Below are 229,140 nucleotides of genomic sequence, written 5' to 3'. Positions count from 1 at the left end.
CCTGTTCGACCAGGTAGCTCTTGAGGCGCGACAGCGGTTCTTTGTCCCAGGCCTCGTCGACTTCGTCGCTGGGCCGGTAGCGACGGGCGTCGTCGGCCGTGGTGTGGTCGCTGAGTCGATAGGTGAGCATTTCGATCACGAAGGCGCCCTTGCCCTGGCGAGCGGCGTTGACCGCCTTGTCCATGGCCCAGAGGCAGGCGATGAGGTCGTTGCCGTCGACCTGAATGCTGGGCAGACCGCCGGCAATGCCCTTTTGCGCCAGGGTCGCGGCGGTATTCTGCTTCTTGCGCGGCACTGAAATCGCCCACTGGTTGTTGACGATCACAAGCACCAGCGGAAGTTTCCAGGCGCTGCCGGCGTTGATGGCCTCGAGAAAATCGCCCTTGGATGAGCCGCCGTCGCCGACCACCGTGACGGCCACGCGATCTTCCTTCTTGAGCTTGTAGGCCAGCGCGGCGCCGGCGGCATGCAGGCACTGGGTCGCGATGGGCACGCACCAGGCGAAATCGTGCTTGGGCCCACTGAAATCGCTGCCGCGTTCGTCGCCGCCCCAGTAAAGCAGGACTTCCGACATTTTTACGCCGCGGTAGAACTGCGCGCCGTACTCTCGGTACATGGGGGCGAAGCAGTCTTCTTCTCTCATCGACGCGCCGATGGCGACGTGGGCGGCCTCGTGTCCCAGGCTGGAGGCATAGGTGCCCAGCTTGCCCGTGCGCTGCAGGGCGACGGCTTTCTTGTCGAAACTGCGCGTGAGCACCATCAGTTTGTACAGCTCGGTGAGCCGATCGAAATCCTTGGCCAGCGCCGGCACCTGCTGGTCTTCAACCAGCTTGCCGTCGGGCTTGAGGAACTGGAAATAGTCCACCTTGAAGGCGGCGGCGGTCTGCGCCATGACGACTCCTCTCTTTGTGATTTTCCGGGATTCGGAGCACCGGCCGGTCGCTCCGAAGCGGGGGCGTATTATAAGCGCTTGGGCGCACCGGGAGGAAATCTCCATCAAGCAAGTCCGCCGCGGGGGAAAAGCGGGCAGATTGGGGGCAAAGGTGCCCATCAGGTGCCTGGAGGGGGCTCGCGGCAGTTGTGCCATAATCAGCAGACCGAATATCACAACAAGCAGGGGTACTTAAAGAATGAAGAAGCTGATCACACTCTTCGGGGGGTTGGCGCTGGCTGCCGGCCTCAACGCGCAGTCGGTGCCCATGCCGGCGCTGTCGGCGCCGGTCACGGTTCACACCGACGCCAATGGCATACCGACGATCGTCGGGGACAGCGAGCACGACGTCAATTACGTGCGCGGCTTTCTGCACGCGCGCGACCGTCTCTTCCAGATGGACTACCTTCGGCGGGTCGCTTCCGGCACTCTGGCTGAACTGCTGGGTGAGGGCGCGCTGAGCAGCGATATCGAACTCCGCACACTGGGACTGCGGCGCGGAGCGCTCGAAACCTGGCAGCACATGACGGCCGATGAAAAGGACTGGGTGAAGGCCTATGCCGACGGCGTCAACGCCTTCCTGGCTGCGGCCGATGAGCTGCCGCCGGAATACGGCGCCCTGGAGTTGACCCAGGTCGAGCGATGGTCGCCGGTGGATTCCCTCATTATCGGCAAACTGCTGGCCTTCCAGTTGTCTTTCGATTCCGGCGTGGTCGATCGCACCATTCGCCTCGCCAACTACCAGGGCGTGGGTGATGCGGTCGGTTTCGACGGCCGGGCGCTGTTTTCCGAGGATCTCTCGCGCAGCGCGCCGATGGATGACCGCATCAGCATTCCCGATTTCTTCGAGTCGGCCGGCATCATTCCGGTCCCCGAGTCGAAGGAGTCGACGCTGCAGTCAAGCGGCAGTGAATCTTCGGCCAAGGGCGGCTGGCAGAACCTGCCGCAGCTCGATGACGCGGTCGTCGACAGCCTGAATGGCTACATGGAGCGTGTCCGCAATATCCCGCTTCTGGGTACCACGATCGGTCGGGCCGAGAATCGCGCCGGATCGAACTGGTGGGTCGTCTCGGGTGAGCACACCGAAAGCGGTTTCCCGGTCATGGCCAACGACCCGCACCTGGGCCTGGACATGCCGGCGCTGATGATCAACGAGAATATTGTCATTCGTGACGAAGACCGGGTCGTCAGCGGCGTTACGCCGCCCGGCACGCCCCTGAACCTGCTGGGTTGCAACCTCAACATCTGCTGGGGCCTGACCAACCACAACATCGACGTTACCGATTACTTCCAGGAAGACATCCTGACCAACAGTTACGGCCTGCCCACGCATACCGTCCATGAAGACGGCGAAGAGCAAGTGCTCTACGCTTTCCAGAGCTACTTCGTCAACGGTCTCGGCGACGGCGAAATGGACAACGTCAATCGGGCGGAGGTCGGCTATGATTCCGGCGGCATCACCTTCCTGGTTCCGCGCCGGAACAACGGGCCGATCGTTGCCCAGCCCGATTCAAGTTCGGCCATTTCCATCCAGTACGCCGGCTGGGGCGCAAGCTTCGAATTGTCTTCGATCAGGGGCTTCGAGCGCGCCAGCAACATGGAAGAATTCAGGGCGGTTATCGATAACTGGACCTTCGGATCGCAGAACGTCGCCTATGCCGACGTGGAAGGCAATATCGCCTACTTCACCACCGGTGCCGTACCGCTGCGCGAGGATCTGCAGAACAACACCGTTGGAGGTGGCGTCCCGCCGTTCCTGCTGCGCGACGGCTCGGGTGCTCTCGGCCATGACTGGCTGCCCGCCAACGAAGACTCCACACGCGCGGCGCCATTCGCCTCGCTGCCCAAGTCGGAAATGCCGCAGGTCGTCAATCCGCCCTGGGGCTATATTGCCAATGCCAACAACGACCCCGTTGGTACGACGCTGGACAATAACCCGCTCAACCAGCTCCGACCGGGCGGCAACGGCATCTACTATCTCAACCCGTCCTATTCGGAACTGCGCATGGCGCGTATCGACCGCGAGCTGCAAGACCTGGTCGCCTCGGGTTCGGTCACCGTGGACGATATGAAGGCCCTGCAGGCCAACAACCAGATGTTCGATGCTGAGTTGATCGTGCCCTATATTCTCGAGGCCTTCGAGAACGCCACCGGCGAAGATGCCTGGCCGGGTCTGGCGCAGTTCGCGCTCGATCCGGGTGTTCAGGAAGCCGTTGGCCGTCTGGCCGAGTGGGACTTTTCCACCCCCACGGGTCTGGCCGAAGGCTGGGATCCGGGCAGCCCGGCCGGCAGCGGTGAGCCCTCGGCGGAGCAAGTTGCCAACAGCGTGGCGGCGACCATCTACTCGGTCTGGCGCGGCCAGGTGATCGGCAGTACGATCGATTCAACGCTCGACGCTCTCCAGCTTGGTGACCACCGACCGGGTTCGAGCGACGCCCTGCGTGCGTTCCACAACCTGCTGGCCGGCTTTGACGAAAATGGAGGCTTCGGTGCTTCCGGCGTGCCTTTCTTCAATGTCGAAGAGGCGCCAGACATGGCTTCGGCGCGCGATACGATCCTGCTTGCGAGTCTGGCGCAATCGCTCGAATTGCTGGCCAGCGACGAGTTCGCGCCGGCATTCGGCAACTCTACTGACCAGAGCGACTATCGCTGGGGCAAGCTGCACCGCATTGTCTTCAGTCACCCGCTGGGCAGCGATCCGTTCAACGTACCCAACGGTGGCGGCCTGAGTGACCTCGGAGAGGGTCTGCCTGGGGTGGCTCGAGCGGGTGGCTATCAGACGGTGGACGCTTCCTCGCACAGCGTTCGGGCCGACGGGCTCAACGACTTCATGTTCGGCTCGGGCCCGGCGCGTCGTACGGTTGCCGAAATGACGCCCGGCACCCCCAACGTTTCGGAAATCCTGCCCGGTGGCCGCAGTGGCGTGCTGGTGAGCCCCTTCTATACCAACCAGCTGCGTCGGTGGCTGGTCAACGACTATCTGCCGCTGAGCTTCGGTGAAAGCGGCGGCGAGTCAGACGCAGTGGATACGACGACCTTCACGCCATGAAGTTTCAACGGCGTTGATGCAGCCCCAAGCGCCCGCCACCGTGCGGGCGCTTTCCTTTGCGGGGCAGGAGACGGAGCTTGAAACCCCTCGGGATCAGGGCCATCTCTGTGTATTCGCTCCCGCCGTGTGGAACTTTCATGATCAATTTGCTAGACCGTTTTTCTCTCGCGCACACCCAGCTAACCCGCCTCAATGCGGAACTGCGGGAAATCGTGCCCCCGGACGAGCCCTTCAGTGCCAAGGTGGAGCTCAAGCTCACGCCGCTCGAGATGCATTACGAGGGTGATCTGCCGCATTACCAGGTGACGGCGCGCCTGCTATGCCGGGGCAGCCGGGAATCGGACAGTGCCGACCAGCCGCTGTTCACCATCGAGTTGGTTCTGCAGGTGGTTTACGAGCAATTCCAGGGTGAGCCGATCGGGTTCGATACTTTCAAGGAGAATCACGCCACCCTGACACGCCAGCTCTATCCCCTGATTCATCACCAGCTTCAGCCGGTGTTCAAGCAATTCGGGCTGGACCAGGTGAAGCTGCCCTACGACCTGGCAGGCAACGCGGCCCAGCAGAGTGGCCAGAGACAAGTTCACTGAAGCGGTCGCTACGAATGGGCAGAGCCTGCCCGAGTGCGCGTTGACCGTCGCGAACGGGCGTGAAAGAATTCCATGACGTATTCTTGAGGGAAAGATTCTGGTGACCAGCCCAACGCGTGAGCCGATTTCCAAGGTCGATATCGCCTGGCTGCGCATGGAGCAGCCGACCAATCTGATGATGATCACCGGTGTGATCATGCTCGATGAGCCGATCGCCTTCGAGGTGTTTCGTGATGTGCTGGTCAATCGTTTCCTGGCTTTTCGACGGTTTCGCCAGAAGGCCGTCGAATCCACCCGCGGTTGCTGGTGGGAAACCGACGAACTGTTCGAGCCCAGTGCCCACATCGTGCGCACCGCGCTTCCGGGAAAGGCCGGCAAGGTCGAGCTCGAGGAGCTGGTCTCCCAACTCGCTTCCACCCCTCTGGACAAGACCAAGCCGCTTTGGCAGTTCCATCTGGTCGAGAACTACGAGGGTGGTCCGGCGATCATCAGTCGTATCCATCACTGTTATGCCGACGGTATTGCGCTGGTGGAGGTGTTGCTGTCACTGACCGAGTCCGATCCCGAAAAGTCGTTGCGGCTCATCAATCCCGAGCGCTTGAAGGAGCGAAGAGCGGCGGAGTCGAACATATTCCGCCGCCTGATGGCGCCGGCACGGGAGGGAATCGACGCAGTGGGGCACTTCAGCTACAAGATGCTGGAGGAGGTCGCACAGATGGTGCGCGAGCCCCATCTGGCAGGTGATTACGCCGGTATCGCCACCGACCTGAGCGCGGAATTGATCAACGTGTTGCTGCTACCGGACGATCCGCCGTCACGCTTCAAGGGCACGCTGGGCGTGCGCAAGAACGTCGCCTGGGCTGATCCAATCGACCTCGAGGAGGTCAAGGCCGTCGGCAAGGCGCTTGGCTGTACCGTCAACGACGTACTCATTGCGGTCATGAGCGGGGCGCTGCATCGCTACATGATTGAATGCGGTGATGACCCGTCCTTGGTTACCATGCGGGCCACGGTGCCGGTGAACCTCCGCCCACTGGAACATGCCCGCGATCTGGGAAACCACTTCGGCCTGGTGTTCCTCGAGCTCCCGGTTGCAGAGAGTAACCCCCTGGCCAGGGTCTATCGTGTAGCGGAGTTCATGCACGAGCTCAAGAATTCCAGGCAGGCGATGATGTCCCTGGGGCTTCTCGCCGCACTCGGCATGGGGCCGGCCTCATTGCAGAAGCCGGCACTCGAATTGTTCAGCCGCAAGGCTTCTTCCGTGCTGACCAATGTGCCGGGTCCACAGGCACCGCTCTACATGGCCGGCGCCAAGATTCGCGAAATGATGGTCTGGGTTCCCCAGACCGGATCGGTGGGCATGGGCATCAGCATCATCAGCTATAACGGAAAGGTGTTTTCCGGCTTGATTACGGACAATCGACTGGTGCCTGATCCGCAAAACGTGGTGGTTAATTTCAGCCGCGAGTTCGAGAACCTGCTGCACCTGGCCATGCTGCTGGGGCCGCAGGCAGAGCCGCCTGAGCCGGAGATGGCCGAGATGATGCACGAGTGGATCGACGAGGAATAGTTGGCTGGTTCGCTGGTTGGCTAGTTCGCTAGTTCGATAGCTGGAATCATTGCGGGACGGCTTTGCCGCCTATTGTGCGCGGGCCGCCGATACAGTCGCTGAACCAGCGAACCAGCGAACCAGAGAACCTAAATAGACGCCCTGGCAAATTCCACATCCAGCTTCTGCATCGCGTCGATGGGCTTGATGGCCGCGGCCTTCTCGTAGGCCGCGTTGGAGTCGTCCAGGCGGTCGTCACCGAACAGCAGGTGCAGGCCGTTGCCGTACTCGATGTGTGCGATGGGAGCCTTCGGGGTCAGCTCCAGGGCCCGTTCGAAGTGTTCGAGCGCCTTGTCGGCACTGGCGCCGTATGTGAGCTTGCCGACCATCCTGCCGACCTTGTTGACGATTTCTGCGTGGTAGAGCCCCAGCGCAGTATGCGCCTCGGCGTGTTCGGGAGCCAGCGAGAGAGCGTTTTCCAGCGATTCGCGCACCTTGCCAGCGATACCCTGTGTCAGGGCCCGCCCGATCGAGATGCTCTGGCTGTAGCGGCCGAGCAGGAAGGCGTGAAAGTAGTGGGCGTTGGCGTCGTCGTCCCATTCCCGAATAGCCGCTTCGGCGCGCCGGATACCGTCCTGGTAGATGGCAACCTGGGAATTCTCATCCTCTTCGAGATAATCGGCATAGATGCCGCTGGCCTTATTGGCCACGGCATGGGCCTCGAGGCCGGTCTCGTCGGCAAGCGTCACCGCTCCGGAGAAGTCCCCGGCATGAAAGCGGCGCCAGGCCTCGAGTATGGCGGGTTCGTCCGGGAGTGGCTCGGCGTCGCCGCGGTGGAGCTCATCCCAGGCCTGGACAAGCTTGTCGCCGGGGTACTGGAAATTCTTGCTGGCGTGCGGGAACACGGCCCACTTGGCGGTATCCATGATTAGTGTGTCCACTCTAGAAACTCGGCTTATCTTACAACTCAAATCCACGTGACACATCCGCCGACCGGCGGAGAAAAGGAGTTGAGACGACATGGCTAAAAAGACTGCCAAGAAAAAGGTTGCCAAGAAGAAGGTGGCCAAGAAGACCGCAACGCGCAAGACCGCAGCGCGTAAGACTGCCACATCGCAGGTTCAGGACTACGCTCATGAGATCTGGCTGGCCGGCCTGGGTGCCTTTGCCATGGCGCAGCAGGAAGGCGAGAAGCTGTTCGATCAGAGCCGCAAGACCGTCGAGCAGACCAGTAGCCGGTTTGTGGGCGAAAGCAACAAGATGTTCGAGCGCCTGGTCAAGGAAGGCAGCAAGCTCGAAGGCAAGGGCCGCAAGGTGGCTAATGAAACGGTCAGCGGCGTTCGAGACGACGTCGAAAGCCGGGTCGGCAAGGTGCGCGAGTCGGCCCAGAGTAACTGGGACAAGCTCGAGAAGGTTTTCGAGCAGCGCGTGGCCCGTGCGCTGTCGCGCCTCGGTGTTCCGACCTCCGACGAAATCAACCAGCTCAGCAATCGTGTCGCCGAGTTGAACAAGGAGGTCCGCGCTCTTTCGCAGCAGCAGAAGAAGTCGGCTGGCGGCGCAAGCAAGAAGACCGCGACCAAGGCTGCCGAGAGCAAGAGCACTTCCTGAGGTTTGTAGTCAGCTTCTCCAGACTACCCCGAAGCAGCCCGGGCTTCCTCCCTCGGCTCGGTTAAAGCTGCTATTTCGACCCGGACCCTGTCCGGGTCTTTTTTTGTCCGGGCGATGGAACTGCGGGCTGGATTGTGCCTGGACGAGATTTTGAGCGAGATGCCGGAGATTCGCCCTCTAGAAAAAAGAAGATAGTGAATAGAAAATAGAGGATGACCGTGTCGGCCCCTGCGACATTGTTGCGGTCGTCTATCTGCCTTTCCTTTTTTCTATTTTCTAAGTCCGGCGATACGCCCGCGCCAACTCCGACAACTCCTCCCGCGCCTCCCCGACCAGATATGGACTAATCAGGCTCATCACCTGCCAGGCGGCGCGATCCGGCTGCGGCTCTGCGTTGCGCTCTGCGACCTGATCGAAGGACAGCCAGAAAGTCGAGACCAGGACAATATTACGAACCAGGGCATCGAGCTCCTCGGGGGTCGCCTCGAGCTGGCCCTGGTCGGCCAGGCCTTCACTGAGATGGCGGGCGGTCTGCATCGACAGTTTGATGATGGCCTGGAAGCGTTGTTGCAGGCTGCGAAAGCGTCCGCACAGGTCGCTGAGGTCGCGGTAGATGAAGCGATATGCGCCGATGGTCTCGAAGACCAGATGCAGGAACAGCCAGATATCCTCGATATGGACATCGCCGGAATCGGGCGTGGCCAGCAGTTCCAGCATACGGTGCTCGAAGGACTCGAACAGCGCCTGGATAAGGTCGCCCTTGGTGCGGAAGTGGTAATGCAGGTTGCCCGGGCTGATATCCAGCTCGTCGGCAATCCGGTTGGTGGGCACGTGCGGTTCTCCCTGCTCATTGAACAGGAAGAGGGCAGCGTTCAGGATGCGTTCGCGAGTATTCCGGCTCATGTCCGCCGGGATGGCAGTGCCGGGCTCAGCCCCGCAGCGACTCGACGAGCTCGACGTACTTCTGCTTGGCTTCTTCCGGATCGGTGCCCTGGAGCTTCTCCCAGGCTTCGTACTTTGCTACGCCGACGAAATCGAAAAATCCCGGCTTTTCCCCGGAGACGTCACCCTCCGAACCCTGCTTGTAGAGTGCATAAAGCTTGAGCAGCGTGTCATTGTCCGGCCGCTGGTCAAGCTCCTGGACGTCATCAGCCGCCTGCTTGAAGCGTGTCTCCAGGTCGCTCATCGAATCGTTTCCCTTGTAGTCGCCAGTAGCGGTCTTTCTAGCATGCCGTCCGAGGCGGGTCAACGGCCCGGTTGCGTCGACGGGTGGTGGCGGAATCCCGAACGAGTCGGTATCTTTGGGGCTGACTACATTCATGTCGCAGGGAGTGCCAGCAATGAGCTATTTTGTCACTGGGGGGACCGGATTTATCGGTCGCAATCTGATCGACCAGCTCGTCAAGCGGAAGGGAACGATTTACGTTCTGGTGCGCCGGGGCTCGAAGACCAAGTTCAACAAGCTTGTCGACGAGCGCTGGGGAGATCACAAGCGGCGGCTGGTCGCCGTGACCGGCGATCTGACCAAGCCGGCCCTGGGTGTGGGCAAGGCCGATGTCGAGAAGCTCAAGGGCAAAGTCAGGCATTTCTTCCATCTAGCGGCGGTCTACGATCTGGCAGCGGACGCCGAAAAGAACGAGGCGGCCAATATCGGAGGTACGAAGCACGCCATTCAGCTGGCGGAGAAGATCAGCGCCAAGTGCTTCCACCACACTTCCTCGATCGCGGCAGCCGGCCTTTATCAGGGGACGTTCCGTGAGGACATGTTCGAAGAGGCGACCGGGTTGCAGCACCCGTATTTCCGCAGCAAACACGAGTCCGAGGGCCTGGTGAGGCGCACCTGCTCGATTCCCTGGCGAGTCTACCGGCCGGGAATCGTTGTGGGGCATTCCAAGACCGGCGAGATCGACAAGATCGACGGCCCGTACTATTTCTTCAAGCTGATCCAGAAGATGCGCCGCATGCTGCCCCCCTGGGTACCGACGCTCGGTCTGGAGGGGAGCCGCATCAATATCGTGCCGGTCGACTACGTCGCCCAGGCCATGGATTACATCGCTCACAAGCCCAAGCTCGACGGCCAGTGCTTTCACCTGACCGACCCGAATCCCAAGCGGATTGGAGAGGTCATGAACCTGTTTGCCGAAGCGGCGCACGCGCCACTGATGTCGATGCGTGTCGATGCGCGCTTGTTCAGCTTCATTCCGGCCCCGGTCAAGCAGGGGCTGACGATGTTGCCGCCGGTGCGGCGGATTATCAATCAGGTGCTCGAGGATCTCGGTATCCCGAAGGATATGCTCGGGTTCTTCAGCTATCCGACCCGCTTCGACAACCGCGATACCGAGAAGGCGCTCAAAGGTTCGGGAATTGCCGTGCCGCCGCTCGAGGACTATGCCTGGGTGCTCTGGGACTACTGGGAGCGCCACCTCGATCCCGAGCTGTTCATCGATCGCTCGCTTTCTGGCCAGGTACGCGACAAAGTGGTGCTGATCACGGGTGCTTCGTCCGGTATCGGCAAGGCCACGGCCCTGATGATGGGCCAGGCCGGGGCCAAGGTGGTCATCGTCGCACGCGGCGAGGAAGGCTTGAAGGAAACCCAGGCCGAGATCGAGGCCGACGGCGGAAAGGCTTTCTATTACACCGCCGATCTTGCCGACATGAGGCAGGGAGAAAAGCTGGTCGAACAGGTGCTGGCCGATCATGGTGCGGTCGATATCCTGGTCAACAACGCCGGGCGTTCGATCCGCCGCTCGATTCAGCTCTCTTATGAGCGTTTCCACGACTACGAGCGACTCATGCAGCTCAACTACTTCGGCTCGCTCAAGCTGATCATGGGCTTTTTGCCGGTGATGGTCGAACGTGGCGGCGGACAGGTCATCAATATCTCGTCGATCGGTGTCCTGTCCAACGCGCCTCGCTTTTCGGCCTACGTGGCCTCCAAGGCGGCCCTGGATGCATTTTCGCGTTGCGCTGCCTCGGAATTTGCCGATACCGGGGTGTCTTTCACCACCATCAACATGCCGCTGGTGCGCACGCCCATGATTGCGCCCACCAAGATCTACGAGCATGTGCCGACCATCACGCCCGAGGATGCAGCCGACATGATCAAACAGGCGGTCATCTATCGGCCGCAGCGGATCGCCACAAGATTGGGTATCTTTTCCCAGGTCCTGCATGCCACGACGCCCAAGATCGCCGAGATCGTGATGAATTCCGCGTTCCGGATGTTCCCGGATTCGGCTGCCGCCGAGGGGCGCAAGGAGAAGGGCGATGTCCAGCCGACGCAGGAGCAGGTGGCCTTCGCTTCGCTCATGCGTGGTATCCACTGGTAGGTGAGGTCAAGCGTGGCTCGACTGCAGGATTTCTACCGCGTGGTGGAGGTCAGTGACGGCGACTTTCTCGCCGGCGAGATCTTTCGCCACAAACTGGGGCATGAACTGCCGGATCGCGGTCGGCACCTGATCGGCTGCTATCGGGCCGAGGCGTTTCGATTCGTACCCCTGGGCTACCTTCAGATCGGCCGCCACGACACGGTCGCGCTGGTTGGCGGCGGCTGTACGGACGGTCGCGCCTTTGCGCATGTCGATGCCGGGCACTCGGCGGCCATCCGCGATGCCGGCGGGGTGCTCTTCACGCTGCTGCGTTACGCGTTCACGCAAATGGCTGACGATTTCGAGGCGTTTTTCGGCTACTGCGGAGACGCCCGCGCCGAGGAGGTCGATCTGCAGGCCGGCTTCGAGTACACGCGGCACAAGTACCTGCTGGCCCATTTTCATCGCCCCCTCGGCGATGAGCGTAAGCGCGCGTTGACCGAAGCGGTTTATGAGCTGGGCCCTTTTTGACCGCTCGTCAGGCGATCAGCTTCGGCGCGGCGTCGTCGAGCAGGTGCTCGAGCTCCTGATCGCAGGTCCAGTCGTGGCCGCATACAAAGCGCGGCAGCATCCAGCGATTGCTTTGTGAAGTGACGGGAGACGGGTTGCATCCCAGCGCTGCCTCCAGCCCCAGTTCCCTGCCGTAGCGGGGGAGGTATTCCTCGACCAGGTATTCGCTGGCCTGCCCATAGGGATAGGCCAGAAAGCGAGGACGGCGACCCGCACGGCGCTCGATGTAGTCGCTCGCCTGGTCGACTTCGGCACGGCATTCCGCGGCTGTATCGATCAGCGTGAAATCGCCGCGGCGATTGTCCCGCTGAGCGGTCCGGGCCAGCGCATCATGGTTGTGGTCCCAGCTGTGGCTTTCGATCGACATCAGCCGGCTGGCGTTCGCGGCCGACCACCAGTCATCCGGCCAGACGCCCAGGTCGAGGGTCGCTTCACGGTCGAGCTCCGCGCGTGCCGCTGGGGAGGCAATCACGAAAGAACTGGCGTGGACGTGATGGCGGTGCGCGATTCCGGGAGAGCGGGCGAAGGCCCCGAGGCGGTTGAATACACTCTCTTGCGCTCCACAAGTGGGGTGATCGAAATCGTGGAAGTCCATGATCGATCCGTCATCCAGGGTCAATACCACGCTTCGATCGGGCAAGTCGCCCGAGGCCAGGCCGGAAAGGGCTTCGTTCAGCGGAAGGATGGTCCAGCCGAGCCGGTCGATCAGGGCGAGATTGTCGCTGAACGCGATCAGGTCATTCTCCGCCGGCGTGTTTTCGAGCACCCGGATGGAATGCCAGGTGAGTATGACAAAGCGTCCGTCCATCGCGATCGGTTGCTCAGTCTCGCCAGCGCTTGAGAAGGTCGCCGTAGGCGTCGATTCTCCGATCGCGCAGGAAGGGCCAGATGCGTCGGACCTGCTCGGAGCGGCCGAGATCCAGGCGGGCGAATGCGACTTCAGCTTCGCTGCCGGCCTCGGCCAGAATTTCGCCTTGCGGACCGGCAATCAGGCTATGGCCCCAGAATTCCGCCTCTCGATCTCCGCCGGAGCGGTCGGGTTCGAAACCCACCCGGTTGCAGGCCGCGACCGGGATGCCGTTAGCCACCGCGTGGGCGCGCTGTACGATGCGCCAGGCGTCGAGCTGGCGTTGCTGCTCGGGCAGCTCGTCGTCGGGGTCGTGACCGATGGCGGTTGGGTACAGGAGGACTTCCGCGCCGGCCAGGGCCATCAGCCGGGCTGCCTCCGGGTACCACTGATCCCAGCAAACCAGGACGCCCAGCCGTCCCACCGAGGTATCAATGGGCTCGAATCCCAGATCGCCCGGCGTGAAGTAGAAGTTCTCGTTGTAGCCGGGGTCATCGGGAATGTGCATCTTGCGATAAATGCCGGCCAGGCTACCGTCGCGCTCGAAGACGAGCGCGGTGTTGTGGGCCAGCCCGGGGGCCCGATGCTCGAAGATCGATCCGACCACCACCACGCCGTGATCCGCCGCGGCGCGCGAGAGCATCCGAGCCGTGGGTCCATCGAGCGGCTCCGCCAGGTCGAACAGGGCCGGATCCTGGTACTTGCAGAAGTACTCGCTGGCATGCAGTTCCGGCAGCAGGACCAGCTGCGCGCCCAACTCGGCTGCTTCGGCGATGCCGTTCGCTGTTGCGGCGCGATTGTCGTCGGCCTCGGGCCCCATGGCGTGCTGGACCACGGCGATATCGAGATGGCGTGCGTTCATCCGAGCGCCGCGGGAATATGCATGGTGGCGCAATGCGGGCCGCCCGACTGGGTAATCATCGTGGCGGCGGGTACCGACACCACTTTCCGCTCGGGCAGCAACTCGGCCAGGATGTCGCGAGCCCGCTCATCGTGCCGACTGCCGTAGGCGGGAACCAGGCAACCGCCATTGACGAAGAGGAAATTGGCGTAGCTGGCGGGCTGAGCGTGGTCGAGATCGTCGGGCCAGGGCAGGGCGATCAGCCGATACTGCTCATCGTCGCGCGTTCGCAGTTCCTCCAACTGGCCCCGGAGTCGGTTCGAGCGCTCGGTCCCGGACTGGGTCTGGAAGACGATCGTGTCGTGCTCGGTGAAGCGCGCCAGTGTATCGATATGGCCGTCGGTATCGTCGCCCGTCATGGGCTCGAGATCGAGCCCCATGACCTTGTCGATGTTGAGCAGATTGTGCAATTCGAAATCGATTTCGCGTTCGCTCAGGTGGGGATTGCGGGCGCGGAGGCAATGCCAATTGACCAGCAGGCGGCCGCGACCGTCGCTGTCGATGGCGCCGCCCTCGAGTTCGAACAGGTACTGGCGGAATTGCATTCGCTCGAACAGGTCGTGGCGCGACAGATGCGTGTTGACGCGGTTGTCCAGGGAAGCCGGATACTTGCCGCCCCAGCCGTCGAAGTGAAAGTCGAGCGCCAGACGGTAGCCGGAAAACACCAGCGTGATCGGGCCATAGTCGCGGCACCAGGTGTCGTTGTAGCGCAACGGCAAACGGTGCAGGTCAGGCCGTTCCGGCAGCCCGTCCGGGCCGTCTTCGTCGGCGGGATGCAGCAGGACAGCCGGCTGGAACGCGAGAATGGTTTCGATCAACGTGCGGTACTCGGAACGCACGTTCTCCAGCCTGTCGCGCCAGTCGGAGTTCGCTGCCGGCCAGGCGAGTAGCGTTGCACTCTGCGTTTCCCATTCCGCCGGAAGACGGTAGTCAGTATGCGACATGAATGCCTGTTGGATCAGCGCTCGAGTTGAGCTTCGGCCTCTCGAACGATCGCTTCGTGATGGAGTACGCTTTCAATGGCGAGATCGTACTCGAAAAAGACGTTGAAATCGTCGTAAATCCAGCGCGTTATCGGCGGATCCCCCACGGCCGGACGCCTTTCATCGGGCTCGCCAAAGCGCTGCTCGACCTGGGCTTTGGTGAGCCCGTTCTGAGGCAGGTCGCGCAACATGCGCTCCTCGATCTTCTCGATGAGCAGTACGTCGCCGGCGAAGGCGATACCCGTCATTGCAATCAAAGCCGCCCCCAAAACCAGCTTGCCCAGTCTCTTTCGCATCATGGCAGTTCCTCTGGTAGTGCCCTCGGCTTGCTGTGAATTTCACTGCAAGATGTCGAGAAAATAGTAGCATAAGGATTGGACTCAAAGCGGATTCTCGCAATCATGAAAACAGCCGTCATCACTGGCGCCAACCGCGGTATCGGTATCGAACTGGCTCGTCAGCTCGGGGAGCGGGGGTACCGAATCATCGCCGTGTGCCGCAAGGCGTCGCCCGAGCTCAAGGCGCTCGACGTCCAGGTCGAGGAGGGTATCGACATTACCGATCGCGCCAGCCTCGAGGACCTGGCCAACCGCCTGAGGGGGACGCGCATCGACCTTCTGGTCAACAACGCCGGACTCCTGATCCCATCCAGTCTGGACAGCATCGAGGACGAAATCGAGAGCTGGCGGGCCCAGTACGAAGTCAACTCCCTCGGGCCGCTGCGCGTGACGCATGCGCTGCTCAACCATCTCAACGACGGCGGCAAGGTGGCAATCGTTTCTTCAAGAGTCGGCTCCATTGCCGACAACGGTTCCGGAGGCGCCTGGGCCTACCGGATGTCCAAGGCCGCCGTGAACATGGCCGGTGTGACCCTGGCTCACGAGCTCAAGGATCGGGATATCGCCGTCGGTCTGCTGCATCCGGGCTTCGTGCGCACGGACATGACCGGCGGACAGGGCCACGTTGATCCCGCCGAGGCCGCTGCCGGCCTGGTCGAGCGCATCGACGAACTGAGCATGGAAACGACCGGCAGCTTCCGCCACGCCAACGGCGAGACCCTGCCCTGGTGATTCGTGTGGGGCCTTCTGGTCTCGATAGCGGGGTCAGTAGCACTCAGATGCATTTACCAAAAGAATGAAACCACGGAAGACACGGAATGCACGGAATTGGTGAAACAAGCTATTCAGATTCTTGTTTTTCCGTGATTTCCGTGTCTTCCGTGGTTCCAATCTGTTTTGTTTTCGAACCCGGCGTGTACGTCGATCGCTAGCGGAAGCGTTCCTGCTCGGCCAGCAGGCGCAGCCAGGCTTCGTGGCGGAAGGCGGGCAGGGTGCCGGATTCGACAGCGGCGATGACACCGCAGCCCGGTTCCGAGCGGTGTCGGCAGTCGCGGAAGCGGCAGTCGGCGGCGTGCTCCGAGAACTCGGGGAAGCCGCGCTCCAGGGTCCTGACATCCATTTTCCACAGGCCGTACTCCCATACCCCGGGCGTGTCGATCAGCCAGGCCTTCTCCCCATAGTAATGGGCCGTGGCCGTGGTGGTCGTATGCTTGCCTTTGGCCGTGACGCGGGAGAGCTCTCCGGTCTGGGCCTCCAGGTCGGGTATGAGTGCGTTGAGCAGCGAGGACTTGCCGACGCCGGATTGACCCGCAAAGAGCGTGACTCCGTTTTCGACGCGCCCCTGCAGGGCCGCAATATCGACTTCTGGCCCACACCGGGTCTCGGTGGTGGCGAAACCGAGCTCGGCCAGCTTCTCAAGCTCGGTAAACGGTGGCTGATTGGGCCTCGGCAAGTCGGTTTTGTTGACCACGATGAGCGGCTCGATCTGGCGAATGAGGCAGGCGGCCAGGTAGCGATGCAACAGGTCGCGACTGGGGGCCGGTTCAGGGGCGATTACGATCACTGCGCGGTCGAGGTTGGCTGCGATCGGGCGGAAACGTCCGCGATTGTCACCCCGTCCGAACAGGTTGTGCCGCTCGATGACTTCGGTCAGGGTTCCGGCCTCGTCGATTCTGACCAGATCGCCGGGGAGGGGGCGTTCGATTCGGCGTGGGAAGTGTACCGGTTTCAGCTCACCGCCGACCGCAGCTACGCCGTGATTGGCATGCGCCTGTACGAGACGGACGGGATCGGCGGTCATGCAAGTGACCCGGGCTGGTATAGTGCGAAGCTTGGCTCACAACCCCCTGTCCGGGTATGAACGAGAACAACCTGATCTGGATCGACCTCGAGATGACCGGCCTGGATCCGGCTGCCGACACGATCATAGAGATTGCCACGCTGGTGACAGATCCTGATCTGAGCGAGGTGGCTGTCGGTCCGGAGCTGGCCATCGCCACGCCGCGAGCGGTGCTCGAGGGCATGGACGACTGGAATACGCGCACACACACCGAATCCGGCCTGGTCCGCCGCTGTCTCGAGTCGGGTATCGATACGGCCGAAGCCGAGCGGCGAACCATTGCTTTCCTCCAGCAGTACGTTGCCGCCGGGGTCTCGCCAATGTGCGGCAACTCCATCTGCCAGGACCGCCGATTTCTCGCGCGCCTGATGCCCGAACTCGAAGCCTACTTTCACTACAGGAATCTCGATGTCAGTACCCTCAAGGAGCTGGCACGCCGCTGGGCGCCCCGGGTCGCCGAAGGCTTCAGCAAGGAATCCAGCCATCAGGCGTTGGAGGATATCAGGGATTCGGTCGAGGAGCTCAGATACTACCGGCGGTTCATGGGAGAGCTGGGCGGCCAATAACGTTGGCTGGTTAGCTTGTTTGCTGGTTGGCTGGTTCGGCAGCCGGAAGATTCGGAGGGCGGTTGCACCGCGAGATCCCGAAGGTAAACCGACAGGTAGACGGGCAAGCAAGTGGCGACAATGCGATCGCGGCGAAGCCGCCCCGCAAGCCTAGGCCTGCCGAACCAGCCAACAAGCCAACCAGCAAACAAGCTAACCTTGGTGTTCTGCCAGCTTGCGCCAGGTGTCCACCACGGTGTCCGGGTTGAGCGACATGCTCTCGATGCCCTGGTCCATCAGCCACTCGGCAAGGTCGGGGTAGTCCGACGGCCCCTGACCGCAGATGCCGATGTACTTGCCCTGTTTGCGGCAGGCTTCGATGGCCATGGCGAGCATCGCCTTGACCGCCGGATCGCGCTCGTCGAAGCGGTGGGCGACCAGGCCGGAGTCTCGATCCAGGCCGAGGGTCAGCTGGGTCATGTCATTGGAGCCGATCGAGAAGCCGTCGAAATGCTCCAGGAAGGCCTCGGCACTAAGTGCATTCGACGGTAGCTCGCACATCATGATGATCTTCAGGCCATTCTCGCCACGCTTGAGACCGAACTTGTCCATCACCGCGACGACGTCGCTGGCTTCGCCCACGGTGCGCACGAAGGGCACCATGGCCCATACGTGGTCCAGCCCCATTTCCTCGCGGACCTTCTTCATGGCCCGGCATTCAAGCTCGAAGGCGGGCTGGAAGTTCTCGTCGACATAGCGCGAGGCGCCGCGCCAGCCGATCATCGGATTTTCCTCGTCCGGTTCGTAGCGCTCGCCGCCGATCAGGTTGGCGTACTCGTTGGACTTGAAGTCCGACAGGCGAACAATGACGGGATTGGGGCCGAAGGGTGCGGCGATCGTGGCAATGCCCTCGGCCAGCTTGTCGACGTAGAAGCTGACCGGATCGTCGTAGCCGGCGGTTCGACGGTCGATTTCGGCCTTGACCTCGTCGCTCTGCTCGGCGTAGTCGAGCAGGGCGAGAGGGTGGATGCCGATCATGCGGTTGATGATGAACTCCAGGCGCGCCAGGCCGATGCCGTGATTGGGGATCGCCGCGAAATCGAAGGCCCGGTCGGGATTGGCGACGTTCATCATGATCTTCAGCGGGGCCTCGGGCATGTCGTCGAGCGAGTCCTCGCTGACGCTGAATTCCAGTTTGCCTTCATAGATGCGTCCCGTATCCCCTTCGCTACAGGCCACGGTGACTTCTGTTGCGTGCGGGACGCGCTCGGTTGCATCGCCGCAGCCGACCACTGCGGGGATACCCAGCTCGCGGGCGATGATGGCCGCGTGGCAGGTGCGGCCGCCGCGGTTGGTGACGATGGCGGCGGCGCGTTTCATCACCGGCTCCCAGTCAGGGTCGGTCATGTCGGTGATCAGAACATCGCCTTCCTCGACCTCGTGAATCTGGTCGAGTGACTCGATGACGCGGGCCTTGCCCTGGCCGATTCGCTGTCCGATGGCGCGGCCTTCGGCCAGCACCGACCCGGTTGATTCGAGCCGGAAACGTTCCATGCTCTGGCCGACGCGGCTTTTAACGGTTTCCGGTCGGGCCTGGAGAATGAAAAGCTCGCCGGTCTCGCCGTCCTTGCCCCATTCGATGTCCATCGGGCGACCGTAATGATCTTCGATGGTCAGCGCCATCTTTGCCAGATCGTGGGCCTCGGCATCGGAAATGGAAAACTTCTGGCGCTCGGTCTCGGGCGTGTCTTCGGTATGTACGCCGCCTCCGTCCCCGTCGCCGTAGATCATTCGCGAGGCCTTCGAGCCGAGCGTGCGGCGCAGCAATGCCGGCTTGTCGGCGCGCAGGTTGGGCTTGAAAAGGTAGAACTCGTCGGGGTTGACCGCGCCCTGAACAACCGACTCGCCAAGGCCGTAGCTTGAGGTAATGAACACCACGTCGCGGTAGCCGGACTCGGTGTCCAGGGTGAACAGGACCCCGGCCGAGCCTGTTCCGGCGCGGACCATCAGCTGGATGCCGGCCGACAGGGCTACGTCGGCATGGGCGAACCCCTGGTGGACGCGATAGGCGATGGCCCGGTCGTTGTAAAGGCTGGCGAAAACGGCGTGAATCTTTTCCAGTACGGCTTCGATGCCGCAGACGTTGAGGAAGGTTTCCTGCTGACCCGCAAAGGAGGCGTCGGGCAGGTCTTCGGCCGTTGCCGAGGAGCGCACAGCCACTGCGAGTTCGGCGCCGTAACGCTCCTGCATTTGTTTGTACGCGTCACGAATGGCCTGCTCGAGCTCCGCCGGCAACGGCGTATCCATGACCCACTGACGGATCTCGCTGCCGGTCTTGGCCAGGGCCCGGGTATCGTCGGCATCGAGCGCGTCGAGTGCCTCGCCGATCCGGCCGGCCAGGCCGGACTGCTCCAGGAATTGCCGGAAGGCGTCGGCCGTGGTCGCGAAACCGCCGGGCACATTGACGCCCAAGTCACTGAGGTGTTTGATCATTTCCCCCAGCGAGGCATTCTTGCCACCGACCTTTTCCAGGTCGCTCATACCAAGCTCATCGAGCCAAAGGATATACTCGGACACTCGAACTCCAACAGCAGCGGTTTTGACCAGCTGCTTATTGTAACCGCTAGCAAACGGCACGAGGCTCATGCGAAGAACCGTATTTTTTGTATCCGATGGCACCGCGATTACCGCCGAAACCTTCGGGCACAGCCTGATGACGCAATTCTCGAACGTGGAGTTCCGGCAGGTCCGGCTGCCGTTCGTGGATACACCCAGCAAAGCGCGTGATGCGGTCTCCCTGATTGACCGGGCGGCCGAGGCTGAGAACGGCCAGGGACCGATCATTTTCAGCACCATCGTCGATGCCGAGGTCAGCGGCATACTGGATGACTCGAAAGGGCATCTGTTCGACATGTTCGGCACTTTCATGGGGACGCTGGAGGAGGTCCTGGGCGTTCCACGCTCTCCCCGGGTCGGTCAGGCGCACGGCATGGGCGATACCCAGGGCTACGAAGACCGCATGGAGGCGACCAACTACGCCCTGACCCATGACGACGGCATCTCCAAGCGCCTCGATGCCGCCGAAGTGATCCTTGTTGGTGTTTCCCGTTCCGGGAAAACGCCAACCTGCCTGTACATGGCCCTTCATTTCGGCGTAAAGGCAGCGAACTATCCGTTGACGGAGGAGGATCTGGAACAAAACCGCCTGCCGGCTTTCCTGCGAGAGCACAAACAGAAGCTATTCGGCCTCAGTATCGATCCGGATCGCCTGTCCCAGATTCGCGAGGCGCGACGTCCGGGCAGCCGCTATGCGTCGATCAAGCAGTGCCGATACGAAGTCGGAGCGGCCGAGGCCATGCTCCGGACGGAAGGTGTGCCGATGCTGTCCTCAACCGAGACGTCCGTGGAAGAACTGGCCAGCCGGATTCTCCTGGAGCTGGGCCTGAACCGAGAAATGCGCTAATCCGTTTGGAACATTCGAATTTCGATCATTCGAATTTGTTTGGAAATTGGGTTTTGGGATTTGGTGCTTGAAGTTGGGCAGGGGGTGGCAGTTTTCTGCCGGTGTGATATTCTCGCCGGCCATGCTCACAACCACCCGTCAACTTCAGCCTTCGAGCCGGATTCTGGCGCGGCGGCTTCCGGAACTGCACAGCTCGCTCTACCGCGCGCTCAGTGTGCTGCTGCCCGATTCATTGGCCGAAAGCGACCGACTCGTCTCGCAGCCGGGCTCGGAGCCCGAGCTGTACCTGGAGGTAATCGAGCGCCATCCCTACACAACCTTCGTGCGCCTGTCCTACATCATCGGCGCGGAACGATCCCACAATCCCAACGCTCACGTCCGCATCTATCACGATGCTGCAATGGCCGAAGCCACGGCGTTCAGTCCGCAGCAGGGTATCCAGCGTTTTGCCGGCCCCGATCTGGCCCTCAACGGTCTGGTTGCCCGGAGCTGGCGGCTCAACCGGGCACTGCTGAAATGGCTTGACCATCTCATCGCCAAGGGCCACGGCGCCGAGACGATGCGCCCGGTAGGCGATTATTCGCCGGAACTGGGCTCGCCGGCTCCTGAAGCCTGATCCGAAGCGGTTTTTCTGGCCTGCCCGGGCCGCTTGGTTTAGAATACCGATCCGGAAACCGGACCGCTGGTCCGGTGCTCGACAAGCGGGCCATGCCGCACGGCACAGGCCCGCTTTGTGTACCCGGAGGTTATTCAATGCAGGCAATTCTGGCGCTGGAAGACGGCACGACGTTTTCCGGGCGAGGGCTCGGCGCGCCGGGCGAGCGGGCCGGTGAGGTGGTATTCAATACCGCCATGACCGGTTATCAGGAAATCCTCACCGATCCCAGCTATGCCGGCCAGCTTGTAACGCTGACCGCATCTCATGTCGGCAATACCGGGGTCAATCCCCAGGACGTCGAGGCCGAGCGAATCCACGCCAGGGGCCTCATCGTCCGGCATTGTCCTCGCCGACACAGCAGCTGGCGGGCCACGCAGTCGCTGTCGGACTGGATGGCAGAAAACGATGCATCGGGAATCGCGGGTATCGATACCCGCACCCTGACCATCCTGTTGCGCGACAAGGGCGCCCAGAACGGCTGCCTGCTGGTCGGCGACTCGGTTGACGTCGACGAGGCACTGCGCCTCGCCCGCGAATGTGCACCGATGAGCGGCCAGGATCTGGCCAGTACGGTGACGGTGGAACGCGCCTACGAATGGAACGAAGGCAGCTGGGATCTGGGAGCGGTTGAGTTCCGACAGGGCCAGGGCCGCTTTCACGTCATCTGCTACGACTACGGGGTCAAGCGCAACATCCTGCGTCTGCTGGTCGATGCCGGCTGCCGCGTAACCGTCGTGCCCGCCCGGACGCCGCTGGACGACGTGCTGGCGATGAAGCCCGACGGCGTGATGCTTTCGAACGGGCCGGGCGACCCGGAGCCTTGTGCTTACGCCATCGAGGCTATCCGCGGCTTGCTCGAGAAGAACGTGCCGACCCTGGGGATATGCCTCGGCCACCAGTTATTGGCCCTCGGTGCCGGCGCGAAAACGGTCAAGATGAAGTTCGGTCACCATGGCGCCAATCATCCGGTCAAGGACCTCGTGACCGGCCAGGTCCTCATCACCAGTCAGAACCACGGCTTTGCCGTCGATGAATCCAGTTTGCCGGATACGGTCGTTCCGACTCACCGCTCGCTCTTTGACGGAACCCTCCAGGGTATTCGTATCAAGGACAAGCCGGCCCTGAGCTTCCAGGGCCACCCCGAAGCCAGCCCGGGCCCGCACGACCTGCGGCCGCTGTTTGCCCAATTCGTGGAAATGATGGAAACCGCAAATGCCTAAGCGTACCGACATCAAGTCCATTCTCATCATCGGGGCCGGTCCGATCGTGATCGGGCAGGCCTGCGAATTCGACTACTCGGGCGTGCAGGCGGTCAAGGCGCTGCGCGAGGAGGGGTACAAGGTCATCCTGGTCAACTCCAACCCGGCGACCATCATGACCGATCCGGAAATCGCCGACGTGGTCTACATCGAGCCGATCCGCTGGGATGTGGTGCGCGACATCATCGAGAAGGAGCGGCCTGACGCGCTCCTGCCCACCATGGGCGGGCAGACCGCGCTGAACTGCGCTCTGGACCTCGATCGGGAAGGCGTGCTGGATGCGTTCGGCGTGGAGATGATCGGTGCTTCCAAGAAAGCCATCGACATGGCCGAGGATCGCGAGGAATTCCGCGAGGCGATGCGCGATATCGGCCTGGAATCGCCCGAGGCCGAGATCGCCCGTACGCTGGACGAGGCGATCGAGATCCAGAAACGACTCGGCTTCCCCGTCATCGTCCGGCCCTCGTTCACGATGGGCGGTTCTGGCGGCGGCATCGCCTACAACCGGGAAGAATTCGTGCAGATCGTCGAGCACGGCCTGGATCTGTCGCCCACCAACGAGGTGCTGCTCGACGAATCGCTGTTGGGCTGGAAGGAATTCGAGCTCGAGGTGGTTCGTGACAAGGCCGACAATTGCATCATCATCTGCTCGATCGAAAATCTTGACCCGATGGGTGTCCACACCGGCGACTCGATTACGGTAGCCCCGGCGCTGACCCTGACCGACAAGGAATATCAGGAGCTGAGGAACGCGGCCATCGCCGTGCTGAGAAAAATCGGCGTCGACACCGGCGGGTCGAACGTACAGTTCGCGGTCGATCCCGAGTCCGGTCGTGTCGTCGTCATCGAGATGAATCCGCGCGTGTCTCGCTCATCGGCGCTGGCCTCCAAGGCCACCGGTTTTCCGATCGCGAAGGTGGCCGCGAAACTGGCAGTCGGTTACACGCTTGACGAACTCGATAACGAAATCACGGGGGGCGCCACGCCGGCGTCTTTCGAGCCGACCATCGACTACGTGGTCACCAAGATTCCGCGCTTTGCCTTTGAAAAGTTCCCGGCGGCCAACGACCGCCTGACGACCCAGATGAAGTCCGTCGGCGAGGCGATGGCCATCGGCCGCACGTTCCAGGAGTCCTTGCAGAAGGCGTTACGCAGCCTCGAAACCGGCCTGAGCGGGCTCGACCCGATCGAGTTCGAGGGCGAGGAGGTCGACGAACCCACCCTGATCAGGCGTGAGCTTCGCGAGGCCGGCCCGCAGCGCCTGCTCTATGTCGCTGAAGCATTTCGCCGCGGTCTCGAATTCGAGGAAATTCATCGCCTGAGCCGCATCGATCCGTGGTTCCTGGACCAGATCGAAGAACTCATCGAGATCGAACAGGTCCTGCTCGACGAAGGTGTTGCCGCGCTGGATGCTGAGCGATTGCTCGAGATCAAGCGCTACGGTTTCTCGGATGCCCGTATCGCCGCCCTGTCAGGCGTCAGCGAAAGCTCGATACGCAAACTCCGCGGCAGGCTCGGGATTGCCCCGGCCTACCACCGCGTCGATACCTGCGCGGCGGAGTTCGCCACGACCACGGCTTATATGTACTCGACCTGGGGTGAGCGCTCCGAAGCGGAACCGACAGACCGACGCAAGATCATGGTTCTCGGGGGCGGTCCGAACCGGATCGGGCAGGGTATCGAGTTCGATTATTGCTGCGTGCACGCCGCGCTGGCCATGCGCGATCTGGGCTACGAGACCATCATGGTCAACTGCAATCCCGAAACCGTCTCGACCGACTATGACACGTCCGATCGGCTGTACTTCGAGCCGCTGACACTCGAAGATGTGCTGTCGATCGTCGACCTGGAGCAACCGGAAGGCATCATCATCCAGTTCGGCGGCCAGACGCCACTGAAGCTGGCGCGCGATCTCGAGGCCGCCGGCGCGCCGATCATCGGTACCACGCCGGACTGCATCGACCTGGCCGAGGACCGCCAGCGTTTCCAGGACCTGCTCAATCGCCTCGGACTCAAGCAGCCGCCGAACCGCACGGCGCGGGATCCGGAAGAAGCACTGGTCCTGGCGCGCGAGGTCGGCTACCCGCTGGTCGTGCGTCCATCCTACGTGCTCGGTGGTCGCGCCATGGACATCGTCCACGGGGAGGACGAACTCAAGCGCTACATGAGTGAAGCGGTCAAGGTCTCCAACGATTCGCCCGTTCTGCTGGATCATTTTCTCGACCATGCCATCGAAGTCGACGTCGACGCCGTTTGCGACGGTGAGAAGGTGATCATCGGCGGCGTGATGGAGCATATCGAGCAGGCGGGCGTGCACTCTGGCGACTCCTCCTGCAGCCTGCCGCCTTTTTCCCTGTCCGATGAAGTGGTCGAGGAAATCCGGCGTCAGACCCGCCAGATGGCGTTGGGGCTCAAGGTCGTCGGCCTGATGAACGTGCAGTTTGCCGTGCGCGGTGATGACATTTTCGTGCTCGAGGTCAATCCGAGAGCGTCGCGGACCGTGCCGTTCGTCTCGAAGGCCACGGGCGTGGCCCTGGCGCAGGTGGCGGCCAAGTGCATGGTCGGAAAATCCTTTAATAGTCAAGGTATTGAAAAAGATATTTCAAGTCCTTTCTATTCAATCAAGGAGCCGGTTTTCCCCTTCATCAAGTTCCAGGGAGTGGATCCGATCCTGACACCGGAGATGCGCTCGACCGGGGAAGCGATGGGTGTCGGCCGGTCATTCGGATCGGCCGTGGCACGTGCGCAGCAGGGTGTGGGTATCATCGTCAAGATGAACGGGCGCGTATTCCTGAGCGTACGTGACGCCGACAAGGAAGGGCTGTTGCCGGTCGCGCGAGAGCTGATCGAACGGGGCTTCGAACTCGTGGCCACCGAGGGCACCTGGAAGTACCTGGTTGAAAACGGCGTTGAATGTGACTACGTCAACAAGGTGATCCAGGGCCGGCCGCACATCGTCGACCTGATCAAGAACGACGAGATCGATTACATCGTCAATACGACGGAAGGACGCCAGGCCATTGCCGACTCGTTTTCCATCCGGCGTGAGGCGCTGCAGCGCAAGGTCAATTATTCGACGACCATCGCCGGCGCCCGGGCCACGCTGAAGGCGATGGATCACTGGAATGAACGGGGCGTTCGCAGCCTTTCCGAGCTGCACGCCGAGTAACCCTTTAGGAGCGAACATGAGTCAGACGCCACTGACCAAGGCGGGCGCAGAGCGCCTGCGTGCCGAGCTTGATCGGCTCAAGAAAAAGGAACGCCCGGCCGTCATCGAGGCCATTGCCGAGGCGCGTGCGCACGGTGACCTCAAGGAAAATGCCGAGTACCACGCCGCGCGCGAGCAGCAGGGATTCATCGAGGCCCGTATTCGGGATCTCGAAGGTACGCTGGGCAATTCGCGTGTCATCGACGTGGCCTCCCTCGATCCCGGCAGCAAGGTCGTTTTCGGCGCCACGGTGGTGCTGATGGAGGATACCGAGGATGCCGAGGAAGTGACCTGGCAGATCGTCGGCGACCTTGAAGCCGATACCAGCGATGGCCGGCTGGCGATCTCGGCGCCCCTGGCGCGCGCGCTCATCGGCCACGAAGAGGGCGACGTCGTGGATTTCCAGGCGCCGAACGGCAAGCGGACCTATGAAATCGTCGAGGTCCGCTACGACTCCTGACCAACGCTTCGTCCTCTATGTCCCGCAGCTTGAACCCCTGCTGCGGGAAGCCGTTCGCGTGCCGCCGCTGGTTGACGCGCTGGTTCGCAAATGCCGGCCACGGCCCCTGGATGGCCAATCCCCGCAAGCTGAACTGGCGGCCGGTCTCCCGCTGCCGGCGGCGCCGTTGACACGCCGCCTGGACCGGCCCGACGACGCCGGGGGCGTATGGCTGCGCGCCGATCCGGTCGGACTGCTTCCCGACCTGGCGGCCGTGTGGCTGCAGTCCGACAAACGATTCGAACCGGGCCGTTGGAGCTCGGATCTGATCGAACTGTTCGGCGAGGAGAGCCTCGACCTGGAGCTGACCGAGCATGGGCGGGGTTACCTGAGGCTCGAATCCCCACCCGATGCGCACTTCCGGCCGCCCTGGACCTTGGCGGGAAACAGCCTCGAACATTGCCTGCCGGAAGGCCCCGATGCCGGCCGGTGGTGCAGGCTGCTCAATGAAACCCAGGTACTCCTTCACCAGCATCGCCAGGTCGCGGAACATCCCGCGACGATTCCCGGCAGTCTGTGGTTCTGGGGTGGTGGTGAACTTCCGAAAGCCGGATCGGCCGAGCCGCGCGTGTGCCGGATCGTGGCCGATGATCCAATACTCGCCGGCCTGGCTGACTGGCTGGGCCTGCCGCAAATCAATTTTCAAGAAGATGCCGTGGCGCAGCCCGGCAGTCTGGTCGAGTGGCCGTCGCGCTTCGAAGAGTCCGCCGAGGTCAATCTCGATCGGCTGCAGAGTTTTCTGCGTCCACTGTGGCGGCAGCTGCGGCTGGGACGAATTCGCGAGCTGGAACTGGCCGGCATTGAAACCCTGCGGCGTTTTTCGGTCGCCGACGCCTGGAGGATATGGCGGTGATCCGGCGCGTGCACGTGCGGCGCCGTGAAGGGCTCGCTTCCTCCGTGGCCGGCGTCCATCCGGTGGTCGGCCGGGTGTTGGCCGCGCGCGGCGCCAGGCGCATCCCGGACTATTCGTTGTCGACGCTATTGCCGCCCACGCTGGGCGGTCTGGACGCCGCCTGCGAGCTATTGTCCGATGCCATCGCCGGGCAGCGGCGCATCGTTGTGGTTGGGGATTTCGATGCCGACGGCGCAACGGGCACGGCGCTGGCCGTGCGCGGGTTGCGGGCCCTGGGGGCACGCGATGTGCACTGGCGCGTGCCCGACCGCTTTCGTCATGGCTACGGTCTGGGTCTGACCCTGGTCGAGGAACTGATCGAACTTGCGCCCGACCTGGTCGTGACGGTCGATCAGGGCGTGAGTTCGCACCAGGGTGTCGAGCGCGCGATCCAGTCCGGTATGCGCGTCATCGTCACGGACCACCACCTTCCGGGGGAGCGTCTGCCGCCGGCCGACGCCATCGTCAATCCCAATCTATCCGGCGAGACCTTCGGGTCCGGGGCCCTGGCCGGTGTGGGCGTGATGTTTTACCTGCTCATGGCACTGAGGTCGCGTCTGCGCGAGCAGGGCCGCTTCACGCGCGGGCGCGAGCCGCGGCTCGATCAATGGCTCGATCTCGTTGCCCTCGGCACGGTGGCTGACCTGGTGCCGCTTGACGAGAATAACCGCCGCCTGGTCCATCAGGGCCTGCTGCGGATTCGCGCCGGGCGTTGCCTGCCGGGCATCCGCGCGCTGCTGGAAGTGGCAGGGCGCAACGTGCGCCATGTCGACGCTTCCGACATGGGCTTTGCGGCCGGCCCTCGTCTCAACGCTGCGGGGCGCCTGGAGGATATGGGTATCGGCATTCGCTGCCTGTTGGCAGACCGGGAGCAGGAAGCCACGGAACTGGCGCAAAAACTGGATGCGCTCAACCGCGAGCGCCAGTCACTGCAAGCCGATATGCAGGAAGCGGCCGAAGCCCAGGCGGAGGCCCTGAGCGAGCAGGTGGAAGGCGATCTGCCCGGGCTTTGCGTGTTCGATCCGGATTGGCACCAGGGCGTCGTGGGCCTGGTCGCCGGCCGGCTGGTCGAGCGCCTGCAGCGCCCGGTTATCGCTTTCGCGCCGGCCGAAGCGGGCGGCAGCGAGCTCAAGGGCTCGGGACGCAGCCCCTCCGGCGTGCACATGCGCGACTTGCTGGTCGATATTGATGTGCAGCATCCCGGGCTGATCGGGCGTTTCGGCGGCCATGCGCGGGCGGCGGGCCTGTCACTGGCCGAGGATCGCCTGGACGCGTTTCGCGAAGCCTTTCAGGACCAACTGGCCGACCGGGTTTTCGAGCCCGATATCGTGCATACCGACGGCCCGCTGGCTGCCGAGGAGCTGTCTCTGGAGACCGCGACAGCCCTGGCCGAGGCCGGTCCCTGGGGCCAGGCCTGGCCGGAGCCGTTGTTTGACGGCCGCTTTCGGATACTGGAACGCCGCGTCGTGGGCGCAAGCCATCTCAAGCTGCGGCTGCAAGCGGAAGGAGGCGGTCCAGCCCTCGACGCCATCGCCTTCGGTGCCGGCAGCCTCTGCCACCAGGAGTTACCCGATCCGCTCGGCGTCGTCTACAGCCTGGAAATCAATCGCTGGCAGGGTCGGGTCGTGCCGCAGATGAAGATCCGTTACCTGGTGGAATCGCTCGGTTAGTGGTGCGCTGGCCGCTGGCGATCGGGCGGCGTTACAATAGCGCGTTTTGCCATCGCCACAAGGATCAAAGCCGAAATGGAACTGACTGCAATCAAGACTCTTCTGGACGACCTGGAGCGCCGTGTTAGTGCGCTGAGGGGGTATCTTTGACTACGATGGCAAAGTAGAACGACTCGAAGAAGTCACCCGGGAACTCGAGGATCCGTCCGTCTGGGACAATCCGGAACATGCCCAGAAACTGGGCAAGGAACGTTCCGATCTCGACCGTTCCGTGACGGCCCAGCGAGCGGTGCTCGAGGGCGTGAGCGACGCTGCGGAACTGCTCGAGCTGGCGCAGGAAGAGGAAGATGAGGACACGCTGGAGAGCGTGGCCGGCGATCTCCAGGATCTCGAAAAGCGTGTCGCGGACCTGGAGTTCCAGCGCATGTTCTCCGGGGAAATGGACGACCGCCCCTGCTTCATCGATATCCAGGCCGGCTCCGGCGGCACCGAGGCTCAGGACTGGGCCGAAATGCTGCTGCGCATGTACCTGCGCTGGGCCGAGCACCGCGGCTGGAAGGCCGAGATCATCGAGCTGTCCGCAGGTGACGTCGCCGGCATCAAGAGTGCGACGATTCGCGTCGAGGGCGATCATGCTTTCGGGTGGTGTCGCACCGAGACGGGCGTGCATCGACTGGTGCGCAAGTCGCCGTTCGACTCGGGCAATCGCCGGCATACCTCGTTTGCCAGCGTGTTCGTATCACCCGAAATCGACGAGGACATCGAGATCGACGTCGATCCGTCGGACTTGCGTATCGATGTCTACCGTGCCTCCGGCGCAGGCGGTCAGCACGTCAATACCACCGAGTCGGCCGTGCGTATCACCCACGAGCCCACCGGAATCGTGGTGCAGTGCCAGAACGACCGCTCGCAGCACAAGAATCGCGACCACGCGATGAAGCAGCTGCGCGCCAAGCTCTACGAACTGGAGCTACAGAAACAGCGCGACAAGGCACAAAGCGCCGAGGACGAGAAAGCCGATATCGGCTGGGGTAGCCAGATTCGTAACTATGTTCTCGACCAGTCGCGCATCAAGGACCTGCGCACGGGTATTGAGCGCAGCGACACCCAGAAAGTGCTTGACGGTGACCTCGACGAATTCGCCGCTGCGCAATTACAGGCTGGATTGGAATAAATTTTGTCCACAGATGAACACAGATAAGGATTTTTTCGGGCTTTAGAGCGCTATGGGAATTCATCGTATTCGAAGGTGGATAGTTAAAGCTGGTTTCATTTTATTTTTCAATCTGTGTTTATCTGTGTTCATCTGTGGACAGTTTTTTTAAAGTGATCTTCCCATGACAAACGACGAACAGAATCCGACGCCCGAAGTGGACGAGAATCGCCTGATCGCCGAGCGGCGGGAAAAGTTGCATGCCTTGCGAGAGCAGGGTGAAGCGTATCCGAATGACTTCCGGGTAACGGCCGATGCAGCAGACCTGCTCGATCGATTCGGTGATGCCGAAAAGTGGGATCAGGCGGCACTGGAAAGCCAGGGTGAGACCTACAGCCTGGCCGGCCGGATCCTGTCGCGCCGCATCATGGGCAAGGCGAGCTTCGTGCATATCCAGGACGGGTCGGGTGCGCGCATCCAGCTCTATCTTCGCCGCGACGATCTTCCCGAGGGCGTGTACCAGGCGTTCAAGCACTGGGATATCGGCGATATCGTCGGTGTGACCGGCACGCTGATGCGAACGCGTACGGGCGAGCTGAGCATCCAGGCCGGCGACCTCAAGCTCCTGACCAAGGCGCTGCGGCCGCTGCCGGAAAAATGGCATGGTCTGAGCGACCAGGAGACGCGCTATCGCCAGCGCTATGTCGACCTGATCGTCAACCCGGAAGTGCGCGACACCTTCGTGCGCCGCTCGCTGATCATCCGCGCGATCCGACATTACTTCGATGACCAGGGCTTTCTCGAAGTCGAAACGCCGATGATGCACCACATCCCCGGCGGTGCGACGGCGCGGCCCTTCGTGACCCATCACAACGCGCTCGATCTCGATCTTTACCTGCGCGTCGCCCCCGAGCTGCATCTCAAGCGATTGCTGGTCGGCGGCCTGGAAAAGGTCTACGAGATCAACCGCAACTTCCGCAACGAAGGTGTCTCGACCCGGCACAACCCCGAATTCACGATGCTCGAGTTCTACTGGGCGCATGCCGATTACAACGACCTGATCCGGCTGACCCAGAGCTTGTTCAACCGGTTGATCGATGACCTGCCAGGTCTCTCCGGAGGGCGCGTCGAGTACCAGGGCGAAACCATCGACTTCAGCGGTGATTACGACCGCATCGAGGTTGCGGATGCCGTTATCGAGCATTACGACGAAGTCTCCCGGGAAGACATCAAGGATGCCGACAGACTGCGCGCCGTCTGCCGAAGTCACGACATTCATGTCGAAGATGGCTGGAGCTGGGGGCGCCTGCTCATGGAGTTGTTCGAGGAGGGCGTCGAGCACCGGCTTATCCAGCCGACTTTCGTCACGCAGTATCCGATCGAGGTCTCGCCGCTGTCGCGGCGCAATGAGCAGGACCCGGACTTTGCCGATCGCTTCGAGTTGATCATCGCCGGGCGCGAGATCGCCAACGGGTTCTCGGAGCTGAATGATCCGGAAGACCAGGCCGAGCGTTTCCAGGCCCAGGTCGAGGCGCGCGACGCGGGCGATGCCGAGGCCATGCATTTCGACCAGGACTACATCCGGGCGCTGGAATACGGCATGCCGCCGGCGGCGGGCGAGGGCATCGGAATCGATCGCCTGGTCATGCTGCTGACCGACTCGGCCTCGATTCGTGACGTGCTGCTGTTCCCCTATCTGCGGCCCGAAGCGGCCGAATGACGCAGGTTGGCGCCGGGCCAGTCAGCAGCTAGAGCCGCGGAAGGCATCCTCGAAGATCAGATCCATCCCTGCCGCCGGAGCGAGTATCGCCACGTCCTGCTCCGTATCGTTGCCCTCACCGCACAGGTCGAGCCGGACGGCTGAATCGACAGGCGGGGCGTCTGTTTCGACCTCGAAGTTGAACAGCGTGAACCAGGTCAGTGTGTTGCCGGGGGGCGCCTGGAAGGAGACGTAAGCGTCGTGGACTTCGATGCGCCAGTCATTACCGGAATCCCGGTCGATGTCTCCGAAATACGTATCGAAAACCTCGGCGTTTTCGGGTAGTTCGATACGGAAGCCTTCCAGTGCCCGGTCGAAGTCGTAGTTCTGTAACGCGTAGTTGTATCGATAGCGCCCGGTTTCGACTTCGGTGACCTGGACCAGCAGCCGCAAGTGGCCCTGCGGCATGTTTTCAGGGTATTGCTTACCCGGTGCTTCGGAGGGGATGACGATCTCTTCGTGGTCGGACATGGTCCCGGTGCTATCGGGATTCACCCATTTCGAGATAACGGCGCCGTTCGTGAACGTTCCTTCATTCATCTCCCAGCCGTTGCCGATTGGTTCCGGATCGATGGGCAGGTACCCCATGGTGTTCCAGATATCGACGTCGTGCTGCACGACATACCAGGCGTCCATGAAGTACTCGGCTCCGGGCCGCTGTAGCTCGTCGGGATCGACCAGCAGTCGGTGCCGCCACTGGCCGGAATAGTCGGTCTGGCTGCCGGTGCAGTCCGGGTCGAAGAAGGAGTGGCAGTTGTCCCACTCGCCGATGCTGGCTTCGATTTCGTTCCGCGGGCCCTGGTGGGCCGGCATGTCGTTACTGCTGGCCGCGTAGACGTCCTCACAGCCTTTCCAGACCACGTGGTTGTTGTCGCAGTCGATGTCGCAGTTGTTATTGACCGTGAAGAAGGCGTGCTTGGCGCCTGATGCGGCCAGCATTTCGATCCGGCCGTCGGCAATCCGGTAGAGATTCCAGACCAGGTAGGCGTGCTGGTCGGACGGATCGTCGGGGTAGATGTAGCCGTCGAGTGTTTCGAACTGTGGAATCCAGGGGATATCCGCTTCGGAAACATTCTTGAGGGTGGCCGACGGGGCGAGCTTGATACGGCCGTCGGCATGCGTGCCCTGGTAGGCAACGTTGTTCATTCCGATCAGTTTGATATCCGCCTCCACGCCGTCCTGCGGCCAGACCGGTCGCCCTTCGCACGCCTCCGGCAACCCCGAGAGGGCGCCGCGGTCCATGATCTCGAGTTCTAGATCCAGCCGGGCCGCGCCGATCGGCATTCCGGCCAGCTTCGCGAAACCCAGCCGCCGCGCCAGGTCGTCCGTGGCTTCCAGCTCGGCGTGACTGATGGAAAGACGCCCGCCGTCGATATCAAGCGCCAGGTGGAGATGGGTCAGCGTGAACAGCTTGTTGTCGCTGTCGTCCAGGATGACGAGCCGGGGGTGTCCGGCGTTCTCTCCGGGAATGATCGCAATCCTTTCGACGATGACTTCCCGGTTGCCACGGCGAAGTACGAGGTCCGCGTCCGCCGTCAGCCGGCCGCTGCCGGACTTCAGTGCCTCGAAGACGCCCCGGGGCGCGTCGATGCCGATCGGCTCGATCGCCTCGAGCCGAAAGCTCAACTGCTTGCGCGTGGTAATTGCTTGTCCGTGCTGCAGGACTTCGATGCCGAAGTCCGGAAGGTAATCACCCCGGATTTCGAGGGCCAGGCTGCCGCCGCCGGCGCGCAGGGATGAATCCGGGTGTGCCGGATCGGCCCAGAACAGTTGCACAATGCAGGCGGTGGAAAGGAGAAGAAAGCCGGATAGGCCGCGGAGTCTCATTCGCGCTCGCTATTTCCTGAAAAGACGTGTCCGTAGGCCGAGATTACTCCATTTCCATCCTGCGCTGTGAACGTCGAGAGTCATTAAGGGGCCTCTGATCAACCCTGCGCGATGACCTGGGGGGAAGCCACCGGCTGTCGTTTCTCGCTTTTCGGCCGTTTGACGGGCTGCCGCTGTGAAAGCCATCGCTTGGCGCGCTCCGGAAAACGCTGCTGAACGACCTTGCGTAACTCCCGTGCCCTCTGCGGATCGTCGAGCCGCTCTTCCATGATGCGGGCCGCTTCCATCCAGGCCTCGGCAATATGGGAGAACTTTCTGTCTTCCGGCGGCAGGCTCAGCAAGAGCCGGCACGCCATCTGGTGGTCGCCGAGTTCATCGAGTTCCAGCGCAAGGCGGTAGCGGGTCTCGCTCAGGCGAGGTATCCAGTTGTCGAGGCCCGGGCTGTTGCGCTGCCACAATTCGGTTGCAGCGGCAACCTGACCGTCGCGGATAAGGCGCTGCATGCGACGCTCGAGATGATTGCGGTACTCACCTGGCCGTGCCGTCTCCCGGACCAGCCTGTCGAACAGCGCATTGAGCGCGGGATTGTCCGGATAGCGTGTCAGCGCCTTACCCAGTAATTGCCTTGCCTCATGCGAGTGCTTTTCCTGCAGGAGAACTTCGGCATCGGCAGCCAGCAAGGCAGGCTCGTACAGGGAGGGCTCGGGGCGGCGCGGGCGATCGATGGGCGCGACGCCGGCAGGGTACTCGAGCCTGCGACGATGGCTGCGTGCAATCATGCCCAGCCGGCTACTCAGGCCCAGGGCGAGCAGGCAGGCCGTGAACGCGAGCAATCCCCGGACAACCGCGACCCCGCCGCCCGTCAGGGTCAAGAGACCGGCGCCGGCGAGCACGGCACCGATCGAAAGCAGTGAGAGTACCGCCACCTGTTTTTTCGTGATTCCGCCAACGTGGCTGATCGAAGCCGGATCAAGCGCCGCCCGAGGCGATTCGAAAACGATCGCCGTTATCAGTGCTGCGGGCACAATTGCAGCGGCTACCAGCCAGGCGAGTGTGGCCAGCGCTGTCGAAGTGGCCGCCATCGTGACCAGGAGCAGTGCAATGAAGGGCAGTCCGAACGTGAGCAGGCGCAGGCTGTACTCGACCTGGTCGATTTCAAAAAGATCGCTGGCCGCGGGAGGATGCGGCAGACCTTCTCCGGCTCTGCGCGCCAGCGTGATCATCATGTAGAGCAACGCGGCGCCCACAGGAACACTCATGAGAAACCCCGTTATGGAGCCAAAGCCGAGTGCGGCGGTTACGGCTGCAAGGACGGCAATGACCAGAGCCGGCGGGGAGGTCGCGTTCTTCAATGGAGTCTGGACAGCGTCTGCTGGATCGCTATCGGCAACTTGTTCCTGCATGGCCTGCCTGCAAATCGGGCAGTCGACCTCGATGGGCAGTTGCTCGGCGTAGGGCTTACAGGCGGTGCACAGCGGCAGGCGGCAGGGCTCACAGTACCAGTGAGTCGAACGCTGCGAATGATAGCGGCAGCGATGAGGGGTTGGGTGCTTCATAGAGTCTCACTCCATCGTCACCCCCTTTGATTCAAGGATTTCAGGTCACTGAATCGCCGAGTCTACCAGCATTTCGGGCGCTCGCACAGGCTACGTTTACATGGCAGGCTTATCATGACGATACAATCTGCAAGTGAATAAACGGCATGAAATACCCACTAATCGGATTTGCGGCCAGGGCCGGAAGTGGTATGGCCCTGGTTCTGATCGGCCTGGCGCTAAGCTCCCCCGTCATGGCGCGTGAACCCCTTGATCTGGTCGACTCGATCGATCTCGACCGCTACCAGGGGCGCTGGTACGAGATTGCGCGGCTGCCCAACCGCTTCCAGGAGCAGTGCGCGGGCGAGGTGACGGCCGAGTATGCATTGCTCGATGCTGGCCGGGTCAGCGTCACCAATCGCTGCCGCCGGGCCGATGGAGGCTGGAGCGAGGCCGAAGGCGTCGCGCGACGAGACCGTTCCGATGGCCGTGAAGCGGCACTCGAAGTGCGATTTGCGCCGCGCTGGCTGTCCTGGCTACCTTTCGTCTGGGGTGAGTACCGGGTCATGGCACTGGACGAGCAGTACCGTTACGCGCTGGTTGGCAGCGATGACCGGGAATTTCTCTGGATATTGGCGCGACAGCCGGAATTGTCGGATGACGTTTTCAATCGCCTGGTCGCCGAGGCGCAACGACAGGGCTTCGAAACCTCTCGCTTGAGCCGCACTGAGCAGGCTCAATGATCGATGTAATCGTTATCGGGGCCGGCTGGAGCGGGCTTACGGCCGCGGCGAGGCTTGCTTCCGCCGGCCGTTCAGTTGCCGTGGTCGAGAAGTCCCGCGGCCCCGGTGGTCGCAGTGCCAGCCGGCGGGAGGAGGTATTCACGTTCGACCATGGCGCACAGTATCTGACGGCACGCAGCGAGGCGTTCTCCCGCCAGGTCGAGGCCTGGGCGGGTGCTGGTCTTCTTGCAGCGTGGCGGCCGCGGCTGGAAGTGTTCGGGGAGCGACCCCGGAATGCCGGGCGCGCGCCGGCCCAGCGTTGGGTGGGTGACGGCGGCATGAATGCCGTATTGCGCCGCCTCGCAAGCGGGCTTGATTGTCGTTGGCGCTGGCGCGTGGAATCGATTGAATTTGACGGCCAGGCATGGCGGATTAGTTCCGCCGATGACAAAACACTGGAAGGCCGTGCCATCCTGCTGACGGCGCCTCCGGCACAGGCCTGCGAGTTGCTGGGTACGGGGCATGCGCTACACCGGCAGCTCGATTCGATCGAGATGTTGCCTTGCTGGGCCGTGATGGTGGGATTCGACGTGGCTCCGGCCGTGGCTTTCGACGCCGCATTCGTCAATGATGGCCCGCTGTCCTGGGTTGCGCGCAATGACAGCAAACCGGGCAACGGCAAGCCTTCCGCCTGGGTTGGCCATGCCAGCGGGGCGTGGTCCAGAGAAAACCTTGAGGCCGCACCCGAAGAAGTCGCGCAGGAATTGTTTGCCGCCATGGGTGACCTCGATCCCGGCCTGAAGCAGAACGCCCGCGTGTGCGCTGCGCACCGCTGGCGTTATGCCATGGCGCGCAAGCCGCTGGAGGGGCCGATCCTGGCCGATGACGCTCGCAAGCTGGTGCTTGCCGGCGACTGGTGCGCCGGTGAGCGGATCGAGGGTGCCTGGATCAGCGGTATGGCGGCAGCGCGCCGGCTTGAATCACTGCTTTAGAAATTCCAACCCATCAGCTCAGAGGTGCCGCCGTTTCCTGCAGTCTGAGCTCGGCATTGCCCCTGTCGTCGCGGGCGACCGTCAGCATGGTCAGTCCGGAATCCACCCGCACCACGCTTCCGGTCTCGTGCCAGTCGCCCAGTACGATTCGCTGGCAGTGACGCTGGTCGATCGAGATATCGTGAATCGCCGGCCGATGCGTATGACCGTGAATCATGCGGCGCACACCGTGCTCGCGAAAGGCTGTCTCCACGGCGCTTGAGTTGACGTCCATGATGCTCACCTCGGTATTGCCGGTGTGCCGCCGACTTTTCCAGCGCGCCAGTCTCGCCATCAGTCTTCGCATCCACGCCGGCTTGGAGAGGATGCGTTGTTGCCAGCGGGGATCCCGCGCCTTGCGCCGGAATTTCTGGTAGGTGTAATCGTCCGTGCAAAGCGTGTCGCCGTGCAACAGCATGATCGGCGTATCGGCCTGAGAGAGAAACTCCGGCTCGTCGAGGCGTTTCATGCCGGCCTGTCGGCAGTAGCGTTCACCGACGAGGAAATCACGATTGCCGCAAATGAAAAACAGTTCAGTCCCGCTTTCGGCCAGTTTGGCCAGGTGGCGAGCGACCCGGCGACCGAGTTCGCCGGGCGCGTCGTCGCCGATCCAGACCTCGAACAGATCCCCGATGATATAGAGCGCCGCGGCTTCCCGCGCCGGTCCGTCGACAAAATCGAGGAACAGGCGCGTTGTTTCCGGGCGCTCCTCCTGCAGGTGCAGGTCGGCGATCAGGTAGGTTGTTGCCGCTTTACTCAGAAAGCTCGACCTTTTCGATGATGACCGGCTCGACCGGCACGTCGCGGTGCATGCCCTGGGTGCCCGTCTCCAGGGCTCGAATTTCGTCGACGATGTCCATCCCTTCGACTACCCGACCGAACACGGCGTAGCCCCAGGTTTGTCCGGAAGCCTTGTTTCGATGATTGAGGAAGTCATTGTCGACCACGTTGATGAAGAACTGGCTGGTGGCCGAATGGGGGTCGTTGGTACGTGCCATCGCCAGGGTGCCGCGCTCGTTCTTCAGGCCGTTGTCGGCCTCGTTCTCGATCGGATCGCTGGTGGGCTTCTGTTCAAAGTCGGTGTCGAAACCGCCGCCCTGGATCATGAAGTTGTTGATCACACGGTGAAATATGGTGCCGTCGTAATGGCCGTCTCGCGCGTAGCGAAGGAAATTGGCCGTGGACTTCGGCGCCTGTTCTTCGAATAATTCGACGGTGATGGCGCCGAGGTTTGTATGCAGGATCACGTTCGGGTTCTCCGTTGTTGTGGAATCGGTCCGGGTATCGGTGTTCTGTTCGGATTCCTGCGCGGCCAGGGGCAGGCTCGCGAGCAGCAGCAGGGCTAGGAAAGTTCGCATCTGAAGTCGTTCATCCATGGGTTGCGCAATCATTCATAATACGGTTTTGCACAACGATTGTCAGCGACGGAACGGATGCACAAGGTGGATGGACATGACGGTTTCCAGGCTATTGCGTTCGAAGACGACGGCCTGAGGCTGCTCGATCAGCGCCTGCTGCCGGCGCGAGAGCACTGGCTTGAGATCGAGACCGCGGACGAGGCTGCCGCGGCCATTCGTGATCTCGTCGTGCGTGGCGCTCCGGCAATCGGCATCACGGCGGCCTACGGGGCCGTGATGGCGGCACGTCACCGTGGCGGCGACTACCCACTCTGGTACGAGGATCTCGAGCGGCTCGAGCGTGCCCGGCCCACCGCCGTCAATCTGAGTTGGGCCCTGGCCCGCATGCGCCGATGCGCCGATCGCATCGGTGAGCTTGATCCGGAACAACTCCTGGCCGAGGCGCGCCGGATCCACCAGGAAGATATCGATGCGAATCGAACCATGGCCCGGGCAGGGGCGGCCCTGATCGATTCCGGGTCGGGCGTGCTGACGCACTGCAACACGGGCTCGTTGGCAACCGGCGGTATCGGGACTGCGCTGGGCGTGATCGTCGAAGGCTGGCGGCAGGAATGCGTGGCTCGAATCTACGCCGACGAGACGCGGCCATGGTTCCAGGGGTCGAGGTTGACCGCCTGGGAACTGGCTCGGCAGGGCATTCCTTTCCAGGTCATTGTCGAAGGCGCCGCGGCGTCGCTGATGGCCTCGGGTGCGATTGACTGGGTCATCACCGGCGCGGACCGCATTACCGCCAACGGCGACGTGGCCAACAAGGTCGGCACCAGCATGCTGGCCGTTCTCGCTCGCCATTACGGCGTCAGGATGATGGTTGTGGCGCCTTCTTCAACCGTCGATCCTCACCTGGGATCCGGAGCGGAGATCGCTATCGAGCAGCGCGATCCGGCCGAGATATGGCGTGCCGCCGGGATCGAACGAGCGCCGGCCGGATTCGAAGCCTGGAACCCCGTATTCGACATCACCCCGGGCGAGCTCGTCGACTGCATCGTGACCCAGGATGGCGCGCATTTTCCGCCTTACGACTTTTCTAATTTGCCGGACTCGGAAAGCCCCTGAAATCAGCCGTCTGTGGTAATATTCGCGGTTTGTTGTGCTTATCCGGGCGACGCCTTCAGCTGTTCGGAAGAGCTCCTCTGAAAAGCTTTATTTTCAGACACTTACCAAAATAACTTTAAGTAGTTACGGGGTTACCGTAGATGGCGGAAATGGCACGCGAAGTGCTCCAGGTGAACCTGGAAGACGAAATGCGCCAGTCCTACCTCGATTACGCCATGAGCGTGATCGTGGGCCGGGCGCTTCCGGACGTTCGAGATGGCCTCAAGCCGGTTCACCGGCGCGTGCTGTTCGCGATGCACGAGCTGGGCAACGACTTCAACAAACCCTACAAGAAATCGGCCCGTGTGGTCGGTGACGTCATCGGTAAGTACCACCCTCACGGCGACAGTGCCGTCTACGACACCATCGTGCGGATGGCCCAGCCGTTTTCAATGCGCTACATGCTGGTCGACGGTCAGGGCAACTTCGGCTCGATCGACGGCGACTCGGCAGCAGCCATGCGTTACACCGAGGTGCGCATGGCCAAGATCGCGCACCAGATGCTGGCCGATATCGGCAAGGAAACGGTCAACTTCATTCCCAACTACGACGAGTCGGAACATGAGCCGACCGTCCTGCCGGCGCGAGTGCCCAATCTGCTGGTCAACGGCGCCTCCGGTATTGCGGTGGGCATGGCCACCAACATCCCGCCGCATAACCTTGGCGAGGTCATCAGCGCATTGCTGGCCATGATTCGGGATCCGGACATGGGAATCGACGAGATCATGGAGCACTTGCCGGGGCCCGATTTTCCGACCGCGGCCATCATCAACGGCGCGGCCGGGATCGACGAGGCCTACCGCACCGGGCGCGGACGAATCTACATGCGCGCGCGCACCGAAATCGAGACCGACGAGGACAGCGGCAGGACCCGCATCGTCGTCACCGAGCTGCCCTACATGGTCAACAAGGCCCGGTTGCTCGAAAAAATTGCCGAACTGGTCAAGGACAAGCGCGTCGAAGGTATTTCGGGACTGCGTGACGAGTCGGACAAGGACGGCATGCGCATGGTCATCGAGCTCAAGCGTGGCGAAGTGGCCGAAGTGGTGCTGAACAACCTGTTCCAGCTCACCCAGCTGCAGTCGGTATTCGGCATCAACATGGTCGCACTGGTCGACGGCCAGCCGAAGCTGCTCAATATCCGGCAGATTCTGTCCGCCTTCCTCGCGCACCGCCGCGAAGTGGTTACCCGCCGCAGCCTTTACGAACTCAGAAAGTCGCGCGAGCGCGCTCATATCCTGGAAGGGCTGACCGTCGCGATTGCCAATCTCGATGAAGTCATCGCGCTGATCAAGGGCTCCAAGACCCCCGCCGATGCGCGCGAGGCGCTGCAGGCCAGGCGTTGGGATGCCGGTCTGGTCGAATCCCTGCTGGGGCAGGCCGGGGCCGAGCTTTCGCGCCCCGAGGATCTGCTCCCCGAGTACGGTTTGGGCGAGGGGGGGTACCAGCTCTCGCCGAATCAGGCCCAGGCGATTCTCGATTTGCGCCTGCAGAAGCTCACCGGACTGGAGCAGGACAAGCTCTCCGAAGAGTACGAGGGCATCCTGGAAACCATCCGGGAGCTGATGCGCATCCTGTCCGAACCCGACGCGCTGATGGAGGTCATCCGCGACGAGCTGGTGGCCCTGCGCGACCAGTTCGACGACGTGCGACGTTCGGAGATCATGCATGATCACCTCGATCTCACCATGGAAGATCTGATCACCCCGGAAGACGTGGTGGTCACGCTCTCCCATGCCGGCTATGCCAAGTACCAGCCGCTGGACCGCTATCGCGCCCAGAAGCGAGGCGGCCGTGGCCGCTCGGCTGCAAAGACGAAGGACGAGGACTTCGTCGAACGGTTCTGGGTCACCAATACCCATGACACGCTGCTGGTGTTCACGAGTGCCGGCAAGGTGTACAAGACCAAGGTCTATCAGCTACCGCAGGCCGGCCACAACAGCCGTGGGCGGCCGATGGTCAACCTGTTGCCGCTTGACGAAGATGAACGCATCAACGCCGTACTGCCCACGCGCGAGTTCCCCGACGACTGGTTCGTGTTCTTCGCCACCCGCGGCGGCCGCGTCAAGAAGACGCCGCTTTCGGACTTCGCCAACATCCGATCGAACGGTATCTGGGCGGTTCTGCTAGAGGAAGGCGACGAGCTTGTCGACGTGGCCTTTACCGACGGCTCGTGCGACATCCTGCTGTTCTCGTCTTCGGGCAAGACCGTGCGATTCCACGAGACCGACGCGCGAGCGATGGGCCGCCAGACACGCGGCGTACTGGGAATTCGACTTCAGGACGAACAGGAAGTCGTTTCCATGTTGGTGGCCGGGGATGCCGACGTGCTGCTGGGCACTGCCAACGGCTACGGAAAGCGCACGCCGCTGGACGAATTCCCGGTCCACAAGCGTGGCGGGCAGGGCGTGATCGGTATCCAGACAGAAGGTCGCAATGGCCCGCTGGTGGCTGCGCTGGCCGTGGCCGACGAAGACGACGTGATGCTCACTTCCAACGCGGGCACCCTGGTCCGGACTTCGGTCACCGAAATTTCGCGCATGAGCCGCAACACCCAGGGCGTTACCCTGATTCGACTGGGCGAGGACGAACAGCTGATCGGCATGGCCCGGGTGGCCGCGACTGACGAAGAGTCGCCGGATGAGGATGAGGAGGGAGACGAGTAAGTACCGGTTGCCGGCGCCTCAGTCAGAGGCCTCGAAGCGGTCTGCGAAGACTCCGCCGATACTCAGGCTGAAAGTCTCGCTCCAGGCGCCACCTCCGCAGTTGTTGACTCCCCTTACCCGCCAGTAATAGCTGGACCACTTCTCCAGATCGCTGGTAGGGGTATACGAAGGGCCTTCAATGCGCTCGTCGAAAAGGATATCTCCGAAGGCGCTGTCGTTCGCGATCTGGATTTCGTACGTTCCGACATCGGGGAGGGTGCCCCAGCTGAATGTCGGCCGAACCTCATCGAGCTCGGTTCCGTCGGCCGGGCTGGGCATTGACGGCGCCGCGAGATCGGCGTCGAGATCCAGCACCAATCTGTCCGAATTCTGCAGCTGGTCGTCGTCGCCTTCGACAAAAACGGTCGATTCTCCCGGCATCGCCGAATCGTCAACGGTGAAAGTCCAGGTCGATGAGCCTGGCAGGGTTACCGAGTCAGGATCAAGCGTCCAGTTGACGCCGCCAGCCTCACCGGAAGTATCCAGGTTCACGTCTCCGCTGTAATCGCCGATCGACGCCAGTGCGACCGTGACGTCGTACTGATTCGTTGCGCCCTCTGGCGGGATGCAGGCTTCGAGCACACCGGGTTCGGCGTCGACCGTGTAGGTCCGGCAATTGTGGCAGACCAGCGCGAAATCCTGCTTTGCGGTTCCGGGGTCATATGGATTGAGGGCATCGCCCGCCAACTCGCTGGCCACGATCTTGGCGGTCATGACGGGGCCTTGTTGTTCAGGGGGCAGGTAGAGGCCTTCGAGATTGTTCTTCTCATCAGCGGTTCCGCCCGCTTCGGACGAGCCGTCGGCGCCGATAACGTTACCGAGGTAGGTGTAGCCCCCGGCATCGATACTCAGGTCCAGGTTGTTGACCCATGCCGGTGTCTCACCCCCCAGACCGTGGCCGGGTGCGTCGGTCCAGGCGAGCATGACGCGGACGGGGTTGCCTGCGTCGCTGGCCTGAAACTCCAGCGACCAATGCTGGCCCGAGTCGTCGAGGACGGTTTTCTGGTCGTATAGAAGAACCGGTGAGTCGTCATTCATGACCGAATCGAGATCGAGCCGGCCGTAGCCCTGGAAGCGGTCGGGCCGGTGATCCATGGTTTGGCCGTCGGCATTGGTTTCGCCGGCGAGATCGCGGGCCGAGGCGGTAAATACGGCCTTGATCAACGCGGGCGAAGGATACGTGCCGGTTTGGTCGAAGTACTTCTGGGCCCAGACCGCAATCGCCCCGCTGACCACCGGCGAGGCCATGGATGTGCCACACATGAGTTCGTAAGTAGGATTCCCGCTGTTGTTCCGGCTGGTACTGTCGGTCGAGCAGCCCGGTGCAACGATGTGCGGAACGCGCCGGCCGTCGCAGGCCGGGCCGTGGCCGGAATTGGCGGAAATGCCGAAGATATCCGTCGGCTGGCTGCCGCTGTTGTTGTGCAGCCAGGTCGAACCCACGGCGAAGAGGTTCTTGGCCTCGTCGGGTGCCCCCAGCGAACTGGGAGCGCAGGCACCGCTACTGTCACCATAACCATTCATGATCGACCAGACCGGCAGCAATGGCTGATTGCCGGCTGTATCCGGATCGGCATCACGGGTGATCATGTCGACCTGGCGGGTGGGAATGTCGTAACCCTGCGGGGAACCCGTGGGGCCCCATGAGTTGTTGGTCAGCAGCGCACCGCTGCGGACCGAATCCTGATAAATCCTGAGCATGCCGTCGGGCGTCATCGCTCCGGGATAGCTGGTGTCGAGGAATGGTTGATAGACCTGCGTGACGATCTTCGCGCCGGGTGCGACGCCCTGGCCGCGCAGAAAGCCGCTGGCATCGACCGTTCCCGAAGCACCGGTCCCCGCGATGGCGCCGGCGACGTGGGTGCCGTGCGCGTTACTGTCCGAGCCGCTACAGCTGCCATTTGTGCCGGTACAGGCCGTTATGCGGCCATCAAGATCCTGGTGGGATGTCAGCACCGGGCCGTCGACCACACCGACGACAATGCCGCTGCCGTCGTAGCCCGTGTCGTTCAACCATGCCTGGTAGCCGGGCTGGATGTTGTCTGTCTCGCCCGCGACGATGGACTGGTTGCTCATCTCCCCGCGTGGCGCAGTCTCCTGTGGGATCTGCTGGACGGTGAGGATTCCCGGAATCGCGGCGATATCGGGGTAATCACGGCCGTCGGCTTCCATGTGAACGATATCCAGATGGCGGTCGAGCGGAGTTATGCCGCGAACCTTTCCGAATTCCATCAGCCTGGCCCGGAGGGTTGGCGTGTCGGCATGGGTGCTGGCCACGGCCATCGTCGGCCGTTTGCCGGGCTTTGAAATCCGGCGTCCGGGCGGCAGTTTCCAGTCGGTCTGCATGGGGCCGTTCCAGCGAACGCCTGGCATGGATCTCGCGGCATTCATCGGTTCTGCTGCGGACCAGACGATGTAACTGAAAGGATGCAGGGGCTGGACCAGCTCGATGTCCCGGGCACGCAGGGAGCGTAGCCAGCCCTTTCGGATCGGCCCCTTGAATTGAATCAGGTAGAAATCGCCTCGAGCATCGATTTTTCGGCTGTCAGCGACAGATCTGGCCTGCGCCGGATCGAAACGCCGGCCGCCGAGCGCCAGCTCGAAAGGGTTTTCTTCGACGACGACGCGCTGGCCCTCGTCACGCAGTTGTTCAATCTGATCCTGTCCGAGTTGCCCCCACTGAAAACTGCCGTAGTCGGACAGGGATTCATCCGCAGCCCTCGACGCCTGAAGGCTGTCTGCAGCGTCAGGATGCAGGCGTACCCACTGGCGTTCGTCCTCGGCAGCGAATACGCCGGCTGCGAGAAGAAGGGTCGACACAACAACCCAGGTGGTAAATCGTGTAAGACCGGTGGAGGGGCGGGATATCGATGAGTAGCGGTCGCGCAAGTGTTTTCTCGGCTGTCAGATTTTCGTTTTCCGATTCCCGCGCCGGTTGGCATCGAAGACGCCTCCGGCACGTTTTGTTTCGGCGCCGAACGGAGCATACCGCATGAGGGTGATTGTTTCACCGCTTGATGTAGCCAGACGGAGCCACCCGTTACTTTTGTCACGCTCGGCCTTGAAGAGCGCTGTAGTACTATCTCGACCAACGTCACTCTGGAGATGGTTCGTGCTCATGATTCGAAACCCGTTGCTATCAAAGTGTCTGGCCGGTCTTTCACTGGCGTTTTTCGCCGCAGCTTCCATGGCCGATACTCAGCTGCTCAGATTCCCGGACATTCACGGCGAGCGCGTCGTCTTCAGCTACGGGGGCGACCTTTGGTCGGCGCCGATCGACGGCGGTGCGGCCTGGCGCTTGACGGCGCACCCCGGCCTCGAACTCTTTCCAAAATTCTCGCCCGACGGGCGCTGGATCGCTTTTACCGGGCAGTATGGCGGTGACGAGCAGGTCTACGTAATGTCATCATCGGGCAGCGAACCCGAGCAGCTGACCTGGTACCCGGCCTCGGGGCCACTGCCGGCGCGCTGGGGTTACGACAACCAGGTCTACGGCTGGACGCCGGACAGCGAGTCGGTGCTGTTCCGCTCCTACCGTGATGCCTGGGGCTCGTCGACGGCGGGACTCTTCACGGTTGCGCGCCGCGGCGGCCTGCCCGAGGCTCTGCCAATGCCGGTATCCGGTGCCGGGACGTTCACCGATGACGGTGAGCACGTCTTCTATTCACCGTTATTCCGAGATTTTCGCACCTGGAAGCGCTATGAGGGCGGCTGGGCACAGGATCTTTGGCTGTTCGATCTGGAGTCCGGGGAGGCGCGCCAGATCACCGATCATGAACGCACCGAGCGCGATCCGATGTGGATCGACGGGCAGGGCTATTTCGTATCAGACCGTGACGGCACGCTGGATCTGTACCGGGTCGACCCGGACAGTGGAGCGACCGAACAGCTCACGACCCATGACGAATTCGACGTCCGCTGGGCCAGCGCCGGCTCCGAAGGCCGGATCGTCTATGAGCTTGGCGGCCGCCTGCGGGTTTTCGACACCCGCGACGGCAGCGATACCGGGATCGAGATCACCGTCCCGGACGACGGCATCAATCGCCGCGAGCGCGTGGTCGATGTCTCGGAGCAAATCCACAGCGCGCGGCTGAGCCCGACGGGCAAGCGGGTGTTGTTCGAAGCTCGCGGTAATCTGTTCAACGTCCCGGTGGGCGAGGGCGTGGCCCGCAACCTGACCGGTCGTTCCACCGCCCACGACCGCGAGGCGGACTGGTCCCCGGATGGCGAGAGTATCGTCTTCGTCTCCGACGCCGGCGGCGAGGAAGAACTTTACCTCGTGCCCGCTGACGGAAGTGAAGCGCCGCGCGCCCTGACCTCGGACAACGAAACGCGCTTCTACGACCCGCGCTTCTCGCCGGACGGGGCGCGTATCGCCGTGTCGGACAAGGAAGGCTATATCTATGTGGTGCGTGCTGACGGGGATGGTGAACTCGAGCGCGTGGCGCGTGACGAAGGCTGGCGTAACCGCGACTACGCCTGGTCTCCCGACGGACAATGGCTGGCCTTCAGCCTGACCGAGGAGTCGGGGCTGCGCGCGCTGCACCTCTACTCCGTGGCCGAAAAGGAGACGCGACGCCTTACCGAGGGGCTATTCTCTGAAGCCGAGCCGGACTTTTCTCCTGACGGGGACTATCTCTACTACCTGGCCGACAGGGAATTCTCCCCGCAGATTTCCGGCCGCGAGTGGAATTACGCCACCAACCGCACCACCGGCATCTATGCCTTCATCCTCGATGCTTCGGCCGAGAATCCCTTCGCGCCGGAGGACGCCGAAGAGACCGGCATGAAGGCCGACGACAAGAACGGCAACGGCGAGGAAGACGAGAACGGAAACGGCAAGAATGGCGATACCGAGCCCAGCACCAAGATCGATTTCGAGGGGCTGGCCGACCGGGTGATCCGCGTTCCCGTCGATCCCGGAAACTACATGGCGCTGACCGTCGCCGAGAACGGCATCCTGTTCGGTGAAAGCGACGCGTTCTACTACGGTCGCGGGCCTGCCGATCCACCGCGGCTGAAGCTGTTCAAGTTCGAAGACAAGAAGGTGGTCGATTTTGCCACCAATATCGCCGACGCCGACCCCAGCATGAATGCCAAGCAGATGCTGGTTCGCAGCGGCAGCAGCTGGAAGGTCTATCCCATTGCCAAGGAAGGCGGTGAGAGCGAGGATGTGGCCACGTCCGGCATGCAGGCGCGTATCGATCCAACCGCCGAGTGGGAGACCATCTTCGACGAGGTCTGGCGCCGCTTCCGGGATCACTTCTACGTAGCCAACATGCACGGCTACGACTGGGAAGGCCTGCGCGATCGCTATCGCCCGCTGCTCGAACACGTCGCCCATCGCAGCGATCTCAATTACCTGATGGGCGAGATGATCGCCGAGCTCAATGTTTCGCACGCCTATGTCGCCGGCGGCGATGAGCGCTTGCCGGAGCGGCCGTCCGTCGCCCTGCTGGGGGCGCGCTTCGAGATCGACAACGATCGCTATCGCGTTGCCCGCATTCTCGAGGGACAGAACGACGAGCCGCGCTACCGCTCGCCGCTGACCCGGGCCGGCGCGGATGTCGCCGAAGGCGATTACATCCTGGCCATCAACGGGCAGGCGCTGACCGCGGAAGACAACATCTTCCGTCGCCTGACGTTGCCGAGCGGCCAGGCGCTCGCGCTGACCGTCTCTTCGAGTGCATCCGGCGGGGACAAGCGCGAGGTTCTGGTCGAACCGATCGGCAGCGAAAGCGACCTGTTCTACCTTGCCTGGGTGCTCGACAATCATCGCCGGGTCACCGAGGCCACGGACGGTCGCGTCGGCTACCTGCACGTACCCGACATGGGGCCGAACGGTATTCGCGAGTTCATCAAGTGGTTCTATGGCCAGATCCGCAAGGAAGGCCTGGTCATCGACGTTCGCTCGAACGGCGGCGGCAACGTCTCGCAGATGCTCATCGAGCGTCTGTCGCGCAAGCCGCTCTCTCTGGGTTATTCGCGCACCCAGCCGAATGTCTCGACCTATCCGAACCAGGCTTTCAACGGCCACATGGCGGCGATTCTCGACGAGAACTCGGCCTCCGACGGCGACATCTTTCCGTGGCAGTTCCGCAATGCCGGTCTCGGGCCGCTGATCGGCAAGAAGTCCTGGGGCGGGGTGATCGGTATCACCAGCCACGGACCGGTGATCGACGGCGGCTCGGTCAACGTACCCGAATTCGGATTCCTCAACACCGAGGGGGAATGGGTGATTGAAGGCGAGGGGGTCGAACCCGACATCGAGGTCGACAACGACCCCGCCAGCGTGATTGCCGGCGAGGACCCGCAGCTCGAGCGCGCCATTGAGGAAGTGATGAAGCAGATCGAAGCCGATCCGCCGACCTTCCCGGAGCGGCCCGAGCCGCCCGTAAAGACGCAATAAGGGTCTATTCCGGATGATCATGTGCGCCCCGTTCGCGGGGCGCGCGCTTTCTATTCAGTTTGAGGTGGGCTTCGGTCGGAACCGCTCTTGCGCCGAGCCGGCGACATTCGCTTCAGTTCGACGCGGTGGCGAGGCCTTCAGCGAATATCACCGGCCCGGCGCAAGCGCTCTGTGTAGCTAGAGGTTGGCTTCGGTCGGGACCGCGTTTGTCCCGGCCGGGCGACATCCGCTTCAGTTCGACGCGGTGGCGAGGCCTTCAGCGGATATCACCCAGCCGGGACAAACGCTCTATTGGCGTTACCAACCCAACTAAGCCGCGCCGGGTTTTGGCGGCCGTGGGCCTGCTGAGGGCCTCGCCACCGCGTCGAACCGAAGCAGGCCCACGGCCGTCAAAACCCGGCCCCTGACCACACTCTCAACCAGCTTCCAGCCAGTCCTCCATCGGCGGGCAGGAGCAGACCAGGTTGCGGTCGCCGAAGACGTTGTCGACGCGTCCGACGGGAGCGAAGAACTTGCCCAGGCGCAGCTCCTTAACTGGCCAGCCGGCGTCCTGACGGCTGTAGGCATGGTCCCATTGGTCCGAGCCCAGTTCCTCGATCGTGTGCGGCGCGTTCTTGAGTGGATTGTCCTCGGCCTCCCATTCACCGCTGGCCACGCGCTCGATCTCGCGCCGGATGGCGATCATGGTCTGAATGAATCGATCCAGCTCGGCCTTCGATTCGCTCTCGGTCGGCTCGATCATCAGCGTACCCGGTACCGGCCAGGACATGGTCGGGGCGTGGAAACCGTAGTCGATCATGCGCTTGGCCACGTCCTCCTCCGTGATGCCGGCGCTTTCCTTGAACGGGCGCAGATCGACAATGCACTCGTGCGCGATGCGTCCATTCCGACCGGTGTAGAGAATGTCGTAATGGCCGTCGAGCCGCTTGGCAATGTAGTTGGCATTGAGAATGGCCGCCTCGGTGGCTCGCTGGAGGCCGTCTCCGCCCATCAAGCGGATGTAGACCCACGGAATCGGCAGTATTCCGGCGCTGCCCCAGGGCGCAGCGGCTACCGCTGGGTTGGCGCCGAATTCCGGTCCAAGCAGGCCACTGCCGTGGCCGGGCAGGAAGGGAATCAGGTGTTCGCGCACGCCGATGGGGCCGATCCCCGGCCCGCCGCCGCCGTGCGGAATGCAGAAGGTCTTGTGCAGGTTGAGATGACAGACATCGGCGTACTGCGCCACGCGTGACCAGCCGACCAGGGCGTTGAGATTGGCGCCGTCGAGGTAGACCAGGCCTCCTGCCTTGCGGACCTGTTCACAGATCGTGACGACGTCCTCTTCGAAAACGCCGTGCGTGGACGGATAGGTGATCATCAGGGCGGCCAGGCGATCCTTGTGTGCCTCGATCTTGTAGCCGAGATCATCGAGGTCGATGTTGCCCTGGCGGTCACACTTCACCACGACGATGTCCATGCCCGTCATCTGGGCGCTGGCCGGGTTGGTGCCGTGCGCCGAGGAGGGAATCAGGCAGACATCGCGATTACTGTTGCCGTTGTGCTCGTGCCAGCCCTTGATGGCCAGCAGGCCGGCGTACTCGCCCTGCGAGCCCGCGTTGGGCTGGAGCGAGACGGCGTCGAACCCGGTGATCTGGCGCAGCATGCCCTCGAGTTCGGCGATGAGCTGGTGATATCCGCGCGCCTGGTCCCAGGGGCAGAAGGGATGGATCTCGGCGAACTCCGGCCAGGTGATGGGTATCATCTCGGCGGTGGCGTTGAGCTTCATGGTGCACGAGCCCAGCGGGATCATGGCGTGGGCCAGGCTCAGGTCGCGATTCTCCAGGCGCTTGAGATAGCGCAGCATCTCGGTCTCGGAGTGGTAGCGGCCGAACACCTCGTGCTCCAGGTAAGGCGTACGACGCCTGAGCTCATCGGGAATGGCCTGGAAATCGGCGTCGAGTCGCTCGTCGAGCGTGGCGATATCGTCGGCCTTGTTGCCGCGGAAAATGCCCAGCAGGCTCGACAGGTGGTGGCGGCGCGTCTGTTCGCTGAGACTGATGCCGATGAAGCCCTGGCGGTCGGCGCGCAGGTTGATGCCGGCCTGTTGGGCGCGGTGGAGCAGGGCCTGGCGTTCGGGCTCATCAACGCGAACGGAGAGGGTGTCGAAGAATTGCTCGCTTTCGAGCTCGAATCCGACCTCGACGATGCCGCGAGCCAGGATGCAGGTCTGGCGGTGGATTCGGCGCGCGATTCTGGTCAGGCCTTCGGGCCCGTGCCAGACGGCGTAAAAACCGGCCATGACCGCGAGCAGGGCCTGGGCGGTGCAGATGTTGCTCATGGCCTTCTCGCGGCGGATGTGCTGCTCGCGGGTCTGCAGCGCCATGCGCAGGGCGGGGTTGCCGTAGCGATCCTTCGATACGCCGATGATGCGGCCGGGGACGCTGCGGCGGTAGTCCTCGCGCGTGGCGAAGAAGGCCGCGTGCGGCCCGCCGTAGGCCATCGGAACGCCGAAGCGCTGGGCGCTGCCGACCACGACGTCGGCACCGGCCTTTCCGGGCGACTCGAGCATGAGCAGCGCCATCGGATCGGTGGCGACCGCGACCTGGGCCCCGCGTTCGTGCGCTTCGGCGACGACTTCATCGAGTGATTCGACGGCCCCGTTGGCGCCGGGATACTGGATAAGCACGCCGAAACAGTCCGTGTCGGAGAGTGCCGCCGTCAGGTTGTCGCACACTTGCACGTCGATACCCAGGTGCCGGCCGCGATTGCTGACCACGTCGATGGTCTGCGGCAGGCAATTGGCGTCGACCAGAAAGGTGTCGCTCTTGTTCTTTCGGTTGACCCGCTTGAGCATGGCCATGGCCTCGGCAGCGGCGGTTGCCTCATCCAGCAGCGATGCGTTGGCCAGTTCCATGCCGGTCAGGTCCATGATCATTTGCTGGAAGTTGAGCATCCCTTCCAGCCGACCCTGGGAAATCTCGGCCTGGTAGGGCGTGTAGGCGGTGTACCAGCCCGGGTTCTCCAGGACGTTGCGCAGGATGACCGGCGGAGTCAGCGTCGGGTGGTAGCCCAGCCCGATCATGGAATGGGCGAGCGTGTTGTGCGAGGCCATTTCACGGATGCGTTCGAGTACACGCTCTTCGTTCTCGGCAGCCGGCAAGTCCAGTGGCCGTTGGCTGCGGATGCTTCCCGGCATGGTCTCCAGCACCAGGCTTTCGAGTGATTCGCTGCCGACGGTATCCAGCATCTGGTTCATCTCGTCCGGGTCCGGACCGATGTGACGCGCGACGAAGTTGTCGTGCGATTCGAGGCTGTGCAGCGGCGTGTTGGCGTTCCGGTTGTCGGTCATTGCAGAAGAAGTCCTTGCGCGGAAGTCTTGAACAGATAATGGTCAATCAGGAGGAAGGCGAACAGGACCATCAGGTAGACGACCGAATAGTTGAACATGCTCATGGGAAGCTGCTCGTTATTCGAACGCATGATGGCGACGGCGTAGCCCAGGAATCCGATGTCGAGAACAATGGCGCCGACCAGATAGGCCAGTCCGCTCATGCCGGTCAGCCATGGCAATAACGTGACCAGCACCAGGATGATGGTATAGAACAGGATCTGCCATCGCGTGAATTTGACGCCGTGGGTGACCGGTAGCATGGGCACGTCGGCGGCAGCGTAGTCCTCGCGCCGGTGAATGGCCAGCGCCCAGAAATGGGGCGGTGTCCACACGAAGATGATCAGGAACAGGATCAGGGCATGGGCATGGATCTCGCCGGTCACGGCCACCCAGCCCAGAACCGGTGGCGCCGCACCGGCTGCACCGCCAATCACGATATTCTGCGGGGTGGCCCGCTTGAGCCAGGCGGTGTAGATGACGGCGTAGCCGATCAGGCTGGCGAAAGTCAGAACCGCGGTTAGCGGGTTGACCAGCAGGCCGAGGATCAGCATGGACACGGCCGCCAGCGTCAGGGCGAAAATCAGGGCCTGGCGGCGATTGAGCTGATTCGTGGGTAGCGGGCGGTTGCGGGTACGCGCCATGATCCGATCGGCGCGTTCGTCCAGAAGGTGGTTGATGGCCGCTGCCGAGGCCGCGGCCATGCCGATGCCGAGCGTGCCCCAGACGAGGGCGTCGAGCGGAATCATGCCGGGGACGGCCAGCGCCATGCCGACGATGGCCGTGAAGACGATCAACGCGACGACCTTGAGCTTGCACAAGCCCAGAAAGAACCGCGTTCGCTGCCAGATTGATGCAGTCGCTGCCGTCATGTGCGCTCGTCGGGAATGGTGGGTGTGCCAGGGCTTCGGTGCTATTCGGGCCCGGTCTGCGTCCAGGTAAGCAGGCGCGAAAGATCGCGGCGCATGCCATTGAAGTCCGCATCCTGCGGGTAACGCAATATTATATGTCCCCTGGGGTCGACGATGTAGCTGATTGCCTCCAGGCCGGCATCGGGAAATGCGGTGGACAGTGAACCGCCGGCTTCGCCGGCAAACACCCGGTAGTCGTCCGCCAGTTCGTGGATTTCGTCGAGAACGTCGGTCTCCAGCTTTCCGGGGGTGACGAACATCAGGGCCACTTCGGGCTGGTGGCGGTCCTGTGCCCGCCTGATCTGGCGCAACCAGTAGAGATCTTCCAGGCAGGCCTCATTGCAGCCGGCGGCGCGGTAGTGCAGGAGCTGCCACTGGCCTTCCAGCGTCTCACGCGTGACGGTCTCGCCCGAGCTGGTGGTGAGCTCGAATTCGGGCAGCCGAACGGCCGGTTCGAGCAGTTCCCCGTGATTGCGGGTGCTGTCCGGCCGCCAGTCCAGCCACTGGCTGTTGAGCAGCACGGCAATGACGATCGGAACGAGAAATAGTGCCAGTACGGCGAAAACAACGGGTTTGTTCATGATCGATCAGCGGTTCCTGAAGCTACGCCAGGTCAGCGCGACCCAGATGAAAAACACCACGACCGCCATCGTGATCCACTGCCAGGCATAAGCCCGGTGACGGTCGGGTCCGAAATTGACCGGGCGCCATTCGTCGCCGGTCAGGTGCGCCGGATGGTCCGGTTCAAGCAGGATGACCCGGTCGGCCAGCTCGTCCCCCAGGGCCGTTTCGACGCGCTCGAGATCGAGATAGGTGGCCAGGTTGGGCCAGTTGTCGGAATCGGGCTGGCGGGCGTCCCCCAGCTGCCGTCCGACGCGTGGCGGATTGACGATGCGTCCGGTGATCACGAGCGACTCCGATGGCGTCTCGATCTCGGGAAGGGCGGATTGACGACTCTTCAGGGGATGCCAGCCTCTGTTGACCAGCCATGCCCGTTCCGTGCCTTCTGGCTGGAATGGTGTGAAAACGTGAACGCCCGCTTGGCCTGCACGGATCTGGTTGTCCAGCAGGATGTGTCTGTCCGGATCGAAGCGCCCGCTCGCGCGAACCCGGGCGTAGACGGCCGCCTGCCCGGCAGCCTCCTCAAGGGTGACGGCGTCGGCTCGCTCCCAGGCATCAAGCAGGCCGCGCTTCTCCTCGGCACGGTCGAACTGCCATACCGCCAGGCGCGCGCACATGAGGATCACGAGCACGGCCGCAACGTGGGGCAGCCAGCGGATGAGGGGAGACGAGGACCTGATCATGACGTGAGGGGATTATAATTCACCGGACACTCGTCCCGGAGCTTCGCATTGCTCAGTAAAGTCCTGATCATCGGCGCATTCATCGTCATCCTCTACACGCTGGCCTCGAGCTTCTATTTTCTCGTCAGGGACTCAGGAGAAGGTGAACGGACCGTCAAGCGCCTGACCTGGCGCGTCAGTCTGTCACTGGGGCTGGTCATTCTGCTGTGGGTCGGATTCCAACTCGGGTGGATCGAGCCGCAGGGCGTCAATCCGGTTCGCTATCCGGGTGACGGCGGCTGAGGCAACGGCCTCGTGGGTCAGTCGCCGGCACTCATCCTATCGAGAACGTTGTCCGCGCTGGAAACCCGGAACTCGCCTGGACCCTCGACCATCAAGTGCTTGATCACGCCGTCGGTAATGATCATGGCGAAGCGCTGGGAGCGCTTGCCCATGCCGAATCCGGTGGAATCCATTTCGAGACCGAGCGCCCGCGTGAAATCGCCATTGCCGTCGGCGGCCATCACCATGGCTTCACCGACGCCGACCGACTTGCCCCAGGCATCCATGACGAATATGTCATTGACCGCCATGCAGACGATGCGGTCGGCGCCGGCTTTCCGGATTTCCGGGGTGCGCTCGACAAAGCCGGGCAGGTGACGGGCAGAGCAGGTCGGTGTGAAAGCGCCCGGAACCGCGAACAGGACTGTCGTGCCGGCGCCGAACAGGACAGTGGTCGACCGGCCGGCAGGGCCTTCCGGCGTCATGACGGTCAATGTCGCTTCGGGTACCTGGTCACCGACAGTCACGGACGCCGTCATTGTTCCTGCCGCATTATTGACGTTGAGCCGATGCTCAGCCGCCGAGTGCGCCGTCAATCGCCTTGAGCAGTTCCTTCTTGTCGACCGGCTTGGTGATGTAGGCGGCTGCACCCTGGCGCATGCCCCAGATACGGTCGGTTTCCTGATCCTTCGTCGTCACGAAAATGATCGGGACGTTGGAAGTCGACTCTTCCTTGGCGATACGGCGGGTGGCCTGAAAACCGTTCAGGCCGGGCATGACGATGTCCATGAGAATGACATCGGGTATGTGCGCCTTGGCTTGTTCGACGCCTTCTTCACCGCTGGAGGCGGTGATCACTTCGTGGCCGCCACCTTCAACCATTTTCTGCAGCGAGTACAAGTGGGTCTCGGAGTCGTCTACGATCAGAATCTTGGCCATGTGAATCCCTTCTTGACTGTTGTATTGCTCAAGCTCAATCGGCACCATCATACCCGAAAGAGGGCATGTGAGTCCGCTCCCCGGTCAGCCTCAGGACCCGTTTACCTCGACGATGATCCGCCCCCGGGCGCGACCAGCGAGAAGCTGTTCGAAGGCGCCGGAAAGGTCATCGAGGCTGACGGTGGGCGCGGCAATCTTGTCAAGGTGGCGAGGGCGCCACTTGCCAGCCAGGCGATCCCACAAGTCCTTGCGAATGGGGTAGGGGCAACCGGCTGAATTGATCCCGAGCAGCGTGATGCCGCGGATGATGAAGGGCATGACGGTGGTATTCAGCCCGATGCCACCGGCCATCCCGCAGGAAGCGATATTGCCCCAGGGCTTGATCACCCGCGTTAGACCCGACAGCATGTCCCCGCCCACGTTGTCGAGTGCGCCAGCGAACTGTGCCGATGCCAGGGGCGACTCCGGCCAGTAAAGTTCGTGCCGTGAAATGCATTGCTTGGCGCCTAGTTCGTGCAGCCAGTCGAACTCGTCTTCCTTGCCGGAGATGGCGGAAACGTCGTATCCGGCGGCCGAGTAGATGTCGGTTGCCAGTGAGCCCACACCGCCGCTGGCGCCAGTGACCGCGAGTGCGCCCATGGTCGGCACCTGACCGTTGGCTTCCATGCGCCAAAGCCCGAGTGCGGCCGTGAATCCTGCTGTGCCCAGGACCATGGCTTCATACAGGCTGAGGCCTTTGGGCAGTGGCACCAGCCAGTCCGAGGGCACGCGCAGGTATTCGCTGTAGCCGCCGTCCCGGGTCTCCGAGAGCCCGCTGCCGGTGATGACGACCTCGTCGCCCTCGGAGAAATCGGTGGATTCGGACTGCACCACGGTTCCAGCGGCGTCGATGCCGCCGTTGAGTGGAAACTTGCGCAGGATTTTGCCCTTGCCGGTACCGGCCAGCGCGTCCTTGTAGTTGACGCTGGAGTAGGCGACCTTGATGACGACATCGCCTTGCGCCTGCTCGTCGATCGACTGCTCGACCAGCTCGGCCCGGTAGCCGTCCTCGTCGTCGTTGATGCGGAAGGCCCTGAAAGTGTCTGGGACTGCGTTGCTCATGGTTGCATCCTGCAAGCGAGGTGCCCGGTGTCAGTTGGCCTTGTGAATCGCCCGCTTGTCCACCGCCAGCGCGGCTTCATGGACGGCCTCCGACAGGGTCGGGTGGGCATGGATGATGCGGGCCAGGTCTTCGGATGAGCCCGCGAACTCCATCGTGACCACGCATTCGGCGATCAATTCGGAGGCGTTGGGGCCGACGATCTGCACGCCCAGAACGCGGTCTGTTTCAGCATCGGCGATGACCTTGACCGAGCCGGGCGCGTCGCCCATGGCCAGCCCTCGGCCGGTGGCGGCGAACGGGAAGTTGCCGGCGCGGTACTCGACGCCTTCTTCCTTGAGTTCCTTCTCGGTCTTGCCGACCCAGGCGATTTCCGGGTCGGTGTAGATGACCCAGGGCACGGTGTCGTGGCCGAAGTGACCGTGGCCGCCGGCGATGGTCTCGGCCACGGCAATGCCTTCCTCGGAAGCCTTGTGCGCGAGCATGGGGCCACGCACCAGGTCGCCGATGGCCCAGACGCCATCGACGGCCGTACGGCAGTGATCGTCGACCTCGACCTGGCCGCGGTCGGTCAGCTTTACGCCGGAATCGTCGGCCAGCAGGCCTTCCGTGGCAGCCTTGCGGCCGACGGCGACCAGCAGTTTGTCGAAGCTTTCGCTTTGCTCGCCGTCCTTGTCCTCGTAGGTGACGGTGATTTTTCCGTCCTTGATTTCGGCGCCGGATACCTTGGTACCGAGTCGAATATCGAGGCCCTGTTTCTTGAACTCGCGCGCCGCAACCCGCGACATGTCCTTGTCGATGGTAGGCAGGAATTCGTCCATCGCCTCGAACAGCATCACGTCGCTGCCCAGGCGCGACCAGACACTGCCCATCTCCAGGCCGATGACGCCGGCGCCGATGACCCCCAGGCGCCCGGGGACTTCAGGAAATTCCAGTGCACCGATATTGTCGACGATGGTTTCGTTGTCGATTTCCACATTGGGGATCGAAAACGATACCGAGCCGGCGGCGAGCAGAACCTGCTTGCCCTTGACGGTATAGGCATCGCCATCGTGCGGGGAAAGCTCCACTTCACGGTCGGCCAGGAGCTTGCCGCGTCCGTTGACGAACTCGACCTTGTTGGCTTTCAAAAGCTGGGTAACCCCGCCGGTGAGCTGTTTGACCACGCCGTCCTTGCGTTCGAGCATCTTGCCGACGTCGATGCTGGCCTTCTCGATTTGGATGCCGTGGTCGGCGTAGTCGTGCTGCACATGTGCGAAATGCTTGGAAGAATCCAGCAGGGCCTTTGACGGAATGCAGCCGATGTTCAGGCAGGTGCCACCCGGAGCGGGCTTGCCGTCGTCATTCTGCCGGTCGTCGACCAGCAACACCTTCATGTCGAGCTGCGCGGCACGAATAGCGGCCACATACCCACCGGGGCCGCCGCCGATAACGATCAGATCGAATTCCTTGTCAGCCATTTGTATTCCTTAATTTGAAACTGCTTATTGGTCCACAGATGAACACAGATTTAAAAGACAAATACTTTATTAAATAATTACTGAATTATTGGTTTTTAGTAGCTCAACGAGAGATACAGTCGTGATGGGATCAAGTTGGTAGCCGATCTTTTCCATCTGTGTTTATCTGTGTTCATCTGTGGACATAATTGTTTTTTTTACAGCCCCAGCAGCATGCGCGCCGGGTCTTCGAGACCTTCCTTGAGGGCCACCAGGAACTGGACGGCGTCCTTGCCGTCGATGATTCGGTGGTCGTAGGACAGGGCGATATACATCATGGGGCGGATGACGATTTCGCCGTCGATGGCCACAGGGCGTTCCTTGATGGTGTGCATGCCCAGGATCGCCGACTGCGGCATGTTCAGCAGCGGCGTCGACAGCAGCGAGCCGAACACGCCGCCGTTGGTGATGGTGAAGGTGCCGCCCTGGAGGTCCTCGAGCTGGATCGAGCCCTTCCTGGCCTTTTCGGCGTAGTCGGCAATGCCTTGTTCGATTTCGGCCAGCCCCATGCGGTGGGCATCACGCAGGACCGGCACGACCAGGCCGCGATCGGTGGACACGGCAATGCCGATGTCCTGGTAGCCGTGGTAGATGATTTCGTCGCCGTCCACCGAGGCGTTGACCACCGGATGCTTTTGCAGCGCTTCGCAGGCGGCCTTGACGAAGAAGGACATGAAGCCGAGCTTGATGCCGTGCTTGTTCTGGAAGTCTTCCTTGTAACGGCTTCGGATGTCCATGACCGCCTTGAGGTCGACCTCGTTGAACGAGGTCAGGATGGCGGCGGTGTTCTGGGCCTCCTTCATGCGCTCGGCGATGCGCGAGCGAAGCCGTGACATCTTGACGCGTTCTTCCGGGCGTGGGCCGGTGGCGCCGCCGGCCATGTGGCTGATCACATCACCCTTGGTGATGCGGCCGCCGCGGCCGCTGCCCTCGATTTCGCCGGCGTCCAGATCGTTTTCCGCCACCAGGCGGCGTGCAGAGGGCGGGAGGTCCTTGTCCGAGCCCTTGGACTTGCCGGACTCTTTCGTGTCCTTGTCTCCCTTGCTCCGGGACTTGTCGCCCTTGTCGCCGTCCTTCTGATCCTTGTCCTGTGCCTTTTCCCCGCCGTCTTCCTTGTCGGAATCCTCTTCTTCGGACTTGCTCGGCGCTTCGCCTTCGTCCATCTGGCCAAGCAGCTGGCCCTCGGTAACGGTTTCGCCCTCTTCGGCGCTGATGTCGGAGAGCACGCCGTCTGCAGGAGCCGGCACCTCGAGCACGACCTTGTCGGTCTCCAGGTCGACTAGAACCTCGTCTCGCTCGACCCCGTCCCCGGGTTTCTTGTGCCACTTGGCGACGGTGGCATCCGAAACGGATTCGGGCAGGTTGGGAACTTTGACTTCAACGCTCATGGGTTACTTACTCCGTGAATTTGCCTGGTGTCAGCGCCTCGCCGACCAGGCGCTTTTGTTGTTCGAGGTGGACTTGATAGTAGCCGACGGCCGGGGAAGAAGACCCGTGACGGCCGACGTAGCCGAGTTGCTGACCATCGCGGATACAGGCCTGAAGGTGGTGACGGATCTGGAACCATGCGCCCTGATTCATGGGCTCTTCCTGGCACCACACGATTTCCGAGGCCTTGCTGTAGCGCGCGATGATTTCCTGTACCTCTTCGCGCGGGAAGGGGTAGAGCTGCTCGACGCGAACCAGGGCGACATTGTCGACCGCGTCTTCTTCAAGCTGCTTGGCCAGGTCGAAGTAGACCTTGCCGGCGCAGAAGACGATGCGTTCGACCTTCTTGGGGTTCGGTTCGGCCGGATCGTCGATAACCAGCTGGAAGTGCCCGTTCTCGAGATCGTCGAGCGAGGAGGTCGACAGCTTGTGTCGCAACAGCGACTTGGGTGTCATCACGATCAGCGGCTTGCGGAAGCGCCGCAGCATCTGACGCCGAAGCATGTGGAACATCTGGGCGGGCAGGGTGGGCACGCAGACCTGGATGTTGGCGCCCGAGCAAAGCTGCATGAACCGCTCCAGCCGCGCCGAGGAATGCTCCGGGCCCTGGCCCTCGTAGCCGTGCGGCAGGAACATGACCAGTCCGCAGAGCCGGCCCCACTTGGCTTCCCCGGAGGAAATGAACTGGTCGATGACGACCTGCGCGCCGTTGACGAAATCGCCGAACTGCGCTTCCCAGATGGTCAGCGTCGACGGCTCGGCCGTGGCGTAGCCGTACTCGAACCCGAGCACGGCTTCCTCCGACAACAGCGAATCGATGACGGTGACCCGGCGCGGGTCCTCGCTGAACTGCTGAAGGGGTAACCATGACGAGCCGTCTCGCTGGTTGTGCAGTACCGCATGCCGGTGGAAAAACGTGCCGCGGCCGGAATCCTGCCCCACCAGGCGCAGGCCGTGACCGCCATCGATCAGGGTGGCGTAGGCCATGGTTTCGGCGAAGCCCCAGTCCATCGGCGACTCGCCGGCAGCCATCTGCCGGCGCGAATCGATGATGCGCTGTACCTGCTTGTGCGGTTCGAAGTCCTCCGGCAGGGTCGTCATCTGCTCCGACAGCTTCCTGACGGTGGCGACCTCTACGCCCGTGTCGACCTGTTCGCGCCAGTCGGCGTCTAGATAAGGATCCCAGTCGACGGTCTCGACGGCTTCGTCTTCACCCAGCAGCTCGACCACGGGCTCGCCCTGGTCGAGCTTGTCGCGGTAGTCGTCGTTGGCCTGCTCGATGGCCTTGTCATCGGCCAGCCCCTCGCTGATGAGTTGTTGGGCGTACTGCTTGCGCACCGTGTCGAGTTTGCGAATGACCTGGTACATGCGCGGCTGGGTGGCGGCCGGCTCGTCGGCCTCGTTATGGCCGAGGCGGCGGTAGCAGACCAGGTCGAGCACCACGTCCTTCTTGAACTCGCGCCGGAAATCAGCGAGGACACGGGTGGCGAACAGCACGGCCTCGGGATCGTCGCCGTTGACGTGCAGGATCGGCGCCTGAACCATCTTGGCCACTTCGGTGCAGTACAGCGTCGATCGAGCATCCAGCGGGTTCGATGTCGTGAAACCGATCTGGTTGTTGACGACGATGTGGAAGGTGCCGCCGACGGCGAAACCGCGCGCCTGCGACATGTTGAGCAGTTCCATGTTGACGCCCTGGCCCGCGATGGCCGCATCGCCGTGAATGAGCACCGGCAGAACCTGCTCGCGGCGCTCGTCATGCAGGCGCGTCTGACGGGCACGGGCCGAGCCGACGACCACCGGGTTGACGATTTCCAGGTGCGATGGGTTGAAGGCCAGCGCCAGGTGCATGGGCCCGCCCGGCGTCGGGACATCGGAGCTGAAGCCCAGGTGGTATTTGACGTCGCCGGTTCGGTTGGGGTCGTCGGCGGCGATTTGTCCTTCGAACTCCGCGAACAGGTCGCGCGGGCTCTTGCCCAGAATGTTGACCAGGACGTTGAGGCGGCCGCGGTGGGCCATGCCGATCACCATCTCGCGCACGCCCTGGCTGCCGGTGTGGCGGATGAGCGTGTCGAGCAGCGGAATCATGCTTTCACCGCCCTCGAGAGAGAAACGCTTCTGGCCGACGTACTTCGAGTGCAGATACTTTTCCATGCCCTCGGCGGCGGCGAGCTTGTCGAGCAGTCGCTTGCGTTCTTCGGCCTCGGGCGTGTAGTTGCCGCGCGCGCCCTCCAGTCGCTGTTGGAGCCAGCGGCGCTGGTTGGTGTCGGTGATGTGCATGTACTCGACACCGATGCTGCCGCAGTAAGTCTCGCGGCAGGTCTCGACGATATCCTTGAGGGGGCGATGGTCGGCGCCGGCCAGCGAGCCACTGTGGAATTCGGTATTCAGGTCGGCTTCGCTGAGACTGTGGAAACCGAGTTCCAGGTCGGGGACCTTGGGTCGTTTGCTGATGCCGAGCGGATCGAGCTCGGCGCGCTGGTGACCGCGTACGCGGTAGGCGTTGATCAGGCGCAGGACGCCGGCCTGCTTGAAATCCTCGGCTGCCGTACCCGCGCTGTAATGGCCGTTGGCGGCCAGGGATCGGAAGTGGGCCTCGATCTGGCGATGACGGGTCTCGGTATCGACCGAGTCGGCGAGCTGGGAAAAGATTTTCCGCCAGTTCTCGGGAACGGATTCAGGGTCGTCCAGCCAGGCTTCGTAGAAGGTCTCCACATAATCGGCGTTGCCGCCGGACAAATGGGAGTTCCGGTACTGCTCCTGAAGGAAATCGGTCATGACAAGCGCGGCTCTGGTCGGGTGCCCAGTCAAAGACCGCTGATTATAACGGCGGCAGGCATTTGATTGGGCCGGATATGCCGATATTCCCCGGTTAAATGAATCGGTCGATGTCACGCGCCATTCGGGCCGCGTTTCCAATATAGGTCGACGGGGTCAGTTCCAGCAGTCGATTCCGGTCGGCCTCCGGAATGTCGAGACCGGCGATGAATTCCCGAATCCGATCGCGATCGATGCCCCGGCCGCGGGTCAGTGCCTTGAGCTTTTCATAGGGCTCGGGAACGCCGTACAGCCGCATGACCGTCTGCACTGCCTCGGCCAGCACTTCCCAGGCGCGTTCCAGATCCTCGGCCAGGCGTTCTTCGTTCGGGGCGATCCGGTCGAGGCCCTTGAGGATCGACTGCCAGGCCAGCGAGCAGTAGCCGAAGGCCGAGCCCAGGGAGCGCTGCACGGTCGAGTCGGTCAGGTCGCGCTGAAAGCGCGAAATCGGCAGCTTGCCGGCGAGGTGTCCGAGCAGGGCATTGGCCAGGCCCAGGTTGCCCTCGCCATTCTCGAAATCGATCGGATTGACCTTGTGCGGCATGGTCGAGGAGCCGACTTCACCCTCGATCAGTTTCTGGCGGAAATAGCCCAGAGACACGTAGCCCCAGGCGTCGCGGGCGAAATCCAGCAGCACCGTGTTGATGCGCATCAGCGCGTGCGAGGCTTCGGCGATCATGTCGTGCGGTTCGATCTGGGTGGTGTAGGGGTTCCAGACCAGCCCCAGGTCTTCGACGAAATCACGCGCCAGGGTCGGCCAGTCGACGTCCGGGCAGGCGGCCAAATGGGCGTTGAAGTTACCCACCGCGCCGTTGATCTTGCCGTTGATCTCGACCTGATTCAGCGCGCGGCGCTGGCGGCGCAGCCGGAAAACCACGTTGGCCAGTTCCTTGCCCAGTGTGGTGGGGGAAGCGGTCTGGCCGTGGGTGCGCGAGAGCATCGGCATCTCGGCGGTTTCCTGTGCCATGGCGGCCAGGCGCCGGTCGACCTGCGCCAGCATCGGGTCGAGCTCCTCGACCACGGCGTGTCGAATGATCAGTGCCCAGGCGAGGTTGTTGATGTCCTCGGAAGTGCAGGCGAAGTGGATGAATTCCGTGTATGGCTTCAGGGAATCGCGTTCGGACAGACGCTCCTTGAGCCAGTACTCGACCGCCTTGACGTCGTGATTGGTGGTCTGCTCGATGGCCTTGACCGCGGCGGCATCGCCATCGCCGAATTCCTCGACCAGGCGGTCCAGGAATTCCCGGTCGCCGCGCGACAGCTCGGGCAGGGCCGTGAAGGCCGGTTCGGCTGCCAGGGCCTGGAACCAGGCGACTTCCACCCGAACGCGGTGGCGGATCAGACCGGCCTCGGAAGCCAGTCGGCGAAGTCCCGCCAGCTTGCCGGCGTAGCGGCCGTCAAGCGGCGAGAGAGCGGTCAGGGCATGGGTTTCCATCGAATCTTGCAAGTCGTTTCGGGCAATCGCTAATGATACCGCAGGGCGATCGCCGGGTTGCCCCGCATCCGGCGGCTCAATCGCTATTCAGAAAGCGACGCAAGCGCTCCGATGCCTGGTCGATTCCGGCAACGCCGTCGAGATGGCCCATCGGGCCGTCCAGGTGCATCAATGCCGATTCCTTGCCCGATTCGCCGAGCTTGTGATGAACTTCCTCCGCGAGCACGGGGCGGAGCAGCAGATCGCCGGCCGCCGGAAGGAACAGGCTCCGGGCCTGCACCTTGTCGAGCGCACTCGACAGGTCGCCCCCGTGACCGGCGACGAACAACTGGCTGGCACGCGCCAGGTAGAGGACGTGATTGGCGTCGGAGACGAGCGCGCGCTGCCGGGCCCGCTCTTCCAGCCAGTCGGTGACGGCAAAGCCGCCGTCGATGTCCGCGAGTGCGTCGGCGGCGAGGTTGTCGTGTTCGGGAAACTGCAGCTCGAAGAAGGCCGGGTTCAGGGCGTTGAGCGTGACCAGCATCAGGCTCGTCGTCAGACCGGCGAGCGGGCGTTCGTGCCCATAGTAGTCACCGCCGCGCCAGTTGGCATCGAGCCGGATCGGGCGCGCCCAGGTCTCCAGCAGCGCGACCTCCCACGGCCCCATGCCTCCGGCACCGATGACTGACACCATGCGGTCGACGCGTTCGGGGTACGCGACCGCCCATTCGAGCGCCTGGAAGGAGCCCATGGATGCGCCGACGACGGCATGCAGCCGCTCGATGCCGAGCGAATCGAGCAGCCGGCGTTGCACCTCGACGAAGTCGCGGATGGTCACCACCGGGAAATCGGTTCCCCAGTGTTCGCCGGTTTCGGGGTTGATGCTGGCCGGGCCGGTGGTGATGACATGTTCGTCGTGGACATTGGCGTTGGCCAGGGTGTCGACGCTGATGACGTAGAAGCGCTCGGTGTCGATCGCCTTGCCCGGGCCGATGATGGCATCCCAGTAGCCCGGCTCCGGATCGTCCGGGGCGTAGCGACCGGCCGCGTGCGATGTGCCGGAGAAAAAGTGAGTGACCAGGATCACATTGGAATGATCCTCGTTGAGCTCCCCGTAGGCCTCCCAGCCCACGCGCACTTCGGGGATGGTTTCGCCGCCGAAGGTGGTGAAGTCCTCGGTGACGAATTCCCGTTTGTCGACGATCAGGTCTTCGGCCAGGACAGGCGTGGAAAAGAGCAGGAATGCGAGGAGCAGGTTGCGGATCATGGCCATGGGTGAGGTATCGGGATGAGTGCCGGGCCAGCCTGCCACGGCGGGCTGGCGCCGACCATTGTCCCTTGGTTCAGGGTGCTGCTCAGCGATATTGCCGCAGGTAACGCCACTCGAACAGGCGCTTGACCCAGTGCATGGCGCGCAGGGGCGGCAGCACGCGATTGGCTTTCTCGCTGCGCGTGACCAGGATGCCGCGATCGTACTGGTCGACGATGCACATCAGTTCGCTCTTAAACGTGGCCTCCACTGGCTTACCGGCTAGTTCGGCGAGCATGTTCTTCACCGCCGCCTCGGCCTGGAGGTCGGCCATGTGCGCCTGCTTGGGCATCCACCCCGGGCCCGGAAAGGAGCCGGCGTCGCCGGCTACGTAGACGCGCTCGAATCCGTCGACACGGCAGTGTCGGTCGGCGCGGATCATGCCGCCGTCCGAGCGGGGGAGCGTTGTTTCGTCGAACCAGTCGTTGCCGGTCATGCCGGGCATGAACAGGATCAGGTCGGCGGCGAAGCGCTCGGTTTCGGTTTCCACGCCGTCTTCGCTGAAGCGCTTCGGCTTGCGACCGAGATGGGTGCGGATACCGCGCTTTTGCATTTCCTCGAGCAGACGGCCGACGGCCTTGCCGCCGAGGCGTTGCCCCGGCTTTTCGGCGGGGCTGAAGAAATGCAGGGTAAAGCGGTCGCGCCGATTCTGCTTGCGCAGCCAGGTGTCGATGCCGAAAAGAAATTCGAACACCGGCCCGCCGCGCATGGCCGACGGTTCCTTGGGATTGCCGGCAAAACCGAAGGCAAGGGAACCCGATTCCATGGCGTGGAGGCGGTCACGCAGGCGGGCGATTTCCTGCGGCCCGCCACAGGGCAGGATGCTGTGCTCGATGCCGGGCAGTTTCTTCAGGAACTGGCCGCCGCAGGCGATGACCAGTCCGTCGTTGGCGAGTTCGCCGGATTCGGTCCGGACTGTCCGTCCGTCTTCGGACAGGCCGGTGGCGCGCGTGGCGTGGTGGGTGACCCGCATGCGTTCGAAGAAGCGATCCAGGGGGACGACCAGGTCTTCGGGTTCGCGTTTGCCCGTGGGAATCCAGATCGTGCCGGGATAGTAGACCAGCTCCGCGCGGGGCGAGACCAGGTCGATGCCGATTCCCGGATCTGCCTGGCGCAGCTTGCGAACGGCGGTCAGGGCGGCAAACCCCGAGCCAATAATGGTCACGCGCGACATGGGCAAAGACTGTGCTTTGAGTACACTGCTATATTAACAAACTCTAATTAATCTGCGTGCATCAACATGTAGTCGAGGGTCAGGGTGGCCAGGGCCCGCACGCCGGTCTGCATGGCCGATTCCTTGATCCGGAAGTCGGGGGTGTGATGCGGCGCGACCTCATCCAGGGGAATATCGGCGGGCGCGGCGCCCAGGAAGAAGTACAGGCCCGGCACCTCGCGCTGGAAGTAGGAAAAATCCTCGGCCGCCGTCAGGGCGTCGATGCGAACCGCTTTTTCGCCCGCGACTCGCTGGAGGCTGGGCGCCATCGCCTCGGTCAGCGCCGGGTCGTTGTAGGTGACCGGGTAGCCGCGCTGGATATCCACGGTCACTTCCGCACCCTGGCTGGCGGCGATGTGCTCGGCCGTGCGCCGGATGTCGGCGTGGATCTTGTCGCGCATGTCCGGGTCGAGCGTGCGGATGGTGCCGATCAGTTCGGCTTCCTCGGGAATGATGTTGTTGCGCACGCCGGCGCGAACCCGGCCGACGGAAATCACCGCGGCGGCCTTGGTCAGTTCCGTCTGCCGGCTGACGATGGTGTTCAGGCCGAGCACGATCTGCGAAGCCGTGGTGATCGGGTCGACGCCGGTCCAGGGCGTGGAGCCGTGCGTCTGGCTGCCATGGACGGTGATGTTGAACTGGTCGGAGGCGGCCATGGTTCCGGCCGGGCGGTAGCCGATCTGGCCGGCCGGGGCCGGTGCCCAGATGTGCTGGCCGAAAATGACGTCGACGTCCGGGTCGGAGAGTACGCCTTCGGCAACCATCATCTCCGCACCGCCTTCCTCGCCGGGCGGCGTACCTTCCTCGGCTGGCTGGAAGATGAACTTGACCGTGCCCGGCAGTTCCTCGCGCCGCTCTGCCAGCATCTGCGCCACGCCCATCAGCATGGCCATGTGCGAGTCGTGGCCGCATGCGTGCGATACCGGCACTTCCTCGCCCAGGTACTCACTGGTGACATCGGGGGAGAAGGGCAGGTTGGCACGCGCGGGTACGGGCAGGGCATCCATGTCGGCGCGCAGCCCGACCACCGGCCCGGGTTGTCCACCGCGCAGCACGCCGACGACGCCGGTATGGGCCACGCCGGTGGTCACTTCCATGTCCAGGGAGCGCAGGAATTCGGCCACGGTCTCGGCCGTGTCGAATTCGCGGTTGGAGAGCTCGGGGTGGCGATGGAAATGCCGTCGCCACTCGACCACCTGCTCCTGCATCGAGGCGGCGCGTTGATCGATGTAGTCGTGCCAGGTATCGGATGAGTCCTGTCCCTGGACTGTTGTAGCGAGCAGGAGCGTCGGTGACAACAGCAGGGCGGCAAGCGGTTTGATCATCGGGGATCCTTCATGGGCGAGTCCGGCTCCATTCTTGTCACATGCATAGCGGCTGCGCAAGCCGTGGGAATCACTCCGCCGCCCGAAGCCGCTCGAGGGTTGCATCCTTTTCGGCCCATAGCCGGTTGATCCAGTCCTGGATGGAGCGGCGGAATTCCGGATCGTCACGGTAGTCCCGACCGCGCAACTGCTCGGGAATGGGCAGACGGCGCACGTGAACGCGAATCCTGCCAATGCGATTGGCGAACAGGTCGGCCAGGGTGGGGCGCCCGTCGGGATAGGCGATGGTGACGTCGATCAGGGTATCCAGCGCGTCACCCATGGCGTCGAGCGTGAAGGCCGTGCCGCCGGCTCTGGGTTTGAGCAGCTGCTGGTAGGGCGAGCTCTGGGCGTTGTGCTTGGCCCGCGTAAAGCGCGTGCCCTCGACGAAGTTGACGATGGCCACGGGGATGTCCCGGAATTTCCTGCAGGCGCGGCGAGTGGCGGCGATATCGCGCCCGGCCAGTTCGGGACGGCGTTCGATCTGCTCGCGTGAATAGCGTTTCATGAAGGGAAAGTCGAGCGCCCACCAGGCCAGTCCCAAAAGCGGAACCCAGATCAACTGGCTCTTGAGAAAGAAGCGCAGCAGCGGAAGGCGGCGGTTGAACAACTTCTGCAGTACCGGGATATCGACCCAGCTCTGGTGATTGCACACCACCAGCAATTGGCCCTGCAGGTCCGTTTCAGGCAGACCCTCGACTTCGATCTGTGTGGATGTCAGGTGATCGAACAACCAGGAGTTAAAGCCGATCCAGCTTGCCGCGATCGCTGCCAGGATCCGGTCGCAGCTGCGGGTGACCGGACCGAACCGGAAGATCAGCTTGATCAGCGCCACCAGCAGGAGCGGGAGGATATGCACGACGGAGTTGACCGCCAGCAGCAGGCTGGCGATGACGATGCGCAAGAAGGCGTTGAGCTTTTCCAGCATGCGATCGATTGTCTCACGATGCCGCCCCGGATGGATCGGAAGGATCGTTCCAGACGGTTATAATTGACGGCTTGAATCCGCAGCAAACTGGACCCGAAAAATGAGCGAATTCCGCACCGAAAAGGACAGCATGGGCGAACTTCAGGTGCCCGCCGACGCACTCTGGGGCGCCCAGACCCAGCGTGCCGTCAACAATTTTCCCGTCAGCGGCCAGCGCATGCCGGCACCTTTCATTCGCGCCCTTGGCCTGATCAAGGCCGCCTGCGCCGAGGCCAACGAAGAGCTGGAGCTGCTCGACCCCGATCTTGCGCGGGCCATTGTTCAGGCCGCTGGCAAGGTTGCCGCCAACGAGGTGGACGAGCATTTTCCGGTCGATGTCTACCAGACCGGTTCGGGAACCAGTTCGAACATGAACGCCAACGAGGTGATCGCCCACCTGGCGGACTCGAACGGCGACCTGGGCGTTCACCCCAACGATCACGTCAACATGGGGCAGAGTTCCAACGACGTCATTCCCACCGCGATCCAGGTCAGCGCCTGCCTGATGGCCGCCGAGCACCTGCTGCCGGCCCTTCATCACCTGCAAAACACCCTGCGCAAGCGTTCCGAGGCGCTCGATGAAGTCGCCAAGACCGGCCGCACGCACCTGATGGACGCGATGCCGGTCACCATGGGTCAGGAGCTGGCCACCTGGGCGTCACAGATCGAAAGCGCCGAGCAACGAATCCGCGATGCACTCTCGCGCATGCGCTACCTGCCGCAGGGCGGCACCGCGGTGGGCACGGGTATCAACGCGCACGAAGACTTCGGTCGACGGTTTGCCGCCCGGCTGGCCAGGTCGACCGGATTCGAGTTCGCTTCGGCCGGGAACAAGTTCGAGGGCATTGCGAGCCAGGATGCCGCAGTGGAGCTCTCCGGGCAGATAAAGACCGCCGCGGTCGCGCTGATGAAGATAGCCAATGACCTGCGCTGGATGAACTCCGGGCCGCTGGCCGGCCTGGGCGAGATCGAACTCGAGGCGCTGCAGCCGGGAAGCTCGATCATGCCGGGCAAGGTCAACCCGGTCATTCCGGAGGCCGTTTGCATGGTGGCTGCGCGCGTGATCGGCAATGACGGCACCATCACCGTGGCCGGGCAGTCGGGCAACTTCCAGCTCAACGTCATGCTGCCGGTGGTTGCCGCCAGCCTGCTCGACAGCCTGAATATCCTCGGTAATGCCGCGCGCCTGCTTGCCGACCGAGCCATTGCCAGCTTCAAGGTGCGCGAGGACAAGCTCCAGGAAGCGCTCTCACGGAATCCCATCCTGGTGACCGCGCTCAATCCGGTCATCGGCTACGAGAAGGGCGCGGCCGCGGCCAAGAAGGCCTACGCCGAGGGGCGTCCTATCCTCGATGTGGCCGCCGAGATGACCGATCTGTCGCGCGAGGAGCTCGAGGAACTGCTCGACCCGATCAAGCTCACGCGCGGCGGACTGTAGTCGGCCGCGCGGTTCAATAGCCTTGCCACGCAGTCCCCACATCACGCCGGCCGGTCATCGCAAGCTGCAGGACGAGCTCAAGTACCTGTGGCAAAAAAAGCGCCCGGCGGTCACCCGCGCGCTATCGGCGGCGGCTGCCGAAGGCGACCGCTCGGAGAATGCCGAGTACATCTATCGCAAGAAGCAGCTGCGGGAAATCGATCGCCGGCTGCGCTACCTCCAGAAGCGCCTGGACGAGGTCCGCCCCGTACCACCGCGCGAGGACAATCCCGGCAAGGTGTTTTTTGCCGCCACAGTGACCCTGGCCGAAATCGACGGCAGCGAGGTGTGCTACCGCATCGTCGGCGCCGACGAAACCGATGCCGGGCAGGGCTGGATATCGGTCGACTCCCCGGTTGCCCGCGCATTGCTGGGCAAGGCCGTGGGGGAAGAGGTCAGCGTGCGCACACCCACCGGAGAGCGAGTACTCGAGGTGGTCGAGGTCGAATATTGAGACAGTACCGATAAACCACCGAAGACCTTGAAACCACCCCCACCGATACCTATCTCATTACCGGGATCGCCGAAAGGGATCTCGTCGAGCCCGGCCTGATACAGGCGGGCATCAACTGAAAACACCGATTGCTTCTCAAGGAGGATACGGTTATGAATACATTCGATCTTTCACCCCTGTACCGCACGGCCATCGGCTTTGATCGCCTGGCCGACATGTTGTCCAACGCGCAGCGCGTCGACAGCAACGGCTATCCGCCCTACAACATCGAGTCTCTGGGCGAGGATCGCTATCGCATCACCATGGCGGTGGCGGGCTTCGGCCGGGACGAACTCGACATCGTTTCCGAGCAGAATACGCTGACGGTCTCCGGCAGCAAGTCCGATTCCGCCGAAGACGAAGGCGACGATCGTGAGTTTCTCTATCGCGGCATCGCCAATCGTTCGTTCGAACGGCGCTTCCAGCTCGCCGATCACGTCAAGGTGGCCGGTGCCGACCTGGAGAACGGCCTGCTGCACATCGAACTCCAGCGCGAACTGCCCGAGCGCATGAAGCCGCGCAAGATCGAGATCGGCAGCGGCGATGCTCGTGTGATCGAGAGCGGCGAAAAGCAGTCCGCCGAGGCGGCCTGAGCCGAATCTCGATAGTCGTGACCGACACGGACAGGGGCGTCTTCGGACGCCCCTTTTTTGTGTAGCATAAACGGCCATGACCCCATCCCGATCAACCGCCCAGCTGGCCTGGCTCAGCCTCTACCCCGTTTATCAGTGGCTCGTCTATGTGCCGCTGGCGGTTCTGACCACGCTGGTGAGCGCTTTGCTCGCCGTGCCGCTCGCGCTGCTGGTTTCCCCGCGCGTGGCCAATCTCTATGTGGCCGTGCCGTGGGGAAAGATCCTGGCCTGGCTGGTGCCGGTGCGCGTGGAGGTCGAAGGTCTCGATCGGATCGATCCGGAACAAAGCTATGTGGTGGTTGCCAATCACCAGAGCCAGTTCGACATTCCCGTGATTTATGGCTGGATCGGGCTGGATCTGCGCTGGGTGGCCAAGGCGGAGCTCAGCCGGATTCCCTTCGTGGCGGCCGGATGCCGAGCGATCGGCCATATCTTCATCGACCGGGCGAACCCCGACCAGTCCAGAACGGCCATCAACCGGGCCGTCGGGCGCCTGAAACCCGGCACGGGGCTGATGTTCTTCGCCGAGGGCACACGCAGCCGGACGGGCGAGTTGATGCCGTTCAAGAAGGGCGCCTTCCGCGTGGCCGTCGACCAGCAACTGCCGATCCTGCCGGTGACGGTCGTCGATACGCGCGAAATCCTGCCGGCAAAGAGCCTCCGCATTCGTCCGGGTCGGGTCAGGATGATCATCCATCCACCCCTGGAGACGACGGGCCTGGGTCCCGGAAAAACCGGGGAGCTATGCCGTCGATGTCACGCTACCGTGGCCCGCGCATTGCCACAAGGTAGTGCTTCCTGATGCATCTGCACCGGCCGGATCCCGACTACACCGGATCGGAGCGCGCGCGCCGCAACTTCTGGCTGGCCATGCGCCTGACCGCCGGTTTCATCACCGTGATGTGGGCGGTTTTTCTGTTCGACCTCCTGTCCGGCCTGGATCTGGCCCGCTTCGGGCTGCGTCCACGTGACGGCGTGGGGCTGCTCGGCCTGGTCACGACGCCGCTGCTGCACGCGCACGTGGGGCATATCGCATCCAATACGGTTCCGTTGTTCATTGGCGGAGTCGCCATCCTTTTTCTCTACCCGAACTCTGCCCTCAAGGCCCTGCCGGTGATGTACGTCGGAAGCGCGGCCGTGGCCTGGGTGTTCGCGAGGCCGAACCTGCATATCGGCGCCAGCGGCCTGGTCTATGCCATGCTGGCCTTTGTCTTCGTCTCCGGCATACTCAAGCGCGATTTGCGCTCGGTCGGCGTTTCGCTCCTGGTCTGGTTCCTCTACGGCTCCATGGTCTGGGGCGTGTTGCCGGTCAACAGCTCGAGCAGCTGGGAACTGCACGCCAGCGGGGCGATCATTGGCGTCATTCTCGCCTTCGTTTTCCGGGAGCAGGATCTTCCGCCGGTCAAGCGCTACGACTGGGAATGGGAGGAGGATTTTCCGGACGAACTCGATGACGACGGCGACCGTCGTCCCGGCGATCCCTGGCCCTGATCAAGCGGAGTTTTTAGTCATGATCAGAAAATTGTTCGGAATTCTCCTGGCGACGGTTGTCGCCGTAATTGTCGTGGGCTTCATGCTGCCGGCAAGCGTGACCATCGAGCGCAGCCGCGTAATGGATCATTCCCGCGAGGTGGCCTTCGAGGTTCTGGGCGACTTCCGGCACTTCCCGCAATGGGCCCCCTGGCTTGCTCGCCAGCCCGAGATGAGCTGGCGACTGGAGGGGCCTTCGCAGGGCGTGGGCGCTGCGCTGGTCTGGAAGGAAACGCCCGAAGCCGAGCAAAGCCGCCTGTGGGTCGTGGCGGTCGACGAGCCCCGTCGAATCGATATGAAAATGGAGCTAGGCGGCAACGAGGCCGACAGCTGGTTCGGGGTGACCGAGGGGCAAGGCGGCGTCGAGGTGACCTGGGGGATGCGGATCGAGTTCGGCGCACTCGATCTCGTGGGGCGCTACGTCGGACTGATGTTGCCGGGCCTGGTGGGAAGCGACTACCGCGAAGGCCTCGAGCAATTCGACGAATACCTGTCGCGCTCGCCGGGTCGCGTGCCCGAACTGCCCGAAGATACGGGCACCGGGGAATGACGCGGGCGCCGCAACTGCATGTACTTGGCTGTGGTCGCGCAGCCCGGGCCGTGGCCCGACGCCTGATCGAAACGGAAATGGTCGGGCCGGGCCTGGTGGTCAACCGCAGCCTGGAGAGCGCCCGGGCGGCCGTCGAGTTCATTGGCGCCGGGGAAGCCGTTGAGCAATTCGACGAGCGTATTGCCGGGGGCTGGTTGATGCTGGGGCTCCCCGACGGTGCGCTGAGTGAGATATCCGGTGAACTGGTTCGGTATCTTCCGGCCCGGCCGGGGCTGGCCTTTCATCTTTCGGGTTCGATCGAGGCGGCGGTGCTGCGAACCATCGGTGCGCCCGCCGCGGCCGTGCATCCCGTTCGCGCTTTTTCCGATCCGGAATCGGCGGCTGCATGCTTCGACGAAACCTGGTGCGTGGCCGAGGGTGACGACCAGGCATTGAAACGCCTCCAGCCGGTTTTCGAGGCCGCCGGTGGACGATGGCTGCGCTTTGCCGCCGGCGACAAAGCCGCCTGGCACGCGGCGACGGTGGCGGCCAGCAACTTCCTGGTCACGGCCCATGACCTGGCGCGGCAGCTCGCCGATCGGGCCGGCTTGCCCGAGGCGCAAGCCGTCGAGGTGCTTTGTGACCTGCAGCAGGGCACGCTCGAGAGTCTGCGCAAGCGCTCCCCGCAGCAGGTCCTGACCGGGCCGATCGAGCGCGGTGATGAGCGTGCCTGCCGGCGCCTCACGTCGGCCGCCGACGGACTGGATGGCGAGCGTGCCCGGCTTTTCAGGGAACTGGCGCGCGCGACCCTGGCCCTGGCGCGAGATAAACGCGGGCCTCGCGATTCCGACGAATCACTTCAGCGCCATTTTTCGACTACCAGCGACTGAGTTCCACGCTGTCGATCGCAGCTGCCCACTCGCCGACGGCAGCCGGTTCGGAGACGCCGCGGGCGAGGGCGGCCTGGAACAACTCCCCGGATAGCATGCGCACCCCCAGGCGCTCCAGATGGGGGTTCCAGAGCTGGCAGTCGCACAGGAGGAAATCCCACTCCGACAGGGCGCGCATGAGCACCGCAAGCGCGATCTTGGAAGCGTCACGCCGCCGGTGGAACTTGGATTCCGCGAAGAATACGCGCCCGATGGCGACACCGTAGAGCCCGCCGATGAGCGCACCTTCCTCGTCCCTGATCTCGATACTGTGGGCATGATCCATCGCGTGTAGCCGGGCGTAGGCGGCGCGCATCTGAGGCGTGATCCAGGTGCCGTCCTGGTCTTGCCTCGGCGCCGCGCAGGCGGCGATGACTTCGTCGAAAGCGCGGTCGGCGCTGACGCGGAAGCGTCCCTGCCTCAGTGTTCTTCTCAGGCGCCGCGGGAGATGCATGGCCTCTGGCAGCATGACGGCGCGGGGTTCCGGTGACCACCACAGGATCGGCCCCGGCGACTCGTACCAGGGAAAAAAGCCCTGCCGGTAGGCATTGAGCAGCCGGGTGGGGTGCAGGTCGCCACCCCAGGCCAGCAGTCCGTCCTCGCGTGGATTGGCCAGCGGATCGGGGAAGGGGCTGTCGGGCGAATCACCCAGTTGGGGAACGGGCGCTTGCATCACTTGAACGGATCAAGATGGCTGAGCTGCTCGCGGCGACGATTGAGCAAATCGGCTTCCGCCTCGAGCCAGCGGCGAATGCCTTCGCGCAGGCCGGGATGGTGGATGTAGTGGAACGAGCGGGTTTTGCGCGGCAGGAAGCCGCGGCGAATCTTATGTTCGCCCTGGGCGCCCGGTTCGAACCACTCCAGGCCCTCGGCAATGCAGTAATCGATGCCCTGGTAGTAGCAGGCTTCGAAATGCACGTCGCGCGTCTCGACCAGGCTGCCCCAGTAGCGGCCGTAAAGGCGTGTCTCGTCCCGCCAGTACACGGCGCAGGCAAGATCCTCGCCGCCGTGCTCGGCGATGCAGACGAGGAACTGCTCGCCGAAGCGCGAAGCGGCCAGGCGGAAGAATTCGCGATTGAGCGAGGGCAGGTTGCCGTAGAGGGCGAAAGTCGTCTGGTAGCAGCGATCGACGAGTTCGAACTCGGCTTCGTTGAGCGCGGTTCCGTCTCGCCAGCGAAAGCGCCAGCCCTCGGCATGGACCCGCTTGCGCTCGGCGCGGATGTTCTTGCGCGGCTTGCGGCGCAGCCGGGAGAGAAAATCGTCGAAGTCGCGGTAGCCGTCGTTGCGCCAGTGATACTGCCAGTCGAAGCGCTCCAGCCAGCCGGCCTCACGGAGAATGGTGGTATCGGCCTGATTGCAGAAATTGACCCCGGCCGACCACAGGCCCAGTTCTTCGACCACCGCTTCCATCTGCTCGACGAGGTGAAGGCCGGTCTGCGGGTGATCTTCGGCGCCGAGCAAACGCGGGCCGGTCACTGGATTGAAAGGGGCGGCGACCAACAACTTGGGATACCACGCCATGCCGGCCTGGTGCGATGCATGGGCCCAGGCGAAGTCGAAGACGAACTCGCCGTGGGAATGCTCCTTCAGCCAGGCGGGGGCAGCGCCGGCCAGGACGCCGTTCTCGGACTCGGTCAGGGCGAAGGGGTGCCAGCCCGTCGAGCCGCCGACACAGCCGGCGTCCTCGGCGCTGGCAAGAAACCGCCAGTCGACGAAGGGCCCGGTGGCGCACAGGCCGTTCCAGGCCGCTTCGTCGAAATCCGAAAACGGCCTTTCCAGTTCGATCGGGTCAGTCCTGTTGCTCGTCAAGATAGCGTTCGGCATCCAGCGCGGCCATGCAGCCGAATCCGGCGGAAGTGACCGCCTGACGGTAGATGTGATCGGCTACGTCGCCGGCGGCAAACACACCCGGAACCGAGGTAGCCGTGGCCATGCCGTCCTGGCCGGTTCGGATGTGAATGTAACCGTTGGTCATGTCGAGCTGTTCGTTAAAGATTTTGGTGTTGGGATCATGGCCGATGGCGATGAAGACGCCGTCGAGGTGGATATCTTCGGTGTCGCCGCTTTGCACGTGCTTGATGCGCATACCGGTGACCCCGTCGTCATCGCCCAGCACTTCGTCCAGGACGTGGTTCCAGCGGAACTCGACCTTGCCTTCGGCTTCCTTCTGGAATAGCCGGTCCTGCAGGATCTTCTCTGCGCGCAACTCCTCGCGGCGGTGGACCAGGGTCACCTTGCTGGCGATATTGGCCAGGTAGAGGGCCTCTTCGACGGCCGTGTTGCCGCCGCCGATCACGGCGACCGGCTTGTCGCGATAGAAAAAACCATCGCAGGTCGCACAGGCAGACACACCGCGTCCCTTGAAGGCCTCCTCGGAGGGCAGGCCCAGGTAGCGGGCCGAGGCGCCGGTGGCGATGATCAGCGCATCGCAGGTGTAGACGCCGCTGTCGCCCTCGAGCCGATACGGCTTGTTCGACAGGTCGGCGGTATGGATATGGTCGAACACGATGTCGGTGTCGAAGGCCTCGGCGTGGGCCCCCATCTGCTGCATCAGTTCCGGCCCCTGCAGGTCGGGGTAGCTGCCGGGCCAGTTTTCCACGTCCGTTGTGGTCGTGAGCTGGCCGCCCTGTTCGATGCCGGTGATCACCGCCGGCTTCAAGTTGGCGCGGGCAGCATAGATGGCCGCGGTGTAGCCGGCAGGGCCGGATCCGAGAATCAGCAGTCGGAAATGTCGGGGGTCGGGCATGTATAATTTCTCCGTTTCAGGGCCGGGCGGTTCAAGGGCACAGACTTGTGGTCGCCGGCCCCTTAATCCAAGGCGGGCCGGTCTTCGATCGGCTCTTTATATTCTTGCAGTTTTTAAGGAGCTTGAAGGATGCGAATCGGAATTCCCCGCGAGATCAAGACGCTGGAAGGGCGCGTGGCCCTGGTGCCGGCGGCCTGCGGTGACCTGGTCCAGGCCGGGCACGAGGTCTTCATCGAGGCCGGAGCAGGCGACAAGAGCGGATTTTCCGACGAGGATTTCCAGCAGGTCGGGGTGGGCGTATTGCCGGACGCCGAGGCGCTGTACGGCAAGGCGGAGCTGGTGGTCAAGGTCAAGGAGCCGATCGAGGGCGATCTCGACCACCTGCGTGCCGACCATCTGCTGTTTTGCTATCTGCATCTGGCGGCCGAACCGAAGCTGACCGATCGCCTGCTCGACATCGGCTTGACCGGCGTGGCCTTCGAAACGGTCGAGGAAGGCGACGGCTCGCTGCCTTTGCTTGCACCGATGAGCAATATCGCCGGGCGCATCGGGGTGCAGGTGGGTACGCACCTGCTGCACCAGCCCGAAGGCGGTCGCGGTGTACTGCTGGGCGGGCTTCCCGCTGCCGACCGCGGCCATGTGGTCGTGCTCGGCGCCGGTGCGGCCGGCGGCAACTCGGCTCGCCTGGCGGCATCTTCCGGTGCCCGCGTGACGGTCTTCGACAAGCGCCAGGACCGCCTCGCCGAGATGATGGCCATCGGCCCCAACGTGACCGCGCTGTACCCTTATGGCGACACCGTGGGCGAATTCGTCTCCAAGGCCGACCTGGTCATCGGTGCGGTGCTGGTCACCGGCGCGCGTGCGCCGCACGTCATTTCGCGCGAGATGATCTCTTCCATGAACGAAGGCGCGGTCGTCGTCGATATTTCCGTAGACCAGGGCGGCTGCGTGGAGACCACGCGCCCGACCACCTACGCCGATCCCACCTACCAGGTCGACGGCGTGACGCACTTCGCCGTCACCAACATGCCGGGGGCGGTACCGCGCACTTCCAGCCAGGCACTGTCGGCGGCGATCCTGCCCTACGTGCAGCACATGGCGCGGCCGGACTGGGAAGGTATCGAGGCGCTGTCGCGGGGTGTGAACGTCCGTGACGGCGAACTTGTACACCCCGCCCTGAAGCAAGCATAATCAGGTAATTACAGAGCTAAATTAATGCAGGGCAGCAAGTGAGCCAGCGCGCGAAAAAGAGCGAAAAAGTCGATGAATCCGCACTGGCCATGAAACGGCGCATTTCCGAGGCGCTGTTCCTGCTGATTCTCGTTGCTGCCGTCTACCTGTTGTTGTGCCTGATCAGTCACGATCCGTCGGATCCCGGCTGGTCGCGCGCCGCCAGCGATTCCGAGATCGATAATCTTGGCGGTGCCTTCGGTGCCTGGCTTGCCGATCTATTCCTGGTGCTGTTCGGCTACATGGCCTATGCCGCACCGTTGCTGATCGGCTTCGCCGGGTTCCGGGTGCTCAGCGAGCGCGGCGAACCGGCCGGGCTGGCCGAGTGGTCGGTGCGTACCGCGGGCTTGATGCTGGCGGTCCTGACCGGCTGCATGCTGCTGTCGATGCAGGCTCTGGAAAACGGAATTCATCCGGGCGGCGGCGTCATCGGTGACGTTTTGTCCGCACCCATGGTCGACACGATGGGCCTGACCGGCGGTGTGCTGATCAGCCTGAGTATCTTCCTGGGCGGTATCACGCTGTTCACCGGGCTTTCGTGGATCGATTTCGTCGACCGCACCGGCCGTTTCGCGATGACGGCGTTTGCCTGGTCGGTGAACAAGGCCGCCCAGGGCCGCGACTGGTTCGCCGGCCGGCGGGCGCGGGCCGAGCGCGACGAAGTCCGCAAGCGCGATTCGATCAAGCGAAAGTCGCGCAAGGAAGTGCGGATCGAACCCCGCGTCGAACCGGAGATCAGCAAGCCGGCGGAGAAGAAGGCCCGGCAGCAGCCGCTGTTCAAGAATCTTTCGCCCGGCGAGTTGCCGCCGCTGGAGCTGCTCGATGAAGCGCCGGCCAAGCGGGCAGGGTATTCAGAAGAAGCACTCAAGGCCATGAGCCGCCAGGTCGAGCTCAAGCTGGCCGATTTCGGCGTGGAAGTGGAAGTCGTAGCGGTACATCCCGGGCCCGTTATCACCCGCTTCGAACTGCAGCCGGCGCCGGGGGTCAAGGGCGCCCAGGTTTCCAATCTTTCAAAGGACCTGGCGCGTGGCCTGAGCGTGATTTCCGTGCGCGTGGTCGATGTCATCCCGGGCAAGAGCGTTATCGGGCTGGAGATTCCCAACCAGAATCGCGAGATCGTCTACCTGCGCGAGATCCTGTCTTCCGATGCCTACGTGCGCTCGAGCTCGCCGCTGACCCTGGGAATGGGGAAGAGCATCGCCGGCAAGCCGACGGTTGCCGACCTGGCGCGCATGCCGCACCTGCTGGTGGCCGGCACCACCGGCTCGGGCAAGTCGGTGGCGATCAATGCCATGATCCTGAGCCTGCTCTACAAGGCCACCCCGGACCAGGTGCGCCTGATCATGATCGACCCGAAGATGCTGGAGCTATCGGTCTACGAGGGTATCCAGCACCTGCTCACGCCGGTCGTGACCGACATGAAGGACGCCGCCAATGCATTACGCTGGTGCGTGGCCGAGATGGAGCGCCGCTACAAGTTGATGGCTTCGATGGGGGTGCGCAATCTGGCCGGCTATAACCGCAAGATCAAGGAAGCTGCCGACAAGGGCAAGCCGATTCCCGATCCCCTGGTCGATCCGTCGGAAGTGCCCGAGGGCGAAGACAAACCGGTCCTGGAGATGCTTCCCTACATCGTCGTCGTGGTCGACGAATTCGCCGACATGATGATGATCGTCGGCAAGAAAATCGAGCAGCTCATTGCCCGGCTGGCGCAGAAGGCGCGTGCCTCGGGCATTCACCTGATCCTGGCCACGCAGCGGCCTTCGGTGGATGTCATCACCGGCCTGATCAAGGCCAATATCCCCACGCGGATGGCCTTCCAGGTATCTTCCCGCGTGGATTCGCGCACGATCCTGGATCAGCAGGGCGCTGAACAGCTGCTCGGCCACGGCGACATGCTCTACCTGCCGCCAGGTTCCGGGTTGCCCGACCGCATTCACGGCGCTTTCGTCGACGATCACGAGGTGCACGCCGTCGTGGAGTCGCTCAAGCAACAGGGCGCTCCCGATTACCTCGACGAGGTGCTGTCGGAAACCCAGACCATGGCGAATGGCCAGCAGATTGGTGCAACCGGCCTTCCCGAGGGTGGCAGCGGTGATTCCGAGGACGAGTTGTACGACAAGGCAGTCGCCTACGTCCTGGAAAGCCGCCGGGCCTCGATCTCCAGCGTCCAGCGGCAGCTGCGTATCGGCTACAACCGGGCCGCCCGCCTGATCGAGGACATGGAAGCCCAGGGCGTGGTCAGCCCGCCGGAGCACAATGGCCAGCGTGAAGTGCTGGCGCCCAAGCCACCGCCGCGCGACTGAGTCAGCGCCGGTTCAGCGTGGTCGAAGCACACTCGTACTCCAGACGCTGCGAAGGAGAACCCACAATATGATCATGGACTGGCTGGCCGCCCTGCTGCTCGCGGTTTCCACATCCGGTGCGCCGCAGGACGGACGTGCCCAGCTCGACGCTTTTGCCGAGGATCTCGAGACCCTTTCGGGGCGCTTCGAGCAAGTGACCGTCGATGCCGATGGCAGGGTAACGGAAGAATCATCCGGTGAGCTTTACTATTCCCGGCCCGATCGCTTCCGCTGGAGCTATGCGGAGCCTTTCCCGCAGGAAATCGTTGCCGACGGCGAGCAGCTCTGGCACTACGACGTGTCGCTCGAGCAGGTCACCGTTCGCGAACAGCCCGGTGCCGCGGAATCCCCCTTGCTGGTCCTGACCCGGCCCGAACTGCTCGATCGCTTCTACCGGGTCACGGACTCGGGCAGCGAGGTGATCGAGTTCGAACCGCTCGAGGACGCAACCGATATCGTTCAGGGAAGACTCTACTTCCGCGACGGGCTGCCGCGGCAACTCGAACTGGAGGACGATTTCGGGCAACTCACGCGCCTGCGCCTGTTCGAGCTCGAACGCAATCCGGAAATCAGCTCCGAAGTCTTCGAATTCTCGGTGCCGGACGGCGTCGACGTACTCGAAGGCTACTGAGGCGCCTCAACGATCCCGCTGGTCGCGGCCTCGGTCCCGGCGTTCGAATGCCGCTGAATTCGGCCGGGTTCCGAGAATCGGGCCGTTGAGGGGAGAATAGCGGTCGTTCCCGGGGTTGCCGGGCCGGGTATCCACATGGTCTCGTCGGCCGCGATTGCCGACATTCCGGCCATCGACAGGCGCCAGCGCCGGCCAGGGGACATAGACGGTCTCCGCGCGCCCCTCGAAAGGCTGTGGCGGGAAAGCAGCCTCGGACGAAGGGCGCGGAAGACTGCGGTTCGCGATTCGCTCCCGTCGTTCCCGGATGAAGGCCTGCGCAGCCTCGCCGATGGCCGGCAGGCTCTCGTCGGGCACCACGAAACTGATGCCCTTGCCGCCTGCGTGGAGCGTCTGGTTCGAGCCGCAGGGGCGGTCGGAAAAGGCGATAACGCCGTCCGTTTCGCATCGGTAGACTTCTGCGGCGACGGGTAGCGCGAGCAGAACGCAGACGGCTGAAATCATGATCCGGTGTTGCATGGCTGGCCTCCGAAACCGCGTTCCGCAAGGTGAAATCGAGGCTCACTCTCCAGGACGGTCGAACGCCTGCGCCGAGTCCTCGTCTTCCGGGCGGGTCAGGATTTCGACCGACTGGCGGGCCTGGTCGAGCATTTCGTGGCAATGCTTGGACAGCTCGATGCCGCGTTTGAACCGATCGAGTGATTCGGCCAGGCTCAGTTCACCCGACTCGAGCGCTTCAACCAGGCCTTCCAGCTCCTCCAGCGACGCCTCGAAATCAGGCTTTTTGTCGGTCTGACTCTTTGTGCTTGTCTGTTCCTTGCTCATGATCCTGATTCTAACTCAGCCGCCGTAATTGGGCGCGACCCCGGTGTCCACTGCAGGGACTGGTTGCGGCGGTGCATCAGGCGGTCGAATTCGGCCGTGCGCCATCGCGCACCAAGACCGACAAGCTCGCCATCCAGCCATAAGCGTGGATACTGGCGCCGCTGCCATGGCGGCACCCCGGCGTCCGCCAGCAGGCGTTTGCAGGGGCGCTGGTGAGCATCGCCGGCCGGTTTCAGCGACTCGCCATCCTGTCCGGAGCGAATCTCCAGGCACAGCGGCGGACCGGACGGACCGAGCAGTTCCAACAGGCCGAGACCGTCGGGCAGGCGAAGCGGCTCGCAGCCGTCCCACGGAAGGCCCCATTCGAACGGCGGCGCCAGACCGGACTCGAGCCAGATCGCGCCGGCCCAGTGGCGGAGCACATGCTCGCCCCAGCGCAACTCCGGGCAGCGATCGGATTCAGCAGTCGAGAGTTGCTCCAGGAACGAATCGAGACGCCGCCCGGGCGGTGGTTGGAGACCGTTGCGAATACACCAAGCGCGAATTGCGGCACCACGGTAGTAGTCCCCGTTATCGGCGAGTCGGTCGAGGTCGAGTCGTCCGCTCGTTGCGCCAGCCTGATCCAGGTCCAGCGCGACCTTTTTCGCTATAAAGTCGGCTGCACCGCCACACAGGCGGGCGGAACGCCGCAGTGCGGCATCCAGGCCCGGCCAGCGTTGACGAAGGGCGGGTAGTACTTCATGGCGCAGGTGGTTGCGATCGAAATCGAGACAATCGTTGGCCGGGTCCCTGATGCAATCGAGTTCATGACGCTCGAGCCAGTTTTCGATATCTCGTCGTTCCCAGTCGAGCAGGGGACGGGCCAGCCAGCCAGGGCCGAAGCGGCGCACGGCAGGAATGCCCGCCAGTCCATCTGGGCCGGCACCCCTGACCAGGCGCAGGAGAACGGTTTCGGCCTGGTCGTCGGCATGGTGCGCGGTCACCAGCACGTCCCCGGATTCGATCAGTTCTTCGAAAGCCCGGTACCGGGCGTCGCGAGCTGCCGCTTCGGGGCCGTGGCCGCGCTCTACTGCAATTTGCACGATGCTGCACTCGACGCCCAGGCTCGCGGCGATCTGTGCCGCCTTGACCGCGCGATCTCGGCTTCCAGGATCAAGCCCGTGGTCGACGTGAACGCATACGAGCTCACGCCCCGGATCGCAATCGGCAAGCTGGTGCAGCAGGCAGACCGAATCCGGACCGCCGCTGAAAGCCACCACCACGCGGGCCTGGCCGGGCAGGTCCTGGAGTACAACGCGATCGGCCGGCATGGCCGCGGGAGGCGCTATTGCCGCTCGAACGCCCCGTGCGCCATCAGCCGCTGGTAGCGTTCGGAGAGCAGGGTTTCGGCAGGCTGGCTGGCAAGATAGTCGATCTGCGCGACGATGGTTTCGCGAATTCGAACCGCGACCTCGTGAGGCGAGCGGTGCGCGCCGCCAGCCGGTTCCTTGATGACCTTGTCGATGAGCTTGAGCTTCCTGAGCTTGCTGGCCGTCACGCTCATGGCCTCGGCCGCCACCGGTGCCTTGTCGGCGCTCTTCCACAGGATCGAAGCGCAGCCCTCGGGCGAGATGACCGAGTAGATGCTGTACTGCAGCATGCTGGTGCGATCGCCCACCCCGATGGCCAGGGCCCCTCCGGAGCCGCCTTCTCCGATGACGAAGCACACGATCGGAACGGGCAGGCGCGACATCACGGCCAGATTGCGGGCAATAGCCTCGGACTGGCCGCGTTCTTCCGCACCCACGCCGGGGTAGGCGCCCGGCGTGTCGATGAAGGTGACGATAGGCATTCCGAAGCGGGCCGCCATCTCCATGAGGCGCTGGGCCTTGCGGTAGCCTTCCGGGCGCGGCATGCCGAAGTTGCGATAGACCTTTTCGCGGGTGTCGCGACCCTTCTGGTGGCCGATCAGCATCACGCTGAGCCCATCGAGCATGGCCGGGCCGCCGACGATGGCGTGGTCGTCGGCGAAGTGTCGGTCGCCGTGCAATTCCTCGAAGCGGTCGAAGACCATCGGCACGTAGTCGAGCGTGTAAGGACGCTGCGGATGACGAGCCAGTTGCGAGATCTGCCAGTCGCTCAATTCCGAAAAGATCGTTTCCGTGCGATCCCGGCACTTCTGTTCGAGGCGCTGGATCTCCTCTTCGAGGTTCATCGAGACGCCCGAACCGACGTTTCTCAGCTCGCGGATCTTGGCCTCGAGCTCGGCGATGGGCTGTTCGAAATCAAGGTAGTTGGGATTCATTCAGTCGTTGTTACTGGCCGCTGGTTAATGAGTGAGTATAACGTTCCCGTTACGAGGGATGAACCCCGACGGCGATGGGACCCTTCGGGATCCTGCCGATTTCGAAATGCGCGAGGGCCCAGTCCAGCTGCGCCTCAAGCGACCCGGTGCCGGCAGGCGGTTCGTGACCGAGGGCTCGCAGAGCAAGGCGCAATGCCTCACCGTGTGGAAAAGCAACGACGGGATCGTCGTCGTCGGACTTGCTCAGCTTGCGGCCGTTTTCGTCGGTGACGATCGGCAGATGCAGCCATCCGGGCGGCTCCAGGCCGAGACGACGATAGACGAGAAGTTGTCGTGGCGTCGAATCGAGCAGGTCGGCGCCACGCACCACCTCCGTGATGCCGGCAGCAGCGTCGTCGACGACCACGGCCAACTGGTAGGCAATCAGCCCGTCACCGCGTCGGATGATGAAATCGCCGCCGATGCGGCCGGGGTGATCGCAGTATTCGCCCTGGACGGCATCGGCGAAGCACTCGACTTCGGCATCATCGGTGCGCAGGCGCACGCTGCGCGGTTTGCGACCCGGCGGAAGCCCGTGTCGGCAGGTGCCGGGATAGATACCATCGGGCGGCAGGTCACGCCGGCTGCAGCCGCACCAGTATGCCGAGCCGTCGGACAGCAGTTGTTCCAGGGCCTTTTCGTGCAGCTGTGCCGATCGGCTCTGGTAGCTGACCGGTGCGTCCGGATTCAGGCCGAAGGCGGCCAGGGTGGCGATCTGCTCGTCGGCCGCACCCCGCACCTCGCGCGGCGGGTCGATGTCCTCGATCCGAACCAGCCATCGCCCGCCCAGGCTGCGAGCGCGCAGATAACTGCCTACGGCCGCCACCAGGGAACCGAAGTGGAGCGCGCCGGTGGGCGAGGGGGCAAAGCGGCCAACGTAGGCCGCGGGAAACTTGTCGTAAGCGCTCACGGGCAGACTTGGAAAGGTGGAGGCATGCCGCCATTTTACCGGTCAGCTATCCGCATTCCGAGAGAACCGTCATGCGCAGAATCGTTTTGTTCCTGGCCACAAACCTTGCCGTGCTGGTCGTGCTCGGTACGGTCATGAGCCTGCTCGAGCCCTGGCTTGTCCGGCAGGGCATCAACGTTAATAGCACCTTCATCCTGGTCATTGCCGTGGTTTTCGGTATGGGCGGCGCAATCGTTTCGCTGCTGATGTCGAAAAAGATCGCGCTGATGAGCACGCGCGCTCACGTCATCGACAAGCCGCGCAACGGCACCGAGCAGTGGCTGATCGATACGGTCGCGAAACAGGCGAAAGCAGCGGGCATCGGTATGCCGGACGTTGCCGTCTACGAAGCGGCGGAACCCAACGCTTTCGCCACAGGTGCTTCGCGCAACAATTCACTCGTCGCCGTCAGCAGCGGCTTGCTCCAGCACATGCGCCAGAACGAAGTTGAAGCAGTCCTCGCCCACGAGGTCAGCCACGTGGCCAACGGCGACATGGTGACCATGACCCTGCTACAGGGCGTGCTCAACACCCTGGTGCTGCTGCTTTCGCGCGTGCTCGGACAAATCATCGACCGCGCGGTCTTTCGCAGCGAGCGCGGCTACGGCCCCGGTTATTTCCTGGTCGTGATCGTGCTGCAGATCGTGCTCGGCATCCTGGCCAGCATGATCACCATGGCTTTCTCGCGCTGGCGCGAGTTCCGGGCCGATGCCGGCGGAGCCAGCCTGGCCGGCCGCCAGAACATGATCGCGGCGCTGAAACGCCTCGGCCAGGTCCACGGTGCGGCCCAGTTGCCGGAGTCCGTGGAAGCATTCGGAATCCGCGGACGCGTCGGCGGCGGGTTAAAACGCCTGTTGATGAGTCACCCGCCGCTGGAAGAACGCATCCGGGCATTATCCGAGGGTGCGCGTTCATAGATTGTTGCTACCGCCCGCAGTGCGGGCTTCGACACTTCAAAAGCTGTTTCGCCCGGCTTGCTTCGCAAGCTCTTTCGGCGAGTCACTTTTTTCTCGCGCGAAAAAAGTGACCAAAAGCGCGCTGAAAAGAGTGCGGATGCGCCGCAGGACCAAGCTGGTGTGCGGGCTTCAGTATTTTGCCTGCGTCTTCGCTCCTGCTCGGTCGAATTGGGTGGCGTCCTCGGCAGAGATCGGGCGTAGCCCGCACCGAAACGGTACGACTTCGACGAGGCCAACTTCCATTGGCCGCGAGGATGGGCGCCCTGGCGCCGCTGTTGGCATTCATCGAGGTCGGGGCCGTGGGTCAGGCCACGTCAAGGCTCGAATCGGAGCCCGGATGAATTCGGCCGGGCTCGAGAAAAGCCCCAGCCGTAATTCTGTGAAGCCACTCCGCTGGAAGGTTCCTGAGACGTATCCGCCTGTCTTTTAAGCGCGCTTTTGATTCCTTTTGCCGCGCGAGGCAAAAGGAATTCGCCGCAAGAGCGCGCGAAGCGCGCCGGGCGAAATTGCAGTTGACTTGTCGAGACCACCACCGCGTGCGGTGGCAACAGTCACCCAAGGTGACTCCAGGCTAAGCGGAAGCCTCCTCACGTACAAACTCCCCCTGAACCAGAATGATCCCGAACTGCCACAACGTGGCCAGATCACCGGTGTTCTCGACCTGGGGGGCGATGATTCGGGTCTGGTGCTCGCGTGCGTGGCTGACCAGGGTGGAGAGTTTCTGCCTGAGGTCCTCGTTGTCGCTCAGGTCCTGGATCATTTCCGGTGCCAGGCGCACGAAGTCGAGGTCGAGGTGCCGCAACTGGCTTTCAGCGGGCGCGTCCGGTCCCACGTCGCATAGGGCGAATCGGCAGCCGCTTTCACGGAAGCGCTCGATGAATGACTGAACCGGCCTCAGCTTTTCCCGGATCTCGGTTTCGCGGAAACCGAGAATCATTCGTTTCGGATCCAGGGCGGGGTCACCCAGGCGCTTGAAAAGATCGAGGACGGACTGCTCATCGCCGATGGTGTCCAGGCTCAGCGGCACCAGCCACTGTCCACTTTCGTCATTGCGCTCGCGCGCCAGGGCCTGGAGTCGATCCATCATGTCGGCATCCAGCTTTGTTGCCAGTCCCACTCTCGAGGCAATATGCATGTACACGGAGGGCAAGACGACCTCGTCGCTGTCTTCCGGACGCAGGCGGGTTTCGACCTCGCTGATGAGGAAATCATCCTCCTCCATGCTGGTGATGGGAGAGGTGACCAAACCGAACTCGTCGTGATCGAGAGCGTGGCGCAGGCGCTCGCCCCAGGCCGCGTCATCCTCCTCGCCTTCGGCCGATACACGCGGACGATAGCGTACGAAGCCGTTTCCGCCGGCCCGAAGCACTTCGGCCAGCGCCGATTCGGCCTGTTCAATCAGGGCCTCTGGGTGCGGTAGCTCGCTGCCGGCGATGGCCAGGCCGACGGCGACCGAAACGGTCAAGCTGTTGTCGCGCACGTCGATGATCCGGCCCGAGCAGTTTTCCACGATTTCGCTGGCCAGTTTCTCGGCCTCGCCGCGGTCGCTGCAGTCGGCGACCAGGGCGAAGGTATGGTCTCGGAGCCTCGCCATCGTGTAGCCTTCACCAACCACATCACGGAACAGTTCCGAGGTCTCGCGAACGAGGTCGTCGGTGGCGCCTACGCCGACTTTGTCGAGCAAGTCATCGTGATTGTCCAGTGACAGCACCAGCACCGAAAGGCCGCTGGTATCCGGCCGTCCCTCGACGGTCTGATTGAGCAATTCAATGAAAGCCGGCGTGTTGAGTGCGCCGGTCAGCATGTCGGAGGTCTTGAGCTTTCGCAGCTCCTCCTCGAGTTCGGGGTCGGCGTGCGAGATCTTCTCGCGCACCAGCATCTGCGCACAGTATTCGCCGCCGTAGCGGGCGGGAGAGAAGTCGACCGAGGCCGTGAAAGCCGAGCCGTCCTGCCGATGCGCGTTGAGCAACAGTTCTTCTTCGGGCAGATCGTCGCGGGCAATCGCCTTGAGTACCTGCTTGAGGTCCGGTCCGTCATCGCTGGACGAGAGCAGATCGAGCATGGAAAGGCCTTCGAGATCCTCGAATGATTCGAAGCCGAATAGCTCGAGATAGGCGCGGTTGGCATAGATGTGCAGGCCTTCGTGGATGTAGGCGATGGCCTCGCTGGAGCTGTCGAGCAAGAGCGTGTAGCGGTCTTCGATATCGGCCAGGCTCTTCAACGCCTGTTCGGCGTCCTTGCGCGCCCTCAGCGATTCGACCTGTCTCAAGGCCAGCCGCTTGAGTTGCCGCAGTCCGGTCTCGTTGACGAAGCCCTCGACGCCGACCGCGGCGACGGCCATTGCGGAGCGACTGTCTTCCTCGTCGATCATCGCCATTATCGGCACGAAGCGATCCTGTTCCCGGGCCGCACGCACACTCGCCTCGAACAGCGGCAGGTCGGCCGAATCGACATTGATCATGACCATGTCCACCCGCTCGGATTCGAAGGTCCGTGAAACGGCATTGCCGGTATCGGCGAACAATGTGCGCACGCCGGCATCGTCCCCGAGCATTTGCTGGAGCTGGCGCGGGGCCGAGGGATCATCGGTGACGGTCAGGATGCGGATTTCGGTCGGCTGGTTGGCCATCGGGTATGCCTGTGTTTCTTGTTGTCTGGAATCTTATCGCCGCTGGGCGGCCGGTTAAAGTACCGGAAGCTTGTAAGGCTCGCCGGCCACTTCGCGGACGAGCCTGGGTACAAGATAACCCGAGAGTTCGCGTCGAAGTGTTTCCATCATGCTTATGGCGCGCGAGCAGTCGCTCTCGAAGCGCTGGGCGCCCGATACCGGATCGAGCAGGTGCAGGTAGTAGGGCAGGGCGCCGGCGGCGAAAGACCGTCGCATCAGCTCGCACAGGACCGGCGCCGAATCGTTGATTCCGGCCAGCAATACCGCCTGGTTGAGAAGGTGAACGCCGCAGCCTCGGATCGCGCGCAAGCCCTCGTCGACCGTTTCGTCGAATTCGTTGGCGTGATTGGCGTGAATCACCATCACCGTCGGCCAGGGCAGGCTGCCGATCCAGTCGAGCAGGTCCCGGGTTACGCGGTCGGGCAGGATGACCGGCAGGCGGGTATGGATTCTCAGCCGACGGACATGGGGTATCTGCGACAGTTGTGTTGTCAGGTCGCGTAGCCGCTGGGTCGGCAGCATCAGCGGGTCGCCGCCCGAGAGGATCACCTCTTCGATGCTTTCGTCACCGGCGATGTAGTCCAGCGCGGGGCGCCAATGACCGTTTCCCGCATGTTCACTGGCATAGGGGAAAGCCTGGCGGAAACAGTAACGGCAGTGAACCGCGCAGGCGCCGGTGGCGACCAGCAGGACACGCCCGTGGTACTTGTGCAGCACGCCCCGGCCGGCCGAACTGGCCCGGTCTCCGACCGGATCGTCGCTGTAACCCGAAACGGATTCGTTCTCGCCGCGGTCGGGAAGCACCTGGAGCAGCAAAGGGTCCCTTCGATCGCCGGGTTGCATGCGGTCGATGAACGGCTGCGGCACCAGCATCGGGAAGCGGCTGACTGCCGGCTCGTCACCCGGCTCCAGACCCAGCCTTGCGAGCAGGGTGGCCGGGTTGCGTGCGGCGTCTTTCAATTGAGCACGCCAGCCGCTTCGCTTGGGTGTGGATGCCGTTCGCGCTAAACTATGCGACTTCATTATGAATTGGTATCCCGAGTAATCATCGCCCCGACCACCGTGGCCGGGGCGTCATTGTAATCCGGAGTCATCATGGCAACTTACAGTACCAACGAGTTCAAGTCGGGCCTGAAGATCATTCTCGACGGCGATCCCTACAACATCGTCGAGAACGAGTTCGTCAAGCCTGGCAAGGGCCAGGCCTTCAGCCGTGTCAAGGTGCGCAACCTGCTGACCGGTCGTGTGATCGAGAGAACCTTCAAGTCCGGTGAATCGGTCGAGGCCGCCGACGTGTTCGAAAAGGAAATCCAGTATATATACAGCGACGGCGAGTTCTGGCACTTCATGGACACTGAAACCTTTGAACAGCTGGCTGCCGATGAAAAGGTGGTGGGGGATGCAGCCAAGTGGCTCAAGGAAGAAGCCATGTGCCAGGTGACGCTCTGGAATGGTTCGCCGATCCAGATCCTGCCGCCGAACTTTATCGAGTTGAAGATCGTCGAGACTGATCCCGGCCTGAGGGGCGACACCTCGGGCAGCGGCGGCAAACCCGCAAATCTCGAAACCGGTGCGACGGTGCGGGTACCGCTTTTCGTCCAGGAGGGCGAAGTGATCAAGGTCGATACGCGCACCGGCGAATACATGTCGCGGGTCAAGGACTGATCCGGTGGCTGACGGCACCGAAATCCTCCTGCCGCGCTGGGTCGTTCCGGTCCGCCCGGAGGGATCCGTGCTCGAAAATCATGGTGTCCTGGTCGAAGAGGGCCGGATTGCAGCGCTTGGCCCGGCCGACGAGCTGGTCAGGGCGCATCCGAAGGCAACGGCCACGCGCCTGCCCGATCACGCCTTGATGCCGGGGCTGGTGAATATCCATACTCACAGCGCGATGGCACTGATGCGCGGGCTGGCGGACGATCTGCCGCTGATGCGCTGGCTGGAGGATCACATCTGGCCGACCGAGCAACGCTGGGTGGGCGCTGAATACGTCCGCGTGGGCACCGACCTGGCCATGGCCGAGATGCTTGCCGGCGGCACGACCTGCTTCAACGACAACTATTTCTTCCCGGACGTGACGGCGGCGGCGGCCGACCGTGTCGGCATGCGCGCGAGTATCGGTATCCCGATCATTTCAGTGCCGACGGCCTGGGCCCAGACCGAAGACGAGTATTTCCGTCGCGGCCTGGAGATGCATCAGCAGCTGCTCGAAATGCCCCTGGTGTCATCGGCCTTCGCGCCGCATGCGCCCTACACGGTCACCGACGAGGCCTTTCACCGTATTCGGTCACTGGCCGAGGAGATGGATATCCCCGTCCATCTCCATCTGCTCGAAACGGCCGGGGAGATCAAGGACAGCCTCGATCAATACGGTCTCTCGCCGCTGGATCGGATGGATTCGCTCGGCCTTTTGACGGACAGACTGCTGGCCGTGCACATGACACAGCTCGACGACGCCGATATTGCCCGTCTGGCGCGTGCCGGCGTTCACGTTCTGCATTGCCCGGCTTCCAACCTCAAACTGGCCAGCGGCATCTGCCGGGTAGCCGAGCTGGATGCCGCCGGCGTCAACGTGGCTATCGGCACCGATGGGGCGGCCAGCAACAACACCCTGGACATGTTCGCCGAAACACGCCTGGCGGCGCTGCTGGCCAAGGGCGCCAGCGGCGACCCCGAGGCGGTGCCTGCCGAGCGGGCCCTGTCGATGGCGACCATCAACGGGGCCCGGGCACTGGGTCAGGACGACCGTATCGGTTCGATCGAGGTGGGCAAGCGGGCCGACATGGCGGCCGTCGACCTGTCGGCCATGGCAACCTCGCCGGTCCACCACGTCATCTCGCACCTGGTTTATGCCGCTTCGCGCAACCAGGTCAGCGATGTCTGGATCGAGGGTCGTCGCGTGGTCGAGCGGGGTGAATTGACGACACTCGATATCGAGCGCACCGCACGCGAAGCGACGCAGTGGGGACGGCGATTGCTCGAAAGCGACCAGGGCAATGCCGGGGCGGCGAAGTCGTGAACGCCGGAGTCGAGCAAGGCAATGTCGATCTGCGCGAGTCGGATCGATTCGATGCCCTGGCTGCGCGCTGGTGGGACACCGAGGGCGATTTCAGGACCCTTCACGACATCAATGGGCCCCGGGTCGAGTATCTGGCCGAGCGGGTGGACCTGGAAGGCAAGCGGATACTCGATGTCGGCTGTGGCGGGGGTGTGCTCAGCGAGGCCCTCGCCGGTCGGGGCGCGCGGGTAACCGGAATCGATGCGGCCGCACGCGCACTCGAAGTCGCCCGTCTGCACATGGTCGAAAGCGGTCTCGAAGTCGATTACCGGCATATCACCGCCGAGTCACTGGCGCAGGATGAACCCGGATCTTTCGATATCGTCTGCTGCCTGGAAATGCTCGAGCACGTGCCCGATCCGGCCCAGACGGTCGCCGCCTGCGCCGAATTGTGCCGGCCCGGCGGGCAACTCTTATTCAGCACCATCAACCGCTCGCCGCTTGCCTGGGCGACCGCCATCGTTGGCGCCGAGTACGTGCTTGGATTGCTGCCGCGGGGTACGCATCGCTACGACCGCCTGATCCGGCCGGAGGAGCTGGCCTCAGCCTGCCGCCGGGCCGGTCTGGAGGTACGCGAAATCACCGGCATGAGCTACAACCCGCTCTCGCGAACCGTCCACTTCGGCGGCGTGCCGCGAGTCAACTATTTTCTCCACGCCGTACGGCCGGATTGAGACCATGCCCTCGGCCGCGTTTCCCGAGGCCGTCCTGTTCGATCTGGACGGCACCCTGGTCGATTCCGCGCCCGATCTTCTGGCGGCGCTGGATTTCGTGCGGGCGGGTTTTGGCCTGCCGCCGAGCGATCACGCCCGGCTGCGCGAGCAGGTCTCACGGGGCGCGGCCGGCATTCTCGCCGCGGGTCTGCCCGGATGGAACGATTCGACCGAGGCCGAGCGCGACCGTGCCCGCGACAGGCTGCTCGATTTCTATGCCGAGCACTGCTGGGTGCGCTCTGTTCCTTTCGAGGGTGTCGAGGCCTTGCTCGACCGGCTGAAGAAGCTGGGCGTTCCCCTGGGCATCGTGACCAACAAGATCAGCCGTTTTGCCGAGCCGGTACTCGAACGCGCCGGCTGGGCCGGCCATTTCGGCTGCCTGATCACCGGTGACAGGGTTGCTCGCCCCAAACCGGATCCTGAAGGGGTTCTGTCGGCCTGCCGGACCCTGGGCGTGCAGCCGCAACGAACGATGTTCGTGGGTGACGATCGACGCGATGTCCTCGCCGGTACTTCGGCCGGCGTTCGCACGGTGGTAGCCGGCTGGGGCTATGTCCCGGTAGACGAGCGCCCTGAAGACTGGCATGCCGATGCCGTGATCGCCCGTCCGCAGGAACTGCTCGAATGGCTTCAACCAGTGGAGAAGGGCTGATGGCGGACGCGCTTGATTGGTGCCGGACGCGCATGCTCGGTCGCGGCAGCCCGCTGGCCGCATCGCTGCTGTTCGCGCCACAGAAGTGGCAGGATGGCATCGTCGCCCTGCGGACGGTCATTTCCGAGATCGCCGCGGTTCCGGACACGGTCAGCGAACCCGATATCGGCCGCCAGAAGCTTGCCTGGTGGCGGGATGCCCTGCGTGATCGGGCGGCCCATCCCGCGATCGAGGCCCTGGTGGCCAGCGGTGCGGCCGACCGGCTTGTCCCGGAACGGTTCGATGGCCTGATCGCCACCGTCATGGAGACCTTCGAGAGCCCGCGATTCGAACGCAGCGAAGACGCCTGGCGGCACTGCATGGCCCTGGGCGGGCCGGCGACCGGGCTCGAGGCGGAACTGATCGATCCCGAAGGCGAGGGCGTTGATGACTGGTTCGCCATGGGCGCTTACGCGTACCTGGTCAGGCTGGTGCGGGATCTCGGGATCGACGCGCGCGCCAATCGCTGGCTGGTACCGCTGGACCTGCAGGCCGAGTATCAGCTCGCGCGCCGGGACGTGCTGGACGACTCGCCGGGCCGTGGCTGGGACGGCATGGTGCGGGCCTGGCTCGCCGATGGGGAGCGGCGGGTCGACTCCGTCCTGGAGACTCTGCCGGCCGAGCGCTGCTGGCGGCAGCGCCACCTGATGATTGCACACGCGCTTGACCGGCGCCTGGCGCAGGCCCTGGCGCGCCATCCACGACGCATTCTCGACCGGCGCGTACAAACCGGGCATCCCGGCAATGTCTGGCGTGCCTGGCGAACGGCCCGACGACTCCACCGACAGGTTGGGCTCAGTCAGAACTGATGATGTCCGGGCCCTTGCCGGCCGATTTCTCGTAGACGCCCTTGCCGATCTTGCGGTATTGAGTGAAGCCGGCCTTTTCGACTTCGCCGGTCGATGGCGCACGCGAATTCTGTCCGGCCAGGTTGGGCGCGGAGATCACCCGCCGAACGGCCTGTCCGCAGTAAGGACATTTTTCCATCGGCGGATCGTCGATCTTCTGCAGGATCGTGACGGGTTCACCGCAGTAGTCGCAACCGGCGTCTCGATCGATGCTGACGTATTCGTAGAACGGCATGGGGTCATTGTATCGCGAAGGAGCCCACCCGGCCGCACAGCGAATCTGCGACAATGCTGCGCCTGCGACGACCCGCCATCGGAAACAAGCGAATGAACGAATCCAAGCAAGCGGTCTGGCTGATCACCGGTGCCGCCGGCGCCCTCGGTAGTGCCCTGATTCGACAGGTCATGACCGACGGCGGCGATTGCATCGCGCTCGATCGAGATTCGAGGGCGCTCGACGCCCTTCACGACGGTCTGCAGGACCACAAGGGCCGGGCGCCAGCCCTGATGCCAATGGACCTGGCCGGCGCCGGGCCGGAAGACTATCAACGCCTCGCCGAAGTGGTGGAGGCCGAGTTCGGACGCCTCGACGTGCTGGTCCACAACGCGGCGACCTTCCAGGCCCTGCGACCGATGCTCCAGCAACAGCCGGGGGAATGGCTGGAAACCGTCCAGACTTCCCTGACCGCGCCGTACATGCTCAGCGCCGTGCTTGCACCCCTGATGTCGGATGCATCGACGATCGTGTTCGTCGGTGACGAGTATTGCCTGGAGAACCCGGGCGGGTGGGGCGCCTACGGCGTGTCCCAGGCCGGGCGGCGGCAGATGGTCAGGATCCTTCAGGCCGAACGTGCCCGCAGCGGCCCACGCGTGATCGAGGTCGATCCCGGGCCCTTCTACAGCCGTTTGCGCGTCGCGGCCTGGCCGTCGGATTCGCCCGAGCATCTGCCGAGCCCCGATTCCGCGGCGGAAAAGGTCATTGCCGCCGTTGACCAGTCGAACATTCCTGACCCGACCTGACCCGAGGAGGCAAGCCCATGTCGGACGATCTGTTCATGAAAATCATCGAGCGGGAGATCCCCGCCGATATCGTTTACGAAGACGAGGAAATCCTCGCCTTTCGCGACATCGACCCGCAGGCCCCGGTGCATATTCTGATCGTGCCCAAACGCCGTATTCCCACCCTCAACGACCTGGAAGCCGACGATGCCGCCCTGGTCGGGCGGATGACGCTGGCGGCAAAGCAGCTGGCGGCCGACGAGGGCCTGGCGGAAGACGGCTATCGCCTGGTGTTCAACTGCAATGAGAAGGGTGGGCAATCGGTCTATCACATCCACCTGCACCTGCTCGGCGGCCGCCAGATGAATTGGCCGCCCGGGTGAGTCTCTACTGCTGGGTTTCGGGCAGGCGGCTGCTTAGGAAGGCGCCGGCGAGGCCCATGGCGGCGAGGATCAGGATGATGCCGGTGGTCGGCATGACGGTAGTCAGCGCGCCGACGCTGCCGGTGAGCAAGAGCACGACGCCGATGACAGTGTTGCTCACGGCCACGTAATCGGTGCGCTTGTTGCCGCCGGCCAGGTCCACGATGTAGGTCTTGCGGCCCAGCCGAACGCCCGCGTGGGCGATCGCCAGCAGGAAGAAGAACAGCGGGTAGAGCCATGCAGTGCCGGCAAGGGCCGGCAGGCCGAGGACTGTGCCGACCAGCAAGATCCCCACCAGAGCGGCGCAGGAGCCTGCCAGCACCATCACCCGTCGACTCGATATGTCGGCGAAGCGTCCCCAGAAGGGGGCGGACACCAGGCTGGCAAAGCCGTCGGCGATCACGAACAGCCCCAGCACCACGAGCGCCCCCTCGGTGCGCTCGTGCGCGAGCATGATGAAAAAAGGCGCGCTGAGCGACGAGCACAGTAGCAGGGAGCGGGCGATGACGAAACGCCGGAAATGCGGATCGGTCCGCAACAGGCCCAGGCGTTTGAAAGCCTCGGTCAATGCGTTGCCGCCGCCTTCGGTGGCGCCGGGAAATTCCCGGATCAGGGCGTAGGAGACCGAAGCGACGAACCAGAGTCCGGCCGCAATCACCAGAAGCAGCAGGTAGACGTTCTTTTCGCCGCCTTCACCGCCGTCGAACAGCAGCATGATGCCCACGCCGATCGTGATCGCACCGGCCAGCGACTGCGACCAGCCGTTGACCCGGCCGCGCCGGGTCTTGGGAACGGTCTTGCCCAGTACATCCTTGGATGCGACCGAGCACAGCCCCCGCGAAAGGCTGAACAGCACCAGGGCGGATAGCAGGCCGAAGCCGGCAGCTGTTCCGGTCAGCGTCACGGCGACCGCGGCCATGCCCAACACGGCCAGGGCCTGCAGGATACTGCCGATCACGAAGGTCCACTTGCGAACGGCCTGTCGCCGTACAAAGCTGGCGATGACCAATTGCGGAATCAGTGAACCCGACTCGCGAACGGGCACCAGGAAAGCGGTGAAAACACCCGGTGCAGACAGGGCGGCCAGTAGCCAGGCCAGGATGGTCTTGGGGTTGGCGATCGAGTCGCCCAGTTTGGTAAAGAACTGGGTGACGACCTGCAGGAAGAAGTTGCCGGGGACGACGCGACAGGCATCCTCGTCGATGTCCTTGCAAACGCGGGCGTCTTCTTCGTTGACCAGCTTCTTGTAGATTTCGTCCAGGCGAGCGCTGGCAAAAAGCCTGTCCCTCACGGCGATTCAGGCTCCTCATCGATCGCCGCCGGCTCCTCCTCGGACGGTTCGGGCCCGTAGGGCGTCACGCGTAACAGCAGACCAAGCCATTGGGAGTCGAAGTACTCGAATCGGTCAGGACGAATCGTGCGGCTCTGATCGAGCCGGTGGACTTCAAGATCGGCGTCAGTGTTCGGGAAGGAAAAGGGCGCCGGGCCGACCGTTGCAGGTGCACGCCAGTCGAATGTGATATCGGCATGCATGAACTGGCGCTGGCGCAACCGAATGAAACCGTCAAGCCGATAGTGAAACGCCGGTGCCAGCTCCGTAACGTTCCTGACCAACGCGCCGTCGCGCATCAGCTGCCCGGTAACCGAGAGCGTGACCCAGTCGACGTCAATCAACTGATCGTCATGAATCCGGACCGACTGCGGCCGCGCGCCATCTCCCAACGGTTGATGCCAGGCAAGCCAGGCATGCGTGCGATAGGCGCCGGAGCGCTCCAGACGCGCTCTGGCCTGCTCCATGGGTTCGGAAAGCGTTTCGAGCGCGAGCCACGGTTCGGGGTAGAGCAGGGCTTCTGTCACGGTCTGCTCGCCGCTTTCCAGGCTGGCGATGGTGTCAACCACGCTCAGTGCCGACTCGAGATCCGAGCTTGCGGAGTCATTCCCGTCTTCGGCCCGATCGAGTTTCTGACGGCGGGCGAACGCCTGCCAGGCGGGGTCCAGATTGTCGGCGTAATCGGCGGTCTGTTCGAGCGGCCAGGCGTCGTTCTCGCCGCCGGCGTGTGTGAATACGATCACCTCGACCCGGTAGAACGCCTTGTCCCGGTCCCCGGTTTCTTCCTGGGCAAGGGATGGCAGCGCCGGGAGGGCGACGAGAAAAGCAAGCAGTGTCGGCAGCGAAAGCTTCATGGCGCAAAAGTGTAACCGAGTCGTGACTGCACCGGGTTGTGATGTCTCTGGTATCTTCCCACGTTGTGGATCCACGAAGCCAGGAAGGAACATGATTCGAACCAGACCCCTAGTACTACTCACCCTGTTGTTTTTGGCCCCACCACTGCTTGCCGACGGCATGAGCCTGGAGCAGATCGCCGGACTCGAGCAGGTCCAGGAAGTCGCACTCAGCCCGGACGGAGGTGAAATCGCCTTCACCCGCGCCGTACCCCGTGACCTTACGGAAGATGAGGATGGGGCCGCCTGGCAGGAGCTTCACCTGATCGATGCCGACGGGAATGAGCGCGGTTTCATCACCGGCGAAGTGACGGTTGGCAATATCGGCTGGACGCCGGATGGCTCGGCCATCACCTTCATCGACAAGCGCGGAGATGACGAGCATCCTGCCCTGTACCGCATCCCGGTCGACGGCGGTGAGGCGCAGCGCGTGGCGAGCGTGGGTGAGGGTGTGGTCGACTACAGCTTCTCGCCCGACGGTGGCGCGGTGGCGCTGGTGGCCGCCGAATCCGAGCCGGAAGACGTTCAGGAACGGCGCGAGGAAGGCTTCGACGCGATCATTTTCGAGGAGCAGTGGCGCCCCCGGCATCTCTGGATTCACGATCTCGAAGGCGAAGGCGAGCCGCGGCAGATCGAAATCGACGGCTCCGTCCAGGCGGCTGACTGGTCGCCGGCCGGCGACCGGCTTGCCCTGCGGGTCACGCCGCGCCAGCTCGTGGACGACACGCTGATGTTCCAGCGAATCCGGATCGTCTCCCCCGACGGAGAGGAACTCGGCCGGGTTGAGAATCCCGGCAAGCTGGCCGATCTCGCCTGGAGCGACAGCGGCCGCCACCTGGCCCTGATCGGCACTGAAACCATCAAGGACACCCGGGCCGGTCGACTGCTGGTAACCGATGGCGATGGCGGCGAATGGGTACACCTGATGCCCGATCTGGAAGGACATGTCATCGACATCGACTGGGCGGGCGACGAGATTGTTTTCGTCAGTCACGAAGGGGTCGAGGCCCGCGTCGGTCGAATCGGGGCCGATGGCAGCAACCCCGAAACGTTGCTGGACCAGGCGGGGTTGATCGCCACTTCGATCGAGGCCCGCGGCGGGCGCATCGCGGTGGCGGCTTCCACACCGCAATATCCCCGGGAGCTGCACTTGCTGGGTGGCAGTGGCGCCGAGCGCCTGACCGAGAGCAATCCCGGGCTGGACGACATTGAGCTGGCGCGGCAAGAGGTCATCGAGTACGAGGCACGGGACGGTCTCATGATCCAGGGCCTGCTGGTCTGGCCGCTGGATTACGTCGAAGGTGAACGTTACCCGCTGATCCTGGGTGTTCACGGCGGTCCGGAAAGCCATTATTCCAACGGCTGGCTGACGAGCTACAACCTGCCGGCCCAGCACGCGGCCGCCGAAGGTTATTTCATGTTCTACCCCAACTACCGGGGCAGCACGGGCCGTGGCGTCGAGTTCGCGCTGCGCTCGCAGGGCCGTCCCGCCAAGGAGGAATTCGACGACCTGGTCGACGGCGTCGATCACCTGATCGAGCAGGGCTGGGTCGACGGCGAGCGTGTCGGTATCACCGGCGGCTCGTATGGCGGTTACGCCACCGCCTGGGGCGCCACCTATTATTCCGAACGCTTTGCCGCGGCTGTCATGAATGTCGGGCTGTCGGACAAGATCGCCATGCTCGGCACTTCCGACATCCCGCAGGAACTCTACGAAGTCCACTACCGTACCTGGCCCTGGGAAGACTGGTCGCTGTACAGAGAGGCAAGCCCGATCTACTACGTCGAACGGGCGCAGACCCCGATCCTGATCCTGCACGGTGACGCCGACCCGCGCGTCGACCCGACCCAGTCGCGGATCCTCTATCGCTATCTCACCCTGCAGGAAGATCCGCCGCCGGCCCGCCTGGTGCTCTATCCCGGGGAAGGCCACGGCAACAGCCGTGCCGCCAGCCGCTGGGACTACAGCCTGCGCCTGATGCGCTGGATGGATCATTACCTCAAGGAGGAGGGTGGTGATCCGCCGCCGCATGAACTCGACTACGGCCCGTTCGAGTAGGCGCAAATGCAAAAGGGCGGGCCAGGCGGCCCGCCCTCATTGCCCGAGGTTTCAGTCGACGGGATCGACGGATACGCGAACCCGGATGGTGTCGCCTGGAGGGTGCGCCATCGTGGTTCGATGCAGCCGGCCGCCGTACTCATAGGTGACGCGATAGCCGCTGTCGACCGTGCGCTCGCGCCAGTCGCGCTCGATCCGGCAGCGTTCGCGGGTCGCGGGGTAGCGATGGCCTTCACGGGCCCTGGATGCATCATGGCCAATGGAACCGCCGAGCAAGGCGCCGGCCGCCGTGGCGGCGTCGCGGCCGCGGCCGCTTCCGAACTGGTTGCCGATAACGCCGCCAATGATGGCGCCGAACACGGTCGGGGTATGCGAGTGGCGACGCTCGCGCACATACACCGTTTCCTCGCGGCAGATCTCGCGATCGACGGGCGTTCGATGGACTTCACGAATCGGCTCCACATCGACCACCCGGGCATGCTCATACGCACCATCACCGGCCAGGACCAGGCCGCTTGCCGCCAGGGCGGCGGTCATGATCAGAACTTTCGCTTTCATCGTGAGTGCCTCCGTGGGCTTGCCATGTGCTGGTTAACAGCGTCGGGGATTAGCTTATGGGGATTTGGCTGAATCGGTTCTGAACCGTTCTTGTTTTTTGCGGCGTTTCATGCCGTGGGGCGCTGGTTCAGATTTTCGCCACCGGGCGCTGTGGTGGTCTCGACACTTCAAAAGCGATTTCGCCCGGCCTGCTTCGCAGACTCTTGCGGCGAATTCCTTTTGCCTTGCGCGGCAAAAGGAATCAAAAGCGCGCTTAAAAGATTGCGGATGCGCCGCAGGACCAAGGAGACGTGCGGGCTTCAGTATTTTGCTTCCATCTTCGTTCCCGCTCGGTCGAGAAACAGGGCGTTTCCGACGGAGATCGGGAGTTGCCCGCACCCAATGGGCTCGACCTCGATTGACCCGGCTTTGGCTAGCACCGATGGGCCGGGTCGTTACAGCACCTTAGCCTCCATCGGTTGGGCTGTGCCTGAATGCTTGATTGCGCCATCCGAAGTCGTAGTGCTTGATGCGGGCCGCGCCAAGCGTACGTCGCATGCCAGCAAGTGCCTCAGCCGGGCTTAAGCGAAGCCCCAGTCGTAATTCTGTGAAGCCACTCCGCTGGAAAAATCCTGAGACGTTTCCGTCTGTCTTTTAAGCGCGCTTTTGGTTACTTTTTTCGCGCGAGAAAAAAGTAACTCGCCGCAAGAGCCTGCGAAGCAGGCCGGGCGAAACAGCAGTTGACGTGTCGAGGATCGCACCGCAACCGGCGGCGCCGACCATACATTATGCCCGACCCACTCCAATACGGGACAATGGCAAACCCTTGCCCAACCATTTGCCGATTGACTTGTTGCTGAATTAGGATGCAGCAACAGCTGCCGCTTCAAGGAGACGAGCATGGCGGAGCACGATACCGGTTCGATACGAAACGTGGCCCTGCTGGGTCACGGCGGTTCGGGCAAGACATCCCTTGCGGAGATGCTGCTGGTCAAGGCGGGTGTACTGGGTGAACCCGGCTCGCTCGAGCGCGGCACGACCGTTTGCGATTCCGATCCACTCGAGAAGGAACACCAGCACTCGCTGAACTCGGCCATTGCCTCGCTTTCGTTCGAGGGCGCGTACATCAACCTGCTCGACACCCCGGGAGACCCGGATTTCCGGGGGCAGGCCCTGGCTGCAATGGGTGCCGCGGAGACAGCGGCAATCGTCGTCAATGCGACAGCCGGTATCGAAATGTCGACCCGGCGCTTGATGCGCCGCGCACGCCAGCGAAAGCGATGCCGCATCATCGTCATCAACCGAATGGATGCCGAGGGCGCCGATCTCGAGCAACTGTTGATGGATATCCGCGAGGAATTCGGCGCGCAGTGCCTCCCCATCAACCTGCCAACCGACAACAGCGCCACCGTCCGGGACTGCTTTTTCAAGAGCGATGGCGACACCGATATCTCCTCGGTGGCCGAGGCCCACACCGAAATCGTCGACCAGGTCGTGGAAGTCGACGAGGACCTGATGTCTCGCTATCTCGATGGCGAGGAAATCGACCCGCAGGCGCTCCACGACGCATTCGAAAAGTCGCTGCGTCAGGGGCACCTGGTGCCGATCTGCTTTACTTCGGCACTGACGGGGGCCGGCTGCGGTGAGTTCCTGCGTTTGTGCCGGCATCTTCTTCCGAGTCCACTGGAAGGAAATCCGCCGCCGTTTCGAAAAGGCCCCGACGGCGAACGCGTTACGGCCAGTCTCAAGCCCGACGACCATGTACTGGCCCACGTGTTCAAGGTCAGCAACGACCCGTTTGCAGGAAAGCTCAGCATCTTTCGCGTCTACCAGGGCACAGTGAAGCCCGATACGCAGCTCTACGTCGGCGAAAGTCGCAAGCCCATCAAGGCCGCGCATCTCTACCGCATCCAGGGCAAGGAACATATCGAGATCGACGAGGCTGTTCCCGGCGACATCTGCGCCCTGGGCAAGGTCGAGGAAATTCATTACGACGCAATACTGCACGACAGTCACGACGAAGATCACTACTACCTGAAACCGATCGATTTTCCGCAGCCGATGTTCGGCCTGGCGGTCGAAGTGACCAGCCGCGGTAACGAGCAAAAGCTGGCCTCCGCCCTGACGCGATTGGCCGAGGAGGACCCGTGTTTCGTAGTCGAGCACAACCAGGAACTCAACGAGACCGTTGTCCGCGGTCTGGGCGAGATGCATTTGCGCGTGATGCTCGAGCGCATGAAGCAGCGCTACAACGTGGACGTCGAGACCCGCAATCCGCGTATCGCCTACCGTGAAACCATCACCCGGCCGGCGGAAGGACACTATCGCCATAAAAAACAGACCGGCGGAGCCGGTCAGTTCGGGGAGGTGTTCATGCGAGTACGCCCGCTCGGTCGCGGTGAGGGTTTCGTGTTCCGGTCGGAAGTCGTCGGTGGTTCCATTCCTTCCAATCTGATCCCTGCAGTCGAGAAGGGCGTGCGCCAGTTGCTCGATGAGGGAGCGATTGCCGGGTTTCCGCTACAGGATATCGAGGCCGTGGTTTATGACGGCAAGCACCATCCCGTCGATTCGAAAGAGGTGGCTTTCGTGATTGCCGGCCGCAAGGCCTTCCTCGACGCCGTTCGCAATGCCGGGCCGCAGGTGCTCGAACCGGTAGTCGAACTGGAAGTCACGGTTCCTGACGGCGCCATGGGTGATGTCACCGGGTCGCTCGCATCCAAGCGAGCACGTATTCAGGGCACCGACAGCCTGAGTGGCGGCATGACGAGTGTCTCGGCCGCCGTGCCGCTATCGGTGCTGGCGGAGTTTCCGACTGAACTCAAGAGCCTGACCGGCGGGGAAGGGCGCTACACCATGTCTTTTTCGCACTACGAAGCTGTACCGGCGGGTGAACAGGCAGATCTGGTCAAGGCGTTCGAGGCGGGCGCGAGCGACGACGACTGAGCGTCAGCAGACGCTCGTGCAGTTCGTCGGTGGCCTGAACCAGATCGTCGAGCGATCCGCTGTTGTCGATAACGTCCGTCGCCACGGCCAGGCGTTCGGAACGGCTTGCCTGAGCCGACAGCATGGCTTCCGCCTGGGCCTGGTCGACACCGTCGCGCGCGAGCAGTCGCTGGATCTGCAAGGACTCCGGCACGTCGACGACGACGATGCGGTCTGCGTCCCTGAACAGCCCCGATTCGATCAGCAGCGGAACCACCAGCACAACGTAGTCAGCGTCGTGGTGCCGATCGATCTGCCGACGGGACTCACGTTCGATAAGCGGGTGCAGGATGGCTTCCAGGGATTCGCGTTGCGCGGGTCGGGCGAAAACGCGTTCACGCAGGGCGGGCCGGTCGAGCGCGCCCGATGCGTCCAGGATTTCCGGCCCGAACGCATCCACGACCGCCTTCAGACCGGCGCTCCCGGGGGCTACGACCTCGCGCGCGATCAGGTCGGTATCCACGACTGGCGCGCCCAGTTCAGCCAGCCGATTCGAAACGCTCGTCTTGCCGCTGGCAACCCCGCCGGTCAACGCAACCAGCAGAGGTCGATGATTTTTAACCGAATTCTGCATTGTGTATGTGTGCCTCGATTGGTGTTTTCGAGCTCGCCGACAATGCCCCGAAGCGCAAGCGGAAACGTTCTTCACTCAGGCATCAATTTGCGTTAGTGTAATTTATGGAAACTTCTGTAATCAGGAGTTTCCCGGGGGGACGGTAGTTCGCAACATGGGGACAGTTAATTGACGGATATTCTGATTGTCGACGACCACGACCTGGTCAGAACAGGACTGAAGAACATTCTTGCCGGGGAGACCGGCCTGGATGTGGTCGGGGAGGCATCGACCGGAGAAGATGCCATACGGCTTGCGCGCAAGCTTGAGCCCGACCTGATTCTGATGGACGTGGGCCTTCCGGGGCTCTCCGGGCTCGAGACCACCGAACGGATTCTCAAGGCGCAACCCGACACGCGTGTGATCGTGCTCACTGCGCACAGCGAGCCGCCGCTACCGGCCCGCCTGCTCGATTCCGGCGCGTCCGGCTACCTGACCAAGGCTTGCGATGCCGGGGAGTTGCTGCGTGCGGTGCAAAAGGTCGCGCAGGGCGAGCGCTACATTGGTGCCGACATCTCGCAGCAACTTGCGATTTCGCTGCTACCGGGTACACCGCAGTCGCCCTTCCAGGAATTGACGGGGCGCGAGCTCGAAATTGCACTGATGCTGACGCAGGGCATGAAAATGCAGTCCATCGGGGAGGTGCTCAACGTCAGCCCCAAGACGGTGGCGACCTACAAGTACCGGATTTACGACAAGATCGGCGTCGGCAGCGAAGTCGAATTGCTGCGCATGGCCCTGCGCCACGGACTCGTTTCGGAAGTCTGAATCCGCCATGTCCAGGGCTGCGGTGCAGCCCCGAACGGTGGCTTCAGGCTCGATCAGTCACTGTCCTTGAGACGGTAGATGCCGCCGCCTTCGGGAATAGCGCCTGATGAATCCTTGCGCTTGGCATCCCGGTTGTCAGCCGGGCTGTCCGACTGACGGTCACCTTGGCCAGTCGTTGAAGCGCCCTGACCGTCTTCCTTTTTTGGCCCGCGTTCAGGCTTTGACTCAGCCTTCGAGTCGGGCTTCTGCTCGGGCTTCTGCTCGGGCTTCTGCTCAGGCTTCTGCTCGGGCTTCTGCTCAGGCTTCTGCTCAGGCTTCTGCTCAGGCTTCTGCTCAGGCTTCTGCTCAGGCTTCTGCTCAGGCTTCTGGTCCGGCTTCTGATCCGGCTTCTGATCCGGCTTCTGATCCGGCTTCTGATCCGGCTTCTGATCCGGCTTCTGATCAGGCTTCTGATCAGGCTTCTGATCAGGCTTCTGATCAGGCTTCGAGTCGGATTGCGAGCCAGGCTTCGGTTTCTGATCGGAGTTGCTGCCCTGATCCCGGGGCTGTCCCTGGTTCTGGGCCTGATCGTTGTTACCCGAACGACTACGACGCTTCTTGCCGCCACGACGACGACGCTTCTTTTTCTTCTTGCTGCCGCCGTCGGGCGCGTTGTTGTTGTCGGCTGGCTTCTGGTCACCCGGCTTGCCGTCCGACGGCTTGCCGCCGGTTTTCTTCTTTTTACCGCGCGACTGGGATTTCTTCTTTTTCCCAGTGGGTTTTCCCTGATGACGATGCTGGCTGCCGACCGCCTTGTCGGTGCGCTTGCCACCGTGTTTCTGCGGGTGCGGCCGGTCGTGCTTGCGCTCCTTGCGCTGGTCTTCGTCGTCTCCGAGCAATCCGCCGAACAGGGACTTCAGCCAGGCAACGAAGCCGCCGCGCTTTTTGGTTGGCGTGGGCGCAGGTCCCGTTCGCTGAATGCCGCTGACGGCTGCAGGCTGGGGTGCCGGCCCGGGCTGCACTTCGGCCTGAGCGGGCAGTGTCTCGACTTCTTCCCCGCTGGGCAGGGCGTAACTGGGCTCTTCGATCGATTCGCTGGTGCGCAAGCGCTGGATTTCGAAACGCGGCGTTTCGATCCAGCGGTTGGCCACGATGGTGATTCCGACCTTGGTGCGTTCCTCGATCTCCTCGGCAGCCTGGCGCTTTTCATTGAGCAGGAAATTCGCCACTTCGATCGGCGCCTGAACGATCACCCGCGATGTGTGCTCCTTCATGGACTCTTCTTCGGCCAGTCGCATGATCGAAAGCGCGAGTGATTCGATCGATCGGATAGCCCCATAGCCGTCGCAACGCGGGCAGGTGGTATAGCTCGATTCGCCCAGGGACGGTCGCAAGCGCTGGCGCGACATCTCGAGCAGGCCGAAACGCGAAATTCGCCCGATCTGCACGCGCGCCTTGTCCATTCGCATGGCTTCACGCAGGCGACTCTCGACTTGCCGCTGGGCGTCCTTGCTCATCATGTCGATGAAATCGATGACGATCAGCCCGCCGAGGTCGCGGATTCGCAACTGACGGGCAATTTCGTCGGCCGCTTCCAGGTTCGTCTGGAGCGCGGTTTCCTCGATGTCGGCACCCTTGGTTGCGCGCGCCGAGTTGATGTCGATCGACAGGAGGGCCTCCGTGTGATCGATAACCACCGCACCGCCGGATGGCAGTCGCACCTCGCGCGCGAACGCGGATTCGATCTGGCTTTCGATCTGGTAGCGGGAAAACAGCGGCGTATCATCACGGTAAATCTTCAGCTTCCGCAGGTTGTGCGGCATGACCTGCTGCATGAACTCGCGGGCGTCCTCGAATACTTTTTCGTCGTCGATGAGGATTTCGCCGATATCGTCACGCAGGTAGTCGCGCAAGGCGCGAATGATGAGGTTGCTTTCCTGGTAGATCAGGAACGGTGCCTTCTTGCTGCCGGCGGCTTCCTGGATCGCGCTCCACAGCTTCAGCAGGTAGTCCAGGTCCCACTGCAACTCATCGCGCTCGCGCCCCACGCCGGCCGTGCGCACGATACAGCCCATGCCGCCGGGAATTTCGATTTCCTTGATCGTGTCGAGCAATTCCTTGCGCTCGTCGCGCGTGATCTGGCGGGATACACCGCCGGCTCGGGGATTGTTCGGCATCAAGACCAGATAGCGACCGGCGAGTGAGACAAAGGTGGTCAGGGCCGCACCCTTGGTGCCTCGCTCTTCCTTGTCGACCTGGACGATGACTTCCTGGCCGCCCTGGACTGCATCCTTGATTTCGACACGTTCACCGGATTCCAGTGCCTTGACGGCGGTGTCGCTGAAATACTCCCGGCTGATCTCCTTCATCGACAGGAAACCATGCCGCTCCGACCCGAACTCGACGAAACAGGCGTCGAGACTGGGCTCCACCCGCGTGATGCGGCCTTTGTAGATATTGGATTTTTTCTGCTCCTGGGCAGGGACCTCGATATCGAGGTCGAGCAGGGTCTGGCCATCGGCAATGGCCACGCGCAACTCTTCGGGTTGAGTTGCGTTGATCAGCATGCGCTTCATTATGTTGTTCCTCCGGCGCTCCCGACCGCCACGGGCAGCCGTCTTCGGGCGGGTGATGCCGGACTTCACCCTTCTCCGTGACGCGGAGTCGGGCGGGTAAACCAGCCTGGATCAATTGTCACCGGGCGATATGGCCCGGGCACTTCGCCGAGGCGCCGCAAGTGCTGCGACGCAGTCTGGTTCACATGCGGCCGCGCGAGGCGCTGGCCTGCATTATCTGGCATCACATCCGGAGAGACCTGCATCGGCCGGTCCGGGAGCGCATATTCTTCGTTTCCGGCCGCCGGTTGCCTCCGAGTGAATCGGGCATTGGCGGCACGCATTGTCACCTGCCGCGACCGGATCGATTCGATCCGGATCGTCGTGCAATTCGATGTTGTCCTCGAATGGACGGCTCCCGGTCTGCGTTCGCCGGCCGGGAGTTGAGCAAATGGTTCCAGTGGCGAATGCCGCGTGACCCGTATCTGGCCTTGCCAATGCCGCTTGTGTCGGTATCGGCAGATGTGTCAGCATCCGCGATCGGGTTCATGCGGGTCCGGTGTCAACTACGATTACAAAACCGCTCAAGACCACGCATGCACCTGATACGCATAGTTTATCATTGATTGTTTAGCGACGATAGCGGGAAGACAGGCGCTTGATGAATGACAGTACCCCGGGGCGCAGCGTGCGGCACGTTACCGTCAGCGACGATCGCTCCGGCCAGCGGCTGGACAATTTCCTGATGTCGGAACTGGGTTCGGTACCCCGCAGCCTGGTCTACCGGCTGGTTCGCACCGGGCAGGTCCGGATCAATGGCCGGCGCGCCAAGCCGATGAAGAAGCTCAAGGCAGGCGACGAGGTGCGAATTCCACCGGTCTCGACGAAGGCGCCCGAGGATCGCCGGGTGCCCCAGGGCATGATCGACCGGATTCGCGTCTGCATTATCGAGGAAAATGATGACTTTATCGTCCTCGACAAGCCTGCCGGCGTGGCGGTGCAGGGCGGCAGCGGTCTCCAGTGGGGGCTCATGGACGTGCTCGCACGAATGGGCGAGGGGTATCGGCCGGTGCATCGTCTCGATCGATCGACCAGCGGCCTGCTGGTCGTGGCGCGTAATCACCGCGCCGCGCGCGAGCTGCAAAAGTCCTTCGCGAACCAGGCCGTGGAAAAACATTACCTGGCGTTGATGCAGGGCGAGCTGGCACAGGAGAGCGTGACCGTGACCGCGCCGCTGAAAAAGATTCGTGATGCGAGCGGTCAGCGTCGGATCATCGCCGCGCCGGACGGCCAGTCGGCCGTGACTCATTTCAAGCTGCTCGAGCGCGTCAATGGGTACAGCTACGTCGAGGTGCGCATCGAAACAGGCCGCACGCACCAGATCAGGGCCCATGCCGCCAGTATCGATCACCCGCTGGCCGGGGACGAGCGGTACAATCAGCGTCCGGCTCCGCCCGGACTCAAGCGGCTGTTCCTGCACGCGCACTGCCTGAAGTTGCCCTGGCCGACGGAGCAAGTCTTTTCGGCGGCTCTGCCCGACGATCTCTCTGCGGTGCTTGACGAACTTCGTTCAGCCCAGCGCTCGGCCTGAAAACAGGAATCCTCTAGCGAATGTATCAACCCCTGAGCATTTACGTCGGCCTGCGCTATCTCCGCGCCAAGCGGCGCAATCATTTCATCTCTTTCATTTCGCTCATTTCCATGGGCGGTATTGCCCTGGGCGTGATGGTGCTGATCACCGTGCTGAGCGTGATGAACGGCTTCGAAAAAGAGCTCCGAGAACGCATTCTGGGCATGATTTCGCATGCCACCATCGAAGGCTACGAGCGCCGGCTTTCCGACTGGGAGTCATTGCTCGAGCAGGTTCGCGAGCATCCGTCCGTCGTCGGCGCCGCGCCCTATGTCGAACAGGAGACCCTGATCAAGGGGCGGGGAACGGCCGGCGCCCAGGTTCGGGGCATTGATCCCGACCTCGAGCCCAGCGTCTCCGAAATCGACGAAGTGATGCGTCATGATGGCGTCACGGCCCTGGTGCCCGGGGAGTGGCGCGTCATGCTTGGCTCCGGCCTGGCCTCACGACTGGGTGTGCGCGAGGGCGATTCCGTCACCATCTTCGCGCCGGAGATCCGGGCGACCCCGGCCGGCGTGGTGCCGCAGGTTCGGCGCTTCGAGGTGGCCGGCATCTTCGAAGCCGGGGTACAGCAGTACGACACCGCGCTGGCCGTCATCCATTACCGCGACGCCCAGCGGCTGTTCCGGATGAACGACCAGGTCGGCGGCATCCGCCTGAAGTTCGACGACATGATGCAGGCGCGCTCGATCGCCTGGGAATTGAGCGATCAGCTCGGCGGGGCTCACAGCGTTCGCGACTGGACGCAGCAGCACGCCAATTTCTTCCGCGCCGTTCGAACCGAGAAAACCGTGATGTTCATCATCCTGTCGCTGATTATCGCGGTCGCGGCATTCAACATCATCTCCACCCTGGTGATGGTGGTTACCGACAAGCAGGCCGACATCGCCATCCTCAAGACCATGGGGCTGGGTCCGAGAAAAATCATGGGCATCTTCATCGTCCAGGGATCGTTGATCGGCATCATCGGCACGCTTGCAGGCATCGTCGCGGGCGTGCTCCTGGCACTGAACGTCGAGCAGATCGTCGCCTCGCTCGAGCAATTCCTGAGCACCGATTTTCTCTCCGCCGAGGTCTACTACATCAGTGACCTGCCTTCCGAGTTGCGATGGGAGGACGTCGTGAAATTCGGCTCGGTGGCCCTGGTGCTTTCGTTGCTGTCGACAATCTACCCGGCGTGGCGGGCCGCCCGAACCGAACCGGTGGAGGCCCTGCGCCATGAGTGATGTCATCATTCGCACCGAGGGCCTGACCCGGACTTTCGTCCAGGGGCCGACTGAACTGAACGTGCTGACCGGCGTTGATCTCGAGATCCGAAGGGGTGAACAGGTCGCCATCCTGGGGGCGTCCGGGGTCGGCAAGAGCACCCTGTTGCATCTCCTCGGTGGGCTCGACAAGCCGACCGCCGGTACGGTGGAGGTCGCCGGTGAGAACATGGCCAAAGCCGACGAGGCCCGCCGCGCGGCCCTCCGGAACCGCCATCTCGGTTTCGTCTACCAGTTTCACCATCTGCTGCCGGAATTCACCGCGCTCGAAAATGTGGCCATGCCGCTGCTGATTGCCGGGCGCAAGGCGACCGAGGCAGAGGCGGAAGCGACCGCGCTGCTCGAACGCGTCGGTCTGGGCGATCGCCTGACCCACAAGCCCGGCGAGCTGTCCGGCGGTGAAAGGCAGCGTGCCGCTGTGGCTCGCGCGTTGATCAACAGGCCGGACTGCGTGCTCGGCGATGAACCGACCGGCAATCTCGACGAGCGCAACGCCACGCAGGTTTACGAGTTGATGCTCGAGCTCAACCGGGAATTCCGGACCAGCGTCGTCCTCGTCACTCACGACCCGCAGCTGGCCGGCCGCATGGACCGGCGCCTGGAGATGACCGGCGGTCAGCTCGTGCCCATCGACTGACCGATGGGCCGCGGGGGCGGGCGTCTGGCACTGGCGTTTGTCGGCGGCTGCCTGCTGTCGTCCTGGTTACCCTTTCTGCCCGGCTTCGGCGTCCTGCTGTTGCTCGCGGCAATCTCCGGTGTCTGTTGCGCTTTCCGCGCCACCCGTCTGGTGGGGCTCTTTGTGCTGGGCGGATTGTGGTTTTCCGGCAGTGCCCAGTGGCAGCTCGACCAGCAGTGGCCGGCTTCGCGTGCCGGCGAGGTCGTGACGGTGTCCGGCACGATTACCGAATTGCCGCAGCGCCACGGGCAGAGTGTGCACTTCACGCTGGGTGTCGACAGCGATGCCAGTCCGCAGGGTGTTCCCGAGCGCATCCGCGTGCGCTGGTACCGCCCGTTTCGCCGGCTGGAGCCGGGCAGCCGATGGCGCATGGACCTTCGGCTGACACCGCCGGCCGGCCGGGATAACCCGGGTGGATTCGACTATGAGCGCTACTTGCTGTCCAGGCGTATCGGTGCGGCGGGTAGCGTGCGCGGCCGGCCCGGGCTGCTCGACGACGATCCGGGCAAGCACTGGCTGGACCGGCAACGTCAGCGACTGTCGGATATCACTCAGTCGGAAACGGTCGACCTGGACGTCGCTGCACTCAAACGCGCGCTGGGTGTCGCCGACCGCTCGAGCATGCGGCCCGAACTTTCCGAGCTTCTGCGCCAGACCGGCACCGCGCATCTACTGGCGATCTCCGGCTTGCATATCGGCATGGTGGCCGGCCTGGCCGGGTTCCTTGCAGGCTGGCTCTGCGCGCCGCTGGCCCTGATTTTCGCGCGAGCTGACCGCAGGAGGATTGGCGTTGCGCTCGGGTTCGCTGCCGCCCTGGGGTATGCGGGCCTGGCCGGATTCACGCTGCCGACACAGCGCGCCCTGGTCATGCTGGCAGTCCTGGCCATTGCACTGCTCAGCCGTCGCGCCGTCGCGCCGGGGCGGGCGCTGATTCTGGCCCTGCTCGCAGTACTCCTCTTCGATCCCCTGTCCCCCTTGTCGATGGGGTTCTGGCTTTCTTTCGCAGCCGTGGCCGTATTGCTCTTTGCCTTCGCCTGGCGACCTTCAAGGCCGGGACAGTGGCTGTCCGGACTGATTCGAGCGCAGGCCGTTTTGATGATTGGCCTGCTGCCGCTGAATGTCGGGCTGTTCGGCCAGCTGGTCCCCGGCGCATTCCTGGCGAACCTTGTCGCGATTCCCGTAATGGGCCTGCTGGTGTTGCCGGCGCTGTTGCTGGACGTGGTCACCATGCTGGCGGGCCTCCCGGCCACGCCCGTGGGCGTCCTGGCGGATGGCGGGCTGGGCGTGCTTCTGGGATTCCTGGAATGGGTGCACGGACTGTCCGTGGCGCACCTCTCGCTGTCGGGCGGGACGAACTGGGCGCTGCTTTCAGCCGCGGTGGGCGTCATCTGGTTGATTGCACCCCCGGGCTGGCCGGCGCGGGCCCTGGGCGTGGCGCTACTTCTGCCCCTTCTGTGGCCGGCTCGCGACTCGCTCGGGCCCGACGAGCTGGAGGTGTGGTTTCTCGACGTCGGTAACGGTCTCGCGGTAGTCGTGCGCAGTGCCGATGAAGTCCTGCTCTACGACACCGGCCCCGGTGACGGTGAAGGCGGCGACGCGATCTCCGGAATCCTCCCGGATGCGCGGCGGCAGCTGAATCTCGGCCCGGTCGACCGGGTCGTGGTCTCGCACGACCATCGCGGCCATTCGGGTGGACTGGCGTCGGTGGTTGATGAAGACACGCTCGTCCACGGAAGTGGCATCGACAACGCCCGGCCTTGTGTCGCCGGCGAAGGGTGGCGCTCCGGTGCCTGGCGTTTCCAGTTCCTGCATCCCAGCTCCGGCCTGCCGGATCTGGGGGGCAACTCTTCCTGTGTCCTGCATGTCAGCGGCCCGGGCGGCAGCCTGCTCTTGACGGGCGGTATCGACGACGATGTCGAATCGCGTCTGGTCAGCGAGTGGGGCGGGCCGCCGTCCGACGTCCTGCAATTGCCAGGCGGCGGGCATCGCGAAGGCAGCAGTCGGGCATTTCTCGCAGCGGTCGACCCGGACATCGCCGTTGCATCCGTTGCCCGCCATGACCGCTTCGGTCGGGTTCATGCCGAAACCCGTGCACGCCTGATCTCGAGCGGAATCGAATGGATAACAACCGGTCGCTGCGGTGCGCTACGCATATGGTTCCGGCCCGGAGCGCAGCCACAGCTCGAGTCGATGGCGACGACCAGTCCGCGTTTCTGGAAACATCGTCGGGGCTGCCCCTGAAGCACCGGCCAGTCGTTTGCGACAAGATTCCAACGCGACGCATGCCGGGCAAACCCGTTATCATGCGCGCTGGACATGCTGAAGGTCGGAGCAGACTCCCAAAATGCTCGAAATCGTTGTCGCGGGTGGATGGTTGATGGTGCCGATTCTGGCTTGCTCCATCATCGCTGCCGCCATCATCATCGAACGGTTCGTGAACCTGCGCCGCAAGCGGGTGTTGCCTGTCGGCGTTCTCGACCGGGTCCGGCAATGGGCGGCGCAGCGCGAGCTCGACCGCCAGCATATCGAGCAGCTCAAGCGCTCGTCGGCGTTGGGCCGTGTCCTCGCCGCGGCATTGGTCAATCGACGGCGCGAGCGCGAGGTGATCAAGGACGCGGTCGAGGATACCGGCCGGCACGTGGTGCACGAACTCGAGCGTTTTCTCAACACGCTGGGCACGATTGCCGGTATCACGCCGTTACTGGGGTTGCTGGGCACAGTGATTGGCATGATCGAGGTCTTCTCGGCCATCATGCTTCACGGCGTGGGCGACCCCAATGAGCTGGCCGGCGGCATCTCACAGGCCCTCATCACCACGGCCGCGGGCCTCACCGTGGCCATTCCAAGTTACTTCTTCTACCGGTATTTCCGCGGACTGGTCCGCACCTACGTGGTCGACATGGAGCAGCAGGCCATCGAGTTGCTGCACACCATCGAGCGCAAGCGCCCGCAGGCTGCCGGCTGACGCAATCGGTCATGAAACTGCAGCAGGATGAAAACGAAGAGCCGGAGATCAATCTCACGTCGCTGATCGACGTGGTCTTTCTCCTGTTGATCTTTTTCATGGTCTCGACCACATTCGAGCGCCAGGCCATGCTGCGCCTGAACCTGCCCGAGGCGAGCACCGCAGAGACGGAAACCGTGCCCGAGATCGTGGAATTCATCGTCACGGATGATGGCCGGCTGTTCGTGGGGGACCAGGAACTGGTCGACGCGCGCCAGGCGACCGTTCAGGCCGCCATCGCCGAACAATTCGGGGAAACGCCCGAGGCCGTGCTGGTCGTACGGGCCGATGCCGAAGCACCGCACCGCCTGGTGGTGATGGTGCTCGATTCGGCCGCGGCGGAAGGCATTCGCCGGGTCAGTATCGCGTCGGTCGAGGGCGATTCCGAATGAATGCACCGTCCAGCATGACCGGCGGGCAGGTGTATCGCCGCCTTCTCGGCATGGTGCTCAAGCACCGGCTGATCTTCGGTTTGGCTTTGTTTGCGGTAGCCCTGGATGCGGCCGGCCAGGGACTGTTCTTCTACCTGCTGCGGCCGCTGATCGACGACACCATTGCCAATCCCAAACCGGATTTCAATTATGTCCTGCCGGCGCTGGTGTTCCTGTCGCTGGTCCTTCGCGTCATCGGCAATTTCGGCGGCGAGTTCGGCATGCAGTGGGTCGGGCGAAAGCTGATTGCCGACCTGCGCAACGCGCTTTTCGACCGCTACCTGGAACTGCCTGCTGCCTACTTCGACCGAGAGTCGTCCGGACAGATGATCTCGCGCGTGACCTACAACACCGAGCAGGTGGCCGAGGCGGCGACCAAGGCGCTGATCGGCGTCTCGCGCGACGTCATGACGGTTATCGCGTTGTTCGGCGTCATGCTGATCCAGTCCTGGCGCCTGACCCTGTCGCTGCTGTTGCTGCTGCCGATCATCGCGGTGATCGCCTACTTCATCAGCCGTCACTTCCGCCGCATCTCGACCAATATCCAGGACTCGATGGGCGATGTCACCCACATCACCGAGGAGGCCGTCAACGGCCACCAGGTCGTCAAGGTATTCGGTGGGCAGCAGCACGAACGCGACAAGTTCCAGGGCATCAACGAGAGCAACCGAAAACTGCACTTGCGCCTGGTCGGCACGCAATTGCTTTCGTCGTCGCTGGTACAGATGGCCGCCGGTGTCGCGCTGGTGGTGTTGCTGGTCGTCGCCGCCAGCGAGTTGATGGGCGATACGGTCACGGCCGGCATCTTCATGTCGGTGCTGGCGGCGCTGGCCGCCACCATTCCGCCGCTCAAGCGGCTGACCAAGATGCATGTGACGATTGAACGCGGCGTTGCCGCGGCCGACAGCATTTTTCGAGTGGTTGATACGCCGGGAGAGACAGACACGGGCCACTACGAACCCGAGAACGTGCGCGGCGACATCCGCTTCGAGAACGTATCGTTTTCCTACCCCGATGCCAGCGACTCGGCGCTGGTCGACCTGGACCTGCATATTCCCGCCGGCAAGGTCACCGCCTTGGTGGGGCGTTCGGGCTCGGGCAAGAGCACGATCGTCAAGCTGCTCCCGAGGTTCTACCAGCCGTCCTCGGGCCGCATTCTCATCGACGAAGTCGATATTCGCGATTTCAAGCTCGCGGCGCTGCGGGACCGAATCGCCCTGGTCAGCCAGGACGTCGTCCTGTTCAACGACACCATCGGGCGCAATATTGCTTACGGCGCCCTGGCCGATGCCAGCCGCACGCAGGTGGAGGAAGCCGCCAGGGCAGCCCACGCCATGGAGTTCATCGAACGCCTGCCGCGCGGCCTGGACACCCCGATTGGCGAGGATGGTTCGCTGCTCTCGGGCGGCCAGCGCCAGCGCATCGCCATCGCGCGCGCCGTACTCAAGGACGCACCCATCCTGATCCTCGACGAGGCGACTTCCGCACTCGACGCGGAGTCCGAGCAAGCCGTCCAGGACGCGCTCGAGGAATTGATGGTCGACCGGACCACCCTGGTTATCGCGCACCGCCTGGCTACTGTACAGATGGCCGACCAGGTGGTCGTGCTTGATCACGGGCGTGTCGTCGAGTCCGGCTCGCACGCTGAATTGCTTGAACGTGACGACGGCCTTTACCGTTACCTGCACCGGCTCCAGCTTGCCGGTGTCTGACCGGCAGTGAAGGCGCGACTGGCGGGGTACCTGACCGGGCTGTGGTTCTCACGGCAACGCCCCCCCTTGTGGCTTCGAGCGCTCGTTCCCTTCTACCGCTTCCTTGCTGTCCGTCGCGGACGCGTGACCAAAGAGCGACCGTCACGCCCGGTCATCGTGGTTGGCAATATCACGGTCGGCGGCAGTGGCAAGACGCCGGTCGTTGCCGCGCTCGCGAAAATGCTCCGGCACGCGGGCTATGCACCGGCGGTCATCAGCCGCGGCTACGGCGGGCAGGGCGGCGATGAGCCCCGGGCGGTTACACCCTCCAGCGATCCTGAAGCCGTGGGGGATGAACCGGTTCTCCTGGCGCGACGGGCGGGTTGCGCCGTTTGGGTCTGTCGCGATCGTCGTGCCGCGCTTTCGGCCGCGCTCAGCGGGGGCGCTGATGTGGTCCTGTCCGACGATGGGCTGCAGCATTCGCGCCTGCCCAGGAGCTACGAGATCTGCGTGATCGACGGATTGCGCGGCCTGGGAAACCAACGCCTGCTGCCCGCCGGACCTTTGCGCCAGCCGATCGAGCGACTCTCATCGGTCGACCAGGTACTCATCAAGGAGGCAGGGAAGCATCACGGCAAACCGGCGAGTCTCGGCACACCCTTTGCCGTCGCACCGGGACGGCTCTATCGCCTGGGTATACCGGAAGACAATGCGGCCGCGCCGCTCCAGTCGCAATTCGACGCGGTGTGTGCAATCGGAAATCCGGACAGTTTCTTTTTGCTGCTCGAAGCCCTGGGCTATCGCTTCCGCCCAAGGCCGTTCCCGGACCACCACGCGTTTTCTGCTGCTGAACTTTCAAGCTACCCGGGGCCGCTGATCGTGACCGAAAAGGACGCGGTCAAACTCGAGCGTCTGGGCAATCTGCCCGAGACCTGGGTGTTACCGATCGAGGCAAAGCTGCCGGAAGCAGCGAGCCAAGCCGTTGTGGCGCATGTGCGAGAATTCAGGGCATCATGACTGAATTCCATATCCTGATTCCGGCTCGCCTGGCCTCCACGCGCCTGCCGCGAAAGCCGCTGGCCGATGTCGCCGGTCGCGCCCTGATCCTGCGCGTATGCGACCGGGCTCGCAGTGCCGGGGCGGCGAGCGTGCACGTGGCCACCGACAGCGAGGAAGTGGCCGATCTGGTGCGCGCCGACGGCGGTAGCGTCGTCATGACACGACCGGATCATCGATCAGGTACGGACCGACTCGCCGAAGCTGCTTCCGGACTGGGTCTTTCCGGCCACGATATTGTCGTCAATCTCCAGGGTGACGAACCGGAGATGCCCTCTGCCTGCCTTCGCCAGGTGGCCGCCTTGCTCGAGTCACAGCCCGAAGCCCGGATGGCAACGCTCTGGCGCCCGATGATCGACGAGACCGAATGGCGCAATCCCAACGTGGTCAAACTGGTCGCGGATGACCAGGGCAGGGCGATGTACTTCTCGCGAAGCGCAATTCCGCACGTGCGCGAAGGCGATTGGCCGGTCTCCGCTGCCAGGGCCCATCTCGGCCTTTATGCCTACCGCGTGCGTGCGCTTGAACAGTGGCGGACACTGCCGGCTTCGGAACTGGAAAGCCTGGAATCGCTCGAACAGTTGCGTGCGCTGGCCGCCGGCTGGGCCGTTGCCTGTGCGAAGGCGGTCGAGGATGTGCCGGCGGGCATCGATACGCGGGAGGACCTGGCGGCCGTGGCGGCGCGTTTTCGATAAGCGAACCGCCACCAATGGATAATGCTCGACCTTAAGTTAATGATGTAATGCCATGAAAAGAATACTTTTTGTCTGTCTGGGGAATATCTGCCGCAGCCCAACGGCCAAGGCGGTTTTCGACTGGAAGCTGCGCCAGGCGGAACTGGTGATCGAGACCGACTCGGCCGGCACCACCGGCTATCACGCGGGCAGTCCGCCCGATCCCCGCGCGCAACGCATCGCCCGGCAATGGGGACTGGATATCAGCGCCGAGCGGGCGAGGGTCGTCACCCCGGAGGACTTCTCGCGCTTCGACGCCATTTTCGTGATGGACCGATCCAACCTCGAGGATCTCCGGGCCCGGCAGCCGTCGGACAGCGGCGCTCGCCTCGACCTGGTCATGAGCCTGGCACCCGACTACGGCATCGAGGAAGTACCCGATCCTTACTATGGCGGCGTGGACGGCTTCCAGCGCGTCATCGATATGCTCGAAGTCGCCGCCGATCGCCTGGTCGAGGATCTGCGTACAGCGCGGCAATGAGCGATTTCGACGGCCGCGCTTTCGCTAGAAGCCTGAGCACCGGGCCCGGCGTCTACCTGATGCGCGATGCCGGCGGCAAGGTGCTCTATGTCGGCAAGGCGCGCAATCTGCGCCGCCGGGTGGCCAGCTATTTCAGCCGCAAGGACCTCGGCCCCCGGCTCAATCTGCTGGTGCGCAAGGTCGACAGCATGGAAGTCAGCCTGACCCGCACCGAAGCCGAGGCGCTGCTGCTCGAGAACGAATGGATCAAGGCGCATCGACCGCGCTTCAACGTCAACTTGCGCGATGACAAGAGCTATCCCTGGATCCGGCTCGAAACCGCGCACGACTATCCACGCATCGGCTTCTACCGCGGCAGCCGCAAGCCGCCGCACCGCTACTTCGGACCGTTTTCCAGCGCTGGCGCCGTACGCGAGGCGCTCAACCAGATCTATCGCCTGTTCGGACTGCGCCAGTGCCGCGATACGGTGTTCGAGAATCGCAGCCGGCCCTGCCTGCAGTATCAGATCAATCGCTGCAGCGCGCCCTGCGTTGGCTATATCAGCAAGGAAGAGTATGCCGCGGACGTGCGTGCGGCCGTTCAGTTTCTCGAGGGCCGCAGCGACGAAGTCATCGAGCATCTCGGCGATCGGATGGAGCAGGCCTCACGAGCGCTCGAGTTCGAGAAGGCGGCGGCCTATCGTGATCGCATCCAGGCGGTACAGCGCGTGCGCGGTAGTCAGTTCGTGACCGGCGGAGCGGGCGAGACCGACGTCATCGGCATGCATGTCGAAGCGGGCAAGGCCTGTGTGCACGTGGTCGAGTTTCGTCATGGCCGCAACGTGGGCGGGCGCAGCTACTTTCCCGGCAACCTGCACGGCGACATGTCCGAGGCCGATATCCTGGGCGCCTTCCTGGGGCAGTACTACGCTGATCGCAATCCGCCGGCCGAAATCCTGCTCTCCCGGGAGCCGGTCGATTCCGCCCTCTGGGAGGAGGCATTGGGCTCACGCCGCGGGGCGCGCGTGGAGCTGTCCTGGCGGCTGCGGGGGCAACGAGCCGAATGGGTACGCCTGGCTGTCGCGAATGCCGGCGATGCCCTGCGCCGACGCCTGGCCGAGCGCGACCAGGTCGGCCGCGGGCTGGCCGCGCTGGCCGAAATGCTGGAAATGCCCAGTCCGCCCGAGCGCCTGGAATGCTTCGATATTTCGCATATCTCCGGCACCGAGACGGTCGGCTCGTGCGTGGTTTTCGGCCCCGGCGGCCCCGAGAAGAAGCAATATCGCCGCTTCAATATCAGCGGTATCGAGCCGGGCGACGACTACGCGGCCATGGAGCAGGTGCTGCGGCGACGCTATACCCGCGTGCTGGAAAAGGCCGACACCTTGCCCGACCTGGTCATTATCGACGGCGGCAAGGGGCAGCTCGGGCGCGCTCGCAAGGTCTTCGAGGAGCTCGGGCTCGATGCCATTCCGATGCTCGGCGTGGCCAAGGGAGCGGCGCGCCGTGCCGGACACGAACGATTCATCATGGGTGAGCGTGAAGCCGTGCCGGGACCGCACCACCCGGCATCGCACCTGGTCCAGCAGATCCGCGACGAGGCGCACCGGTTCGCGATCGCCGGCCATCGCAAGAGGCGGCAGAAGCGTGCCCAGGCTTCTCCGCTGGAGCAGGTGCCGGGGGTGGGGCCGAAGCGCCGCCAGGCCCTGCTCAAGGCATTCGGCGGTTTGCAGGGCATTCGCAAGGCGGGTGTCGACGAACTGGTGCGTGTCGGCGGAATCAGCCGTAAGCTGGCCGAAGCCGTCGTGGAACACCTCCACAAGCAATGATGTGTTCCGCTCAGTCCAATGTTGCGGGATAATGTGATGTTTTCCGGTTCCGGAGCGAATTCTTGCAGTTGACCATTCCGACACTGCTGACGTTGTTGCGCATCGTGTTCATCCCGGTGCTGGTGGTGGTGTTCTACCTGCCGTTCGATACGGCAAACCAGGTCACGGTCGGGCTGTTCATCCTGGCAGCGGTGACCGACGCACTCGACGGCTGGATTGCCCGTCGCTGGGGAATGACGAGCAGTTTCGGCGCTTTCCTGGACCCGGTCGCCGACAAGCTGATGGTGACCGTGGTCTTGCTGCTGATCGTTCAGCGCCATCCCGAAATCGGCATTGCATTATCCGCGGCCGTGATCATCGGTCGCGAGATCACCATATCGGCGCTGCGCGAGTGGATGGCGGCGCTCGGCGAGGCCGGGCGCATCAAGGTCGCCTGGGTAGGCAAGATCAAGACCATTTTGCAGATGGTGGCGATCGGGTTTCTTCTCTACGGCGAACCGCTGTGGGTCATCCCGGTACTGGAGATCGGCCGCTGGCTGCTGATCATTGCGGCATTGCTGACCATCTGGTCGATGTCGATCTACCTTCGCGCAGCCTGGCCGGCGATTCGCGAACAACCTTGAGCGGGCTGATTGGCCCCAGAGCTTTCAACCGGAGTCCGAATACCCATGTCCCGTACAAGCAGGAAACGAGTCTCGCTGGCCGAACAGGCCGATCGTCACACGCTTTACGAGGAGAGCGTTCAGGATCCGGAGTCGGAACTCGAGTTCGTGGCGGAAACCTTCGAGACGTTGAGCGGACGCCCGCTGGAATTCATTCGCGAGGATTTCTGCGGAACGGCCAATACGGCCTGCCACTGGGTGCGAAGCGGCCGAGCGCACCGTGCCGTGGCCGTCGACCTCGACTCGGCAGTGCTTCAATGGGGTCGTGAGCACCATCTGGAGGCCCTGACGCCCGAAGAACGCTCGCGGATCGAGCTGATCGAGGGCGACGTGATGACCGCCGAGACCGCCAGCGTGGACGCCCTTTTGGCGATGAACTTCAGTTATTACCTCTTCACGACCCGCGACAGCCTTCGCGCCTATTTCGAACGTGCGCGTGAGTCCCTGGTCGACGACGGCATCCTGTTTCTCGATGCTTTCGGCGGCTACGAGGCCCACCGCGAGCTCGAGGAACGTACCGAGTACGACGATTTCACGTACGTCTGGGATCAGGCCAGCTTCGATCCCATCCAGCACGCGATGACCTGCCAGATTCACTTCGAATTTCCCGACGGCTCCGAGCTCAAGCGGGCGTTCGAGTACCACTGGCGCCTATGGACACTGCCCGAGATCCGTGAGCTGCTGCAAGAAGCAGGCTTCTCCACGGTCGAGGTCTACTGGGAGGGTACGGACGAGGAAACGGGCGAGGGCGATGGCATCTACGAGCCAGCCGACACCGGCGATGCCGATGCCGGCTGGATCTGCTACCTGGTAGCGCAAAGATGAATCACAGCACCGAGTAAACCAGGCTCAGCCACTCTTCAAGCCCTTCGTACTGCGCGGGGCTGGCTTCCACGAACTGGTCGATGTCGAGCTCGTTGAGAGCGGCGAAATGCTCCTGGTCTTCGTGCAGGGCCAGCAATGCGTCACGGATTTCTTCCTGTATATCGGCCGGCACGTCGGGGCTGGCGGCGATGGTGACGCCCGGAAACTCCTGGGAGGTAAGTACGTTCGCCAGGTTGACGTAGCGTGACACCAGATTGTGCGGCACGACGGCTGCATCGGCTTCCTGCGAAAACACGATTTCGACGGCGTCCAGCCAGGAACCGGCGTTGGACTGGATAAGCGGCTGCTGCATCGGGTTGTCGAACCAGCTCGTCAGAATCAGGTAACCCAGGCTCGGTGCCGGCATGGTGGACACGCGCCGGCCGACGAAGTCCTGAACACTGGATTCGGCGTTGTCCATCGACGTCAGCAGGGAATAAGTGATTGGCTGGTTTGCGCGAACCAGAGGCGTGTATTCGTGCCGCTGCATGCGATAGTCGATCAGGTGCGGTTCCTCGAGGACCAGGTGAGGATTTTCGCCGCGCCGCGCACTCAGCCAATAACGATGATAATCCGGCGCGAGTTCCAGGTTGAACCGGTAGGGAAGGGCATCGTTGAGATAGTCCACCAGCGGGCGATAGACCAGCTCGGCCGTTTCAGGCGAAAAGATCGGATGCCCCTGGAAAGTGAAGGTTTCTGCCGATTCAGGCACTGCTTCGGCGGCCGTGGGCTGCTCCTGGCTTGCCGGCTCTTCCGAATCAGCTGTTACGTCCGGTGAGTCGTCATTGTCCTGGGGAGCCGCTTCCGCGGAATCGGCCTGTTCTTCTTCTTGCTGATCGGGGCCTTGTTCCTGCGGATCTTGAGCAGACGTTTGAGAGGCGGCCTCTGCGGCTTCTTGCGGAGCCTCGCCGGACTGATCCTGAGCTTCTTCCTGCGCCCAGATCGACCCGGCCAGGATCAAGCCGAAAACCAAACCCGCGAGCTTGATTGAAGTTTTCATTGAACAGACCCCTCTAAATTCATGATTTGCGGATTTCTTTTGGTGTTCCGGATGTTAGCACAGCCCTTCAGGCGGCGTCACTCGCGCAGAATGCGAGCGGTCACCGGCATGCAAAAAGACCTCACTCCCGTCTTCGATTCGGGTCGAGAGGACGGCCAGGCCGATCACCTCGCCGCTGAAGTTCATGCCGCCCAGGCAGTGCCCAACGCCGTTCCCGCCAGCGTCGGTCACTCGGGCATGGGCGGGGAAGTCGCTGGCGTCATTGCATTTCATGCCGACCAGCCTGTACTTGATCGAACCGCGGTAATGCAGCCGGGCGATGACTTCCTGCCCGGGGTAGCAGCCCTTGTCGTAGGCGAGGGCACCGAGTTCTTCCAGGCCCAGCCATTGCGGCAGGTGTTGCTGGCTGCTGGACGGATCCAGCCAGGGCAGCCCCCTGCACAAATCCAGCCGTTGCCAACGTTGCTGCATCTCGTCATCGGCGTGCGCCTCGGCATGTGCGCGCATGCCACGAGTCAAATCAATGGAGAGAGTGGGCATGGCCGGATCAGGCTGGAACGAGCCTGCCACCGGTCCCGGCCCGGAGATACGCACCTTTCGACCGATCGTGAATTGCCGAAGCCTCTCCCGAACCGTATCGACCTGGACAGCGGGAAGAACGAGGTCGACGCCATCTTCACTCCTGCGCGCCATCATGAAGCTGATGACTCTGCCCTTGGGATCACACCAGGCCGTCGGCGACCAGCGGTTATCCGACAGGCTTTCGATGCCGACGGTAAACTGCGATTGTGCATAGTCGAGGGCTTCCGGGCCTTCGATCGAGCACGAGCGGAGATGATTCAGGGAAAATTGATTAGACATGCCGGGTAAAATGGAGCGTCATGAGCGGTTACAATTCTACATCGTCAGGCACGAATCCAGATCAGCACGCTGCCGAAGCGGACCAGAAGCAAGGGAATTCCGATGAGTCACCGGTAACACAACCGGAGGTTGATCGGCCGCGAGAATTCGGCGGGCGCAAGAACGGTCTCGAGCCGACCCGTTACGGCGACTGGGAGAAAGACGGTCGCTGCATTGATTTCTGAGCTGGACTGCAACCGGGAGTACTGAATCCATGGTGACGGACAACCGCCCCCTTTCACCTCATCTGCAGGTATACCGCCCGCAGTTGACGTCGCTGACCTCGATCGCGCATCGATTTTCCGGGCTGTTGCTCAGCCTCGGCATGGTCATGGTCGTCGCCTGGCTGGTGGGTCTCGCCGCCGGCCCGAGCGCCTTCGAAGCCGTCAACGCCTGGCTGGGCAGCGCGCCGGGCCTGGTTCTCCTTTTCGTCTGGTCGGTTGCGCTTTTCTACCATCTGTTCAACGGCATCCGTCACCTGCTCTGGGATGCCGGCTGGCTGCTGGAACTCAGGGGCGCTTACGCTTCGGGCTGGTTGGTGCTGGCGCTCACGGTCGCACTGACGGCCATCGTCTGGGGAGGCCTGTTGTGAACCAACTTCGCAATCCACTCGAGCGCGCACACAACCATGGCTCAGCCGGCGACGGCGTTGGGCATTGGTGGGCGCAGCGACTGACAGCGATCTTCCTGGTCGCGCTGACGTCCTGGTTGCTGTGGGCCCTGGTTTCTCTCGTCGGCGCCGACCACACAGCCGCGTCGACATTCATCGCCCATCCGGTCAATGCCGTCATGGCCATCCTTTTCGTGGTGGTCGCCTTTCACCACGGCCAGCTCGGCCTGCAGGTCATCATCGAAGACTACGTTGATAATCGGGCCGTGGAAGTATTCCTGATGGTGGCCATCAAGGCATTGGCCCTGTTCGGCGGCCTGCTGGGCGCACTCGCCATTCTCAAACTGGCTCTGGGAGTCTGAACTTGAGCAACGCTTACGACATCACCCGGCACGAATACGATGTGCTGGTCATTGGCGCGGGCGGCGCCGGCCTGCGCGCTACCATGGGGCTGGCCGCGACCGGGCTGAACACTGCTTGCATCACCAAGGTCTTTCCGACCCGCTCGCATACGGTAGCCGCCCAGGGCGGCATGAGTGCCGCACTGAGCAACATGGGCGAGGACGACTGGCGCTGGCACATGTACGACACGGTCAAGGGGTCGGACTGGCTCGGCGACCAGGACGCCATCGAATACATGTGTAAGAACGCCATGCAGGCCGTGGTCGAGCTGGAGCACTTCGGCGTGCCGTTCTCGCGCACGGAAGAGGGCAAGATATACCAGCGGCCCTTCGGCGGCATGACCACGCATTATGGCGAGGGCACCGCCCAACGCACCTGTGCGGCCGCGGACCGTACCGGTCACGCCATCCTGCATACCCTCTACCAGCAGTCGCTCAAGCACGACGCCCAGTTCTTCATCGAGTATTTCGCCATCGACCTGCTGATGGACGACGACGGCGCCTGCCGTGGCGTGCTCGCCTGGGACCTGACTACGGGCACATTGCACGAGTTTCGCGCCCATGCAGTGATTCTGGCTACCGGCGGCTATGGCCGTTCATACTTTTCCTGTACTTCGGCGCACACCTGCACCGGTGACGGCAACGGCATGGTGCTGCGCGCCGGCCTGCCGCTGCAGGACATGGAGTTCGTACAATTCCATCCCACCGGCATCTACGGCGCCGGCTGCCTGATCACCGAGGGCGTGCGCGGGGAGGGCGGCTACCTGACCAATTCCGAGGGTGAGCGCTTCATGGAGCGTTACGCGCCCAATGCCAAGGACCTGGCCTCGCGTGACGTGGTTTCACGCTCGATGACCATCGAGATTCGCGAGGGCCGCGGCGTGGGTCCGAACAAGGATCACATCCACCTCAACCTGCAGCACCTGGGCGCCGATGTCATCAACGAGCGCCTGCCGGGCATTGCCGAGTCGGCCCGGATCTTCTCCGGCGTCGACGTCACCAGGGATCCCATCCCGGTGCTGCCGACGGTGCACTACAACATGGGCGGCATTCCGACCAACCACCACGGCGAGGTCGTCACGCTCGCCGACGGCAATCCCGACAGCGTCGTACCGGGCCTGTACTCCATCGGTGAGGCGGCCTGTGTTTCGGTTCACGGCGCCAATCGGCTGGGCTCCAATTCCCTGCTGGACCTGATCGTCTTCGGCCGGGCCGTGGCGATCCGCTGCGGTGAGACCATCGAGCCCGGCCAGTCGCACAAGCCGCTGCCGGAAGGCACGGTCAACAAGGTGCTCGACGAGTTCGATCGCCTGCGTCATGCCGACGGGGACCTGCCCACGGCCGAGATTCGCGGCGAGATGCAGCAGGTCATGCAGAACAACGCCGCGGTCTTTCGAACCGGCGAAACGCTGGGAGAGGGCCGCGAGAAGATCGCCGACGTGGCGGGCAAGTTCGACCGGATCAAGGTCAGCGATCGTTCGCTGGTGTGGAATTCCGACCTGGTCGAGACCCTCGAGCTCAGGAATCTGCTCGGCAACGCGGTGACCACCATGATGGCGGCCGAAAACCGCACCGAGAGTCGCGGCGCGCACGCCCGGGAAGACCACGGCGATCGCGACGACGAGAACTGGATGAAGCACACACTGATCTGGATGGACGAGGCCGGCAAGACGAAGATTGATTACCGGCCGGTGCACATGCACACGCTGACCGAAGAGTGTGATGTCATCCCTCCGAAGGCACGGACATACTAATGGCAGAGTTCAGACTTCCCAAGAATTCACGCATCAAAAAGGGCAAGCACTATCCGGCACCGGAAGGGGCGAAGAACGTCAAGACCTTCCGCATCTATCGCTGGGAGCCCGACAGCGGCGAGAATCCGCGCATCGATTCGTTCGACATCGACCTCGATGACTGCGGGCCGATGGTGCTCGACGCCGTCGTCAAGATCAAGAACGAGATCGATCCAACGCTGACCTTTCGTCGCTCCTGCCGCGAGGGCATCTGCGGTTCCTGCGCCTTCAACATCGACGGTACCAATACGCTGGCCTGCACCAAGGGAATCGACGAGGTCAAGGGTGATGTCAAGATCTACCCGCTACCGCACATGCCGGTGGTCAAGGACCTCGTTCCCGACCTCACGCACTTTTATGCCCAGTACGCCTCGATCCGGCCGTGGCTGCGCACGCAAAGCCCGGCGCCGCCGGACAAGGAACGCCTGCAGTCGCCCGAGGACCGCAAACACATCGACGGGCTGTACGAATGCATCCTGTGCGCGTGCTGCTCGACCGCCTGTCCGAGCTACTGGTGGAGCGGCGAGCGTTACCTGGGGCCGGCCATCCTGCTGCAGGCCTATCGCTGGCTGGTGGATTCGCGCGACGAAGCCACGGGTGAGCGCCTCGACGATCTCGAGGATCCGTTCCGCCTGTATCGGTGCCACACCATCATGAATTGCACCAAGACCTGCCCCAAGGGCCTGAATCCGGCCAAGGCCATCGCCGAAATCAAGAAAATGATGCTCGCACGCCGCGGGTTATAGCGTCTCCGATACGCAATGAATCCGAAACAGCCCCCATCGCGACTGCGCTGGCGTTGTCGGCGCGGGATGCAGGAGCTCGATGTAATGCTCGGCGGCTGGCTCGATGATTGTTGGAGCGGGGCCGATGAGCATCTTCGCGAGGACTTCGACCGGCTGCTGGAGATCGAGGATGATCGGCTCTGGGACTGGCTGCTGGGTCGCTCGCGACCCGAACCCGGCCTGGAAGACATCGTCGAGGCAATCCGTGCGCGCCACTTCGGACCATCAAAGCAGTGAATGGCCGGTGGGTCCATCACCCGGGATGGCCCTGGTGCTGTCCGGGCTGACCTTGCTCGGCCTGGTCGCGGCTTTCGCCAACGGGCTGCCGCTTGTCGTCCAGCTGCCGATTGCGCTCCTGGTCATTGGCCTGGGCAGCCGGAGTATCTTGCGCCTGCTTTGGCCTGATGCCACGGGCCTGGCCATCGACGGTGAAAGCATCCACCTTCGCGGCCGCTCAGGTACGCGATCCACGGGCAAGCTTGACGGCACGCCGTTCGTCTCGCCGGTCTATGTCGGGATTCGCTGGCGTAACGAAAGGCGATTGCCCCGCGCACTCTGCGTGTTCCGCGGGCAGCTGAGCGAGCCGGATTTCCGCAAACTCTGCGCGGTGCTGCGGCAGCAGGGTGAGCGGTGAAGCTCTTCCTGCGTTCCTGCCTGAAGTGGATATGGCGCCTGGGGTTGCTCGTCCTGCTTCTCCTGATCGGCCTGACCCTGCCGCTGCGATGGATCGATCCGACAACATCGGCCTACATGACCCTCGACGCCTGGCAAAACGATCGATCCGTCCGCCAGGAATGGGTACCCTACCGGCGGATCTCCGACCACCTCAAGCTCGCAGTCATTGCGGCCGAAGACCAGAAGTTTCCCCAACATTTCGGATTCGACATCGACCAGATCCGCCAGGCCGTCGATACGCGGCTCGACGGCGGTCGGCTGCGCGGCGCCAGCACCATCACGCAGCAGCTGGCGCGCAATCTCTATCTCTGGCCCGGGCGCGACTGGGTTCGCAAGGGCCTGGAAGCAACGCTGACCCTGCCGCTGGAGTTGTTCGTGCCCAAGCATCGCCTGCTCGAAATCTATCTCAACATCGCCGAATTCGACGACGGTGTCTACGGTGCGGGGGCGGCGTCGCTCCATTATTTCGGCAAGCCGGCTTCGGCCCTGACCCGAGGAGAAGCCGCCTTGCTCGCCGCGCTGTTGCCCGCGCCAAAGCGCTTCGATGCCGACCGCCCCGATGATTTCCTTCTCGAGCGCCAACGCTGGATCCTGGCGCAGATGGACAATCTCGGCCACAACTGGGTGCCGCAGCCGAAGGAGGGGCACGCGCCGTGACGATTCGACGCGCCAGGGATCGATCCGAGTACTGGTTCGAGGAAGGCTGCTGGATCACCGAGCTGAGCAACCAGCTCGATGATCCGGATCTGTCCGTTGCCCGGGCCCGCGTGGCACCGGGGGATACCACCCGCTGGCACGCGCTCGAGGGCATCACGGAGCGCTATGTGATCCTGGCCGGGCAAGGGCGCGTTGAACTCGATCGCGAAGGGCCGGAACCGGTAACGGTCGGCGATGTGGTGATCATCGAGCCGGGACGGGCCCAGCGCATCGAGAACGACGGCGACCAGGACCTGGTGTTCCTGGCCCTGTGCACGCCCCGTTTCAGGCCGGAATGCTACCGCGATCTGGAGTGAGCGGCAGGCAGGTCGCGAGACTTGTCGATGTGCGGATGTTCTAATAGCTCTTCAAGCAGAACATAGGGAGAAGTACGCCATGAAATCGATAGCCGCCGTCGCCCGCCAAGCCGGGAAACCCCTCGAAGTGCTCGAGATCGATGTCGCCGGGCCGCGCGCCGGCGAGGTGCTCGTCGAGATCGTGGCGACCAGCGTCTGTCATACCGATGCCTATACGCTTTCGGGCGCCGATCCGGAAGGACTCTTCCCCTCGGTGCTCGGCCACGAGGGCGCCGGTATCGTGCGCGAAGTGGGTGAGGGCGTGACCAGCGTGTCCGAGGGCGACCACGTCATTCCCCTCTATACGGCCGAGTGCGGCAAGTGCAAGTTCTGCACCTCGGGCAAGACCAATCTCTGCCAGGCCGTTCGTGCCACACAGGGGAAGGGTCTCATGCCCGACGGTAGTTCGCGTTTTTCGGTCGACGGCAAGCCCCTGCATCACTACATGGGTACCTCGACCTTCAGTCGTTATACCGTCGTGCCGGAGGTATCGCTGGCGAAGGTGTCGAAGGAAGCGCCGCTGGACAAGATCTGCCTGCTCGGCTGCGGTGTGACCACCGGCATCGGGGCGGTACTCAACACCGCCCGGGTCGAAGCCGGCTCGACGGTGGCCGTGTTCGGCCTCGGCGCCATCGGCCTGGCCGTGATCCAGGGCGCGGTGATGGCCGGCGCCGAAAGAATCATCGCGATCGACATCAACCCCGACAAGTTCGAGCTGGCGCGCCAGTTCGGCGCCACGGACTTCGTCAATCCCCGGGATCATTCCGAATCGATCCAGGAAGTGATCGTCGACATGACCGACGGTGGCGTGGACTATTCATTCGAGTGCATCGGCAATGTCAACGTCATGCGTTCGGCGCTCGAATGCTGCCACAAGGGTTGGGGCGAGTCGGTCATCATCGGCGTGGCCGGCGCAGGCGAGGAGATCTCGACCCGGCCGTTCCAGCTCGTGACCGGTCGCGTATGGCGCGGCTCCGCTTTCGGCGGCGTCAAGGGCCGCAGCGAGTTGCCGGACTACGTGCAGCGCTACATGGACGGCGAGATCAGGATTGACGAGTTCATCACCCATGACATGCCCTTCGAGAAGATCAACGAAGCCTTCGAATTGCTGCATGCCGGCAAGAGCATTCGCACCGTCTTACACTATTGAAACCGGAGGCAGTTGATATGACCGACGGGATCGAACAGGTTTCGGCCAATTGCAGTTTCGGCGGCTGGCATCGACGCTTTCGCCATCGCTCGGATTGTCTCGATTGCGACATGGTTTTCGCCGTCTACCTTCCGCCAGCCGCGGAATCCGGGCCAGTGCCGGTGCTGTGGTGGCTATCGGGCCTGACCTGCACCGACGAGAATTTCATGCAGAAGGCCGGTGCGCACCGTATGGCTGCGGAGCTCGGCCTGGCCATCGTCTGTCCGGACACCAGCCCGCGCAACATCGACCTGCCGGGAGAGGACGACAGCTACGATTTCGGATCGGGAGCGGGTTTCTACCTCAACGCCACACGCTCGCCCTGGAACCGCCACTACCGCATGTACGACTACGTCACCGACGAGCTGCCGCAGGTCATCGTCGCGAACCTCCCGGTCGACGAGCGCCAGTCGATCTGCGGTCATTCCATGGGCGGTCACGGTGCCCTGGTCTGCGCGCTGCGCAATCCGGGCCGCTACCGGACGGTTTCCGCCTTCGCGCCGATCTGCAACCCGACCCGCTGCGACTGGGGCCGGAAGGCCTTTTCCGGCTACCTGGGCGACGATCGCAAGGCCTGGCGGGAGTGGGACGCCTGCGAGTTGATCCGACAGTCAGGCTACGCAGGCCCAATCCTGGTCGACCAGGGCGGCGACGACAATTTCCTGCAAGACGGCCAGCTTCGCCCCGCGGAACTGGAAGCCGCCTGCGTGGAGAAGGGCGTCGACCTCGAACTGCGCACGCAGCCCGGTTACGACCATTCCTATTTCTTCATCGCCAGCTTCATCGACGATCACCTGCGCCGTCATGCCGCCGCGCTGATCGACTGAACCTTTCCGGGTGCTCCCGTGCAGGCCGCGTGCGCATTCGTTCGCGCATCAGACCTGCCGTCGGTTCTCGATCAGATGCTCGACCACGTCCGGATCGGCCAGGGTCGAGGTATCACCCAGCTGGTCGTGCTCGTTGGCGGCGATCTTTCTCAGGATTCGGCGCATGATCTTGCCCGAGCGGGTCTTCGGCAGGCCCGGGGCCCACTGCAGGTGGTCGATCGTGGCAATGGGGCCGATCTCCTCGCGTACCCACTGGACCAGCTCTTTCGCCAGTTCATCGTCGCCTTCGCGTCCGGCCATCAAGGTGACGTAGGCGTAGACGCCCTGGCCCTTGATGTCGTGCGGAAATCCGACGACGGCGGCCTCGGCCACAGCCTTGTGCGCCACCAGGGCGGACTCGACTTCGGCCGTGCCCAGGCGGTGGCCCGAGACGTTGATCACGTCGTCGACGCGTCCGGTAATCCAGTAGTAGCCGTCTTCGTCGCGCTTGGCGCCGTCGCCGGTGAAATAGCGTCCCGGGTAGGCCGAGAAATAGGTTTCGCCGAAGCGCTTGTGATCGCCGTAGACGGTACGCATCTGGCCGGGCCAGCTGCCGGTGAGCACGAGATTGCCAGAGGCCGCGCCTTCGAGTTCGTTGCCGTCGGAATCGAGCAGTGCGGGCTTGATGCCGGGCAGGGGTTTTGTGGCCGAGCCCGGCTTGAGATCCGTCGCGCCGGGCAGGGGGCTGATCAGGATGCCGCCGGTCTCGGTCTGCCACCAGGTGTCGGCGATCGGGCAGCGACCGTCACCGACGACCTTGTAGTACCACTCCCAGGCCTCGGGATTGATCGGCTCGCCGACGGTGCCGAGAATGCGCAGCGATTCGCGGCTGGTCTTTTTGACCGGTTCGTCGCCGCCGCGCATCAGGGCGCGAATGGCCGTGGGTGCGGTATAGAAAATGCTGACCTGGTGCTTGTCGACCACCTGCCAGAAACGGCTGTTGTCGGGGTAGTTGGGGACGCCCTCGAACATCAGGGTGGTGGCGCCGTTGGCCAGCGGCCCGTAGACGATGTAACTGTGGCCGGTCACCCAGCCGACGTCCGCCGTGCACCAGTAGATTTCCCCGTCCTGATAGTCGAAGACGACTTCGTGCGTCCAGCTGGCCCAGGCCAGGTAGCCACCGGAGGTATGGAGTACGCCCTTGGGCTTGCCGGTCGAGCCGGAGGTATAGAGGATGAACAGCGGATCCTCGGCGCTCATCTCCTCGGGCTCGCAATTGGCGTCGACGTGTTCGAGTTTGTCGTGGAGCCAGTGGTCGCGCCTGTCGTTCCAATCGATTTCGTTGCCCGTGTTGCGGACGACTAGCACCGACTCGACGCGCTCGGCGGCGGCGTCATTGGACAGGGCACGGTCAACGTTCTTCTTCAGCGGTGTTGCCTTGCCGCCGCGCACGCCCTCGTCGGCGGTGATCACGCACTTCGAGTCGCAGTCGATGATGCGCCCGGCCAGAGCATCGGGCGAAAAGCCGCCAAACACCACCGAGTGGATCGCGCCGATGCGCGCGCAGGCCAGCATGGCCACGGCAGCATCGGGAATCATCGGCATGTAGAGCGTGACGCGGTCGCCCTTGCCGACGCCCAGGCGCTTGAGCACGTTGGCGAAACGGCAGACGCGATCATGCAACTGCCGGTAGGTGATCTTTTCGTCCTTGTCGGGGTCGTCGCTTTCCCACAGGATGGCAACCTGGTCGCCGCGGGTATCAAGATGGCGATCGACGCAGTTGGCGCAGACATTGAGCGTGCCATCGTCATACCAACGGATGTGCAGGTCGTCGAGGTCGAAATTGACATCCTTGATGCGCGAATAGGGTTTGATCCAGTCGAGTCTCTGGCCGATCCGGTTCCAGAACCCATCCTCGTTGTCGCGCGCCTCCCGTGTGAGCTCCTCGAACCGATTGCGGTCGACATGGGCGGACCGCGCGATCTCGTCGGGAACAGGGTAAATCTGCGGCTGTGGATGGTGCTCTGACATGCGTGCCTCTCCTCTTCGCAAATACTTTGGAATTTATTGTATTTCAGTGTCTCCGAAGCTCGCGGACTTGTAAAGCAGGGTACCGTTGCGCCGTTAAAATGAAGTACGGTGATGACCTATTGCAAGGAGATGAATCAATGACGAACCGGATGTTGCGTTTGATGGCACTGCTGTTGCCGCTGGCATCGGGCGCGGTCGCAGCGGAGGGTCAATACCTGCGGGTTTCCCTGGCACTGGAGGACAGTCAGAGCGCGACATTCCTCGACCAGCGCTGCCAGCCCAGTTCGCCGCGGGTAGCGTATTTCGGCTGTATTGATGGTGATGACGGGCGACCGATCGGTGCCCGCGGTGATTTCGGTTCGGCCCTCGGTGCTGAACTGGCCTGGGGCATGCATCTGGGCGAGTATTGGCGTGCCGAATTCATGCTCGGCACGATGACCGGCTTCGATTTCGAAGGCAACGCCAACTTTCTCGATGCCGGCAGCCTTGAACCCGTATCCGGTGACGTGGAGCACTGGCGTGCCGGCGTCCGCGGCTACCTCGATGTCGCCTCGGCTGCGTCGATCGACCTGGGTCGCTTCGAGCCCTACATCGGACTCGGAGCCTATCTGGCCCGCAACGAGATCGAGACCATGAATTATCGATTCCCGGAACTGGCCAGCCAACCGGCGATCACGCGTGTGCCGGGCGACGACTGGACCGGATTCGGCTGGTCGGTCAGCGTAGGAACCGCTTTCGAATTGAATGAGCGCCATCTTCTGGACTTGTCGCTGGGCTGGCACGAGCACGGCAAACTGCATACCGCAGCCGGGGAGATCGACGTGATCCGCAACGGGGAATCGGTCGCCCGGGTACCGGTGGGCCGAACCCGGGCCGATCTGGAAAGCTGGGGCGTGATGCTCGGTTGGCGCTGGCGCCTGGATTGATCGCTAGTGGCCCACTAGTCTAGCCAGATCCTGCGGCTCGCACAGTAGTCTTGCCGCACCCGCCTCGAGCAATTCGTCGCGCGAACCATAGCCCCAGGTAACCCCGACGGGATGAATACGATTGGCTCGCGCCCCGATCATGTCGTGGCGCCGGTCGCCGACCATCAGCGTTGCCTCGGGCTTCAGGGCAAGGCAATCGGTGATGTAGGCAAGCAGATCGGCCTTGTCGCTTCGGGTCCCGTCGAGGTCGCTTCCGAAGACGTCTTCCAGGTTCCGATCGAGTCCGAAATGATCGACGATGCGGCGTGCATAGACGGTTGGCTTCGATGTGGCCACGAACAGGCGTGCGCCACGCTGGCGCAATGTATCCATTGCTTCGGCGATGCCAGGGTAGGGGACATTCTCGTACAGACCGACTTCCCCGAAACGTCCCCGGTAGAGTTCGACGGCCCGATGGGCCAACGCCTCGTCCCCTCCGAGCAGTTCCACGAAACTTGCGTGCAGCGGCGGGCCGATGCAGCCGAGCAGCTCATCCTGCCCGGGCACCGGACGATCAAGTCGCTCCAGTGCGTGCTGGATGCAACGGGTAATACCCTCGCGCGGGTCGGTCAGTGTGCCGTCGAGATCGAGTAGCAGGTTCATGCGATCAGTCGGGGCGCGCGCGCCGCGTGGCGTCGGCAACCTCCGAAATCACAACGGACTTGCCGATCGGGAAAAGGGCGATGCCGGCCAGCTTGACGTGCTGGATACCGAAAGGAATGCCGATAATGGTGATGAACAGTGCCAGCGCCCAGAACAGGTGGCCGATGGCCAGCCAGATGCCGGCGAACACGAACCAGATCACGTTGCCGATGACACCCAGGCAGCCCGTGCCGATATCCTTCCTGCCTGTCAGCTGATCGCGATCGATGGCCTCCCGACCGAAAGGCCAGAACATGAATTTTCCGAGCACGAAACAGGCACGGCCCCAGGGAATGCCGATGATGCTGATGAAGGCGATCAGCCCGTAGAACCACCAGGCCAGCCCCATGAAGAAGCCGCCCAGCACGAACCAGATGATATTGCCCAAAAGACGAAGCATGCTTGGCCCACTCGTCGGGATGTTTAAAAGCTTTCGAATTCTACACCGCCGGGCCAGACAAACGCTGTGTTTGTAGCAGTCTAGGTGGTTGGACCAATTCCGCCCTCGGCAAGCGTGCGTCGCAGCAGCTCGAGTTGCTCGGCCACCGCTCGCCATTTGCCGACGGAACTGGTGTAGATCGGCCGTCGGACCTGGTGGGCACTCGCAGTGGTGACCGCGCCTTCTCGCTGATGGAAGGCCAGCAGGTCTTCTCGCCATTCCAGCCCGCAGTGTTCGACAAAGGCCCTGGCGTTGCGCCCAGGTTCTTCCACAAGATCCTCGTAGCGTACCGGCAACAACACATGTTGGGGCAGGGCGCTCTTGAGTGCTTCTGTCAGGCGCTGATGGGCGATCAGGTAGCGGCCGATCCGTTCGAGGTCGTAGGAGAAATGATAGCCGCGGTTGAAAAGGGTGCGGAACAGGGCATAACCGGTATCCATCGGATCGCGTTCGGTCAGGATGAACCGCGCGTTGGGCATTACCCGATGAATCAGGGGCGCCCAAAGGACGTTGCGCGGCATCTTGTCGACAAAGTGAGCAGTCCGGCCGGTGCGCGGGCGGGTGCCATCGATGTAAGCCCTTCCAAGCGCGCCGGCATCCAGTAGATCGGGGCTCTCGGCCAGGCGCCGATAGACCTCGGCCGGCGCTCGGCCGCCGATGAGCCGCTGTGCTTCGAAGCGGAACGTGTACAGCTCACCGGCCGCAAAGACTTCCGGATGCGCGCCCAGAATGCGCTCGATCAGCGTCGATCCGGTGCGGGGCAGCCCGATGACGAAGACCGGCTCGGCGCTGTCGTAGCCGGCCGCATCCGAGCTTGGAGAAAGGTTGTTTTCCAGCGCGGCCATGGCCGCCTCGATGTCGGCCTGGCTGGCTTCGAGATCGTCGGGTACGTGCTGCCGCATCAGCTCCGCGCCATGCCGGTAGGCGGCAAACGCCTCGGCGGTCTGGCCGAGATCGTCGCGCTCCTTGCCCAGCGCATAGGCGATGTGGCTGGCCGCCGGCCAGGACGGACCGGCCGCCAGCCGTGCCTGGAGATCGTCCACGTGATTGCTCTTATCGGTCTGGCGCCGCAGGATACTTCGGCTGTGCAGCGCTTGATAATCGTCCGGGTCGCGCTCGATGATGCGGTCGAACAGGGCTTCGGCCTCGTCGTTGTTGCCGAAAAAGCGTAGCGAGGTCGCCAGGTTGAACATGGCCGTGGTGTTCTCCGGCTCCCGGTCGTGGGCCTCGCGAAAGAGCGTTAACGCCCGCTCCTGATCGCCGAGGCGACTGAATACATTGCCGAGCGTGTCGAGGGTGATGAAGTCCTGCGGGCCGAGCGCCATTGCGTCTTCAGCCATGGCCCGGGCTTCCCGTTCCTCGCCGGCAAAGACCAGGCACTTGGCGTAGTGGCTGACGATATCCGGTGATTCGGGCGCAAGACGCAGGGCCGCGGCGGCTTCATCACGCGCGCGGTCGGCACGACCGCAACGCAGCCAGACTTCGCTGAAGGCCGCCCGGCCCGGCGCATACTCGGGAAACCGGGCTACTAGGCGTTCCGCGGCGGGACCGGCATGGCGGATATCGCCGCGCTCGAGGAACGCAAGCACCTGGTCGCGCAATGCTTGTTCGGGGCGCATGGCCATGGATAGAGAGTCGGGCTGAAACCTGGGCTACAGGATACTTTGCCGGCGGTCCGGCGCGGCGATCACTGAAGCGGCGTTAGTTTGCCACAGGCGCCGTGGTCAGTCTCACAACGGCGGCGCTACCGGTTTTCAGGGGAGGTGCCGGGCGGCTCCCTCCCCCTGAACCTTGTGGACAGCGCGAGCATCCGGGTCTACAGTGGAACCTGGCGGAAAGCAGATTGTCAGGGTTGCTTATGGAAAAGCATCAGGCAAAAGGCAAGTTGAAAGGCTTATCTGCCGGCACCAAGAAGGAATGGGGGAAGCTGACCGACGACGAAGTCCGTCAGGCTGAGGGCAACTTCGACAAACTGGTTGCTCGCATTCAGGAAAAGTACGGTGAAAGCCGCGAGGCGATCGCCGCCAAGCTCAACAAACTGAAGGAGTGAGCATCATCATGAGAAAACTCATCAATAGCAAACTGTCCAATATCTTTTTCGCCCTGTTGCTGGCCCTGTCGGTCGGCGTACTGGCTGGCTGCGAAGACCAGGGCCCAGCCGAAGAAGCGGGTGAGAATATCGACGAAGCCATGGAAGAAGCCGGCGACGAGATGGAAGACGCCGCCGATGAGGTCGAGGACGAAGTCGACAACGGCAACGGTTGATCAAAGGTATTTCCTGTAACAAGTGAAAGACCATGAATCCCGGCCCTTGCGCCGGGATTCGTATTTTCGGCCCCAAGGCGGAGCTTCCCCGCCGGCGACTGCAGCTCTTCGAATCAATCTAGGGTGAATCACCCTGACGTGTGCGCCATTCGAAAAGATAATTCCAGATTTGGCGCTTGCTCATCTTGCCAGCGATAACGACGACCAGGTCTCCGGGGCGGGCCAGTTCGAGGGTGTGTGCAATAGAATCCATTTCCTCGTCGCGCACGATAATCGAATCGGCGGCAACTCCGGCGTCCTGTAGTCCTTCCCTGAGCAGCCGGGGCACCTCTTCGAGTTCACGATGATATTTCAACGTGAAGGGTTTGCAGACATAGAGATCGAAGGCACCGGCGGCCGCCCGGCCAAGTTTGCGAATGAAGTCGTCTGAATTGCCGGCCGAGCACGAGAAATTGAGGATGCGCCGACCTTTGGTAGGTGTGCGTGCGGCGAACTCCGCCAGATGGAGAATACCGTCCGGGTTGTGTGCATAGTCCATGATCAGGGTGAACGGCAAACCGTCGACGAAATTCAGGCGCCCGTGCTGGCTTTCGAAATCGATCCCCAGGCCTTCGAGCCCCCGGGCCATCGCTTGCGAATCCGCGCCTGCAAAGTGCGCCAGGACAATGGCCGCCAGGGCATTGGCAACGTTGTGCCGGGCTCGCCCCTGGAAGCATACGGGAATATCGGCAACAGGGGCGACGGTGATACGGCCGGAGGCCGTATGGAGGGTCAGCCATTCCACGCCGTCGATGTCTTCGGCCGTGGCCGCGGCCTCGCAATCCGGTGTCCGGGCGAGCAGGCGCTCGCCTGTATCGTTCAGGGAGAACAAACCGATTCGGCGATTGTTTAGTGAACCGGTCATATCCAGGCAGCGTGGATCATCGGCATTGAGTATGACCGCTTGCTCCGCGCAGTCGACAATTCCCCGCTTGACCACGGCCATCTCTTCGAGATCTCGAATACCGAGATGGTCGTTGAGATGATCCTCACTCACATTCAGGCACGCCGCTGCAACGCTGCGATCGTAGCCCTGGCCCGTACTGACCGCGCCGCCGCGGGTCGACTCGAGCACGGCAATCCGGGTGCCGGGGTGGTCGATCACGGTCAGGTGGCCGGGCAGGTAACCGTGTTCCTTGCTGGACAAGGATTCACCATCCACATCACTGCCGTCAGAGCAAGCCAGTCCGACGCCACTTTCAAACTGACGAAGTATCGAGGCCAGCAGGCGGGTGGTGGTGGTCTTGCCGTTGGTACCCGTCACGGCAAACACCGGAATGCGCGCCCTGGCGGGATCGGGGTAGAGCCAATCGACGAAGCGTTCGGCCAGCTCTGCCAATTCCGCGCTGTCGGCATCAAATAAATCCTCCAGCCTCGGCGCCAGATCGATATCGACTACGGCGCCGCCGCTTTCGGCCAGCGGCAAGTTCAGGCCAGGCGCCACGAATCGAACCACGGCCAGACCGACGTCGAGCTCACGTACCGTGGCCTCGCAATGTTCCAGCAGCGTGCCGTCGATTTCATCCAGCCCAAGTCGACTCCGTTCACCGTTGCGGTCGATGCTTATGATCTCCGGGCCGGCCCGCCCGCCGGCCACGGGCAGGAACCAGCGGTCCCCCTGGATATGCGGCTCGACCAGTATTTCCTTGTCGCGGTCGAGCAACGACTCGGCAGCACGAAGAACGGCGTCTTCACCTTCCAGTGGCGCAGAGGCGGTGGGCTCCGGGGCGGAGCCGGATCGGAGCGCGCGCAGGACGACCGGCCGGCCAATACGGCGAGCCGCCCGCACCGCTCGAACGGCGCTGGTACACCAGCGGGCTTCGGGATGGGCGCCAGCGAGTGGCACTTCAAGCGCCTTCAGCTTGTCGAATCGCTTGCGCCGGTCCCGTATCAGGGGGTACGCCGCCTCGCAACGGCTGACGCAGAACGTGCCGTCGACGGTATGTTGTCGCCAGCCCTGGCCCAGCCTGAGCAGGCCGTGAGGACGCAAGCGGAAATCACCCTCGATCGGATCGCAGGGTGGCCGGTCGAGTCGCTGGCAGGGAATGTCGCGCGAGCGTGCCGCTGTGTCGATGGCATGAGCATCGGCCGGCATCCGACGGTGTGAATGGTCCCGGCACAGCTGCTCGATGCGGCCGGGCAATTCTTTGTGGAACTCCTCCCGCGCCGCTTCATCAGGATCCAGAAGCACGTTGAGCCACATTTCAATCAGTTCGCAAACGTCGAACGCCGTTTCGGCATGGTCGTACTCGAACCAGGCTCTTGCTTGCCGGCTCGGGCCGCCCGCGGCCACCCCGTGCCGGCCAATCCGGTGTCCGATTCTGCGCTGCAGGGTGATGCAGGCGCTGGCAAACACCCAGGCAAGTCGCTCTTCGGGCCGCGCGTTCGGATCGGATTCGCGGGCCTTGGTAGGCTGAACTGAATCCTGTTCGCCAATCCTCAATTGTACGATGCGTTCCAGCTCGTGATCCCGGCCGGCAGACATCGCGTCGAGTTCATGTTCGTCGCATTCCAGCACGACCTTGCAGATCGGCACATCGGCATGACGGTGGTAGCCGGCCAGCAGAAAGTGACGAATCGATTTCATGCCGGTCGAGTCCCCCTGGCCATGAGGAGCTGCCAGTTCATGACCACGCCCGCGGCACCCTCGTCGCGCACGCCAAGGATATTACTGGCGGCATCACGCAGCGTTGCATCGTCGGCAAGGTCGATTCCAAACAGATCGCGAACGAATGCGAGCATTTCATTCTCGTCTTCAAAGCGCCAGCCAATATCGCAGTAATCAAGCCGAATCGATACCAGCCCCGCTCGTGAAAGAAGCCCGACCACCGACTCGTCGAAGAATTCACCGCGGTGCCCAGCGCTGTTGTGCCGGTGTACGAAATCGTTCAGGAATGTATCGGGCGGGCTGCCGCGAGCCACGTCGGCCATCGCGAATCGGCCGCCCGGGCGTAGCAGCCGGAACAACTCCTCAAACACGGCGGGCAGATCGGGCTCGTGATGCAAGCCCGCCAGGCTGACCACGGCGTCGGCGCAACCGTCGGGCAGGGGAATCCGGGCCAGGCCGCTGAATACTTTCGTCCTATGCTTGCCCTCTGGGCAGCGTTCGAAGAATGATCGGACCGGCTCGACGGCAATGTAATCGACCCCGGGATTCAATGCCCGAGCCAGGTAACCGCCGCCGGCCGGCGCGTCGATCAGCGTTTCACCGGCACGGATATCGATGGCGTCCGGCAACAAGGCAAGTTCGTCCCTGCGGGCGCGCGGACAACGCCGCATGGCGGCATGATATCGCTCGCCCCGCAGATCGAAGATGTCCTGATAGCTGTCGGATGAGTGCATGCTGGTGAAGCGTTCGGCGCGGCGGATTCGAAATCAGCGCGCATCATAACCAATCAACCAGGATCCAATCGCGTGGATCATCATTTGTCTGGTCGTGGGAAAAAGGCACCGATGATCAGGAACGCTCCGGAAACGACGGCAACAGCCAGCGGCAATGGCGCCCAGGCTGCTTCGAGCGGGATGAGCGTCAGCGTCGTGATCAGGCACCAAATGGAGGGGATCAGTATCGCCAGCCCGGCGATGACGCCTCGCAGGGACACCAGCAGAACGCCGAGCGTTGCGATGGCTGTGGGATCCGGGTGCAGTCCGCAGGTTTCGAAGGTGATGAGCGGGTAGGCGAGCAGGGCGCCGATGCCGATTGCCGCACCGAACCAGCGCCTGACCGGCCCTGAGTGGCCGGGTTCCCGGGGCGTTGCATTGAATGCGGGGATAGCCGTCAACAAAGCAGCCTGGACAATGAAACCCCAGCCGAACCAGTGAGCGGCCCAATTCAGTTCGGCGTAGTAGTTGAAGTGAAATATCACACCGCTGCCCAGCCAGGCCGGGGCGAGCAGGGCCAGGGCGACGCGCGTGTTGCCGCGAAGTGCCAGGACCAGGGCAGCGACGCCAAGCACGACAGTCAGGACGTGTAACGGCCAGAAAGCCTCGTTGACGCGCTCGATCAGGCGCCAGTAGATCTCCGGGGAAAAGGGAATGAAGTCTTCCAGGCGATAGCTCTGCCAGTCGCTCATCGCGCGGCTACAGGGACTCTACATGACGGATCATCCGCTCGCGTACCTTCTGCGACGGCATGGGCTCGTGTCCGGCGCGCATGTTCTCGATGACGTGCTCGACCTTCGTGGTGGCCGGAATGGCACAGGTCAGCGCCGGGTGGCTGACGATGAACTTCAAAAGGAAATCGGCCCAGTTGCGGCAATCGAATTCCTCGGCGGCCCATTGGGGCACTTCATGCCGGCCCTGGATGCCCTTGATCAGGCTGCCGCCGTCGTAAGGACGATTGGCGATCACGGCGATGCCTTTCTCTTTCGCCAGCGGCAATAGCCGTTCTTCGACCTCGCGGTGGGTGATGTTGTAGGTCAATTGCACGAAGTCGATGTCGTGCTCGCGCATGACTCGCTCGCACTCGTCGTGCCGGCGGCCGTGCGAAGTGGTGATGCCGACATGAGTGATCTCGCCGTCTGCCTTCATCTGCTGAAGCACTTCCAGGTGGTCGGGCCAGTCGCTCAGGTTGTGGATCTGTATCAGGTCGAACTTTTCGATGCCCCAGCGCTTTGCCAGCTCGGCGACCTGCTCGCGCGTACTGCCGCCGGCCGGGCTCCACACCTTCTCGGCCGCGTACAGCGAGTCGGGCTTGCCCAGCTTGTCCAGCGCATGGCCCATCACGTCCGGCGCCGAACCGTACATCGGCGAGGAATCAACCAGGCCGCCGCCGTGCTCGAAGAAGGCGCGAACAACCTCGGTGCGTGCGTCGAGCAATTCCGGGTCGCTGCCGACGTTGAAGGTCTGCCAGGTGCCCAGGCCGACGGCTGGCAGCTGACCACCGCCGGGGAGGGGCTTGTATAGTAGACCGCCCGAGCTGGCGAAGGACACGTACGGCGCCAGCCAGGCCCCGGCGATGCCGGCGCCGATCAGTTTCAGGGCAGTTCGGCGTGAGTGGCCCTGGCTCATGATCACCTCTTGCGAAAGCGTTCAGGTGTGCAGACCACCGTAGCAAGAATGAGTGCGAAGGCCGTGAGGACGAACACCTTGTTGATGAACCAGTTGGTGCGCCAGATCGTCCAGTCCGGATCGCCCAGGAACCCGGCGAACAGCGTCAAGATGATCGCGATCTCGACGACCGACATGCCGGCCGCCAGCCAGCGCGTGTACCGGGGTTGCGCCAGCAGCGCCCAGCCCAGCCAGACATGCGCGATCGGCCACAGATCCCAGAATACGTGCGTATGCCAGGTCGCATTGTTGGCCAGCGCAAAGGCGACCGGAAAGACGTACTTGATGAACACCGACCAGGCGGCCAGCACGAACATCAGGTGGGCCAGAAAGACGATCCAGTCTGACCGGGCTCCTTTGTTCATGAAGCTCAGCCTGCGCTCATTGATCGCCGGCTTCAACGGTTATGGGCCGGCGCGCCACAATGGTGCGGTCCTGGCGCAGGATGTAGCGAATCTCGTAGTCGCCGGCCTCCGAGGGCATCTCGAGCTCCAGCGGCGAGCCCTGGTTGGTGTAGGCGAAGTTGATGTGGTCGCCGGAATCGGCGCCGGGCCGCGCGATAACGATGTAGTCGCGCCGGTAGTCCGGCCCTTGCCATTCGACCGCCAGATTCTCGCCGGCAACGGCGGTTTCGGGCGCCGACAAGCTGGCCTCCACCGGCTCGACGGTGATGGGGCGTCGCGCCAGGACGATACGATCCTGTCGCTGGATATAGCGGATCTCGTAGCCCCCGGCTTCCGGCGGCATCTGAAGCTCGAGCGGTGAGCCGTCCTTGGTGTAAGCGAAATTGATGTGCTTGCCGGAGTCATCGTCGGGCCGCGTGATCGCGATGTAGTCGCGCCGGTAGTCCGGGCCCTGCCATTCGACCGTGATGTTCTCCCCGGCGGCAGCGGTGTCGGGCGCGGAAAGGGTGGCTTCGACCGGTTCGACGGTGATGGACTGCCGCGCCAGGATGGTACGGTCCTGTCGCTGGATATAGCGGATCTCGTAGTCGCCGGCTTCCGGCGGCATCTGAAGCTCGAGCGGCGAGCCGTCGTCGGTGTAGGTGAAGTTGATGTGCTTGCCGGAGTCATCGTCGGGCCGCGTGATCGCGATGTAGTCGCGCCGGTAGTCCGGGCCCTGCCATTCGACCGTGACGTTCTCCCCGGCGGCAGCGGTGTCGGGCGCGGAAAGGGTGGCTTCGACCGGTTCGACGGTGATGGACTGCCGCGCCAGGATGGTGCGGTCCTGTCGCTGGATATAGCGAATCTCGTAATCACCGGCTTCTGCCGGCATCTTCAGCTCGAGCGGCGAGCCGTCGTCGGTGTAGGTGAAGTTGATGTGCTTGCCGGAGTCATCGTCGGGCCGCGTGATCGCGATGTAGTCGCGCCGGTAGTCCGGGCCCTGCCATTCGACCGTGATGTTCTCCCCGGCGGCAGCGGTGTCGGGCGCGGAGAGGGTGGCTTCGACCGGTTCGACGGTGATGGTTTCACGCGCCAGGATCTGCCGGCCCTGGCGTCTTATATAGCGAAGCTCGTATTCGCCTTCTTCCGGCGGCAGGGTCAGTTCCAGCGGCGAGCCTTCCTCGGTGTAGGTGAAGTTGATGTGCCGGTTGGCCGATTTGTCCTTGTACGCGACCGCAATATAGTCGCGCTCTTCGTCGGGGCCGCTCCACTCGACCTCGACCGAGCCGCCGGCCAGCCCGGTTCCCGGCGCGGTCAGGCTCGCTTCGGCGGGTTCGGGCTCGGGCTGGCTGACAGCCTCGAGCGCGTCGGAAAGCTCACCCGCGTCAGCCGCGCTGAAGAAACGCCCGCCGGTATTCTCCGCCAGGCACCGCAGCTGGGCCTGGTCCTCGGTATCCTCGACATCGAAGCCGACCACGTGGGCGGTGAAATCAATGCCGAGTTCCTCCAGACGCCGGCCCACTTCGCAGGGGTCGCGATCGCAGGTCTCGCGCCCGTCGGAAATCAGGATTACGGAAGCCTTCTCCTCCTCGTATTTCAGCGCCTCGGCAGCCGCAACCACGGCATCGGAAAGCGGCGTCTTGCCGCGCGGGTTCAGGTTGGCCACGGCCTCGCGGATGGCGTCGCGCGTGTCCTGGCCGGGCGGCACCAGCAGCTCGATATCGGCGCAGTTGCCTTTTTCACGGTGACCATAGGCGCTCAGCCCCAGAGACCGCTCCGGCGGCATGGAATCGAGCAGGTCGTCGATGACCGCACGTGCGATCGCGATCTTCGGCTCGCCCTCGATCTGCCCCCACATCGAGCCGGAGGCGTCGAGCACGAGGATGGACTTTTCCGCCTGTCCCTGTTCCGCCAGGGCGGTCAGGGGCAGTAACGTTGTCAACAAAAAGACGGCAACCGCCCGACGGACATGATTTTCCCTGTTCACGATGCCTCTCCTTCCTGGAAACCTGTTGCAGACTGACACCATCTGAACGCACGAAACGCCCGAATCATGCCACCGGTGGATATCAGTACCGTCGCGTGGCCAGAACATCAAGTAGCCATTGCGCTACTCCATCTGCCCGAGCAGGCTGACGGTATCCGCGACCCATCAATCAAAGCCCTCCGGCCGGGACCAGGGCAGTTGGCCGGGCTCGCGAACTTTCACGCCGTAACGGCCAAGCCTGGCTTCCAGTTTCCTGTTGTGGTCGAGTCGCTTTCCGCTCCAGCGCCAACGGCCGGCGTGGCTGGGTGGGTGGGCGCCGGCGTGGTCGAACAGCCCGACCGCACGCAGCTGTCCGGAAGGATCATGACAGACGCCGGAATACAGCGCCCACCAGCCGTCACGGCGCATTGCCTGCGCCCAGGCGCGTGAAAGTGCGCGGTCGCGGCCCGCCCACAGTTCTGCGGTAATACCGAATTGTCCGGCAACGTGGCGCGAGGTTAGCATTGCCGCCACAGGCGCGGCGGCGGGTACGTTGACCTGGGCCAGGCTGCGCACCGTCAGTTCCTCGCGCGGCAGATTGGTCAGTCGCATCTGAAGTGCTTCGAGCAGCGCGGCTTCCGGCCGCGTGCCGAAGTAGCAGGTACCCATCGGTTCCGGAAGATCGAACCGGCCACCCTCGCTTGCGTCGAGGTCGGCGCTGGCAAACCACCAGGGCCTGGACCGCCTCGTTCCATCGGGCAGCACGTGCCGCCAGACGCGATGGAGGACCGTCCCGGAAAGGGCGTGTCTGGGCAGTCCCGCGAGGCTGCCGGCCTTCTGCGGCGGGTGATGCAACGGCATCTCGAGCCGGCGTATTCAGTGCCGCAACGCCGCGGCGGTCCGGCGCGCCAATGCAATGACCCACTCGCTGTCACCGCCACGCAAGGCGGCCAGCGGCGTGCGGTCGTCGAGTTCCGGTGCCGGGGAGGTCAGCCAGGAAGCCGTCGTCCAGGGACTGGCGACCGCCGGTTCGAGTGTGCGGATGACTTCGCGAATACCGGCAAGCTGCCTGCGGCCCTCGAACTGGAAAACCGGGTATCCGAGGTCGCCGTTGCGCAGCTCCAGCCGCAACAAGCCGCGGTCGGCCGAAACAGCCTGTTTGGATTTGCCCAGAAGCCGCGCCACATCACTCTGTCGATAGACCGGACCGAGCTGCTCGGCCCAGGCCGTGTCATCCGCCTCCTGACGCAGCAGCGCCTCGATCTGATATCGAGTCTCGGGCGATGCTTCGCGGATCAGGCGTTGCAGGGAAGCATTCATTGGTGATCCGTACCGTAAACCTGTGCATAGGATAGCACCTTGACGAAATTGACAAGACATGCGTCGGGAAAGTGAGGCTGCACTCAACTCGTCCGTCCCCGGTTTCGCCGGCAGTGCAGGGCGATGCGTTGATGCTAAAGGGTGAGATGCTATGATGACACTTATGAGAACGACACTGACTCTGGACGATTCCCTGGCCGCCGAACTGAAACGGCGGGCATACGAGAGCAACCGCCCCTTCAAGGAGGTGGTCAACGAGGCCATCCGGGCTGGGCTGGAGCAGGGTGGCGAGTCGCCGGCGAGCCGACCCTACCGGATGCCCGTCGCGGGGCTGGGCGCCCCCCGGCCCGGTGTCGATCTGGACAAGGCGCTGGCGGTCGCCGGCACGCTGGAGGACGACGAGCTCTTGCGCAAAATGGAACAGCGCAAGTGATCCTGCCTGACGCCAATCTCCTGATCTACGCGGTCAATCGCGATGCCCCGCATCATCAGGCCGCGCGCACATGGCTGGAACAGGTGCTCTCGGGTACAACTGGCGTGGGCCTGCCATGGCTGGTACTGATCGCATTCATCCGCTTGACGACCAACCCCCGCATCTTCGAGTCACCGCTCTCCCCTGAAGCGGCCCTCGATATCGTCTCTGGCTGGCTCGAACAACCCTGTGTCGTGCCGGTCGGTCCGGGCGATCGCCACTGGCTCATCTTCTCGCGCCTGCTTCGGCGCGACGGCACGGCCGGCAACCTGACCAACGATGCTCACCTGGCTGCCCTGGCTATCGAATACGACGCCACGCTGTACTCGGCCGACAACGATTTCCGCCGCTTCGAAGGACTCGACTACGTCAACCCGCTTGCTCCCGGCAACCTTCAGGAAACGCGCGAGGTGTATTCGAGCTGAGCCCGCCCATTTCCAGAGCGTTCGCGTGGATGGGAGGGCTTCCGTGGCGAAGGCAACCGCGATCAGCCACTCCCTTCGCTGACCGTACAATGCGGGCATGCAACGTCGATTCGTTATGCTGCTGATCCTCGTGGTCACCGGAGCGCTGATCGCGGCTGCCCTGACCGGGCGGGGTGATGCCGAGCGCGCCGATTCGCGCACTTATATCCTGGCCACCGCCACGACCGGCGGAACGTTCTACCCGGTCGGTGTCGCCATCGCTACGCTTACCAAGCAGGTGCTGGCCGAGCCTCACGGCGTGGCGCTGGCGGCGATCAGCAGCGCGGGGTCGCAGGAAAACCTGCGGCTGATGCGCTCGGGCGAGGCACAGTTCGCCATTCTCCAGGGGCTCTACGGCGCCTGGGCCTGGAACGGAAGCGGCCGGCTCTCCGACGAGCAGCCTTAATGTTCGCCTATTCCGCAACAGTCGATTGCTGGCCGTCCTGGCGTCCTTGGAGGTGCTCGAAGAGTGGTTTCCGGATGTCGATGAAGATCTGGACGAACTGGCTGAGCCCGAAGTATATAGCGTCGAGAACTGGCTGGCCGGCGCCCGAGCCGCCGGCCGCACCCTCAGATCGAGGCCCAGTTGAGCCTCAAGGCATTCGCAATCACCGATATTGAACTGAAACTCACGGCGGTCGCAGCGATCATCATCTTTCGACCCACTTGTCAGATACTGCTCAGTAGCGAATTCGTTGATAAAGCGCCAGCAGCAGCAGGGCGTTCAGGGTGGTGATCGTGATGATCGGCGCGATGGCCGTCCAGCCGGTTCCGCCGTCGATGATGCCGCCGACCACGAAGGGCCCGCTGCCGCCGCCGATCAGCGTCGAGAATCCGTTGTAGACACCGCTGCCGGCGGCCACGTGCTGCTGCGGCAGTACTCGCTGGACGAGGGCGAACTCCGAGGCGCTCCAGGCAGCGATCAGCAGCACGGCGACCGAGAACAGCGCCACCGTGACCCAGATGCCCGGAGAAAGCAGTGCCAGCCAGATGGCGCCGCCGGCCAGGAAGTAGCACAGCCCGGCGACCGCCGCACGCGTGTTGGTGCGATCGCCCAGCGTGGCCCAGATGGCGATGCCGAGGATGGAGAAAGCGTAGGGCAGAGCCGTCAGCCAGGTCAGCTGGTGGTAGACCACACCTTCGCGGCCCGACAGGTAGGTCGGCAGCCAGCCGGCAATGCCGAGCGCGACCATATTGTTGAAGATGCCGATCAGTACCAGCAGCACGAACGAGGGTGTCCAGAGTGCCCGGGCCAACGGGGTGGATGCATCGTGCAGTTCGGCTTCTTCTTGCTGCACCGCCCGCTCGATCCAGTCGCGTTCGTCATCGCACACGCGAGGATGATCGGCAGGACGGTCGTGGACGTAACGCAGCACCAGCGGCAGGCTGACGAAAAGCCCGATGATGGCAAGGCAGTAGAACCCCCCGCGCCATCCCAGCCAGTCCATCAGGGGAACTAGGAACAGCGGCGCGGTGAGAAACGCCAGAAACAACCCGGCAATCCAGGTGCCGTTGCCGCGCGAGCGCTCTTCGGGCGGGAACCAGTTGCGGGTGAGCTGGCTCATCAGGGGGAAGTGAATGCCTTCCGACAGCCCGAGCAGCAGACGCGAGGCGAAGAACACCATCAGCAGACCGCTGGCCCAGGCGCCCATGGCGGTAAACAGCGACCACAGTATGATGATGACGATCAGCGAACGCCGGAGACCGAAGCGCGCGCCGATCGGGCTCAGCAGGATATTGCCAAGACCGTAACCGACGTAGAACAGGCTCATCAGCCAGGAGCCGTACTGGCGGGTCTGGGCAGCGGTCCAGCCGAAGTCCTCGGCGATCAGGGGCAGGGCCAGCGAGATATTGAGCCGGTCGTAATAGGCGACCAGCAGCGTCACCATAAGGGTAAGCGCGGTTTTCCATCGAGCCCGGCCGTTCACGAACAGCTACCGGTCCGGCGTGTAGAGGCGATTGATGAATTCGGCCAGGAGATGATCGCGCGTTGCATGAGGCAGGCCGTTGAGCAGGTTGTTGATCTCGTCCATGCGCTCGGGCAGCGTAGTGCCGTCGGTATTTGCCGTCGCACCCAGGTGTTCGAACAGCGCCTCGGCCGGCAGGGCGGCCAGCTGCGGGTCGGCCGAACCGGCCGGCGGCACCGGACCGAGACGCTCGGCTTCGGCCACGGCCGTGCCCAGGTCTTCGATGAAGGCATCGACGTGCGGCAGGTTACCTTGCCCCAGCGAAATGTGCACGTTGGCCGGTGACGGGCCGAAGCCGAACTGCGGTTGAATATACCAGCCGCGTTCACGCATGGTTTGGGCCAGCGTAAAAACGTTGATTGCATCGGAAGCGAAACTGAACAGGTTGCAGTCGGATTGCCCCAGGCAGTAGAGATCGGGCATATCGTTGATGGCGGTCTGAAGGCGCTGCGATGCCCCTTGGCAGTCTGCAACCATGGCCGTATAGCCCTCCCGGCCCAGGAAATTGAGCACTGCCCAGCACGCGGCCAGAGGCCCCGCGCCGCGTGTGGAAAGCATGGTCGGGTTGACCACCGAATAACCGGTCCAGCCCGACCAGGCAAAGATCTGGAAACGGCGGACATCGGCCGAACGATACAGGATGGCCGAGGCTCCCTTGGCGGCATAGCCCCACTTGTGGAAATCCATGGAAAGCTGGGACACACCGGGTACCCGGAAGTCGAACGGCGGAATGTCGTCACCGGCAAACGGCAGATACATACCCCCCATGCAGGCATCGACGTGGAAGAGCAGATCGTGCTTCAGCGCAATGCAACCGATGGATGCGATCGGGTCGATCACGCCATGGGCGTAAGAAGGCGCGGAGGCAACCAGCAGGATGGTGTTGTCGGTCACGGCCCGGGCCATTGCGACGACATCGGCCTGAAACGTCTGCGGGTCGACCGGCACGACGACAGGTTCGATATCGAAGTACCGGCAGGCCTTGAAGAAGGCAGCATGGGCGGTTTCCGGAAGCACCAACTGGGGTCGGCGAATTCGGGGCTGGCGTTCGCGTGCCCGGTCCCGGGCGGTCTTGACCGAAAGCATGATCGATTCGGTGCCGCCGGAGGTGAAATTGCCGACAGTTCCGTCCGGGCCGTTGACCAGGTCGACGGCCATGCCGATGATTTCGCGCTCGAGTTGCAGTGCAGAGGGAAATGCCGTGGGGTCGAGTCCGTTCTCGGTCAGGAACAGGTCGAAAGCATCGTGCACGATTTCCTGCGCGCTCGGTCCGGGGTCGTAGACGTAGGCGAAAACCCGTCCCTGGGCCCAGGGTACGTCGTTTTCCTTGAGCCGATAGAGGGTCTCTATAAGATCGTCGCGAGATCGGCCCATGGCGGGAAATCGAGTGTTTCTGGAAGTCTCGGGCATGGTCGTATCGGGGTAGGTGAAGACATGCGGGGCCGGCGTGCGGCCCCGCTGAAACCGAGTGCGGAATGTCTATTCTGGCGTCAGAAGAACAGATTGACGACGGCGCCGACGGTCCGCGGTGCGCCGACGGCGCGTTGCAGCCCTGAATAATAAGTTTCGAGATTCTGGACGCCGACGGTGTATTCCTCATCCAGCAGGTTCTGGGCATACACCGCCAGGCTGAATCGATCGCTCTCGAAGCCGACACGGGCGTCGACGATATTGAAGGAAGGCAGAACCCGGTTGCTGTTGTTGGTGGCTTCGGTGAACTGCTCGTCGGTGTAACGGTAGTCAATGCGGAACCAGCCTTCGGTTTCGGCAAACCCGTTGAAGCGATATTCGATTCCGCTGGTGAGGGAATTTTCCGGCGCAAACGGCAGTCGGTTATCGGTGGCGTCGACAACGCCCGAGCCGATCTGATCGACCGGAATCGCATTGGGAAAGTCGTCGAAGCTGGCGTCGGTGTAGCCATAGCCGAGATTCCAGGTCAGATCACCGGTCAGGCGTGCGAGCAACTCGATTTCCACCCCTTGGCTGTTCGCAGAGGTCGCATTCTGTACGAACTGGCGCTGAGTCAGCACGTCCTGGCCGCGAACCTGAATATCGTCCCAGTCAATATAGAAAGCGGCCGCATTCAACTGAATACGATTGTCGGCCAGCATGCCCTTGAAACCGATTTCATAGTTCCACGCGGTTTCTTCATCGTAGACCTTCTCGACTGCGCCGTCGTCGGTCAGCGTGACATCGGAGTTTATACCGCCCACCTTGTAGCCGCGTGCCATGGTGGCGTAAGTCGAGATGCCTTCGGTGAGATGCCAGTTGACGGCGATCCGTGGGGATATGTCGGAAAAGTCTTCGCTTGTGACGTCGCTGCCCACGGGAATGGTGATGGTCGGCCGCGTCACCTCGCTGAAGGTCACGTCGTCCCGGGTATACCGAAGACCGGCGGAGAGGTCGATATCATCGGTCAACGCGTAGGTCAGGTCGCCGAAGACCGCGAAGCTCTCGGTATCGATGCCGCGATCGACATCCTCGAAATTGCCGATCGTCATTGGTCCGAAAATCTGCGGGATCAGCCCGTTACTCAGGGCAAACTGGATTTCGGGATCGCTCAGGTCGACCTGTCCGCTGTCAACTCCCAAGGCAAAAAGCAGTGCGCCCCACGCGTCGAGATAAGGGTCGCTTTCCAGGTGAGCCGAAAGATCGGTCTCGGCCACTTCATCTTCGGCGTAGATGGCGCCCAGCGTCCACTCAAGCGGGCCCTGGCCGAACGAGCTCAGCCGAAGTTCCTGGCTCCAGCCTCTGGAATTGCTGTCGCGGTCGACGCGAAAAGCCGGGTAGGGTGACGCATCGCCATCGCCGCTTTGGGAAAAGTCATCGTTGAGGTAGCCGGTCACCGAAGTCAATTCGAGGCCGTTGGCGAAACCATACTGAATGCGGCTGATCAGCATATCGGTCTCGCTGTCGGAGCGCCGCGGCGTGTCGTTATCGAGCGTGTCGAAGTTGTCCGGCCAAAGGGCGGCATCGGTGGCCGGGAATGGCCAGTCCGGAAACTGGCTGGTATCGATGGCGGGTGCTCCGAAGGGTGCGAAAAGCTGATCGAAGCTCTCGGTGACACCGACCAGTTGTTGGGGAATCGGCGCCAGCACGCCGGTCGGCACGAAGTCGAGCTGATTCTGGCGCCGCTCCGAGCGCGCGAGCGAGATGTCGACGGTGGCATTGTCGTTGTTGTCGTAGCGAAAGGCGGCACGTACACCCTGGTCACGGCCGTCGTTGGTGCCGCCGTCGGAGAGGTTGTTCATCCAGTCGCCGATTTCCTGGTAATAGCCGGTCAGGCGCAGCGCCGACTGCTCGGAGGTCGGGAGGTTGGCGGCCAGACGGGTCAACCAGGTGCCGTGTTCGTCGGCTTCCAGGCGTAGACTCCCGAAGCGCATCACGGGGTCGGGTTTGCGTGAGGTAATGTTGATGGCCCCGCCCAAGGTGTTGCGTCCGAAATAAGTGCCCTGCGGGCCGCGCAGTATCTCGATGCGTTCGATATCGTAAAGCGGCGTATCGAGCGTGCGCGACCATCCGGCCACCAGGATATTGGGAGCGATATTGAACTCATCGAGGTAGACGCCAACGGCATTGGCGCGGCCGCCGACGTTTGTGACGCCGCGAATGCCGATTTTGGTGAATGCGCGATTGCCCTGTTGGGAAAAGCCGACGTTGGGCGTGCGGCTGGCGTAGTCGATGAACTCGTCGATGCCGCTTCGTTCCAGATCCTGCTCGGTATAGGCGGTAATGCTGATCGGTACATCCTGCGCCGTCTGCTCACGCTTTTGCGCGGTCACCTTGATTCTTGAAAGTTCGGCGGATTCTTCTTCGCTTGCCTCCTGGGCGCCGATACCCGGGGCCAGGGCGATGGCGGCCGTGAGGCCGGCAAGACGAATCAATGGACAGTTGACAGACATGTTGGCTACCCTCGCGGCGTGTTGTGCTTTTCCAAACGGCGGGCGATCCTGCCGATACGCGTGTAACGATGCCATAAGTTGCACATCTGTGCAATATTTGTTGCACAGGTGTACAATTCCAGCTCCTGAGAGACTCCAACGATGCAGAAAGCAGCAGTCAACACTCCCTCCAGGCGCAGCGGCCGCGGCGAACGGACCCGACAGTTGATTCTCGACGCCACGCTAGAAGTGATCGCCGAAGGCGGCGTGCGGGCGGTCACGCATCGCGCGGTGGCCACGAAAGCCGACATCAACGTGTCGCTGACGACCTATTACTTCAGCGATATATTCGACATGGTCTCGAGCGCATTCAACGACTTCGTCGAACGCGAAAAGCCGCGGGTCGAGAAAGCCTGGAGCGAGGTTTTTGGCCATGTCTATCGCTATTCGAAAGCCGAAAGACGCCGCAAGGCAGTGCGCGAGGACATCCGCAAGCGATTGACCGAAATCGGCGTCGACTACCTTCTCGAAAAAATCCAGGAAAACCGCGCCGGCATGTCCGTGGAGCATCATTTCTACTTCGAGACGCTCAACGACCCGCGCTTGCGCGCGCTGTATGAGACCTCGCGCGAGCCGGTGCTTGCGGCAATGACCGAGTTTTCAGCCTTGTTCAATCGAACGCAGCCCGAAGTGGATGCGGAGATTCTCATGGGTACCATTCTCAAGATCGAACACCATGCGCTAATCGAGCCGCCCGACCGGATCGACCGTGAGCGGATGGAGCGGCTGCTGGGGCGAGTGGTTGGCTGGATCATGAATCTCAAGGAACCGCTGGAGCCAACCGACTGATGCCGGACGAGGCCATGAACAAGCGTTTGCTGAAGTACCGCGCATGAATCTGCCCGACTTCGCCAGTTGGTCCGGATCCCTGGGCTCCCAGGGGGTCGGGTGGCCCAGATTCGTCCTCGATCGATCCCGGCTGGAGGCGAACATCGATCGGGTCCGTTCGATGTTCGAGCGCAGAAATCTCAGGCTGGTGCTGAAATCTCTTTCTTCGCCGGCATTGATCGATTATCTGATGGAGCGCACGGGTACCCGCCGGCTGATGGCATTTCATCTGCCGTTTCTGCTGCAGGCGGCCGCGCGCTGGCCGGCTTCCGACATCATGCTGGGCAAGCCCCTTCCCATAGCAGCGGTGGAATCGTTCTACTCCCGAATCGAGTCGATTCCGGACTTTGATCACCAGCGCTCGCTTCACTGGCTGGTCGATACGCCGCAGCGTGTTGCCGCCCATGCCGCAATTGCCCGCCGCTTCGGCGTGACCATGCAGGTTGCCATCGAGCTCGATGTGGGCATGCATCGCGGCGGCGCCAACAATGCCGAACAACTATGGGCAGTGCTGGATGCCGTCGCCCGCGAACCCGACGTGCTGCGCGTGACGGGCTTCATGGGCTACGATGCCCACGCCGGCAAGGGCGTACCCTGGCAATCCCGCAGACGCTCGGTGTCGCAGGCCAATGCGCGTTATCGGCGCCTGCTGTTAGCGGCCCGCGAGAGTCATTCGTTGCTGCTGCCCGATGATTTGATCATCAACGGCGGCGGCAGTCCGACCTGCGTTTTCCATGATCAGTCGGCGTCGCCGCTCAACGAACTTGCCATCGGCTCGGTATTTGTCAAGCCCGCCGAGTTCGACCTTCCCCAGCTCGAGGCATTCGAGCCCGCCTGCTGGCTGGCCGCGCCGGTCATCAAGCGCCTGGCCGGGGTGCGAATTCCCTTTCTGGAATGGCTTTCTGCGCTGTCGCACCGCGATACCCTGTTCATTTACGGCGGCCGCTGGAACGCGCTCCCCTGCTGGCCGGAGGGCATGCGGGAAAGCCGGGTCTACGGACCCAGCTTCAATCAGCAGCTTCTCACCGTGCCTCGCAGTGTCCGGGTGCAGCCCGAAGATTTCGTGTTTTTCCGGCCGGTTCAGAGTGAAAGCCTGATGACGGCCCTGGGCGATATTCTCCTGATCGATGACGGGGTCATTGTCGATGAGTGGCCGGTGCTCGAGCAGCAGCTGCAAACGGGGGAGAAATGCTCGACGACCTCGAGAGGTGTTGAAACATGAGGCGGTTTCGCGCGGCCGGAATCATTGGCTGGCTTGCCGGCGTGCTGGTGCTTGTGCTGCTTGTCGGGGCAGGTGTGGTGACCTGGCTGCTGGCCGGCTCACGCTTCGTGCTGGACGATGAAATTGCCGTCGCCGGGGCGCAGGCGCCGATGACCATTCGATTCGATGACCAGGCCCGACCCTATGTGCGGGCGAAAACGCTCGACGACGCAATGTTTGCGCAAGGTTTCCTGCACGCGCGGGAGCGCCTGTGGCAGATGGATCTGATGCGGCGGGCCGGTGGCGCACGACTGGCCGAGTTGCTTGGCCCCGGCGTCGTGGATACCGATGTTGCAATGTGGCGCGCCGGCGTCCCCGAGCTTGCGCGCCGGCTGCAGGCGAATGCCAGTTCGAAACTCACTGACGCGGTTGCCGCTTATACCCGCGGCGTCAATGCCGGCATTCAGGCCGCGACCCAACCGCCGCCGGAATATCTGCTCGTCGGCGCTTCACCGGTGCCCTGGAAGCCGCTCGACAGTTTTGCGTTGGGGGCGCTGATGGCATTCGATTCATCCGGCAATTACGAGCGCGAGCTGCTGCGACTGGAACTGGCCGGCGAACTGGATCCCGAGCGCCTAGAGGCGTTCTCGTTCAGCGATCAATCCGACCCGGGTTTCCCCTATCTGTGGCGTCCGGAATTGGCTCAGGTGCGTGCCTTTCGGGAGGCAGTGGCGCCGTCCAACCGACCCCACCAGGCCGCCATTCGCTTCGGCAGCAACGGCTGGGTCGTCGGGCCGGAGCGATCGGCAACGGGCCGCGCCTTGTTTGCATTCGATTCGCATGATCTGCTCAGCCTGCCCAATCTTTTCTACGAGGTGCACCTGTTCTTTGCTCAAGAGAGGCAATTGCGTGGATGGTCCGTGCCGGGTCTGCCCGGCGTGATCAACGGGTTCAATCGCCAACGGGCCTGGGGGTTTACCAATATCGGGGACAGCCAGGACCTGGTGCTGTTCGAATCCGCAGCGATCGATGAGCGGGTGATTGATACCGAAACCACGACCATTCCGGTGGCGAACGGTGAGTCGGTAACTGTCGAGCGAAAGATCACCGCGGTCGGACCGCTGATCAGCGAGAAGCCGCCACTGGCGCTGCGATGGACTGCGCAGGATCTGGCGGATGCGGGCATGGACGCGATGTTCGAGATGAACCTGGCCCGCTCGCAGAGCGAATTCATCGCCGCGATGAAGGCGTTCCCCACGCCCGTTTCCAACGTCACCTGGGCGGAAGCGGGCGGCGATATCGGTTTTCGCACGATCGGGCGATTGCCGACGCGACGCCGCGGTGACGGCCTGATGCCGCAGGAAGACGATGGCCGAGACATCTGGAGGGGACGCGTCCCGGTCGATGAAATGCCGACGATGATCAACCCCGAACGCGGTTTCGTAGGGGCGGCCAACGCGCGCGTTCACGACGAGCACTGGCCCTGGTTGGTCTCCAACGACAATGCACCGGGCTGGCGCGTGCGTCGAATCGAGGAGGTGCTGGCGGGCAACGACAAACATGATCTAGACAGCATGGCCGCGCTGCAGACCGACGCCTTGAACATGCAGGCCCGTTCAGACGGCACACGCATGATGGCGCTGGTCGACACGGGCCGGCTGGATGACGAGAAAGCGCGGGAGGCGCTGGAAATTCTGCTGGAATGGATCGAGGCGCCGTTCGATCATCCCGATTCAGCCGGTGCGCTTATCTTCGAGTCCTGGTACCTGGCCCTGGTCGAAAGTCTGTTCGCTCCCGTGCTTTCCGATGAGGCCTTCCACGCCTTGCTCGAGGACAATTACGTGATCAACAACGCGGTTGATCGCTTGCTTGACGTGCCCGAATCGCCATGGTGGCGAGGAGATCGGGCGGGTGTTGTCACCGCGTCCCTGGGCCATGCCGTACGGCACCTGTCGGATCGATTGGGCTCGAGCCCCGATCAATGGCAGCTGGCCGATCGCCAACAGCTGACGCTGCGTCATGAACTGGCCGCGGCCGTGCCGTACCTTGGCTGGTTGCTCGATCGTGGGCCGTTTTCCGTGCGCGGTGGTCACGCCACCGTCGGTCGCGCCGGCCATCTCTATGATCGCCCGTTTGATGTCAGGCGGGCTGCAACCGTCCGGGTGGTGCTCGAGATGACTGATCCGATTCAGGGGCGGGCCGTGATACCTGGCGGCCAGTCAGGCCGTTTCTACAGCGGGCACTACGACGATCAGCTTTCCGCCTGGGTGGAGGGTGATTACTTCAGGCTTTACCCGTTTCCTGAAGCGCTTGACGGACCCACTCTCTTTCTCCGACCTGCCTTCGAGTAGGAGGAGTTCGAGGGGGGCTGACCGGATGTAGGTCAGTACCTCGAGAGCTGAATCGACGCGGCGTAGACAAAAGTGAGTGCCGCGCTCACGAATGTCGAATTTGCCTGCACACGAGGGTGAGATATTTCAATCTCCACACACAGCAGAGGTTGGGAAAATGGAGGAACTGTCAGGTCTATTAGCGAGGCTCGCCTGCGCGGCGATTCTGATCGGCAGTTCGGCCGCCGCAGTCGCCGACGCCGAGGTCACTGTTGTGCATGCGGCACCGTTTGCGCCGACGGCCGATCAGACGGCGGTCACCATCACGGCCAACGGAAGCGAGGTGCTCACCGACTTTGTTTTCGGCGAGTTCACGGAACCGCTGCAGTTGCCGGCGGGAAGTTACCTGCTGGAGGTTTTCCCGGAAGGGGCGGCAGAGCCTGCCATTTCGACGGAGGTAGCGCTTGAAGATGATGTCAGCTACACGGTGCTGGCCGTGGGTGACGGGGCAAAGCAGGACTTGTCGCTTTGGGCGCTGGTCAACGATGCCGGCACGCCGGCTGATGGCAATCTGAACGTGCGGGTTGTTCATGCCGCGCCTTTCGCTTCGGATCTCGAGGATACGCAAGTGTCGATCCGAACGGCCGCCGGGGATGTGGTCAACGGCCTCGTCGGAGTTCCGTTTCGGGCCGAGTCGGGTTTTTTCGAGATCCCGGCCGGTAACTATGACCTCAAGGTTGCTTCAAACGACGGCCAGACCAACCTGATCGACCCCCTGCCGGCCGAACTTCCGGCGGGAGCCGACGTCACCCTGATCGCCATTGGCGATGGCGACAATCGTCCCCTGGGCGTTTTGGCTATTCCGGTTGGCGCTCTGCCCGTTCGCCAGCCCGTCGATATAAGCGCCAACGGCTGGTGGGCTTCGGATCTCGGCGGGAGTGAAGGCTTCATCCTCCAGCCGATTCCGGCCGAGAACCGCCTGGTCGGAACAGGTTATACCTATTCGCTCGACGGTTCGGGCGATCCGTTCTGGGTCACCTTCGATACCTGTCAGACGCCCGCCGAAGGCGAGGGTTGTCCCAATGCCGGCGGATTTGACGGTCGCTTCGGCCAGGCTGCCGTGTATGCACAATCCGGGGGGCAGCCCGGGGGTACACAGCCGGCTGACAGCGAGCTGATCGGAACGGTTGAGTTCGACATCGTCAACTGCTCCACGGCTTTTGCTCGGCTCGAGCTCAATGACGGCACCGAGGTGACCTGGCCGCTGTCGCGGTTGGTGCAGTCGGTGCCCTGCGGGCTCGATCTGCAGCAAACTGAATACGACTTGGGTGGTGCGGCTAACGCCAGCTTCCATGAACTGCCGGACGAGCAGACTCTGGTCCGGCTGGAACTGGCCGGCGGCGCCACGGGGCGCAGCGTCTCCCATGCCGCCCACATCCACTTCAATTCGGTTGAAGAAGGCGGTGGAATCGCGCTGTTTCTCGGCCCGATCGACGGACTCGACGGTGCACCGGGCAGCAGTGAGTTCGTGGTTGATGTGCCGTTCGAGGAGCTGATCCGTTTTGACGGCCACATCAACATCCACGAAAGCAACGCTGAGCTCGAGACCATACTGGCCCAGGGCAATATCGGTCAAAACGCCCAGGCGGCCGCGGAGCCGAGCATTCTGCAGGTGATTCCGAACGGTCAATCCGTCACTTACCCGCTGGGTGCAGTTGCAAACGACGGCCTTGTGCCCGATGGCGCGGACGCAACGGCGACATTCACCGAGCTCAACGAAAGCACGACGCTCGTCAGGCTCGAACTGATCGCCGGCCCGACAGGGGTCCCGGTCAGCCATGTGGCCCACATTCATGAAAACTCGGCAGAGGAGGGCGGCAACATCGCTCTGTTTCTGGGGCCGATCGACGCGCTCGAAGACGCACCTGGCGTGAGCTATACGCTGCTCAATGTGCCCTTCGAGGACCTGGCCGAATTCAACGGCTACATCAACATCCACGAAAGCAGCGCTGAACTCGGCAACATCATCGCCCAGGGCAATATCGGCGCCAACGCCGAATAAACGTCCAAGAGCGACTTCCAAAGGCTCCGGTCCCACGTGGATCGGAGCCTTTTTTGCCCTGACCGTACAATGCGCGCATGCAACGTCGATTTCTTTCTGTGCTGGCCCTCCTGGTCGCAGGAGCGCTGATCGCGGCTGCCCTGGCCGGGCGGGGTGATGCCGAGCGCGCCGATTCGCGCACTTATATCCTGGCCACCGCCACCACCGGCGGAACGTTCTACCCGGTCGGTGTCGCCATCGCTACGCTTACCAAGCAGGTGCTGGCCGAGTCTCACGGGGTGGCGCTGGCGGCGATCAGCAGCGCGGGTTCGCAGGAGAACCTTCGCTTGATGCGCTCGGGCGAGGCGCAGTTCGCCATTCTCCAGGGGCTCTACGGCGCCTGGGCCTGGAACGGGAGCGGTCGGCTTTCCGGCGAAGAACCCTTCGACGGCCTGCGCAGCGTGACGGCCCTGTGGCCCAATGTCGAACACTTCGTCATTCGGCGGGAGTTCGCCGAAACCGAAGCGGTTGGTGACCTGGCCAACCTGGCCGGCCGGCGTTTTTCCATCGGCGCGCGCTATTCGGGCACCGAGGGCTCCAACCGGCATATCCTGTCCGCGCTCGGGATCGACCCCGACGAGCGCTTCAATCTCGTCTACCAGGGTTACGGGGCCAGCGCCGACGCCTTCCGCAACCGCATGATCGACGGCATGAACACGCCGGCCGGCGTGCCCGTCGGCGCGGTCACGCGCGTGATGGCCGCCAGCGGTGACGAGGCCGTGCTGCTCGGGTTCGACGAGTCGGACCTGGCCGCCGTCAACCGCGATTACCCGGGGCTCTACCGCTTCATCGAGATCGAAGCCGGCACGTATCCGCACCAGGAACAAGACGTGCGCACGATCGGCCAGGCCAACCTGCTGGGGACCACCTCCGAGGTACCCGACGAGCATGTCTACCGCGTGCTGCGCGCACTCTACGACAATCTTTCATTCCTGCACGCCTTCCATGCCGCCACGCGCGTCATGCAGCCGGACACCGCGCTCGACGGCCTGCCGGTGCCGCTGCATCCCGGCGCGGTGCGCTTCTACCGCGAGATCGGGCTCGACATTCCCGAACAGCTTCTTCCACCGGAACTCGCCGGGGACGGACCGTGAGCGGAAAGGGGTGGCAGGCACTGACCGACAGCGCGCGGCACAGCGGGCTGGACGGCGGGCGCCATCTGCCGCCGGTGTTTTCGGTGGCGGTGTTCGTGTATGCCGCGCTGGTCGCCGCGCTGCATGTCGTGGTCAACACCGTGGTGATGCTGCCCGACCTCTGGGTGGCGGCATTCCACTTCGCCGGTTTCGGCACGCTGGCGCTGGTGCTGTTTCCGACGGCCGGAGCCGTGCGCGGACGCGCCGGTCGACTGGCCTGGCTGGATGCCGTGGCAGGACTGGTTCTGGTAGTCAGTGTCATTGCCGTGGTGTGGCTCGAGACCCCGCTCTACGAGCGCGGACTCCGCTTCGCCTGGAGCCACTGGCTGGCCTGCCTGGGCGTGGTCGTTCTGGCCATCGAGCTGACCCGGCGCACCGCCGGGTGGCTGATTCCGCTCCTGATCGTGCTGCTGCTGAGCTACGCGGTGTGGTGGGGCGATCTCATCGGCGGGGTATTCGCGTTTCCCGGCCTGAGCCTGGAAACCATGCTGTTTCGCGCGGTCTACACCTCCGACGGCATGTTCGGCTCGATCGCCCGCATCTCCTGGAGCTACGTGTTCATGTTCATCCTGCTCGGCGCGTTCCTGCTGCGCTCCGGGGCAGGGGACTTCATCATCGCGCTCTCGCGCGCCGCGGCCGGTCGCATCACCGGCGGGCCGGGGTTGGTGGCGGTGGCTTCCTCGGGCCTGATGGGCTCGATTACCGGTTCGGCCGTCGCCAATACCGCCTCGACCGGCGTCATCACCATTCCGATGATGAAGCGCGCCGGCTTTTCGCCACGCTTCGCCGGCGGGGTGGAGGCGGCCGCCTCGACCGGCGGGCAGCTCATGCCGCCGGTCATGGGCGCCGGGGCCTTCCTGATGGCCAACTTCACCGGCATTCCCTATCTTTCCATCATCGCCGCGGCACTCGTCCCGGCCTTGCTCTACTTTCTCTCGCTCGGATTCTTCGTGCGCATCCGCGCGCGCCGGCTCGATCTCGCACCCCAAGGCGACAATGACGGCGTCCCGATCGGGCAGGCCCTGCGCCGGGGCTGGCCCTTGCTGCTGCCGCTGGCGGTGCTGGTCGGGCTGTTGATGGCCGGCTTCACCCCGGTCTATGCCGCCGGCATCGCCATCGTGGCGGTGATCGCCGCTTCCTGGCTGACGCCGGTGCGCATGGGCCCGCTGGCCGTCGTCGAGGCGCTGGCCGGCGGGGCGCGCACCATGGCGCCGACCGCCATGCTGCTCATTGCCGTGGGCCTGATCGTCAACGTGCTCACCACCACCGGCATCGGCAATACCTTCTCGATCATGATCGGCGAGTGGGCCGGCGCCAGTCTGCTCATAGCAATCGTGCTGGTCGCGCTGGCCTCGCTGATCCTCGGCATGGGGCTGCCGGTGACCGCCGCCTACATCGTGCTGGCGGCGATCTCGGCGCCGACGCTCTACGGATTGATGCTGCAGGCCGACCTGGTCGAGGCGCTGGTTCGCGGCGAGATCACCACCATGGCGCGCGAGGCCATCGTTATGGCCCGCCCGGGTGTGGAGGGCTTGCTGGGTTCACCCATGCCGCCCGAGCAGGCGCGCGAGCTGGTCACGGCCATGACGCCCGAACTGCAGCGCGCCGTGGCAGACGACCTGCTGGAGCCGGCCATCCTGACCGGCGCATTGCTTGCCGCCCACATGATCGTGTTCTGGTTCAGCCAGGATTCGAACGTGACCCCGCCGGTGGCCCTGGCCGCTTTCACAGCGGCCGGCATCGCCGGCGAAAAACCGATGGCCACGGGATTCACCGCCTGGAAACTGGCCAAGGGGCTCTACATCATTCCGCTGCTGTTCGCCTATACCCCCCTAATACATGGCGACTGGCTGGAAGTGCTGACCGTCGCCGCCTTCGCGCTGGCCGGACTCTACGCCCTGGCCGGGGTGTTCGAAGGCTGGCTGGAGGGCCCGCTCTCGTTGCCATCGCGAGGGCTGCTCGCCGTGCTGTCCGCCGTCCTGCTGTTCCCGCATGCGGGGTGGCTGCTCGACATCGTGGCACTGCTCGCCCTGGCAGGGCTGGTCGCCTGGAGCCGGACAGCGCATCCATCCCATCGACAATAGCCGCGCCGGCCATTGCATATAACCGCCGCGATCGGCAACAATCCAGCGTGCACGAACGGGGATCAATCGCTTGAACCAGGAAAATCTCGCCACGTTCATCTGGAGCGTCGCCGACCTGCTGCGCGGCACGCTCAAGCGCTCGCAGTACGGCCGGGTCGTGCTGCCGTTCACGGTGCTGCGGCGCCTGGAATGCGTGCTCGAGCCCACCCGCGAGAAGGTCCTCAAGAAGGCCGCCCAGGCCGAGGGCAAGCCCGAGGGCACCCGCCACCGCATGCTCAAGCGCGCCGCCGGCCGCGAATTCTACAACACCTCCGAGTTCCGCCTGGGCTCGCTGTCGGAAACCCAGACCCGCGATGACCTGATGGCCTACGTCCAGCGCTTCAGCCCCGAGGCGCGCGAGATCTTCGAGCATTTCAAGTTCGAGGAATTCGTCGACCGGCTCGACGCGGCCAACATCCTCTACCCGGTCGTCCAGCGCTTCGCCGCCACCGATCTCAGCCCCGAGCGCCTCGACAACTTCACCATGGGCGTGGTCTTCGAGGAACTCATCCGCAAGTTCGCCGAGGACTCCAACGAAACCGCCGGCGAGCACTTCACCCCGCGCGACGTGGTCCACCTGACCACCTCGCTGGTGTTCACCGACCAGCAAGAGCGCCTCAAATCCGGCGCCATCGTGCGCATCTACGACCCGGCCGCCGGCACCGGCGGTTTCCTGTCGGAATCCGAGGCCTACATCAAGCAGATCAGCGAAGACGTCGACGTCTCCCTGCACGGCCAGGAGCTCAACCCCGAGTCCTACGCCATCTGCAAGGCCGACATGCTGATCAAGGGGCAGGTCATCGACAACATCAAGCTCGGCAACACGCTCTCCGATGACCAGCACGAAGGCGAGCGCTTCGATTTCCTGCTGGCCAATCCGCCCTTCGGCGTGGACTGGAAGGCCGTGCGCCGCGAGGTCGAGCGCGAGCACAAGCAAGACGGCTTTGAGGGCCGGTTCGGCCCCGGCCTGCCGCGCGTGTCCGACGGCTCGCTGCTGTTTCTGCTGCACTTGGTCAGCAAGATGGACGACGCTGCCCAGGGCCCGGCGCGCATCGGCATCATCCTCAACGGCTCACCGCTGTTCACCGGCGGGGCCGGCAGCGGCGAGTCCGAAATCCGCCGCTACCTACTCGAACACGACCTGGTCGAGGCCATCGTGGCCCTGCCCACCGACATGTTCTACAACACTGGCATCGCCACCTACGTGTGGATCCTGTCGAACAAAAAGCCCAAAAAGCGCCGCGGCAAGGTCCAGCTCATCAACGCAACGGAACACTACTCGAAAATGCGCAAGTCCCTCGGCGCCAAGCGCCGCTGGCTCGACGAGCCCGAAATCGAGACCATCGTCCGCCGCTACGGCGACTTCGCCGAAGGCGAGGAAAGCCGAATCTTCGACACCAAAACCTTCGGCTACCGCCGCATCACCGTAGAACGACCACTCAAACTCAACTTCCAGGCCGGCGACGAACGCCTGGCCCGCCTGAACAGCGAACGCACCATCGAAAAGCTCGAAGGGAAAGAACAGCAAGCCATCGAAGCCGCCTGCCGCCGCCTCGACCCCGAAACCGTCTACAAGAACCGCAACACGTTCACCAAAGACCTAGAAGCCGCGCTGAAAGAGCAGGGCACCAAGCCCCGAGCCCCGGTCAAGAAGGCCATCCTGAACGCCCTGTCCGAACGCGACGAAACGGCCGAGACCTGCACCGACAAGCACGGCAACCCCGAACCCGACACCGACCTGCGCGACCACGAAAACGTCCCGCTCGACCAGGACATCCACGACTACTTCGAACGCGAAGTCAAACCCCACGTCCCCGACGCCTGGATCGACGAAGAAAAACGCGACCCCCACGACAACCAACCCGGCATCGTCGGCTACGAAATCCCCTTCAACCGCCACTTCTACAAATTCGTCCCACCGCGCCCCCTGGAGGAAATCGACGCCGACCTCAAGGCCTGCACCGACCGCATCAAGCAAATGATCGAGGAGATTTCGGTGTGAGTTTTCCGAGGTATCCGGAGTATAAGGATTCTGGTGTCCAGTGGCTTGGTGAGGTTCCGGCGCACTGGAAGTTTTCCCGCTTAAAATTCATAGGTAAACTTACAACAGGGATTACCCCTCCGAGCGAAGATCTAGATAACTATACTGAGGAAGGTTGGCCTTGGATTACTCCTGATGACCTAGATGACTCAGGTAATTCTTGTCAGGCAACCAAGTTTTTGAGTGACCAAGGCTGGTCATACTGTCGCCGAGTCGCTTCAAGATCAACGCTAGTTTGTTGCATTGGATCAATCGGTAAATTGGGGTATACCGATACAGTCGCGTGCACCAATCAACAGATTACTGCAGTCCAGCCCTTTCTTGTTCCTCGTTACCTTTTCTATTTCCTCTATACAGCAAAACCGGAGCTGGATTTACGAGCCACTGGCAACGTTTTGCGAATCTTAAACGCAGAGCGATTGGGTAATATCCCAGCTATCATGCCACCGCCTGATGAAGCTAAAGTTATCGGTAAATTTCTTGACCACCAAACCGCCAGAATCGACGCCCTGATCGAAGAACAACAACGCCTGATCAAACTACTCAAGGAAAAGCGCCAGGCCGTCATCTCCCACGCCGTCACCAAAGGTCTCGACCCAGAGGCCCCGATGAAAGACTCTGGGGTGGATTGGCTGGGTGAAGTGCCGGCCGATTGGGACGTGGTCCCTATTGGGCTCCTTGCGAGCAAGATCCAGACGGGGCCATTTGGAAGCCAGCTGCACTCACACGAATATGTTCAGCGCCAAATTCCGGTCATCAATCCAGCAAACATCGAAGATGGAAAGATAGTCCCAGACTCAGAGGTTACGGTGCCGGAGGAAATAGCCCACCGACTCTCGCATCATCGACTCCAGCAAGGCGATCTTGTGTTGGGCCGGCGAGGTGAATTGGGGCGATGCGCAGTTGTCGGTACCAAGGAGACGGGATGGCTATGCGGTACCGGTTCTATGCGTATCCGCTTTAGCGAACGAGTGGATCCAAGCTTCCTGTCTGAATTGATCCGGACGCCACTGGTGCGTGATCTATTGAACCTAGAGTCCATCGGTTCAACGATGCAGAGCATCAATCCAGAGATCGTGGCCGGAGTTCGAGTTCCAGTACCGCCACTGGAAGAGCAAACCAGTATCGTCCATTCAAGCCTCCAATGGGCCGAGCAGGTTGACCGATTGCTTGAGCAGGCTAGGCACGGGATTGATCTACTTCATGAACGCCGCTCCGCCCTCATCTCCGCCGCCGTCACCGGCAAGATCGACGTCCGCAACTGGCAATCAGAGACGGACGCGGCAGAACCACTCCCCATAGCCGCCGAAGAATCCGCCAGCTACGAGGCTAGAGAGCAATGACCCAGGGCCGAAGCATCCGACTATTCCTGGTCGACGGCACATCTCGCGGCCTGCTGACCGCTGAAATCGTCAACTGGACCGGCCACGTTCTCACCGGCCCGCGCAGTCGCCTCGGTGAGGTAGTGCAGCGCCCCGAATGTGCCAGAACTGGAGTGTATTTCCTGGTAGGGCCGGATCCAGAAAGCCCTATCAAGCAGCTTGTCTACATCGGTGAGACCGACAACGTCGCCGCCCGCCTGAGAAGCCATAATCGCCCGGAAACAAACGGCGGCGCTGGCGGCAGAGACTTCTGGGAACGCGTCATCATCGTCACCAGCAAGGACCAGAACCTGACCAAGGCCCACGTCGGCTTCCTCGAAAATCAGCTACTGGCCATAGCGCGGGAAGTCGACCGCTGCAACCTGGTCAATAACAACGAAGGGCGCGACACGCGCCTGCCCGAGGCAGATCGCTCCGACATGGGCTTCTTCCTCGAACAGATCCGAACAGTGCTCCCCGTCCTAGGCCATGATTTCCTGCGCGATCAACACCGTCCGCCGGCTGAACCAGACCCCAAGTCCCAAACAGCCGAATCACCCGAATTTATCTTCGAAGTGCCGCGCCACCAACTCACCGCCCGCGGTCGCGAAATCGACGGTGAGTTCTACGTCCTGGAAGGATCCATCGCCCGCTCCGACTGGAAAGGCGCGGAAGGCGGCTACGAACCCCTGTTTCGCCAACTTGTCGCCGACGGGGTTCTGGAAAAGACAGGCGAGGGCAACCGCCGCTTCACCCGCGACACCGCCTTCTCCAGCCCGAGCGCAGCCGCCGCCGTAGTCGCCGGCCGAAGCGCCAACGGCCGCATGTCCTGGCAAATCGCCAATACCGGCCAAACCTATGGTGCCTGGCAAGACGAACAGGTCTCCGCTGCCCAACCCGCTGAAAAGACAGATTGAGAACCCAGACTCCTTCATGCAGAAGCACCTTCATCGGTTGATAGGAAGCCAGAATCGCTCGACCGCAAGAGGAGCGCTGTCGACGCAGTTTGCGTCGAATCTATTTTTTCGGCAACCTTGGATGAGGCAGGAAATTAATCTCGATGAGGGGCCATCAAGTTACAGCAGCCTAAAGATCAACAAACATCACGGGTGCGCAATGTCGTGCCAACGCTACCCGTTGGCCGGCACGTTCCGATTAGGCCAACCAGGACATACGCGTACTAAATGGCTAAACGCCATATACTTACCCGTTAGCGAGGGGGTCAGATGCCTGTAGGAGACTGGTTTAAAGAATTTTGCAACAAGCTCAAGGTTCAGAACAAAGAATCAATATCTGCTCGATATAAAGCAATTACGCGGCGCCTGAATACCGACTTCTGGGACACAAGCTCTGATACTTCACGTAGCTTATATGTCGGATCGTATGGGCGAAACACGGCAATTCAAGGGTTTAGTGACCTCGATATGATTTTTCAGCTACCCTATGAGGTATATGAACGCTACAATAAATATACGGGAAATGGTCAGTCTGCTTTGCTACAAGAAGTTAAGCGTTCAATTGAGAAAACGTATTCAACAACGAGCATGCGCGGTGACGGACAGGTCATACAAATTCCTTTTACTGATGGCTTAACTTTTGAGGTTGTACCTGGATTCATCAATAAGGATAAAAGCTACACGTACCCTGATGCTAACAGTGGAGGTCGGTGGCGTGTTACCAATCCAAGACCTGAAATCGAAGCGATTAGAAGTAGAAATAACGAATGTAACAAAAACCTACTTTGGTTGTGCCGAATGATGAGGATGTGGAAACGCAAGTGGAATGTTCCCATTGGCGGTCTACTCATCGACACGCTCGCATATCAATTTATTGCAACTTGGGCGTATAGAGATAAATCTTTCGTCTATTACGACTGGATGTGCCGAGATTTCTTTGAGTTTATGGCTAATCAAGATAAGGAAAAGAGTTTTTGGAGGGCTCCAGGTAGCGGCCAACTAGTGTACGGGAAAGGTTTATTCCAATGGAAATCTAGACGGTGCGCAAATTTGGCGATTGAGGCGTGTAATCATGAATCCGCCGAGCCGAAAAGAAAATGGACTGCAAAACAGAAATGGAGGGAGATCTTTGGAACAGAATTCCCAAGCTAAGCAACATCTCGACCTTTCCCTCGAAGATCAAATACGTGAATGTTACGGGCGAGTAGTGTATTCGCATAAGGCCCATGAAAAATGCGCAGACATTCTTCTCGCACGGTTATCCCATATTAAAGTTGCACAGATCACTCTATCTGCGCTAAGCACCGTTGGTTTTGTTTCGATCTTGTTTGGCACAGCTGAAATTGGCGCCATAGTGGGTGGTTTGGTATCAGCTACTTTGCTGGTTCTGAACGGATATACGAAAGACTACGATTTAGGACAAATAGCGCAAAAGCACCGGCAAGCTGCTGCGGATTTGTGGTTAATAAGAGAGCGGTATTTGTCGCTTCTGACGGATATGCATTCTTCATTCTGTAACGAAGAAAAAGCACGTGAAAAGAGAGATGAGCTGTTAGAAGAACTGCATTATCTGTATTCGGGTGCACCGAGTACAAATTCTAAGGCCTATAAGAAGGCGCAAGAGGCTCTGAAGAAGCTTGAAGATATGACCTTCTCGGATGCGGAAATAGATGCCTTTTTGCCTGACAGTCTCAAAAGATGCTAACCATGGGCTGCAGCGGACCACTTTTCCAGCGCGGTGCACCTCCCAAACGGCCGCTGAGCCCAGGCGTTATGTTCCTTAAGCCATGATCACACTAAATACCGAGAAGGGTCTCGTCCGAATCGATTCGTGGGAAGGCGTCCTTTCCCGTCCAGGCTTCACTGTGGACATAGATCCGAATTCGGTAGAACTGAAAGAGATCATCGGCAGCTACAAATTCAAGGACTTTATAAAGTGTGGTCTATCCACCTGCCATCAACCTCATGGGCGTGGGTATCTCGTAGTTACAAAAGACGGTCGCGAAACCAACATCGGCAAAGACTGCGGAAAAACACACTTTTCAGTGGATTTCGAGGGGATGCGCCGCGCGTACGACCGAGAGATAAAAAATAAGGATCGTCGTGAGCGACTAACCGCCCTTAAGCACCAGATTCCAATGATCTCGCAACGTATCGAGGAACTCAAGAAGACCGAGTACGGCGCCAATTGGGTTCATAAAAACGTCGCAGCGCTGCTGGAACCGGGGAAAGGGCTGCCTCGGGAAGTACTGGCAAAGGTTGCCGCTCTGAGGCGGTCCCGTGACGGATCACTCATGGTTCAACGCCTCGCAACAAAGGAAGAACGAGATCTTGCGGAAGCATCAGGACAAAGACGGTCAGGTGATCATGCGATGTATTTGGAGGAAAGGGCCGGCTTTATACAGGGCGTTCCTGCGCTGTATGAGGAGAACAATTTGCGATCTATCGTCATTGAGAAGATTGAGGCTGGTCTTGAGCGCCTCGCTGCGGTAGATATTGATCAATTGGGAGATCGTCAACTAGCGGAGATGAACAAGTGGGCTACCGAGCTTGAGCCAGCCATAAAGAAAGCCGAGGAGGCCGTGTGGCTAGGCCGGCAGCTCCTGACGAAAGAGAATCTCGGCCAGCTCTCTCAGTTCATTACCGATAAGGAAGCCAAGTCTAACTACTCCTCGTTCATTTCGAAATTGCCCTCAAGTGGCACCAAAACTTAAACAACCACATAACAAATAGCTCAAGTTTGCTCCAGCCCTGACGGGTTTCCACCTGACGACATTTCCGCTGCACTCCAAAGTTGAAATTCCCGCAGATCTTGCGCTACTTTGAACAAAAGGGGCCGCAGTAGCAGCGAGGAAATCAAAGTCTCTGCATGAGAATGGCTAGCACGTTGCTGAAAGGATTATCTGCAGTCCTGTTTTGCCTGCTGGCAGTGCCTGTGCCGGCAGCACAATCATTTTCAGTGGACACGAGCGCGATTGATTCTTTCGTGACCGATCGCATGGAATCTTCCGGTGTTCCTGGCGTATCGCTTGTGATCGTTGATGACGGCGGCGTCTCCTATCAGAAGGCATATGGGCATGCCGGTGGAGGGCAGGGTGCGCTTGATTCCCGGGTGCCGATGTGTATCGGGTCCCTGACCAAGTCTTTTACGGCGCTCGCCGTTATGCAGTTGGTCGATCGCGAAAAGATACGGTTGCATGAGCCGGTTGGCCGTTATATTGCTTCCTTCCAGTCAAACTCGGGCACTTTCGAGCCAGTTACCGTATTGCACCTGCTGACTCATACCAGTGGTTTCTCGACGCTGCAGGGTAATCGGGTGATTCAGACAAGCAGGCTCGACCTTGCGAAGGCTGAGTTCCTGGAAGCGCTGGTCGAAGAAATAGCCAGGATAGAGCCTGTAAGACAAGCGGGTGGTGTGGCGGACTACTCGAACGCCAATTACCTGGTGCTCGCGCAATTGGTTCAGCAAGTTAGCGGCATGTCTTATGCCCGGTATATCCGGGAAAACATTTTCGGGCCTCTGGGAATGAACCGGAGCTTTGTGCGCGGGGAGGGCGGTGATCATCCGGTTCCGGCCGCTTCTTTCCGGTTCTGGTTTGGTTATCCGGTTGAATATGATGCCCAGATCGATGAGGGGCCCGTCGGGCCGACCGGGGTTTATTCCAGTGCCGGGGATATGGGGCGGTACCTGCTCGCCATGATGAATCGGGATTCCCGGTTGCTCTCCGCTGAAACGTTCGAGCTGCTCTTCGATACCGTGCGTGAGCATCGATCCGGCCCGGGTGAAATGGGGTGGCGGTACTCGGAACCCAATGGAAATGCGGCCTTCTGGCATACCGGAGAATGCCCGGGCGCCACGAATGTCATGGCGATCTTTCCGGAGGAAAGGACGGCTTTGGCCGTCATGGCCAATGCCCGCAGTGGCGGGTTTCATTTTTCGAGGGTCGGTGCATTGGTACAAGGCCCGCTGCAGATGATTGTGGGAAGCGAGCCGGCCAATGACGGCCCGGGCACGAAGGGCTGGGCGGTCTTGCTGTTTCTCGTGATCCTGATTGTCGCCCTGGCCGTATGGGCGATCAGGCTCGTTCGAAGCTATGCAACCGGTTCCATGAACGCGCTGAAATATCCGTTCGATGTCCGGGAACTGCTCTGGAGGGTGGGTGCTCCCATCGGTCTGCTGCTATTGCTTTGCTATGGCTTGCTGGTCGTCCTTCCCAACTTGAATGACACGACGCTTTGGGGCGTATTTTTGTTCGCGCCGGACGTGGCATGGTTGTTGACCATCGGCGGCGGCCTGGCTGCAGGAGTGGCGATCCTCCGAACCGTGCTCTTGGCCCGAGTCACGCTGAGCGTCAATAAAAGGGGCTTGAACGACTAGCCAGTCCCTGCCGATTCCATCTGGTACAAACTCTCGACCATTAAATCATCATCCATCCGCTCGCCGTCCCAGGCTGGAATACACGTTTCCGCTGAAACGTCGACGCCGGCGCGGCGGTTCTGGGTCATCAGGGCAAACGCGTTACCGCGGAAACGTGGTTTTGGCGCCTTGGGAATGCGCCGGCCCCGGTGATCGGTGAATTCCGGTTGGCCGTCGGCACCCATGCGGACACCAAAACCACCTTCGTGAACGGTGCGGTGGTGGTGCCGGCACAGGGTGACCAGGTTGTCGACCTTGGTCTCGCCGCCGTCAGCCCAGTGAACGATGTGATGGGCGTCGACGTACTTGTGCGCCGTGCAACCCGGGAAGCGGCAGCCGCCGTCGCGTCGTTGGAGTACGCGGCGAATCGCCGGCGGGATCGAGCGGGTCTTGCGGCCCACGTCCAGGGTCTGGCCGTCGCCGGATTCCGCCCACGGCACGACACCGCAGTCGCAGGCCAGGCGCCGCGACGTTTCCGCTGAAACGTTTCCGGCGTTTTCCAGCGTGGATTCGGCGCCCTCGCCATCCTCGCGCAGGGTATCCACATCAGTATGCACGTGCACCGTGCAGCGGTCGCCGCCGCTGACCGTGCCGTGGTCACCGGACAGGAAGGCGTCGGCAAGGCGTTCCAGTGCATCGGCCCGGCGCTGCTCGATCGGGCAGGGCAGTGGCTTGTTCATATCCGGTTCGGGTGACGTTTCAGCGGTAACGTCCCGGTGCTCGGTCTCGATCTCGTCCATGGTGGCGTCGACGGCCTTCATGATGCGCTCGCCCTGTTCGGGCGTGAAGCGGCCGTGGAGCAGGAAGGAACCGTCTTCGTCCATCCGCCAGATCACGCGCCGGCGCTCGTGCCGGTCGTTCTCCGCTTCGAGCGCTTCGTTGCGCTTTGCCCGGCGGAACTGGCGCACGGCGCGTTCGACGTGGGATGCCGTACCGTGCAGGGCGATCATCAGCAGGAGCTCCTCGTTTTCCGGTGTCGCCACCCGGGTCATCGCCCGAACCTTGGAGTAGCTGATCTCGCCTTTGGAGAACGATGCGCTGATTCTGGGCAGATCGCCAAGCGCATGGGCCACGCGAATCTTTTCGCGGGCCGCGTTCAGGCCGATGCCGCATTTCCAGTTCAGCCAGTGTGCGCAGGAGCGTATATCCGGTTCGGCCCAGCCGGCGGCTTCGTCGAACTGCCGGATCAGGGTCAGCAGCCGGTAGTTGGCGGCGTGAATATGGGCCGCCAGCTCGGTGATCCGGTCCTCGAGTTGGCGGATTTCTGATTGCGGCAGGGTGGGGGTGATGGGGGTTGTCAACGCCATGATGAGACCCTCTTCTGAATGCTATACAAGTATACAGTAATGCCGGGCAAAAATCCAGAAATCATCATTATTTCATGGGGTTAGATCGTCCCTGCATGTACAGGAGATTGACAGTACCTTCCCGTTGCTGTGGGCCGGCTTGTGCCCCGCGTTCGCGGCCGCTAGCATGGGCTGCGCCTCCATAACAAGAAGGGCGGGACGTTGGCCGATCCGCGCGAAGCGCAATTCCAGCAGGACATAGTCGATGCCCTGGCCGCCGGCGGGTGGCTGGTGGGTCGTTCGGAGGGGTACGACCGCGCCCGGGCGCTGTATGCCGAGGACGTGGTCGGCTACTACCGCGAGGCGCATCCCGACCAGTGGGAGCGCTTCTGCAAGCGCAACGAGCGCGACCCGGAATCGGCGTTGCTCGACAAGGTTGCCCGCGAGCTCGACAAGGCCGGTACGCTGAATGTGCTGCGTCACGGTTTCAAGGTGCCCGGCGCGCGGGTGAGCCTGTGCACCTTCAGGCCCGACCACGGCATGAACGAGGATACCCTGGCGCGCTATCGCGCCAACCGCCTGCGCGTGGTGCCGGAGGTGTCGTATTCACCGCATGCACGGACCGGCGAGTACAACCCACGCCTGGACCTGGTGCTGTTCGTCAACGGCATTCCCACCGCCACGCTGGAATTGAAGAGCGAGTTCAAGCAGGCCCTGGAACGCGCCCAGCGCCAGTATCGCCGCGACCGCCCGGTGCGCGCCCCGACCAACCGCAAGCCCGAGCCGCTTTTGACCTTCAAGCGCGGTGCGCTGGTGCATTTCGCCGTCAGCCAGGCGCAGGTGGCCATGGCCACCAAGCTGGCCGGCAACAACACGGTGTTTTTGCCCTTCGACCAGGGCACGCCCGACGGCGGGGCGGGCAATCCGCCGCCGGCAAGCAAGGACAACTATGCCAGCGGCTATCTCTGGGACGAGGTCTTCGCGCCGGACAATTGGCTGAAGATTCTGGGACGCTTTTTGCACCTGGAGGTCAAGTCCGAGCAGGACTTCCACGGCAAGTGGCACAAGAAGGAGACGATGATCTTTCCCCGCTATCACCAGTGGGACGTGGTCAACAAGCTTCTGGATGCCACCCGCAATGAGGGCCCGGGCAAGCGCTACCTGGTGCAGCACAGCGCGGGCTCGGGCAAGTCCAACTCGATTGCCTGGACGGCGCACCAGCTGGCCGCGCTCTATGACAACGACGGCAGCAAGCGTTTCGACTCGGTGGTGGTGGTCACCGACCGCACCGTGCTCGACGACCAGCTGCAGGACACGATCTATCAGTTCGAGCACGCCACCGGCGTGGTGCAACCGATCAGCCGCGACGAGGGCGGGCGGAGCAAGCGCGACCAGCTCGCCGAAGCGCTCAAGGCGCGCACGCGCATCATCGTGGTGACCATCCAGACCTTTCCGGCGCTGTTCGAGGCGCTGGACCAGCACCCGGACCTAAAGGCCGGTACTTATGCGGTGATTGCCGACGAGGCCCATTCGTCCCAGACCGGCCAGGCGGCAGCCAAGCTCAAGGCGCTGCTGGGCGTCGACCGGCCCGAGGGCGAGGACCTCAGCGCCGAGGAACTGCTCGATGCCGCCGTGGCCGCGCGCAAGCCCTCGGAGACGATCAGCTACTACGCCTTCACCGCCACGCCCAAGGGCAAGACCCTGCAGTTGTTCGGCACGCGGCCGGATCCGGAGCGCCCGCCGGCCGAGGACAACAAGCCGGTGCCGTTCCACGTCTATTCAATGCGCCAGGCCATCGAGGAAGAATTCATTCTCGATGTGCTGCAGAACTACGTCACCTACAAGACCGCGTTTCGCCTGGCCCATCCCGACGCCGACGACCAGGAGGTCGATGCCCGCCGCGCCTCGACGCGCATTGCGCGCTGGGTGCGCCTGCATCCCTACAACATCGAGCAGAAGGTCGAGGTCATCGTCGAACATTTCCGCGAGAAGGTCTATACGCTGCTCGACAATCAGGCCAAGGCGATGGTGGTCACCGGCAGCCGTCAGGAAGCGGTGCGATACCAGTTGGCCATGCGCAGCTATATCGACGAGAAGAACTACGACGAGGTGCATCCGCTGGTGGCGTTTTCCGGTTCGGTGGCGGCCGACGAATATATTCCGGCGGAAGTTACCGAGAGCAGTAGTGAACTGAATCCCGGGCTGAAGGGGCGCGACCATCGCGAGGCTTTCAATACCGGCGATTTCAACGTGATGATCGTCGCCAACAAGTTCCAGACCGGCTTCGACCAGCCGCGGCTTTGCGCCATGTACGTCGACCGCAAGCTCCAGGGGGTCGATTGCGTGCAGACCCTCTCAAGGCTCAATCGTCGCTTTCCCGGCAAGGAAGTGCCGTTCGTGCTCGATTTCGTCAACGACGCCGAGGATGTGCGCGCGTCCTTCGAGCCTTACTACAACACCGCCGAACTGACCGACGTCTCCGACCCCGACATCGTCTTTGACCTGCAACGAAAACTCAATGAGGCGCGGATCTACGAGTGGCACCAGGTCGAATCCTTCTATTTCGCCTTTCACGACAAGAAGGTGGCGTCATCATCGCTGTCTTATTACACGGCGCCGGCGGTGGAGCGTTTCAAGAAGCGTTACAAAGATGCGCTGGCGGACCTGCGCCACTGGCAGGTAGAAAAGCGGCGTGCCGAAGAAAACGGGGACCGCGACGGGCGTCAGCGCGCCGAGCACGAGCTGGCCGAGGCCGGTGAACGGCGCGACGCGCTCGATATGTTCCGGCGCGACCTGCAGAGCTTTTATCGCACCTACGAGTTTCTCGCCCAGATCGTCGACTACGATGACGGCGAACTGGAGCAGTTGTGCGTGTTCGCGCGCCATCTGCATCCGCTGCTTCGCACCGAGCGCCTGGACGATGAAGAACTCGACCTGTCCGAGCTGGACCTGACCCACTACCGGCTCAACAAGCAGAACGAGCAAAGCATCCGGCTGGGGGAAGAGCAGGGCGAGTACGGCCTCGATCCGGTTTCAGAAGTCGGTACCGGAAAACCGAAGGATCCGAAGAAGGAGCGCCTGGCCGAGATCATCGACCGACTCAACGACCTGTTCGGTACCGAGGTCGACGACCGCGATCAGCTCCAGTTTGCCGACAACCTGGCCGATCGCATGAGCCGCGACGAGGGCGTGGTCGATCAGATGCGCAGCCATACCCCCGAGCAGGTGATGCACGGCCGCTTCCCGCGTCTGCTCGAACAGATCGTGCTCGACGCCATGTCCGATCACGAGGAACTGGCCACCAAGGCGCTCGAGACCGACCACAACCTCAATGGCCTGGCCTGGGCCGTCTTGCGGCTGATGGCCGAGCGGGATCGCGCGGGGCGTCCCGCTTCCGCTTAGATCGACACCTTGTTGAGCCTGAGCGCGTTTCCGATCACCGACACCGAGCTGAAGCTCATGGCCGCCGCGGCGATCATCGGGCTGAGCAGCAGGCCGAAAAACGGGTAGAGCACGCCGGCGGCGACGGGCACGCCCAGGCTGTTGTAGATAAAGGCAAAGAACAGGTTCTGTTTGATGTTCGCCAGGGTCGCCCGCGACAGGCGGCGGGCGCGGACGATGCCGTTGAGATCGCCCTTGACCAGGGTCACGCCGGCTGATTCCATGGCTACGTCGGTACCGGTGCCCATGGCAATGCCCACCTGCGCCTGCGCCAGGGCAGGGGCATCATTGATGCCGTCACCGGCCATGGCCACGATGCGGCCGGCCTCCTGCAGTTCCTTGACCTTTTCGGCCTTGTCCTTCGGCGCGACGTCGGCGAAGACCTGGTCGATACCCAGTTCCTTCGCAACGGCCCTTGCCGTCGTCTCGCTGTCGCCGGTGACCATCACGATCTCCAGGCCTTCGGCGTGCAGGGCCTTGATCGCATCCGGTGTGCTTTCCTTGATCGGATCGGCCACGCCGATCAGGCCGGCGGCCTTGCCGTCGATGGCGGCAAACATGGCCGTCTGGCCCTTGCCGCGCAGTTCTTCGGCCCGATCGATCAGTGCTTCGACGTCAATGTCGAGCGTGTCCATCAGCTTGCGGTTACCCAGGGCGACCTGCTTGTCGCCGACCCGGCCGTACACGCCCTGGCCGGTAACGGATTCGAAATCCGACACGTCGGTCAGCTCGAGATCGCGGGCTTTCGCGCCGTCCACGATCGATTCGGCCAGTGGGTGCTCGCTGGCACGCTCGAGCGAGCCGACGGCGCCGAGCAGCTCATTCTCGTCCATGCCCTCGGCCGCCTCGATGGACGCAAGCTTCGGCTGGCCTTCCGTCAGCGTCCCGGTCTTGTCGACGATCAGCGTGTCGACCTCGCGGAAGACTTCGATCGCCTCGGCATTACGGAACAGCACGCCCATGCCCGCGCCGCGGCCGGTGGCGACCATGATCGACATCGGCGTGGCCAGGCCCAGCGCACAGGGGCAGGCGATGATCAGTACGGCCACGGCATTGACCGTGGCGTAGGCCAGGCGCGGCTCGGGACCGACCGTCAGCCACACCACGAATGTGATCACGGCCGAGGCTACGACGGCCGGGACGAAGTACTTGGCGACCACGTCGGCCAGGTTCTGGATCGGTGCGCGCGAGCGCTGCGCCTCGGCCACCATCTTCACGATCTGCGACAGTACGGTGTCGTTGCCGACCTGCTTCGCCTCGATCACCAGCGTGCCCGAGTCGTTGACCGTCGCCCCGATCACCTTCTCGCCGGCGGACTTCTCGACCTTGACCGGCTCGCCGGTGATCATCGATTCATCCACGTTGGAGCGACCTTCGACCACCTCGCCATCGACGGGAATCTTCTCACCGGGACGCACGCGCAGCCGGTCGCCGATCCGGACGTCTTCGAGCGGCACGTCTTCTTCGTTGCCGTCCGAGTCGATGCGCCGTGCGGTCTTCGGCGCCAGGCCGAGCAGGGCGCGAATGGCCTGGCTGGTCCTCGAACGCGCCTTGAGCTCCAGTACCTGGCCGAGCAGCACCAGGGTGACGATCACGGCCGCCGCCTCGAAATACACGCCGACGGTGCCGTGCTCGCTGACCATGCTTGGCGGGAAAATGCCCGGCACCGCGGCCGCGACCACGCTGTAGACATAGGACACACCCACGCCCAGCGCGATCAGCGTGAACATGTTCAGGTTCATGGTGCGAACGGACAACCAGCCGCGCACGAAGAACGGCCAGCCGGCCCACAGCACCACCGGCGTGGCCAGGACCAACTCCAGCCAGATCCCGACCTGGTGCGGAATCACTTCCTCCAGTCCGGGAATGAACATCTTGCCCATCGCCAGGAACAGCACGATGGCCGACAGCGGCACGCTCACCCAGAAGCGCCGGCTCATGTCGACCAGTTCGGGATTGTCCTCCTCTTCGACGGTTACGGTCCGTGGCTCCAGCGCCATGCCACAGATCGGGCAGTCGCCGGGCTCGTCGCGCACGATCTCCGGATGCATGGGGCAGGTATATTCGGTCTTCGTCGACGGACCCGACTGCGCCTTTTCCAGCGCCATCCCGCACTTGGGGCAGTTGCCCGGTTCGTCGGATTCCACGCCCGGGCACATCGGGCAGTAATACGCCTTGTCGCCCGAAGGCTGATTGCCATCGGAGTGATGATGCCCGTCATCCGAGTGGCAGCAGTGTTGCTCGTGTTCGCTCATCGCAAAGCTCGCGGATTGATTGAAAAGAAAGAGGAGATGGGGCAGGGCGTCCTAGCGCCCGTAACGAGTCAGCACATCGACCAACTCGTCGATACGCTCGTTCGGTTCGGACGTTCGCCCCTTGGCCAACTCGTCCTGGATGCAGTGCTGAACATGGGTGCGCAACACACCGTCCTCCACAGCGCGTAAGGCAGACCGCGCCGCCCGCAGCTGGGTGAGGATATCGACGCAGTAGCGCTCCTCGTTGATCATCTTGACGACACCGTCGAGCTGCCCCCGTGCCCGATTCAGGCGACGTAGCTGTTCATGGTGGGAGGGGTGTCGAGTCATGCGCAACAGTATACCCCCTAGGGGTATAAGGTGCAAACTGAAAAAACTTGAAGTTCAATTTAATGCTTTATACTCAATGCTTTACAAAAGACATATAAGGTCAAATATCGATTGTTTCATGGCTTCACATGGGGTATCCGGACGCAAGTCTGGACATGTTGGCTTTCGAAATTTGAACCGATTCATTAGGACATGGCAGCATTCGAGGCATGTCATTTGATTCCGGAACGCTCCTGCTGCTCGCGCTGGTCGTGCCGACCGGCCTCTTTTTGCTGTGGCAACTTCTCCGGCTGGGACGTCGCGCCGATGCTGTTTTTCGTGGCCGTTCGATGTCGGTCGGCCAGAAACGATTCTGGATCGCCCTCCTGCTCCTGGGCGCATTGATCGCCATCAGTGGCGCATGGCTGGTCGGCCTGGAGATTTCGGTAGGGTGGCACATCGGAGGCCTGGGAATCGCCTGGTTCCTGTCCGGACTCTGGATTCCCGCCTACCATGAAGAGGAACTCATGAACGGCGTTCGGGAAGGGGCCCAGGGTATGTGCGCATTCGCAACGCTGACCATGTTCGTCGGGATCGGGCTGGCGCTGTTCTGCCCGTCTGAGCCGATAGTGGGAACCGGCAGCTGGGCAGATGTCGTTACTTTTGCGGGGCTCGCCCTTCACCTGAGTGGGCTCTGGGTCATCGCGCCCGGGCCCGGCGGCATCGCCGTCGGATAAAGCAGGCGCTCAAGAGGATCGGTCCTGGATGAGACAGCGAATCGGTTTCTGCACAACGTCGGACGGCGTCCGCATTGCTTACGCCCGGGCCGGAAATGGTCCCCCCTTGCTGCGCGTGGGTGGTTGGTTGAGTCATGTGGAGCACGATTGGCAAAGTCCCGTGTGGCAACCCTGGCTGCGCGAACTGACGCGAGACTTTTCCCTTTCCAGATTCGACATCCGCGGCTCGGGCTTATCCGATCGAAACTGCAGACAACAGGGACTGGATGCGTGGGTGCATGATGTCACGGCGGTGGCGGATAGCCTCGGCTGGGAACAGTTCCATTTACTGGGCATGTGCCAGGGTGGTGCGATCGCGCTGCGCTACGCGCATCAGAATCCGGACCGGGTCAAGCGCCTGGTGCTGTACAACAGCTACGCCAATGGGGCATTCAGCCACGGGGTGCCGGAAGACAAGGAAAGGGAAGCGGAAGCGCTTTCAGAACTGATCAACATCGGGTGGGGCCGCCGTAGTGGTGCCTTTCGCGAGCTGTTCGCGCGGCTGCTGTCGCCGCTTGAGCACGGCCAACAGATCGGTTGGTGGGAGGAGCTTCAACGCATTACCGCAACACCGGATGATGCATGCCGGTTGTGGCGCGGCTTCAACGGTATTGACGTGCGTACAGAACTGGAGGCAGTCCGGTGTCCTGTGCTGGTGGCACACGTCGAGGGCGATGCAATGGTGCCCTTTGCAATGGGGCGGGAACTGGCAGCCCGGATCCCTGACGCAAGATTTCTGCCGCTGGGCGGCGACAACCACATACTTCAGCCGAACGATCCCGGGTGGCAGCCGTTTTTCCAAGAGTTGAAAAACTTCCTGCTCGAAGCTCCCGCGCCGGCCGAATCACGTTTGACCGGAACTGCCGGGCTCACGCGGCGCCAACGAGAGGTACTGGATCTGGTGGCGCGCGGCGCCACGAACGACGAGCTGGCCACCGAACTGTCTCTCAAGCCGAAAACCGTTCGAAACTATGTCAGCACCATCATGGAGAAACTGAGCATCGCCAGTCGCTCCCAGCTGATCGTCGAAGCCCGGGAAGCGGGTTTCGGCAAGACCTGACCGCTAGTGTACCCCGTCACTCAGCCGGGACGCATGTCCCCGGTTTTGTCGATTTTCTCCCCCCATTCGGGACACCTGCCTCGTGTCGTGATGCCTCGAGCCTGCCAGGGTGGACGCACATCGAATCGAAAGCCCAAAGGAGGTTCCACCATGAACACCGTAAACGAATTCCTTGTGCCCGCGCGCCAGAAAGATTTGCACTATCGCTATCGGGAAGCGCCCGAAGAGGCGTGGATCACCGACCACGCACGGGCCATCGAAGGTGATATGCCGGACCCTTTCCACGGTGAAGTGGCGCCGGCCAACAATTCCGGAATGCGCTGGGCCTACGGTATCCACCGGGCCGTCGGCGGCGACCACGATGCGCCCAACCCCGGCGACTTGCTCTCGTCCGCCCTGGCCGCATGCCTGCATTCGACCACCAGGATGGTTGCACAGTGGCTCGAGATCGAACTGGCGGATGTCGAGGTGGACGTCCGTGCAGAGGTCGATGTGCGCGGGGCGCTGCGCGTGGACTCATCGGTGCCGGTCGGTTTTCAACGCTTTCAAGTCCAAGTGACGGGGAACGTGATTGGCGAAGTCAGTGACGCTGCGAGACTGAAGGCATTGGCAAGCGGTGCCGAATCCTGCTGTGTGGTGATGCAAACCCTCAAGCACGGCACAGACATTCGAACCGACTGGCGTCTGGATCAATCCTGAAAACTTTGAAATAGCGAATATGAGGAGTAACTCAATGCAACAGGAAATGAAGCTCAAGTATCTGCGGGCCAGTCTTTATGTGATTCAAGCACGCTAGTCTCATATGGTTCACGATCTGGTCAAGCATCGTTCACGGTGCAATCATGCTCGTACAGGCGCTGATAGATGAAACGGATCGGATGAATCTTCTCGGTGATGTGCCGGCGTTATTTTTGGTGGCCATCGTATTGGCGTATCTCATGCCAAGGGCATCGGAGAACCGATAGTATCGACAGCATCACGCTCAACCGACGAACGCCCGCTCGAAGACGTAATCGCCCGCCTGGCCGATCGACGGGCTGGCCTCGAAGCCGCGCTTGTCGAGTAGCTCGCGGAAGTCCTTCAGCATGGCCATGCTGCCGCAGAGCATGACGCGGTCGTATTTCGGGTCCAGGGGTGGCAGGTTCAGATCCTCGGTGAGCTGGCCGGACTCGAGCAGGTGGGTAAGCCGGCCGTTGTGAACAAACGGTTCGCGCGTCACGGCCGGGTAGTAGAGCAGATGCCCCCGTATCGTCTCCCCCAGCAGTTCATGGTTGGGCAGCTCATCGCTGATGGTCTCCCGGTAGGCCAGGTCCTCGATATTGCGCACACCGTGCGCGACGATGACGCTGTCGAAGCGCTCGTAGGTTTCGGGATCCTTGATGATGGACAGAAAGGGCGCCAGGCCCGTGCCGGTTGATAGCAGATAGAGACGCTTGCCCGGGTGCAGGTCGCTGATCAGCAGCGTGCCCGTGGGTTTTTTCGACAGCAGGATCTCGTCGCCGACCTCTAGATTCTGCAAGCGGGAGGTCAGGGGGCCGTCCGGCACCTTGATGGAAAAGAACTCCAGTTCTTCTTCCCAGGACGCGCTGGCAAAGGAATAGGCGCGCATGAGGGGCTTGCCGTCCACTTCCAGCCCGATCATGATGAACTGGCCGCTTTCGAAGCGCAGGCCCGGGTCACGGGTGGTGCGAAAGCTGAACAGGCCGTCGTTCCAGTGGTGCACGCTCAGGACGCGCTCGCGGCGGAATTTATCCATGGACCGGATGATGCTCTTCTGGGGCGGAAGCGCCGCATCCTAAAGCATGGCTGCGAAAATTCCTTGTTCCAGATCAAACTCTGCCTGGATCGACGGCGGACCGGGGGGGGGTCCGCCGCCGTTGTTCTTGCTTTCCCCGGCTACGCGGCCCGGCTTTGCTGCCCGCGCCGGCCGCGATTACGGCTCTGGTTGCTGCCCCGGGCCGACTTCTGGCCGCGGTTGCCGCCGTTGTTGCCCCGGCCACCTCCGCCGCGGTTGCCGCCACCCCGATTTCCGCCGGGTTTGCCACGTCCACCGCGGGCCGGCGTCTTGCCAGCTTCCCGCGACAGCGGTTCGGTGGGCTCGTATCCGTCGACCCCGTAAGTCGGGATGTCGGTCTTGACCAGCTTGCGGATATCTTCGAACAGCCCGTGCTCGGAACCGGCCACCAGCGAGACGGCCAGGCCTTCGCGACCGGCGCGTCCGGTGCGGCCAATGCGATGTACGTAGTCTTCCGGCACGTTGGGAATGTCGTAGTTGACCACGTGCGGCAGCTGGTCGATATCCAGGCCGCGCGCGGCGATGTCGGTAGCCACCAGCACGCGCACCTTGTTCTTCTTGAACTCGCTCAGCGCCTTGGTGCGCGCGCCCTGGCTCTTGTTGCCGTGGATGGCGACAGCCGGCAGGCCGTCGGTCTCTAGCTGGCGGGCCAGGCGGTTGGCGCCATGCTTGGTGCGGGTGAACACCAGCACCTGCTGCCAGTTGTTGGAGCCGATCAGGAAGGAAAGCACTTCGCGCTTTTGCTTCTGGTCGACGCGGAAGGCCTGCTGGGCAATGGCATCGACCGTCGAATTCGGTGCGGCGGTCTCGACGCGCTCGGGATTCTTGAGGAAGTTGTGCGCCATCTGGGTGATCTCTTTCGAGAACGTGGCGGAGAACAGCAGGGTCTGGCGCTGCTTCGGCAGAGCTTTGACGATCTGATCGATAGCCGGGCGAAAGCCCATGTCGAGCATCCGGTCAGCTTCGTCGAGCACCAGGAACTCGATCTTCGACAGATCGACGGTGCCGCGCTGCATGTGATCGATCAGGCGCCCCGGTGTGGCGACGAGCACGTCGATGCCGCGCTGCAGCTTGGTGATCTGCGGGTTGATGTTCACGCCGCCGAAGATCTCGAGCGAGCGCAGTTGGACATGACGGCCGTAGGCGCGCAAGTTCTCGTTGACCTGCGCGGCCAGTTCGCGCGTCGGGGCCAGGATCAGCGCACGCGGCTGGCGCTGGTGGCCACTCCGTTCGCTGAGACGATGCAACAAGGGCAGGGTAAAGGCGGCGGTCTTGCCGGTGCCGGTCTGGGCGCTGGCCATGATGTCACGGCCTTCGAGAATGACCGGAATGGCTTTTACCTGGACGGGCGTGGGCTGGGTATAGCCCTGTTCGCTGACAGCACGCAGCAATTCGGCCTTGAGGCCGAGGGAATCGAAATTCATGGTGTTTCCTTGTAGAAACCAAGGCAAAGAAAAGCCCGTCAATCGGGCGAACTACAAATCGGGGAGAGGCCTTGGTCTACATACTATCCGCGAGAGGGCATCGGTTTTTCCACTGCAGGTAAGCGCAGCAGCCCAATGCGGGGCGCACAATAGCACGAATCCCGGGTAATGGGGAGAAAAGTCGGAACTTGAACCGGCCAGCCTCGGGCGCTACCCTCGGAATGCGGCTTGGCTGGGAGGCGTTGCAATGCCGAAAATCCTCCAGCACCTGACTGTCCTGCTCTTGCTGGGCCCGGGCTGGCCATGCCTGGCCTCGCCCCCCGAATACCCGAAAGAAACCATCGTCTTCACCACCCTTCGCCCGGCCAATCAGGATATCTACCTTGTCGACGGCAAGGACAGCGAACCCAGGCGAATCACCGATCATCCTGCACTGGACTACAACCCCGCATTCTCGTCAAATGGTCGGTGGCTGGTCTTCACCTCCGAGCGAAACGGCAATGCCGATCTCTATGCCCTCGACCTGAAGAATCGAGGCGAGCCGGTTCGCCTCACCCGCAGTCGTGGAATGGACGATGCCGCCGACATCTCGAGAGACGGCGACAAGATCGTTTTCGTCAGCACTCGCGATGGTCATGCCGACATCTTCGTCATGCCCTTCAGGCCGGATGCCCCGGCCGAGGCGGAAGAAGCTGCCATGAACCTGACGCAGGATTCGATCGGCGACTTCCAGCCGGCCTTTTCACCGGATGGGTCGACCATCGCCTTCTCGCGCCAGCTGGATGAAACCGAGGTCCAGCTGGACAATACTGCGCGTGCCGCTCGCGCGCAAAGTATCGTGACCCATATTCACCTGATGGACGCCGACGGCTCGAACAGGCGGCGACTGGTGGGCGAGACTCCGTTTCGCATGCAGCCCGGCGCCAGAATATTCGGTGCGCCGGTTTGGTCGCGCGACGGTGAAGTCATTTATTTCCACACGGCGGAGATCGCTAGCATGATGTCCGGCCCCGAGTGGTCGACCGATATCTGGCAAGCCAACGTTAACGGCAGCGAGGTTCGCCCCTCGGTCCGGTCGGAATCCCTGCATATGCTCACACCGGCAGTGCGTAAAGGTGACAGCATCGTCTTTCACGGCCAGTCCCCGTTGCGTCCCCGGCAGACCCCTTCATACAAGACGGGCACCATCCATTTTGCAGCGAAGCAGGGCACCGATCCTTCGCCCCTGTTGAAGGAAGCGCGCGAACTGGCCTGTTTCTCACCGGCTGTCGGTCCGGACGGGCAGATCGCCTGCCACGGTCCGGGGCCCATCGACGATCTAGCACCCAAGGCGGATGGCAACCCGCTGCTCCGACCCGGCACCCAGGCCACCGTGGAACTGCCGGACAGAACCGTCGAACTGGTCGGCATGCATGGCTACTTTCCCGACTTCCTGCCCGACGGCCGGCTGGCCTACGGCGAGGCGCTTCCGCAAACGGGTTATGTCGAAGACCACGGCATACCGCCGATCGTGACTTCCCGCATCAACGGCTCCGGGCGGCAGGTTGTGCTCGACAGCGACTCGCTTGGCGGCTGGGCCACCTCGACCTGCCGAAAAGACGGCCGCATTGCGTTCAACGCAGGCCCCGACTTCGCGCCGGTGGATGCGCCCGTGGATATCTGGACGATGCAGGCGGACGGTACGGAGCTGAAGAACCTGACTGACGACGACAGCTCCAACGATGCCTTCCCGGCCTGGTCGTCGGATTGCGGGCACATCGTCTTCCGCAGTGGCCGCGACGGCAACAAGGAGATCTACATCATGGAAGACGACGGCGCCAATCCGCGCCGTCTCACCCGTCATCCGGCCACCGACACCGCGCCTCACATCTCGCCGGACGGCGAATGGATCGTCTTCGCCACCGGCCGGGAAGGGCTCGATGCCGAAGACGGAGAACAACTCAACCAGATCGGCCAGCAAGGCTACGGCGGCGGTTCCGGTTACCGGCTGCTGCTGCAGCGACTCGACGGCAGCGAGCAACGGTTCCTGGAGCCGGACCTGGTTGGCGTTACCGGCCGCGACATGCATCCGCGATTCTCGCCGGACGGAAAATGGATCCTGTTCATTTCCGGTCGGAGCGGGATGAACGACGAGTGGCTCCTGTCTTCGGCACCGCAGCCCTACGGTGAGCTCTGGGCTATACCGTTCGAAGGCGGCGACGCGGTTCGACTGACCCACGACAAGTGGGAAAACGGGCTGGCCCGGTGGGGGCGCAAGAAAGCGCCGGATGAATTTTCGTGCACCCAGGTACTCGGTTTCTCCCAGTCACTGGAGTGGTACGGCGGGCTGTCGCTCGCTGATTACATGGCAGGCGACGGGCCGCCGCGATCTCCGTCGCTGCAGGCCGGGGCCTTCCTGCCCACCTGGCAGGGCGGTTTCTACATGGGCGCGTCCGTCGAAAAATGGACAGATCCGGGGTTTCCAGCCTGGTCGGCAACTCCCGCCACGACGCACGAGAAGGCCGCACACTGCGACCGTGATCAGGTCGACCGGGTGGTCTTCAACGTCTCCGGCGCGGCCCGGTCAGCAGACGAGTGGGCAAGCGTCATCGAATCCGTCGCGGAACTGATCCGAGAAAACTCCCCGGCCGTCCGGCAGATCGTGATGCAGCCAGTGGTGGGGGCACCCGAGGGGGCGTGCCAGGAAGTTCTTGCGGCCCGCAACCAATCCGACATTGTCGAAGGCATCCGTCTAGTTGCCGAGCAAAACATGGTTGAAGTCGGGCCCGAGCCGAAAGTGGCAAGCTGCGACCAGTTTCGTGATGAATTGGGGCACCTGACCAAAGATGGCGCCCGGCACGTCCGAAAAAAGCTTGAAACCCATTACCGCAATGAGGCCACCTTGCCCGAGGGCGAAATAAGGAGAGTGGCTTCACCGGACACGTGATTGCCGTAGTGCTCCGAGGTGAGTACGGGAGGGAATAATGTCCTGGAAAGGAATTTTGCTCGCAATCACGATCGCCTTCGTTGGGGTGATTGCCATCATGGTCTGGAATACGGCACGAATGCCGTCAACGCGAATCGATGCGGAACCACCCGACGAGGAGATTGAAGAGCGGGTGAGCGGTATTGACGGGGCCGAGGTTGCCACCCATCTCGCCGAGGCGGTGCGGTTTCGCACCATATCCAGCGACACGCCGAGGCCGAACGAAGCCAAACCTTTTCTGGCATTCCATGACTGGCTCGAGGCGACTTATCCAAACGCCCATGGCGTGATGGAGCGTGAGCGAATCAATGAACTGTCTCTTCTCTACCGCTGGCCCGGAAGATCCGACTGCAAGCCCGTCGGCTTCATCAGCCATCTCGATGTAGTTCCGGTCGAAGAGGAGAGCATCGAGGAATGGGCACATCCACCCTTTGCCGGCACCGTTGCCGATGGCTATGTCTGGGGACGTGGATCGGTCGACACCAAGTCGAATCTCGTCATGATCATGGAAGCTGTGGAGCGATTAGCCGAGGACGCCTATACACCGTCCTGCGATATCTATCTGCTTTTCGGACACGACGAGGAAATTGGCGGTTCGAATGGGGCTGGCGCCATGTCGCAAAGGCTCGCAGAGCAGGGCATCCACTTGGATTGGGTTCTCGACGAATCAGGTGGTGGTTCGATCCATACCGACGGATCGAGCAAATGGGCACAGATTACATTGTCCCAGCGGGGATACGTGACCTTTGAGCTAACAGCTACAGGGGTCGGCGGACATTCCGCGGTCCCGCTCAGACCGAATGCAATTCTTCGCCTTTCACGAGCGCTCATGCGGCTATCGAATTCAAGTTTGCCGGGCGGTCTGGAGGGCCTGGCGCTGGAAATGGTCAAGGCCAGGGTGCAGCGCCGTTCCTACTTGGAGCGATTGCTCGTGGCAAACACGTGGATCACCAAACCAGTGGTCGAACGGATCATCGAGTCCATGCCGGGAGGCACCGCGATTCTGCGCACCACGCATTCGCCGACCGTGATCGATGGTGGCCAGAAAGACAATGTGCTTCCCAAGACGGCACGCGCTCTCGTCAATTTCAGAGTGCATCCACGCGACGACATCGAGTTCGTCCGAAACTGGGTTCGGGAAACAATCAATGATGATTCCATCAAGGTTTCCATACACCAGGAACGCGCGTTTGAAGCGCCCCCGGCGACCGATCCGTCCGCACCGCAGGTGACACATCTCAAGGAAGTGATCGGAGAGGCCTTTGGGCCGATCGATCCACTGATTACGGGCTTTGGACTGGCGGCCTCTGATGCCAGGCATTACGCACTCACTGCGGATGCACTGCTGAAGTTCGAGCCGGTTGTTATCAGCGAGGATGATTCCCTTAACCCGCATGACACGAATGAACGCCTGCCGATCGATTCACTCGCTCGCGGGGTGGTGTTCTATCAGCGACTGATCGAGCGACAGGGGCTGGAATGAAGGGGTTGCTTGGGGATACTTGAGGAGGCAGATATGACGATTCGAATGACTCTTGCACTGATAGGAATCGCCGCGCTGACGAATGTGTCCGCTCAGGACGAAGTCCCGCGCTTCGAACCCACGGACTGTCATTTCGAAACCGAAAAGCCGCTGGAGGACGTCGACTGCGGCGAGCTGGTGGTTTGGGAGAACCGGGAAGACCACGAGGAAGGCACACTGCGACTGGCGGTGGCCATCATGCGCAGTACAGCCGGTGATCCGGAGCCCGATCCGCTGGTGTATCTCGCCGGCGGCCCCGGCGGTCGCTCCGTGTATCACATACCGCGATGGGTCGAGGGCCAATTCTGGAGCCGGTTGCGGGAGAAGCGCGATCTCGTCTTCTACGATCAGCGCGGGACCGGTTACTCCGACCCTGACTTCTGCGATGAGCTGGACCAGATTCTCTATACAACAAGGTTTCTCGGCCTTGAGCCCGAAGAAGCCATGGCTCGCCGTGTCGAGGCCGCGCAGGAATGCCGGGAGAAGATGCTGGCAAAGGGGATCGATTTCTCCGCCTACAACAGCCAGTCCAGTGCGCGGGACCTGTCTGACCTGCGTCGGGCGTTGGGCTACCAGCAATGGAACCTGTTCGGCATTTCCTATGGATCGAGGCTCGCGCTGACAGCGATGCGAGAAGCGCCCTCTGGAATCCGAAGCGTGATCCTCGATTCAACGTCCCCGCCCAACGTCAGACTGTGGGTTGAGAGCCCTGGGGCGTTGGCGCGCTCGCTAGAACGCGTGTTCGAGCAGTGCGCAGCAGACAAGGCGTGCCGCGGGGATTACCCCGATCTGGAGGCGGACTTCCACACTTGGCTTGATCGCCTGGAACAGGATCCCGTCGAACTCGAAATGGAGGATACGGCTCGTTTTCCGGAAGGTCGGCTGGTAGTTGATCGTTCGCTGGCCGTCGGAGGCGTTTTCCGGGGGCTTTACAACCAGCGGTTTCCCTCAATCCTGCCTCTCCTAGTCCGCGGAGGGGGACAGAAAGGCGGCCATGTCTGGCGGGCCCTGGCGGAGCGCATGGTCCGAATGCCCGGGCAGAACAGCCGGGGCCTGAACCTCTCGGTAGAATGCTACGAGGTTGCGCCTTTTAATCCGAAGGGGAAGCTCGAGTCAGCCCGCAGGGAATATCCACGGCTTGGCGTCATCCTGGAGCAACGGAACCGGCATCCCGAATGCGATGTCTGGCACGACGAACGGGCGGATTTATCGATCTTCGAACCGATTCGAAGCGACTTGCCAACATTCATCCTAGGCGGCGAGTTCGATCCCGTCACGCCGCCCGACTACGGCCGTCTGGTCGCCGAGACCTTACCAAACAGCACCTTCGTCGAGGTCCCTGCCCACGGCCACGCGGTGTCCCCGCGGACCGACTGCACCCGCAAGCTGTTGAGCCGGTTTCTCGACGACCCCGGTCGGGAGCTGGATACCAGTTGCGTGGCAGAGCTTCCTTCACTTTCATTCGTGACCGACGTCCATCTCAGTCGCGGCGTCTATCCGGTTGCGCGAAGCATTCAGCAGGGGCCTGGTATACCCGTGTTTGCTGGCGCGGGGTTGATTGGTCTCGTTCTTCTATCCGGCGTTGTCGGCTGGCCGATCGGTGCGCTGGTTGGCCGATATCGTGGCAGCTCCACAAGCGTCGTATCCGGATTGCAAAGGTCTTCCCGCTCGGCTGCTGCGCTGGCCGCGTTGCTGGCGCTGATTCTTGCCGCGGGACTCCTATTCGCCATCAGGGACGCGGCCTCGATCAATCCGTTTCTGCTGGCTTTCGGTGTATCAGGCGAATTCGAGTGGATCTTCTACCTGCCATGGGTCATCGCGGTGCTGACCATTGTGACCGTCTTCGCCGCAGTCCTTGCATGGCGACAGCAGTGGTGGAGCAGGGGGCATCGAATCCACTACAGTCTTGTGGCCGGTGCGTGCGTGGTGTTTCTGGCCGTCACGGCATCGCTGGGTCTGATTTAGGGGCTCGGCCTGACGAGCCACGCGCATTCGTGCAGGGCGGTCAGCCCGCGTTCGGCAAAGCGCGCATGCTCGGCCAATGCGTCGCGGCGTTCGAGCAGTTGGAACTGCAGGCCGGGGTAGTCCATCAGTTCATCCTCGTGGACGGAAAAAGGCGGGCCGTCCATTTCCGTCTGGTCATATTCGAAAGTGACCAGCAAGCCGTGGGCGTTGTCATCCAGCAAGGATCGAAGATGATCGAGATAACTCGGACGCACCGGTCGGGGCAGGGCAACCAGGGCTGCTCGGTCGTAGAACAGTTCGAATGCACCGCCTGAATTGAATTCGAAAAAGTCGCCCTCGAACAATTCGACGTTGTTCGCTTGCCAATGATTTAGCCGACCCGCTGCGGTTCGCGTCGGCTCTTTTCCCCATTCCTGATAGAACTCGCTTACGGCCTGAGGACTGAGTTCGATACCGACCACGCCATGACCCTGCTGCGCCAGCCAGTGCAGATCATGGCTCTTGCCGCACAGGGGCACCAGTACGCGGACGGTGCGTCCATCCGATATTTCATTCCAGTGACGCTTGAGTGCCCAGTGGATGTCGGATTGATGAAATCCGATTTCCCGGCGATGCCAGCGCTCATGCCAGAAGTCTCTGTCCATTGCTCGTTGAAGGTCCTTGATCTTGCGATGACTTGTAGTGCCGCGTCCATGAATGGCCAAACGAATGATTTCAGTTCAATGACAGCTTTTGAAACAGGCTCGTCATATTCACGTCACCGAGGTGCAACGAAGTGTCTCTACCCTAGCTCGCAACGTTCTAAAGCCACACACCACGGGTGGAGCATTGATGCAAAGGCGAGTTTATCAGCCCGGTCTGCTGATCGGGATGCTGCTGTTTCCCTTGATCCTTTCGGCCCAGTCCGCGGGTGAGGGAGACGACCTGGAAGCACTGGCCGAAGAGCTGGTGCGCATTCGCGGCGAGGTCGAGTCGCTCAATTCCGAGCTCAACCGCAAGCAGGACCAGCACCGCAACGAAATGAGCTCGCTGGCCGCCCAGAAGGGCGAGCTGGAGGCCACGTTGCGGCGCGAGCAGTTGCGCGTTGACCAATTGGAAGAAGATCTCGAAACCAATCGCGAGCGGGCCGAGCAGGCGGGCATCGCCGGCGAGTCGCTGGTGCCCGTGGCCGAGGAAGCGATCGCCTCCCTGCGGCGGCACATCGAAACCTCCCTGCCGTTCAAGCCGCAGGAGCGCATGGATGCGCTTGACGAAATCCAGACGCAGCTCGAAACCGGTTCGCTGGCGCCGCCGCGGGCCGTCAATCGCCTCTGGGGCTTCTACGAGGACGAACTGCGGCTGACGCGTGAGAACGGCCTCCACAGCCAGGTCATCCAGCTCGACGGCGAGCAGGTCCTGGCGGACGTGGCGCGGCTCGGCACGGTGGCGATGTACTTCAAAACGCGCGACGGCGACTACGGGCAGGCCGAACGCAGCGGCGGGGACTGGCGCTTCGCCCGCCTGGACGACCGCGCGGCCGTCCAGCGCATCGACAAGCTGTTCGAGTCGCTCAAGAAGCAGATCCGCACCGGCTACTTCGAACTGCCCAACGGCGCCATCCGGCTGGAGTCCGAACAATGAGCATCCGTATTTCTCACATTCTGATTCTGCTCGCCGGCGTCTGGCTTGCGGCGCCAGTGATTTCGCAGGACGAGCCGGCGCAGCCCGAGGCCGAACAGGCCGCTCAAGCCGCCTCTCAGAGCGATCCGGACACCGAGGCTGGGCAGTCCGAACCGGAAGAACGCCCCGTAGCCGCCCAGGCTCCTTCGCTGGAACAAGCCTTTCAGCGGGAGTTCGCCTTCCTGCAGGGGCAAAAGCGCGACCTGGAGCGGCGCATCGCCGAGTTCGAGGAAACCAGCGAAGCCGATCGGCAACAGCTGCAGTCGGATATCCAATCACTCGAGCGCCGGGTGGTCGAGCTGACCAGCCGCGGCGACCGCCTCGATGAACAGGTGCTCGAATCCGAGCGTTCGGTCGAGTCCGCCCGCGACAACGTCAACCTGCTGGCCAACACCTTTCTCCAGGCCGAGGCAACGATCGATGGTTGGGAAGCCCCGCAGCTGGAAGGCGACGAGGTGCCACAGACCGACGACGTGGCGGCCATGTTCGAAACCGTGCGCAAGGAGCTGAAGCGGCGCGGTGCAGTTCAGCGGGAAAGTGGTGAGTTCTTCCTGGCCGACGGCACGCGGGTGGACGGCGAAATCATCCACGTCGGCCGCATCGCCAGTTTCGGGGTCAGCGAGCGCGGTGCGGGCGCCCTGGCGCCGGCCGGCGAGGGCGAACTCAAGCTCTGGAACGAAGACTCGGCCGAAGCTGCCCGTACCCTGGCGGCCGGGACAATGGTCTCGCCCCTGCCGATCTTCATATATGAAACGCTCAGCTCGGAAGTCGAAGAGAAGGGCAGCAAGGGCGTCTTCGAGACCATCTCCAGCGGCGGCGTGATCGGCTGGATCATCTTCTTCCTGGGCCTGCTGGCCGCCGCGCTGGTCGCCTTGCGCGCCTTGTTCCTGTGGCGCGCCGGCACCTCGACGGGCCGTATTCTCGATGACGTGGCCGCACCGGTCCGCCGTGGCGACCGTGAAGCCGCGCTGTCGATGCTCAAAAAGCGCAAGGGTGCGACCGCCCGCGTGGTGGCCTCGGCCATCCGCAACCTCGATCGCGACCGCGAACATCTTGAAGACATCGTGTCCGAATCGATCCTGCACGAGTCCGGGCATCTCAATCGCTTCGGCGCCTTCATCATGGTGATTGCCGCGGTCTCGCCGCTGCTGGGCCTGCTCGGCACGGTCACCGGCATGATCTCGACCTTCGACGTGATTACCGAATTCGGCACCGGCGATCCCAAGCTGCTCTCCGGCGGTATTTCGATCGCCCTGGTGACCACCGAGCTCGGCCTGATCGTGGCCATCCCGACGCTGCTGTTCGGCAACCTGCTTTCGAGCTGGGCCGAGCGCATCAAGGACGACATGGAGAAGGCCACGCTGCGCGTGACCAACCAGTACCTCGAAGCCCGGGGCGACACGGAGCAGGTCGGCGGCTGATGTTGGACGAACTGGTCAATGACTTCCGGTTCTACTTCGAAGTGGGCGGCTATGTCATGCCGCCGCTGGTGCTGGCCACGGTGGTGCTGTGGTTTGCCATCGGTTACCGGTTCGCCGCGCTCAAGCGGGGCAACCTGCGATCAGTGCGCCGCATCATCCAGAAGAACCCGGAAGGTCTCGATCACCCGCCACGCGGCGTGATCGAAAAGGCCATTGAGCAGGGCCTGCGGATCGCACGCTCGAATCACGGCGATCTGAGGCGCCTTCTCGACGATGCCTTCTGGCCGATCGAGCGCGACATCAAGCGCTTCCACAAGCTGATCATGACCATCGTTGCCGTCGCCCCCCTGATGGGCCTGCTGGGCACGGTGGTGGGCATGATCGAAACCTTCGATTCGCTCGGTGACATGTCGCTGTTCGCCCAGTCGGGCGGCATTGCCGGCGGCATTTCCCAGGCACTGTTCACCACCCAGATGGGCCTGGCCGTGGCCATTCCCGGCCTGATCGTCGGCGGCATGCTCGAAAAGCGCGCCACGGTGATCCGGATCGAGCTGGCCCAGGTCAAGGACATTCTCTGCGCACGCGTGCAGAAAGGCAGCCCGGCATGAGATTTCGCGAACGCGCCAATACCGAACAGGCCGTCGACATTTCACCCCTGATCGACATGGTCTTCATCCTGCTGATCTTCTTCATGGTCTCGACGACTTTCGTCAAGGACATGAAGCTCGATCTCGAGCGCCCCAGCGCCACCACCTCGGAGCAGGCATCGACCAAGGCCATTCGTCTGTACATCGACAACAGCGGCGAGACCTGGCTGGACGGCCAGCCGATTCGTACCTGGGTCATCCAGAGCAAGCTCAGGGACATGCTTCAGGGTGCCGCTTCCCAATCCGTGCTGGTCGTCACCGACAGCAATGTACCGGCCAGCAAGCTGGTCGAGGTGGTCGACCAGGCGCGCCGTTCCGGCGCCGCCGACGTCGGCGTGGCCACCGTCGAAGAAGCCGGTCGTGGTTGATGACCCGCAACAGATTTTCATGCCAGAGCCACAAGGAGGACGACGCATGACTTCAGAAATCAGGAAATGGACCTACGGCCTGACCTTCATGTTCTTGGGGTCGGTTCTCATCATCGGCACCTTGCTGATGATCAATCGCCTGGCCAAGGGGCCGGAGGCGGAAGAACTGACGAAGCAGACGAGCTTCCAGGTCGACCGCAAGGAGGCGCCGCCGCCGAAGAAGGTGGTCAAACGCGAACAGCCCGAACCCCGGCGCTCGCGCGATATCAACCCGCCGATGGTCGATCTCGACACCTCCTTGTCGGGCATCGACATGGGCATTCCGGGAATCACGTCCGATGACCTCGGCAGTCTGCGCGATGAGCTGCTGGGCGACACGCAGGACGTGGTCATGACCGACGATTCGGTCGACCAGCCGCCGCGGCCGACCCGTCAGACGCCGCTGCCGTACCCGTCGTCTGCGCGCAAGGACGGCGTGGAAGGCTACGTGGTGCTGTCGCTGCTGATCAGCGCCGCCGGCGAGATCGAGAAAGTGCAGGTGCTGGAGTCGGGCCCGGATGACCGTTTCGAGCAGTCGGCGGTCCAGGGCATCAAGAACTGGCGTTTCGAGCCGGCCCAGTACCAGGGGCGCAACGTGCGCGTGTGGGCCAAGCAGCGCATTCGCTTCGACCTCAGCTAGGCTGGCAAGGAGAGTCCCGCCATCATGCGCATGTTGTGGCTCATGTTGATTCTGGTGCTTGGTTCTACTGCTGGCGCCGAGGAACAACCCGCTTCACCGCCGGAAGACGAAGTCGAGCGCCTGTCGCTGGCAGCGCTGCTGATCGGCGACGGCAACTATGACCGGGCGCGCGGCGTGCTGGCGGCAATCGATGTGGAGGATCCCGATGTCGATCGGGTCCGGTACCACAGCCTCGACGGGCTGGTGGCGCTCAACCTCGACGAACTGTCCCGGGCCGAGGCCGCTTTCGAGCGCGCACTCGAGGCTGGCCGGGATCGTGAGGAGCCGCCCGCCGACGTCATCTGGCTCTACCTGGCCCAGGCCCGCTTCGGCCAGGAAGATCATGCCGGCACCCTCGAAGCGCTTGACGGCGCCGATGCCGAAACCACCGACCTGCCTTCGGTTTATCTCATGCGGGCGCAGTCGCACTGGCAGATGGGCGATCTCGAATCCGCCTGGCAGGTGCTCTCGAAGGGAGCCGGGCGCTTTCCGGATCGCGCCGGGGACTTCACGCGCCAGCAGGTCCACCTGCTGGTCGAGCAGGGGCTCTTCCAGGAGGCGGCCGCCCTGGGCCAGCGTTTCATGGCGCAGGGCGAGGCCACGGCGAATGACGCCCTGGCCATTGGGAACGCGCTGCGCGAAGCTGGTGAATACGAGCAGGCGCTGAGCATTCTTGAATCGGCCAGGCTCGAGGATAGCGACAACGTGCGCCTGGCGCGGGTGCTGGCCCAGACCTGGCTGGAGCTCGACAAGGTCCTGCCGGCCGCCGACATTCTTAACGAAGCCGCACGGCTGGATCCGGCCTTGATGGCCGAGGCGGCCGAACTCTACCGCCGGGCCGGCTGGCTGATGCAGGCGCTCACGCTCAACGCCCGGGTCATCGACCAGTCGAAAAAGCTCAAGCAGCGCCTGGCCATCTTCATCGAGCTGGGCCGCTTCAACCAGGCAGCCGGCATGGAGTCGGACCTGGTCCGTACCGGGCTGCTCAACGAGGAAGACATTCGCTATGCACTGGCCTACGCGCTGTTCAAGACCGGCCGCTACGAGCAGGCCGAATCCCACCTGGCCCGGCTGACGCAAGACGACCTGTTCCGCAAGGCCAACGAGCTCAGAAGAGCCATGGAGCAGTGCCGCGACGAGCCGTGGCTCTGTACCTGATCCGCCAATGTTTCCGAGGTATTTGATGATCACGCTGCTCAGGTTCCCCAACTGGCGCTTCCTGGCAATCTGTCTGGCGACAGTGCTACTTCTGCTCATTACGGCGCAGGCCAAAGCCCAGGACGACAGTACGGGTGACATCAGCGTGCTCGTGTTCGAAAACGGGCGGCCGGTGCCCGGGCTTCGCGTCGAGATCGGCGAGCAGTTCGGCCTGACCGATACCGACGGTGCCTGGCGCGGCCAAGTCGAATCCGGCCGCACGCGCCTGGCCATCTACGAACATGCCCTGGCCCTGGCGGCCCTGCCGCTGGAAGTGCGCCAAGGCGAAGTCGCCCGCTACATCATCACCCTGGCCGGCCCGGACCGGCAGGCCCGGGTCAGCATCGAAAGCTCCCACGAGGGCGGCCGGCAGCCCGCGCCGCGGGGCGCACCGGAAGCGCCGACGGGCGAGCAGGGCAGCGGCTTGCTCGTCGGCCGCGTCGTCTCGACCGAGGACGGCTCGCCGGTGACCGGCGCGCGCGTGTTCGTCAGCGGCACCCCCGTCGAAGCGCGCACCGACGACGACGGCCGGTTCCGCATCGAAGTCCCCACCGGCGAATACGCCGTGTCCGTTCTGCACAGCGAGTTCGCCACGCGCACCGTCGACGGCGTTCAGATCCAGCGTGAAAGCGAAACGCAGCGGGACTTCGAGCTTCCGCCATCCGGCCTGGAGCTGGCCGAGTACGTCGTGGTCGAGCCGCATATCCAGGGCAGCGTGACCTCCGTGATTGCCGAACAGCGCGACACCTCGGGGGTGTCCAATATCATCGGCACCGAGCAGTTCTCGCGTTCGGGGGACGGTGATGCCGGCAGCGCGCTGGCCCGCGTCACCGGGCTGACCCTGGTCGGCGGGGAGTTCATCTTCATCCGTGGCCTCGGCGAGCGTTACTCGAGCACGCTGCTCAACGGCGCCAACGTGCCCAGCCCGGACCCGACGCGCAAGGTCGTGCCGCTCGACCTGTTCCCGACCGGGGTGATCGAGTCGATTCGCGTGCAGAAAAGCTATTCGCCCGACCTGCCCGGGGATTTCGGCGGCGGCGTGGTGGAAATCCGCACGCGCGGTATCCCGGAAGAAGACTTCCTCGAGATGAGCGTCTCCGTCGGCGGGCGGCAGGGCACGACATTCAAGGACGGCCTGACCTATGAAGGCGGCGATCGCGACTTCCTGGGGATGGACGACGGAACCCGTGAACTGCCGTCGGCCATCGCCGATGCAGTCGAGGACGGCGGAACGCTGACAGCGGCAGGGCCGTTCAACCCCGACGGTTTATCGCAGGAAGAGCTCGAGATGCTCGGCGAATCTTTCCCCGCCATTTACCGGGCGGATCGAGAGGAGGTCGGGCCGGACCTGGGCTTGTCGGTCGAAGGCGGCAAGCTGTTCGAATTCAGTGACGACTGGACGGCGGGTATCACCACGGCGGTGATGTGGTCCGATTCCTGGCAGACCCGCACCGAAGAACGTCGCAGCTTCATCCCCCTGGGCGACGGCAGCCTGCGTTCCAATGACGAATACGAGGTCGAGCGCTCCACGCGCGATATCGAGCTCAGCGGCTTCCTCACGGCCGGTCTGCAGTACACGGATAATCACCGCATCGACCTGACCTCGATGCTCCTGCGGCAGACGCAGGATGAAACCTTCATCCAGGAAGGCTTCAACCTGGACGAAGACGGTATCGTCCGCTTCACCGAGCTGGAGTGGGAGGAGCGCGAACTGCTCTCTCACCAATTGCGCGGCGAACACACGTTCGGAATGATTGGCGACACCGTGCTGGAGTGGGATTACGCGGACTCGCGCGCAAGGCGTGACGTGCCCGACCAGCGGCGCTATCGATACGATCCGGATAACCAGTCGGATTTCATCTTCTCGCGTCGCTCCGACAACCTCGTTCGGCGCTTCTCCGACCTGGTTGACGACGCCACCGATTACGGCATCGACCTGACCGTGCCGTTCGGATCCGACTGGATGACCGGCAACGTCAGCTTCGGCGGGCGGCGCCTGGACAAGTCACGTGACTCCAGCATCCGCCGCTTCCAGTTCGATGGCACGAACCGTCTGCCCTTCGATCTGCGCCGGGATGAGAATCCGGAAACGTTCCTGAACACGGAGTTCATCGGCCCGGGCGGGTTGGTGCTCAAGGAAACCACGCGCGAGACGGACAACTACACGGCATTGCTCGAGGTGGATGCCCGATACGCCAACCTCGACATGACTTTCTTCGAACGTCTGCGCCTGACCGGGGGTGTTCGCGTTGAAGACTGGGAACAGAACGTCACGACGTTCCAGTTGCTCAACCCCGGCGCCACCCCGGTGATTGCCGAATTATCCGATGAAGACCGGCTTCCGGCTTACTCGGCAACCTGGTACATGACCGAAAACCAGCAGCTCCGCGCCAGCTACGCCGAAACGATCGTGCGGCCGGACTTCAAGGAACTCTCGCCAGCTCCGTTCACCGACCCGATCCTCAACCGCGAGGTGATCGGCAACGCCGCACTTGAACCCTCCCAGATCGAGCATATGGATCTGCGCTGGGAATACTATCCGGAGCCCTCCGAGTTGATTTCGCTCGGGCTCTTCTACAAATCCATCGCCAATCCGATCGAAGTGACCGTCGAAGCAGGCGTCGAGCAGCGCCTGACCTACGCCAATGCCGACGAAGCCGAAAACTACGGTGTCGAACTGGAGTGGCGAAAGAGCCTCGGCTTCTTCAGCAATTTTCTCGGTAACGAAGCGGTGTGGGATCGGCTCTACCTGGCCGGCAACTACTCATGGGTCGAGTCCGAGATATTCATCGAGGATCTCGGCATCCTGACCAATGAATCCCGCCCGCTACAGGGACAGTCGCCCTATGTGGCCAACGTCCAGATCGGTTATGACGACGAGGAACGGGACTTCTCCGCCACCCTGCTGCTCAACACCGTGGGCGAGCGCATCGTCGAAGTCGGCGTGCTGGGCGCGCCAGACAAGTATGAGCAGCCCGCACCCGATCTTGACCTGGTGTTTCAGTGGCGCTGGTTCGATCTGTTCGACTTCAAGGCCGAGTTCGGCAACCTGCTGGATTCCGAATTCGAGGTCCGCCAGGGCGAGGAGATCACGCAACGCTACAAGCGTGGTCGCGAATTCAGCGTGGGTGTCAGCTGGAAATACTGAAGGCTCAGGGCCTGTAAAGAATCGGTCATGTACAGGTCACGGATCTGACACCCAGGCCCAATACTCTGAGCATGATGACGGTAGTTCATCGTCCTTCACTCGCGAAATGAAAGCAGAGGAAACAAGCATGCTCAAACATATGAAGCGCAACCTGGTGGCGTTTGCAGTCGGATCAATGCTGATCGGCTCGGCAAACGCCTTCGTTGTCAATGAAGAATTCACCGGCAACTACAGCGAAGCCGGCAAGGACGGCCGTGGCCTGATCCTGGATATCGTTCCCAATAACGACCAGGAGTTCGGCAACGGCGTTCTGGCCCAGTGGTTTACCTATCGTGACGGGGCGCCACTGTGGCTGATCGCCGTCGGCTCCATCGACCAGAACACCAACACGGCCGAACTGGACGTTCTCGAACTCGAGGGCGGCACGTTTGGCCCCGATTTCGTGGCCGGCGATGCCACGCAGGAAAGCTGGGGCAGCGCCACGCTGCAGTTCAACAGCTGCAACAGCATCACCATGGACTACGACGGTGCGGACGGTTCGGGTACGCTCGACCTTCAGCCCGTCGTCCAGGGCGCGGAATGCGCTGTCCAGGAATCCTTCTCGAGCTGCCCGTCATTCGCATCGGCCGGCCCGCTGGAAGGTAGCTGCATCGTCGGTGGCGAGCAGGACGGCGACATCACGCTGACCAACGAAATCACCTGGCTGATCCAGGGCCAGCTCATCATCAACGACGGCGCTTCCCTGACGATCGAGCCCAACACCGAACTGGTCGGTGGCACCCTGGGTGATACCGACACGCTGGTGGTCAAGCAGGGTGGTCAGATCTTTGCTGAAGGCACGGCAAGCAACCCGATCATCATGCGCGGCCCGGACGCCGCCACGCGCGCCGAGTGGGGCGGTGTGGTCATCAACGGTTTCGCCCCGATCAACGGCTGCTCGGAAGGCACCGACCCCTGCACCGCGCAGGGCGAAGGCAATTCCGGCACCTACGGCGGCAACGACCCGCACGACAACAGCGGTGTCATGCGCTACGTGGTCGTCTCGAACGCCGGCCGCCAGTTCAGCGAAGAAAACGAACTCAACGGTATCGCCTTCCAGGGCGTGGGTGACGGGACCACGGTCGAGTACATCCAGGTTCACCTGAACGAAGACGACGGCGTCGAGTTCTTCGGCGGCACGGTCAATGCCAAGTACCTGGTCCTGACCGGCATCGGCGACGACAGCCTCGACTGGACCCAGGGCTGGCAGGGCAAGGCGCAGTATGTTCTGGCCAAGCAGTACACCGATAACGGCGACCAGGGCATCGAAGCCGACAACAACGGCGACGCCAACGATTCGACTCCGCGCGCCAAGCCGATGCTGGCCAACATGACCTATATCGGCCAGTCCAACACCGACATCGGCATCCTGCTGCGTGAAGGCACCGGCGCCAACATCGCCAACACCGTGGTAACCGGCTTCGGCGAGTTCTGCCTCGACATCGACAACGAATCAACCTTCCAGAACGAAGCCAACCTGACCATCGCCAACAGCGTCGTCGGCGGCTGCGGCGAGACCTTCAGCGAAGATGGCGAAGACCTGTTCAGCGTCGCGGACTGGTTCTTCAGCTTCCCGGGCAACGTGGAAGCTGATCCGGACCTCGACAACTATGTTCCGAATGCCGGCTCCCCGGCCATCGGCATCGGCGCCGTCCCGTTCGAAGACGACTTCTTCGACAACGTTGACTACGCCGGTGCAATTTCGGGCTCGGGCGCTGACTGGACCAAGGGCTGGACGGTCGGTCTCGATCGCACCGCACCGCTGGGCCAGTAAGCAAAAGCTTCATTCTTCAGACAGACCCATTGCAGCATTCGGGCCCCGCTTCGGCGGGGCCTTTTTTTATTCAAGTCAGGACTTGTTCGGCGCCTTGCTTTGTTGCGCCGAGAGGTGGGCGTCGAGATCATCCAGCGGCTGCGGATAACCGATCAGGTAGCCCTGCATGAAATCGACCTTTGCCCGTACCAGGCAGTGAGCAAGCGCTTCGGTTTCGACACACTCGGCAACCGTGATCTTGCCCATGGCATGACCAAGCCGATTGACTTCGCTGATGAACTCGAAGGCCTCGGGGTCGCGGTCGATATCGCGCACGAAACTGCCGTCGATCTTGAGGTAGTCCACCGGAAGCTGGCGCAGATAATTCATTGAGGAAACCCCTGTTCCAAAGTCGTCCAGAGCGATGCGGCACCCACCACGGTGCAGTCGCTCCAGAAGCTCCCTCGCAGCCTCCAGATTGCTGATCAACGCCGTTTCGGTCACCTCGATGCAAAGCTTCGGTAGCAACCTGGCGTGTTCTCGTGTGCGCCGATCAAGGAAGTTCAGGAAACGGGCATCACCCAGGCTCCGGCCGGAAAGATTGATATTGACGCGTTCGAGCTTCTCGATGATGGAGCCATTGCGCGCCATCCAGACCAGCATCGAGTTGACGACCCAGCGATCGATCTGGGTGGTCATGAAATAACGCTCCGCCGCGGGCATGAACCGAGCGGCCGTGATGGGCTCTTCGTCCGGGTCGTCGGCACGCATCCGTATCAGTATCTCGACGCCGACCGTGCGATAGGGTGGTTCGCCGGTGGGCACGATGGGTTGCCAGTAGAGCAGCATGCGATTTTCGTTCAGCGCGGACTGAATACGGCTTACCCAGCCGAGCTCTCCGTACTTTTCCGCCAGCCGCAGGTCCTCCGGATGCCAGGCGTGAAGCTGGTTGCCGCCATCTTCCTTGGCGGCCACACAGGCACAGTCCGCCCGCCGGAGAATACGCTCGATACTGTCTTCTCCGTCGGAGAAACTGACCAATCCGATACTGAGCGTGACGGGCCGATGATCGTCGCCATCGGACAGCGGGCGGCCAGCAAACTCTGAAAGAATTTCTTGTCCGATTTCCCTGGCCGATTCCCGTTCGGTATCGGTCAGGAGAATGGCAAACTCGTCGGCGCCGAGACGGGCGATTTCGGCACGGGAAGGAATCAGCCCCGCCAAGCGATGCGCCAGGGTCTGCAGCAATTTGTCGGCCTCGGCGTGCCCCAGCTTTTCGTTGAGAAGCCGGAACTGGTCGACGTTAATATTGAGCAGGCTGTGCTTGCCTGATCCGGGGTTGTGACAGAGTTCGTCGATGCGACGCTCCAGGGCGTGACGCGAGAGCAACCCGGTGAGTGTGTCGTGCTCGCGCAGGTAGGCAAGCTGTTGCCGCGCCGCGTTCATCTCGCGGCGGTAGACGATCAACTTTCTGGACAACCAGGCAAGTGCCAGCAATGCCAGGAGCGCGGCAATGGAGAAGACAATCAACGTCGTACGGCTGGTGGCCTGATCCGGCTCATCGTATGGCTGCAACCAGCGCGCGTAAATGCGATCGAACTCGCCGCTGGCCATCACTTCGTCGAGCCCGTCGTTGAGCTTTTCCAGCAGCGCGTCGTTACCGCGCTTGACGGCCAGGGCGTACTCGACCGGCAACACGGGCGGGCCGGAGACGGCGAGGTTCTCGATGTCCCGCTTTTCGAGCGTATAGCGCCCCCGATGCTCGGTGAGCAGGGCGGCGTCGTGTCCGCCATCGGCCAGCAACTCGAGGCCTTCGGCATCGGTGTCGACGAGCGTGAGCTCGATCTCTGGATGATGCCGAATCAGGTATTCATGGCTATAGGCCTGTCGCTGCACGACGACACGCCGGCCCTCGAGTCCCTCAATTCGCGCGACGGGTTCACCGCCCGCCGGAATGAAGAGCCGGTGGTGGACGATGACATGCGGTTGTGCAAAGTCGACCGTTCGTGCCCGGCCGGACGACACGAACATGCCCAGGACATCGATGCGACCGGTGGCCAGCGCATCGCGCATCTCGTCCCAGCCGCCGAGTTCGAAGCGCAGCTCGAAATCACCCGCTTCGGCGATGGCGCGCATCAAGTCGATATTGAATCCGACCGGACGGCCACGGTCATCGAGGGTTTCGTAGGGGCGATAGCCGTCTTCCCCGCCGACCACGATGATGTCGTCGGCCTGCGCCTGGTCCAACGCCAGAAGCAGCAACAGGGCGGCAATCGCTTGCGCTCGTCTTCCAACGGCCGCCGTCACGAACAACGCTTGCTCTCCCCTGATTTCAGGCTTCCAGCGTACCCCGAAATCGAGTCAGGACGCCAGTCGGTCAGCCGGGAATGTTTTCCGGCCCGAAGGCGTCCGGCAGGAGCCGATCGAGCGTATGCGTTCGAGTCACCCGGCCGTTGTCATCGACGGCCCTGATCTCCGTTGTTTCGGCCCCGAACTCCCGCAGTCGCTGTCGGCAGTCACCGCAGGGTGTACAAGGAAGGTCGTTGGGACCCAGCACCCAGACGCTCCGGATGGATCGTTCGCCGGCGGCAATCATGGCCGAAATGGCCGAGGCCTCGGCGCAGACGCTCTTGAAATGTGCCACCTCGACATTGTTGCCGCCAAAGCGTTGTCCGGAATCGGTTTCGATCATGACCGCAACGGGGTGATCGGAGTAGGGCGCATAGGCATTGCTGCGCAGTCGCTTGAGATCCGCGAGCAACTGCGGTTCGATCGATTCGGTCATTGTGTCTCCGCTGTCTGTTCAGCTGTCTGTTCAGCGTTTGTCAGGAAGCTCTCACCGTCGGAAAGCGCGTCGAGCCCGAAGAATGCCGCAAGCGTCTGGCCGATGTCGGCGAAGGTTTCCCGCTCGCCGATACTGCCCGGATGAAAACCGACGCCGCGCACCAGGACCGGAACGTGCTCACGCGTATGGTCGCTGCCGGCGAAAGTCGGGTCACAGCCGTGGTCGGCGGTCAAAAGAAGCAGGTCATCATCGTTCAATTTTTCAATGAGATGGGGAAGCTTCTTGTCAAAGTGCTCGAGGGCGTGCGCGTAGCCTTCCGGGTCACGCCGGTGACCATGGATCATGTCGAAATCGACCAGGTTGGTCATCACCAGGCTGCGTTCCCCGGCATCGTCCATCGCCTCGAGCGTGGCGTCTATCAGGGCCGCGTTGCCATCGGCCTTGACCGTCTTGCTGATGCCTTGATGCGCGAAGATATCGGCGATCTTGCCGATGGCGATGACTTCGCCGCCGTCGTCGACCAGGCGCTCGAGCACCGTCGGGGCCGGTGGTGGCAGGCTGTAGTCGCGACGATTGCCGGTGCGCTTGAAGTCGCCGGGGTGATTGCCCACGAAAGGACGCGCGATGACGCGGCCGATGCGATTGTCGCCGCAATGGTCGCCGCAATAGTCATCGAGCAGCTCGCGCGCGATTTCACACAGCCGGTGGAGGCGTTCGAGGCCGAAGAACTGCTCGTGCACGGCAATCTGGAAGACCGAATCGGCGGATGTGTAAACGATGGGCTTGCCGGTCTCGATGTGCTCGACACCAAGCTTGGCGATGATCTCCGTACCGGAGGCATGGCAGTTGCCCAGCACACCCGGCAGCTCGGCACGCTCGATCAGCGCCTCGAGCAATTCCGGTGGAAAGCTGTTCCCCCTTTCGCGGAAATAGCCCCATTCGAATCGAACGGGCACACCGGCCATTTCCCAGTGACCGGAGGGCGTGTCCTTGCCGCTGGAGAGCTCTTTTGCATAACCCCAGGCGCCTTCCACCCGTTCGGGCAGGGCAACGCCGGCGGCGAGCGTTCCCGTGCTGGCCCGGTGCGCGTGGAACAAGCCCAGCCGCGCCATGTTGGGTAACGACAACGGCCGGCCGGCACGGAGCCGGTGTTGGGCGATATGACCGAGGGTGTCAGCCCCTGTGTCGCCAAAGCGTTCGGCGTCGGCAGCCGCGCCAATACCAAAGGAGTCGAGCACGATGACGAGAGCACGCGGCATGTCAGGATTCTCCGGGAGTCAGTCTTTGAGAAATCAATTCCACCGCTCGCGGACGCTGCTCAGCGATACGGCAGGCCTTCCGAACGGCCTCCGCAGCCTGGGTGGCATCTTCGGCGCTGCGTGCATGAATCCGGGCCAGGGGCCGATCCGAACCGACCTCGTCGCCGATCTGCACCAGACCGGTCAGCCCCACGGCCGGATCGATATGGTCTTCGGCGCGACGACGACCGCCACCGAGATCGACGACTGCCATGCCCAGTGCGCGAACGTCGATGGCTGCCACAAAGCCCGGGTGACCGGCAAAGACTTCCTCGACCACGGGCGCTTGCGGCAGGTGCCGCTCGGGATGCTCGACAAAATCGGACGGCCCGCCCAGGGCCTCGACCATGGCGCCGAAACGTTCCGCCGCACGGCCGGTGTCGAGGGCTTCGTCGACCTGTTTTCCGCCCTGGTCGCGATCATTCGCCAGACCTCCGGCCACAAGGGCTTCGACCGCCAGCTCGCGACTGAGTGTCATCAACGACTCCCTTCGCGGATTGCCGCCCAGGCAGTCGATGACCTCCGCGATTTCCAGCGCGTTACCGGCACTGTCCGCCAGCGGCTGGCTCATGTCGGACAGCAGCACATGGGTACGCACGCCGGCGAGCGTACCCACCTCGGTGAGGCGGCGAGCGAGATAGCGGGCCTGTTCAGGACCGGTCATCACCGCGCCGTTGCCGGTCTTGACGTCAAGCACCAGGCCGTCGAGCCCCTCGGCCAGCTTCTTCGACAGGATCGAGGCGACGATCAGCGGCACCGACTCCACCGTGGCGGTGACGTCGCGCACCGCGTAGAGGCGCCGGTCAGCCGGGGCGAGTTCGGCGGTCTGGCCGATGATGGCGCAGCCAATTTCCCGCACGATTTCCTGGAATCGTTCCGGCGGAGGCGAGACCTCGTAGCCGGGAATCGCTTCGAGCTTGTCGACCGTGCCACCGGTATGTCCGAGGCCGCGCCCGGCGATCATGGGCACGTACGCGCCACAGGCGGCCAGGATCGGCGCGATCAACAGAGACGTGACGTCACCCAGGCCGCCGGTGGAATGCTTGTCGAGCACGGGGCCGGGCAGGGCGGGTTCGTTCCAGCGCAGCACCCTTCCCGAATCGCGCATGGCCTGAGTCAGCGCCACGCATTCGTCGTCTTCCATACCGTTGAGAAACACGGCCATGGCGAAGGCACCGAGCTGTTCGTCGCCGACCGAGCCGTCGGCGATACCGGCGACGAGGGCTTCAATGGTCGGGGCATCGAGCGCATGGCCGTCACGCTTGTGACGAATGATCTCGCGGACCTGCATCAATACGTTTCCGCTGCTTGATCGGGTCGATCGCCGCCGGCGAGCGTCGCCAGCAAATCGTCGAGCAGGCCCGAGGCGCCAAAGCGAAAATGCCCCGGCGTAATCCAGTCCTCGCCCATGAGCTCCGCGGCCAGATCCAGGTATTCAATCGCCTGGTCGGTGGTCCGGATGCCGCCGGAGACCTTGCAACCGACATCGCGATCGCTCTCGCGGATGACCTCCAGCAGGATGCGGGCAGCCTCGGGCGTGGCGTTGACCGGCACCTTGCCGGTGGAGGTCTTGAGAAAGTCCGCGCCCGATTCGATGGCCGTCTGCGCCGCGGACCGTATCAGATCCGGCTTGGCCAGTTCGCCGGTTTCCAGGATCACCTTCAGGGCGTGATCGCCGCAGGCTTGCCGCGCGGCCGAAACCAGCTCGCGCCCGGGATCGGAATCGCCGTCGCGCAGCGCGCGCCAGGGGAAAACCAGATCGATCTCGTCGGCGCCCGCCTGGAGGGCTTCACCAATTTCCGAAACGACCTGGTCGGGCGTGCGCTGGCCTTCCGGGAAATTGACAACGGTGGCGACCCGCACCGGGTCGGCCGAAGTCGCGGCTTCCAACACCTCGCGGGCGGCGCGGACAAAGCGGGGGTAGACGCAGACCGCCGCTACCGCCCCGAACGGTGTTCGGGCACGACGGCACAGAGCCCGGACCGCCGAGTCGTCGTCGTCGGCTTCCAGGCGTGTCAGGTCCATCAGTCGTAGGGCCAGTCGGGCGGCCGATACTGCTTCAGTCATGCGAAACAGGATACTGGATGCCGGCCGTGCCGGCTTCATAGCGATTCGTCTCCCAGGTGCACGCCGAATTTCGGCAACACTTTAGGGCAACCACCCAGTAGATCCAACTGTTCACCAACAGGAAAGCGAGTGAGCCGATCGCGCTCATGCGAAGCATCCGTTTTCTTCCCCGCCGACTTCAATTGTCTGACCCTGGTCAAAAATTGCCCTTGTAATGCACTGTTACACTAATCTCCGGCCAAAGAGGCATTGTGGGGAAAAGCGTATGAGCACGGGGTTTAGACAAACACCGGCGGAGCAGGTGCCCGAAACGGACTTGCTGAAGACCCTGCTGGATGTCTCCGGGCTCCTCGTCGTCGTGCTCGACGAAGAAGGCAGGATTCGGCGCTTCAACAGCGCCTGCGAGGCACTTTCCGGCTTCTCGGAACCTGAGCTCCTCGGCAAGACCATCTGGTCAACCCTGATCCCCGAGGACGAATTGCCGGATGTCCGCCAGGTTCACGGCCGGCTTTGCGGCAGCGAAGAGACGAAGAACGACTTCGTCAATCACTGGATCACGCGCAGCGGGGAAAAGCGGCTCATTCAGTGGCGCAATGCCATACTGCGGGACGATTCGGGCCACCCGCTCGGTTACGTCGGGACGGGGATCGACGTGAGCGACCGGGAGCGCGCACTGAAGGCTCAGTGGCACTGGGAGCACGAAAGGCACTACCTGCTCGATTCGCTGCCCGTGCTGATCGCGCATGTCGACTCCGATTTCCGCATTCGACTCGCCAACGAAGGCTACCGGCAGTGGTTCGGCCTGGAACCCGAAAAACTGCTCGGCGAGCACCTGCTCTCGGCGATCGGCGAGACGGCCTTCGAGACACTGGAACCGCACTTCAGCAGTGCCCTGGCCGGCAAGCGGTCGGTGTATCACGGGAAAGTCGCCTATCGATACGGTCCGCCGCGCTTCATCCACGGCACCTATATTCCCAACCGCGAAGAAGACGGCCGCATCGACGGCTTCTATATCGTGGTCGTCGATCTCACCGATCAGCAGCGCCTGCGCGAGGAACGCGACCTGGCCAGGCGGGAGGCTCAGTCACACCTGCTCGAACTGGCGCACACCACGCGTCTTGCGGCCATGAGCGAAATCGCCACCGGCCTGGCACATGAAATCAGCCAGCCGCTGACCGCCATCGCGGCCAGCGCCGAAGCCTCACTGATGCGGCTGGAAGATCACCCGGAAGCGACGGAGTCGCTCAAACCCGCCCTGGAAAGGATCGCCTCCCAGGGACAGCGTGCCCGCCGGATCATCGAGCAACTGCGAGTTTTCCTGCGCAAGGATTTCGAAGACTCCCGCGACGACTGTGATCCCGCGACTTTGGTGGACCAAGTCCTGCTGTTACTGGAGTCGGAACTTTGCGGTGCGCAAGTGGAAGTCGAAACCGACATCGACCCCGCCATCAAGGCCCTTCGCGTCAATCGCATCCAGATCGAACAGGTGCTGTTCAACCTGGTCCGCAACGCCATCGATGCGCTGCGGGATGTCGATGGCAAGCGGCGAATTCACATTCGCTGCCGTTGCGCGCCCGAACCCAACTTGTGCCGGGTCGAAGTCTCGGATTCCGGGCCCGGCGTGACCGAGTCGGACCTGCCCCGCCTGTTTCATCCCTTCTACACCACCAAGCAGGAAGGCCTGGGGCAGGGCTTGTCCATATGCCGATCCATTCTCGATCGCCACGGGGGAGAGATTCAGGCGGAAAATTGCGCCGAAGGAGGCGTGATGTTCAGCTTCACGCTGCCCCTGGGGGAGATAAGGGCATGACTGATTTCGACGAATCTCAGGGCACCATCGTGATCGTCGATGACGACTACCCGGTCCAGGAATCGCTACAGTTTTTGCTGGAGTCAGCCGGCTACCAGACTCGCTGCCACCGGAGCGGGGAGGACCTGCTCCATCATGGTCCGCCGGACGGGCCCGCTTGCCTGCTGCTGGATCTCAACATGCCCGGCATGAACGGCATCGAAGTGCAGGAGAAAATCAAGGCGTCCGGATGGGACACGCCGGTCATTTTCCTGACCGGCCACGGCGACGTGCCCGCAGCGGTCAAGGCGCTCAAGAGCGGCGCGGTGGATTTCCTGCAGAAGAACCAGCTTGAACCCGAAATCCTGTTTGAGCGGGTCGAAAGCTGCGTGAACGAGCACAAGCGCCGGATGCTCGACCTCGAGGCCAGCAAGAGCGAGAAAGAAAGGATCTCCCGGCTGACCGGGCGGGAGTTCGAAGTGGCGCAGCTGGCATCCGCGGGACTGACCAACAAGTCGATCGGCCTGGAACTGGGCATCAGCGAGCGTACCGTCGAGATCCATCGTGGCCGGGCGATGAAAAAGCTGTGCTTGCGAACCGCGGCAGAATTGGCGCGGCTGGAATTGACGCTCGACGACTATTCATCTTAATGTAACAATCGTTGATCCGGATCATGATGCAAGCACGCATGGCGTGGTCCAATGGCGCTCCATTGCCCTGATGACGACATGGTCGCACGGGAGGGGTAGCGATGCACCGTCAACCAGACTTGCCCATGATCTACGTCGTTGATGATGATGAGGCAATCCGAAGCAGTTTGAGCATGCTGGCAGAAGCTCGCGGTTGGGAAGCCAGGACTTTTTCTTCGGCAATCGAGTTTCTGGCTGAACCCGTATCCGGCGAATCTCGTAGCGCCTGCATGGTGCTCGATCTGAACATGCCGGAGATGAATGGGGCGGAACTTCTGGCGGTGCTGCGGGCATCCGGTCGCCACCTGGCCACCGTTATTCTCACCGCATGGCCCGATAGCCAACTTGCAAGACGCGCGCTGGAGAGCGGCGCGAATCGAATTCTGGGCAAACCCCTGGAACCCAGCACCTGGCTCAATGCCGTCGAGGATTCGCTCTCTTTGACCCGCTGACCCGACCCATGTAAGGGAGTCCCCTTATTGGCGGACTGCCTGATACTCGCTACCTTAATACAAGGGTGTTCTGTGCGGTAACACACAGACTGCCCGTGTAGCCGTTGGCACCATCCCGACTAGGTTCGGGAGGAGGTAGTAGTGACTCAGCAGATACTAGCCCTGCACGGGAACGCAAAGGAAGTCTCGGCACGAGCCACTTCCCGCCCGGGCCGAATGGTCGGCAGTCGCTCGCGACGCCGCATTCTCCAGACCGGGGATCACCTGTTTCAGGCCGGAGAGCTCTACCAGGAAGCCTTCATCATCCGGACAGGACATCTCAAGAGCTACCGGATCCACCGCGACGGAGAAGAACAGATTCTCGGCGTTTACGGCCCCGGTGACGCGCTCGGCTTCGACGCCTTGTTCGGCAAGGTGGCCAGCTGCAGCGTTGTAGCGCTGGAGGTTGCGAGCATCGAGATAATCGACCTGTATCATCCTGATATGCCCGCCAACCCGCATCCGAATGGCGACGCCACCCTGATCGCCGGCATGTACCAGGAGTTGCAGCGCATGTGCCGACTCCTCCAGCTGGATCGCCATCCGGCCGAGCGTCGCCTGGCCGAGTTTCTGCTGGATTGCTCCCGTTCCGAATCCGAACGGGGCGGAAGCCGCTCCAATTTGAGGCTCTCTTTCAACCGCCGCGATCTGGCACGTTACCTGGGCCTGGCACCCGAGACCCTCTCTCGAACCTTCAGTCGATTTCAGGAACAGCACATCCTGTCGGTCAACAATCGCGAGATTCAGATCATCGATCGCCAAGCCCTGGTAGCCGCCGCCGGCGAGTAAGGCAGTTTCGCCTTCAGGGCAGGGCCTCGAAACGGTCGGCATGGATCAATTCCTTCCAGGCGGCTTCCGCGCTCCCGATCGAGAATACGTCCAGGCCCGGTGTCTTGCTCCAGACGCGATAGTGATACTCGAGTTCAGAAGCAAGTCCGCCGTCGGGTGCCGTGGTCGAATCGCCTTCATAGACCAACGTGGCGTCCGGATCCTCCGGTGATGCCGGGAACGCACCAACCTTGCGCAAAAGACGATATTCGCTGCTGGTACCGCTCCACTCGAGAACGATTTCCGAACCCGAGACCGGGCTGACAGTCAGTGCCGACGGATCGTTCGGTAAGCTGCCTGCATCGTCCCGGGCGGCTTCGTTGGAGTAGAAGGAATCATCCGGCACCTTGCCCCAGGCGGCGAAGAAGTACCGGGTGCCCGGGGTCAGGCCGGTCGCTGTGGCGCTTGTATCCGGCCCCTCGTAGACCAGTTCGGCCCCAGGGTCGGTCGGGCTTTCGGGAAAGCCACCTGTCTTGCCCATGACACGGAAATGCTCACCCTGGTTCGAACCCGTCCATGCCAGCGGTATTTCGGTCGCGCCGGCATTCGCCTGATCGGCGTCCAATGAGCCGGGCGCGGGTGGCCCGACCGTGATCGTCAACTCGGGAGCAAAGTTCCAGCCGACCTGGGTGCTGCGATGTCCGGCATCGCCGGCGGCATAGATGGTGTATTCATCACCGAGCGTTGCGCTGGCCGGCATCGACAGGTCGATCAGGTAGGTTACCGAACCGTCAATGGGAAACCGTAGCGGAAGTTCGCTGTTGTTGTGGACGATCTGCGTGTCGCTGTCGGCGGTGGCCGTCGGCTCCCCGGCGACGTTGACGAAGATGGGCTGATCCCCTGGATTCCAGGTGACGGCAGCGGCAAAGCCGCCCCGGGCCGACGCATTGCTGATGTTGTCGATGAGGACCGAGTAACGTGCGCTCGCTCCCGGAAGCACGCCGCTGTCACCCTGGACTTGCACGTCGACCACGCCGGGCAAGGCACCGTGACAGCTCGCACAACCATTGCCCGAATCACCGGGCCGTAAAGTGGTGTTGATGACGCCGTAGGAGTTGGCATAAACAAGCTGAGCGGGCACCAAAAGCCAGCAGGCAACCATCACGAAGCGGACATGCACGGTAATGACTCCGGAAAGACCAGAACAGGGCGGTCTCCCGCCCGCGCGGGGCGGGAGACCTTGCCTGATCATTCGATTACGGCTTCGAAACGATCGCTGAAGATGAAGTCGAAGTCTTCCGGCCATTCATCCACGCGCACGGTGATCAGTGCAACGTTGGATTCCGTTCCATCCACATCCTCGGTGACTCGGTAGGTGAAACGTTCGAACCCGAGGAAACCTTCGCCGGGCGTATAGACAATGGTGTCGTTCTCGACGACAGCCGTGCCGCTAAGCGGGGCATCCACCACCGTGACCGTGACGTCTGCCGGGTCGATCGGGAGGTCTTCCAGCGTGTCGTTGGCAAGCACGTCGATGGTGACCGGAATCTCCCGGAAGGTCTCGGCGAAATCGTTGTTGGCCACCGGCGCATTCGGTACCGGTTCGGGATTGACAGTCACCTTGACTGTTGCCTCGTTGGAGACTTCGCCGCCGATCTCGACCGTGTAGTTGAAGGTGTTGTCACCCTCGAAACCGGCATCCGGCACGTAATCCACGGTATTGTCGGTGGCATCCAGCGTGGCCGTTCCATTGGCCGGCTGGGAGGTGATCACGACCGTGGATACAGCTGGGTCGGGATCGATCAGAGCGCCGTCCAGCAGGTCATTGGCCAGAATATTGATGGTGACCGGCTGTTCGAAATCGGTGACGGCGATATCGTTGATGGCGACCGGTTCACCCGTTGCCGGCATGTAGCTTTCCAGCGTCGGCGGCTCGTTGCCGGGCAGTGTCCATTCCGGATCCTCGCTACCGGCAATCTCGCCCAGCCCCAGGCTGCTCAGGGAAGTCGGGATCAGCCGCAAGGTAAGGCTGTCGTAACGCGGCAACCCGGTCTCTTGATCAACGATCTCCTCGCCGATATAGATATAAGTATCCATATTGGCGCCGCTGAGATCGTCGCTTAGGACGCTCTCGTAGCGCGCTGGATCCAGTTCGTCGGGGACATTCTGTCCCAGAAGTAGGGTGGCCCACTGCTGGAGCTCAGTCAGCGGTACCACGGAGAACGGATCGGCGCCGGTACCCGGATCGCCGGCCTGGCCATAGCGCCAGTCACTTCCATCCCACCAGGCGACCACAGCGTCGGACTCCGTTTCCGGATTGCCGTCCTCGTGCAGCGCGATCACCGTCGGGACCAGCAGATCGGGCAGCATGTAGCCAAACAGATTACCGGTCAGGCCGGCACCGGCCGCCTGCTGGTTGGGCATGTCGAAATAGTTGAGGGTGATGGCACCGATGCGACCGTCGGTCACTTGGTAGCCGCTTTCAATGTACTGGCTCTTCTCGGGCCCTTCCACATCCTGGGGCGGGAAGATACCTGCGGCCGCATCGCTGAAGAAGCCGGGATCGAAGCGCGGACGCAGGCCGTCGTCGAACAATTTCGGAGCGAACGTGGCGTAACGGTTTTCCTGCCAGACCACGCGGTCCGGCGCACCGGTCTCACCCTCGAAGAATTCGCGTGGCACCGCGGAACGCATCTCGAAAGCCACGCCGTCTTCTTGAAAGGTCAGTGGCACGAAGTCATCGCCGACACCTGTCCCCAGTTCAACACGCAGACTGACAATACGCTCGTCGGTGTTATTGATGAACTTCTGGATCACCCGATAGATACGGCCAATGCCGTATTCCTCGCGAAAGGCTTCCAACGCCGCGCCACCGTCGTCCGCGGGATCCTTGACGCCCTTGTAGCGGATATCCTTCATGCCGGTGTCGAACACCAGGTCAATGGGCTCATCGGCCTGGGTGACTTCCAGGAAGTAGCGCTTGGAACTGCCCTGGGGATCGCTGCATGTTTTTGGCAACAGTTCACCGAACTCTTCGTCAATCCGCTCACCCGAAGCCATGATGCAGTTGGCCACGGGGAACTCATAATCGTCGGTCACCGCCTGGATCCCGGGCGGGCGACCACTGCCGTCATCCAGTGCCCAGCCAATGAAAGCCACGCTACCCACGCCGGTCTCACCGGTGTCCGCTTCCTTGGTGGCCTGATCCGGATAGATGTAGGTCCGACCCAGCACTTCCTCACTCTGTCGAGTATGCCGAATGACCGCGGTCGTCGTGGCAGTGTCTTCGACAACCGTGCGTGCATTGACGTCGTTCCATTCGGTAAGCCGCGGAACCGGAACGTCAACGAAAGTGGTCGGCTCCGGCTCCTGGGCCGATACACCAAAGGTCAAAATCAAGGTAACGAGGCCGACGAGGGTTTTGCGGGTCAGCGCTCGGTCTCCCTTTCTGATGTCCGCTGGAGCGGCATCGGCATTAAGGGGACTGGCAATTCGCCGTTCAGACATAAGAAATATCTCCGTTCTGGATGTTGGGTTGATTCATTCGATGACACGCCAACTGCCGTCGGCCTGACGGCAGGCAGTTCCGTAAATCTGTTCGGTTCGACCGCCGATCTCGGCATCCAGGACGTATTCCCGGCAGGGACCATCGGCCGACTTATAGGTTCGGGTGGGCTCCATCCGGTAGTCATAGCCGGTGTCGGGGTTGGTCCAGGTAGTGGCCACGCCTGTGCGGGTGGTCTCGAGCGTGGCTGACATCTTCATGCGATCGAGTTCGTCCATCGAGCGGCCGATGGAACTGCCGACAGCACTGCCGGCGAGGGCACCGATGACGGTTGCCGCGGTGCGGCCGCGACCACTGCCGACCTCGCTGCCGAGCACCCCACCGAGCACACCGCCGATGATCATGCCCACTTCTTCCTTTGGGCCGGTGGCGCAACCCGGAAGCGACAACACCAGCGCCAGCAACAGGACTGGAAAAATGGCCTTCACTGTTTTGGACCCTCTGATATAAGGCAATAACAGCTATATTAGATGCCGCGCACTTTGAGGCTGGTGACATAAATCAACGAAAGCGCAGTTTCCTGGCACTCCCCCCGACAGCGCTCTCTCCCACAGTGAGGCCACGCTTTAAAAGGCATTAATGTGCGGAATCGCACAGAATGATCCTATTGGGCTAATGCAATCTGCAGGTTCGTTCACGGACGTCAGACGTCCCGCATTGGCTTGAGAGCCCATCGGATGAGGCAGACATGGGATTTATTGGTGGCAGTCTGGGAAGCGCCCTTCTCAGGGCAATTGCGCCGCCCCCTCCGGAAAGGGGAGGCGACCCCGAATCGGGCCAGGATCTCAAGCTGGAACGCTACTTCGGGCCTGAATTCCTGGATCACCTGAGGGGCAAGACCTTAATCGATTTTGGCTGTGGTGACGGCGTTCAGGCAGTCATGATTGCAAAGCAGGTACCGGACTGCCGGGTGATTGGACTCGACATCCAGCCCCGCTTCCTTGAAAAAGCCAGGGTCCGTGCCACGCGATCGGGCGTTGCAGATCGCTGTCATTTTGCCGAAACCACCGACGAGCGCGCTGACGTCATCATCAGCATCGACGCTTTCGAACATTTCAGCGACCCCGCGAGCATTCTCGAGACAATGAGCGGGCTGCTCAAACCCGGGGGAGAGGTGATGGCTTCCTTCGGCCCGACATGGCTGCATCCCTACGGCGGTCATCTCTTTTCGGTATTTCCCTGGGCGCACCTTATCTTCACCGAGCGCGCCCTGATCCGCTGGCGTGCCGAGTTCCGTCCCGACGGAGCCACGCGCTTCTGTGAAGTGGAAGGGGGGCTCAACCAGATTCGCATCGCCGATTTCGAGCGTCTGGTCGCGGACAGTCCGCTGGCTGTCGACTGGCTCGAAAGTGTGCCGATTCGAAACCTCTCTTTCCTGCGCTGGAAGCCCTTGCGCGAGTTCGGTTCCAGCATCGTGCGCTGTCGTCTGGTTCGCAGGGAAGGGTTACAGGGGCAACCCAAAGCAGTAGGAGAGTTGGCAGCATGAATTCATCATTGGCCAGGATTTCACCGCAAGAACAGCAAGCCAGGGCGCCCGAGAGCAACCGGATCCTTCGTGGCCTGAGCCCGGCGGATCGCGCCTGCATCCTTCCTCATCTGAGCCTCGTGGAGTGGCAACGCGGGGATGTCATCCACGAAACCTGCACCCCGCAGAAGTATGCCTATTTCCCGCTGGATGCCCTCGCATCGATCGTGCTGTTCCTCGAGGACGGGCACAGTTGCGAGGTCGCGATCGTGGGCAACGACGGTCTTCTGGGAATGTCCACCTTCACAGAGACGGAATCGATGCCCGGCTACTCGATCGTACAGGTGGCCGGCAGCGCCTATCGGCTCAAGGCATCAGCGTTGCGTGAGTTCGTCGGACGCAACGAGTCGTTTCGGATGCTACTGCTGCGCTATACCCAGGTACTGCTCACCCAGATCGGAGTGTCGGCAAGCTGCAATCGCTATCACACCATCTACCATCAGGTGGCGCGCTGGCTCCTGACTGCCGCGGATCATCTGCCGCACGGTCAGCTCGAACTCACCCAGGAACAGATTGCCCACAGCCTGGGTGTTCGGCGGGAAGGCGTAACCGAGGCCGCCGGCCGGCTCCAGAAAGCGGGGCTGATCGGCTACCGACGCGGGCACATCAGCATCATCGATCCCAAAGGCCTCGAACGCGTATGTTGCGAGTGCTACCAGACAGTCAAGCGCGAGACGATGCGTCTCTTGCCTGTATGATGGAGAAGGCCGCCGCCGATATTTCCGAGATCGGCCCCGCCGGCCGGGTTTACGACACCGCCCGCGGCAATCGCTTGCTCGAATGCCTGGCCTTGAACGACCTGGCCGGCATCGTTGCCGTGGGCGAGTTCGCAAGCTTTGGAGCGGATGTACACGTTGCGCGGGGCGGAGATGTTGTCGATGAAGTGTACTTCCCGGTCAGCGGCTACGCCTCCCTGATGGCATCGGACACGGACAATACGGGCTTGCAGGTCGCGATGGTTGGCACCGAAGGCCTACTCGGCTGGGAATCACTCCTGGGCCGGACAACTTTCCTGCTCGATATCTACGTTCCCGAAAAACTGCGGGTGCTCCGGATGAATGTCGAGGAAATCCGAACCCTGGCGCTCGGAAACGAGCCCTGGCGGATGGCCCAGCTGGGGTCCCTGACAAGGCTCTTCGCCGTGGCCACGCGCAGCGCCCTGTGTGCCCGATTTCACTTGCTGGAGGCCCGGCTGGCGCGTTGCCTGCTCGAGATCCACGATCACCATCCCGAAGTTCCAATCAGGCTGACTCAGCATACCCTGGCCAACCTGCTCGGGGTTCGGCGCAGCGGTATCTCCACCGCTGCCACGCACCTGCAGGTGCTGGGTCTGATCCAGTACCGACGGGGCGCAATCAGGATTCTCAATCGCCAGGAGCTGGAAGCGGCCGCTTGCGATTGCTACCGCCAGCCCTAGAGGTATTCGGGGAGTTGCGCACGGATGGCCGCGGCGTCCAGTCGGGAAACGTTCTTGGCCGTCTCGCTGCGGATCAGTTCACGGGTTTCTTCGTCCAGGTGGCTGCGAAGTACACCCATGAAGTGCGGTGCAGCCAGCACATGCAGACGATTCAGGCTACCGTCCAGGCGCGCCTGACGTAGTCGTCCGGCAAGTTCCGCTGCCATTACCTTCTCGGCGTTCTCGCGCTGGCTGTGCGGCTCCGTCATCGAGAACCGTCCGGCGCGGGAACGATTCAAGCCCCGACCGGGTCCGTCCGACACCAGATCCTGTTCGCGCAGACGTGCGTCCGGGTTGATCATCACGTCGAACTCATCGATCGACTGACTCTCGCCCTTGCAGAACAAGCGAACACGGGTGCTGTCGGCCACGACAACCCAGCAATCTTTCATGGCTTGAAGGCTACTCGAGAATGAAGCTGACGCGCATCGTCACGCGGTAACGCATGATGTTGCCGTCTTCAACAATAACCTTCTGCTCGGAGATCCACGCGCCGCGGACGTTCTTGAGCGATTTTTCAGAACGCTCAATGCCCCGGCGGATGGCATCCTCGAAACTCTCGGTGGAATCGGATGTGATTTCTACGACTTTGGCAACACTCATCAAATTATCTCCTTAACCCTTGATTTCGATCTTGCGGGCCACGGCTTTCTCGGACTTGGGGACATGGATCTCCAGCACGCCGTCCTTCATCTTGGCTTCGACACCGTCGTCAGCCGCATCGGGCAGCGAGAACTGGCGCGAAAAGCTGCCGGAGAAACGCTCGACCCGGTGAAAGTCATCACCCTCCTCGCGATGCTCTTCCTTGCGACTACCGCGGATCGTGAGGATGCCCTTTTCAAGGGTCACATCGATATCCTTGGGTTCGACGCCGGGGATATCGGCATGAACAACGTAGCCCTTCTTGTTTTCCTTCAGATCAACGGCCGGGGCCCAGGACTCGCCGAGGAAAGCTTCATCGGGAAAATCCTCGAACGGCCAGTCGGCCAGGGACATCAGGCGGCGAAGAGCGTTACCTGTTGCAGGCTGGGTACTGCGTGTGCGTTTGTGGGGAAGTGCCATGATCAATTTTCCTACGTTGGAGCCGGCCTCTTCGTTTGACGATACGCCGTGTCGCGTCATGCCGCATTGACGCAGGTCAACGGAGCGTAAGCCTGTGCCTGCAAAGTGCACCGGGCGTGACCTCTGGCACGTGCGTCCGGGCCGGGCCCGTGCTTGAATATCACTACATTGACCCGTCAAGTGAGGCAGTCCCATGTCCATTCGAAGCACACTCATCATGATCTCGGCCATTCTTCTGGCCGCGTCCTCGGCGGCAGCTTCCAACGAAGGCATTTCCATTCCCGCCGGCGCCGCCCACGAAGGCAACCTGGAAACCCGAAACGGCGCTATCCGGATCGGTGACGAAGCGGTCATCGAAGGCGCCCTGGATAGCCGCAACGGCAATATCACCACCGGCACATCCGTGCGCGCAGGCGATGTCTATACACGCAACGGCGCCATCGTCCTGGGAGAGAACGGCCGGTACGGCCGCGTCGAGTCCCGCAATGGCCGCATCAAGCTGGGCGACGGCACTTCCGCCGATGCAATCGAAACGCGCAACGGCGGCATCCTGATCGGCTCAAAGGCCCGCACCGGAGAACTGGCTTCCAGAAACGGCGGCATCAGCATCGCGCCCGATTCTGTCGTTGATGGCGCGGTCGAGACCCGCAATGGCGGCGTCTCGCTCGAGTCCGGCAGCCGCGTTGCCGGCCGTATCAACACGCGCAACGGCGCCGTTACGCTCAGTGGCGCCACGGCCGAGGCGGGCATCCAGACCCTGACCGGCGACATCCTGCTCGAGGCGGGCAGCCGATCGGGCGGCGACGTGGTTATCGAGGTCAGGGAAGAAGACGCGGGCAGCGGCGGCAGCTTCTTCGGACTGGGCGGCAGCCAGACCTGGCCCGAGTCCGGCGATATCCGCATCATCGAAGGCAGCCAGGTCGACGGCGATGTTGTTCTGATTCTGCACGCCGACTATGACGAGGCCATGCCCACAGTGGAGATCGGCAGCGATGCAGTCGTCACCGGCAACCTGCGCATCGACAGCCGCGCGGAGTTGATCGTTGAAGGCACCGTCAACGGAGAAATCGAACGCGTCACTCCCTAAGGCCGGGCATCAATGCTGCCCGCCGCACCGCGGCGGGCGAGTGCGCGGGGATGGGTAATTGGGGTACGCTTGCCAGGAACGGGTCAAAGCCCGATTGGCAGACACACCGGTACCGCCATGATGACCATCCGTATCAGCAGCAAGACCATTCTGTCGATCAGCCTCTGTCTCCTTCTTGCCTGCGCCTGCAGCGACGGCACCGCACCCGATAAGGTCGAGGCGACCGAAGCCGAGTCACAGGAAGATACCGACGGCGTCTACCAGCGCCCGGTCGACAAGGCTCGCAATGTCGAAGACCAGCTTCAAGAAGGGGTCGATAAGCACAAGCGCGACTTGAGGGATCAAGAGGGCGGGGGCTGACGAGACGAACGGGAAGATGTGCTAACGTGAACTTTCGAGTCGGCTGAAATCTTGGGAAGGGGCAGGCCGGATCGACTGACAATCTTTAAGAAGGAGGGTGATCGTGACCAAGCACGATCATGCATCGCGCGCGGGCGTTGGCAAGATGCACGAGGGTTTCCTCGCGTATCGCGCGTTGAGAGCTTCCGTCGGCCTGTCGCGACGGACGTCGTTAAGCGCTATCGGCATCGGGCTGGCGGTTTCATGGCTACTGGTTTACGCCAGCGGCGGTGCCGGCGTCCTGGCGCCACACTGGTACTACCTGCCCATCCTGTTTGCCGCCACACGGTTCGGACGCGTGGCGGCCCTGATCGTCGCCTGCATTGCCGGGATTCTCGCCGGCCCCTTGACCCCGGCCGATGTCTGGGAGGGCCGTCCGCAGGAACTCGTACAGTGGCTATCCCGTGCCGGCTTCTTCATCCTCATCGGACAGGTTTCCGCCTGGCTGCTGGCGCCGACCGTACGTCACCCGCTGGCAGAAGAAGTGCGGCGCCTGGGAATTGAACACCGCATCCGCTCCGCCTTGAAGCAGGGTGAATTTTCGCTGGTCTACCAGCCCATTCATTCGATCAGCCGTGGCCGACACGTCGGCGTCGAAGCACTCATTCGCTGGGAGCACCCCACGCGCGGCACGGTCCCTCCCAACGAGTTCATCGGCGTCGCTGAAGAAACGGGCCTGATCCACGAAATCAGCGACTTCGTCCTCGAGGAAGCCTGCCGCCAGGCGGCAGAATGGCGGCGCCTGGCCGAGTCGCGCGGTTGCGAGCCCTGGCATGTCGCGGTCAACCTTTCGGCGCGCGATATGGAACGTCCCGATCTGGCCCGCCTGGTGGAGGACGCCCTGCATCGACACAGCTTGCCGCCGGCGCTTCTGACGCTGGAAATGACCGAATCAGCGCTGGCCTACAAAGGCACAAGCCTTCAGCTTTATCAGCTGAAAAAGCTGGGCGTCAATCTGGCCATCGACGATTTTGGAACCGGCTATTCTTCGCTGTCCTATCTGAAACGATTCAAAGTGGACATTCTGAAAATCGACCGCTCACTGGTATCCGATCTCGGCCCCGACGACTCCAGCCAACGCCTGGCCCGCGCCATCGTCGGCCTGGCTGAAACCATGGAGCTGACCACCATCGCCGAAGGCATCGAAACCGCCGAGCAGCTCGAAATCGGCCGCCAGCTCAACTTCGACCTGGTCCAGGGCTATCACTTCGAACGCCCGCAGGCGGGCAAAGATATCCCCGGGCTCATGCTCGCAGCGAGGACACCAGTCGGCGAAGTAGCGCCGGCAAACAGGCAGCAGAGAAACCAGGGAGAGACCTGAGAAAGCCAGGCTTCTAACTGAAAGAGCGACTCCACCACCAGATCGTCGTCGATACGCTCGCCATGCCAGTCGGGAATACACGTTTCCGCTGAAACCTCTTGCAGCCCGGACCCGATCTCCTGAGTAAGGGGACTCCCTGATTGCGGATCGCCGGTTCTGGGACTAACTTTTGGTTGGCGATTGGTCAATAGGAGGCTAATCCCTCTGCTTTTTTCGTGAATTTCAGGAGAGGGCTATGAAGATGGGCCCGGAACGGAATGACTTGCTTTTCCTCCTGCCTCAACAGGCGAAAGAGAGGCTGTTTCCACTGCTGCGCGAGATCGAGCTGCCAGGAGGCATGGAGATCCATGGCGCCGGCCTGAAAGAGGGTTTCGTCTACTTTCCGGCCGACTGCATCATCGGGCATGTGCACGCCACGTGCGATGGCCACACGTCTGAAATATCGGTCGTGGGCCGCGAAGGCGTCGTCGGGCTCTCGGTGCTCATGTGCGCGGGCAGTACACCCAACCGGGCCGTTGTCGTGAGTGCCGGTACGGCCTACCGGCTGCCGGCCAACGCTATCAAGCGTGAGTTCGAAAACGATCCGGCTATCCGCAAGCTGATGCTGCGCTACACCCAGGCCCTGTTCACCCAGATGGCCCAGACCGCACTGTGCAATCGGCACCACAAAATCGGGCAGCAACTGTGCCGCTGGCTGCTGCTCTCCCTGGACCGACTGCCGACCAATGAGCTGACCGTGACCCAGGAGCTGATCGCCAACATGCTGGGCGTGCGCCGCGAAGGCGTGACCGAGGCAGCCGGCAAGCTGCAGAAGCTCGGTGCCATCAGCTACCGGCGCGGGCATATCACCGTGCTCGACCGTCCGCGGCTGGAAGCACTCAGCTGCGAGTGCTACTCCGTGGTCAGGGAAGAAACCAACCGCCTGGTGGCCTAGGCAAACCCGAGCGGGCCACTCAGGCTTCGAACTGATAGAGCAACTCCACCACCAGATCGTCGTCCATACTCTCGCCATGCCACTCCGGGATACACGTTTCCGCTGAAACGTCCGCGCCGGCGCGGCGGTTGCCGGTCATCAGGGCAAACACGTTGCCGCGGTAACGTGTTTCCGGTGCTTCGGGAATGAACCGGCCGCGCCGATCGTAGAACTTCGGCACGCCATCGGCCCCCATCAGCACATCGAACCCGCCCTCGTGCACCGCACGATGATGGTGCCGGCACAGGGTCACCAGGTTGTCGAGCTTCGTCTCGCCGCCATCAGCCCAATGCACGACATGATGGGCATCGACATACTTGCGCGCCGTGCAGCCGGGGAAGCGACAGCCCTGATCCCGCCGCTGCAATGCCCGCCGAATGGCCGGCGGAATCGAGCGGGTCTTGCGGCCGACATCCAGGGTGTCTCCACTGCCGGACTCTTCCCACGGCACGACCCCGCAATCACACGCCAGGCGCCGGGACGTTTCCGCTGAAACGTTTCCGCCACGTTCCAGCGATGATTCCGCGCCCTCACCATCGGCGCGCAGGGTATCGACATCGGTATGCACATGCACCGTGCAGCGATCCCCGCCGTTCACCGTTCCGCCTTCCCCGGAAAGAAAGCGATCGGCCAGAAGCTCCACCGCATCGGCCCGTTTCTGCGCAATGGGGCAGGGCATGGGCTTGTCGAAATCCGGCTCCGGCGACGTTTCAGCGGAAACGTCCTGCTGCTCGGCCTCGATCTCGTCCACGGCCGCATCCATGGCCTTCATGATGCGCTCACCCTGTTCCGGCGTGAAGCGGGCATACAGCGACCAGCAACCGTCCTCGTCCATGCGCCAGACCACCCGGCGACGCTCATGCCGCTCGTTCTCGGCATCCAGCGCCTCGTTGCGCTTCGCCCGCCTGAACTGCCGCACCGCGCGCTCAACGTGCGCGGCCGTGCCGTGCAGGGCGATCGTCAGCAGGAGATCCTCGTTCTCGGCCGTAGCCACCCGAGTCATCGCCCGAACCTTGGAATAACTGATCTCACCCTTCGAAAACGACGCACTGACATTCGGCAACTCCCCCAGCGCATGCGCCACCCGCACCTTCTCCCGCGCCGCGTTCAGGCCGATACCGCATTTCCAGTTCAGCCAGTGCGCGCAGGACCGCAAACCGGGTTCGGCCCAGCCGTCAGATTCGTCAAACCGGCGAATCAGGGCCAGGAGACGGTAGTTGGCGGCATGAATGTGCGCGGCCAGCTCGGTGATCTGATCCTCCAGTTCCCGGATCTCGTCATCGGGCGGGGTAGGGGTAATGGGGGTCGTCAACGCCATGATTTTTCCCTCGCTAAACTACTATATAAGTATACAGTATTGGGCCTTAAGCATCAAGAAATCATGGGGTTAGCTGCTTTCCGGATCCCGACCAGGCAATCCGCGAAGGGCCGAACGTTTGCCTGCAAGCCGAGGCGTGACAAGTGAACATAAATACCCCATAATTGGGACATTACTGTCCACTTATTGCCGATGACCAGAAACGAAGCTATCCAGAAGCTGGCCGAATGGGACCGCAAGGGCCGCTGCGTCTTCGCGACCCAGGACCTCGCCAGGCTTTTTCCGGACGACAGCCCGGGCGCGTTCAACAAGGGGCTCGACCGGCTGGTCGAAGCCGGTATTCTGCGTCGTGTCTGCCGAGGCATTTACGTCAACCCGAACGCCGCCAGCCGTGACCGCTTTCTGCTCGAGCGAATCGCCCTGGTGCTAAGGCGAGGCGAGTACAGCTACCTGAGCCTGGAGTCCATGTTGTCCGAGTTGGGCGTCATCTCTCAGATTCCGCTGGACCGGCTGACCGTCATGACGACCGGACGAAAGGGTGAATACAAGACGCCCTATGGCGTGATCGAATTCAACCACACCAAGCGAGCAATCAGCGACGTCCTGGCGCATAGCTACCATGTCGAAGGGCGGCCCATGCGGATCACGGATGCCGCCACGGCCTGGCGCGATCTCAAGCGGGTCGGTCGCAACGTTCACCTGGTCGACGAGGAGGCGCTGACCGACCATGGCTAAAGAGACATTCGATGCACAGGTCGAGCAGGCCATGGCCGCCGGCGAATACGCACACATGCGCCCGGTCATCGAAAAGGAACTGCTTCACTACGACATCCTTCATTCACTGGATCGCCATCGCCTGCTCGATCGGCTGGTCTTTCAGGGCGGGACCTGCCTGCGCCTGATTCACGGGGCACCGCGGTTCAGTGAGGACCTGGATTTTGTCGGCGGCAGCGATTTCGCGACCGACGAACTGCAAAGCCTGCGCGAATGCATCGAGCGGGACATCGGCAGTCGTTACGGCCTCGAAGTGACCGTCAAGCCGCCCAAAGCCGTCAAAGCGGATGCCGGCGAGCGGGGCATTCGTGTAGACAAGTGGCAGATCAGCATCATTACCGCGCCGGAGCGGCCCGATATTCCGCGACAGCGCATCAAGGTGGAGGTCGCGGCCATTCCCGCCTGGACGCGCGAGACGCATGCACTTCGACGCAACTACGATTTTCTTCCCGACGGCTACGAGGACATTCTCGTGCCGACCGAATCACTCGACGAGATCATGGCCGACAAGCTGGTCTCCCTGGTCAATTGTCGCCGCTTCGTGCGCCATCGCGACATCTGGGATCTTCGCTGGTTGATGCAAAAAGGCGCACAGCCAGACCGGGCCCTGATCGAACACAAGATCGAGGACTACCACGTCGAACACTGGCCGGAATGGGCCGGGGAGATGCGGCGGCAGCTGCCCGAAATCATTCACGGCGAGGACTTTCGGAACACGCTGACCCGTTTCATTCCGGTCGACGTGCAGGCCCGCACGCTGGATCGGGAGGGCTTTCTGGAACATCTGCTTCGGTCCACGGATCAGCTCTTGCAGCGCGCGATGCATCTGATCGAAGGGCAGGGTGCGGAGTCGGACGAGGACTATCGAATCTGACTGTGGGCCTGTTGCGTTGCACGTTTCCGCTGAAACATCGACCAACTTGCTTGACCCGAACCGCTTGCTAATGCGCTGCGGAATCATCATTGTTCTCAAATCAGCTATGAACGAAGCAAGCTTGAGAACAACACTTTTCCGACAACACCGAGTGAATCCAGGTAATGCCCGGAAAGAATCGTCATCCCGCCCTGCGTCTCCGAATTACCCTGGAGGGCATCGAGTCTTTCAATACCTCTACGATTTCGGGGATGACTGGATCCACCGGATCGAAGTCGAAGACACCAACGTGTCAGCAGACCCCGGCTGGATCCCCTGGCTAATCGATGGCGCCCGGCGCGGCCCGCCGGAAGATTGCGGCGGTGTCCCCGGCTACCAACGGCTGATCGAGGCCGCGAACGCACCACCCGAAACCCTCAACGAGGATGAACTCGACTTCGTGGGATGGGCCGGAGATGGTTTTGATCCGGAGGAGTTCAGCGTATTTCAGGCGCGGCATTCGCTACTGCTGTCTGCTGGGTGGGGGTGTTTGAAAGGGCGGTGAGGCGACCGATACTACTACTGGCATCAGCTCCGGCGCGTATGCTAGGCTGACCCGCAAACCGGCCGAACTTGGGAAGGGGCAGGTCGGGTTTGTAGATTACTGAAGGGAGAAATGATCGTAGCCAAGCGCGATCAGGATGGATATCGGCGTTGGCGATTCTTGTCCAGACACTGCGTTGAGCAGGCCGCTCCTGGCGTGTTCTATATCGGCGTGGGACTGGCAGCCATCCAAATGGTGTGCGGCGAGACCAAAGAATATGCGGCATTCCGCTCTGCCAGTGAGAATTCTGGCCTTTTGCGCTGATATTCCATACCGGATCCCTTTGCAAGAGAATTAGTAGTTATGAACACAACATGAAGGAACTCAGATGACTGAAAACTGGGAGACGGTATTTGAAATCCAAGTCGACGGCCGCGACGTCAAGGGGGAAAGGTTGTCTGAAGGCGGCTATAAGGTTTCGTCCACGCAGAAGGACGATTATCCAGGCAATGTGTCAAGCGAACCCGGCAGTCACACTATAATTCCACCGAGCGCGGCTGGAACACCATTCGAACTAGATGCTGAGAACCTTGCGGAACTTGAGAAGCAGCTTGTTGAATCCAAGGAATTCTCACCGGAACAAGCGAAACAAATTGTAGAGACGTTTGATTCATAACAAATCGCTGAAGGACGTTCCGGCCCTTCGGGCCTCCACCGGACGCAGCTAAAGCTGCGCCGCTTAGCTCAGACGTTAGCGGCTGATCAATGAGCACGAATCGCGTATCGAAGATACCGAAAACAATATTCGCGCTTCTTCGACCCGCTGTTTGGGCCATGGCTTCGAGGCTCTTCGTCTTGACCGCTGGACGAAAGGGCTCCGAAAAGTTCAAACCAAACGTACAGTCTTTCTACGAAACCGGAATCGTCGCTTCATTGTATGAGCATCTCTTGATGAGTCCAGAATTGGCGCATCTAGATATTCGACACGAAATGCCGTTTCAAGGACCACGAGGCGCCCCTAAGCGCGTTGACATCTGGCTTCGACCGGCGAATGGGGGATACCCACACCTATTGGAAGTTGGAGATTTCAGGGTTAAGAAAATTCATGATGACGTTTTGAAGATGAAACGACTTAACCCAAACGGCAGTAATTGGTTCCTGGCTTTTTTTCGTAAGCCGCAGGCTGCTAATGATCCAATGCGGATTTTGCGACAATCATTAAAAAGAAAAGACGGCATTAGAAAAGATCGCATTGAAGCAGATGAGCGTCTGGTGGACAGTTTTGACGTGTATCGACCTTCAGGAGATCATGATCGTTTCGGGGCGGCCTTGCTTCGAGTGAAGCAATAATGCATCCGCTACCAAAAGCCTCAACGCGGCCCGGCTTTTTCCGCTGGCGCTCCAAAGCCGGCCGGCTGCGCTAGTCGTTAGGCAGAATATTGGACAGGTAGGAAGAATAGTGGATCGAGAACTGTTGTTGATTCGTCTAATGGAGAGCCGCCGAAGCCATTTGCACCGAATGCAGGCGATCGCATTGAGTGGATGGGTGATCGGCCAGGCCGAGCAGTCAACAAACGATGAGGAACTCGCCAAGGCAGTTACCAAATTAAACGAGTGCTTGCAAGAGCTTGATATAGAAGCCGAGCAGTATCTATCCGGGCTATTACTGTTCAATTTGGTAAGCGAGGTTGAGCTTTATTTCACGGATATCGTAAAACACGTAATCCTGGCTTATCCCAAAAAGCTTGGCTCAGTCGAGTTTAGGTTGAGTGAAATACTTGACAAGCCTAGGAGTGAGCTGGTTCAGGCGGCCGCTGACAATTGGCTAAATGCTCTTTTCTACAAGAAGCCGTCTGAATATCTTGAGCGTCTTTCTGGGCTTCTAGCTGTACCGTCCGCATGCATTGGACAGACATGGCCGCGATATATAGAAGCTAAAGCAAGAAGAGATTTGGGGATTCATTGCGGTTGGACTGTAAACGAGACCTATTTGCGAAAGACAAGCGAAGCCGGGTTCGAATCTGATCTCGGACTTGGAGATCAGGCCTGGCCGTCGCATTCATATGTTCAAAATGTTTGGGACACGTGCGCTTCTCTGGTAGACGCCTTCGGCTCCGCTCTTGAATCCAAGCACGTAGATAATGTTTGACGCTCCCTAATTGGATTCTGCACCTTGGCTTAACTAGCCACTCAAGTACGTTCCGGCCCTTCGGGCCTCCACTGGACGCGGCTAAGGCCGCGCCGCTTAGCTCAGACGTTAGGGGCCAATGCGACAGCTACCACACCTCGATCGCGACTTTGAACCTGTCCCCTTAACGTTTGAGGAAGGTGTGTATAGAGACGTTTTCGCCTCCAAAAACAACAAGTCCGTAGCCGAGACGCTCGAACATCGGAGGTATGCTTCTCTGAAAGTTGAGTTTACAACTGCCCATCCGGAACTGCTACCTGCTCGCTTAGGTGAGGCGTTGCTCGAACTGAAGAACGCTGGCGATCAAATCTACAGGCGCTTTCTTAATAGGTATGGCGATCTAAGCTATTCGCTATTCCGACTCAAGGATAAGTCTCTCTGGCCTCTGAAGGGTGTGTACACCTATTACCGGGGAGACAAGCTGGTCTACATTGGACGATGTAGAGACTCAATGAAGAAGCGAATTGATCAAGGGTACGGAAAGATACATCCGAAGAATTGTTATCTCGACGGTCAGGCCACAAACTGCCATCTCAATAATTTGGTGACGCAGGCGCGTCCAGATATTTCTCTCAGGATCTGTCCTATGGATGACCCAACGGAAATCGAGTTAGTGGAGCGAGAGTTAATCCGTGCACACCATACAGATTGGAATATACAGCGCGCCTAACATGAAGCTGAAGCAGGCCAGGCAACCTGTGAGCCCGCTTGCTTGCGCGAGCTCCGCGCCAGAACGTCCTGGCAGCCCAACTTGGTGTTAACCTTCTCTCAATCGAAACTGCTTGTTGTCATCTTCGCCGACCATTCCGAGATCGGTAAGGGCATCTAGCACCTGGGCAACTGATTTCTCCGGCTTGCGTTTGAATCGCGTGGCGAGGGTAGTGGCGTCCATGGGGCCGGTGGCGAGTTGGTCGCGGACGGCTCGGATTTGGGCTTGTAGGGTTTTGGGCCACGTTAGTTTTTTGGTGGTTTGGTCCTTTGGTGTTTTGGTGGGGGACTCGCCTTCGGCTTCGTCGGTTGCCAGTTCGCCTTGTTGGGCGGTTTCTTTCGGGGCCTGGTAGTCGGGGCGGAGCCAGCGGATTTTGCCTTTGGCTTCTTCGGCGGCGCGTTGGTGGTTTAGGTCGACCAGGCGTTGGAGGAGTTCTTCTTCGGCTTCCAGTTGGTCTTCGGGTTTTTCGGGCCAGGGGGTGGTGGCGCCGGGGCAGCCGACGAGTTTTTCGGACAGGTCGTCCCAGCCGTAGGCTTGGAAGACGGCGCGGTCGAGGTCGTCGTGGAGTTCACGCAGGACGGATACCAGGCCCTGTTCGTGGATTTCCTTTTCCTTGTCCGTCAGGGATTCTTCGCGGCGCAGTTTTTCCAGGACGTTGTACATGCCGGTCAAAGTTAGGCCGGAGTGTTGATTCTGTTGGCGTTTGCGGTGAGAGTCGAGTTGCTCAGCCGAGCCTGTCCCGATTTCTGTGTAACCGCCCGCCTTCATAGTTGATCGGTGACCCGATCTTCGAATTGGATAATAAATTGGTTCAGCGCGGCCTTCCACT

At 62.5% G+C, this 229,140-nt stretch carries 203 protein-coding genes and 2 pseudogenes (1 of these 205 only partly in view); 123 read left to right on the top strand and 82 right to left on the bottom strand.

The genetic code is table 11. The annotated features are described in order from the left end of the window. Positions 1-892 carry the 5' portion of a pyruvate dehydrogenase (acetyl-transferring) E1 component subunit alpha gene (pdhA, locus tag ACDC66_RS07630; RefSeq protein ID WP_376696099.1) on the bottom strand. 209 nt of this gene lie to the left of the window's left edge, so the window shows 892 of its 1,101 coding nt (coding positions 1-892); the start codon lies at positions 890-892; its stop codon lies off the left edge, out of view. 238 nt (positions 893-1,130) lie between these two features. Between pdhA and ACDC66_RS07625 the strand changes: the two genes are divergently transcribed. The 3 genes from ACDC66_RS07625 (at position 1,131) to ACDC66_RS07615 (ending at position 6,140) form a co-directional block, all read left to right on the top strand. Then, a complete protein-coding gene (locus ACDC66_RS07625; RefSeq protein WP_376696098.1) occupies positions 1,131-3,980 on the top strand; it encodes a penicillin acylase family protein in 2,850 nt (949 codons plus the stop codon). Positions 3,981-4,117: 137 nt separating this feature from the next. Continuing rightward, positions 4,118-4,570 carry a hypothetical protein gene (locus ACDC66_RS07620; protein WP_376696097.1) on the top strand — a complete coding sequence of 151 codons (453 nt, stop codon included), beginning with the start codon at positions 4,118-4,120 and terminating at the stop codon, positions 4,568-4,570. Between the two features lie 100 nt (positions 4,571-4,670). After that, positions 4,671-6,140 carry a WS/DGAT/MGAT family O-acyltransferase gene (locus tag ACDC66_RS07615; protein WP_376696096.1) on the top strand — a complete coding sequence of 490 codons (1,470 nt, stop codon included), beginning with the start codon at positions 4,671-4,673 and terminating at the stop codon, positions 6,138-6,140. Positions 6,141-6,268: 128 nt separating this feature from the next. On the opposite strand, the gene ACDC66_RS07610 is transcribed toward ACDC66_RS07615, so the two are convergent. Beyond that, complete coding sequence (locus tag ACDC66_RS07610) at positions 6,269-7,060, bottom strand: tetratricopeptide repeat protein (RefSeq protein ID WP_376696095.1); 792 nt, start codon at positions 7,058-7,060, stop codon at positions 6,269-6,271. A gap of 79 nt (positions 7,061-7,139) precedes the next feature. Here ACDC66_RS07610 and ACDC66_RS07605 point away from each other — a divergent pair, with 79 nt between their 5' ends. Then, entirely contained in the window at positions 7,140-7,727 is a 588-nt protein-coding gene (locus tag ACDC66_RS07605; protein ID WP_376696094.1) for a phasin family protein, read from the top strand. Positions 7,728-8,003: 276 nt separating this feature from the next. Here ACDC66_RS07605 and ACDC66_RS07600 read toward each other — a convergent pair whose 3' ends face one another. Together ACDC66_RS07600 and ACDC66_RS07595 are read right to left on the bottom strand one after the other, a co-directional pair. Beyond that, a complete protein-coding gene (locus tag ACDC66_RS07600) occupies positions 8,004-8,630 on the bottom strand; it encodes a TetR/AcrR family transcriptional regulator (protein WP_376696093.1) in 627 nt (208 codons plus the stop codon). A 25-nt stretch (positions 8,631-8,655) separates the two neighbouring features. Then, positions 8,656-9,048: an acyl-CoA-binding protein gene (locus tag ACDC66_RS07595; RefSeq protein ID WP_376696092.1), complete on the bottom strand. Its 393-nt coding sequence runs from the start codon at positions 9,046-9,048 to the stop codon at positions 8,656-8,658. Between the two features lie 19 nt (positions 9,049-9,067). Here ACDC66_RS07595 and ACDC66_RS07590 point away from each other — a divergent pair, with 19 nt between their 5' ends. Continuing rightward, on the top strand, positions 9,068-11,056 hold the full coding sequence (locus ACDC66_RS07590) for an SDR family oxidoreductase (protein ID WP_376696091.1): 1,989 nt from the start codon (positions 9,068-9,070) through the stop codon (positions 11,054-11,056). Positions 11,057-11,068: 12 nt separating this feature from the next. Then, positions 11,069-11,566 carry a hypothetical protein gene (locus ACDC66_RS07585; protein ID WP_376696090.1) on the top strand — a complete coding sequence of 166 codons (498 nt, stop codon included), beginning with the start codon at positions 11,069-11,071 and terminating at the stop codon, positions 11,564-11,566. A 7-nt stretch (positions 11,567-11,573) separates the two neighbouring features. Here ACDC66_RS07585 and ACDC66_RS07580 read toward each other — a convergent pair whose 3' ends face one another. Genes ACDC66_RS07580 through ACDC66_RS07565 form a run of 4 tightly spaced genes read right to left on the bottom strand, consistent with a single transcriptional unit; the run spans position 11,574 to position 14,635 of the window. Continuing rightward, positions 11,574-12,413, bottom strand: coding sequence for a polysaccharide deacetylase family protein (locus ACDC66_RS07580; RefSeq protein WP_376696089.1), 840 nt, complete (start codon positions 12,411-12,413; stop codon positions 11,574-11,576). Positions 12,414-12,426: 13 nt separating this feature from the next. Beyond that, entirely contained in the window at positions 12,427-13,314 is an 888-nt protein-coding gene (locus ACDC66_RS07575; protein WP_376696088.1) for a carbon-nitrogen hydrolase, read from the bottom strand. Continuing rightward, the gene (locus ACDC66_RS07570; protein WP_376696087.1) at positions 13,311-14,297 is read right to left on the bottom strand and encodes an agmatine deiminase family protein; all 987 of its coding nucleotides are present in this window, start codon (positions 14,295-14,297) and stop codon (positions 13,311-13,313) included. Before ACDC66_RS07570 ends, ACDC66_RS07575 begins: the two co-directional genes overlap by 4 nt. A 14-nt stretch (positions 14,298-14,311) precedes the next feature. Then, positions 14,312-14,635: a hypothetical protein gene (locus ACDC66_RS07565; RefSeq protein WP_376696086.1), complete on the bottom strand. Its 324-nt coding sequence runs from the start codon at positions 14,633-14,635 to the stop codon at positions 14,312-14,314. Positions 14,636-14,737: 102 nt separating this feature from the next. On the opposite strand from ACDC66_RS07565, the gene ACDC66_RS07560 reads away from it, so the two are divergent. Beyond that, a complete protein-coding gene (locus ACDC66_RS07560) occupies positions 14,738-15,406 on the top strand; it encodes an SDR family oxidoreductase (RefSeq protein ID WP_376696085.1) in 669 nt (222 codons plus the stop codon). 196 nt (positions 15,407-15,602) lie between these two features. Here ACDC66_RS07560 and rsgA read toward each other — a convergent pair whose 3' ends face one another. Continuing rightward, complete coding sequence (gene rsgA, locus ACDC66_RS07555) at positions 15,603-16,475, bottom strand: ribosome small subunit-dependent GTPase A (protein ID WP_376696084.1); 873 nt, start codon at positions 16,473-16,475, stop codon at positions 15,603-15,605. Between the two features lie 56 nt (positions 16,476-16,531). Here rsgA and orn point away from each other — a divergent pair, with 56 nt between their 5' ends. After that, positions 16,532-17,080 carry an oligoribonuclease gene (gene orn / locus ACDC66_RS07550; RefSeq protein ID WP_376696083.1) on the top strand — a complete coding sequence of 183 codons (549 nt, stop codon included), beginning with the start codon at positions 16,532-16,534 and terminating at the stop codon, positions 17,078-17,080. 192 nt (positions 17,081-17,272) lie between these two features. Here orn and ppsA read toward each other — a convergent pair whose 3' ends face one another. Further along, positions 17,273-19,636: a phosphoenolpyruvate synthase gene (ppsA, locus tag ACDC66_RS07545; RefSeq protein WP_376696082.1), complete on the bottom strand. Its 2,364-nt coding sequence runs from the start codon at positions 19,634-19,636 to the stop codon at positions 17,273-17,275. A gap of 67 nt (positions 19,637-19,703) precedes the next feature. Between ppsA and ppsR the strand changes: the two genes are divergently transcribed. The 9 genes from ppsR to lysS all read left to right on the top strand — a co-directional run bounded on the left by ppsR (position 19,704) and on the right by lysS (position 31,581). Continuing rightward, positions 19,704-20,522 carry a posphoenolpyruvate synthetase regulatory kinase/phosphorylase PpsR gene (ppsR, locus tag ACDC66_RS07540; protein ID WP_376696081.1) on the top strand — a complete coding sequence of 273 codons (819 nt, stop codon included), beginning with the start codon at positions 19,704-19,706 and terminating at the stop codon, positions 20,520-20,522. 121 nt (positions 20,523-20,643) lie between these two features. Continuing rightward, positions 20,644-21,138 (top strand): DUF1249 domain-containing protein, encoded by a 495-nt coding sequence (locus ACDC66_RS07535; RefSeq protein WP_376696080.1) that lies wholly within the window; start codon positions 20,644-20,646, stop codon positions 21,136-21,138. A gap of 137 nt (positions 21,139-21,275) precedes the next feature. Continuing rightward, positions 21,276-22,400 carry a glutamine-hydrolyzing carbamoyl-phosphate synthase small subunit gene (gene carA / locus ACDC66_RS07530; RefSeq protein ID WP_376696079.1) on the top strand — a complete coding sequence of 375 codons (1,125 nt, stop codon included), beginning with the start codon at positions 21,276-21,278 and terminating at the stop codon, positions 22,398-22,400. Then, the gene (gene carB, locus ACDC66_RS07525; protein WP_376696078.1) at positions 22,393-25,608 is read left to right on the top strand and encodes a carbamoyl-phosphate synthase large subunit; all 3,216 of its coding nucleotides are present in this window, start codon (positions 22,393-22,395) and stop codon (positions 25,606-25,608) included. Before carA ends, carB begins: the two co-directional genes overlap by 8 nt. Before the next feature lie 16 nt (positions 25,609-25,624). Beyond that, positions 25,625-26,107 (top strand): transcription elongation factor GreA, encoded by a 483-nt coding sequence (gene greA / locus ACDC66_RS07520; RefSeq protein ID WP_376696077.1) that lies wholly within the window; start codon positions 25,625-25,627, stop codon positions 26,105-26,107. Further along, positions 26,076-26,999 (top strand): hypothetical protein, encoded by a 924-nt coding sequence (locus tag ACDC66_RS07515; protein WP_376696076.1) that lies wholly within the window; start codon positions 26,076-26,078, stop codon positions 26,997-26,999. Before greA ends, ACDC66_RS07515 begins: the two co-directional genes overlap by 32 nt. Continuing rightward, positions 26,990-28,708: a single-stranded-DNA-specific exonuclease RecJ gene (gene recJ / locus ACDC66_RS07510; protein ID WP_376696075.1), complete on the top strand. Its 1,719-nt coding sequence runs from the start codon at positions 26,990-26,992 to the stop codon at positions 28,706-28,708. Before ACDC66_RS07515 ends, recJ begins: the two co-directional genes overlap by 10 nt. 75 nt (positions 28,709-28,783) lie before the next feature. Then, positions 28,784-29,882, top strand: a protein-coding gene (gene prfB, locus ACDC66_RS07505; protein WP_376696074.1) for a peptide chain release factor 2 whose coding sequence is annotated in 2 segments (ribosomal slippage) — positions 28,784-28,855 and positions 28,857-29,882 — 1,098 coding nt in all. Because the reading frame shifts where the segments join, the coding sequence is not laid out codon by codon here. Between the two features lie 163 nt (positions 29,883-30,045). Continuing rightward, on the top strand, positions 30,046-31,581 hold the full coding sequence (lysS, locus tag ACDC66_RS07500; RefSeq protein ID WP_376696073.1) for a lysine--tRNA ligase: 1,536 nt from the start codon (positions 30,046-30,048) through the stop codon (positions 31,579-31,581). Between the two features lie 21 nt (positions 31,582-31,602). Here lysS and ACDC66_RS07495 read toward each other — a convergent pair whose 3' ends face one another. Both ACDC66_RS07495 and ACDC66_RS07490 read right to left on the bottom strand, forming a co-directional pair. After that, the gene (locus tag ACDC66_RS07495; protein WP_376696072.1) at positions 31,603-33,447 is read right to left on the bottom strand and encodes a hypothetical protein; all 1,845 of its coding nucleotides are present in this window, start codon (positions 33,445-33,447) and stop codon (positions 31,603-31,605) included. 98 nt (positions 33,448-33,545) lie between these two features. Beyond that, positions 33,546-35,003 carry a hypothetical protein gene (locus ACDC66_RS07490; protein WP_376696071.1) on the bottom strand — a complete coding sequence of 486 codons (1,458 nt, stop codon included), beginning with the start codon at positions 35,001-35,003 and terminating at the stop codon, positions 33,546-33,548. A gap of 146 nt (positions 35,004-35,149) precedes the next feature. Between ACDC66_RS07490 and ACDC66_RS07485 the strand changes: the two genes are divergently transcribed. Both ACDC66_RS07485 and ACDC66_RS07480 read left to right on the top strand, forming a co-directional pair. Continuing rightward, positions 35,150-35,725, top strand: a complete 576-nt coding sequence (locus ACDC66_RS07485; RefSeq protein ID WP_376696070.1) for a lipocalin family protein — start codon at positions 35,150-35,152, stop codon at positions 35,723-35,725. Next, positions 35,722-36,696 (top strand): NAD(P)/FAD-dependent oxidoreductase, encoded by a 975-nt coding sequence (locus tag ACDC66_RS07480; RefSeq protein ID WP_376696069.1) that lies wholly within the window; start codon positions 35,722-35,724, stop codon positions 36,694-36,696. Before ACDC66_RS07485 ends, ACDC66_RS07480 begins: the two co-directional genes overlap by 4 nt. 13 nt (positions 36,697-36,709) lie before the next feature. On the opposite strand, the gene ACDC66_RS07475 is transcribed toward ACDC66_RS07480, so the two are convergent. Continuing rightward, complete coding sequence (locus tag ACDC66_RS07475) at positions 36,710-37,423, bottom strand: UDP-2,3-diacylglucosamine diphosphatase (protein ID WP_376696153.1); 714 nt, start codon at positions 37,421-37,423, stop codon at positions 36,710-36,712. A 64-nt stretch (positions 37,424-37,487) separates the two neighbouring features. Further along, complete coding sequence (locus ACDC66_RS07470; protein WP_376696068.1) at positions 37,488-38,111, bottom strand: peptidylprolyl isomerase; 624 nt, start codon at positions 38,109-38,111, stop codon at positions 37,488-37,490. Positions 38,112-38,168: 57 nt separating this feature from the next. Here ACDC66_RS07470 and mtnA point away from each other — a divergent pair, with 57 nt between their 5' ends. Continuing rightward, positions 38,169-39,206 carry an S-methyl-5-thioribose-1-phosphate isomerase gene (gene mtnA / locus ACDC66_RS07465; RefSeq protein ID WP_376696152.1) on the top strand — a complete coding sequence of 346 codons (1,038 nt, stop codon included), beginning with the start codon at positions 38,169-38,171 and terminating at the stop codon, positions 39,204-39,206. Between the two features lie 140 nt (positions 39,207-39,346). Next, on the top strand, positions 39,347-41,911 hold the full coding sequence (gene gyrA / locus ACDC66_RS07460) for a DNA gyrase subunit A (RefSeq protein WP_376696067.1): 2,565 nt from the start codon (positions 39,347-39,349) through the stop codon (positions 41,909-41,911). An 18-nt stretch (positions 41,912-41,929) separates the two neighbouring features. On the opposite strand, the gene ACDC66_RS07455 is transcribed toward gyrA, so the two are convergent. Next, on the bottom strand, positions 41,930-44,770 hold the full coding sequence (locus ACDC66_RS07455) for a S8 family serine peptidase (protein ID WP_376696066.1): 2,841 nt from the start codon (positions 44,768-44,770) through the stop codon (positions 41,930-41,932). A 367-nt stretch (positions 44,771-45,137) separates the two neighbouring features. Between ACDC66_RS07455 and ACDC66_RS07450 the strand changes: the two genes are divergently transcribed. Continuing rightward, positions 45,138-48,359 carry a S41 family peptidase gene (locus ACDC66_RS07450; protein ID WP_376696065.1) on the top strand — a complete coding sequence of 1,074 codons (3,222 nt, stop codon included), beginning with the start codon at positions 45,138-45,140 and terminating at the stop codon, positions 48,357-48,359. 415 nt (positions 48,360-48,774) lie between these two features. On the opposite strand, the gene gcvP is transcribed toward ACDC66_RS07450, so the two are convergent. The 4 genes from gcvP to ACDC66_RS07430 are packed head-to-tail and all read right to left on the bottom strand — an operon-like array spanning position 48,775 to position 53,941. Beyond that, a complete protein-coding gene (gene gcvP / locus ACDC66_RS07445) occupies positions 48,775-51,687 on the bottom strand; it encodes an aminomethyl-transferring glycine dehydrogenase (protein WP_376696064.1) in 2,913 nt (970 codons plus the stop codon). Next, complete coding sequence (gene cyoE, locus ACDC66_RS07440) at positions 51,684-52,598, bottom strand: heme o synthase (protein ID WP_376696063.1); 915 nt, start codon at positions 52,596-52,598, stop codon at positions 51,684-51,686. Before cyoE ends, gcvP begins: the two co-directional genes overlap by 4 nt. 41 nt (positions 52,599-52,639) lie before the next feature. Then, entirely contained in the window at positions 52,640-53,218 is a 579-nt protein-coding gene (locus ACDC66_RS07435; protein WP_376696062.1) for an SCO family protein, read from the bottom strand. Between the two features lie 6 nt (positions 53,219-53,224). Then, positions 53,225-53,941: an SURF1 family protein gene (locus tag ACDC66_RS07430; RefSeq protein WP_376696061.1), complete on the bottom strand. Its 717-nt coding sequence runs from the start codon at positions 53,939-53,941 to the stop codon at positions 53,225-53,227. Between the two features lie 48 nt (positions 53,942-53,989). On the opposite strand from ACDC66_RS07430, the gene ACDC66_RS07425 reads away from it, so the two are divergent. Next, positions 53,990-54,223, top strand: a complete 234-nt coding sequence (locus ACDC66_RS07425) for a twin transmembrane helix small protein (protein ID WP_376696060.1) — start codon at positions 53,990-53,992, stop codon at positions 54,221-54,223. Positions 54,224-54,240: 17 nt separating this feature from the next. Here the strand turns inward: ACDC66_RS07425 and ACDC66_RS07420 are convergent, their stop codons facing one another. The 11 genes from ACDC66_RS07420 to ACDC66_RS07370 all read right to left on the bottom strand — a co-directional run bounded on the left by ACDC66_RS07420 (position 54,241) and on the right by ACDC66_RS07370 (position 68,212). Further along, positions 54,241-54,741 carry a peroxiredoxin gene (locus tag ACDC66_RS07420; protein WP_376696059.1) on the bottom strand — a complete coding sequence of 167 codons (501 nt, stop codon included), beginning with the start codon at positions 54,739-54,741 and terminating at the stop codon, positions 54,241-54,243. A gap of 34 nt (positions 54,742-54,775) precedes the next feature. Beyond that, positions 54,776-55,141, bottom strand: a complete 366-nt coding sequence (locus tag ACDC66_RS07415; RefSeq protein WP_376696058.1) for a response regulator — start codon at positions 55,139-55,141, stop codon at positions 54,776-54,778. 90 nt (positions 55,142-55,231) lie between these two features. Continuing rightward, entirely contained in the window at positions 55,232-56,242 is a 1,011-nt protein-coding gene (locus ACDC66_RS07410; protein WP_376696057.1) for an oxidoreductase, read from the bottom strand. Positions 56,243-56,272: 30 nt separating this feature from the next. Further along, positions 56,273-57,700 (bottom strand): dihydrolipoyl dehydrogenase, encoded by a 1,428-nt coding sequence (gene lpdA / locus ACDC66_RS07405; protein WP_376696056.1) that lies wholly within the window; start codon positions 57,698-57,700, stop codon positions 56,273-56,275. A gap of 197 nt (positions 57,701-57,897) precedes the next feature. After that, positions 57,898-59,127, bottom strand: a complete 1,230-nt coding sequence (gene odhB, locus ACDC66_RS07400) for a 2-oxoglutarate dehydrogenase complex dihydrolipoyllysine-residue succinyltransferase (protein ID WP_376696055.1) — start codon at positions 59,125-59,127, stop codon at positions 57,898-57,900. 7 nt (positions 59,128-59,134) lie between these two features. Next, positions 59,135-61,945 carry a 2-oxoglutarate dehydrogenase E1 component gene (locus ACDC66_RS07395; protein WP_376696054.1) on the bottom strand — a complete coding sequence of 937 codons (2,811 nt, stop codon included), beginning with the start codon at positions 61,943-61,945 and terminating at the stop codon, positions 59,135-59,137. A gap of 94 nt (positions 61,946-62,039) precedes the next feature. After that, positions 62,040-63,419, bottom strand: a complete 1,380-nt coding sequence (gene purB / locus ACDC66_RS07390; protein ID WP_376696151.1) for an adenylosuccinate lyase — start codon at positions 63,417-63,419, stop codon at positions 62,040-62,042. Positions 63,420-63,495: 76 nt separating this feature from the next. Then, positions 63,496-64,710: an E22 family MetX-like putative esterase gene (locus ACDC66_RS07385; RefSeq protein WP_376696053.1), complete on the bottom strand. Its 1,215-nt coding sequence runs from the start codon at positions 64,708-64,710 to the stop codon at positions 63,496-63,498. A gap of 43 nt (positions 64,711-64,753) precedes the next feature. Continuing rightward, positions 64,754-65,881, bottom strand: coding sequence for an NAD(P)/FAD-dependent oxidoreductase (locus ACDC66_RS07380; protein WP_376696052.1), 1,128 nt, complete (start codon positions 65,879-65,881; stop codon positions 64,754-64,756). Between the two features lie 47 nt (positions 65,882-65,928). Continuing rightward, positions 65,929-67,245: an amidohydrolase gene (locus tag ACDC66_RS07375; RefSeq protein ID WP_376696051.1), complete on the bottom strand. Its 1,317-nt coding sequence runs from the start codon at positions 67,243-67,245 to the stop codon at positions 65,929-65,931. 70 nt (positions 67,246-67,315) lie between these two features. Continuing rightward, positions 67,316-68,212, bottom strand: a complete 897-nt coding sequence (locus tag ACDC66_RS07370; RefSeq protein ID WP_376696050.1) for an acyltransferase — start codon at positions 68,210-68,212, stop codon at positions 67,316-67,318. Positions 68,213-68,312: 100 nt separating this feature from the next. Here ACDC66_RS07370 and ACDC66_RS07365 point away from each other — a divergent pair, with 100 nt between their 5' ends. The 7 genes from ACDC66_RS07365 (at position 68,313) to ACDC66_RS07335 (ending at position 73,802) form a co-directional block, all read left to right on the top strand. Then, positions 68,313-69,689, top strand: coding sequence for a class II fumarate hydratase (locus ACDC66_RS07365; RefSeq protein ID WP_376696049.1), 1,377 nt, complete (start codon positions 68,313-68,315; stop codon positions 69,687-69,689). A 22-nt stretch (positions 69,690-69,711) separates the two neighbouring features. After that, positions 69,712-70,182, top strand: coding sequence for a transcription elongation factor GreB (greB, locus tag ACDC66_RS07360; RefSeq protein ID WP_376696048.1), 471 nt, complete (start codon positions 69,712-69,714; stop codon positions 70,180-70,182). 152 nt (positions 70,183-70,334) lie between these two features. Next, positions 70,335-70,814, top strand: a complete 480-nt coding sequence (locus ACDC66_RS07355; protein WP_376696047.1) for an Hsp20 family protein — start codon at positions 70,335-70,337, stop codon at positions 70,812-70,814. A gap of 76 nt (positions 70,815-70,890) precedes the next feature. Continuing rightward, the gene (locus ACDC66_RS07350; protein WP_376696046.1) at positions 70,891-71,655 is read left to right on the top strand and encodes a lysophospholipid acyltransferase family protein; all 765 of its coding nucleotides are present in this window, start codon (positions 70,891-70,893) and stop codon (positions 71,653-71,655) included. Continuing rightward, positions 71,655-72,344, top strand: a complete 690-nt coding sequence (locus ACDC66_RS07345; RefSeq protein WP_376696045.1) for a rhomboid family intramembrane serine protease — start codon at positions 71,655-71,657, stop codon at positions 72,342-72,344. Before ACDC66_RS07350 ends, ACDC66_RS07345 begins: the two co-directional genes overlap by 1 nt. Positions 72,345-72,363: 19 nt before the next feature. After that, the gene (locus tag ACDC66_RS07340; RefSeq protein WP_376696044.1) at positions 72,364-72,933 is read left to right on the top strand and encodes an SRPBCC family protein; all 570 of its coding nucleotides are present in this window, start codon (positions 72,364-72,366) and stop codon (positions 72,931-72,933) included. Further along, a complete protein-coding gene (locus ACDC66_RS07335) occupies positions 72,930-73,802 on the top strand; it encodes a DUF2520 domain-containing protein (protein ID WP_376696043.1) in 873 nt (290 codons plus the stop codon). Before ACDC66_RS07340 ends, ACDC66_RS07335 begins: the two co-directional genes overlap by 4 nt. Here the strand turns inward: ACDC66_RS07335 and aat are convergent. The 3 genes from aat to trxB are packed head-to-tail and all read right to left on the bottom strand — an operon-like array spanning position 73,789 to position 76,587. Further along, positions 73,789-74,514, bottom strand: coding sequence for a leucyl/phenylalanyl-tRNA--protein transferase (gene aat / locus ACDC66_RS07330; RefSeq protein ID WP_376696042.1), 726 nt, complete (start codon positions 74,512-74,514; stop codon positions 73,789-73,791). The genes ACDC66_RS07335 and aat overlap by 14 nt on opposite strands. After that, a complete protein-coding gene (locus ACDC66_RS07325; RefSeq protein WP_376696041.1) occupies positions 74,514-75,650 on the bottom strand; it encodes a GNAT family N-acetyltransferase in 1,137 nt (378 codons plus the stop codon). Before ACDC66_RS07325 ends, aat begins: the two co-directional genes overlap by 1 nt. Further along, positions 75,631-76,587 carry a thioredoxin-disulfide reductase gene (trxB, locus tag ACDC66_RS07320; RefSeq protein ID WP_376696040.1) on the bottom strand — a complete coding sequence of 319 codons (957 nt, stop codon included), beginning with the start codon at positions 76,585-76,587 and terminating at the stop codon, positions 75,631-75,633. The genes ACDC66_RS07325 and trxB overlap by 20 nt, the downstream gene beginning before the upstream one ends. Positions 76,588-76,716: 129 nt before the next feature. Between trxB and ald the strand changes: the two genes are divergently transcribed. From ald to lolA, 3 genes are all read left to right on the top strand, one after another. Further along, positions 76,717-77,778 (top strand): alanine dehydrogenase, encoded by a 1,062-nt coding sequence (gene ald / locus ACDC66_RS07315; protein WP_376696039.1) that lies wholly within the window; start codon positions 76,717-76,719, stop codon positions 77,776-77,778. Positions 77,779-77,816: 38 nt separating this feature from the next. Then, on the top strand, positions 77,817-80,123 hold the full coding sequence (locus ACDC66_RS07310; RefSeq protein WP_376696038.1) for a DNA translocase FtsK: 2,307 nt from the start codon (positions 77,817-77,819) through the stop codon (positions 80,121-80,123). A 67-nt stretch (positions 80,124-80,190) separates the two neighbouring features. Beyond that, entirely contained in the window at positions 80,191-80,793 is a 603-nt protein-coding gene (gene lolA / locus ACDC66_RS07305) for an outer membrane lipoprotein chaperone LolA (RefSeq protein ID WP_376696037.1), read from the top strand. Between the two features lie 6 nt (positions 80,794-80,799). Here lolA and ACDC66_RS07300 read toward each other — a convergent pair whose 3' ends face one another. Genes ACDC66_RS07300 through gluQRS form a run of 5 tightly spaced genes read right to left on the bottom strand, consistent with a single transcriptional unit; the run spans position 80,800 to position 84,848 of the window. Further along, on the bottom strand, positions 80,800-81,309 hold the full coding sequence (locus ACDC66_RS07300; RefSeq protein WP_376696036.1) for a DUF4124 domain-containing protein: 510 nt from the start codon (positions 81,307-81,309) through the stop codon (positions 80,800-80,802). Positions 81,310-81,351: 42 nt separating this feature from the next. Continuing rightward, on the bottom strand, positions 81,352-81,615 hold the full coding sequence (locus ACDC66_RS07295) for an exodeoxyribonuclease VII small subunit (protein ID WP_376696035.1): 264 nt from the start codon (positions 81,613-81,615) through the stop codon (positions 81,352-81,354). Continuing rightward, positions 81,612-82,925, bottom strand: a complete 1,314-nt coding sequence (tilS, locus tag ACDC66_RS07290; protein WP_376696034.1) for a tRNA lysidine(34) synthetase TilS — start codon at positions 82,923-82,925, stop codon at positions 81,612-81,614. Before tilS ends, ACDC66_RS07295 begins: the two co-directional genes overlap by 4 nt. 14 nt (positions 82,926-82,939) lie before the next feature. Then, positions 82,940-83,899, bottom strand: a complete 960-nt coding sequence (locus tag ACDC66_RS07285; RefSeq protein WP_376696033.1) for an acetyl-CoA carboxylase carboxyltransferase subunit alpha — start codon at positions 83,897-83,899, stop codon at positions 82,940-82,942. A gap of 49 nt (positions 83,900-83,948) precedes the next feature. Beyond that, positions 83,949-84,848: a tRNA glutamyl-Q(34) synthetase GluQRS gene (gene gluQRS, locus ACDC66_RS07280; protein ID WP_376696032.1), complete on the bottom strand. Its 900-nt coding sequence runs from the start codon at positions 84,846-84,848 to the stop codon at positions 83,949-83,951. Between the two features lie 71 nt (positions 84,849-84,919). On the opposite strand from gluQRS, the gene htpX reads away from it, so the two are divergent. Next, positions 84,920-85,804, top strand: a complete 885-nt coding sequence (gene htpX, locus ACDC66_RS07275) for a protease HtpX (RefSeq protein ID WP_376696031.1) — start codon at positions 84,920-84,922, stop codon at positions 85,802-85,804. 610 nt (positions 85,805-86,414) lie between these two features. On the opposite strand, the gene ACDC66_RS07270 is transcribed toward htpX, so the two are convergent. Further along, positions 86,415-88,472 carry an EAL domain-containing response regulator gene (locus tag ACDC66_RS07270; protein ID WP_376696030.1) on the bottom strand — a complete coding sequence of 686 codons (2,058 nt, stop codon included), beginning with the start codon at positions 88,470-88,472 and terminating at the stop codon, positions 86,415-86,417. Positions 88,473-88,526: 54 nt separating this feature from the next. Then, entirely contained in the window at positions 88,527-89,534 is a 1,008-nt protein-coding gene (gene epmB / locus ACDC66_RS07265) for an EF-P beta-lysylation protein EpmB (RefSeq protein ID WP_376696029.1), read from the bottom strand. 72 nt (positions 89,535-89,606) lie between these two features. On the opposite strand from epmB, the gene efp reads away from it, so the two are divergent. From efp to ACDC66_RS07240, 5 genes are read left to right on the top strand one after another with little or no spacing between them, the layout of a single operon-like run. After that, on the top strand, positions 89,607-90,176 hold the full coding sequence (efp, locus tag ACDC66_RS07260; RefSeq protein WP_376696028.1) for an elongation factor P: 570 nt from the start codon (positions 89,607-89,609) through the stop codon (positions 90,174-90,176). A 4-nt stretch (positions 90,177-90,180) separates the two neighbouring features. Further along, positions 90,181-91,527: a TRZ/ATZ family hydrolase gene (locus tag ACDC66_RS07255; RefSeq protein WP_376696027.1), complete on the top strand. Its 1,347-nt coding sequence runs from the start codon at positions 90,181-90,183 to the stop codon at positions 91,525-91,527. Next, positions 91,524-92,240, top strand: coding sequence for a bifunctional 2-polyprenyl-6-hydroxyphenol methylase/3-demethylubiquinol 3-O-methyltransferase UbiG (ubiG, locus tag ACDC66_RS07250; protein ID WP_376696026.1), 717 nt, complete (start codon positions 91,524-91,526; stop codon positions 92,238-92,240). The genes ACDC66_RS07255 and ubiG overlap by 4 nt, the downstream gene beginning before the upstream one ends. Positions 92,241-92,244: 4 nt before the next feature. Continuing rightward, on the top strand, positions 92,245-92,931 hold the full coding sequence (locus ACDC66_RS07245) for an HAD family hydrolase (RefSeq protein ID WP_376696025.1): 687 nt from the start codon (positions 92,245-92,247) through the stop codon (positions 92,929-92,931). Then, positions 92,904-93,779, top strand: coding sequence for a squalene/phytoene synthase family protein (locus ACDC66_RS07240; RefSeq protein ID WP_376696024.1), 876 nt, complete (start codon positions 92,904-92,906; stop codon positions 93,777-93,779). Before ACDC66_RS07245 ends, ACDC66_RS07240 begins: the two co-directional genes overlap by 28 nt. Here ACDC66_RS07240 and ACDC66_RS07235 read toward each other — a convergent pair. Next, a complete protein-coding gene (locus ACDC66_RS07235; RefSeq protein WP_376696023.1) occupies positions 93,766-94,053 on the bottom strand; it encodes an FmdB family zinc ribbon protein in 288 nt (95 codons plus the stop codon). The two genes, ACDC66_RS07240 and ACDC66_RS07235, sit on opposite strands and share 14 nt — an antisense overlap. Before the next feature lie 92 nt (positions 94,054-94,145). Here ACDC66_RS07235 and ACDC66_RS07230 point away from each other — a divergent pair, with 92 nt between their 5' ends. Next, entirely contained in the window at positions 94,146-94,838 is a 693-nt protein-coding gene (locus ACDC66_RS07230) for an SDR family NAD(P)-dependent oxidoreductase (RefSeq protein WP_376696022.1), read from the top strand. 17 nt (positions 94,839-94,855) lie between these two features. After that, entirely contained in the window at positions 94,856-95,200 is a 345-nt protein-coding gene (locus ACDC66_RS07225) for a histidine triad nucleotide-binding protein (RefSeq protein WP_376696021.1), read from the top strand. A gap of 4 nt (positions 95,201-95,204) precedes the next feature. Here the strand turns inward: ACDC66_RS07225 and ACDC66_RS07220 are convergent, their stop codons facing one another. Next, positions 95,205-96,530, bottom strand: a complete 1,326-nt coding sequence (locus tag ACDC66_RS07220) for an MFS transporter (protein ID WP_376696020.1) — start codon at positions 96,528-96,530, stop codon at positions 95,205-95,207. After that, a complete protein-coding gene (locus tag ACDC66_RS07215) occupies positions 96,527-97,423 on the bottom strand; it encodes a CsiV family protein (RefSeq protein ID WP_376696019.1) in 897 nt (298 codons plus the stop codon). Before ACDC66_RS07215 ends, ACDC66_RS07220 begins: the two co-directional genes overlap by 4 nt. Positions 97,424-97,514: 91 nt before the next feature. On the opposite strand from ACDC66_RS07215, the gene ACDC66_RS07210 reads away from it, so the two are divergent. Continuing rightward, a complete protein-coding gene (locus ACDC66_RS07210) occupies positions 97,515-99,521 on the top strand; it encodes a S9 family peptidase (RefSeq protein WP_376696018.1) in 2,007 nt (668 codons plus the stop codon). A gap of 51 nt (positions 99,522-99,572) precedes the next feature. On the opposite strand, the gene ACDC66_RS07205 is transcribed toward ACDC66_RS07210, so the two are convergent. Continuing rightward, positions 99,573-100,079, bottom strand: a complete 507-nt coding sequence (locus tag ACDC66_RS07205; RefSeq protein WP_376696017.1) for a glycine zipper 2TM domain-containing protein — start codon at positions 100,077-100,079, stop codon at positions 99,573-99,575. A gap of 879 nt (positions 100,080-100,958) precedes the next feature. Here ACDC66_RS07205 and fusA point away from each other — a divergent pair. After that, a complete protein-coding gene (fusA, locus tag ACDC66_RS07200) occupies positions 100,959-103,001 on the top strand; it encodes an elongation factor G (protein WP_376696016.1) in 2,043 nt (680 codons plus the stop codon). Here the strand turns inward: fusA and coaE are convergent. Then, positions 102,964-103,614, bottom strand: a complete 651-nt coding sequence (gene coaE, locus ACDC66_RS07195) for a dephospho-CoA kinase (protein ID WP_376696015.1) — start codon at positions 103,612-103,614, stop codon at positions 102,964-102,966. The genes fusA and coaE overlap by 38 nt on opposite strands. 168 nt (positions 103,615-103,782) lie before the next feature. Here coaE and ACDC66_RS07190 point away from each other — a divergent pair, with 168 nt between their 5' ends. After that, the gene (locus ACDC66_RS07190) at positions 103,783-104,421 is read left to right on the top strand and encodes a response regulator (protein WP_376696014.1); all 639 of its coding nucleotides are present in this window, start codon (positions 103,783-103,785) and stop codon (positions 104,419-104,421) included. Between the two features lie 53 nt (positions 104,422-104,474). Here ACDC66_RS07190 and ACDC66_RS07185 read toward each other — a convergent pair whose 3' ends face one another. Next, positions 104,475-106,976, bottom strand: a complete 2,502-nt coding sequence (locus tag ACDC66_RS07185; protein ID WP_376696013.1) for an Rne/Rng family ribonuclease — start codon at positions 106,974-106,976, stop codon at positions 104,475-104,477. A gap of 640 nt (positions 106,977-107,616) precedes the next feature. Between ACDC66_RS07185 and ACDC66_RS07180 the strand changes: the two genes are divergently transcribed. The 13 genes from ACDC66_RS07180 to ACDC66_RS07120 all read left to right on the top strand — a co-directional run bounded on the left by ACDC66_RS07180 (position 107,617) and on the right by ACDC66_RS07120 (position 121,218). Continuing rightward, a complete protein-coding gene (locus ACDC66_RS07180) occupies positions 107,617-108,546 on the top strand; it encodes an RluA family pseudouridine synthase (RefSeq protein WP_376696012.1) in 930 nt (309 codons plus the stop codon). Positions 108,547-108,566: 20 nt separating this feature from the next. Next, entirely contained in the window at positions 108,567-109,811 is a 1,245-nt protein-coding gene (locus ACDC66_RS07175) for a lipoprotein-releasing ABC transporter permease subunit (protein ID WP_376696011.1), read from the top strand. Next, on the top strand, positions 109,804-110,487 hold the full coding sequence (gene lolD / locus ACDC66_RS07170) for a lipoprotein-releasing ABC transporter ATP-binding protein LolD (RefSeq protein ID WP_376696010.1): 684 nt from the start codon (positions 109,804-109,806) through the stop codon (positions 110,485-110,487). The genes ACDC66_RS07175 and lolD overlap by 8 nt, the downstream gene beginning before the upstream one ends. 3 nt (positions 110,488-110,490) lie before the next feature. Beyond that, positions 110,491-112,767, top strand: a complete 2,277-nt coding sequence (locus ACDC66_RS07165) for a DNA internalization-related competence protein ComEC/Rec2 (protein WP_376696009.1) — start codon at positions 110,491-110,493, stop codon at positions 112,765-112,767. 103 nt (positions 112,768-112,870) lie between these two features. Further along, a complete protein-coding gene (locus ACDC66_RS07160) occupies positions 112,871-113,491 on the top strand; it encodes a MotA/TolQ/ExbB proton channel family protein (RefSeq protein ID WP_376696008.1) in 621 nt (206 codons plus the stop codon). Between the two features lie 11 nt (positions 113,492-113,502). Then, positions 113,503-113,922: an ExbD/TolR family protein gene (locus ACDC66_RS07155; RefSeq protein WP_376696006.1), complete on the top strand. Its 420-nt coding sequence runs from the start codon at positions 113,503-113,505 to the stop codon at positions 113,920-113,922. Beyond that, positions 113,919-115,673 (top strand): lipid A export permease/ATP-binding protein MsbA, encoded by a 1,755-nt coding sequence (gene msbA / locus ACDC66_RS07150; protein WP_376696005.1) that lies wholly within the window; start codon positions 113,919-113,921, stop codon positions 115,671-115,673. Before ACDC66_RS07155 ends, msbA begins: the two co-directional genes overlap by 4 nt. Before the next feature lie 6 nt (positions 115,674-115,679). Beyond that, positions 115,680-116,669, top strand: a complete 990-nt coding sequence (gene lpxK, locus ACDC66_RS07145; RefSeq protein WP_376696004.1) for a tetraacyldisaccharide 4'-kinase — start codon at positions 115,680-115,682, stop codon at positions 116,667-116,669. After that, positions 116,666-117,403, top strand: coding sequence for a 3-deoxy-manno-octulosonate cytidylyltransferase (kdsB, locus tag ACDC66_RS07140; protein ID WP_376696003.1), 738 nt, complete (start codon positions 116,666-116,668; stop codon positions 117,401-117,403). The genes lpxK and kdsB overlap by 4 nt, the downstream gene beginning before the upstream one ends. 52 nt (positions 117,404-117,455) lie before the next feature. Beyond that, positions 117,456-117,923 (top strand): low molecular weight protein-tyrosine-phosphatase, encoded by a 468-nt coding sequence (locus ACDC66_RS07135; RefSeq protein ID WP_376696002.1) that lies wholly within the window; start codon positions 117,456-117,458, stop codon positions 117,921-117,923. Next, on the top strand, positions 117,920-119,731 hold the full coding sequence (uvrC, locus tag ACDC66_RS07130) for an excinuclease ABC subunit UvrC (protein ID WP_376696001.1): 1,812 nt from the start codon (positions 117,920-117,922) through the stop codon (positions 119,729-119,731). Before ACDC66_RS07135 ends, uvrC begins: the two co-directional genes overlap by 4 nt. A gap of 62 nt (positions 119,732-119,793) precedes the next feature. Further along, a complete protein-coding gene (gene pgsA, locus ACDC66_RS07125; RefSeq protein WP_376696000.1) occupies positions 119,794-120,354 on the top strand; it encodes a CDP-diacylglycerol--glycerol-3-phosphate 3-phosphatidyltransferase in 561 nt (186 codons plus the stop codon). A 45-nt stretch (positions 120,355-120,399) separates the two neighbouring features. Next, entirely contained in the window at positions 120,400-121,218 is an 819-nt protein-coding gene (locus tag ACDC66_RS07120) for a class I SAM-dependent methyltransferase (RefSeq protein ID WP_376695999.1), read from the top strand. A gap of 1 nt (position 121,219) precedes the next feature. Here ACDC66_RS07120 and ACDC66_RS07115 read toward each other — a convergent pair whose 3' ends face one another. After that, a complete protein-coding gene (locus ACDC66_RS07115) occupies positions 121,220-122,257 on the bottom strand; it encodes a phosphate/phosphite/phosphonate ABC transporter substrate-binding protein (RefSeq protein ID WP_376695998.1) in 1,038 nt (345 codons plus the stop codon). Between the two features lie 54 nt (positions 122,258-122,311). Continuing rightward, a complete protein-coding gene (gene ygfZ / locus ACDC66_RS07110; protein ID WP_376695997.1) occupies positions 122,312-123,118 on the bottom strand; it encodes a CAF17-like 4Fe-4S cluster assembly/insertion protein YgfZ in 807 nt (268 codons plus the stop codon). A 20-nt stretch (positions 123,119-123,138) separates the two neighbouring features. Here ygfZ and ACDC66_RS07105 point away from each other — a divergent pair, with 20 nt between their 5' ends. The 11 genes from ACDC66_RS07105 to fghA all read left to right on the top strand — a co-directional run bounded on the left by ACDC66_RS07105 (position 123,139) and on the right by fghA (position 130,489). Then, positions 123,139-123,342 carry a DUF1674 domain-containing protein gene (locus ACDC66_RS07105; RefSeq protein ID WP_376695996.1) on the top strand — a complete coding sequence of 68 codons (204 nt, stop codon included), beginning with the start codon at positions 123,139-123,141 and terminating at the stop codon, positions 123,340-123,342. A 29-nt stretch (positions 123,343-123,371) separates the two neighbouring features. Next, complete coding sequence (sdhC, locus tag ACDC66_RS07100; protein WP_376695995.1) at positions 123,372-123,749, top strand: succinate dehydrogenase, cytochrome b556 subunit; 378 nt, start codon at positions 123,372-123,374, stop codon at positions 123,747-123,749. Further along, positions 123,746-124,129: a succinate dehydrogenase, hydrophobic membrane anchor protein gene (gene sdhD, locus ACDC66_RS07095; RefSeq protein ID WP_376695994.1), complete on the top strand. Its 384-nt coding sequence runs from the start codon at positions 123,746-123,748 to the stop codon at positions 124,127-124,129. The genes sdhC and sdhD overlap by 4 nt, the downstream gene beginning before the upstream one ends. Before the next feature lie 2 nt (positions 124,130-124,131). Next, positions 124,132-125,922: a succinate dehydrogenase flavoprotein subunit gene (sdhA, locus tag ACDC66_RS07090; RefSeq protein ID WP_376695993.1), complete on the top strand. Its 1,791-nt coding sequence runs from the start codon at positions 124,132-124,134 to the stop codon at positions 125,920-125,922. Further along, a complete protein-coding gene (locus ACDC66_RS07085; RefSeq protein ID WP_376695992.1) occupies positions 125,922-126,707 on the top strand; it encodes a succinate dehydrogenase iron-sulfur subunit in 786 nt (261 codons plus the stop codon). Before sdhA ends, ACDC66_RS07085 begins: the two co-directional genes overlap by 1 nt. A gap of 15 nt (positions 126,708-126,722) precedes the next feature. Next, positions 126,723-126,983 carry an FAD assembly factor SdhE gene (locus ACDC66_RS07080; RefSeq protein ID WP_376695991.1) on the top strand — a complete coding sequence of 87 codons (261 nt, stop codon included), beginning with the start codon at positions 126,723-126,725 and terminating at the stop codon, positions 126,981-126,983. A gap of 7 nt (positions 126,984-126,990) precedes the next feature. Next, complete coding sequence (locus tag ACDC66_RS07075; protein WP_376695990.1) at positions 126,991-127,380, top strand: YgfX family protein; 390 nt, start codon at positions 126,991-126,993, stop codon at positions 127,378-127,380. Beyond that, the gene (gene mtgA / locus ACDC66_RS07070; protein ID WP_376695989.1) at positions 127,377-128,078 is read left to right on the top strand and encodes a monofunctional biosynthetic peptidoglycan transglycosylase; all 702 of its coding nucleotides are present in this window, start codon (positions 127,377-127,379) and stop codon (positions 128,076-128,078) included. Before ACDC66_RS07075 ends, mtgA begins: the two co-directional genes overlap by 4 nt. Further along, the gene (locus ACDC66_RS07065; RefSeq protein WP_376695988.1) at positions 128,075-128,434 is read left to right on the top strand and encodes a cupin domain-containing protein; all 360 of its coding nucleotides are present in this window, start codon (positions 128,075-128,077) and stop codon (positions 128,432-128,434) included. Before mtgA ends, ACDC66_RS07065 begins: the two co-directional genes overlap by 4 nt. A 79-nt stretch (positions 128,435-128,513) precedes the next feature. Then, on the top strand, positions 128,514-129,623 hold the full coding sequence (locus ACDC66_RS07060) for an S-(hydroxymethyl)glutathione dehydrogenase/class III alcohol dehydrogenase (RefSeq protein ID WP_376695987.1): 1,110 nt from the start codon (positions 128,514-128,516) through the stop codon (positions 129,621-129,623). Between the two features lie 17 nt (positions 129,624-129,640). Next, on the top strand, positions 129,641-130,489 hold the full coding sequence (gene fghA, locus ACDC66_RS07055; RefSeq protein WP_376695986.1) for an S-formylglutathione hydrolase: 849 nt from the start codon (positions 129,641-129,643) through the stop codon (positions 130,487-130,489). A gap of 48 nt (positions 130,490-130,537) precedes the next feature. On the opposite strand, the gene acs is transcribed toward fghA, so the two are convergent. After that, complete coding sequence (gene acs, locus ACDC66_RS07050) at positions 130,538-132,499, bottom strand: acetate--CoA ligase (RefSeq protein WP_376695985.1); 1,962 nt, start codon at positions 132,497-132,499, stop codon at positions 130,538-130,540. A 137-nt stretch (positions 132,500-132,636) separates the two neighbouring features. Here acs and ACDC66_RS07045 point away from each other — a divergent pair, with 137 nt between their 5' ends. After that, entirely contained in the window at positions 132,637-133,425 is a 789-nt protein-coding gene (locus ACDC66_RS07045; protein ID WP_376695984.1) for a hypothetical protein, read from the top strand. 3 nt (positions 133,426-133,428) lie between these two features. Here ACDC66_RS07045 and ACDC66_RS07040 read toward each other — a convergent pair whose 3' ends face one another. From ACDC66_RS07040 to ACDC66_RS07030, 3 genes are all read right to left on the bottom strand, one after another. Beyond that, on the bottom strand, positions 133,429-134,067 hold the full coding sequence (locus ACDC66_RS07040) for an HAD hydrolase-like protein (protein ID WP_376695983.1): 639 nt from the start codon (positions 134,065-134,067) through the stop codon (positions 133,429-133,431). A 4-nt stretch (positions 134,068-134,071) separates the two neighbouring features. Further along, a complete protein-coding gene (locus tag ACDC66_RS07035; protein WP_376695982.1) occupies positions 134,072-134,506 on the bottom strand; it encodes a YccF domain-containing protein in 435 nt (144 codons plus the stop codon). 80 nt (positions 134,507-134,586) lie between these two features. Continuing rightward, positions 134,587-136,170 carry a tetratricopeptide repeat-containing sulfotransferase family protein gene (locus ACDC66_RS07030; RefSeq protein ID WP_376695981.1) on the bottom strand — a complete coding sequence of 528 codons (1,584 nt, stop codon included), beginning with the start codon at positions 136,168-136,170 and terminating at the stop codon, positions 134,587-134,589. A gap of 233 nt (positions 136,171-136,403) precedes the next feature. On the opposite strand from ACDC66_RS07030, the gene ACDC66_RS07025 reads away from it, so the two are divergent. Then, a complete protein-coding gene (locus ACDC66_RS07025) occupies positions 136,404-136,595 on the top strand; it encodes a CsbD family protein (protein ID WP_376695980.1) in 192 nt (63 codons plus the stop codon). 8 nt (positions 136,596-136,603) lie between these two features. Beyond that, complete coding sequence (locus ACDC66_RS07020) at positions 136,604-136,810, top strand: hypothetical protein (RefSeq protein ID WP_376695979.1); 207 nt, start codon at positions 136,604-136,606, stop codon at positions 136,808-136,810. Between the two features lie 118 nt (positions 136,811-136,928). Here the strand turns inward: ACDC66_RS07020 and ACDC66_RS07015 are convergent, their stop codons facing one another. The 8 genes from ACDC66_RS07015 to ACDC66_RS06980 form a co-directional block, all read right to left on the bottom strand. After that, positions 136,929-139,436 (bottom strand): Mur ligase family protein, encoded by a 2,508-nt coding sequence (locus ACDC66_RS07015; RefSeq protein WP_376695978.1) that lies wholly within the window; start codon positions 139,434-139,436, stop codon positions 136,929-136,931. Continuing rightward, positions 139,433-140,191 carry a class I SAM-dependent methyltransferase gene (locus ACDC66_RS07010; RefSeq protein ID WP_376695977.1) on the bottom strand — a complete coding sequence of 253 codons (759 nt, stop codon included), beginning with the start codon at positions 140,189-140,191 and terminating at the stop codon, positions 139,433-139,435. Before ACDC66_RS07010 ends, ACDC66_RS07015 begins: the two co-directional genes overlap by 4 nt. An 80-nt stretch (positions 140,192-140,271) precedes the next feature. Next, on the bottom strand, positions 140,272-140,922 hold the full coding sequence (locus ACDC66_RS07005; protein ID WP_376695976.1) for a DUF6064 family protein: 651 nt from the start codon (positions 140,920-140,922) through the stop codon (positions 140,272-140,274). Between the two features lie 7 nt (positions 140,923-140,929). Continuing rightward, positions 140,930-141,859, bottom strand: a complete 930-nt coding sequence (locus tag ACDC66_RS07000) for an aldo/keto reductase (protein ID WP_376695975.1) — start codon at positions 141,857-141,859, stop codon at positions 140,930-140,932. A gap of 2 nt (positions 141,860-141,861) precedes the next feature. Then, a complete protein-coding gene (locus tag ACDC66_RS06995; RefSeq protein WP_376695974.1) occupies positions 141,862-142,263 on the bottom strand; it encodes a hypothetical protein in 402 nt (133 codons plus the stop codon). A 16-nt stretch (positions 142,264-142,279) separates the two neighbouring features. Then, positions 142,280-144,268: a vWA domain-containing protein gene (locus tag ACDC66_RS06990; protein WP_376695973.1), complete on the bottom strand. Its 1,989-nt coding sequence runs from the start codon at positions 144,266-144,268 to the stop codon at positions 142,280-142,282. A gap of 165 nt (positions 144,269-144,433) precedes the next feature. Then, entirely contained in the window at positions 144,434-145,108 is a 675-nt protein-coding gene (locus tag ACDC66_RS06985; protein ID WP_376695972.1) for an RES domain-containing protein, read from the bottom strand. 15 nt (positions 145,109-145,123) lie between these two features. Then, on the bottom strand, positions 145,124-145,567 hold the full coding sequence (locus tag ACDC66_RS06980) for a hypothetical protein (RefSeq protein WP_376695971.1): 444 nt from the start codon (positions 145,565-145,567) through the stop codon (positions 145,124-145,126). 163 nt (positions 145,568-145,730) lie between these two features. Between ACDC66_RS06980 and ACDC66_RS06975 the strand changes: the two genes are divergently transcribed. The 4 genes from ACDC66_RS06975 to ACDC66_RS06960 all read left to right on the top strand — a co-directional run bounded on the left by ACDC66_RS06975 (position 145,731) and on the right by ACDC66_RS06960 (position 147,093). After that, positions 145,731-146,000, top strand: a complete 270-nt coding sequence (locus ACDC66_RS06975) for a hypothetical protein (protein ID WP_376695970.1) — start codon at positions 145,731-145,733, stop codon at positions 145,998-146,000. Next, positions 145,997-146,464 (top strand): type II toxin-antitoxin system VapC family toxin, encoded by a 468-nt coding sequence (locus ACDC66_RS06970; RefSeq protein WP_376695969.1) that lies wholly within the window; start codon positions 145,997-145,999, stop codon positions 146,462-146,464. The genes ACDC66_RS06975 and ACDC66_RS06970 overlap by 4 nt, the downstream gene beginning before the upstream one ends. Positions 146,465-146,561: 97 nt before the next feature. Then, complete coding sequence (locus tag ACDC66_RS06965; RefSeq protein ID WP_376695968.1) at positions 146,562-146,909, top strand: TAXI family TRAP transporter solute-binding subunit; 348 nt, start codon at positions 146,562-146,564, stop codon at positions 146,907-146,909. A 25-nt stretch (positions 146,910-146,934) separates the two neighbouring features. Continuing rightward, entirely contained in the window at positions 146,935-147,093 is a 159-nt protein-coding gene (locus tag ACDC66_RS06960; protein WP_376695967.1) for a hypothetical protein, read from the top strand. Between the two features lie 90 nt (positions 147,094-147,183). On the opposite strand, the gene ACDC66_RS06955 is transcribed toward ACDC66_RS06960, so the two are convergent. The 3 genes from ACDC66_RS06955 to ACDC66_RS06945 all read right to left on the bottom strand — a co-directional run bounded on the left by ACDC66_RS06955 (position 147,184) and on the right by ACDC66_RS06945 (position 152,372). Next, positions 147,184-148,392 carry an MFS transporter gene (locus ACDC66_RS06955; protein WP_376695966.1) on the bottom strand — a complete coding sequence of 403 codons (1,209 nt, stop codon included), beginning with the start codon at positions 148,390-148,392 and terminating at the stop codon, positions 147,184-147,186. Positions 148,393-148,437: 45 nt separating this feature from the next. Then, positions 148,438-149,844 carry a pyridoxal phosphate-dependent decarboxylase family protein gene (locus ACDC66_RS06950; RefSeq protein WP_376695965.1) on the bottom strand — a complete coding sequence of 469 codons (1,407 nt, stop codon included), beginning with the start codon at positions 149,842-149,844 and terminating at the stop codon, positions 148,438-148,440. 116 nt (positions 149,845-149,960) lie between these two features. After that, positions 149,961-152,372, bottom strand: coding sequence for a TonB-dependent receptor (locus ACDC66_RS06945; RefSeq protein WP_376695964.1), 2,412 nt, complete (start codon positions 152,370-152,372; stop codon positions 149,961-149,963). 141 nt (positions 152,373-152,513) lie between these two features. Between ACDC66_RS06945 and ACDC66_RS06940 the strand changes: the two genes are divergently transcribed. From ACDC66_RS06940 to ACDC66_RS06880, 14 genes and pseudogenes are all read left to right on the top strand, one after another. After that, positions 152,514-153,200 carry a TetR/AcrR family transcriptional regulator gene (locus ACDC66_RS06940; protein WP_376695963.1) on the top strand — a complete coding sequence of 229 codons (687 nt, stop codon included), beginning with the start codon at positions 152,514-152,516 and terminating at the stop codon, positions 153,198-153,200. Between the two features lie 43 nt (positions 153,201-153,243). Further along, positions 153,244-154,461: an alanine racemase gene (locus ACDC66_RS06935; protein ID WP_376695962.1), complete on the top strand. Its 1,218-nt coding sequence runs from the start codon at positions 153,244-153,246 to the stop codon at positions 154,459-154,461. Continuing rightward, complete coding sequence (locus tag ACDC66_RS06930) at positions 154,458-156,791, top strand: penicillin acylase family protein (protein ID WP_376695961.1); 2,334 nt, start codon at positions 154,458-154,460, stop codon at positions 156,789-156,791. The genes ACDC66_RS06935 and ACDC66_RS06930 overlap by 4 nt, the downstream gene beginning before the upstream one ends. A gap of 157 nt (positions 156,792-156,948) precedes the next feature. Continuing rightward, the gene (locus ACDC66_RS06925; RefSeq protein ID WP_376695960.1) at positions 156,949-158,832 is read left to right on the top strand and encodes a DUF4397 domain-containing protein; all 1,884 of its coding nucleotides are present in this window, start codon (positions 156,949-156,951) and stop codon (positions 158,830-158,832) included. Positions 158,833-158,909: 77 nt separating this feature from the next. Then, positions 158,910-159,965: a TAXI family TRAP transporter solute-binding subunit gene (locus tag ACDC66_RS06920; protein WP_376695959.1), complete on the top strand. Its 1,056-nt coding sequence runs from the start codon at positions 158,910-158,912 to the stop codon at positions 159,963-159,965. Further along, on the top strand, positions 159,962-162,088 hold the full coding sequence (locus ACDC66_RS06915) for a TRAP transporter permease (protein WP_376695958.1): 2,127 nt from the start codon (positions 159,962-159,964) through the stop codon (positions 162,086-162,088). The genes ACDC66_RS06920 and ACDC66_RS06915 overlap by 4 nt, the downstream gene beginning before the upstream one ends. A gap of 61 nt (positions 162,089-162,149) precedes the next feature. Further along, positions 162,150-164,129: a type I restriction-modification system subunit M gene (locus ACDC66_RS06910; RefSeq protein WP_376696150.1), complete on the top strand. Its 1,980-nt coding sequence runs from the start codon at positions 162,150-162,152 to the stop codon at positions 164,127-164,129. A gap of 89 nt (positions 164,130-164,218) precedes the next feature. Then, positions 164,219-164,831: pseudogene (locus ACDC66_RS15250) on the top strand (restriction endonuclease subunit S); the annotation flags it as partial. Then, the gene (locus ACDC66_RS15245; protein ID WP_459117384.1) at positions 164,810-165,511 is read left to right on the top strand and encodes a restriction endonuclease subunit S; all 702 of its coding nucleotides are present in this window, start codon (positions 164,810-164,812) and stop codon (positions 165,509-165,511) included. The pseudogene ACDC66_RS15250 and the gene ACDC66_RS15245, both read left to right, overlap by 22 nt. Beyond that, the gene (locus ACDC66_RS06900) at positions 165,508-166,446 is read left to right on the top strand and encodes a GIY-YIG nuclease family protein (RefSeq protein WP_376695957.1); all 939 of its coding nucleotides are present in this window, start codon (positions 165,508-165,510) and stop codon (positions 166,444-166,446) included. Before ACDC66_RS15245 ends, ACDC66_RS06900 begins: the two co-directional genes overlap by 4 nt. Before the next feature lie 309 nt (positions 166,447-166,755). After that, the gene (locus ACDC66_RS06895; RefSeq protein ID WP_376695956.1) at positions 166,756-167,637 is read left to right on the top strand and encodes an SMODS domain-containing nucleotidyltransferase; all 882 of its coding nucleotides are present in this window, start codon (positions 166,756-166,758) and stop codon (positions 167,635-167,637) included. Further along, positions 167,615-168,190 (top strand): SLATT domain-containing protein, encoded by a 576-nt coding sequence (locus ACDC66_RS06890; protein ID WP_376695955.1) that lies wholly within the window; start codon positions 167,615-167,617, stop codon positions 168,188-168,190. The genes ACDC66_RS06895 and ACDC66_RS06890 overlap by 23 nt, the downstream gene beginning before the upstream one ends. Before the next feature lie 82 nt (positions 168,191-168,272). Further along, on the top strand, positions 168,273-169,199 hold the full coding sequence (locus tag ACDC66_RS06885) for a hypothetical protein (protein ID WP_376695954.1): 927 nt from the start codon (positions 168,273-168,275) through the stop codon (positions 169,197-169,199). A 161-nt stretch (positions 169,200-169,360) separates the two neighbouring features. Then, on the top strand, positions 169,361-170,863 hold the full coding sequence (locus tag ACDC66_RS06880) for a serine hydrolase domain-containing protein (protein ID WP_376695953.1): 1,503 nt from the start codon (positions 169,361-169,363) through the stop codon (positions 170,861-170,863). Here ACDC66_RS06880 and ACDC66_RS06875 read toward each other — a convergent pair. Continuing rightward, on the bottom strand, positions 170,860-172,209 hold the full coding sequence (locus ACDC66_RS06875) for a DUF222 domain-containing protein (RefSeq protein WP_376695952.1): 1,350 nt from the start codon (positions 172,207-172,209) through the stop codon (positions 170,860-170,862). The two genes, ACDC66_RS06880 and ACDC66_RS06875, sit on opposite strands and share 4 nt — an antisense overlap. A 201-nt stretch (positions 172,210-172,410) precedes the next feature. On the opposite strand from ACDC66_RS06875, the gene ACDC66_RS06870 reads away from it, so the two are divergent. Next, positions 172,411-175,590 carry a type I restriction endonuclease subunit R gene (locus ACDC66_RS06870; protein WP_376695951.1) on the top strand — a complete coding sequence of 1,060 codons (3,180 nt, stop codon included), beginning with the start codon at positions 172,411-172,413 and terminating at the stop codon, positions 175,588-175,590. On the opposite strand, the gene ACDC66_RS06865 is transcribed toward ACDC66_RS06870, so the two are convergent. Beyond that, a complete protein-coding gene (locus ACDC66_RS06865; protein WP_376695950.1) occupies positions 175,587-177,884 on the bottom strand; it encodes a copper-transporting P-type ATPase in 2,298 nt (765 codons plus the stop codon). The two genes, ACDC66_RS06870 and ACDC66_RS06865, sit on opposite strands and share 4 nt — an antisense overlap. Positions 177,885-177,935: 51 nt before the next feature. After that, entirely contained in the window at positions 177,936-178,214 is a 279-nt protein-coding gene (locus ACDC66_RS06860) for a metal-sensitive transcriptional regulator (RefSeq protein ID WP_116898812.1), read from the bottom strand. 209 nt (positions 178,215-178,423) lie between these two features. On the opposite strand from ACDC66_RS06860, the gene ACDC66_RS06855 reads away from it, so the two are divergent. From ACDC66_RS06855 to ACDC66_RS06840, 4 genes are all read left to right on the top strand, one after another. Continuing rightward, positions 178,424-178,930, top strand: coding sequence for a hypothetical protein (locus ACDC66_RS06855; protein WP_376695949.1), 507 nt, complete (start codon positions 178,424-178,426; stop codon positions 178,928-178,930). 28 nt (positions 178,931-178,958) lie between these two features. Further along, complete coding sequence (locus ACDC66_RS06850) at positions 178,959-180,029, top strand: alpha/beta fold hydrolase (RefSeq protein ID WP_376695948.1); 1,071 nt, start codon at positions 178,959-178,961, stop codon at positions 180,027-180,029. A gap of 150 nt (positions 180,030-180,179) precedes the next feature. Continuing rightward, positions 180,180-180,728 carry an OsmC family protein gene (locus tag ACDC66_RS06845; RefSeq protein WP_376695947.1) on the top strand — a complete coding sequence of 183 codons (549 nt, stop codon included), beginning with the start codon at positions 180,180-180,182 and terminating at the stop codon, positions 180,726-180,728. A 101-nt stretch (positions 180,729-180,829) separates the two neighbouring features. Continuing rightward, on the top strand, positions 180,830-180,994 hold the full coding sequence (locus ACDC66_RS06840) for a DUF6632 domain-containing protein (RefSeq protein WP_376696148.1): 165 nt from the start codon (positions 180,830-180,832) through the stop codon (positions 180,992-180,994). A 17-nt stretch (positions 180,995-181,011) separates the two neighbouring features. On the opposite strand, the gene ACDC66_RS06835 is transcribed toward ACDC66_RS06840, so the two are convergent. Then, positions 181,012-181,785: a ferredoxin--NADP reductase gene (locus ACDC66_RS06835; RefSeq protein WP_376695946.1), complete on the bottom strand. Its 774-nt coding sequence runs from the start codon at positions 181,783-181,785 to the stop codon at positions 181,012-181,014. Positions 181,786-181,925: 140 nt separating this feature from the next. Further along, complete coding sequence (locus ACDC66_RS06830) at positions 181,926-183,248, bottom strand: DEAD/DEAH box helicase (protein ID WP_376695945.1); 1,323 nt, start codon at positions 183,246-183,248, stop codon at positions 181,926-181,928. A gap of 247 nt (positions 183,249-183,495) precedes the next feature. Between ACDC66_RS06830 and ACDC66_RS06825 the strand changes: the two genes are divergently transcribed. From ACDC66_RS06825 to ACDC66_RS06815, 3 genes are read left to right on the top strand one after another with little or no spacing between them, the layout of a single operon-like run. After that, positions 183,496-186,174, top strand: coding sequence for a TolB family protein (locus ACDC66_RS06825; protein WP_376695944.1), 2,679 nt, complete (start codon positions 183,496-183,498; stop codon positions 186,172-186,174). A gap of 37 nt (positions 186,175-186,211) precedes the next feature. Continuing rightward, a complete protein-coding gene (locus tag ACDC66_RS06820) occupies positions 186,212-187,696 on the top strand; it encodes a M20/M25/M40 family metallo-hydrolase (RefSeq protein WP_376695943.1) in 1,485 nt (494 codons plus the stop codon). A 45-nt stretch (positions 187,697-187,741) separates the two neighbouring features. Next, positions 187,742-189,700 (top strand): alpha/beta fold hydrolase, encoded by a 1,959-nt coding sequence (locus tag ACDC66_RS06815; protein WP_376695942.1) that lies wholly within the window; start codon positions 187,742-187,744, stop codon positions 189,698-189,700. Here the strand turns inward: ACDC66_RS06815 and ACDC66_RS06810 are convergent. Next, positions 189,697-190,344, bottom strand: a complete 648-nt coding sequence (locus tag ACDC66_RS06810; protein WP_376695941.1) for a thiopurine S-methyltransferase — start codon at positions 190,342-190,344, stop codon at positions 189,697-189,699. The genes ACDC66_RS06815 and ACDC66_RS06810 overlap by 4 nt on opposite strands. A gap of 187 nt (positions 190,345-190,531) precedes the next feature. Between ACDC66_RS06810 and ACDC66_RS06805 the strand changes: the two genes are divergently transcribed. The 8 genes from ACDC66_RS06805 (at position 190,532) to ACDC66_RS06770 (ending at position 200,671) form a co-directional block, all read left to right on the top strand. After that, a complete protein-coding gene (locus ACDC66_RS06805) occupies positions 190,532-191,320 on the top strand; it encodes a DUF3450 family protein (protein WP_376695940.1) in 789 nt (262 codons plus the stop codon). Beyond that, positions 191,317-192,780: a MotA/TolQ/ExbB proton channel family protein gene (locus ACDC66_RS06800; RefSeq protein ID WP_376695939.1), complete on the top strand. Its 1,464-nt coding sequence runs from the start codon at positions 191,317-191,319 to the stop codon at positions 192,778-192,780. The genes ACDC66_RS06805 and ACDC66_RS06800 overlap by 4 nt, the downstream gene beginning before the upstream one ends. Continuing rightward, positions 192,780-193,388 (top strand): MotA/TolQ/ExbB proton channel family protein, encoded by a 609-nt coding sequence (locus ACDC66_RS06795; RefSeq protein WP_376695938.1) that lies wholly within the window; start codon positions 192,780-192,782, stop codon positions 193,386-193,388. The genes ACDC66_RS06800 and ACDC66_RS06795 overlap by 1 nt, the downstream gene beginning before the upstream one ends. Next, positions 193,385-193,795 carry an ExbD/TolR family protein gene (locus ACDC66_RS06790; protein WP_376695937.1) on the top strand — a complete coding sequence of 137 codons (411 nt, stop codon included), beginning with the start codon at positions 193,385-193,387 and terminating at the stop codon, positions 193,793-193,795. The genes ACDC66_RS06795 and ACDC66_RS06790 overlap by 4 nt, the downstream gene beginning before the upstream one ends. A gap of 46 nt (positions 193,796-193,841) precedes the next feature. Further along, on the top strand, positions 193,842-194,474 hold the full coding sequence (locus ACDC66_RS06785; RefSeq protein ID WP_376695936.1) for an energy transducer TonB: 633 nt from the start codon (positions 193,842-193,844) through the stop codon (positions 194,472-194,474). Positions 194,475-194,498: 24 nt separating this feature from the next. Beyond that, positions 194,499-195,671: a tetratricopeptide repeat protein gene (locus tag ACDC66_RS06780; protein WP_376695935.1), complete on the top strand. Its 1,173-nt coding sequence runs from the start codon at positions 194,499-194,501 to the stop codon at positions 195,669-195,671. A gap of 25 nt (positions 195,672-195,696) precedes the next feature. Further along, positions 195,697-198,858, top strand: coding sequence for a TonB-dependent receptor (locus ACDC66_RS06775; protein ID WP_376695934.1), 3,162 nt, complete (start codon positions 195,697-195,699; stop codon positions 198,856-198,858). Positions 198,859-198,985: 127 nt separating this feature from the next. Continuing rightward, a complete protein-coding gene (locus ACDC66_RS06770; protein WP_376695933.1) occupies positions 198,986-200,671 on the top strand; it encodes a hypothetical protein in 1,686 nt (561 codons plus the stop codon). 75 nt (positions 200,672-200,746) lie between these two features. On the opposite strand, the gene ACDC66_RS06765 is transcribed toward ACDC66_RS06770, so the two are convergent. The 5 genes from ACDC66_RS06765 to deoC all read right to left on the bottom strand — a co-directional run bounded on the left by ACDC66_RS06765 (position 200,747) and on the right by deoC (position 206,800). Then, positions 200,747-202,957, bottom strand: coding sequence for a putative bifunctional diguanylate cyclase/phosphodiesterase (locus ACDC66_RS06765; protein WP_376695932.1), 2,211 nt, complete (start codon positions 202,955-202,957; stop codon positions 200,747-200,749). 70 nt (positions 202,958-203,027) lie between these two features. Then, complete coding sequence (locus ACDC66_RS06760; protein WP_376695931.1) at positions 203,028-203,435, bottom strand: cytidine deaminase; 408 nt, start codon at positions 203,433-203,435, stop codon at positions 203,028-203,030. Continuing rightward, entirely contained in the window at positions 203,432-204,694 is a 1,263-nt protein-coding gene (locus ACDC66_RS06755) for a phosphopentomutase (protein WP_376695930.1), read from the bottom strand. Before ACDC66_RS06755 ends, ACDC66_RS06760 begins: the two co-directional genes overlap by 4 nt. A 1-nt stretch (position 204,695) precedes the next feature. Then, positions 204,696-206,024 carry a thymidine phosphorylase gene (gene deoA / locus ACDC66_RS06750; protein ID WP_376695929.1) on the bottom strand — a complete coding sequence of 443 codons (1,329 nt, stop codon included), beginning with the start codon at positions 206,022-206,024 and terminating at the stop codon, positions 204,696-204,698. Then, positions 206,024-206,800 carry a deoxyribose-phosphate aldolase gene (gene deoC / locus ACDC66_RS06745; RefSeq protein WP_376695928.1) on the bottom strand — a complete coding sequence of 259 codons (777 nt, stop codon included), beginning with the start codon at positions 206,798-206,800 and terminating at the stop codon, positions 206,024-206,026. Before deoC ends, deoA begins: the two co-directional genes overlap by 1 nt. Positions 206,801-207,065: 265 nt before the next feature. On the opposite strand from deoC, the gene ACDC66_RS06740 reads away from it, so the two are divergent. From ACDC66_RS06740 to ACDC66_RS06725, 4 genes are all read left to right on the top strand, one after another. After that, a complete protein-coding gene (locus ACDC66_RS06740; protein WP_376695927.1) occupies positions 207,066-208,610 on the top strand; it encodes a PAS domain-containing sensor histidine kinase in 1,545 nt (514 codons plus the stop codon). Beyond that, positions 208,607-209,239, top strand: coding sequence for a response regulator transcription factor (locus ACDC66_RS06735; protein ID WP_376695926.1), 633 nt, complete (start codon positions 208,607-208,609; stop codon positions 209,237-209,239). Before ACDC66_RS06740 ends, ACDC66_RS06735 begins: the two co-directional genes overlap by 4 nt. 125 nt (positions 209,240-209,364) lie before the next feature. Then, on the top strand, positions 209,365-209,730 hold the full coding sequence (locus ACDC66_RS06730; RefSeq protein ID WP_376695925.1) for a response regulator transcription factor: 366 nt from the start codon (positions 209,365-209,367) through the stop codon (positions 209,728-209,730). A 141-nt stretch (positions 209,731-209,871) separates the two neighbouring features. Then, the gene (locus ACDC66_RS06725; RefSeq protein WP_376695924.1) at positions 209,872-210,558 is read left to right on the top strand and encodes a helix-turn-helix domain-containing protein; all 687 of its coding nucleotides are present in this window, start codon (positions 209,872-209,874) and stop codon (positions 210,556-210,558) included. 13 nt (positions 210,559-210,571) lie between these two features. On the opposite strand, the gene ACDC66_RS06720 is transcribed toward ACDC66_RS06725, so the two are convergent. From ACDC66_RS06720 to ACDC66_RS06710, 3 genes are all read right to left on the bottom strand, one after another. Continuing rightward, entirely contained in the window at positions 210,572-211,717 is a 1,146-nt protein-coding gene (locus ACDC66_RS06720) for a choice-of-anchor V domain-containing protein (RefSeq protein ID WP_376695923.1), read from the bottom strand. Positions 211,718-211,785: 68 nt separating this feature from the next. After that, positions 211,786-214,044, bottom strand: a complete 2,259-nt coding sequence (locus ACDC66_RS06715; RefSeq protein ID WP_376695922.1) for a choice-of-anchor F family protein — start codon at positions 214,042-214,044, stop codon at positions 211,786-211,788. Between the two features lie 33 nt (positions 214,045-214,077). Next, the gene (locus ACDC66_RS06710; RefSeq protein WP_376695921.1) at positions 214,078-214,530 is read right to left on the bottom strand and encodes a glycine zipper 2TM domain-containing protein; all 453 of its coding nucleotides are present in this window, start codon (positions 214,528-214,530) and stop codon (positions 214,078-214,080) included. Positions 214,531-214,790: 260 nt separating this feature from the next. Between ACDC66_RS06710 and ACDC66_RS06705 the strand changes: the two genes are divergently transcribed. The 3 genes from ACDC66_RS06705 to ACDC66_RS06695 are packed head-to-tail and all read left to right on the top strand — an operon-like array spanning position 214,791 to position 217,044. Continuing rightward, the gene (locus tag ACDC66_RS06705) at positions 214,791-215,588 is read left to right on the top strand and encodes a class I SAM-dependent methyltransferase (protein WP_376695920.1); all 798 of its coding nucleotides are present in this window, start codon (positions 214,791-214,793) and stop codon (positions 215,586-215,588) included. Further along, the gene (locus ACDC66_RS06700) at positions 215,585-216,325 is read left to right on the top strand and encodes a Crp/Fnr family transcriptional regulator (RefSeq protein WP_376695919.1); all 741 of its coding nucleotides are present in this window, start codon (positions 215,585-215,587) and stop codon (positions 216,323-216,325) included. The genes ACDC66_RS06705 and ACDC66_RS06700 overlap by 4 nt, the downstream gene beginning before the upstream one ends. Continuing rightward, a complete protein-coding gene (locus tag ACDC66_RS06695; RefSeq protein ID WP_376695918.1) occupies positions 216,322-217,044 on the top strand; it encodes a Crp/Fnr family transcriptional regulator in 723 nt (240 codons plus the stop codon). The genes ACDC66_RS06700 and ACDC66_RS06695 overlap by 4 nt, the downstream gene beginning before the upstream one ends. Here ACDC66_RS06695 and ACDC66_RS06690 read toward each other — a convergent pair. From ACDC66_RS06690 to ACDC66_RS06680, 3 genes are read right to left on the bottom strand one after another with little or no spacing between them, the layout of a single operon-like run. Further along, on the bottom strand, positions 217,041-217,475 hold the full coding sequence (locus ACDC66_RS06690; protein WP_376695917.1) for a host attachment protein: 435 nt from the start codon (positions 217,473-217,475) through the stop codon (positions 217,041-217,043). The two genes, ACDC66_RS06695 and ACDC66_RS06690, sit on opposite strands and share 4 nt — an antisense overlap. 10 nt (positions 217,476-217,485) lie before the next feature. Beyond that, the gene (locus ACDC66_RS06685; protein ID WP_376695916.1) at positions 217,486-217,686 is read right to left on the bottom strand and encodes a dodecin family protein; all 201 of its coding nucleotides are present in this window, start codon (positions 217,684-217,686) and stop codon (positions 217,486-217,488) included. Positions 217,687-217,698: 12 nt separating this feature from the next. Next, complete coding sequence (locus ACDC66_RS06680; protein WP_376695915.1) at positions 217,699-218,145, bottom strand: Hsp20/alpha crystallin family protein; 447 nt, start codon at positions 218,143-218,145, stop codon at positions 217,699-217,701. A gap of 193 nt (positions 218,146-218,338) precedes the next feature. Here ACDC66_RS06680 and ACDC66_RS06675 point away from each other — a divergent pair, with 193 nt between their 5' ends. The 4 genes from ACDC66_RS06675 to ACDC66_RS06660 all read left to right on the top strand — a co-directional run bounded on the left by ACDC66_RS06675 (position 218,339) and on the right by ACDC66_RS06660 (position 221,886). Beyond that, a complete protein-coding gene (locus ACDC66_RS06675) occupies positions 218,339-219,232 on the top strand; it encodes a DUF4097 family beta strand repeat-containing protein (RefSeq protein ID WP_376695914.1) in 894 nt (297 codons plus the stop codon). Positions 219,233-219,349: 117 nt separating this feature from the next. After that, a complete protein-coding gene (locus ACDC66_RS06670) occupies positions 219,350-219,592 on the top strand; it encodes a hypothetical protein (RefSeq protein WP_376695913.1) in 243 nt (80 codons plus the stop codon). Positions 219,593-219,695: 103 nt separating this feature from the next. After that, a complete protein-coding gene (locus ACDC66_RS06665) occupies positions 219,696-220,952 on the top strand; it encodes a putative bifunctional diguanylate cyclase/phosphodiesterase (protein ID WP_376695912.1) in 1,257 nt (418 codons plus the stop codon). Positions 220,953-221,187: 235 nt separating this feature from the next. After that, positions 221,188-221,886, top strand: coding sequence for a Crp/Fnr family transcriptional regulator (locus ACDC66_RS06660; RefSeq protein ID WP_376695911.1), 699 nt, complete (start codon positions 221,188-221,190; stop codon positions 221,884-221,886). Positions 221,887-221,905: 19 nt separating this feature from the next. Here the strand turns inward: ACDC66_RS06660 and ACDC66_RS06655 are convergent, their stop codons facing one another. Further along, positions 221,906-223,243, bottom strand: coding sequence for an HNH endonuclease signature motif containing protein (locus tag ACDC66_RS06655; protein WP_376695910.1), 1,338 nt, complete (start codon positions 223,241-223,243; stop codon positions 221,906-221,908). A 192-nt stretch (positions 223,244-223,435) separates the two neighbouring features. Between ACDC66_RS06655 and abiEi the strand changes: the two genes are divergently transcribed. From abiEi to ACDC66_RS06620, 7 genes are all read left to right on the top strand, one after another. After that, entirely contained in the window at positions 223,436-223,978 is a 543-nt protein-coding gene (gene abiEi / locus ACDC66_RS06650; RefSeq protein WP_376695909.1) for a type IV toxin-antitoxin system AbiEi family antitoxin, read from the top strand. After that, a complete protein-coding gene (locus tag ACDC66_RS06645; RefSeq protein ID WP_376695908.1) occupies positions 223,971-224,891 on the top strand; it encodes a nucleotidyl transferase AbiEii/AbiGii toxin family protein in 921 nt (306 codons plus the stop codon). Before abiEi ends, ACDC66_RS06645 begins: the two co-directional genes overlap by 8 nt. Positions 224,892-224,937: 46 nt before the next feature. Beyond that, a complete protein-coding gene (locus ACDC66_RS06640; RefSeq protein ID WP_376695907.1) occupies positions 224,938-225,435 on the top strand; it encodes a plasmid pRiA4b ORF-3 family protein in 498 nt (165 codons plus the stop codon). A gap of 111 nt (positions 225,436-225,546) precedes the next feature. Then, positions 225,547-225,738 carry a hypothetical protein gene (locus tag ACDC66_RS06635; RefSeq protein ID WP_376695906.1) on the top strand — a complete coding sequence of 64 codons (192 nt, stop codon included), beginning with the start codon at positions 225,547-225,549 and terminating at the stop codon, positions 225,736-225,738. A 64-nt stretch (positions 225,739-225,802) separates the two neighbouring features. Continuing rightward, on the top strand, positions 225,803-226,090 hold the full coding sequence (locus ACDC66_RS06630) for a hypothetical protein (protein WP_376695905.1): 288 nt from the start codon (positions 225,803-225,805) through the stop codon (positions 226,088-226,090). A gap of 179 nt (positions 226,091-226,269) precedes the next feature. Then, the gene (locus ACDC66_RS06625; RefSeq protein WP_376695904.1) at positions 226,270-226,764 is read left to right on the top strand and encodes a hypothetical protein; all 495 of its coding nucleotides are present in this window, start codon (positions 226,270-226,272) and stop codon (positions 226,762-226,764) included. 109 nt (positions 226,765-226,873) lie between these two features. Then, the gene (locus tag ACDC66_RS06620; RefSeq protein ID WP_376695903.1) at positions 226,874-227,563 is read left to right on the top strand and encodes a hypothetical protein; all 690 of its coding nucleotides are present in this window, start codon (positions 226,874-226,876) and stop codon (positions 227,561-227,563) included. 796 nt (positions 227,564-228,359) lie between these two features. Here ACDC66_RS06620 and ACDC66_RS06615 read toward each other — a convergent pair. Then, positions 228,360-229,140: pseudogene (locus ACDC66_RS06615) on the bottom strand (hypothetical protein); the annotation flags it as partial.

This window comes from Wenzhouxiangella psychrophila, assembly GCF_042310375.1.
In the GTDB taxonomy this organism is placed as follows: Bacteria; Pseudomonadota; Gammaproteobacteria; order Xanthomonadales; family Wenzhouxiangellaceae; genus Wenzhouxiangella.
Note: the sequence above shows the minus strand (reverse complement) of the source record. Positions and strands in the feature narration are given on the sequence as shown.

Excerpts from the sequence above, each read along its gene's own strand:
- ACDC66_RS07625 (WP_376696098.1), top strand. The coding sequence starts at position 1,131 with ATGAAGAAGCTGATCACACTCTTCGGGGGGTTGGCGCTGGCTGCCGGC.
- ACDC66_RS07620 (WP_376696097.1), top strand. The coding sequence starts at position 4,118 with ATGATCAATTTGCTAGACCGTTTTTCTCTCGCGCACACCCAGCTAACC.
- ACDC66_RS07605 (WP_376696094.1), top strand. The coding sequence starts at position 7,140 with ATGGCTAAAAAGACTGCCAAGAAAAAGGTTGCCAAGAAGAAGGTGGCC.
- ACDC66_RS07600 (WP_376696093.1), bottom strand. The coding sequence starts at position 8,630 with ATGAGCCGGAATACTCGCGAACGCATCCTGAACGCTGCCCTCTTCCTG.
- ACDC66_RS07595 (WP_376696092.1), bottom strand. The coding sequence starts at position 9,048 with ATGAATGTAGTCAGCCCCAAAGATACCGACTCGTTCGGGATTCCGCCA.
- ACDC66_RS07590 (WP_376696091.1), top strand. The coding sequence starts at position 9,068 with ATGAGCTATTTTGTCACTGGGGGGACCGGATTTATCGGTCGCAATCTG.
- ACDC66_RS07580 (WP_376696089.1), bottom strand. The coding sequence starts at position 12,413 with ATGGACGGACGCTTTGTCATACTCACCTGGCATTCCATCCGGGTGCTC.
- ACDC66_RS07575 (WP_376696088.1), bottom strand. The coding sequence starts at position 13,314 with ATGAACGCACGCCATCTCGATATCGCCGTGGTCCAGCACGCCATGGGG.
- ACDC66_RS07570 (WP_376696087.1), bottom strand. The coding sequence starts at position 14,297 with ATGTCGCATACTGACTACCGTCTTCCGGCGGAATGGGAAACGCAGAGT.
- ACDC66_RS07565 (WP_376696086.1), bottom strand. The coding sequence starts at position 14,635 with ATGATGCGAAAGAGACTGGGCAAGCTGGTTTTGGGGGCGGCTTTGATT.
- ACDC66_RS07560 (WP_376696085.1), top strand. The coding sequence starts at position 14,738 with ATGAAAACAGCCGTCATCACTGGCGCCAACCGCGGTATCGGTATCGAA.
- rsgA (WP_376696084.1), bottom strand. The coding sequence starts at position 16,475 with ATGACCGCCGATCCCGTCCGTCTCGTACAGGCGCATGCCAATCACGGC.
- orn (WP_376696083.1), top strand. The coding sequence starts at position 16,532 with ATGAACGAGAACAACCTGATCTGGATCGACCTCGAGATGACCGGCCTG.
- ppsR (WP_376696081.1), top strand. The coding sequence starts at position 19,704 with ATGCGAAGAACCGTATTTTTTGTATCCGATGGCACCGCGATTACCGCC.
- ACDC66_RS07535 (WP_376696080.1), top strand. The coding sequence starts at position 20,644 with ATGCTCACAACCACCCGTCAACTTCAGCCTTCGAGCCGGATTCTGGCG.
- carA (WP_376696079.1), top strand. The coding sequence starts at position 21,276 with ATGCAGGCAATTCTGGCGCTGGAAGACGGCACGACGTTTTCCGGGCGA.
- carB (WP_376696078.1), top strand. The coding sequence starts at position 22,393 with ATGCCTAAGCGTACCGACATCAAGTCCATTCTCATCATCGGGGCCGGT.
- greA (WP_376696077.1), top strand. The coding sequence starts at position 25,625 with ATGAGTCAGACGCCACTGACCAAGGCGGGCGCAGAGCGCCTGCGTGCC.
- ACDC66_RS07515 (WP_376696076.1), top strand. The coding sequence starts at position 26,076 with ATGAAATCGTCGAGGTCCGCTACGACTCCTGACCAACGCTTCGTCCTC.
- recJ (WP_376696075.1), top strand. The coding sequence starts at position 26,990 with ATGGCGGTGATCCGGCGCGTGCACGTGCGGCGCCGTGAAGGGCTCGCT.
- lysS (WP_376696073.1), top strand. The coding sequence starts at position 30,046 with ATGACAAACGACGAACAGAATCCGACGCCCGAAGTGGACGAGAATCGC.
- ACDC66_RS07495 (WP_376696072.1), bottom strand. The coding sequence starts at position 33,447 with ATGAGACTCCGCGGCCTATCCGGCTTTCTTCTCCTTTCCACCGCCTGC.
- ACDC66_RS07490 (WP_376696071.1), bottom strand. The coding sequence starts at position 35,003 with ATGAAGCACCCAACCCCTCATCGCTGCCGCTATCATTCGCAGCGTTCG.
- ACDC66_RS07485 (WP_376696070.1), top strand. The coding sequence starts at position 35,150 with ATGAAATACCCACTAATCGGATTTGCGGCCAGGGCCGGAAGTGGTATG.
- ACDC66_RS07480 (WP_376696069.1), top strand. The coding sequence starts at position 35,722 with ATGATCGATGTAATCGTTATCGGGGCCGGCTGGAGCGGGCTTACGGCC.
- ACDC66_RS07470 (WP_376696068.1), bottom strand. The coding sequence starts at position 38,111 with ATGGATGAACGACTTCAGATGCGAACTTTCCTAGCCCTGCTGCTGCTC.
- mtnA (WP_376696152.1), top strand. The coding sequence starts at position 38,169 with ATGCACAAGGTGGATGGACATGACGGTTTCCAGGCTATTGCGTTCGAA.
- gyrA (WP_376696067.1), top strand. The coding sequence starts at position 39,347 with ATGGCGGAAATGGCACGCGAAGTGCTCCAGGTGAACCTGGAAGACGAA.
- ACDC66_RS07450 (WP_376696065.1), top strand. The coding sequence starts at position 45,138 with ATGGCCGATACTCAGCTGCTCAGATTCCCGGACATTCACGGCGAGCGC.
- gcvP (WP_376696064.1), bottom strand. The coding sequence starts at position 51,687 with ATGACCGACAACCGGAACGCCAACACGCCGCTGCACAGCCTCGAATCG.
- cyoE (WP_376696063.1), bottom strand. The coding sequence starts at position 52,598 with ATGACGGCAGCGACTGCATCAATCTGGCAGCGAACGCGGTTCTTTCTG.
- ACDC66_RS07435 (WP_376696062.1), bottom strand. The coding sequence starts at position 53,218 with ATGAACAAACCCGTTGTTTTCGCCGTACTGGCACTATTTCTCGTTCCG.
- ACDC66_RS07430 (WP_376696061.1), bottom strand. The coding sequence starts at position 53,941 with ATGATCAGGTCCTCGTCTCCCCTCATCCGCTGGCTGCCCCACGTTGCG.
- ACDC66_RS07420 (WP_376696059.1), bottom strand. The coding sequence starts at position 54,741 with ATGACGGCGTCCGTGACTGTCGGTGACCAGGTACCCGAAGCGACATTG.
- ACDC66_RS07415 (WP_376696058.1), bottom strand. The coding sequence starts at position 55,141 with ATGGCCAAGATTCTGATCGTAGACGACTCCGAGACCCACTTGTACTCG.
- ACDC66_RS07410 (WP_376696057.1), bottom strand. The coding sequence starts at position 56,242 with ATGAGCAACGCAGTCCCAGACACTTTCAGGGCCTTCCGCATCAACGAC.
- lpdA (WP_376696056.1), bottom strand. The coding sequence starts at position 57,700 with ATGGCTGACAAGGAATTCGATCTGATCGTTATCGGCGGCGGCCCCGGT.
- odhB (WP_376696055.1), bottom strand. The coding sequence starts at position 59,127 with ATGAGCGTTGAAGTCAAAGTTCCCAACCTGCCCGAATCCGTTTCGGAT.
- ACDC66_RS07395 (WP_376696054.1), bottom strand. The coding sequence starts at position 61,945 with ATGACCGATTTCCTTCAGGAGCAGTACCGGAACTCCCATTTGTCCGGC.
- purB (WP_376696151.1), bottom strand. The coding sequence starts at position 63,419 with ATGGAAACCCATGCCCTGACCGCTCTCTCGCCGCTTGACGGCCGCTAC.
- ACDC66_RS07380 (WP_376696052.1), bottom strand. The coding sequence starts at position 65,881 with ATGTCGCGCGTGACCATTATTGGCTCGGGGTTTGCCGCCCTGACCGCC.
- ACDC66_RS07375 (WP_376696051.1), bottom strand. The coding sequence starts at position 67,245 with ATGATCAAACCGCTTGCCGCCCTGCTGTTGTCACCGACGCTCCTGCTC.
- ACDC66_RS07370 (WP_376696050.1), bottom strand. The coding sequence starts at position 68,212 with ATGCTGGAAAAGCTCAACGCCTTCTTGCGCATCGTCATCGCCAGCCTG.
- ACDC66_RS07365 (WP_376696049.1), top strand. The coding sequence starts at position 68,313 with ATGAGCGAATTCCGCACCGAAAAGGACAGCATGGGCGAACTTCAGGTG.
- ACDC66_RS07355 (WP_376696047.1), top strand. The coding sequence starts at position 70,335 with ATGAATACATTCGATCTTTCACCCCTGTACCGCACGGCCATCGGCTTT.
- ACDC66_RS07350 (WP_376696046.1), top strand. The coding sequence starts at position 70,891 with ATGACCCCATCCCGATCAACCGCCCAGCTGGCCTGGCTCAGCCTCTAC.
- ACDC66_RS07345 (WP_376696045.1), top strand. The coding sequence starts at position 71,655 with ATGCATCTGCACCGGCCGGATCCCGACTACACCGGATCGGAGCGCGCG.
- ACDC66_RS07340 (WP_376696044.1), top strand. The coding sequence starts at position 72,364 with ATGATCAGAAAATTGTTCGGAATTCTCCTGGCGACGGTTGTCGCCGTA.
- ACDC66_RS07335 (WP_376696043.1), top strand. The coding sequence starts at position 72,930 with ATGACGCGGGCGCCGCAACTGCATGTACTTGGCTGTGGTCGCGCAGCC.
- aat (WP_376696042.1), bottom strand. The coding sequence starts at position 74,514 with ATGCAAGCGCCCGTTCCCCAACTGGGTGATTCGCCCGACAGCCCCTTC.
- trxB (WP_376696040.1), bottom strand. The coding sequence starts at position 76,587 with ATGCCCGACCCCCGACATTTCCGACTGCTGATTCTCGGATCCGGCCCT.
- ald (WP_376696039.1), top strand. The coding sequence starts at position 76,717 with ATGCGAATCGGAATTCCCCGCGAGATCAAGACGCTGGAAGGGCGCGTG.
- lolA (WP_376696037.1), top strand. The coding sequence starts at position 80,191 with ATGATCATGGACTGGCTGGCCGCCCTGCTGCTCGCGGTTTCCACATCC.
- ACDC66_RS07300 (WP_376696036.1), bottom strand. The coding sequence starts at position 81,309 with ATGCAACACCGGATCATGATTTCAGCCGTCTGCGTTCTGCTCGCGCTA.
- ACDC66_RS07295 (WP_376696035.1), bottom strand. The coding sequence starts at position 81,615 with ATGAGCAAGGAACAGACAAGCACAAAGAGTCAGACCGACAAAAAGCCT.
- tilS (WP_376696034.1), bottom strand. The coding sequence starts at position 82,925 with ATGCCGGCCGATCGCGTTGTACTCCAGGACCTGCCCGGCCAGGCCCGC.
- ACDC66_RS07285 (WP_376696033.1), bottom strand. The coding sequence starts at position 83,899 with ATGAATCCCAACTACCTTGATTTCGAACAGCCCATCGCCGAGCTCGAG.
- htpX (WP_376696031.1), top strand. The coding sequence starts at position 84,920 with ATGCGCAGAATCGTTTTGTTCCTGGCCACAAACCTTGCCGTGCTGGTC.
- ACDC66_RS07270 (WP_376696030.1), bottom strand. The coding sequence starts at position 88,472 with ATGGCCAACCAGCCGACCGAAATCCGCATCCTGACCGTCACCGATGAT.
- epmB (WP_376696029.1), bottom strand. The coding sequence starts at position 89,534 with ATGAAGTCGCATAGTTTAGCGCGAACGGCATCCACACCCAAGCGAAGC.
- efp (WP_376696028.1), top strand. The coding sequence starts at position 89,607 with ATGGCAACTTACAGTACCAACGAGTTCAAGTCGGGCCTGAAGATCATT.
- ACDC66_RS07245 (WP_376696025.1), top strand. The coding sequence starts at position 92,245 with ATGCCCTCGGCCGCGTTTCCCGAGGCCGTCCTGTTCGATCTGGACGGC.
- ACDC66_RS07240 (WP_376696024.1), top strand. The coding sequence starts at position 92,904 with ATGGCTTCAACCAGTGGAGAAGGGCTGATGGCGGACGCGCTTGATTGG.
- ACDC66_RS07235 (WP_376696023.1), bottom strand. The coding sequence starts at position 94,053 with ATGCCGTTCTACGAATACGTCAGCATCGATCGAGACGCCGGTTGCGAC.
- ACDC66_RS07230 (WP_376696022.1), top strand. The coding sequence starts at position 94,146 with ATGAACGAATCCAAGCAAGCGGTCTGGCTGATCACCGGTGCCGCCGGC.
- ACDC66_RS07225 (WP_376696021.1), top strand. The coding sequence starts at position 94,856 with ATGTCGGACGATCTGTTCATGAAAATCATCGAGCGGGAGATCCCCGCC.
- ACDC66_RS07215 (WP_376696019.1), bottom strand. The coding sequence starts at position 97,423 with ATGAAGCTTTCGCTGCCGACACTGCTTGCTTTTCTCGTCGCCCTCCCG.
- ACDC66_RS07210 (WP_376696018.1), top strand. The coding sequence starts at position 97,515 with ATGATTCGAACCAGACCCCTAGTACTACTCACCCTGTTGTTTTTGGCC.
- ACDC66_RS07205 (WP_376696017.1), bottom strand. The coding sequence starts at position 100,079 with ATGAAAGCGAAAGTTCTGATCATGACCGCCGCCCTGGCGGCAAGCGGC.
- fusA (WP_376696016.1), top strand. The coding sequence starts at position 100,959 with ATGGCGGAGCACGATACCGGTTCGATACGAAACGTGGCCCTGCTGGGT.
- coaE (WP_376696015.1), bottom strand. The coding sequence starts at position 103,614 with ATGCAGAATTCGGTTAAAAATCATCGACCTCTGCTGGTTGCGTTGACC.
- ACDC66_RS07185 (WP_376696013.1), bottom strand. The coding sequence starts at position 106,976 with ATGAAGCGCATGCTGATCAACGCAACTCAACCCGAAGAGTTGCGCGTG.
- ACDC66_RS07180 (WP_376696012.1), top strand. The coding sequence starts at position 107,617 with ATGAATGACAGTACCCCGGGGCGCAGCGTGCGGCACGTTACCGTCAGC.
- ACDC66_RS07175 (WP_376696011.1), top strand. The coding sequence starts at position 108,567 with ATGTATCAACCCCTGAGCATTTACGTCGGCCTGCGCTATCTCCGCGCC.
- lolD (WP_376696010.1), top strand. The coding sequence starts at position 109,804 with ATGAGTGATGTCATCATTCGCACCGAGGGCCTGACCCGGACTTTCGTC.
- ACDC66_RS07165 (WP_376696009.1), top strand. The coding sequence starts at position 110,491 with ATGGGCCGCGGGGGCGGGCGTCTGGCACTGGCGTTTGTCGGCGGCTGC.
- ACDC66_RS07160 (WP_376696008.1), top strand. The coding sequence starts at position 112,871 with ATGCTCGAAATCGTTGTCGCGGGTGGATGGTTGATGGTGCCGATTCTG.
- ACDC66_RS07155 (WP_376696006.1), top strand. The coding sequence starts at position 113,503 with ATGAAACTGCAGCAGGATGAAAACGAAGAGCCGGAGATCAATCTCACG.
- msbA (WP_376696005.1), top strand. The coding sequence starts at position 113,919 with ATGAATGCACCGTCCAGCATGACCGGCGGGCAGGTGTATCGCCGCCTT.
- kdsB (WP_376696003.1), top strand. The coding sequence starts at position 116,666 with ATGACTGAATTCCATATCCTGATTCCGGCTCGCCTGGCCTCCACGCGC.
- ACDC66_RS07135 (WP_376696002.1), top strand. The coding sequence starts at position 117,456 with ATGAAAAGAATACTTTTTGTCTGTCTGGGGAATATCTGCCGCAGCCCA.
- uvrC (WP_376696001.1), top strand. The coding sequence starts at position 117,920 with ATGAGCGATTTCGACGGCCGCGCTTTCGCTAGAAGCCTGAGCACCGGG.
- ACDC66_RS07120 (WP_376695999.1), top strand. The coding sequence starts at position 120,400 with ATGTCCCGTACAAGCAGGAAACGAGTCTCGCTGGCCGAACAGGCCGAT.
- ACDC66_RS07115 (WP_376695998.1), bottom strand. The coding sequence starts at position 122,257 with ATGAAAACTTCAATCAAGCTCGCGGGTTTGGTTTTCGGCTTGATCCTG.
- ygfZ (WP_376695997.1), bottom strand. The coding sequence starts at position 123,118 with ATGTCTAATCAATTTTCCCTGAATCATCTCCGCTCGTGCTCGATCGAA.
- ACDC66_RS07105 (WP_376695996.1), top strand. The coding sequence starts at position 123,139 with ATGAGCGGTTACAATTCTACATCGTCAGGCACGAATCCAGATCAGCAC.
- sdhC (WP_376695995.1), top strand. The coding sequence starts at position 123,372 with ATGGTGACGGACAACCGCCCCCTTTCACCTCATCTGCAGGTATACCGC.
- ACDC66_RS07085 (WP_376695992.1), top strand. The coding sequence starts at position 125,922 with ATGGCAGAGTTCAGACTTCCCAAGAATTCACGCATCAAAAAGGGCAAG.
- ACDC66_RS07080 (WP_376695991.1), top strand. The coding sequence starts at position 126,723 with ATGAATCCGAAACAGCCCCCATCGCGACTGCGCTGGCGTTGTCGGCGC.
- ACDC66_RS07060 (WP_376695987.1), top strand. The coding sequence starts at position 128,514 with ATGAAATCGATAGCCGCCGTCGCCCGCCAAGCCGGGAAACCCCTCGAA.
- fghA (WP_376695986.1), top strand. The coding sequence starts at position 129,641 with ATGACCGACGGGATCGAACAGGTTTCGGCCAATTGCAGTTTCGGCGGC.
- acs (WP_376695985.1), bottom strand. The coding sequence starts at position 132,499 with ATGTCAGAGCACCATCCACAGCCGCAGATTTACCCTGTTCCCGACGAG.
- ACDC66_RS07045 (WP_376695984.1), top strand. The coding sequence starts at position 132,637 with ATGACGAACCGGATGTTGCGTTTGATGGCACTGCTGTTGCCGCTGGCA.
- ACDC66_RS07040 (WP_376695983.1), bottom strand. The coding sequence starts at position 134,067 with ATGAACCTGCTACTCGATCTCGACGGCACACTGACCGACCCGCGCGAG.
- ACDC66_RS07035 (WP_376695982.1), bottom strand. The coding sequence starts at position 134,506 with ATGCTTCGTCTTTTGGGCAATATCATCTGGTTCGTGCTGGGCGGCTTC.
- ACDC66_RS07030 (WP_376695981.1), bottom strand. The coding sequence starts at position 136,170 with ATGGCCATGCGCCCCGAACAAGCATTGCGCGACCAGGTGCTTGCGTTC.
- ACDC66_RS07025 (WP_376695980.1), top strand. The coding sequence starts at position 136,404 with ATGGAAAAGCATCAGGCAAAAGGCAAGTTGAAAGGCTTATCTGCCGGC.
- ACDC66_RS07020 (WP_376695979.1), top strand. The coding sequence starts at position 136,604 with ATGAGAAAACTCATCAATAGCAAACTGTCCAATATCTTTTTCGCCCTG.
- ACDC66_RS07015 (WP_376695978.1), bottom strand. The coding sequence starts at position 139,436 with ATGAAATCGATTCGTCACTTTCTGCTGGCCGGCTACCACCGTCATGCC.
- ACDC66_RS07010 (WP_376695977.1), bottom strand. The coding sequence starts at position 140,191 with ATGCACTCATCCGACAGCTATCAGGACATCTTCGATCTGCGGGGCGAG.
- ACDC66_RS07005 (WP_376695976.1), bottom strand. The coding sequence starts at position 140,922 with ATGAGCGACTGGCAGAGCTATCGCCTGGAAGACTTCATTCCCTTTTCC.
- ACDC66_RS07000 (WP_376695975.1), bottom strand. The coding sequence starts at position 141,859 with ATGAGCCAGGGCCACTCACGCCGAACTGCCCTGAAACTGATCGGCGCC.
- ACDC66_RS06995 (WP_376695974.1), bottom strand. The coding sequence starts at position 142,263 with ATGAACAAAGGAGCCCGGTCAGACTGGATCGTCTTTCTGGCCCACCTG.
- ACDC66_RS06985 (WP_376695972.1), bottom strand. The coding sequence starts at position 145,108 with ATGCCGTTGCATCACCCGCCGCAGAAGGCCGGCAGCCTCGCGGGACTG.
- ACDC66_RS06980 (WP_376695971.1), bottom strand. The coding sequence starts at position 145,567 with ATGAATGCTTCCCTGCAACGCCTGATCCGCGAAGCATCGCCCGAGACT.
- ACDC66_RS06975 (WP_376695970.1), top strand. The coding sequence starts at position 145,731 with ATGAGAACGACACTGACTCTGGACGATTCCCTGGCCGCCGAACTGAAA.
- ACDC66_RS06965 (WP_376695968.1), top strand. The coding sequence starts at position 146,562 with ATGCAACGTCGATTCGTTATGCTGCTGATCCTCGTGGTCACCGGAGCG.
- ACDC66_RS06955 (WP_376695966.1), bottom strand. The coding sequence starts at position 148,392 with ATGGTGACGCTGCTGGTCGCCTATTACGACCGGCTCAATATCTCGCTG.
- ACDC66_RS06950 (WP_376695965.1), bottom strand. The coding sequence starts at position 149,844 with ATGGGCCGATCTCGCGACGATCTTATAGAGACCCTCTATCGGCTCAAG.
- ACDC66_RS06945 (WP_376695964.1), bottom strand. The coding sequence starts at position 152,372 with ATGTCTGTCAACTGTCCATTGATTCGTCTTGCCGGCCTCACGGCCGCC.
- ACDC66_RS06940 (WP_376695963.1), top strand. The coding sequence starts at position 152,514 with ATGCAGAAAGCAGCAGTCAACACTCCCTCCAGGCGCAGCGGCCGCGGC.
- ACDC66_RS06935 (WP_376695962.1), top strand. The coding sequence starts at position 153,244 with ATGAATCTGCCCGACTTCGCCAGTTGGTCCGGATCCCTGGGCTCCCAG.
- ACDC66_RS06930 (WP_376695961.1), top strand. The coding sequence starts at position 154,458 with ATGAGGCGGTTTCGCGCGGCCGGAATCATTGGCTGGCTTGCCGGCGTG.
- ACDC66_RS06925 (WP_376695960.1), top strand. The coding sequence starts at position 156,949 with ATGGAGGAACTGTCAGGTCTATTAGCGAGGCTCGCCTGCGCGGCGATT.
- ACDC66_RS06920 (WP_376695959.1), top strand. The coding sequence starts at position 158,910 with ATGCAACGTCGATTTCTTTCTGTGCTGGCCCTCCTGGTCGCAGGAGCG.
- ACDC66_RS06900 (WP_376695957.1), top strand. The coding sequence starts at position 165,508 with ATGACCCAGGGCCGAAGCATCCGACTATTCCTGGTCGACGGCACATCT.
- ACDC66_RS06895 (WP_376695956.1), top strand. The coding sequence starts at position 166,756 with ATGCCTGTAGGAGACTGGTTTAAAGAATTTTGCAACAAGCTCAAGGTT.
- ACDC66_RS06885 (WP_376695954.1), top strand. The coding sequence starts at position 168,273 with ATGATCACACTAAATACCGAGAAGGGTCTCGTCCGAATCGATTCGTGG.
- ACDC66_RS06880 (WP_376695953.1), top strand. The coding sequence starts at position 169,361 with ATGGCTAGCACGTTGCTGAAAGGATTATCTGCAGTCCTGTTTTGCCTG.
- ACDC66_RS06875 (WP_376695952.1), bottom strand. The coding sequence starts at position 172,209 with ATGGCGTTGACAACCCCCATCACCCCCACCCTGCCGCAATCAGAAATC.
- ACDC66_RS06865 (WP_376695950.1), bottom strand. The coding sequence starts at position 177,884 with ATGAGCGAACACGAGCAACACTGCTGCCACTCGGATGACGGGCATCAT.
- ACDC66_RS06860 (WP_116898812.1), bottom strand. The coding sequence starts at position 178,214 with ATGACTCGACACCCCTCCCACCATGAACAGCTACGTCGCCTGAATCGG.
- ACDC66_RS06855 (WP_376695949.1), top strand. The coding sequence starts at position 178,424 with ATGTCATTTGATTCCGGAACGCTCCTGCTGCTCGCGCTGGTCGTGCCG.
- ACDC66_RS06850 (WP_376695948.1), top strand. The coding sequence starts at position 178,959 with ATGAGACAGCGAATCGGTTTCTGCACAACGTCGGACGGCGTCCGCATT.
- ACDC66_RS06845 (WP_376695947.1), top strand. The coding sequence starts at position 180,180 with ATGAACACCGTAAACGAATTCCTTGTGCCCGCGCGCCAGAAAGATTTG.
- ACDC66_RS06835 (WP_376695946.1), bottom strand. The coding sequence starts at position 181,785 with ATGGATAAATTCCGCCGCGAGCGCGTCCTGAGCGTGCACCACTGGAAC.
- ACDC66_RS06830 (WP_376695945.1), bottom strand. The coding sequence starts at position 183,248 with ATGAATTTCGATTCCCTCGGCCTCAAGGCCGAATTGCTGCGTGCTGTC.
- ACDC66_RS06825 (WP_376695944.1), top strand. The coding sequence starts at position 183,496 with ATGCCGAAAATCCTCCAGCACCTGACTGTCCTGCTCTTGCTGGGCCCG.
- ACDC66_RS06820 (WP_376695943.1), top strand. The coding sequence starts at position 186,212 with ATGTCCTGGAAAGGAATTTTGCTCGCAATCACGATCGCCTTCGTTGGG.
- ACDC66_RS06815 (WP_376695942.1), top strand. The coding sequence starts at position 187,742 with ATGACTCTTGCACTGATAGGAATCGCCGCGCTGACGAATGTGTCCGCT.
- ACDC66_RS06810 (WP_376695941.1), bottom strand. The coding sequence starts at position 190,344 with ATGGACAGAGACTTCTGGCATGAGCGCTGGCATCGCCGGGAAATCGGA.
- ACDC66_RS06805 (WP_376695940.1), top strand. The coding sequence starts at position 190,532 with ATGCAAAGGCGAGTTTATCAGCCCGGTCTGCTGATCGGGATGCTGCTG.
- ACDC66_RS06800 (WP_376695939.1), top strand. The coding sequence starts at position 191,317 with ATGAGCATCCGTATTTCTCACATTCTGATTCTGCTCGCCGGCGTCTGG.
- ACDC66_RS06795 (WP_376695938.1), top strand. The coding sequence starts at position 192,780 with ATGTTGGACGAACTGGTCAATGACTTCCGGTTCTACTTCGAAGTGGGC.
- ACDC66_RS06790 (WP_376695937.1), top strand. The coding sequence starts at position 193,385 with ATGAGATTTCGCGAACGCGCCAATACCGAACAGGCCGTCGACATTTCA.
- ACDC66_RS06785 (WP_376695936.1), top strand. The coding sequence starts at position 193,842 with ATGACTTCAGAAATCAGGAAATGGACCTACGGCCTGACCTTCATGTTC.
- ACDC66_RS06780 (WP_376695935.1), top strand. The coding sequence starts at position 194,499 with ATGCGCATGTTGTGGCTCATGTTGATTCTGGTGCTTGGTTCTACTGCT.
- ACDC66_RS06775 (WP_376695934.1), top strand. The coding sequence starts at position 195,697 with ATGATCACGCTGCTCAGGTTCCCCAACTGGCGCTTCCTGGCAATCTGT.
- ACDC66_RS06770 (WP_376695933.1), top strand. The coding sequence starts at position 198,986 with ATGCTCAAACATATGAAGCGCAACCTGGTGGCGTTTGCAGTCGGATCA.
- ACDC66_RS06760 (WP_376695931.1), bottom strand. The coding sequence starts at position 203,435 with ATGACCGAATCGATCGAACCGCAGTTGCTCGCGGATCTCAAGCGACTG.
- ACDC66_RS06755 (WP_376695930.1), bottom strand. The coding sequence starts at position 204,694 with ATGCCGCGTGCTCTCGTCATCGTGCTCGACTCCTTTGGTATTGGCGCG.
- deoA (WP_376695929.1), bottom strand. The coding sequence starts at position 206,024 with ATGCAGGTCCGCGAGATCATTCGTCACAAGCGTGACGGCCATGCGCTC.
- deoC (WP_376695928.1), bottom strand. The coding sequence starts at position 206,800 with ATGACTGAAGCAGTATCGGCCGCCCGACTGGCCCTACGACTGATGGAC.
- ACDC66_RS06740 (WP_376695927.1), top strand. The coding sequence starts at position 207,066 with ATGAGCACGGGGTTTAGACAAACACCGGCGGAGCAGGTGCCCGAAACG.
- ACDC66_RS06735 (WP_376695926.1), top strand. The coding sequence starts at position 208,607 with ATGACTGATTTCGACGAATCTCAGGGCACCATCGTGATCGTCGATGAC.
- ACDC66_RS06730 (WP_376695925.1), top strand. The coding sequence starts at position 209,365 with ATGATCTACGTCGTTGATGATGATGAGGCAATCCGAAGCAGTTTGAGC.
- ACDC66_RS06715 (WP_376695922.1), bottom strand. The coding sequence starts at position 214,044 with ATGTCTGAACGGCGAATTGCCAGTCCCCTTAATGCCGATGCCGCTCCA.
- ACDC66_RS06705 (WP_376695920.1), top strand. The coding sequence starts at position 214,791 with ATGGGATTTATTGGTGGCAGTCTGGGAAGCGCCCTTCTCAGGGCAATT.
- ACDC66_RS06700 (WP_376695919.1), top strand. The coding sequence starts at position 215,585 with ATGAATTCATCATTGGCCAGGATTTCACCGCAAGAACAGCAAGCCAGG.
- ACDC66_RS06695 (WP_376695918.1), top strand. The coding sequence starts at position 216,322 with ATGATGGAGAAGGCCGCCGCCGATATTTCCGAGATCGGCCCCGCCGGC.
- ACDC66_RS06690 (WP_376695917.1), bottom strand. The coding sequence starts at position 217,475 with ATGAAAGATTGCTGGGTTGTCGTGGCCGACAGCACCCGTGTTCGCTTG.
- ACDC66_RS06685 (WP_376695916.1), bottom strand. The coding sequence starts at position 217,686 with ATGAGTGTTGCCAAAGTCGTAGAAATCACATCCGATTCCACCGAGAGT.
- ACDC66_RS06680 (WP_376695915.1), bottom strand. The coding sequence starts at position 218,145 with ATGGCACTTCCCCACAAACGCACACGCAGTACCCAGCCTGCAACAGGT.
- ACDC66_RS06675 (WP_376695914.1), top strand. The coding sequence starts at position 218,339 with ATGTCCATTCGAAGCACACTCATCATGATCTCGGCCATTCTTCTGGCC.
- ACDC66_RS06670 (WP_376695913.1), top strand. The coding sequence starts at position 219,350 with ATGATGACCATCCGTATCAGCAGCAAGACCATTCTGTCGATCAGCCTC.
- ACDC66_RS06660 (WP_376695911.1), top strand. The coding sequence starts at position 221,188 with ATGAAGATGGGCCCGGAACGGAATGACTTGCTTTTCCTCCTGCCTCAA.
- ACDC66_RS06655 (WP_376695910.1), bottom strand. The coding sequence starts at position 223,243 with ATGGCGTTGACGACCCCCATTACCCCTACCCCGCCCGATGACGAGATC.
- abiEi (WP_376695909.1), top strand. The coding sequence starts at position 223,436 with ATGACCAGAAACGAAGCTATCCAGAAGCTGGCCGAATGGGACCGCAAG.
- ACDC66_RS06645 (WP_376695908.1), top strand. The coding sequence starts at position 223,971 with ATGGCTAAAGAGACATTCGATGCACAGGTCGAGCAGGCCATGGCCGCC.
- ACDC66_RS06635 (WP_376695906.1), top strand. The coding sequence starts at position 225,547 with ATGATCGTAGCCAAGCGCGATCAGGATGGATATCGGCGTTGGCGATTC.
- ACDC66_RS06630 (WP_376695905.1), top strand. The coding sequence starts at position 225,803 with ATGACTGAAAACTGGGAGACGGTATTTGAAATCCAAGTCGACGGCCGC.